This is a genomic window from Arthrobacter sp. SD76 (assembly GCF_049726125.1).
In the GTDB taxonomy this organism is placed as follows: Bacteria; Actinomycetota; Actinomycetes; order Actinomycetales; family Micrococcaceae; genus Arthrobacter; species Arthrobacter nitrophenolicus.
This window is the reverse complement of record NZ_JBNBLR010000001.1, coordinates 1,256,233-1,486,918: the sequence shown is the minus strand read 5'-3', so window position 1 is coordinate 1,486,918 and position 230,686 is coordinate 1,256,233. Positions and strand designations below refer to the sequence as shown.

Annotated in this window: 157 protein-coding genes, 4 tRNA genes, 1 other RNA gene, 51 pseudogenes and 1 riboswitch (2 of these 214 running past the window's edge); of the genes and pseudogenes, 87 read left to right on the top strand and 126 right to left on the bottom strand. The window is 66.4% G+C overall.

Going from position 1 to position 230,686, the window contains the following annotated elements; genetic code table 11:
- The 8 genes and pseudogenes from bcp to ACPEE0_RS07280 form a co-directional block, all read left to right on the top strand.
- Window positions 1-36, top strand: the final stretch of a protein-coding gene (gene bcp, locus ACPEE0_RS07315; RefSeq protein ID WP_424574227.1) for a thioredoxin-dependent thiol peroxidase. 438 nt of this gene lie to the left of the window's left edge; 36 of the gene's 474 nt are visible here — the last part of the coding sequence; its start codon lies off the left edge, out of view; its stop codon occupies window positions 34-36.
- Between the two features lie 123 nt (window positions 37-159).
- Window positions 160-241 (top strand) — tRNA-Leu (locus tag ACPEE0_RS07310).
- Between the two features lie 277 nt (window positions 242-518).
- Window positions 519-1,199: a fasciclin domain-containing protein gene (locus ACPEE0_RS07305; RefSeq protein WP_424574226.1), complete on the top strand. Its 681-nt coding sequence runs from the start codon at window positions 519-521 to the stop codon at window positions 1,197-1,199.
- 191 nt (window positions 1,200-1,390) lie between these two features.
- A pseudogene (locus ACPEE0_RS07300) lies at window positions 1,391-3,060 on the top strand (ABC transporter substrate-binding protein).
- Between the two features lie 79 nt (window positions 3,061-3,139).
- Window positions 3,140-4,642 carry a malate:quinone oxidoreductase gene (locus ACPEE0_RS07295; protein WP_009356530.1) on the top strand — a complete coding sequence of 501 codons (1,503 nt, stop codon included), beginning with the start codon at window positions 3,140-3,142 and terminating at the stop codon, window positions 4,640-4,642.
- A gap of 69 nt (window positions 4,643-4,711) precedes the next feature.
- A pseudogene (locus tag ACPEE0_RS07290) lies at window positions 4,712-7,945 on the top strand (efflux RND transporter permease subunit).
- Window positions 7,946-8,055: 110 nt separating this feature from the next.
- Window positions 8,056-9,165, top strand: coding sequence for an LLM class flavin-dependent oxidoreductase (locus ACPEE0_RS07285; RefSeq protein ID WP_009356528.1), 1,110 nt, complete (start codon window positions 8,056-8,058; stop codon window positions 9,163-9,165).
- Window positions 9,165-9,626, top strand: a complete 462-nt coding sequence (locus ACPEE0_RS07280; protein ID WP_424574225.1) for a MarR family winged helix-turn-helix transcriptional regulator — start codon at window positions 9,165-9,167, stop codon at window positions 9,624-9,626. Before ACPEE0_RS07285 ends, ACPEE0_RS07280 begins: the two co-directional genes overlap by 1 nt.
- Here the strand turns inward: ACPEE0_RS07280 and ACPEE0_RS07275 are convergent.
- A complete protein-coding gene (locus tag ACPEE0_RS07275; protein ID WP_424574224.1) occupies window positions 9,623-10,429 on the bottom strand; it encodes a transglutaminase-like domain-containing protein in 807 nt (268 codons plus the stop codon). The genes ACPEE0_RS07280 and ACPEE0_RS07275 overlap by 4 nt on opposite strands.
- A gap of 73 nt (window positions 10,430-10,502) precedes the next feature.
- Window positions 10,503-11,304, bottom strand: a pseudogene (locus ACPEE0_RS07270) (hypothetical protein).
- A 158-nt stretch (window positions 11,305-11,462) separates the two neighbouring features.
- Here ACPEE0_RS07270 and ACPEE0_RS07265 point away from each other — a divergent pair.
- Window positions 11,463-12,122, top strand: a complete 660-nt coding sequence (locus tag ACPEE0_RS07265; RefSeq protein ID WP_424574223.1) for a DUF1684 domain-containing protein — start codon at window positions 11,463-11,465, stop codon at window positions 12,120-12,122.
- A 106-nt stretch (window positions 12,123-12,228) separates the two neighbouring features.
- On the opposite strand, the pseudogene ACPEE0_RS07260 reads toward ACPEE0_RS07265, so the two are convergent.
- The 5 genes and pseudogenes from ACPEE0_RS07260 to ACPEE0_RS07240 form a co-directional block, all read right to left on the bottom strand.
- Window positions 12,229-13,385, bottom strand: a pseudogene (locus tag ACPEE0_RS07260) (cysteine desulfurase family protein).
- A 7-nt stretch (window positions 13,386-13,392) separates the two neighbouring features.
- Complete coding sequence (nadC, locus tag ACPEE0_RS07255; protein WP_407709612.1) at window positions 13,393-14,310, bottom strand: carboxylating nicotinate-nucleotide diphosphorylase; 918 nt, start codon at window positions 14,308-14,310, stop codon at window positions 13,393-13,395.
- Window positions 14,303-16,057 carry an L-aspartate oxidase gene (nadB, locus tag ACPEE0_RS07250; RefSeq protein ID WP_424574222.1) on the bottom strand — a complete coding sequence of 585 codons (1,755 nt, stop codon included), beginning with the start codon at window positions 16,055-16,057 and terminating at the stop codon, window positions 14,303-14,305. The genes nadC and nadB overlap by 8 nt, the downstream gene beginning before the upstream one ends.
- A gap of 13 nt (window positions 16,058-16,070) precedes the next feature.
- Window positions 16,071-17,375, bottom strand: coding sequence for a quinolinate synthase NadA (gene nadA / locus ACPEE0_RS07245; RefSeq protein WP_424574221.1), 1,305 nt, complete (start codon window positions 17,373-17,375; stop codon window positions 16,071-16,073).
- A pseudogene (locus ACPEE0_RS07240) lies at window positions 17,372-18,083 on the bottom strand (NUDIX hydrolase). The gene nadA and the pseudogene ACPEE0_RS07240 overlap by 4 nt, the downstream one beginning before the upstream one ends.
- A gap of 294 nt (window positions 18,084-18,377) precedes the next feature.
- On the opposite strand from ACPEE0_RS07240, the pseudogene ACPEE0_RS07235 reads away from it, so the two are divergent.
- From ACPEE0_RS07235 to ACPEE0_RS07220, 4 genes and pseudogenes are all read left to right on the top strand, one after another.
- Window positions 18,378-19,525: pseudogene (locus tag ACPEE0_RS07235) on the top strand (amino acid permease).
- A complete protein-coding gene (locus ACPEE0_RS07230; RefSeq protein WP_424574220.1) occupies window positions 19,462-19,722 on the top strand; it encodes a hypothetical protein in 261 nt (86 codons plus the stop codon). The pseudogene ACPEE0_RS07235 and the gene ACPEE0_RS07230 overlap by 64 nt, the downstream one beginning before the upstream one ends.
- 63 nt (window positions 19,723-19,785) lie before the next feature.
- Window positions 19,786-20,613 (top strand): alpha/beta fold hydrolase, encoded by an 828-nt coding sequence (locus ACPEE0_RS07225; protein WP_424574219.1) that lies wholly within the window; start codon window positions 19,786-19,788, stop codon window positions 20,611-20,613.
- A gap of 88 nt (window positions 20,614-20,701) precedes the next feature.
- Window positions 20,702-21,349 carry a phosphoribosyltransferase gene (locus tag ACPEE0_RS07220; protein WP_424574218.1) on the top strand — a complete coding sequence of 216 codons (648 nt, stop codon included), beginning with the start codon at window positions 20,702-20,704 and terminating at the stop codon, window positions 21,347-21,349.
- A gap of 94 nt (window positions 21,350-21,443) precedes the next feature.
- Here the strand turns inward: ACPEE0_RS07220 and ACPEE0_RS07215 are convergent, their stop codons facing one another.
- Entirely contained in the window at window positions 21,444-22,775 is a 1,332-nt protein-coding gene (locus tag ACPEE0_RS07215; protein ID WP_009356518.1) for an MFS transporter, read from the bottom strand.
- A gap of 252 nt (window positions 22,776-23,027) precedes the next feature.
- Here ACPEE0_RS07215 and ACPEE0_RS07210 point away from each other — a divergent pair, with 252 nt between their 5' ends.
- A complete protein-coding gene (locus ACPEE0_RS07210; protein WP_424574217.1) occupies window positions 23,028-23,762 on the top strand; it encodes an IclR family transcriptional regulator in 735 nt (244 codons plus the stop codon).
- Between the two features lie 9 nt (window positions 23,763-23,771).
- On the opposite strand, the pseudogene ACPEE0_RS07205 reads toward ACPEE0_RS07210, so the two are convergent.
- The 4 genes and pseudogenes from ACPEE0_RS07205 to ACPEE0_RS07190 form a co-directional block, all read right to left on the bottom strand.
- Window positions 23,772-25,102 (bottom strand): annotated as a pseudogene (locus ACPEE0_RS07205) (MFS transporter).
- Between the two features lie 134 nt (window positions 25,103-25,236).
- A pseudogene (locus ACPEE0_RS07200) lies at window positions 25,237-28,328 on the bottom strand (AAA family ATPase).
- Window positions 28,325-29,503 carry an exonuclease SbcCD subunit D gene (locus tag ACPEE0_RS07195; RefSeq protein WP_424574216.1) on the bottom strand — a complete coding sequence of 393 codons (1,179 nt, stop codon included), beginning with the start codon at window positions 29,501-29,503 and terminating at the stop codon, window positions 28,325-28,327. The pseudogene ACPEE0_RS07200 and the gene ACPEE0_RS07195 overlap by 4 nt, the downstream one beginning before the upstream one ends.
- Before the next feature lie 57 nt (window positions 29,504-29,560).
- A complete protein-coding gene (locus ACPEE0_RS07190; protein WP_424574215.1) occupies window positions 29,561-30,526 on the bottom strand; it encodes an aquaporin in 966 nt (321 codons plus the stop codon).
- 146 nt (window positions 30,527-30,672) lie between these two features.
- Here ACPEE0_RS07190 and ACPEE0_RS07185 point away from each other — a divergent pair, with 146 nt between their 5' ends.
- Window positions 30,673-31,764: an ADP-ribosylglycohydrolase family protein gene (locus ACPEE0_RS07185; protein WP_424574214.1), complete on the top strand. Its 1,092-nt coding sequence runs from the start codon at window positions 30,673-30,675 to the stop codon at window positions 31,762-31,764.
- Window positions 31,765-31,798: 34 nt separating this feature from the next.
- Here the strand turns inward: ACPEE0_RS07185 and ACPEE0_RS07180 are convergent, their stop codons facing one another.
- Complete coding sequence (locus ACPEE0_RS07180; protein WP_424574213.1) at window positions 31,799-32,821, bottom strand: exonuclease domain-containing protein; 1,023 nt, start codon at window positions 32,819-32,821, stop codon at window positions 31,799-31,801.
- Between the two features lie 83 nt (window positions 32,822-32,904).
- On the opposite strand from ACPEE0_RS07180, the gene ACPEE0_RS07175 reads away from it, so the two are divergent.
- A complete protein-coding gene (locus ACPEE0_RS07175) occupies window positions 32,905-33,681 on the top strand; it encodes a VTT domain-containing protein (protein ID WP_424575254.1) in 777 nt (258 codons plus the stop codon).
- A gap of 87 nt (window positions 33,682-33,768) precedes the next feature.
- Here the strand turns inward: ACPEE0_RS07175 and rdgB are convergent.
- The 6 genes and pseudogenes from rdgB to clpS form a co-directional block, all read right to left on the bottom strand.
- Window positions 33,769-34,426, bottom strand: a pseudogene (gene rdgB, locus ACPEE0_RS07170) (RdgB/HAM1 family non-canonical purine NTP pyrophosphatase).
- Window positions 34,423-35,181 carry a ribonuclease PH gene (rph, locus tag ACPEE0_RS07165; RefSeq protein ID WP_354176731.1) on the bottom strand — a complete coding sequence of 253 codons (759 nt, stop codon included), beginning with the start codon at window positions 35,179-35,181 and terminating at the stop codon, window positions 34,423-34,425. The pseudogene rdgB and the gene rph overlap by 4 nt, the downstream one beginning before the upstream one ends.
- A gap of 66 nt (window positions 35,182-35,247) precedes the next feature.
- A complete protein-coding gene (locus ACPEE0_RS07160) occupies window positions 35,248-36,045 on the bottom strand; it encodes an MBL fold metallo-hydrolase (RefSeq protein ID WP_009356512.1) in 798 nt (265 codons plus the stop codon).
- The gene (gene murI / locus ACPEE0_RS07155; RefSeq protein WP_407709622.1) at window positions 36,042-37,067 is read right to left on the bottom strand and encodes a glutamate racemase; all 1,026 of its coding nucleotides are present in this window, start codon (window positions 37,065-37,067) and stop codon (window positions 36,042-36,044) included. Before murI ends, ACPEE0_RS07160 begins: the two co-directional genes overlap by 4 nt.
- 105 nt (window positions 37,068-37,172) lie before the next feature.
- Complete coding sequence (locus tag ACPEE0_RS07150; RefSeq protein WP_133346298.1) at window positions 37,173-37,739, bottom strand: DUF2017 domain-containing protein; 567 nt, start codon at window positions 37,737-37,739, stop codon at window positions 37,173-37,175.
- Entirely contained in the window at window positions 37,732-38,115 is a 384-nt protein-coding gene (gene clpS / locus ACPEE0_RS07145) for an ATP-dependent Clp protease adapter ClpS (RefSeq protein ID WP_009356509.1), read from the bottom strand. The genes ACPEE0_RS07150 and clpS overlap by 8 nt, the downstream gene beginning before the upstream one ends.
- A 193-nt stretch (window positions 38,116-38,308) precedes the next feature.
- Between clpS and ACPEE0_RS07140 the strand changes: the two genes are divergently transcribed.
- Entirely contained in the window at window positions 38,309-39,637 is a 1,329-nt protein-coding gene (locus ACPEE0_RS07140) for a nicotinate phosphoribosyltransferase (protein WP_424574212.1), read from the top strand.
- Window positions 39,637-40,264 (top strand): annotated as a pseudogene (locus ACPEE0_RS07135) (isochorismatase family protein). Before ACPEE0_RS07140 ends, ACPEE0_RS07135 begins: the two are co-directional and overlap by 1 nt.
- 59 nt (window positions 40,265-40,323) lie before the next feature.
- Here the strand turns inward: ACPEE0_RS07135 and ACPEE0_RS07130 are convergent.
- The 9 genes and pseudogenes from ACPEE0_RS07130 to ACPEE0_RS07090 all read right to left on the bottom strand — a co-directional run bounded on the left by ACPEE0_RS07130 (window position 40,324) and on the right by ACPEE0_RS07090 (window position 49,991).
- A pseudogene (locus ACPEE0_RS07130) lies at window positions 40,324-42,100 on the bottom strand (DEAD/DEAH box helicase).
- Complete coding sequence (locus ACPEE0_RS07125; protein ID WP_133346554.1) at window positions 42,100-42,441, bottom strand: DUF3039 domain-containing protein; 342 nt, start codon at window positions 42,439-42,441, stop codon at window positions 42,100-42,102. The pseudogene ACPEE0_RS07130 and the gene ACPEE0_RS07125 overlap by 1 nt, the downstream one beginning before the upstream one ends.
- Window positions 42,442-42,560: 119 nt before the next feature.
- The gene (gene nagB / locus ACPEE0_RS07120) at window positions 42,561-43,340 is read right to left on the bottom strand and encodes a glucosamine-6-phosphate deaminase (RefSeq protein ID WP_009356505.1); all 780 of its coding nucleotides are present in this window, start codon (window positions 43,338-43,340) and stop codon (window positions 42,561-42,563) included.
- 25 nt (window positions 43,341-43,365) lie between these two features.
- Window positions 43,366-44,933 (bottom strand): annotated as a pseudogene (locus ACPEE0_RS07115) (transporter).
- A complete protein-coding gene (locus ACPEE0_RS07110; protein ID WP_009356502.1) occupies window positions 44,915-45,754 on the bottom strand; it encodes an ABC transporter ATP-binding protein in 840 nt (279 codons plus the stop codon). The pseudogene ACPEE0_RS07115 and the gene ACPEE0_RS07110 overlap by 19 nt, the downstream one beginning before the upstream one ends.
- Before the next feature lie 101 nt (window positions 45,755-45,855).
- Window positions 45,856-46,122: a DUF3253 domain-containing protein gene (locus ACPEE0_RS07105; protein ID WP_009356501.1), complete on the bottom strand. Its 267-nt coding sequence runs from the start codon at window positions 46,120-46,122 to the stop codon at window positions 45,856-45,858.
- A 14-nt stretch (window positions 46,123-46,136) separates the two neighbouring features.
- Window positions 46,137-47,234, bottom strand: coding sequence for an NADH:flavin oxidoreductase/NADH oxidase (locus ACPEE0_RS07100; RefSeq protein ID WP_424574211.1), 1,098 nt, complete (start codon window positions 47,232-47,234; stop codon window positions 46,137-46,139).
- Window positions 47,234-48,226, bottom strand: a complete 993-nt coding sequence (locus ACPEE0_RS07095) for a tetratricopeptide repeat protein (protein ID WP_035751792.1) — start codon at window positions 48,224-48,226, stop codon at window positions 47,234-47,236. The genes ACPEE0_RS07100 and ACPEE0_RS07095 overlap by 1 nt, the downstream gene beginning before the upstream one ends.
- A gap of 52 nt (window positions 48,227-48,278) precedes the next feature.
- On the bottom strand, window positions 48,279-49,991 hold the full coding sequence (locus ACPEE0_RS07090) for a hypothetical protein (RefSeq protein ID WP_052013997.1): 1,713 nt from the start codon (window positions 49,989-49,991) through the stop codon (window positions 48,279-48,281).
- Between the two features lie 190 nt (window positions 49,992-50,181).
- On the opposite strand from ACPEE0_RS07090, the pseudogene ACPEE0_RS07085 reads away from it, so the two are divergent.
- Window positions 50,182-51,493, top strand: a pseudogene (locus ACPEE0_RS07085) (AI-2E family transporter).
- A gap of 37 nt (window positions 51,494-51,530) precedes the next feature.
- Here the strand turns inward: ACPEE0_RS07085 and ACPEE0_RS07080 are convergent.
- Together ACPEE0_RS07080 and ACPEE0_RS07075 are read right to left on the bottom strand one after the other, a co-directional pair.
- Window positions 51,531-52,330, bottom strand: a pseudogene (locus ACPEE0_RS07080) (alpha/beta hydrolase).
- Window positions 52,331-52,374: 44 nt separating this feature from the next.
- Window positions 52,375-52,731, bottom strand: coding sequence for an ATP/GTP-binding protein (locus ACPEE0_RS07075; protein ID WP_424574210.1), 357 nt, complete (start codon window positions 52,729-52,731; stop codon window positions 52,375-52,377).
- Window positions 52,732-52,836: 105 nt separating this feature from the next.
- Between ACPEE0_RS07075 and nucS the strand changes: the two genes are divergently transcribed.
- Complete coding sequence (gene nucS, locus ACPEE0_RS07070; RefSeq protein ID WP_133346278.1) at window positions 52,837-53,532, top strand: endonuclease NucS; 696 nt, start codon at window positions 52,837-52,839, stop codon at window positions 53,530-53,532.
- 297 nt (window positions 53,533-53,829) lie between these two features.
- On the top strand, window positions 53,830-54,033 hold the full coding sequence (locus ACPEE0_RS07065) for a cold-shock protein (protein ID WP_133346276.1): 204 nt from the start codon (window positions 53,830-53,832) through the stop codon (window positions 54,031-54,033).
- A gap of 144 nt (window positions 54,034-54,177) precedes the next feature.
- On the opposite strand, the pseudogene ACPEE0_RS07060 reads toward ACPEE0_RS07065, so the two are convergent.
- From ACPEE0_RS07060 to ACPEE0_RS06995, 14 genes and pseudogenes are all read right to left on the bottom strand, one after another.
- Window positions 54,178-56,732, bottom strand: a pseudogene (locus ACPEE0_RS07060) (bifunctional lysylphosphatidylglycerol flippase/synthetase MprF).
- Window positions 56,714-58,027: an alpha/beta hydrolase gene (locus ACPEE0_RS07055; protein ID WP_424574209.1), complete on the bottom strand. Its 1,314-nt coding sequence runs from the start codon at window positions 58,025-58,027 to the stop codon at window positions 56,714-56,716. Before ACPEE0_RS07055 ends, ACPEE0_RS07060 begins: the two are co-directional and overlap by 19 nt.
- A gap of 5 nt (window positions 58,028-58,032) precedes the next feature.
- Window positions 58,033-58,465, bottom strand: a pseudogene (locus ACPEE0_RS07050) (DUF2550 domain-containing protein).
- Between the two features lie 10 nt (window positions 58,466-58,475).
- Entirely contained in the window at window positions 58,476-58,760 is a 285-nt protein-coding gene (locus ACPEE0_RS07045) for a F0F1 ATP synthase subunit epsilon (protein ID WP_009356490.1), read from the bottom strand.
- A 1-nt stretch (window position 58,761) separates the two neighbouring features.
- Window positions 58,762-60,216, bottom strand: coding sequence for a F0F1 ATP synthase subunit beta (gene atpD, locus ACPEE0_RS07040; protein ID WP_407709634.1), 1,455 nt, complete (start codon window positions 60,214-60,216; stop codon window positions 58,762-58,764).
- Window positions 60,217-60,294: 78 nt separating this feature from the next.
- Window positions 60,295-61,184, bottom strand: a pseudogene (locus tag ACPEE0_RS07035) (F0F1 ATP synthase subunit gamma).
- 72 nt (window positions 61,185-61,256) lie between these two features.
- Window positions 61,257-62,894 (bottom strand): F0F1 ATP synthase subunit alpha, encoded by a 1,638-nt coding sequence (atpA, locus tag ACPEE0_RS07030; RefSeq protein WP_424574208.1) that lies wholly within the window; start codon window positions 62,892-62,894, stop codon window positions 61,257-61,259.
- Between the two features lie 78 nt (window positions 62,895-62,972).
- Window positions 62,973-63,800, bottom strand: coding sequence for a F0F1 ATP synthase subunit delta (locus tag ACPEE0_RS07025; protein ID WP_424574207.1), 828 nt, complete (start codon window positions 63,798-63,800; stop codon window positions 62,973-62,975).
- Entirely contained in the window at window positions 63,800-64,351 is a 552-nt protein-coding gene (locus tag ACPEE0_RS07020; protein ID WP_009356485.1) for a F0F1 ATP synthase subunit B, read from the bottom strand. The genes ACPEE0_RS07025 and ACPEE0_RS07020 overlap by 1 nt, the downstream gene beginning before the upstream one ends.
- Before the next feature lie 52 nt (window positions 64,352-64,403).
- The gene (atpE, locus tag ACPEE0_RS07015) at window positions 64,404-64,607 is read right to left on the bottom strand and encodes an ATP synthase F0 subunit C (protein ID WP_009356484.1); all 204 of its coding nucleotides are present in this window, start codon (window positions 64,605-64,607) and stop codon (window positions 64,404-64,406) included.
- 107 nt (window positions 64,608-64,714) lie between these two features.
- On the bottom strand, window positions 64,715-65,515 hold the full coding sequence (gene atpB / locus ACPEE0_RS07010) for a F0F1 ATP synthase subunit A (RefSeq protein WP_035751787.1): 801 nt from the start codon (window positions 65,513-65,515) through the stop codon (window positions 64,715-64,717).
- Window positions 65,516-65,596: 81 nt separating this feature from the next.
- On the bottom strand, window positions 65,597-65,935 hold the full coding sequence (locus tag ACPEE0_RS07005) for an AtpZ/AtpI family protein (protein WP_009356482.1): 339 nt from the start codon (window positions 65,933-65,935) through the stop codon (window positions 65,597-65,599).
- Window positions 65,928-66,410 carry a hypothetical protein gene (locus ACPEE0_RS07000; protein WP_133346265.1) on the bottom strand — a complete coding sequence of 161 codons (483 nt, stop codon included), beginning with the start codon at window positions 66,408-66,410 and terminating at the stop codon, window positions 65,928-65,930. The genes ACPEE0_RS07005 and ACPEE0_RS07000 overlap by 8 nt, the downstream gene beginning before the upstream one ends.
- 109 nt (window positions 66,411-66,519) lie before the next feature.
- Complete coding sequence (locus ACPEE0_RS06995; RefSeq protein ID WP_424574206.1) at window positions 66,520-67,632, bottom strand: MraY family glycosyltransferase; 1,113 nt, start codon at window positions 67,630-67,632, stop codon at window positions 66,520-66,522.
- 299 nt (window positions 67,633-67,931) lie between these two features.
- On the opposite strand from ACPEE0_RS06995, the gene ACPEE0_RS06990 reads away from it, so the two are divergent.
- Window positions 67,932-68,816: a glycosyltransferase gene (locus ACPEE0_RS06990; RefSeq protein ID WP_424575253.1), complete on the top strand. Its 885-nt coding sequence runs from the start codon at window positions 67,932-67,934 to the stop codon at window positions 68,814-68,816.
- Window positions 68,817-68,841: 25 nt separating this feature from the next.
- On the opposite strand, the gene ACPEE0_RS06985 is transcribed toward ACPEE0_RS06990, so the two are convergent.
- The 10 genes and pseudogenes from ACPEE0_RS06985 to argS form a co-directional block, all read right to left on the bottom strand.
- Entirely contained in the window at window positions 68,842-69,600 is a 759-nt protein-coding gene (locus tag ACPEE0_RS06985; RefSeq protein ID WP_009356478.1) for a WecB/TagA/CpsF family glycosyltransferase, read from the bottom strand.
- Window positions 69,597-70,409 (bottom strand): L-threonylcarbamoyladenylate synthase, encoded by an 813-nt coding sequence (locus ACPEE0_RS06980; RefSeq protein ID WP_424574205.1) that lies wholly within the window; start codon window positions 70,407-70,409, stop codon window positions 69,597-69,599. Before ACPEE0_RS06980 ends, ACPEE0_RS06985 begins: the two co-directional genes overlap by 4 nt.
- 12 nt (window positions 70,410-70,421) lie before the next feature.
- Entirely contained in the window at window positions 70,422-71,294 is an 873-nt protein-coding gene (gene prmC / locus ACPEE0_RS06975; protein ID WP_424574204.1) for a peptide chain release factor N(5)-glutamine methyltransferase, read from the bottom strand.
- Window positions 71,295-71,306: 12 nt separating this feature from the next.
- Entirely contained in the window at window positions 71,307-72,380 is a 1,074-nt protein-coding gene (prfA, locus tag ACPEE0_RS06970; protein ID WP_009356475.1) for a peptide chain release factor 1, read from the bottom strand.
- Between the two features lie 262 nt (window positions 72,381-72,642).
- Window positions 72,643-74,772 carry a transcription termination factor Rho gene (gene rho, locus ACPEE0_RS06965; RefSeq protein ID WP_424574203.1) on the bottom strand — a complete coding sequence of 710 codons (2,130 nt, stop codon included), beginning with the start codon at window positions 74,770-74,772 and terminating at the stop codon, window positions 72,643-72,645.
- Between the two features lie 293 nt (window positions 74,773-75,065).
- On the bottom strand, window positions 75,066-76,040 hold the full coding sequence (thrB, locus tag ACPEE0_RS06960; RefSeq protein WP_424574202.1) for a homoserine kinase: 975 nt from the start codon (window positions 76,038-76,040) through the stop codon (window positions 75,066-75,068).
- Between the two features lie 2 nt (window positions 76,041-76,042).
- Complete coding sequence (gene thrC / locus ACPEE0_RS06955) at window positions 76,043-77,149, bottom strand: threonine synthase (RefSeq protein WP_009359560.1); 1,107 nt, start codon at window positions 77,147-77,149, stop codon at window positions 76,043-76,045.
- On the bottom strand, window positions 77,150-78,466 hold the full coding sequence (locus tag ACPEE0_RS06950) for a homoserine dehydrogenase (RefSeq protein ID WP_009359561.1): 1,317 nt from the start codon (window positions 78,464-78,466) through the stop codon (window positions 77,150-77,152).
- 1 nt (window position 78,467) lies between these two features.
- A complete protein-coding gene (gene lysA, locus ACPEE0_RS06945) occupies window positions 78,468-79,961 on the bottom strand; it encodes a diaminopimelate decarboxylase (RefSeq protein ID WP_354175349.1) in 1,494 nt (497 codons plus the stop codon).
- Window positions 79,962-79,966: 5 nt separating this feature from the next.
- Window positions 79,967-81,630: pseudogene (gene argS / locus ACPEE0_RS06940) on the bottom strand (arginine--tRNA ligase).
- A 190-nt stretch (window positions 81,631-81,820) separates the two neighbouring features.
- Between argS and ACPEE0_RS06935 the strand changes: the two are divergent.
- The 4 genes and pseudogenes from ACPEE0_RS06935 to ACPEE0_RS06920 all read left to right on the top strand — a co-directional run bounded on the left by ACPEE0_RS06935 (window position 81,821) and on the right by ACPEE0_RS06920 (window position 84,908).
- Entirely contained in the window at window positions 81,821-82,294 is a 474-nt protein-coding gene (locus ACPEE0_RS06935) for an FMN-binding protein (RefSeq protein WP_009359565.1), read from the top strand.
- Window positions 82,295-82,297: 3 nt separating this feature from the next.
- Window positions 82,298-83,169 (top strand): annotated as a pseudogene (locus ACPEE0_RS06930) (FAD:protein FMN transferase).
- Window positions 83,166-84,710 carry a ferredoxin--NADP reductase gene (locus ACPEE0_RS06925; RefSeq protein WP_424574201.1) on the top strand — a complete coding sequence of 515 codons (1,545 nt, stop codon included), beginning with the start codon at window positions 83,166-83,168 and terminating at the stop codon, window positions 84,708-84,710. The pseudogene ACPEE0_RS06930 and the gene ACPEE0_RS06925 overlap by 4 nt, the downstream one beginning before the upstream one ends.
- A gap of 122 nt (window positions 84,711-84,832) precedes the next feature.
- A tRNA-Arg gene (locus ACPEE0_RS06920) sits at window positions 84,833-84,908 on the top strand.
- Between the two features lie 167 nt (window positions 84,909-85,075).
- On the opposite strand, the gene ACPEE0_RS06915 is transcribed toward ACPEE0_RS06920, so the two are convergent.
- The 3 genes and pseudogenes from ACPEE0_RS06915 to ACPEE0_RS06905 form a co-directional block, all read right to left on the bottom strand.
- On the bottom strand, window positions 85,076-85,342 hold the full coding sequence (locus tag ACPEE0_RS06915) for a hypothetical protein (protein ID WP_424575332.1): 267 nt from the start codon (window positions 85,340-85,342) through the stop codon (window positions 85,076-85,078).
- Between the two features lie 102 nt (window positions 85,343-85,444).
- Window positions 85,445-85,950 (bottom strand): annotated as a pseudogene (locus ACPEE0_RS06910) (HNH endonuclease); the annotation flags it as partial.
- Window positions 85,893-86,606 carry a hypothetical protein gene (locus ACPEE0_RS06905; RefSeq protein WP_424574200.1) on the bottom strand — a complete coding sequence of 238 codons (714 nt, stop codon included), beginning with the start codon at window positions 86,604-86,606 and terminating at the stop codon, window positions 85,893-85,895. The gene ACPEE0_RS06905 and the pseudogene ACPEE0_RS06910, both read right to left, overlap by 58 nt.
- Before the next feature lie 92 nt (window positions 86,607-86,698).
- Here ACPEE0_RS06905 and ACPEE0_RS06900 point away from each other — a divergent pair, with 92 nt between their 5' ends.
- The 3 genes and pseudogenes from ACPEE0_RS06900 to ACPEE0_RS06890 all read left to right on the top strand — a co-directional run bounded on the left by ACPEE0_RS06900 (window position 86,699) and on the right by ACPEE0_RS06890 (window position 89,058).
- On the top strand, window positions 86,699-87,223 hold the full coding sequence (locus ACPEE0_RS06900; protein WP_424574199.1) for a hypothetical protein: 525 nt from the start codon (window positions 86,699-86,701) through the stop codon (window positions 87,221-87,223).
- Between the two features lie 388 nt (window positions 87,224-87,611).
- Window positions 87,612-88,663 (top strand): annotated as a pseudogene (locus ACPEE0_RS06895) (M4 family metallopeptidase).
- Between the two features lie 60 nt (window positions 88,664-88,723).
- Window positions 88,724-89,058 (top strand): annotated as a pseudogene (locus tag ACPEE0_RS06890) (protealysin inhibitor emfourin).
- A gap of 50 nt (window positions 89,059-89,108) precedes the next feature.
- On the opposite strand, the pseudogene ACPEE0_RS06885 reads toward ACPEE0_RS06890, so the two are convergent.
- Window positions 89,109-90,076, bottom strand: a pseudogene (locus ACPEE0_RS06885) (GlxA family transcriptional regulator).
- Window positions 90,077-90,157: 81 nt separating this feature from the next.
- Between ACPEE0_RS06885 and ACPEE0_RS06880 the strand changes: the two are divergent.
- Together ACPEE0_RS06880 and hrpA are read left to right on the top strand one after the other, a co-directional pair.
- Complete coding sequence (locus ACPEE0_RS06880; RefSeq protein WP_009356890.1) at window positions 90,158-90,325, top strand: hypothetical protein; 168 nt, start codon at window positions 90,158-90,160, stop codon at window positions 90,323-90,325.
- A gap of 79 nt (window positions 90,326-90,404) precedes the next feature.
- A pseudogene (gene hrpA, locus ACPEE0_RS06875) lies at window positions 90,405-94,408 on the top strand (ATP-dependent RNA helicase HrpA).
- 228 nt (window positions 94,409-94,636) lie between these two features.
- Here hrpA and ACPEE0_RS06870 read toward each other — a convergent pair.
- The 3 genes and pseudogenes from ACPEE0_RS06870 to ACPEE0_RS06860 form a co-directional block, all read right to left on the bottom strand.
- Window positions 94,637-94,885: pseudogene (locus ACPEE0_RS06870) on the bottom strand (HIT family protein); the annotation flags it as partial.
- Window positions 94,882-96,039, bottom strand: a complete 1,158-nt coding sequence (locus tag ACPEE0_RS06865; RefSeq protein ID WP_424575252.1) for an NAD(P)-dependent alcohol dehydrogenase — start codon at window positions 96,037-96,039, stop codon at window positions 94,882-94,884. The gene ACPEE0_RS06865 and the pseudogene ACPEE0_RS06870, both read right to left, overlap by 4 nt.
- A complete protein-coding gene (locus ACPEE0_RS06860) occupies window positions 96,017-96,901 on the bottom strand; it encodes a sulfurtransferase (protein ID WP_424574198.1) in 885 nt (294 codons plus the stop codon). Before ACPEE0_RS06860 ends, ACPEE0_RS06865 begins: the two co-directional genes overlap by 23 nt.
- A gap of 175 nt (window positions 96,902-97,076) precedes the next feature.
- On the opposite strand from ACPEE0_RS06860, the gene ACPEE0_RS06855 reads away from it, so the two are divergent.
- Window positions 97,077-98,123 carry a PLP-dependent cysteine synthase family protein gene (locus tag ACPEE0_RS06855; RefSeq protein ID WP_424575251.1) on the top strand — a complete coding sequence of 349 codons (1,047 nt, stop codon included), beginning with the start codon at window positions 97,077-97,079 and terminating at the stop codon, window positions 98,121-98,123.
- On the opposite strand, the gene ACPEE0_RS06850 is transcribed toward ACPEE0_RS06855, so the two are convergent.
- Complete coding sequence (locus ACPEE0_RS06850; protein ID WP_009356886.1) at window positions 98,120-98,776, bottom strand: MBL fold metallo-hydrolase; 657 nt, start codon at window positions 98,774-98,776, stop codon at window positions 98,120-98,122. The two genes, ACPEE0_RS06855 and ACPEE0_RS06850, sit on opposite strands and share 4 nt — an antisense overlap.
- Window positions 98,777-98,871: 95 nt before the next feature.
- On the opposite strand from ACPEE0_RS06850, the gene ACPEE0_RS06845 reads away from it, so the two are divergent.
- Complete coding sequence (locus ACPEE0_RS06845) at window positions 98,872-99,333, top strand: Fur family transcriptional regulator (RefSeq protein ID WP_009356885.1); 462 nt, start codon at window positions 98,872-98,874, stop codon at window positions 99,331-99,333.
- A gap of 19 nt (window positions 99,334-99,352) precedes the next feature.
- On the opposite strand, the pseudogene ACPEE0_RS06840 reads toward ACPEE0_RS06845, so the two are convergent.
- The 5 genes and pseudogenes from ACPEE0_RS06840 to ACPEE0_RS06820 all read right to left on the bottom strand — a co-directional run bounded on the left by ACPEE0_RS06840 (window position 99,353) and on the right by ACPEE0_RS06820 (window position 104,558).
- A pseudogene (locus ACPEE0_RS06840) lies at window positions 99,353-100,227 on the bottom strand (metal ABC transporter permease).
- Window positions 100,227-101,042, bottom strand: a complete 816-nt coding sequence (locus tag ACPEE0_RS06835) for a metal ABC transporter ATP-binding protein (RefSeq protein ID WP_424574197.1) — start codon at window positions 101,040-101,042, stop codon at window positions 100,227-100,229. The pseudogene ACPEE0_RS06840 and the gene ACPEE0_RS06835 overlap by 1 nt, the downstream one beginning before the upstream one ends.
- On the bottom strand, window positions 101,043-102,023 hold the full coding sequence (locus ACPEE0_RS06830) for a metal ABC transporter solute-binding protein, Zn/Mn family (protein ID WP_009356882.1): 981 nt from the start codon (window positions 102,021-102,023) through the stop codon (window positions 101,043-101,045).
- A gap of 130 nt (window positions 102,024-102,153) precedes the next feature.
- Window positions 102,154-103,224: a hemolysin family protein gene (locus tag ACPEE0_RS06825; RefSeq protein WP_133346220.1), complete on the bottom strand. Its 1,071-nt coding sequence runs from the start codon at window positions 103,222-103,224 to the stop codon at window positions 102,154-102,156.
- The gene (locus ACPEE0_RS06820; protein WP_354175337.1) at window positions 103,221-104,558 is read right to left on the bottom strand and encodes a hemolysin family protein; all 1,338 of its coding nucleotides are present in this window, start codon (window positions 104,556-104,558) and stop codon (window positions 103,221-103,223) included. Before ACPEE0_RS06820 ends, ACPEE0_RS06825 begins: the two co-directional genes overlap by 4 nt.
- A gap of 523 nt (window positions 104,559-105,081) precedes the next feature.
- Between ACPEE0_RS06820 and ACPEE0_RS06815 the strand changes: the two genes are divergently transcribed.
- The 5 genes and pseudogenes from ACPEE0_RS06815 (at window position 105,082) to ACPEE0_RS06795 (ending at window position 111,328) form a co-directional block, all read left to right on the top strand.
- On the top strand, window positions 105,082-108,885 hold the full coding sequence (locus tag ACPEE0_RS06815) for a multifunctional oxoglutarate decarboxylase/oxoglutarate dehydrogenase thiamine pyrophosphate-binding subunit/dihydrolipoyllysine-residue succinyltransferase subunit (RefSeq protein WP_424574196.1): 3,804 nt from the start codon (window positions 105,082-105,084) through the stop codon (window positions 108,883-108,885).
- A gap of 128 nt (window positions 108,886-109,013) precedes the next feature.
- Window positions 109,014-109,613: a GDSL-type esterase/lipase family protein gene (locus tag ACPEE0_RS06810; RefSeq protein ID WP_009356880.1), complete on the top strand. Its 600-nt coding sequence runs from the start codon at window positions 109,014-109,016 to the stop codon at window positions 109,611-109,613.
- Window positions 109,614-109,693: 80 nt separating this feature from the next.
- On the top strand, window positions 109,694-110,521 hold the full coding sequence (locus ACPEE0_RS06805) for a DUF4097 family beta strand repeat-containing protein (RefSeq protein ID WP_424574195.1): 828 nt from the start codon (window positions 109,694-109,696) through the stop codon (window positions 110,519-110,521).
- Window positions 110,521-111,134 (top strand): annotated as a pseudogene (locus ACPEE0_RS06800) (PadR family transcriptional regulator). The gene ACPEE0_RS06805 and the pseudogene ACPEE0_RS06800 overlap by 1 nt, the downstream one beginning before the upstream one ends.
- Before the next feature lie 119 nt (window positions 111,135-111,253).
- Complete coding sequence (locus tag ACPEE0_RS06795) at window positions 111,254-111,328, top strand: 50S ribosomal protein bL37 (RefSeq protein WP_369299106.1); 75 nt, start codon at window positions 111,254-111,256, stop codon at window positions 111,326-111,328.
- 103 nt (window positions 111,329-111,431) lie between these two features.
- Here ACPEE0_RS06795 and rsrA read toward each other — a convergent pair whose 3' ends face one another.
- Window positions 111,432-111,692: a mycothiol system anti-sigma-R factor gene (gene rsrA, locus ACPEE0_RS06790; protein WP_009356877.1), complete on the bottom strand. Its 261-nt coding sequence runs from the start codon at window positions 111,690-111,692 to the stop codon at window positions 111,432-111,434.
- A pseudogene (locus tag ACPEE0_RS06785) lies at window positions 111,689-112,533 on the bottom strand (sigma-70 family RNA polymerase sigma factor). The gene rsrA and the pseudogene ACPEE0_RS06785 overlap by 4 nt, the downstream one beginning before the upstream one ends.
- Window positions 112,534-112,747: 214 nt before the next feature.
- Between ACPEE0_RS06785 and ACPEE0_RS06780 the strand changes: the two are divergent.
- The 10 genes and pseudogenes from ACPEE0_RS06780 (at window position 112,748) to ACPEE0_RS06735 (ending at window position 121,249) form a co-directional block, all read left to right on the top strand.
- Window positions 112,748-113,295 (top strand): annotated as a pseudogene (locus ACPEE0_RS06780) (DoxX family protein).
- Window positions 113,292-114,697 (top strand): annotated as a pseudogene (gene aroA / locus ACPEE0_RS06775) (3-phosphoshikimate 1-carboxyvinyltransferase). The pseudogenes ACPEE0_RS06780 and aroA overlap by 4 nt, the downstream one beginning before the upstream one ends.
- Complete coding sequence (gene rsgA, locus ACPEE0_RS06770; RefSeq protein WP_424574194.1) at window positions 114,681-115,796, top strand: ribosome small subunit-dependent GTPase A; 1,116 nt, start codon at window positions 114,681-114,683, stop codon at window positions 115,794-115,796. The pseudogene aroA and the gene rsgA overlap by 17 nt, the downstream one beginning before the upstream one ends.
- 48 nt (window positions 115,797-115,844) lie before the next feature.
- The gene (gene hisN, locus ACPEE0_RS06765; protein ID WP_133346205.1) at window positions 115,845-116,657 is read left to right on the top strand and encodes a histidinol-phosphatase; all 813 of its coding nucleotides are present in this window, start codon (window positions 115,845-115,847) and stop codon (window positions 116,655-116,657) included.
- A gap of 161 nt (window positions 116,658-116,818) precedes the next feature.
- Window positions 116,819-116,932: riboswitch (SAM riboswitch) on the top strand.
- Window positions 116,933-116,970: 38 nt separating this feature from the next.
- Window positions 116,971-118,388 (top strand): annotated as a pseudogene (locus ACPEE0_RS06760) (aminotransferase class V-fold PLP-dependent enzyme).
- A gap of 63 nt (window positions 118,389-118,451) precedes the next feature.
- Window positions 118,452-119,210 (top strand): class I SAM-dependent methyltransferase, encoded by a 759-nt coding sequence (locus ACPEE0_RS06755; protein WP_424574193.1) that lies wholly within the window; start codon window positions 118,452-118,454, stop codon window positions 119,208-119,210.
- Between the two features lie 43 nt (window positions 119,211-119,253).
- Window positions 119,254-119,967 carry a metal-dependent transcriptional regulator gene (locus tag ACPEE0_RS06750; RefSeq protein ID WP_009356870.1) on the top strand — a complete coding sequence of 238 codons (714 nt, stop codon included), beginning with the start codon at window positions 119,254-119,256 and terminating at the stop codon, window positions 119,965-119,967.
- 1 nt (window position 119,968) lies between these two features.
- Window positions 119,969-120,397 (top strand): fluoride efflux transporter FluC, encoded by a 429-nt coding sequence (locus tag ACPEE0_RS06745; RefSeq protein WP_424574192.1) that lies wholly within the window; start codon window positions 119,969-119,971, stop codon window positions 120,395-120,397.
- The gene (locus ACPEE0_RS06740) at window positions 120,394-120,795 is read left to right on the top strand and encodes a fluoride efflux transporter FluC (RefSeq protein ID WP_424574191.1); all 402 of its coding nucleotides are present in this window, start codon (window positions 120,394-120,396) and stop codon (window positions 120,793-120,795) included. Before ACPEE0_RS06745 ends, ACPEE0_RS06740 begins: the two co-directional genes overlap by 4 nt.
- Before the next feature lie 76 nt (window positions 120,796-120,871).
- Window positions 120,872-121,249, top strand: a complete 378-nt coding sequence (locus ACPEE0_RS06735; protein ID WP_133346193.1) for a hypothetical protein — start codon at window positions 120,872-120,874, stop codon at window positions 121,247-121,249.
- A gap of 30 nt (window positions 121,250-121,279) precedes the next feature.
- On the opposite strand, the gene ACPEE0_RS06730 is transcribed toward ACPEE0_RS06735, so the two are convergent.
- The 14 genes and pseudogenes from ACPEE0_RS06730 to ACPEE0_RS06665 form a co-directional block, all read right to left on the bottom strand.
- Entirely contained in the window at window positions 121,280-122,263 is a 984-nt protein-coding gene (locus ACPEE0_RS06730; RefSeq protein ID WP_424574190.1) for a S1C family serine protease, read from the bottom strand.
- Between the two features lie 235 nt (window positions 122,264-122,498).
- Window positions 122,499-122,867: a transfer-messenger RNA gene (gene ssrA / locus ACPEE0_RS06725) on the bottom strand.
- Between the two features lie 73 nt (window positions 122,868-122,940).
- A complete protein-coding gene (smpB, locus tag ACPEE0_RS06720) occupies window positions 122,941-123,414 on the bottom strand; it encodes an SsrA-binding protein SmpB (protein WP_009356865.1) in 474 nt (157 codons plus the stop codon).
- An 88-nt stretch (window positions 123,415-123,502) separates the two neighbouring features.
- The gene (locus tag ACPEE0_RS06715) at window positions 123,503-124,927 is read right to left on the bottom strand and encodes a peptidoglycan DD-metalloendopeptidase family protein (protein WP_424574189.1); all 1,425 of its coding nucleotides are present in this window, start codon (window positions 124,925-124,927) and stop codon (window positions 123,503-123,505) included.
- 26 nt (window positions 124,928-124,953) lie between these two features.
- Window positions 124,954-125,867 (bottom strand): annotated as a pseudogene (ftsX, locus tag ACPEE0_RS06710) (permease-like cell division protein FtsX).
- Window positions 125,864-126,652 carry a cell division ATP-binding protein FtsE gene (gene ftsE, locus ACPEE0_RS06705; RefSeq protein ID WP_424574188.1) on the bottom strand — a complete coding sequence of 263 codons (789 nt, stop codon included), beginning with the start codon at window positions 126,650-126,652 and terminating at the stop codon, window positions 125,864-125,866. The pseudogene ftsX and the gene ftsE overlap by 4 nt, the downstream one beginning before the upstream one ends.
- Before the next feature lie 184 nt (window positions 126,653-126,836).
- The gene (gene prfB, locus ACPEE0_RS06700) at window positions 126,837-127,952 is read right to left on the bottom strand and encodes a peptide chain release factor 2 (RefSeq protein ID WP_424574187.1); all 1,116 of its coding nucleotides are present in this window, start codon (window positions 127,950-127,952) and stop codon (window positions 126,837-126,839) included.
- Window positions 127,953-128,047: 95 nt separating this feature from the next.
- Window positions 128,048-128,452 carry a pilus assembly protein TadG-related protein gene (locus tag ACPEE0_RS06695; RefSeq protein WP_424574186.1) on the bottom strand — a complete coding sequence of 135 codons (405 nt, stop codon included), beginning with the start codon at window positions 128,450-128,452 and terminating at the stop codon, window positions 128,048-128,050.
- 29 nt (window positions 128,453-128,481) lie between these two features.
- Complete coding sequence (locus ACPEE0_RS06690; RefSeq protein ID WP_424574185.1) at window positions 128,482-128,874, bottom strand: hypothetical protein; 393 nt, start codon at window positions 128,872-128,874, stop codon at window positions 128,482-128,484.
- Window positions 128,875-128,955: 81 nt separating this feature from the next.
- Window positions 128,956-129,372, bottom strand: coding sequence for a TadE/TadG family type IV pilus assembly protein (locus ACPEE0_RS06685; protein WP_009356858.1), 417 nt, complete (start codon window positions 129,370-129,372; stop codon window positions 128,956-128,958).
- A gap of 5 nt (window positions 129,373-129,377) precedes the next feature.
- Window positions 129,378-129,587, bottom strand: coding sequence for a hypothetical protein (locus ACPEE0_RS06680; RefSeq protein ID WP_009356857.1), 210 nt, complete (start codon window positions 129,585-129,587; stop codon window positions 129,378-129,380).
- A 78-nt stretch (window positions 129,588-129,665) separates the two neighbouring features.
- The gene (locus tag ACPEE0_RS06675; RefSeq protein WP_133346179.1) at window positions 129,666-130,607 is read right to left on the bottom strand and encodes a type II secretion system F family protein; all 942 of its coding nucleotides are present in this window, start codon (window positions 130,605-130,607) and stop codon (window positions 129,666-129,668) included.
- The gene (locus ACPEE0_RS06670; RefSeq protein WP_200859128.1) at window positions 130,604-131,461 is read right to left on the bottom strand and encodes a type II secretion system F family protein; all 858 of its coding nucleotides are present in this window, start codon (window positions 131,459-131,461) and stop codon (window positions 130,604-130,606) included. The genes ACPEE0_RS06675 and ACPEE0_RS06670 overlap by 4 nt, the downstream gene beginning before the upstream one ends.
- Window positions 131,458-132,680, bottom strand: a pseudogene (locus ACPEE0_RS06665) (CpaF family protein). The gene ACPEE0_RS06670 and the pseudogene ACPEE0_RS06665 overlap by 4 nt, the downstream one beginning before the upstream one ends.
- Window positions 132,681-132,966: 286 nt before the next feature.
- On the opposite strand from ACPEE0_RS06665, the gene ACPEE0_RS06660 reads away from it, so the two are divergent.
- A complete protein-coding gene (locus tag ACPEE0_RS06660) occupies window positions 132,967-135,867 on the top strand; it encodes a GH25 family lysozyme (protein WP_424574184.1) in 2,901 nt (966 codons plus the stop codon).
- 64 nt (window positions 135,868-135,931) lie between these two features.
- On the opposite strand, the pseudogene rfbA reads toward ACPEE0_RS06660, so the two are convergent.
- A pseudogene (gene rfbA, locus ACPEE0_RS06655) lies at window positions 135,932-136,800 on the bottom strand (glucose-1-phosphate thymidylyltransferase RfbA).
- 56 nt (window positions 136,801-136,856) lie between these two features.
- Between rfbA and rfbB the strand changes: the two are divergent.
- The 4 genes and pseudogenes from rfbB to ACPEE0_RS06635 all read left to right on the top strand — a co-directional run bounded on the left by rfbB (window position 136,857) and on the right by ACPEE0_RS06635 (window position 140,409).
- Complete coding sequence (gene rfbB / locus ACPEE0_RS06650; RefSeq protein ID WP_009356853.1) at window positions 136,857-137,855, top strand: dTDP-glucose 4,6-dehydratase; 999 nt, start codon at window positions 136,857-136,859, stop codon at window positions 137,853-137,855.
- A gap of 3 nt (window positions 137,856-137,858) precedes the next feature.
- A pseudogene (locus tag ACPEE0_RS06645) lies at window positions 137,859-139,282 on the top strand (sugar nucleotide-binding protein).
- A complete protein-coding gene (locus ACPEE0_RS06640; RefSeq protein WP_424574183.1) occupies window positions 139,279-140,010 on the top strand; it encodes a glycosyltransferase family 2 protein in 732 nt (243 codons plus the stop codon). Before ACPEE0_RS06645 ends, ACPEE0_RS06640 begins: the two are co-directional and overlap by 4 nt.
- 9 nt (window positions 140,011-140,019) lie before the next feature.
- The gene (locus tag ACPEE0_RS06635) at window positions 140,020-140,409 is read left to right on the top strand and encodes a DUF2304 domain-containing protein (protein WP_009356850.1); all 390 of its coding nucleotides are present in this window, start codon (window positions 140,020-140,022) and stop codon (window positions 140,407-140,409) included.
- Window positions 140,410-140,503: 94 nt separating this feature from the next.
- On the opposite strand, the gene ACPEE0_RS06630 is transcribed toward ACPEE0_RS06635, so the two are convergent.
- Window positions 140,504-141,385 carry a glycosyltransferase family 2 protein gene (locus ACPEE0_RS06630; RefSeq protein ID WP_009356849.1) on the bottom strand — a complete coding sequence of 294 codons (882 nt, stop codon included), beginning with the start codon at window positions 141,383-141,385 and terminating at the stop codon, window positions 140,504-140,506.
- A gap of 207 nt (window positions 141,386-141,592) precedes the next feature.
- Here ACPEE0_RS06630 and ACPEE0_RS06625 point away from each other — a divergent pair.
- From ACPEE0_RS06625 to ACPEE0_RS06580, 10 genes and pseudogenes are all read left to right on the top strand, one after another.
- Window positions 141,593-141,694, top strand: a pseudogene (locus ACPEE0_RS06625) (glycosyltransferase family 2 protein); the annotation flags it as partial.
- Window positions 141,688-142,305, top strand: coding sequence for a glycosyltransferase (locus ACPEE0_RS06620; RefSeq protein ID WP_424575250.1), 618 nt, complete (start codon window positions 141,688-141,690; stop codon window positions 142,303-142,305). The pseudogene ACPEE0_RS06625 and the gene ACPEE0_RS06620, both read left to right, overlap by 7 nt.
- Window positions 142,305-142,766: a glycosyltransferase gene (locus ACPEE0_RS06615; protein ID WP_424575249.1), complete on the top strand. Its 462-nt coding sequence runs from the start codon at window positions 142,305-142,307 to the stop codon at window positions 142,764-142,766. The genes ACPEE0_RS06620 and ACPEE0_RS06615 overlap by 1 nt, the downstream gene beginning before the upstream one ends.
- Complete coding sequence (locus tag ACPEE0_RS06610; protein ID WP_424574182.1) at window positions 142,763-143,239, top strand: hypothetical protein; 477 nt, start codon at window positions 142,763-142,765, stop codon at window positions 143,237-143,239. Before ACPEE0_RS06615 ends, ACPEE0_RS06610 begins: the two co-directional genes overlap by 4 nt.
- A gap of 53 nt (window positions 143,240-143,292) precedes the next feature.
- Entirely contained in the window at window positions 143,293-144,336 is a 1,044-nt protein-coding gene (locus tag ACPEE0_RS06605; RefSeq protein ID WP_354175322.1) for a hypothetical protein, read from the top strand.
- 27 nt (window positions 144,337-144,363) lie between these two features.
- Window positions 144,364-145,005, top strand: a complete 642-nt coding sequence (locus ACPEE0_RS06600; RefSeq protein WP_424574181.1) for a hypothetical protein — start codon at window positions 144,364-144,366, stop codon at window positions 145,003-145,005.
- 32 nt (window positions 145,006-145,037) lie between these two features.
- Window positions 145,038-145,595 carry a hypothetical protein gene (locus tag ACPEE0_RS06595; protein WP_424574180.1) on the top strand — a complete coding sequence of 186 codons (558 nt, stop codon included), beginning with the start codon at window positions 145,038-145,040 and terminating at the stop codon, window positions 145,593-145,595.
- 150 nt (window positions 145,596-145,745) lie between these two features.
- Window positions 145,746-147,565: pseudogene (locus tag ACPEE0_RS06590) on the top strand (DUF6541 family protein).
- 124 nt (window positions 147,566-147,689) lie between these two features.
- Window positions 147,690-148,697, top strand: a complete 1,008-nt coding sequence (locus ACPEE0_RS06585; RefSeq protein WP_009356844.1) for a substrate-binding domain-containing protein — start codon at window positions 147,690-147,692, stop codon at window positions 148,695-148,697.
- Window positions 148,694-150,388, top strand: a complete 1,695-nt coding sequence (locus tag ACPEE0_RS06580; RefSeq protein ID WP_424574179.1) for a DUF2142 domain-containing protein — start codon at window positions 148,694-148,696, stop codon at window positions 150,386-150,388. Before ACPEE0_RS06585 ends, ACPEE0_RS06580 begins: the two co-directional genes overlap by 4 nt.
- 253 nt (window positions 150,389-150,641) lie before the next feature.
- Here the strand turns inward: ACPEE0_RS06580 and ACPEE0_RS06575 are convergent, their stop codons facing one another.
- Entirely contained in the window at window positions 150,642-151,109 is a 468-nt protein-coding gene (locus ACPEE0_RS06575) for a GtrA family protein (protein ID WP_354175320.1), read from the bottom strand.
- A gap of 2 nt (window positions 151,110-151,111) precedes the next feature.
- On the opposite strand from ACPEE0_RS06575, the gene ACPEE0_RS06570 reads away from it, so the two are divergent.
- Window positions 151,112-152,779, top strand: coding sequence for a DUF2142 domain-containing protein (locus tag ACPEE0_RS06570; protein WP_424574178.1), 1,668 nt, complete (start codon window positions 151,112-151,114; stop codon window positions 152,777-152,779).
- On the opposite strand, the gene ACPEE0_RS06565 is transcribed toward ACPEE0_RS06570, so the two are convergent.
- The 3 genes and pseudogenes from ACPEE0_RS06565 to glf form a co-directional block, all read right to left on the bottom strand.
- The gene (locus ACPEE0_RS06565) at window positions 152,780-153,514 is read right to left on the bottom strand and encodes a hypothetical protein (RefSeq protein ID WP_424574177.1); all 735 of its coding nucleotides are present in this window, start codon (window positions 153,512-153,514) and stop codon (window positions 152,780-152,782) included.
- Between the two features lie 22 nt (window positions 153,515-153,536).
- Entirely contained in the window at window positions 153,537-154,802 is a 1,266-nt protein-coding gene (locus ACPEE0_RS06560; RefSeq protein WP_424574176.1) for a glycosyltransferase, read from the bottom strand.
- A pseudogene (gene glf / locus ACPEE0_RS06555) lies at window positions 154,799-155,987 on the bottom strand (UDP-galactopyranose mutase). The gene ACPEE0_RS06560 and the pseudogene glf overlap by 4 nt, the downstream one beginning before the upstream one ends.
- 209 nt (window positions 155,988-156,196) lie before the next feature.
- Between glf and ACPEE0_RS06550 the strand changes: the two are divergent.
- Together ACPEE0_RS06550 and ACPEE0_RS06545 are read left to right on the top strand one after the other, a co-directional pair.
- A complete protein-coding gene (locus ACPEE0_RS06550; RefSeq protein ID WP_424574175.1) occupies window positions 156,197-159,763 on the top strand; it encodes an FtsK/SpoIIIE domain-containing protein in 3,567 nt (1,188 codons plus the stop codon).
- Window positions 159,760-160,197, top strand: a complete 438-nt coding sequence (locus ACPEE0_RS06545) for a hypothetical protein (RefSeq protein ID WP_424574174.1) — start codon at window positions 159,760-159,762, stop codon at window positions 160,195-160,197. The genes ACPEE0_RS06550 and ACPEE0_RS06545 overlap by 4 nt, the downstream gene beginning before the upstream one ends.
- A gap of 33 nt (window positions 160,198-160,230) precedes the next feature.
- Here ACPEE0_RS06545 and ACPEE0_RS06540 read toward each other — a convergent pair.
- Window positions 160,231-160,609: pseudogene (locus tag ACPEE0_RS06540) on the bottom strand (hypothetical protein).
- Window positions 160,610-160,949: 340 nt separating this feature from the next.
- Here ACPEE0_RS06540 and ACPEE0_RS06535 point away from each other — a divergent pair.
- A complete protein-coding gene (locus ACPEE0_RS06535) occupies window positions 160,950-161,198 on the top strand; it encodes a WhiB family transcriptional regulator (protein WP_009356837.1) in 249 nt (82 codons plus the stop codon).
- 84 nt (window positions 161,199-161,282) lie between these two features.
- Here ACPEE0_RS06535 and ACPEE0_RS06530 read toward each other — a convergent pair.
- The 4 genes and pseudogenes from ACPEE0_RS06530 to ACPEE0_RS06515 form a co-directional block, all read right to left on the bottom strand.
- Window positions 161,283-162,748: pseudogene (locus ACPEE0_RS06530) on the bottom strand (sensor histidine kinase).
- A gap of 27 nt (window positions 162,749-162,775) precedes the next feature.
- Window positions 162,776-167,625, bottom strand: a pseudogene (locus ACPEE0_RS06525) (NAD-glutamate dehydrogenase).
- A gap of 56 nt (window positions 167,626-167,681) precedes the next feature.
- Entirely contained in the window at window positions 167,682-168,995 is a 1,314-nt protein-coding gene (locus ACPEE0_RS06520; protein WP_424574173.1) for an AAA family ATPase, read from the bottom strand.
- On the bottom strand, window positions 168,992-169,642 hold the full coding sequence (locus ACPEE0_RS06515) for a hypothetical protein (RefSeq protein WP_407709685.1): 651 nt from the start codon (window positions 169,640-169,642) through the stop codon (window positions 168,992-168,994). Before ACPEE0_RS06515 ends, ACPEE0_RS06520 begins: the two co-directional genes overlap by 4 nt.
- A gap of 152 nt (window positions 169,643-169,794) precedes the next feature.
- On the opposite strand from ACPEE0_RS06515, the gene ACPEE0_RS06510 reads away from it, so the two are divergent.
- On the top strand, window positions 169,795-170,010 hold the full coding sequence (locus ACPEE0_RS06510) for a helix-turn-helix domain-containing protein (RefSeq protein ID WP_009356834.1): 216 nt from the start codon (window positions 169,795-169,797) through the stop codon (window positions 170,008-170,010).
- 37 nt (window positions 170,011-170,047) lie between these two features.
- On the opposite strand, the gene ACPEE0_RS06505 is transcribed toward ACPEE0_RS06510, so the two are convergent.
- Complete coding sequence (locus ACPEE0_RS06505; RefSeq protein ID WP_424574172.1) at window positions 170,048-170,578, bottom strand: hypothetical protein; 531 nt, start codon at window positions 170,576-170,578, stop codon at window positions 170,048-170,050.
- 178 nt (window positions 170,579-170,756) lie between these two features.
- On the opposite strand from ACPEE0_RS06505, the gene ACPEE0_RS06500 reads away from it, so the two are divergent.
- Window positions 170,757-171,563 carry a LysM peptidoglycan-binding domain-containing protein gene (locus ACPEE0_RS06500; protein ID WP_424574171.1) on the top strand — a complete coding sequence of 269 codons (807 nt, stop codon included), beginning with the start codon at window positions 170,757-170,759 and terminating at the stop codon, window positions 171,561-171,563.
- Between the two features lie 230 nt (window positions 171,564-171,793).
- Window positions 171,794-172,150 carry an Rv3235 family protein gene (locus tag ACPEE0_RS06495; protein ID WP_354175309.1) on the top strand — a complete coding sequence of 119 codons (357 nt, stop codon included), beginning with the start codon at window positions 171,794-171,796 and terminating at the stop codon, window positions 172,148-172,150.
- Between the two features lie 87 nt (window positions 172,151-172,237).
- Here the strand turns inward: ACPEE0_RS06495 and secA are convergent, their stop codons facing one another.
- From secA to ACPEE0_RS06475, 4 genes and pseudogenes are all read right to left on the bottom strand, one after another.
- Complete coding sequence (gene secA, locus ACPEE0_RS06490) at window positions 172,238-174,946, bottom strand: preprotein translocase subunit SecA (RefSeq protein WP_424574170.1); 2,709 nt, start codon at window positions 174,944-174,946, stop codon at window positions 172,238-172,240.
- 133 nt (window positions 174,947-175,079) lie between these two features.
- Entirely contained in the window at window positions 175,080-176,285 is a 1,206-nt protein-coding gene (locus tag ACPEE0_RS06485) for a winged helix-turn-helix domain-containing protein (protein WP_424574169.1), read from the bottom strand.
- Window positions 176,286-176,314: 29 nt separating this feature from the next.
- A pseudogene (hpf, locus tag ACPEE0_RS06480) lies at window positions 176,315-177,039 on the bottom strand (ribosome hibernation-promoting factor, HPF/YfiA family).
- A 173-nt stretch (window positions 177,040-177,212) separates the two neighbouring features.
- Entirely contained in the window at window positions 177,213-177,815 is a 603-nt protein-coding gene (locus tag ACPEE0_RS06475) for a ComF family protein (RefSeq protein ID WP_009356828.1), read from the bottom strand.
- A 54-nt stretch (window positions 177,816-177,869) separates the two neighbouring features.
- On the opposite strand from ACPEE0_RS06475, the gene ACPEE0_RS06470 reads away from it, so the two are divergent.
- Window positions 177,870-178,010: a hypothetical protein gene (locus ACPEE0_RS06470; RefSeq protein ID WP_424574168.1), complete on the top strand. Its 141-nt coding sequence runs from the start codon at window positions 177,870-177,872 to the stop codon at window positions 178,008-178,010.
- A 194-nt stretch (window positions 178,011-178,204) separates the two neighbouring features.
- On the opposite strand, the gene ACPEE0_RS06465 is transcribed toward ACPEE0_RS06470, so the two are convergent.
- From ACPEE0_RS06465 to mtrA, 3 genes and pseudogenes are all read right to left on the bottom strand, one after another.
- Window positions 178,205-179,917 (bottom strand): LpqB family beta-propeller domain-containing protein, encoded by a 1,713-nt coding sequence (locus ACPEE0_RS06465; protein WP_407710446.1) that lies wholly within the window; start codon window positions 179,915-179,917, stop codon window positions 178,205-178,207.
- Window positions 179,917-181,686, bottom strand: a pseudogene (mtrB, locus tag ACPEE0_RS06460) (MtrAB system histidine kinase MtrB). Before mtrB ends, ACPEE0_RS06465 begins: the two are co-directional and overlap by 1 nt.
- A 145-nt stretch (window positions 181,687-181,831) precedes the next feature.
- Window positions 181,832-182,506 carry an MtrAB system response regulator MtrA gene (gene mtrA / locus ACPEE0_RS06455; RefSeq protein WP_009356825.1) on the bottom strand — a complete coding sequence of 225 codons (675 nt, stop codon included), beginning with the start codon at window positions 182,504-182,506 and terminating at the stop codon, window positions 181,832-181,834.
- A 225-nt stretch (window positions 182,507-182,731) separates the two neighbouring features.
- Between mtrA and ACPEE0_RS06450 the strand changes: the two genes are divergently transcribed.
- From ACPEE0_RS06450 to ACPEE0_RS06420, 7 genes and pseudogenes are all read left to right on the top strand, one after another.
- Window positions 182,732-183,994, top strand: coding sequence for a hypothetical protein (locus ACPEE0_RS06450; protein WP_424574167.1), 1,263 nt, complete (start codon window positions 182,732-182,734; stop codon window positions 183,992-183,994).
- A 176-nt stretch (window positions 183,995-184,170) separates the two neighbouring features.
- Window positions 184,171-184,626 carry a DUF4129 domain-containing protein gene (locus tag ACPEE0_RS06445; protein ID WP_424574166.1) on the top strand — a complete coding sequence of 152 codons (456 nt, stop codon included), beginning with the start codon at window positions 184,171-184,173 and terminating at the stop codon, window positions 184,624-184,626.
- On the top strand, window positions 184,623-185,012 hold the full coding sequence (locus tag ACPEE0_RS06440; protein WP_424574165.1) for a hypothetical protein: 390 nt from the start codon (window positions 184,623-184,625) through the stop codon (window positions 185,010-185,012). Before ACPEE0_RS06445 ends, ACPEE0_RS06440 begins: the two co-directional genes overlap by 4 nt.
- Window positions 184,937-185,812: a DUF4350 domain-containing protein gene (locus ACPEE0_RS06435; protein ID WP_424575248.1), complete on the top strand. Its 876-nt coding sequence runs from the start codon at window positions 184,937-184,939 to the stop codon at window positions 185,810-185,812. Before ACPEE0_RS06440 ends, ACPEE0_RS06435 begins: the two co-directional genes overlap by 76 nt.
- A pseudogene (locus ACPEE0_RS06430) lies at window positions 185,809-186,802 on the top strand (AAA family ATPase). The gene ACPEE0_RS06435 and the pseudogene ACPEE0_RS06430 overlap by 4 nt, the downstream one beginning before the upstream one ends.
- Window positions 186,802-188,092, top strand: a pseudogene (locus tag ACPEE0_RS06425) (DUF58 domain-containing protein). Before ACPEE0_RS06430 ends, ACPEE0_RS06425 begins: the two co-directional pseudogenes overlap by 1 nt.
- Window positions 188,093-188,125: 33 nt before the next feature.
- Entirely contained in the window at window positions 188,126-188,839 is a 714-nt protein-coding gene (locus ACPEE0_RS06420) for a DUF4166 domain-containing protein (protein ID WP_009356820.1), read from the top strand.
- Between the two features lie 28 nt (window positions 188,840-188,867).
- Here the strand turns inward: ACPEE0_RS06420 and ACPEE0_RS06415 are convergent, their stop codons facing one another.
- The 10 genes and pseudogenes from ACPEE0_RS06415 to ACPEE0_RS06370 all read right to left on the bottom strand — a co-directional run bounded on the left by ACPEE0_RS06415 (window position 188,868) and on the right by ACPEE0_RS06370 (window position 199,564).
- Window positions 188,868-189,926 carry a hypothetical protein gene (locus ACPEE0_RS06415; RefSeq protein ID WP_424575247.1) on the bottom strand — a complete coding sequence of 353 codons (1,059 nt, stop codon included), beginning with the start codon at window positions 189,924-189,926 and terminating at the stop codon, window positions 188,868-188,870.
- A gap of 2 nt (window positions 189,927-189,928) precedes the next feature.
- Window positions 189,929-190,335 (bottom strand): annotated as a pseudogene (locus ACPEE0_RS06410) (chorismate mutase).
- Between the two features lie 92 nt (window positions 190,336-190,427).
- Entirely contained in the window at window positions 190,428-192,143 is a 1,716-nt protein-coding gene (locus tag ACPEE0_RS06405) for an ABC transporter ATP-binding protein (RefSeq protein WP_424574164.1), read from the bottom strand.
- Window positions 192,140-193,176: pseudogene (locus ACPEE0_RS06400) on the bottom strand (ABC transporter permease). Before ACPEE0_RS06400 ends, ACPEE0_RS06405 begins: the two are co-directional and overlap by 4 nt.
- Before the next feature lies 1 nt (window position 193,177).
- The gene (locus ACPEE0_RS06395) at window positions 193,178-194,269 is read right to left on the bottom strand and encodes an ABC transporter permease (RefSeq protein WP_424574163.1); all 1,092 of its coding nucleotides are present in this window, start codon (window positions 194,267-194,269) and stop codon (window positions 193,178-193,180) included.
- Between the two features lie 109 nt (window positions 194,270-194,378).
- Window positions 194,379-196,010 (bottom strand): annotated as a pseudogene (locus ACPEE0_RS06390) (ABC transporter substrate-binding protein).
- Window positions 196,011-196,256: 246 nt separating this feature from the next.
- A complete protein-coding gene (gene mnmA / locus ACPEE0_RS06385; protein WP_052014019.1) occupies window positions 196,257-197,384 on the bottom strand; it encodes a tRNA 2-thiouridine(34) synthase MnmA in 1,128 nt (375 codons plus the stop codon).
- Window positions 197,385-197,566: 182 nt separating this feature from the next.
- Entirely contained in the window at window positions 197,567-198,796 is a 1,230-nt protein-coding gene (locus tag ACPEE0_RS06380; protein WP_133346100.1) for a cysteine desulfurase family protein, read from the bottom strand.
- Window positions 198,797-198,876: 80 nt separating this feature from the next.
- Window positions 198,877-199,098 carry a hypothetical protein gene (locus tag ACPEE0_RS06375; protein WP_424574162.1) on the bottom strand — a complete coding sequence of 74 codons (222 nt, stop codon included), beginning with the start codon at window positions 199,096-199,098 and terminating at the stop codon, window positions 198,877-198,879.
- Between the two features lie 67 nt (window positions 199,099-199,165).
- Window positions 199,166-199,564: a hypothetical protein gene (locus tag ACPEE0_RS06370; RefSeq protein ID WP_424574161.1), complete on the bottom strand. Its 399-nt coding sequence runs from the start codon at window positions 199,562-199,564 to the stop codon at window positions 199,166-199,168.
- A 181-nt stretch (window positions 199,565-199,745) separates the two neighbouring features.
- Here ACPEE0_RS06370 and ACPEE0_RS06365 point away from each other — a divergent pair, with 181 nt between their 5' ends.
- From ACPEE0_RS06365 to ACPEE0_RS06350, 4 genes and pseudogenes are all read left to right on the top strand, one after another.
- Window positions 199,746-200,693: a J domain-containing protein gene (locus ACPEE0_RS06365; RefSeq protein WP_009356813.1), complete on the top strand. Its 948-nt coding sequence runs from the start codon at window positions 199,746-199,748 to the stop codon at window positions 200,691-200,693.
- Between the two features lie 37 nt (window positions 200,694-200,730).
- A complete protein-coding gene (locus tag ACPEE0_RS06360) occupies window positions 200,731-201,198 on the top strand; it encodes a tRNA (cytidine(34)-2'-O)-methyltransferase (RefSeq protein ID WP_009356812.1) in 468 nt (155 codons plus the stop codon).
- 204 nt (window positions 201,199-201,402) lie between these two features.
- On the top strand, window positions 201,403-202,011 hold the full coding sequence (locus ACPEE0_RS06355) for a sigma-70 family RNA polymerase sigma factor (RefSeq protein WP_009356811.1): 609 nt from the start codon (window positions 201,403-201,405) through the stop codon (window positions 202,009-202,011).
- A 1-nt stretch (window position 202,012) separates the two neighbouring features.
- A pseudogene (locus tag ACPEE0_RS06350) lies at window positions 202,013-202,878 on the top strand (anti-sigma factor domain-containing protein).
- Between the two features lie 69 nt (window positions 202,879-202,947).
- Here the strand turns inward: ACPEE0_RS06350 and ACPEE0_RS06345 are convergent.
- From ACPEE0_RS06345 to ACPEE0_RS06330, 4 genes are all read right to left on the bottom strand, one after another.
- Window positions 202,948-203,727 (bottom strand): PIG-L deacetylase family protein, encoded by a 780-nt coding sequence (locus tag ACPEE0_RS06345; protein ID WP_407709704.1) that lies wholly within the window; start codon window positions 203,725-203,727, stop codon window positions 202,948-202,950.
- Between the two features lie 4 nt (window positions 203,728-203,731).
- Entirely contained in the window at window positions 203,732-204,679 is a 948-nt protein-coding gene (locus ACPEE0_RS06340; RefSeq protein WP_354175298.1) for an electron transfer flavoprotein subunit alpha/FixB family protein, read from the bottom strand.
- 14 nt (window positions 204,680-204,693) lie between these two features.
- Window positions 204,694-205,485: an electron transfer flavoprotein subunit beta/FixA family protein gene (locus ACPEE0_RS06335; protein ID WP_009356809.1), complete on the bottom strand. Its 792-nt coding sequence runs from the start codon at window positions 205,483-205,485 to the stop codon at window positions 204,694-204,696.
- Between the two features lie 240 nt (window positions 205,486-205,725).
- A complete protein-coding gene (locus ACPEE0_RS06330) occupies window positions 205,726-207,312 on the bottom strand; it encodes a S1C family serine protease (RefSeq protein WP_009356808.1) in 1,587 nt (528 codons plus the stop codon).
- Window positions 207,313-207,850: 538 nt separating this feature from the next.
- Here ACPEE0_RS06330 and ACPEE0_RS06325 point away from each other — a divergent pair.
- The 3 genes from ACPEE0_RS06325 to ACPEE0_RS06315 all read left to right on the top strand — a co-directional run bounded on the left by ACPEE0_RS06325 (window position 207,851) and on the right by ACPEE0_RS06315 (window position 212,064).
- Window positions 207,851-209,638, top strand: coding sequence for a TPM domain-containing protein (locus ACPEE0_RS06325; protein ID WP_424574160.1), 1,788 nt, complete (start codon window positions 207,851-207,853; stop codon window positions 209,636-209,638).
- A 111-nt stretch (window positions 209,639-209,749) separates the two neighbouring features.
- Complete coding sequence (locus ACPEE0_RS06320; protein ID WP_009357675.1) at window positions 209,750-210,541, top strand: PspA/IM30 family protein; 792 nt, start codon at window positions 209,750-209,752, stop codon at window positions 210,539-210,541.
- A gap of 95 nt (window positions 210,542-210,636) precedes the next feature.
- Window positions 210,637-212,064, top strand: coding sequence for a cryptochrome/photolyase family protein (locus tag ACPEE0_RS06315; RefSeq protein ID WP_424574159.1), 1,428 nt, complete (start codon window positions 210,637-210,639; stop codon window positions 212,062-212,064).
- Between the two features lie 6 nt (window positions 212,065-212,070).
- Here the strand turns inward: ACPEE0_RS06315 and ACPEE0_RS06310 are convergent, their stop codons facing one another.
- The 5 genes and pseudogenes from ACPEE0_RS06310 to ACPEE0_RS06290 form a co-directional block, all read right to left on the bottom strand.
- Window positions 212,071-213,006 (bottom strand): cytochrome b/b6 domain-containing protein, encoded by a 936-nt coding sequence (locus ACPEE0_RS06310; RefSeq protein WP_009357677.1) that lies wholly within the window; start codon window positions 213,004-213,006, stop codon window positions 212,071-212,073.
- A 139-nt stretch (window positions 213,007-213,145) separates the two neighbouring features.
- Window positions 213,146-213,219, bottom strand: a tRNA-Met gene (locus ACPEE0_RS06305).
- Window positions 213,220-213,340: 121 nt separating this feature from the next.
- Window positions 213,341-213,414 (bottom strand) — tRNA-Met (locus tag ACPEE0_RS06300).
- Window positions 213,415-213,535: 121 nt separating this feature from the next.
- Window positions 213,536-216,510, bottom strand: a pseudogene (locus ACPEE0_RS06295) (UPF0182 family protein).
- A gap of 167 nt (window positions 216,511-216,677) precedes the next feature.
- Window positions 216,678-217,706 (bottom strand): YlbL family protein, encoded by a 1,029-nt coding sequence (locus tag ACPEE0_RS06290; protein WP_133346528.1) that lies wholly within the window; start codon window positions 217,704-217,706, stop codon window positions 216,678-216,680.
- Between the two features lie 292 nt (window positions 217,707-217,998).
- Here ACPEE0_RS06290 and ACPEE0_RS06285 point away from each other — a divergent pair, with 292 nt between their 5' ends.
- A complete protein-coding gene (locus tag ACPEE0_RS06285; protein ID WP_009357681.1) occupies window positions 217,999-219,450 on the top strand; it encodes a zinc-dependent metalloprotease in 1,452 nt (483 codons plus the stop codon).
- Between the two features lie 27 nt (window positions 219,451-219,477).
- Here the strand turns inward: ACPEE0_RS06285 and ACPEE0_RS06280 are convergent, their stop codons facing one another.
- The 3 genes from ACPEE0_RS06280 to nudC are packed head-to-tail and all read right to left on the bottom strand — an operon-like array spanning window position 219,478 to window position 223,357.
- The gene (locus ACPEE0_RS06280) at window positions 219,478-220,146 is read right to left on the bottom strand and encodes a M48 family metallopeptidase (RefSeq protein ID WP_407709711.1); all 669 of its coding nucleotides are present in this window, start codon (window positions 220,144-220,146) and stop codon (window positions 219,478-219,480) included.
- Window positions 220,143-222,278 carry an ATP-dependent helicase gene (locus ACPEE0_RS06275; protein ID WP_354175291.1) on the bottom strand — a complete coding sequence of 712 codons (2,136 nt, stop codon included), beginning with the start codon at window positions 222,276-222,278 and terminating at the stop codon, window positions 220,143-220,145. Before ACPEE0_RS06275 ends, ACPEE0_RS06280 begins: the two co-directional genes overlap by 4 nt.
- Before the next feature lie 56 nt (window positions 222,279-222,334).
- A complete protein-coding gene (gene nudC, locus ACPEE0_RS06270) occupies window positions 222,335-223,357 on the bottom strand; it encodes an NAD(+) diphosphatase (protein WP_009357684.1) in 1,023 nt (340 codons plus the stop codon).
- A 144-nt stretch (window positions 223,358-223,501) separates the two neighbouring features.
- Between nudC and ACPEE0_RS06265 the strand changes: the two genes are divergently transcribed.
- A complete protein-coding gene (locus ACPEE0_RS06265; protein ID WP_009357685.1) occupies window positions 223,502-224,731 on the top strand; it encodes a macrolide 2'-phosphotransferase in 1,230 nt (409 codons plus the stop codon).
- Window positions 224,732-224,782: 51 nt separating this feature from the next.
- Here the strand turns inward: ACPEE0_RS06265 and ACPEE0_RS06260 are convergent.
- A pseudogene (locus ACPEE0_RS06260) lies at window positions 224,783-228,320 on the bottom strand (ATP-dependent helicase).
- On the bottom strand, window positions 228,317-230,686 hold the 3' portion of the coding sequence (locus tag ACPEE0_RS06255; protein ID WP_407710450.1) for an ATP-dependent helicase. The gene runs 855 nt beyond the window's last position; only the last 2,370 of its 3,225 coding nucleotides appear in the window; its start codon lies off the right edge, out of view — the gene reads right to left on this strand; it ends in the stop codon at window positions 228,317-228,319. Before ACPEE0_RS06255 ends, ACPEE0_RS06260 begins: the two are co-directional and overlap by 4 nt.

The following is a 230,686-nucleotide window of genomic DNA, read 5'->3' as shown; positions in this document are numbered from 1 at the left end:
GCCAAACTGCGCCGCGACCTGAAGCTGGACGCCTGACCTGTCGCGGCCTGGCATGGCCACGCCGCGGGCGACGCTACAATGAAAACTGGCATCCGCCGTCGTACGCATTGCCGGTACTGCTTTGAGGTACCGGTTTTACGCACCTCGGCATGACGCCACGCGCGAGTGGTGAAATTGGCAGACACGCAGGATTTAGGTTCCTGTGCCTTCGGGCGTGGGGGTTCAAGTCCCCCCTTGCGCACATCACATCAGGAGATCCCCCGGCCGGGGTGCAGTTCATCCGGCAGCGGGGATCTTCTGCCTTAACAGGGCCAACACCCCCTTCACCTGCGCGTTCGCTGCGGCCGGATTTCTTCCGCCGCCGAAAAAACTTCCTGGATCCACCCATCCGGTCCTGTCCACCGGCCGAATAGCCAATGAGACACCAGCCTGGGCAGGTGCTTACAAAGCCAGACCTGATAGACGCCGCGGACAGTCCGTCTGCGGCGAGCAGAAGCCATGATCCAAGGAGAACTGAAATGCAGACAATCACGCGCACAACCTTCAGCGTCGCAGGCGTTGCCGCTGCAGCATTGCTGGGCCTGACCGCCTGTGGCGGGACCGGCAGCACCTCGGGGTCTTCCGCCGCGGCTGAAAGCCCGTCCGCGGCAGCCTCCAGCATGGCCGCCTCCCCGTCGGCAAGCCCGTCCGCCGCTGCCATGGATCCCGCAGCAAACCTGGTGGGCCCGGGTTGCGCCGGCTACGCCGAGCAGGTTCCCACCGGCGCCGGCTCGGTTGAAGGCATGGCCCTCGATCCCGTGGCAGTTGCCGCCTCGAACAACCCCATCCTGACCACCCTGACCGCGGCCGTTTCCGGGAAGCTGAACCCCAAGGTTGACCTGGTGGAGACGCTTAACGGCGGCGAGTTCACGGTCTTCGCCCCGGTGGACGAGGCCTTCGCCAAGATCGACCCGGCCACCATCGAAACGCTGAAGACCGACGACGCACTCCTGAGCAAGATCCTCACCTACCACGTTGTCCCCGGCCAGATCACGCCCGACATGATCGCCGGCACCCACGCAACTGTCCAGGGCGGCTCCGTCACCGTGAGCGGCAGCGGCGACGCGCTCAAGGTTGATGACGCCAACGTGATCTGCGGCGGCGTCAAGACCAAGAACGCCACCGTCTACCTCATCGACTCTGTGCTGATGCCCAAGTAGGCAGCAGGCACTACCGCACTGCGAACCATCCGGACGCCGGGCCCCGCCAACCGCGGAGCCCGGCGCCGGCGCTTAAACGGCGGCGGCATGTGGGGGACAACAGCGGTGCCGGCACCGGCAGCACCGTCAATTAGACTGGCCTTTCCGGCCCGCAGGTAGCGGAGCCGGCAATATCCAGAGGTGATCCACGAGTGCCCAGCAGTCCATCGCGGCGGACGGTCCTGACGGCCGGCGCCGCCCTCCTGGCACTGGGTGCAACCTCGTGCACGGCAGCTCCGGCCCCTTCGCCGTCGTCCGGTTCACCCAGCGCCACCACCCCACCCGAACCCACGGCCACCTTCAACTTCGGCACCGCGGCACAGCCCCTGGGACTTGACCCGGCACTGTCCAGCGACGTCGAGTCACAGCGGATCACCCGGCAGATCCTTGAGGGGCTGGTGGGCGTGGACCAGACCACGGGCAAGCCCACACCGTTGCTGGCCACGGAATGGAGCGAGTCCAACGAGGGCCGCTCCTATACCTTCACGCTGCGCAAGGGAGTGGTCTTCCAGGACGGCACACCCTTCAACGCGGACGCCGTCTGCGTGAACTTCAACCGGTGGTTCGCCTTCTCCGCGGAGCTGCGCCGGCAGGCCCCGGGAAGCTCGTTCAAGGGAGTCTTCAAGGCACACTCGGATGAGCCGGACCTGTCCATCTTCAAGAGCTGCACGGCCCTGTCCGAGCACACGGTACGGATCGACCTGACCCAGCGGTTCACCGCGTTCCTCCAGGCGCTCACCCTTCCCGCGTTCGCCATGGCGTCACCTGCCGCACTCGCTGCCGGCACCGCAGACGTCCTGGACCAGGACCGCGGTGGTCCCCCGCTGTCCGCCTTTGCCACCAGTCCCGTGGGTACAGGTCCTTTCAGCCTCGCGTCCTGGGACGCGGAAAGTGTCACCCTGGTGACCAACAAGGCGTACTGGGGCGAGCGGGGCCAGATTGCCACCATCAATTTCCTGGCCTACAACCATCCGCAGCTCCGGCTCCAGGCCCTGCTCGACGGCAAAATCGACGGCTACGATGCCGTGACCGTCGGCAACTTCGACCAACTGGTCAAGCGTGGAAAGCAGATCGTCCAGCGGGACCCGTTCTCGGTGATGTACGTGGGCATCAACCAGGAGGTGCCGGTCCTGCAGAATTTGAAGGTCCGGCAGGCCATCGAGATGGCGATCGACAAGGAAACCCTGATCCGGAAGTTCTTCATCGACAACACGGCAAAGGCAACCCAGTTTGTCCCGCCGAAGATCAGCGGCTTCAACAACGATGCCCCGGAACTGGGCCATGACCTGGCAAAAGCCAAGGAGTACCTCAAGGAAGCCGGTTACGCGGGCGAGGAACTGAAGTTCTACTACCCGCTGAACGTCACGCGGCCGTACCTGCCCACCCCTGAGAAGGTGTACGCCGAGCTCAGCCGGCAGCTCACCGCGGCGGGCTTCAATGTCCGGCCGGTCCCGGTGGAATGGTCCGAAGGCTACCTCCAGAAGGTCCAGTCACCTGGCGACCACGCGCTCCACCTCCTCGGCTGGAACGGCTCCTACTCCGATGCCGACAACTTCGTGGGTCCCCTGTTCGGGGAGAAGAACGGCGAGTTCGGCTACCAGGATCCGCAGGTCTTCTCCAAGATCAACCGCGCCCGTGGCCTGCCGGAAGGACAGGAGCGGGATGAGCAATATCACACCATCAACGCCCAGATCGCTGCCACCGTACCGGCCGTTCCGATCGCCTTCCCCATCTCTGCACTGGCCCTCTCCGACCGGGTGGTGGGCTACCCGGCCTCGCCAGTCTTAATGAAGTTTTCACGAAGGTGCAACTAAAGCCTTGACGGGCGGAGCCAATTTCAGTATGTCGGCTGCCCGGGGATATTCTGTGACAGCCAGAGCCGCTGCAATCGGAGACTGATCGTGACCTTCATTTCCAAGACCCCGCATGCCGACGTCGTCCTGATTGGCGGCGGCATCATGAGCGCCACGCTGGGGGCATTTCTCAAGCAGCTGGAGCCGAACTGGACCATCTCCCTGTTCGAGCGGCTGGACCAGCCCGGGCTTGAAAGCTCGGGCCCGTGGAACAACGCAGGAACCGGCCATGCCGCCCTCTGCGAACTCAACTACTCCCCTGCAGCCAAAGACGGCTCAGTAAACCCCGCCAAGGCACTGCTCATCAACGAGCAGTTCCAGCTCTCCCGGCAGTTCTGGTCCCACCTGGTGGACCGGAACCTCATCGGTTCGCCCAAGGGCTTCATCAACACCGTGCCGCACATGAGCTTCGTGATCGGCGAGGACCACACCCGCTTCCTGAAGACCCGGTATGAGGCACTGAAGCCGCACACCCTGTTCCGGAGCATGGAGTACTCGGAGGACCAGGCGCAGATCGCCAAGTGGGCTCCGCTGATCGTCAAGGGACGCGACCCGAAGCAGCGTGTTGCCGCCACGCGTGCCGCCGAAGGCACCGACGTCGACTTCGGGGCACTGACCCGCGAGCTGACAACGTACCTGGGGAACAACGGCGTCGAAATCAACTACGGCCACGACGTCACGGGGATTTCCCGCGCGTCCGACGGCGGCTGGGACCTCTCGCTGAAGTACCCGAAGTCCGGCGAACACGGCAAGATCCATGCCAAGTTCGTCTTCGTCGGTGCCGGGGGCGGCGCCCTCCACCTGCTCCAGGCTTCCGGCATCCCGGAAAGCAAGGGCTACGGCGGGTTCCCCGTGTCCGGCCAGTTCTTCCGCTGCACCGACGAAACCATCGCGGCCCAGCACAGCGCCAAGGTGTACGGCCAGGCGTCGGTGGGCGCTCCGCCCATGTCCGTCCCGCACCTGGACACCCGCTACGTGGACGGCAAGCGTTCACTGCTGTTCGGCCCCTACGCCGGGTTCTCCACCAACTTCCTCAAGAACGGCTCCTACCTGGACCTGCCGCTGTCCATCCGCCCGTCCAACATCATTCCGATGCTTGCCGTGGCCAAGGACAACATGGACCTCACCGCCTACCTGATCAAGGAAGTGGCCAAGCGGCACGGGGACAAGGTGGAGGCGCTGCGTGAGTACTACCCCGAGGCCAAGGATGGCGACTGGGAACTGATTACCGCCGGCCAGCGTGTACAGATCATCAAGAAAGACCCCAACAAGGGCGGTGTCCTGCAATTCGGTACTGAAGTGATCGCCGGCCGTGATGGCTCCATCGGCGCGCTCCTCGGCGCGTCCCCCGGAGCTTCGACCGCCGTTCCCATCATGATCGAACTGCTGCAGAAGACGTTCCCGAAGAACTTCAAGGGCTGGCAGTCGAAGCTCAAGGACATGATGCCCGGCTACGGGGTGAAGCTGGATGAGAATCCGGACCTCGCCGTCGAGCTGGAGCAGGCGACCGCCAAGTCACTGCAGCTGGAGAGCGTTTCCGCCGGCCGCTGACCCGGCCGGGGCCACCGGCCGGCACCAGCCGGAACGCACCAGTTCCCCTACCCTCCAGGAGTGCATGCGATGTTCCGGCTGGCCCACCTCTCCCTGGCGAACCGGGCGCTGATCGCACTGATCACCGTCTTTGCGTCCGTCTTCGGCGTGATCACCATGACCTCGCTGAAGCAGGAGCTCATTCCTTCCATTGAGTTCCCGCGGATCACGGTGCTCACCGCCATGCCCGGAGCCTCTCCGGAGGTCGTGGACAAGCAGGTGAGCGGGCCGCTGGAGACGGCGCTCAACGGGGTGGAGGGGCTTGAGTCCACCTCCTCCACCTCGCGGAACGGGGTTTCGCAGATCACCCTGGTCTTCACTTATGGCTCCAACCTGGACCGCGCCCGCGCCCAGATTGACCGCGCCATCTCCAACGCCAAGAGGACGCTGCCGGAGGACGTCCAGCCGCAGGCCATCGCCGGCAGCATCAGCGACTTCCCGATCGTCTTCCTGGCCGTGTCCTCGGACAAGCCGCTCAGCGAACTCAATGCCGACCTTCAGCGCCTGAGCGTGCCGAGGCTGCAGAAGATCGACGGCGTCCGGGGAGCCGACGTCACCGGCGGGGCCACCCAGCACATCGAGATCCTTCCGCGCCCTGAGGCCATGGCGGCCGCGGGTCCAGCATCACCTCCATCCGGGACGCGCTCGCAAACAACGGTGCACTGGTGCCGGCCGGAACCCTGGAGGAAGAGGGCAAGACGCTGTCCTTGCAGATCGGCAGCCCGGTGGACTCGCTCGACGCCATCAAGGCCCTCCCGCTGTCCGGGGCAAAGAATGCCCGCCACCGTCGGCTCCGTGGCGGACGTGTCGCTGCAGGACGATGAACGCACGTCGATCACCCGCACCAACGGGGAGGAAACCCTTGCGGTGTCCGTCACCAAGAAGCCCGAGGGTGACACTGTGGCCATCTCCCACGCCGTGCGGGACATGCTGGGCGACCTGGAAACCGAACTGGGTTCCGGCGCGAAGTTCACGCCGGTCTTCGACCAGGCACCCTTCATCGAAAAGTCCATCAAGGACCTGACCACGGAGGGCCTGCTGGGACTGGGCTTCGCCGTGGCCGTCATCCTGGTCTTCCTGATGTCCACCCGTTCCACCCTGGTGACCGCCGTTTCCATCCCGCTGTCCCTGCTGATCACCTTCATCGGGCTCTCGGCCACCAACTACTCGCTGAACATCCTGACGCTCGGCGCGCTGACCATCGCCATCGGCCGGGTAGTGGATGACTCGATCGTCGTCATCGAAAACATCAAGCGGCACCTCACGTACGGGGAGGAGAAGGTCACCGCCATCCTCACCGCCATCCGGGAGGTTGCCGGTGCCATCACCGCTTCCACCCTGACCACGGTTGCCGTGTTCCTGCCCATTGCCTTCGTTGGTGAACTGGCGGGCGAGCTGTTCCGGCCCTTCGCCCTGACTGTCACCATGGCGTTGCTGGCCTCGCTGCTGGTCTCACTGACAATCGTTCCGGTGCTGGCCTACTGGTTCCTCCGGAACAAGGGCGCGGTGCCCGGCGGACTGCAGGCGGATTCCGCCGCGGCGCGGGCCTTCGCCGCCGAGGCCCGGGCGAAGGCGCTGGAAGCCGAGCAGCGCAGCCGGCTGCAGCGGGGCTACCTGCCCATCCTGACCTCGACGCAGAAGCACCCCGTCATCACGTTGGTGGCAGCAGTACTGGTGCTGGGCGCGACCGCCGCCATGGCTCCCCTGCTGGCCACCAACCTCCTGGGCAATTCCGGCCAGAACAGCATGACCGTCCGCCAGGTGCTCCCCGCCGGAACCAGCCTGGCGGACACCAGCGCGGCTGCCGTCCGGCTGGAGGAGGTGCTCCGCGGCATCGACGGCATCAAGGACGTCCAGGTGACATCAGGCAACGCACAGGCCGGGTTCGCCGCCCTCGTCTCCACCGGCTCCTCGAATTCCACCTTCACCGTGGTCACCGACGAAAAGGCGGACCAGGTGGAACTGCAGGACACCGTGCGTTCCGAACTGGCCAAAGTGCCGGATTCCGGGAAGGTATCGGTGGGAACGCAGCAGGGCGGCTTCGGCACATCCTCCACCGTGGACATCACCCTCAAGGCTGCCAGCACCGCCGACCTGCAGGAAGCGAGCGACACAATGGTTGCGGCCATGGCCGGTGTCCCGGGCAGCAGTGAGGTGGAAACCAACCTGGCAGCCACCCAGCCCGTCGTGCAGGTGAAGGTGGACCGGGCCAAGGCTGTGGCGGCGGGCCTCAACGAGGAACAGGTTGCCGGGGTCCTCGCATCCACCATCAGCCCCATCCCGGCAGGCGAAGTCCGGATCGACACCGACGACTTCCCGGTGCAGATCGGCAAGGGAACCCGGTTCACCAGCATCGACGCCGTGCGGAACATCCCGCTGCCCGCAGCCGCCGGCCCGGTGACGCTGGGCACCATCGCCTCCGTGGAACAGGTAGACGTTCCGGTCTCCATCACTGCCATCAACGGGCAGCGGACCGCACGGGTCTCCGTCACGCCGTCGGGCTCCAACCTTGGTGCGGTCAGCGCCGAAGTCCAGAAGCGGCTGGCTGACGTGCAGCTCCCGCCGGGGGTGACCGCAGAAATCGGCGGCGCAACCACGCAGCAGGCGGAATCGTTCCGGCAGCTTGGCCTGGCCCTGCTGGCGGCCATCGCCATCGTCTACGTGATCATGGTGGCCACCTTCAAATCCCTGGTCCAGCCGCTGATCCTGCTGGTCTCCGTTCCGTTCGCGGCCACCGGGGCCGTGGCCCTGCTGCTGGTGACAGGCGTCCCGCTTGGCCTCCCGTCCCTGATCGGCATGCTCATGCTGGTGGGCATCGTGGTCACCAACGCCATCGTGCTGATCGACCTCATCAACCAGTACCGGCAGCCACGTGACGGACGGCCGGGGATGAACGTTGCGGACGCCATCACGCACGGGGCCCGCCAGCGGCTCCGGCCCATCCTGATGACGGCACTGGCAACGGTCTTCGCCCTTACCCCCATGGCAATGGGGCTCACGGGCGGCGGGGGATTCATTTCGCAGCCGCTGGCCGTGGTGGTGATCGGCGGGCTCGTCTCCTCAACGGCCCTGACGCTCGTCCTGGTCCCGGTGCTGTACCGGCTGGTGGAGGGCCGGCGCGAGAAGAAGGCGCTGCTCCGGGAACTCCAGGAACGCCCCGAGTTCGCTGCCGCCACCGACGTGGATGAGGAATTCGACGACTGGACCACGGGCATGGTGCCCAAGGTCAGCGGCCGCCGTGCCGCCCAGGGAAGCCCGGAGTAAAACAGGGAATATTCGCCGCCCGGCTGCGTTGTACCCGACGATAGATGCAAATGCATCTAAATTGGTTTACACTTGAACCAAGCTCGCAACTCCAGAGGAAAGGGCACATCATGCAGATCGGCGTCTTCAGCGTCAGCGACATCACCACGGATCCCACCACGGGCCGCACTCCCACCGAGAACGAGCGGATCAAGGCCTCTGTTGCCATCGCCAAAAAGGTCGAAGAGATCGGGATGGACGTCTATGCGCTGGGCGAGCACCATAACCGGCCGTTCTTCTCCTCCTCCCCCACCACCACGCTCGCCTACATCGCGGCTCAGACCGAGCGGATCATCCTGTCAACGGCCACCACGCTGATCACCACGAACGACCCCGTGAAGATCGCCGAGGACTTCGCGATGCTCCAGCATCTTGCCGACGGGCGCGTGGACCTGGTCCTTGGCCGCGGCAACACCGCACCGGTGTACCCCTGGTTCGGCAAGAACATCCAGGACGGCGTGGAGCTGGCCATTGAGAACTACAGCCTGCTGCGCCGGCTGTGGGACGAGGACACCGTGAACTGGTCCGGAAAGTTCCGCACCCCGCTGCAGAACTTCACCTCCACGCCCCGCCCGCTCGACGGCGTCGCCCCCTTCGTCTGGCACGGCTCCATCCGCACGCCGCAGATCGCCGAAGTGGCCGCGTACTACGGTGACGGCTTCTTCGCCAACAACATCTTCTGGCCCAAGGAGCACTACCAGCAGCTGATCGGCCTCTACCGCGAGCGCTACGAGCACTACGGCCACGGCAAGGCGGACCAGGCGATCGTTGGCCTGGGCGGCCAGTTCTTCATGCGGAAGAACTCCCAGGACGCCGTCCGGGAATTCCGGCCCTACTTCGACAACGCCCCCGTCTACGGGCACGGGCCGTCGCTGGAGGATTTCACCGCGCAAACGCCCCTTACGGTGGGCAGCCCGCAGGAAGTCATTGAAAAGACCCTGACCTTCCGCGAGCACTTCGGCGACTACCAGCGGCAGCTGTTCCTCATTGACCACGCCGGCCTTCCGCTGAAGACGGTGCTGGAGCAGCTGGACCTGTTCGGCGAGGAAGTCCTTCCGGTGCTGCGCAAGGAGTACGCCGCGCGCAAACCCGCCCACGTTCCAGAGCCGCCCACCCATGCAGGCCGCGTGGCCACGCTGCTGGCTGCCCAGGACGCTGCAAAGACCCCGGCGGAGGCGTAATGGCTGCCGGAGGACCGGAATCGCCCGTCCGCCTCGCGGCGGAGACCTGGGAGTCGCTGTTCCGGGCCCAGGTGGCTGTGATGCGGAAACTGCAGTCGGGCCCGGCTTTCCGGAAGCTGGCGGTAAACGAGTACGACGTCCTGTTCACGCTGTCCCGCTGCCCTTCCGGCTGGCTGCGGCTCAACGAGCTCAATGACAACGTCCTGCTGAGCCAGTCCAGCCTGAGCCGGCTGGTGGAGCGGCTGGAGAAGCGCGGGCTGGTGGCACGGATGCCGGCCCCGGAGGACGGCCGCGGCATCCTGATCCAGCTCACCGATGAAGGCCGGGAGCTCCAAAAGGAGATTGGCCGTGAGCACGTCCGCGACATTTCCGCGCTGGTGGGCCCGGCCCTGACGCCCGCGGAGCAGAAGGAGCTCCGCCGGCTGACGGAGAAGCTCCGGGATTCCCTGGGGAAACGCTAGCCCAGCTGCACCAGCCGGTCGGCGTCCTCAACCGGCAGGTCCCCGTTGACGACGGCGGTGACCTTCAGCTGGTTGAGGACCAGGCTGCCGCCCACCGTGGAGAGGAAGGCGGTATCTGAGGAGTCCCGCCCGGCGGTGATGCGCAGCATCGACTCGCGCGGGGCGAGCCCCGTGGGGTCGATGACGTGCCAGGCGCCGTCCACGTAGGCCTCCGCCACGGCGTGGAAGTCCATGGGGTTGAGCCCGGGGGCATAGACCGCCGCCAGGCGGGCCGGAATGTCCTTGGACCGCAGCAGGGCGATGGCGAGGTGCGCGAAGTCCCGGCACACGCCGCGCCTGCTGAGCAGCGTTTCCACGGCGCCGTCGGTGCCGCGGGATGAGCCGCTGAGGTAGCGGAGCTCGCCGTGGACCCAATTGCGCACCGCGTGCAGCAGCCCGGTTCCGGAGACGCTGTCGAACTCGGCATAGGCGGTGGGCAGCAGCCGGTCCGACTCCGCATACCGGCTGGGACGGACGTAGCGGATGCGGTCGGCGAGGCCGGTGTCCTCCGGCTCCCCCCGCCCGGCCACGGTGGCCGCATACTCCACCGTGACGTCGGAGGGTTCGCTGAACTCCATGTAGTGGAACCTGCCGCCGTGGTGGTCGCCGATTTCGGTCAGCGCCACCTCCTCGCCGCCGGCCTTGACGGACAGGGACTCCTTGAAGGAGGAGTAGCCGCTGTTCCGCGCCACTGCGATGGCCATGGCCACCTTGGTGTTGGCTGCGGTGCGGAAGGCCACGCGTGCGGAAACAGAGCGTTCCATGAATCTCCGGGGGGTGTCGGCGTCGGAAGGAAAGCCCCCGCCATACCCGCTCCTGTGGGAGCCGGCAGCGGGACTAGTTTTTGATCTCCAGAGACATTAGCATCCGCTGCACGTTGGCGAAGTCCGCGCTTCCCTCCACATACTCAGCCGCCTGGCCGAGGGTGTCGAACGCCTTGGCGGGGGCTACCCTCTCGTCCGGCGCGAACGCCTTCAGGGACACCAGGTCGCCGAAGGACCAGTCCCCTTGCCCGCCGGTCCGCGGACCACGTTCCGGAGTTCGCACGCCTGTTGCCGGCGCCGCCCACCACGTTGGTGATGCCGTAGGACCCGAAGAACCTGTACCCCTGGATCACCCGGAACACCATCCGCGGCGGGATGGTCCCCTCGCCGCCCGCGGCCGCCACGTCCACCGGCAGGCTGCTGATCACGGTGTACGGTTTGCGGACGCTTTCGGGGCAGTCAGCGGCCGACGGCGGCAGTCCGGTCCGCAGGGCTGCCATGAACGTACCGTCGGGCTTCTTGACCTCAATCTTCAGCGCACCGGGCAGGGTCCCCTCATCAGGAGTTACGGACTGGGCGATCCACTCCTGCGGCAGTTCGAAACTCACGGTCTTCGCGGGATCGGAGAACGTCTTCCAGGCGGCGGCCGTGGCGGCAGGTGACGGTCCGGCGGTGGCAATGGCGGAAGCCCCGTCCGTGGCCGGGGCCGGTGACGCGCCGGAACCGGCACTTGGGCCGGCAGGTGACGGCGTCGCGTCAGGCTGCGCCGTCCAACCGGGACCGCTGTCCTGCGGCCCGGAGCATCCAGGCACGGCCAACGCAGCAGCCAGCAGGAAAACGGCGGACAGGACGGGAACCGGTGCCTTGCCTCTCATGGAGCCAGCCTAGCCGCGCTTCCCTGCTTGCCACGGCGGGCGACGGGGTGTTTCCTGCCGGCCCCTCCCGTCCGGATCCCAGCCGCCGGACCGGGCGTGCCCGGTGGGCGTGTCGCCGTCGAACCTGCATACCTGTCACGGGGGCTAGGCTGGGGACTATGGCGGAACAGCACGGCACGGCCGAAGAAAACCCCGCGGACATCTCCGCCGTCGACATCGCGGACTGGCGGCTCCGGACCTTTGCCCTGTACGAAAACGTCCGGAAGATCTCCGCCGAAAGTCCGGCGGAGGCGCATTCCTACTGGCGGCACCAGCGGGACCTGATGTTTGCCACGCACCCGGCCTCGGCACTCACTGCCGAGGGCAAGGCGCTGTTCTCCGGCCTCAAAACGGCCGACTATGACCCCATCTACCGCTTCCACGTGCCGCTGACCAAGGAGGGTGCCGGCCGGGAGATGGCGGTGGACACCGGGACCGACGGCGTGGTCCACTTCATCCGGCTGGGCACCTTTGACCTGCCGGAGATGGGGCAGCTTGCCGTGTGGAAACTGCATGGGTACGGCGGCGGCATCTTCGTGCCGTTCAGGGATGCGACGGCGGGCCAGCCGGGCGGCAGCTACGGTGGCGGACGGTACCTCCTGGACACCATCAAGGGCGCCTTCCACGGTGTCCAGGGCACCGGCGCCGATGCCACGTTCGTCCTGGACTTCAACTTTGCCTACAACCCGTCCTGCGCCTACAACGAGGCGTGGGCGTGCCCCCTGCCGGGCCCGGCCAACCGTCTGGCCGTGGATATCCCGGTGGGCGAGCTGTACTGACGCCCGCCTAAGCCGTGGCGTCGTCGCGCCGTCAAACAATGCTGCCGGCGCCCATGGCCAGCGATCAGCGACCAGCGCCGTCAGCCCGTGCGTTCAGCCGGCGCCGTCAGCCTGCGCCCAGGGCCCTGACGCTGGTGACGGCGGAACCCACGGCGGCGGCCGCAGCGGCCAGGTCCTCCGCGGTGACGGAGGAATCGAAGCTGAACCGGACCGCCGTCTGGGCAACCTCGGCGGGAATCCCCAGGGCCGTCAGCACCGGCGACGGCGCATCCGATCCGGCTGCACACGCCGATCCGCTGGAACACACCACGCCCTGGCGTTCCAGTTCCAGCAGCACGGACTCGCCGCTGGTGCCGGGGAAGCAGAAGGACGCCACGGACGGGAGGCGGTCCGTGGGGTGGCCGGTGAGGACGGCTCCGGGACGGCCGACAACACTGCACTGACGAAGTTGTCCCGTAGCGCCGTGACCCTCGCCTGCTGGTCCTGCTGGCGTGCCTGGGAGAGTGCCAGCGCGGTGGCCAGGCCGACGGCGCCGGCAACGTTCTCGGTGCCGGACCGCCGGCCCCGTTCCTGCCCGCCCCCGTGGATGAGCGGTTCCATCCTTGTCCGGCTCCGGACATAGAGCACGCCACAGCCTTTGGGCGCCCCCAGTTTGTGGCCGGAGATGCTCAGTGCGTCCACGCCGAGGGCCTTGGTGTCCAGGGCCAGCCAGCCTGCCGCCTGCACGGCGTCGGTGTGGAAGGGGATTCCGCGCTCCCTGGCCAGGGCGTCCAGCTCCGTGATCGGCTGGACGGTGCCCACCTCATTGTTGGCGTACATCACGCTGACCAGCGCCGTCTCCGGCCGGAGGACGTCCCCGAGCGACTTGGGCGTCACCTGTCCATAGCTGTCCACCGGCACCACGTCCACACTGAAGCCGTGGAAGCGTTCCAGGTAGCGGGCGGATTCCTCCACCGCCGGGTGTTCGACGGCGCTGATCACCACCCGGTTCACGGCAGGGTCCGCGGCCTGCCGGGCCAGGGCGATGCCCTTCACGGCCAGGTTGTCAGCTTCGGTCCCTCCCGACGTGAAGGTCACTTCGCCCGGCCGGCAGCCCAGTGCGGCGGCCACGGAGGCCCGGGCGTCAGCCAGTGCCCGCGCGGCGGACTCCCCCAGCGTGTGGTGGCTGGAGGGGTTTCCGAATTCTCCGGTGAGGTAGGGCCACATGGCCTCGAGCACCTCACGGCGGACGGGGGTGGTGGCGGCGGCATCCAGGAAAATCACAGTGTGCTCACCCGACGGTCAGTTCCACGTCCAGGCCGAGGTCGAGGGCAGCCACTGTGTGCGTCAGGGCGCCGACGGAGATGACATCCACGCCGGTGGCGGCGATTTCCGCAACCGTGTGGATGTTGACGTTCCCGCTCGCTTCCACCCGGGCCCGTCCCGCCACCAGGGCAACCCCTGCGGCCAGCTCTTCGGTGCTGAAGTTGTCCAGCATGATGGTGTCCACGCCTGCCGCCAGGACCGGTTCAATCTGGTCCATCCGGTCCACTTCCACTTCGAAGTGCGTGGTGTGCCCCAGCTGCGCCCTGGCTTCGAGCAGCAGTTCCGTGAGCCTGGCCGGGTCCCCGCCGGTCATCACCGCCAGGTGGTTGTCCTTGGCCAGCACTGCGTCGGAGAGGCTGTAGCGGTGGTTGGCCCCGCCGCCGCAGCGCACGGCAAAGCGCTCCAGGATCCGCAGGCCCGGGGTGGTTTTCCGGGTGTCGGTGATCCGCGCCCGCGTGCCCCGGGTCAGCTGCACGAACTCGGCGGTCCGGGTGGCGATGGCGGACATCCGCTGGACCAGGTTGAGTGCAACCCGCTCGGCGAGCAGCACGGACCTGGCGGGGCCGCTGACCCGGGCGAGGTGGGTGCCGGCGTCGAACGTTTCCCCGTCCGCCACCAGCAGTTCGACGCTGATGCCCGGATCCACCAGCTGCATCGCATCGCGGAACACGGTGGCCCCGCTGAGGACACCTGGCACACGGGCGTTCAGGACGGCCGTGGCTCGGGCGGCGGCCGGGATCAGCAGCTGCGAGGTGATGTCCCCGGCTGGGGCGTCCTCGGCGTACGCCCGTTCCAGGATTTCCCGGACGGGGCCTGCGGGAAGGGTCAGGCCGGGAGCCCGCCCGGGACGGACGGCCTGGTCGATTACGGAGTGCTCAGTCATGGACAAGGCTCGCTTTCGGAAGTGACATGGTTTCGACGGGTTCGTCGCTGCGGTAGTGGGCACCAAGGGATTCGGAGCGTTCCAGCGCTGCAGCAACCAGCAGCCGGGCCGCCAGCAGCAGGTTCCGGTCCTCATGCGCAGCGACGGCATCAGCAGCACCGGTTGGAACGACGCCGGCCCACCGCTCCAGGGTGCCGGCGGCCTCCCCCAACAGCTCCCCCGACCGCAAAACACCAGCATGCGAAGTCATCAACCGGCGAAGAGCCTCCCGCGAAAAACGAGCATCCCCTCCCCCACTAAACGAGAAACCGGCCCCGCCAGCTGAACCAACCCTCGCGTCTCCCAAGGTGCAGCGTGGCTCGGCGCCTGCCGGTGCTCCGGAAGCGGACGTCAAGGGGAGGCCGGCAGCGGCCGAGACAGTCCGCGGAGGAGCGCCGGCAGGCGCCCCCCAAGAAGCGCCGTCGGGCGAGGCGAGGAAGTCCTCAACAGCGCGGCGGCCGAAGACGAGTCCTTCGAGGAGCGAGTTGCTGGCCAGCCGGTTTGCGCCGTGGACACCGGTGCGGGCGACTTCGCCGGCGGCGTAGAGCCCGGGGATGCTGGTGCGGGCGGAGTGGTCGGTGGCGATGCCGCCCATCCAGTAGTGGGCCGCCGGCGCCACCGGGACAAGTTCGCGGGTCCAGTCGATGCCGGCCTCGCGGGTCTTCCGGGTGAGGGTGGGGAACCGGCGCTCGAGGAACCCTGCGCCGCGCGCCTCCTCGATGACGCGTGCGTCCAGGTAGACGTGGCCGTTCGGGTCGCCGAGTTTGGCCAGGTGGAGGGCGATGCTGCGTGATACGACGTCGCGCGGGGCGAGTTCGGCGTCGGGGTGGTAGGCGCGCATGAAGCGGCGCCCGCCGGCGTCAACCAGGATGGCGCCTTCCCCGCGGACCGCTTCGGAGATCAGCAGCGGCCCGGCCGGGGCGGCAGACCGGTCAGCGGCCGTGTCCACCATGCAGGTCGGGTGGAACTGGAAGAACTCCAGGTCCGCGGTGGCTGCGCCGGCGCGGACGGCGAGCGCGAGGCCGTCGGCGGTGGCAACGCCGGGGTTGGTGGTCTGGGCGAACAGTTGGCCGGCGCCGCCCGTGGCCAGCAGGACGGCGTCGGCCTCGATGCCGGCTGTCCGGCCGTCCTGAAGATACCCGACGCCGGTGACCCGGCCGCCGTCCTTCAGCAGGGCGGTTGCGTAGGCCCTGGTCAGGACCCGCAGTTTGCCTTCCGCCTGCGCTGCCAGCACGGCACGGATCAGGGCCTCGGCAACCCTGGCGCCGGTGGCATCGCCGCCGGCGTGGAGGATGCGGGGCGCGCTGTGCGCCGCTTCCAGGCCAAGGGCCGGGCCGCCGCCGTTCCCCATGTCAAAGCGCACGCCGAACCGCCGGAGGCCCTCAATGTCCAGCCGCGCTTCGGTGCACATGAGCCGGACGGCCACTTCATCGCAGTGCCCGGCACCGGCCCGGAGTGTGTCGGCGATGTGCGCGGCCACGGTGTCGCCGGGCGCGGGGACCTGGAGCACGGCTGAAATCCCGCCCTGGGCGTACCAGGTGTTGCTTTCGCCCAGCCGGCCCTTGGTCAGCAGGACGGTATCGGCACCGGCGTCGGCCGCCAGCAGGGCGGCGTACAGGCCGGCGATGCCGCTTCCGACGACGACGAGCCGCTGCCGGGCGGGCGCTGCTGAGCTGGTCCCGGACGGGACCGTCCCTCGCTCGAACATGGTGGGGCCTTCGCTACGGCCTGGCCGCGAGCATGCGCTCAAGGGCGGTCCGGGCGTTGGCCTGCACGGCATCGTCCACGGTGATCCTGTTCACCACCCGGCCGGCAACCAGTTCCTCGAGCACCCAGGCGAGGTAGCCCGGGTGGATCCGGTACATGGTTGAGCAGGGGCAGATGACGGGGTCAAGGCAGAAGATGGCGTGCTGCGGGTACTCGGCGGCGAGCCGGTTAACCATGTTGATCTCGGTGCCGATCGCGAAGGTTGTGGGCTCCGTGGCGCCGGCGATGGCTTTCTTGATGAAGTCCGTCGAACCGGCGGAATCGGCGGCGTCAACGACTTCCATGGGGCACTCCGGGTGGACGATCACCTGGACGCCGGGGTAGTCGGCCCGTGCCTTGTCGATCTGGGCGGTGGTGAAGCGCTTGTGGACGGAGCAGAACCCGTGCCACAGGATGACCCGTGAATCCAGGAGCGCCTGCTCACCGTTGCCGCCGAGTTCCTTGCGCGGGTTCCACATGGGCATCTGCTCCAGCGGCACGCCCAGCGCCTTTGCGGTGTTGCGGCCCAGGTGCTGGTCCGGGAAGAACAGCACGCGCTGTGCCCGCTGGAAGGCCCATTCAAGGACTGTCTTAGCGTTGGACGAGGTGCACACGATGCCCCCGTGCTCGCCGCAGAATGCCTTGAGGGCTGCGGAGGAATTCATGTAGGTGACGGGAATCACCGGAACCCGGCCGTCGGCGTCGGGCTCGGTGCCGAAGATTTCCTCCAGCTGTTCCCAGCACTCGGCGACGGAGTCTGCGTCGGCCATGTCCGCCATGGAGCAGCCGGCGGCGAGGTTGGGCAGGATGACAGCCTGGTCGGGCTTGGAGAGGATATCCGCGGTTTCGGCCATGAAGTGCACCCCGCAGAAAATGATGGCTTCTGCGTCCGGCCGGGTGAGTGCGGCGTTGGCCAGCTGGAAGGAGTCGCCCACGAAGTCCGCGTACTGGACAACCTCGTCCCGCTGGTAGAAGTGCCCCAGGATGACGGCACGGTCCCCCAGTGCAGCTTTGGCGGCGGTGATGCGTTCGGCAAGCTCGGCGTCGCTGGCGAGCTTGTATTCCTCGGGCAGCTGCCCCTGCCGGGGGGTAGCCGCCGGTGCCACGTCGGCGCTCGAGGCTCCCGGACCGTAGGCGGGGACACCGGCGAGCGCCTCGGCCAGATCGTAGTCCCACGGGCCCTTGGCGAGGGCGGGGCTGCAGGTGCTGCCTTTGGCGGCTGCGCCCTTTTCGGCCTGTTCACGCGTGATGAGCTGGATTGCTGTGTTGACGCTGCTCATGGTGTGCTCCTGTTGTCTGGATCAAGGCCGGGACGGCCGGTAAAGCGGTAGAGGCGGGGCGGGCGGTGTTTACCGCCCTGGAGGAATTGGTCTGTTTCTTCGATTTCCGGGGTGGATCTGAGCTGGCGCCGGAAGTTGGCCGGGTCCAGTTGGCGGTCCAGGACCGCTTCGTAGACCTCGCGGACCTGGGCGAGGGTGAAGTACTCGCCCAGGAGGTGGTAGGCCACCGAGCCGTAGGCCAGCTTGTTCCGGAGGCGCCAGAGTGCGTAGTCCACAATCGCTTTATGGTCGAACGCCAGGTCGCCCAGCCGGTCCGCCCGGAACCACCGCACATTCTCGGAAACGTCGGCAAGGGCCGCCTCCGTCGGCTGGACCAGGGCCCAATAGACAATGGAGACCACCCGCTGGGTGGGTGACCGGTGCAGGCCGCCGAAGGCGTACAGCTGCTCCAGGTAGTTGGGGGCCAGGCCGGTCGTTTCCCGAAGGTTCCGTGATGCGGCGTCCTGGAGGGACTCATCATGGCTGAGGGGTCCGCCGGGCAGGGCCCACAGTCCCTTGAAGGGTTCGCGGATGCGGCGCACCAGCGGCAGCCACAGGGTGGGCCGGCCAGATGTTTCGCTGGGCCGCAGGGCGAAAATGACCGTGGAAATGGCGAGCGAAGGGGGGCGCGGCACGGCGCTCAGAGACATTCGCTGAGCTGTAGTACATGCATCCACCTCCTTCGTAATTACGGTCCGGCTGCCGGCTCCGACAGTTATAGTCAACGTGACCATAACTGATTCTAAGGCCGTCGGGCCCTAAACCGGAAATGTGTCCGACGCGACTGAAACGCGCCCCGGGCCGGATGCGCCCGGAGGCCCGGCCGGGGCGGTTCGGCAAGGCGCCCGCCAGGCGGTAAATTCGAGTGGTCCCAAGAGGACGAAAACCCAAGACCCCAAGAAGGTTCACTTCCATGACGACGAAGTCCGCCCCGCCCGCCCGCAGCACCACCTCGGCCACAGCATGAAGCCCCGGCAGCTCACCATGATGGGGCTGGGATCCGCCATCGGCGCCGGCCTGTTCCTCGGTTCCGGCGCCGGCATCCAGGCGGCGGGCCCCGCGGTGCTGGTCTCCTACCTTGTGGCAGGGACACTCATCATCCTGGTGATGTGGGCACTGGGCGAGATGGCGGCGGCGAATCCGACCAGCGGGGCCTTTTCCGTCTATGCGGAAAGGGCCTTGGGCAAGACTGCCGGGGCCACCATCGGGTGGCTGTGGTGGCTGCAGCTGGTGGTGGTGATCGCCGCCGAAGCACTCGGCGCCGCAGGGCTGCTGTTTTCGGTATGGCCCGTCATCCCGGTCTGGGCACTTGCACTGGTCTTCATGGTGGTCTTCACCGGGATCAACCTGGCCGGCGTCCGGAACTTCGGGGAGTTCGAATTTTGGTTTGCCATCCTCAAGGTGGCCGCGATCGTACTGTTCCTGGTGGTGGGCGCAGCCCTTCTGCTGGGACTCCTGCCGGACGTTGCCTCGCCCGGCCTGGCAAACCTCACCACGGATTTCGCCCCGGAGGGACTGGGAGGCATCGCCTCGGCGCTCTTCGTGGTGATCTTCGCCTTCGGTGGAACCGAAATCGTCTCGGTGGCGGCAGCGGAGACGGAAGATCCCGAGCACAGCGTGGGAAAGGCCATCCGCACCGTGGTGTGGCGGATCCTGGTGTTCTACATCGGCTCGGTGTTCGTCATCGCCGCAGTCCTTCCCGCCACGTCCGGCGCACTGGCGTCGCCCTTCGCCGGCGTCCTCGACGCCGCAGGCATCCCGGTGCCGCCACCGCCATAACCCTGGTGGCCGTCGTCGCGCTCCTTTCCGCGCTGAATGCCAACCTGTACGGCGCCTCGCGGATGGTCTATTCACTGGCAGAGCGGGGGGAGGCGCCGGCTTTCCTCTCCCGGCTGGCCGGGCAGAGCGTCCCCATGCTCGCGGTCGCGGTCTCCGTGGCCTTCGGCTTCATTGCCACCGTCCTGGAACTGCTCTTCCCGGAGCGCATCCTGCCGGCACTCTTCCAGCTGGTGGGGTCCACCTGCCTGGTGGTGTGGGCAGCGCGCTGGTGTCCCAGCTGGTGCTGCGCCGCCACGCGGACCGGGAGGGCATCCGCCTCCCCCTGCGGATGAAGGGCTTCCCCGGCCTCACAATTGTTGGCCTGGTCCTGCTGGCACTGATCTTTGCCGTCGGCTTCAGCGCCGACGCCAGCCGGGTGCAGCTTTTCAGCACCTTTGCCCTGATCGCCGGCATCGCCCTGGCCTGCGCGCTGGGAGCCCGGTTTACACGCCGGTCCTCCGGCGCCGCCCGGCGCCAGCACGGCAGGTAGAGTGATGCCAGGCACCGACGCGCCGGGCCCGCCCGGACGCATGAGTTGATGAGGACTGACAGCATGAGCGGCAGGCACACCGGCCAACAGCAAACCCACACTGTGGAGGGCACGGACCCCCAGCTGTACGTGGGGGTCCACGAACCGGAGGAGGATGCCGGGCTCCGGCCGGTGCTGCTGCTGCACGGCTTTTCCTCCTCCTCCAAGCTCAACTGGGAGGACACCGGCTGGGTGCAGGCGCTGCTGCAGGCGGGACGCCGGGTGATCACCGTGGACCTGCCGGGGCACGGCCGCAGCGGCGCGCCCGAGGACCGTGATTCCGACTCCCCCAGCAGGATCCGTGCCGACCTGCTGCAGGCAGCGTTCGACGCCGGCGTTCGGCCCCTGCAGCCAGGCGACCCTTCCAGCGGACTGGACGTTGTGGGCTATTCGCTGGGTTCCCGGCTCGCCCTGGAGTTCGGCGCAACCCAGCCGGAGATCGTCCACCGACTGGTCCTGGGCGGAGCGAACACCGCAGATCCACTGGCGGAGTTCGACCTGGTGGCCGCCCAGGACTACCTTGCCGACGGCACCCCGATCGCCGACGAATCCACTGCCCGCCTCCTGAAGATGGCCCTGCTGCTGCCCAGCAACAACATCTTCGCCCTCCTGTCCCTGGTGGAGGCCATCAAGGCAGAACCGTACGACCCTTCCGAGGCCGTCCCCCACGTTCCGATGCTCCTGGTCTCGGGCGACCAGGACGAACGGGTGGGCAGCCTGCCGAAACTCGCAGAGCTGGCGGCAAGCGCCGGTTCCATGGCCGAACAGCTGGTCCTGCCGGGACGCAACCACACCAACGCCGTCACCAGCCGGGCCTTCAAACAGGCCGCCATCGCGTTCCTGGCCATATAGGTCCGGCATCTCTGCCGCAGTGCCCGGGCACAGGCTGCCCGGGCTGGCGGTAGGCTGAAACCAGGTGCAGGAAAGCCTGGAGGAGCAGATGGTTACCCGTTTCGAAGACCGCACGGAGGCCGGCGAGCGCCTGGCCGCGGTACTTCCGCAGTTCCGGGAGCGGCCGGACACCCTGGTCCTCGGCCTGGCACGCGGCGGGATTCCGGTGGCCGCTGCGGCCGCCAAGGCCCTCTACCTTCCCGTGGGAACGGTGCTGGTGCGGAAACTGGGCATCCCCGGACATGAGGAGACCGCCTACGGAGCGCTGGCGTGGGCACGCGGCCGCACTGTCCGGCTCATCAACAAGCCCCTGCTGGACCGCGTCCTGGAGCACGGGGTTCGCCGCGAGTGGCTCGATGAAGTGGAGGAGCGCGAGCGTGCCGAACTGCTCCGCCGCGTGGACCTCTACCCCGGCACCGAACATGACCTCAGCGGGAAGACCGTGGTGCTGGTGGACGACGGCCTGGCCACCGGCGCCACCATGCGGGCCGCCGTCGAGGCAGTCCGCGAAGGTGGGGCCGCTACCGTGGTGGCCGCCGCTCCGGTGGCCTCCATCGATGCCGAGGCCTCCGTGGAGCGCGTTTGCGACGCCGTGATCTGCCTGCACCTGCCGGGCAAGTTCCGTGCGGTGGGCAGCTTCTACCGGCATTTCGAACAGCTCACCGACGACGACGCCATCAGCTTCCTGAGTCAGTAGCACTTCCAGCCGCGCACGGCAGCGGGCCCGGACCACCTGGTCCGGGCCCGCTGCGGCCTATTGATTATTGCGGCGCTTTTGGCTGCCCTGGTCGCTAGTGGTGGCTGACTCCCAGCGGCCTGCCCTTGGTTTCCTTTGCGAGCACCACGCCAATGGCGGAGATGACGCAGAGCACCATGATGTAGATACCGATGGAACCGGCCCACTTGGTGGTCTGCAGCAGGAACTCGGCGATGGTGGCCGCGAACGCGCCGCCCAGGATGGCGCCGAAGGCATACCCAATGGAAATACCCGAATAGCGGACATTCGCCGGGAACATTTCCGCGTACATCGCGGACATGGGGCCATAGGAGAGGCCGAGGCCGATCGTGAGGACGAACAGCGCCACGCCGTAGAGCCAGATGTTCTTCGTGTCGATCAGGGCGAACATCGGAATCATCCAGGCGAAGACGATGGCATAGCCGGTGAGGAAGGTCTTGACGCGGCCGATGCGGTCCGAGAGCCACCCGCCTACCAGCGTAAAGATCAGCCAGCCGAAGGAGGCCAGGGTAGTGGCCAGCAGGACCGGCGGGGCAGGCATCTGCAGCGTGCGGGTTGCGTAGGCGATGAAGAACGCGATCAGCAGGTAGCCGGCGGCGTTGTTGGCGATGAAGATCATGGTGGAGTACAGGACCGGCTTCTTGTGGCTGCGGACCAGTTCACCCAGCGGCGCCTTGCTCTCCGCCTTGCGGGCAGCCATCTCCTGGAAGACCGGGCTTTCCGCCACGGCGCGGCGGATGAGGTAACCCACCACGATCAGCACGATGGACAGCAGGAACGGCACCCGCCAGCCCCAGGCGGCGAAGTCTTCCTTGGACATGCTGCTGTTCAGGAAGAACAGCAGGCCCGTGGCCAGGATCATGCCCACGGGAACGCCGATCTGCGGATAGGCGCCGAACAGGCCACGCTTGTTCAGGGGTGCGTGCTCCACGGCCATCAGCGCCGCACCGCCCCATTCACCGCCGGCCGAGAAGCCCTGGACAATCCGAAGGAGGATCAGCAGGATGGGGGCCCAGGCGCCAATCTGCGCGTAGGTGGGCAGCATGCCGATCAGCGCCGTTGCCGCGCCCATCATCACCAGCGTGAAGACGAGCATGGCCTTGCGTCCCAGCCGGTCGCCCAGGTGTCCCGCGACGACGGCGCCAAGCGGCCGGAACAGGAAGCTGATGCCGATCAGGGCAAAGGAGAGGATCTGGGCCAGGCCGGGATTCGATGCGTTCAGCGGCGCAAGGAACAGCGGTGACAGCAGCGTTGCGGTCAGCTGGGCAAAGATGAAGAAGTCGTACCACTCGATGGTGGTGCCTACGAGGGTTCCGGCGAGGACCTTGCGTTCCTCCCGGCGGGTGCTGGGGCCGGCAAGGGTGTCCACCTTGGACGGTGTGGTCATTGAAACTCCATTGTTCATTGGCAGCAGTGCCGCCGGGACGCCTTCAGGATTACCGACAGAACGGTCAGTTAGTTAGTAGGGTACTACGAAATTGTGAGACAAGACACGCCCTGCGTGAACTTTCGTTGAGGGGAGGCCTATGGCTGCGGCGTTCCATATGGGAATCCCGGGTTCACATTCCGGAAAAGTGCGGGGACTGGGTCACAATAGGAGCTACGGAACGCAATCAGCCGGCCACCTAGGATGGAACCCATGACTCCCCCCGCTGCAGCCCCTTCAGGAGCCGCGCCGGCGCAGGCTTCCGCGTCCCAGACGCTGTCCAGGGGCATCCGCGCCCTGGAAATCCTCGCCGCCGCCCCCGGGCCGTTGACCATCGCGGAACTGGCCGACGCCATGGGCGTGCACCGATCGGTTGCCTACCGGATCCTGCGCACCCTTGAGGACCATTCGCTGCTGGTGCGGGACGACGCCGGCAAAGTCCAGCCGGGGCCCGGGCTGGCCGTCCTGGCGCGTGGGGTTTCGCGGAACCTCCAGGCGGCGGCGCTTCCCGAGCTGACCCATTTGGCCAACACCCTGGACATGACGGCCTTCGTCGCTGTGTGGGACCACCACGACTGCATCACCCTTGTGACCGTCGAGCCCAGGCATTCAGGCGCTACAGTGGCCCAGCATCCGGGCACCCGGCACCCGATCAACGCCGGCGCCCCGGGCATCGCCATCCAGTCGGCACTCACGGAAGCCGAATGGGACCGGCTGGACACGGGGATCCCCGACCGCCCGGAGGCGGGCGAGGCACGCCGGAAAGGCTACTCGGCCAGCCATGACGAAGTCATTGCGGGCGTCTCCTCGCTGGCAGCCCCGGTCCGGGTACCTGGCGGACGACCGGCCGCACTCGCCGTCGTCTATATCCGTTCCGCCCATGATCCGGAGACCGTGGGGGCCGCCCTTGCCGAAAGTGCCGCCCGGATCGAGCGCCAGCTGGCCTGACGGCAGCTGTCAGTTGGCGGCCTGCCGGGTCCGCAGGACCCGGGCGGCCGCGGCCCCGAGCAACGCCAGCACCACGGCAGCGCCGACAGGAACCACGAAGGCCGCATGGTGGCCGCCGGCTTCTGCCAGGTAGCCGCCGATGGAGGAGCCAAGCGCTGTTCCCGCCACAATCCCGCTGGCCAGGGCAGTCATGACGGTTCCCAGCCGGCCCGCAGGTGCCAGCACGCCGCCGGCTGCGAACACCGTGACCATGACCGGGCCCACCGGCAGGCCGAGGATGAGCAGGACGGCCACCATGCCGGCGAGCGAGGACGGAACCAGCAGCAGCAGCGCCAGCAGCGCCATCAGCGCCGCAGACAGGGTCCACCGCCGGGAGAGCCCGAACCGCTGGGGCCAGTAGGCAACCGAGAGGGCAGCAGCGGCGGAGCTCAGGCCCATGACGGCATACAGCAGTCCGGCGAGTTCGGATCCTGCCTGGCCGGCCGAAAAGGAGCTCAAGGCAGCCTGCGTGGAGCCGAAGAAGGTTCCCATGCAGACCATGGCCGCCACGGGCAGGGCTACTGCCGCGGGGATCCTGCCGGCGCCCTGGTTGCCCTTGTTCCCGTTGTCGCCCTTGGTCCGTCCCTGGCCTGGCCGGACCGACCGGTGGGTGGGATGGGCGGCGAAGGCGGAACCAGGATGATGGTCATCGCCGCAGCGAGCGCCAGCGGGAGCCATGGAGCCACGAGGCTGGCGAGGATGCCCACCAGTGCCGGCCCCAGGACAAAAGTCACCTCATCCGCGGTGCTTTCGTAGGACAATGCGGTATCCAGGTCCCGCTTGTTGGCCGTTGCGGGCCCGTGCAGTGTCAGGGCCATCCAGCGGACCCGCGCGAGCGGGCCCACCTGCGGGCAGCTGGCGCCGGCGGCGAACGCGGCGGCAAGGATTGCCGGGTGGAAGCCCCCGGAGCTGCCCAGGCCCGTTGCCGTGAGGATCAAAGCCACCACTGCTGCGGTGTTGATGAGCGCAGAGACCATCAGGACGGGACGCTGCCCCCGCCTGTCGGCCAGGGCACCAAGCACGGGGGCACCAAGGGCTGAGCCGATGCCGACCGCTCCGGCGGCCGTCCCGCCCGCGGCGTAGGAGCCGCTGACGGAGGTGACCATGGTGAGCGTGCCGACGGTGAGCATGGCCAGCGGCAGCCGGGCGAAGAGGCCGATGGGGATGAAGCTGCGGCCGGCCAGGTGGGAGAGCCTGGCGAAGCGCCCCTGCGGTGCAGTTCGTGTACGTTCAGTGCCTGAAGGGGAAACCTGGCCGCGGGTGCTGGAGGTGTCTGTGGACGGGGAGGTTGGTGATGTCATTGCGGGCTCGTTCAGTTCATGCGCATCGTCCCTCCTCCCGATGCGCGCAACCCGGTAACTGGAAAATTATAGCGTGGAAGTCATAGTGCGCCCCCGAATGCCGCCGGGCACCCGCTTCAGGCGGGACTGGCGGATCAGGCTCCCAGATCCGCAGCCTCGGAAATCCGCAGCGTGGACCCGTTCCGGCCTTTCAGCACCTGCAGCTGGGTGCCGATACGCTGCTTCATTTCGCCGACGTGGCTGACGAGCCCCACCACGCGCCCGCCGTCGCGCAGGCCCTCCAGCGCGTCCATGACTTGCTCCAGCGACTGCTCGTCCAGGCTTCCGAATCCCTCGTCCACAAAAAGTGTCTCAATCTCGACGCCGCCCGCTTCCTGCTGCACGACGTCGGCGAGGCCAAGCGCCAGGGACAGGGATGCCATGAACGACTCGCCGCCGGAGAGGGTGGAGGTATCGCGGCGGCAGCCGGTCCACTGGTCCACCACTTCCAGGCCCAGCCCGGACCTGGCACCCTGGCGGCCTTGGCATCAGTGTGCTGCAGCAGGTAGCGGCCATCACTCATTGCCACCAGGCGCTCTGACGCCGCGAGGGCCACCTGCTCAAGCCGCGCCGCCAGCACGTAGCTGTTCAGGCTCATCCTGTACGTGTTCTCCCCCGGCCGGCCGCGGCATCGGCCAGGCCCGCGAGCATCTGCGCATGCTCCGCCGGTCCGCGGACAGATTCCGTCAATGTCTCATACTCCACGCTGATCGCGGCCAGTGATTCCTGGCAGCGGCCCGCCATGCCGGCTGCGAGCTGGGCATCCCGCGCCTCCTGGCGGGCAGCGTCCGCGGCGTCACGCAAGGCGGCAAAACGTTGCTCGTCAACGCTGAATCCGGCGGCCTGTTCCTCAAGGGCCAGCACGATGTCCTCCGAGGCAAAGAGCTCGTCAACCCTGGCTGCCTCATCCCGGACGGCACGGACCTCATCCTCCAGGGCGGCTGCCTGGGCGGACGGAAGCAGCTGCTCCCTGGCTTCGCCGGCAGTGGCGAAGCCGGCCTCCGGCAATGCCAGCTCCAGCTGTGCCCGGGCCTCGGCAGCCTGCGCCCGGGCATGATCCAGCTGCGCCCCGGCCTCCACTGCCTTGTCCAGGACAGCCACCGCGTCCTCCAAGGACCGCAGCCGGCGGGACAAGGTGCGGTGCCCGCCGCGCAGCTCCGAGAGGGCATGGTCCAGGGAGGAAGCCTGCCCGGACAGGTCTGCCAGCGAGGCCTTCACCTGGTGCAGTTCCGCGTCCATCCCGGCCCTTGACGCCTGGGCCGTTGCAAGGTCTGCGTCCAGGGCATCCAGGCGGGCCCGGACTGCCGCAAGCTCCTTGACTGCCGCGTCGGCTTCGGCGGCCGCGGCACGGGCCACGTCCGCGCTTCCAAGGGCGTCGGCTTCGGGGGTGTCCCCGCCCTGGCCCGCGAGGACTGCCACGTGCTGGTTTGCTTCAGCCAGTTCGGCACTGACCAGGGTGAAGGCGGCTTCTGCGGCTTCATACCCGGCGTGGGCTGCGTCCTCCTCCTGGGCGAGGCCCGGACCTCCGGGCCCGGCGGCGGCGGGGGCGGGATGGTCTTCACTGCCGCAGACCGGGCACGGCGCTCCCTCGGCCAGCTGCGCGGCCAGCTCGGCAGCTGCGTTCGCCAGCCGCTCTTCCCGAAGATCCAGCCAGCGGCGTTTGGCTTCCAGCTGGTTCTCGCGGCAGGCGTCATACCGCAGCTTTACGGCGTCACGGGCTGCGGCAGCCGCCGCATGCCGGCGGACAACGTCCAGCAATTCGGTGGCGGCAGCGGCTTCCTTGGTGCGCAGCGCGGCAGTGCCAGCGTGCTGGACCAGCTGGTCCAGGCCCCCGGCGAGCCGGTCGCGTCTTCCTGGAGCGCCGCCATCCGGCCGTCCAGTCCCGAGATCCCACAGTCCAGTTCCTGTTGCTTCCCGGACAGCCGGTTCTGCTGCCCGCGGAGGGCCTGCAGCCTGTCCTCGTCCGGCAACCTTGCCTCGACGACGGCCAGAAGCGAGCGCAGACGGCCCAGCTCCCCGGCTGCAGCCGCAGCGCCTGCGCCGGCCAGTCCCGTATCCTGCACACCAGCACTGTCCCGGCCAGGTGCTTCGGCCCAGCCCAGTTCCAGCCGGGAAATTTCAGTGCTGTCTTCCACGGCGAGGCGGAGCAGGGTATTGGCAGACTCGGCGGCGCCGGCGGCGCTCCGCACCCTGGCCTCCGCTGCATCAACACCCTTCAGGTGCCCGTCGAGGACGGCTGCCTGCCGGTGGCGCGCCAGGCGGAGGGCCAGGCTTTCCAGCCGGGGCGCGGCTTCCTGGACGGCCGCCCGGCGGGATCCGGCGGCGTCAAGCCGGCGGCACCGCCCTATCCTGGCGCTTTCCTCATCAACGGCACGGGCTTGTGCGCTACTTTCCGTTTCGGCCGCCTTTGCCACGTCCCTCAGGTGGCCCAGACGTTGCCCCGCCGCATGGCGCAGCCATTCCAGCCGGGCAGCCATATTCTCGGCGGGTGGAGCGTCTGCCGCGTCCAGTTCCACGGCGGCTGCTTCGGATTCAGCGCGTGCAGCGAGGACTTCGAGTTGTCCGGCCAGGGCGGAGACTTCTCCCTTGCCTCAACCGCCTGGCGGGAAAGTTCCTGTTCCAGGGCCTCAAAACGCTGGGTGCCGAACAGCTTTTGCAGCAGTTCCAGCCGCTCTGCGGCCTTTGACCGCAGGAATGCGGCAAAGTCCCCCTGCGGGAGCATCACCACCCGGGTGAACTGTTCCCGGTCCATGCCGAGCAGGGCCAGGATTTCGGCCCCGGCCTCGTCATTCCGCGCCGATTTCTCCACCCATGCGCCATCCACGAATTCCCGAAGGAGGGTCTTGGCCTGCTGGGTGGTGAACCCGTTCCTGCCCCGCGCACTGGGCTTGTCCCAAGCCGGCGAGCGCGTCACTTCGAACCGCCGCCCCTGTGCGGAGAATCCACAGGTGACGGCCGGCTCCCGGCCCGGTTCAGCATGGTCGCTGCGCAGGCGCTTGCCGTCCTGGCGGGCCCCGGGAACGGACCCGTACAGGGCAAAGCAGATGGCGTCCAGGACGCTGGTCTTTCCGGCGCCGGTGGGCCCGTTGAGGAGGAACAGCCCGTGGCCGCTCAGCCGGTCAAAGTCGACGTCTTCCGTGCCGGCGAAGGGGCCGAATCCGGAAATGCTCAGGTGGTGGATCCTCATCGCAAGCCCTCCAGCAAGCGCACGTTCTCAAGGGCGGCGGCGAGGGCCGCTTCCTCAGCCGCGTCCGGGACGCGGCCGCGCACGTGCTCGAGGAACCCGCAGCACACGGCGAGATCGTCCGGCGCCTCGGCCAGCCTGCTGCTGTAGGTGGCGGCACTGGCGGCAGTCCCGCCCTGAGGCTCGAAGCCCAGGACCAGGGCGTCCGGAAACCGCTCCCGAAGCCGGTCCATTGCCCGGACAGGCCGCTGCGCGTCCGTGAGGGTGATCTGGCAGTAGGCGGTTTCGGCCCACGCGTGTTCCGGCGACTCCAGGAGGTCCTGCAGCGGACCCCGCAGGACGGCCAGGGAGCGTGCCGCTTCGAACAGCACTTCCTCCACTGCCTCGACCCCGTCCGGTCCGATGTCCACCAGCCAGGCCCCTTTCCGGTGCCGCGCCTCCGAAAACGAATAGGCCAGCGGGGATCCGGAATACCGCACTTCAGGGGACAACGCCTGGCGGCCGTGCAGGTGGCCGAGGGCGGTGTAGCTGAAGCCCTCGAAGAGGTCCAGGGGTACGGCACCCACTCCCCCGATGCTGAGGTCGCGTTCACTGTCCGAGCTGATGCCGCCACTGGCAAACGTGTGGGCCAATACCACCGACTGGATGGGGGCACTGGCCGCACGGCGCGCGATGTCTTCACGGATCAGGCTTGTGGCAGCCCGGGTGACCTCGAAGTGGCTGGCCGTCTGCACGCCAAGCTGCCCCGCGACAAGCCGGGGTTCAAGCCAGGGGATGCCGTAGATGGCCAGGGTGGCTTCCTTCCCTGCCCGGTCCGCGCCGAGTGGAAGCAGCAACGGCTCGTCCAGGTTCTCCACGCGGGTCCGGAGGTGCACTCCCCCGCGTTCCAGCAGCCGGGCGGCAAAGCCAAGGCGGATGGCGGAGTCGTGGTTTCCACTGGTGAGGACCACCTTGGCGCCGGCCGACGTCAGCCGGACCAGGGCCTCGTCCAGCAGGTGGACCACGTCCACGCCCGGCAGTGCGCGGTCGTAGACATCACCGGCGATCAGGACGACATCCACCTGGTGCCCGGCCACCGCCTCCACGAGCTGGTTGATGAAGGCGCGCTGGGACTCCAGCATGCCCACGCCGTGGAAGGAGCGGCCCAGGTGCCAGTCCGATGTGTGTAGTAACCGCATATTCCCAAGCTATCCGGAGCCACTGACAGTTTGCGTCACCGCCGCAGCTGCCCGCGTTCAGCCCCTCTTGCCCTCGAAGAATTCCTGCGCCTCGCTGGCGCCGCCGTCGCTGTCCTTCCGGGACACTGCCACGCCCCCCGCCGGGGCAGCCACGGGCGCCGCGTCGCCTTCGTCGTCGGACACGTCGGACACGTCGGACACGTCGGACCCGGTGGACCCGCCGGATTCTGCACCCGGCCCCGAAGCCGGGACTGCGTGTTCGCCTGCCTGCTCACCCGCCCGGAAAGTGCGGAACACCAGGCCGGCGACGGCGGCACCGGCCAGCGGCGCGGCAAGGAAAACCCACAGCTGTTCCAGCGCCCAGCCGGAGCTGAAGAACGCGGATGCCGCGGCACGTGCCGGGTTGAACGGGAGATTGCCCACCGCCTGTCCCAGCTGCAGCAGGGCCGCAAACGTCAAACCCACGGCGACCGGCGCGGCGGCGCTGTTGGCCCGGCCGCGGGCGGCCGCGCCGAGGAACACGGAGACGGTGATGGCGGCGCCGATGACCTCCAGCAGCAGCACGGCGGCCAGTGGCGCCTGGACGATGGAGTGCTCGCCGAAGCCGGCGGTGACTGTGTCGAACGCCGTGCGGCTGTCCGCGATCCCGGGAAGGGTCCGCAGGACCGCGTAAAGCGCCAGCGCTCCGAGTGACGCCCCGGCAAGCTGGGCCGCCACGTAGGCGGCCGCAGCCCCGGCGCGGATGCGTCCCGCCAGGAGGTGGCCCAGGGTGATGGCCGGATTGAAGTGGCCGCCCGAGACGTGTCCGAACGCCAGCATTGCGGCGGTCACGGCCAGGCCGGCGGCGAGGGCTGCAGGCATCGGGCTGGACTGCGGGATACTGAACAGCGGCACCCCCAGGCCGGTGACGGCCAGGATCAGGCTGCCGAATCCCTCGGCGGCGAGCCTGGGGAACAGGCCGGGCCGGGAAGCGTCCGGGCTGCCGGTCAGGGCGTCGGGTCGGGCTGGAACGGGGGTGCTCATCGTGGAACCTTCAGGTCGGTGTTCATGCGGGTGCTGCCGCCAGGCAACCTGAGCATTATTCCAGCCCAGGCTGGAGGTTTGCTGGGGGCCCCGGAGCGAACAAGACGCCGGCGGGACCGGCCCGGGCGCCACGGTAAATTTACTGCATGAGCATCCACACCGGGGCACCCGCGCCCACTTTGAAGTCACGCATCCACGGTTCCCTGCTGGGCGGCGCGCTGGGTGACGCGCTGGGTTACGCGGTGGAGTTCGACGGCATGGACGAGATCCGGCGCCGCTTCGGCGCTGACGGGCTCACCGGTTTCGAAGCACTGTCCGGCGGCAGCCACTTCTCCGACGATACCCAACTGACGCTCTACACCGTGGACGGGCTGGTGGAGGCGCTGGAATGGGCCAACTCGGGCGTGGGGGCGGACGTCAATGCGTGCCTCTGGCTCGCCTACCTGCGGTGGCTGGCCACACAGGGCGAACCAGCCCCCGCCTCGGCTCCCGTGCCCCAGCCCCGCTGGATCGATGGACACACCGTGCTGCACCAGCGCCGGAACCCGGGCAGGGCCTGCATTTCAGGGCTGGCGACCGGCGAGATGGGTACCGCGGTGCGCCCCGTCAATCCGGAGTCGAAGGGGTGCGGCACGGTGATGCGGTCGGCACCGTTCGGGCTGGTCCCGCACATCACGCCCGACGCCGTGTACAAGCTAAGTGCCGATGCCGCTTCCCTTACGCACGGCCATCCGTCCGCCCGGCAGAGCGCCGGGATCTTCAGCCTCCTGGTCCACAAGCTGGTCTCGGGCGAAGGCCTGGCGGAGGCGGCGGCCGGCGTCACGGCCCATGCCGCAACCATCACCGGCGTGGCCCCCGAACTGCCGGAACGGCTGCAGGCGGCGCTCCAGCTTGCGGACAAAGGCATCGTCCGGCCGGAGGAACTGACGCAGGTGCTGGGCGGAGGCTGGGTGGCCGAGGAGGCGCTCGCCGTCGCACTGTACGCCGTGCTGGCCACCACGCCGGGTGACTCTGACGGGCCGGACACACCGGCGGTCCGGCACTTCCGGGACGCCATAACCCTGGCCGTCAACCATGGCGGCGACAGCGACTCCACCGCCTCCGTGGCCGGCAACATCCTCGGCGCCTACTACGGCGAGGACTGCCTGCCCGGCGACTGGCTTGAAGCGCTGGAGGCCCCTGACGTTATCCGCGGGATGGCCGACCTCCTGGTGCGCGTCACCACCGGCGAAGGCTGATGCCGGCGGCCGCCGGACCAGCCGCACGCGCCACCTAGACGGTGGCTGGTTCTGCGCCGGCCACCATCTGCAGGAACTCGCCCTCGGACAGCACCTCAATCGCCTGGCCCCGCTCATGGAGCTCCAGGACGCGGCGCGCTTTGCCGGTCAGCCTGCCCGAGCGGAGGTCCGAGGCCACGAAGCCGTCACCGACCACCAGGACGGTGGTACGCCCGGTCACCCGGCTTTCGGTCCGTGCCCCCACTTCGGCGCTCATGACCTTGGCCTCCGGGCGCCCGATGGACAGCTGGCCCGTGAAGACGACGGTCTGGCCGAACAGCGGATGGCCCGGCCCGGCGTCGGGGTTGGGTTCGGGGTTGATGCCTTCCTCGGGCCAGCCGGCGCGGAACGGGCGGGCCAGCGCCGCACCGTTGCCGGTTGCTCCCGGCAGGGACATGCCGGCGACGGCGGCAAGGCTGGGTTTGGAGAGCGGATCCACTGCGGGGTCAAAGGCCTGCTGGCGCGGCACCGCGAGGCCCAGGGAGAGGTAAAGTTCGGCGATGCTGTTGGCGTTGTTCCGACGGGCGATGTCGATAAGGATGCCGGCGCAGGCCCGGGCGTCCTCCGCAGCGTCGTGGTGCTTGACCAGCGGCACGCCGGCTTCTTCCGCGGCGAACGGCAGCGAGTTGGACACCAGTGAATAACACCGCCGCGAGAGCATCACGGTGCAGACGTAATCGTAGGCAGGGCCGGGAAGGCCGGAGACCTCCAGGGCGGAGCGGATCACGCCCAGGTCGAACGCCGCGTTGTGGGCCGCCAGCACGTCGTCGCCGATAAAGGCACCAATTTCGGCGAACACGTCCCCGAACCGCGGCCGGTCCGCGACGTCCGCGGCACTGATGCCGTGGATCCGGACGTTGTGGAAATCGAAATGGTCGTGGTTCCGCGGCGGGCGCATCAGCCACGAGGCCTCGTCCACGATCCGGCCGCCCCGCACCTTGGTGAGCCCCACTGCGCAGGGAGAGCCCCTGAAGCCGTTCGCCGTCTCGAAGTCGATCGCAGTAAAGTCCAAACCCACGGCCCCCACCTTACCGCCGCCTGCCCCCGGGGCCCTGCAGGCACAGGCCCGTCAAGTACCCTTGAAGGGTGAACTTTCCTGTGATGAACGACCTCGCCGTGTCCATGCTGGGCGGGGCAGGACCGGTCCAGCCGCAGCTGGCCTCCTTCCTGCCCGACTGGCTGAACCCCCAAGTCTTCCTGGCCGATCCAGCCCTTGCCCCGTGGGTGGTCCTATTGGTCTGCGGCATCGTCTTCGCGGAAACCGGCCTGCTGGTGGGGTTCTTCCTGCCCGGCGACTCCATGCTGTTCACCGCCGGCCTGCTGGTGGCCACCGACACCATCAAGTTCAACATCTGGCTGTTCGCACTGCTGATTGTGATTTCCGCCATCATCGGCAACCAGACCGGCTACTTCATCGGTTCCAAAGCGGGCCCGGCCATCTTCAACAAGCCCAACTCCAGGCTCTTCAAGCGCGAGAACGTTGAGAACGCACACGCCTTCTTCGAGAAGCACGGCGGAAAAGCGCTGATCCTTGCCCGGTTCGTTCCCATCATCCGTACGTTCGTCCCGGTCATCGTGGGTGTGGCCCAGATGAGCCGCAAGAAGTTCTTCCTCTACAACGTCATTGGTGCCCTGCTCTGGGGCGGCGGCGTCACCCTGCTGGGCTACATCCTGGGCGACCGCATCCCGTGGATCCGGGACAACCTGGACATCATCTTTATCGCCATCGTGCTGGTTTCGGTCCTGCCGATCGGCATCGAGGTTCTCCGCGGCCTGTCAGCCAAGCGCCAGGCAGCAGCCTACGGCACCGACCCCTTGGACGAATTCATCGAGGAGCACGCTCCCGAGGACGAGCAAAAGACGCGGCGCCTTCCCTAAGCGGGCCAGTCCAAAGCAGAGGCGCGTTTCCCCGGCCGGGGAAACGCACCCTCTGCTTTTTAATTCAGCGTCTAAGGCATGGCCGGGTCAGGAATCCGCGGCCTGCAGGGCCTCCACGATCGACGGCAGGAGCGCCCGGAAGGCCTTGCCGCGGTGGCTGATGGCGTTCTTCTCCTCTGCGGAGAGCTCCGCGCAGCTGCGCTGCTCCCCCGCCGGCTGGAGCACGGGATCGTAGCCGAAGCCTCCCCCGCCCCGCGGCTCGCGGAGCAGGATGCCTTCGAGCTGCCCGTACCTCCACCACTTCCCGCCCCGGGTTGCCGTCCGTTGCCGGCACCGCAAGGGCGGCCGCGCACACGAACGCCGCACCGCGGTGCCGGTCCGGAACGTCCGAAAGCTGGTTGAGCAGGAGCGCAAGGTTCGCGGCGTCGTCGCCGTGGCTGCCGGACCACCGCGCGGAAAAGATGCCCGGAGCCCCTCCCATGACGTCGACGGCGAGCCCGGAATCGTCCGCGATGGCCACCAGGCCGGTGGCATCGGCAACGGCCCGTGCCTTCAGCAGCGAGTTCTCGGCGAACGTCACGCCGGTTTCGACGACGTCGGGGGCACCTGCCGCCGCCGCGTCCACCACCTGCGTGTCGACGTCGAGCCCCGGAACCTGGCCGCGCAGCAGCTCACGCAGCTCCCGGAGTTTGCCCTTGTTGTGCGTGGCGAGGACCAGCCGGGGGCCGGCGCCGGCCGCGCTCACAGGGTGTCTGCCAGGGTCTCACGCTGGATGGCCGCAAGCTGGGTGGTGCCCAGCAGGGCCAGGTCCAGGAGCTTGTCCAGCTCCTCGCGGTCGAACGGCGCGCCCTCGGCAGTGCCCTGCACCTCAACGAACTTGCCGGAGCCGGTGACCACCACGTTCATGTCGGTCTCCGCACGGACGTCCTCGACGTACGGCAGGTCCAGCATGGGCACGCCGTCGATGATGCCCACGGAGACGGCTGCGATGGTGTCGATCAGCGGCTGCGCGCTCTTGGCGATGAGCTTGTTGTCGCGGGCGAAGCGGATGGCATCGGCAAGGGCCACGTAGGCGCCGGTGATGGCGGCCGTACGGGTTCCGCCGTCAGCCTGCAGGACATCGCAGTCCAGCACGATGGTGTTTTCGCCGAGGGCTTTTGTGTCGATGATGGACCGCAGGGACCGGCCGATGAGCCGCGAGATTTCGTGCGTGCGGCCACCGATCTTGCCCTTGACGGACTCCCGGTCGGAGCGGGTGTTCGTTGCCCGCGGCAGCATGGCGTACTCGGCCGTGACCCAGCCCCGGCCCTCGCCCTTCAGCCAGCGGGGGACGCCGGCGGTCAGGGAGGCGGTGCACAGGACCCTGGTGTTGCCGAATTCGATCAGCGCCGAACCCTCAGCCTGGTTGGACCATCCGCGCGTGATGCTGATGGGCCGGAGCTGGTCCGGGGCGCGGCCGTCGGCACGCACGATGGGCACTGCAGTTGCTTCAGAAGTCATGCCTTTAGCTTATCCACTGCTGCCTGCACCGGCAGTTCCCGCAGGGCAGCCCGGCAGGCGGGGGCCTCAGATGGTGTAATGCACTCCGGCGACCGCCACGGCCACGTCTCCTGCGAACACCGGACGCGCCTCCGCCATCACGGTGGTCTGGGAAGTCCATACCGGGATGTGCGTCAGCAGGAGGCGGCGGGCACCGGCCGCCGTGGCGGCCTCCCCGGCGCGCTTGCCGGTCAGGTGGACATCCTTGATGCCGTTGTCCCGGCCCTCCTCGAAGGCGGCCTCGCACAGGAACAGGTCCGCGTCCTTGGCTGCCTCCTCCAGCCCGGCACACGAATCGGTGTCACCGGAATAGGTCAGCGTGCGGGAGACCATGGTGCCGTCCTTGTCCGGTTCCACCACCTCCACCCGGAGGGCATAGGCCTCCTCGATGGGATGGTTCACGGCGAAGGGCGTCACGGTGAACGGGCCCACGGTCACCGGTTCGCGCTCGGTCCAGTTGGTGAAGTCGAATTCCTCGTGCATGCCGGGGTCAAGGTCCAGGCCGTAGGCCGTGGCCATCCGGTCGGCAGTGGCGGCAGGCCCCCAGACGGGAATCCGCCCGCGTCCCCAGCCGCCGGGCTTCCAGCGGATGGCGACGTGCAGGCCGCACAGGTCCATGCAGTGGTCCGGGTGCAGGTGGGTGAGGAAGATGGCGTCAATGTCTTCGAGGTCCGTGTAGCGCTGGATGGCCCCCAGCGCGCCGCTGCCGAGGTCCATCACCACCTTCCACGTCCGCTCCCCGTCCGTGGCGGTCAGGAGGTAGCACGACGCCGGCGAACCGGGCCCCGGGAACGAGCCGGTACAGCCCACGATGGTCAGTTTCACAGCGCCGGACCCCCGGCGCGGCCTGCGTCCGCGAGGCCTCCCACGAAGTTGGAGATCCGGGGCCTGCTGGCGGCGCTCCGGGCTGCGGCGATCATTTCCGGCGTGATGCGCGCCAGGCTGCCCGTGGGGTACTGCGCCGCCACATGGTCCACGTGGCGGACGGACAGCACCTCGGGGCCGAGGAACCTGCGGGCCAGGGACTCGAACTGGCCGGCGTCGCCCGTTGCCACGAAGTGGTGCTCCGGCGGTGTTCCGGCGCTGCGCTGGAGGTTGTGCGTCGCCAGAGCACGGTACACGTCCTTGGCGGTTTCCTCGGCACTGGAGACCAGCGTGACGTCGGCCCCCATGACGTAGGAGATGACGCCGGTGAGCAGGGGGTAGTGGGTGCAGCCCAGCACCACGGTGTCCACCTCCGCGGCCTTCAGCGGCGCCAGGTATTCCTCGGCGACTGCCAGCAGGGCGGGCCCGGTGGTGATGCCGGCCTCCACGTAGCTGACGAACTCCGGGCAGGCCACGGACGTGATGGAGAGGTCCGGGGCGGCAGCGAAAGTATCCTCGTACGCCCGCGATCCAATGGTTGCGGACGTCCCGATGACGCCCACGCGTCCGGTGCGGGTGGCGGCAACGGCGCGGCGGACCGCCGGCTGGATCACTTCGATGACCGGGATGCCGTACTTGGCCGTGTACCGTTCGCGGGCGTCCCGGAGCACCGCGGCCGACGCCGAGTTGCAGGCGATGGTCAGCAGCTTGACGCCGGAGTCCACCAGTTCGTCCATCACGCCCAGGGCGTTGGCCCGGACTTCCGCGATGGGCAGGGGACCGTAGGGCCCGTTGGCGGTGTCCCCCACGTACAGGATGGACTCGTTGGGAAGCTGGTCGATGATGGAACGGGCCACGGTGAGGCCCCCTACACCGGAATCGAATACACCGATGGGGCGCGCTTCCAGGGCGGCGGCCTGTAGGTCGTCCGCTTCGGATGCCTGCCCGGCTGCCGGCGGATCCATGCTCGAGGCTGTTGTCATGATTATTCGAGGATAGGTGCTCCCCGATGCCTCAGCCATCATCTTGTGGCCTGTGACTCATGTCTAATTTGTCACACGGCGCCGGGACCGGGCGGCCCAGATTCCTCAACGCCGCGTTTCCAGCGACTGCAGCATCGCCTGCACCAGTGATTCCTGCAGCCAGGTGGCGAAGTTGTAGACCAGGGCCAGATAGCTCTCCACGTCCTCGGCCTGGGACCAGTCCTGCATCAGGTGGACATGTTCGGCGTCCTCCTCGTCCCGGATGTCCAGGCGCTCGGCCAGGACCAGGCGGACATCGTTCAGTGCCATGGACCAGTGCTTCGCCCCCTCGGGAGTCAGCACGATTTCGTCTTTGTCCAGGTCCAGCGCGGCCGCGCGCAGCGCGCCGATCTTCGTTTCCCGGAGCGAGCGCTCGGTGAGCTGGCGGAACTCGAGGGAGGCGGCGCCGTCGTCCTTCACCACGTTGGGGAGCAGGCGCTTGACGGCCCGGTCCGTCGGTTCGGCAACGTCCATGTCCAGCCCGATGAGCGCTGCCAGCGGATCCTGGCCTGCGCGCTCCTCCGGCTGGAGCATGGAGATGACGTCGTCGATCAGGCTGCGCAGGAGCTCGCGTTCGGCGGGTTCGAGGTAGCCGGTGATGCCCTTGAGCCCGTACTTGAATGCCTTAGCCACGTTTCCCCTTGCCCTGGCCCGGTCCGCCGGACTTCCCGGAGTTGCCGCCGGGGCCGCCGCTCGCTTTCTCCACCGTGGCCCACAGGCCGAACCCGTGCATGGCCACAGCGTGCCGTTCCACCTGTTCCTTGCTGCCGTGCGCGACGATCGAGCGGCCCTTCCTGTGGACCTCCATCATGAGCTTGTTCGCCTTGCTCTCCGAGTAGCCGAAGTAGCTTTGGAAAACGTAGCTGACATAGCTCATGAGGTTGACGGGATCGTTCCAGATCACCAGGTTCCAAGGGATGTCCGGGGCGGTCAGGGAGTCTGTGGCCTCCGCTGTTCCGGTCCGGGTGCCCTCCTGCGTGTCAGGGCCGAGCGCAACGCTTAAGGTCATCTGTCCATTCTATGGGGATGCGGGCTCCACGCCGCCGAGGGCCCCGCCCGCGAAGCGCGTGGGAGCCGGCGGAGCGAGACGTGGGAGCCTAGCGGAGCGAGACGTGGGAGCCACTGGGTGGGCCCACACTGGCGAGGGACCCGCGGCGAAGCGGAGCGAGACGTGGGAGCCAGTGGGGACTAGAGTGACTTTCGTGAGTACCACTGTCGGCTGGGACCATCCCCGCACGTCTTTTTACACCGACCACTACGAGCTGACCATGCTGCAGGCGTCGCTCCATTCCGGAGCTGCGCACCGCAAGTCGGTGTTCGAGGCGTTCGCCCGCCGGCTGCCGGACGGCCGGCGCTACGGGATCGTGGCCGGTACGGGCCGGCTCCTGGAGGGCATCGCCAACTTCCGGTTCGGCGCGACGGAACTGGACTTCCTGGCCCGCACCGGAGTGGTCAATGACCAGACCCTGGAATACCTGGCGTCCTACCGCTTTTCCGGCGACATCTGGGGCTACGCCGAGGGTGAAGCGTACTTCCCCAACTCCCCCATCCTGATCGTGGAGGGCACCTTCGCCGAGGCGTGCATGCTGGAGACCTACATCCTGTCCGTCCTCAACCATGACAGCGCGATCGCCTCTGCTGCCTCGCGGATGGTCAGCGCCGCACACGGCCGCCCCTGCATCGAGATGGGCTCCCGCCGCACCCACGAGGAAGCTGCGGCGTCCGCCGCCCGCGCCGCCGTCATCGCCGGGTTCGACAGCACGTCCAACCTCGAGGCGGGCGCCCGGTACGGCATCAAGACCGTCGGCACCGCCGCCCACTCCTTCACCCTGCTGCACGACACCGAGCGGGACGCCTTCGAGGCCCAGATCGCGGCGCTCGGCGAGGGCACGTCCCTCCTTGTGGACACGTACGACGTCGAGGCGGCCGTCCGCACGGCCGTGGACCTGGCGGGTCACCGGCTGGGCGCCGTCCGGCTGGACTCTGGCGACCTCGTGGACCAGGCGCAGTGGGTGCGCCGGCTCCTGGACGACCTCGGCAACGAGGACACCAAGATCGTGGTCACCTCGGACCTGGACGAGTACGCCATCGCCGCGCTGCAGTCCGCGCCGGTGGACTCCTACGGCGTGGGAACGTCCCTCGTGACAGGCTCCGGTGCGCCCACAGCCAGCATGGTCTACAAGCTCGTGAGCCGCACGGACGACGACGGCAACTTCGTCTCGGTGGCCAAGGCCGCCAAGAACAAGGCCAGCGTAGGCGGACGCAAGTACGCGCTGCGGAAAATGAACGAACACGGCATTGCCACCGCCGAGATTGTGGGCGTCGGCCGCCGGCCGGATGATGACGGCAACGACCGGCCGCTGCTGCAGCAGTTCATGAAGAACGGTGAACTCGTCCCCGGGTGGACCGGCCATGAAGGCGTCCTCCGGGCGCGCCAGCGGCACGCCGACTCGATGGCCGAACTGCCGCCCGTGGTCAACCGCCTCCAGCGCGGCGAGGCCGCCATTCCCACCATCTACGAGGAGAACTGATGTCGCGTGCGCTGATCATCGTCGATGTCCAGAACGACTTCTGCGAGGGCGGTTCCCTGGCTGTCCAGGGCGGCGCTGCCGTGGCGGGGGCCATCAGCGAATACGTGGACGCCCACCACAACGAGTTCGACCACATCGTTGCCACCCAGGACTGGCACATCGATCCGGGCAGCCACTTCTCGGACACCCCCCGATTTCAAGGACAGCTGGCCGCCGCACTGCGTCGCGGGCACCCGGGGCGCCGAACTGCATCCGGACCTGGACACGGAGTACATCCAGGCGTACTTCCAGAAGGGCCAGTACGCGGCTGCCTATTCGGGCTTCGAAGGGCTCCTGGCGCCTGAGGATGCTGTCCCCACCGGCGAACGCCAGCCCGGCGGCGGCGACACCAGCCGGTTCGCCCCCGACGAGGACGCGATCGGCCTGGATGACTGGCTGCAGAGCCACGACGTCGAGGACGTTGTGGTGGTGGGCATCGCCACCGACTACTGCGTCCGGGCCACGTCACTGGACGCCGTCCAGGCGGGCTACTCCGTCACGGTGATCCGGTCCCTGACCGCCGGCATTGCCGAGGACCTTGAAGAGGCTGTTGCCGAGATGGAACTCGGCGGCGTCGACGTTTCCTGAAGCTGAACGCAGGAGTGGCCCGGTGCGCTGCGCCGGGCCACTCGTGTCTCAAATCACCGCTACTTGCGGCCGATGAACCAGTCCTGAGCTTCCTCAGCCGCGCCTGCAGCTGCTCCTCGTTGGCCTGCGCCACGGCGGGGCCGCCGCACACGGTCCGGAGCTTGGTGTGGATGACACCGTGCGGCGTGCCGGTCCGCGCGGACCAGGCCGCCACGTTCTTGGCGAGCTCGTTCCGCAGGTCCATGAGCATCCGGTGGTCCGGGACGGCAGGTGCGGCGGCTTCGGCCGCGGGTGCCTTCCGGTTCTTCCGGTTGAGCTGCTCATGCTGGCGCTGGCGCAGGAGCGTGCCCACCTGCTCCGCGTCCAGCAGGCCGGGGATGCCCAGGAAGTCCAGCTCGTCGTCGGACCCCACCTCGCCGCCCGTGCCAAACTCGCCGCCGTCGAAGAGCACGCGGTCAAAGGAGGCCTGCGAGTCCAGCGCCTCGAACTTGCCCTTGGTGAGGCTGTCCGAGGCCTTGTCCTCGCGGTTGGCCTCCGCCATCAGCGAGTCCTCGGGGTTGAACAGGCCGTCCCCGTCCTCCTTCTCCGGACGGTCCAGGGCATGGTCCCGTTCCGCCTCCATGGAGTTGGCCAGTGCCATCAGCTGTGGCACCGAAGGCAGGAAGACTGACGCCGTTTCACCCCGTTTCCGTGCGCGCACGAAGCGGCCCACGGCCTGGGCGAAGAACAGCGGCGTGGAGGTTGAGGTGGCGTAGACGCCGACGGACAGCCTGGGAACGTCCACGCCTTCGGACACCATGCGGACCGCCACCATCCAGCGGGTCTCGCCCGCCGAGAACTCCTCGATCTTGCTCGAGGCCTTGGCGTCGTCGGAGAGGATGACGGTGGGTGACTCCCCCGTGATCCTCTTCAGCTGGCCGGCGTAGGCCCGGGCGTCCTCGTGGTCCGTGGCAATGACCAGGCCGCCGGCGTCGGGGACGGTGCGCCGGACCTCGGTCAGGCGCTTGTCAGCCCCGGCCAGCACGGCAGGAATCCACTCGCCTGCCGGGTTCAGGGCAGTCCGCCAGGCCTGGGACGTGATGTCCTTGGTGACGGCGGCCTCGCCCAGCGACGCCGCCATTTCCTCACCGGCGCTGGTGCGCCAGCGCATCTGGCCGGAGTAGGCCATGAAGATCACCGGCCGGACCACATGGTCCCGCAGGGCGTTGCCGTAGCCGTAGGTGTAGTCGGCCTTGGAACGGCGGATGCCGTCCCTGTCCTCCGCGTACTCAACGAACGGGATGGGCGAGGTGTCGGAGCGGAACGGGGTACCGGTCAGGGACAGCCGGCGCACCGCCGGATCGAAGGCTTCGCGGAGGCCGTCGCCCCAGGAGAGGGCCTCGCCACCGTGGTGGATTTCGTCCAGGATCACCAGCGTGCGTGCGGCCTCCGTCTTGGCCCGGTGCAGCAGCGGTTTGCTGGCCACCTGGGCGTACGTGACGGCAACTCCGATGAACCCGCGGCCGTGCTGGCCGTCCGAGTTCTTGAAGTTGGGGTCGATGGCGATGCCCACCCGCGCGGCAGCGTCGGCCCACTGCCGCTTGAGGTGGTCCGTGGGCGCCACGATGGTCACCCGGTTCACGGCGCCGGAATCGATCAGCGTCGACGCGATCCGCAGGGCGAAGGTGGTCTTACCGGCGCCGGGGGTCGCCACCGCGAGGAAGTCGCGGGGGCTGTTCCGGAGATAAAGGTCGAGGGCTTCCTGCTGCCAGGCACGGAGTTTCGGGGCGGTTCCCAGGCTGCGCGTTCCGGATAAGCCGGAGGCAGGGTGGGGCCGCCAAAGAGCGTCTCCGTCACTACTTGTTGTTGCCCGAGTCCCCTCCGGGACCCTTGCCGCCGTCGTTGCCGGGGCGGAGGCCGTCATAGACCTCTTTGCACGTGGGGCATACCGGGAACTTCTGCGGATCCCGGCCCGGCGTCCAGACTTTGCCGCACAGGGCGATGACAGGCTCACCGGTCAGCGCGGACTCCATGATTTTTTCCTTGCGCACATAGTGCGAAAAGCGCTCCCGGTCCCCGGGTTCCACTTCCTGGCGCAGTTCCTCGCGCTCAATGGTGGCTGTGGACGATCCAGCCCCGGAAAGCTCGCGCATCGGGTCGTTGTCGAGGGGGTCCGTCATGCTAGTCATGCCAACCATCTTAGCCGTTCCGGTGGCCGGGAGTCCGACGGCGGGCCGGGCGCGTGCGGCCGGATGCGGCTGTGCGGCGCCCACCGCCGTCGTGCCTTTTTCTGCCGTCCCGCCTCCCGTGCAGCGGGTCAGAGCCCCTGCCAGGCGGGCTTGTTGTCGTAGGTGTGCCGGTAGAAATCCGCGAGCTTGAGCGCCGAAGCCGCCGCTTCGTCCAGCAGGACGGTGGCGTGCGGGTGGAACTGCAGGATCGACGCCGGGCAGATGGCGGAGACCGGCCCCTCGACGAACTCGCGCACAGCCTGTGCCTTCTGCGCCCCGGTGGCGATCAGGATCACATGCCGGGCCTCCATGAGGGTGCCGAGGCCCTGCGTCAGGACGTGGTGCGGGACCTCGGCCAGGCTCTTGAAAAAACGGGCGTTGTCCCGGCGTGTCTGTTCAATCAGGCTCTTGATCCGCGTGCGCGAGGCAAAGGAGGACCCTGGCTCATTGAACGCGATATGCCCGTCGGTACCCACCCCCAGGAGCTGCAGGTCCACGCCGCCGGCTGCGGCGATGGCATCCTCATAGGCCTGGCAGGCTGCCGGGATGTCGCCGGCTGACCCGTCGGGGCCATGGACCTTCTCCGGCGCGATGTTCACCCGGTCCGTGAACTCCCGCCGGATGACTTCCCGGTACGACTCCGGATGCCCGGCGGGCAGGCCAACATATTCGTCCAGCGTGAACGCCGTGGCCCGGCTGAAGTCCAGGCCCCGGCTGTTCCGTTCCGCCAGCTCGTCGTAGACCGGCAGCGGCGAGGACCCCGTGGCAAGGCCAAGCACCGCGTCCGGCTTCCGCCTGAGCAGTTCCTCGATGGCATCCGCCGCCAGCTTGCCGATCTGCCTGCGTCCGCCCAGGATGACTACTTCCATGCTGTTTCCTTCCGCCGTATCGCCGTTACTTATTAACAGCCACCTGGGCCAGGAGTTCCGGCCCGCGGGCATCGAGCCATTTCCCGCCCAGCCGCACACCAAGCACGAACAGGACGAGGCCCAGCACCGTTCCCACCGCGAGGTTGAGCCAGCCAAAGAGGCTGTTGCCGGTCACCAGCTGCGCGACCATCAGCGCCGCCTCGGGCAGGACCAGCACCACCAGGACCAGCATCCCGCCGAACTGCACTGCGAGGGTCTGCCCCACGTTGCCCGGCGGCTTCTTGAACGGGCTGTCCCCGGGGAGCGGAACCGCCACGGTGTAGCGGGCAGAAACTACGGACGCCAGCCCCAGGCAGGTGAAGAGGATACCCAGTCCCAGCCCGAGCTGGCCGGGCAGTCCGGACCATTCGCCGGTGAACGCCGCGGAGCCCACGGCAAAGATGACCACCACCGGAAGGGCGAAGGACAGGCAGGCCAGGGCGCGGCCCAGCCGGTCCGCCACGCCGGACACCCCTGTTGCCAGGTGCAGGGCGAACGCGGTGTTGTCATAGGACACGTCGGCCGAAATGGACCACGCGATGATGAACGCGGAGATCGGCGCCAGGAAGGCAAGGCTGGAGTACTCTCCGGTCTGGGCGCCCTGGAAGACCAGGACAACGGGCAGCAGAGGGATGACCACCAGCGATCCCGAGTAGCGGGGGTCCCGGACCCAGTAGGTGAGCGACCTCGCCATGACGGCGCCCGCCGGTACGGGCGGCAGGATCCCCAGGAGCCCAAGCCTGCTTCCCTTGCGCTTGCCGCTGCCGGCGTACGGCGGCGTGACGAGCGCCCTTTCCAGGAGCACCTTCCAGCACCAGGCCAGCGCAGCAAGCGAGGCCACCGCCACCAGGAGCTTGACCGCGGCCGGACCAAACTGCCCTGCGTGGAGCTCGCCGCCCAGGACCAGGCGGCCCGAGCGGGGTCCAGGAGAGCACCCTTGCGAAGTCCGGCAGGAAAGCGGTCGAGTTCGAGATGCCCTGGCCGACGCCCGCGATGATGGGTCCGAGGAGGACGAGCGGAACCATGAAGGCAATGGCGCTGATGTCCTTGAACCGCCGGGAGGCTGCAAGGCTGGCGGTGGCCGTGGTCACCACCTTTGAAAGCACGATGCACGTCATCACGCCCAGCGCCGCCCCCAGCAGTGCGCCGAGCACGGGCAGCACCCCACGGAACAGGTCACCACCGTGGACAGCGCCACCAGGGCAGTGGCAAGGCCCGGGATGCCGATCAGCCCGCCGAGCGCCAGGCCGGCCAGCATCTGCCGCATCGGGATGGCGAAGGTGGTGAAACGGGACGGGTCCAGGGTCATGTCCGTGGCTGAGGCCACTACCGGGATGATTCCCACCCCAGGACGGCAGCGGAGCCGCCGAGCACCACCGCGGTCTGCGCGATTTCAGCGTCCGCGGAGCGCAGCAGGACCAGAGCCAACACCAGGGTGAAGACCAGGCCCAGCGCGTAGAGTCCGGCGAAAGCCAGGCCCACGAGCTGCCAGGGACTGCGGCGGAGGCCGTTGCGGAGCAGGGTCAGTTTCAGCCTTAGAAGGTGCGCAACCATTCCAGCCCTTCCGTGCGGCTGCGTCCGCCGACCAACTGGACGAACCGGTCTTCGAGGGATGCACCGGCGCGGACCTCGTCAACAGTGCCGGCAGCCAGGAGCCGGCCGCCCGCCACCACAGCCACGTGATCGCACATGCGCTGGACCAGGTCCATGACATGGCTGGACATGATGACCGTACCGCCCGACGCCACGTAGCCGTCCAGGATGGAGTGGATGTTCGCCGCCGAGACCGGGTCCACGGCCTCGAAGGGTTCGTCGAGGACCAGCAACCGGGGGGCATGGATCAGGGCGGAGGCGAGCGCGATTTTCTTGGTCATGCCGGCGGAGTAGTCCACCACCAGCGTTCCCGCATCCTGCGTCAGGTCCATGGCTTCCAGCAGGTCGCCCACGCGGGAGGCCACCACGGCCCTGTCCATGCCGCGCAGCAGTCCGGCGTAGGTGATCAGTTGTTCACCGGTCAGCCTGTCGAACAGCCTGACGCCGTCGGGCAGGACGCCCATGAGTTTCTTGGCTTCGAGGGGGTGCGCCCAGACATCGATGCCGTGGACAAACGCTGTCCCGAAGTCCGGCCGCAGCAGTCCGGTGGCCATGGACAGCGTGGTGGTCTTGCCTGCGCCGTTGGGGCCCACGATGCCGTAGAAGGAGCCGGCAGGCACGTCCAGGCTGATGCCGTCCACCGCGATTTTCTGGCCGAACCGCTTGGCCAGGCCGCGGATGGCCAGGGCCGGAACTGCGCCGGCGGCGGCAGGGGAAGGGGGTGCGGCGGCCTCGGCGGGATGCAGCGGCACGCCCGCGGGATCGGGATGCTGGGCGGTCATGAAGCCAGACTAGCCCCCGGAACACGGCTGCGGGGTCCTCCGGGAGGAGTAGAAATAAAGGCGTACGGCTGCTGTCCGCCCCGCCAGACTGCCCGCCCTTCCTAAGTGGCCTTGCGGATGCGGATGGGCCCCTTCGCAGTGGCCGGATCAACCACCGAACCACCTTGGGTAATCACAACCTCGCCGGCGTCGACGAGCCGCCGCGCCGCACGCCGGGCCGGCTCCATAAGATCGCGCCAGTGTTCGCCGCCGACGGCCCGTGCCGCGTCGGACGGACAGATGGTGGACGTGGCGGCCCTGGCAGCCAGGAGCCCAAGGATTGTGGCTTCCAGCTGCTGGTCGATGCCGGCGGAATCACGGGGCGTCATTGCTGCTCCCGTACTCAGAAGCTGCGCCGCGGCATCGCCCGCTCGTACTGGGGAGCCCAGCCGATTTCGTGGCCCAGTTCGAACGCTGCACGGAGCCACCAGTGCGGGTCGCGGAGCGCGGCCCTGGCAATCAGCACGGCATCGGCCTGTCCGCTGGCGATGGCGTGTCCGGCCTGCCCGGCGGAGGTCAGCAGGCCCACTGTCCCGGTGGGAATGCCGGCCTCTTTGCGGATGGCCGCGGAAAAACCGGTCTGGTATCCGGGGCCGGGCGTAATCCTTTGGTGGGCCACTGCTCCCCCGCTGGACACGTCAACCAGGTCCACGCCGCGTTCCGCTGCCTGCCGTGCCAGGCGGATGGAAGCCGGCAGGTCAACGCCGCCCTCGGCCCAGTCGGTGGCGGAAATCCTCAGCAGCAGCGGCATCGAGTCGGGGATGGCGCTGCGCACGGCATCGACGACGGCAAGCATCAGGCGGTTGCGGCCGGCCTCGTCCCCGCCCCATTCGTCGGTGCGCAGGTTCGTCAGCGGGCTCTGGAACTGATGCAGCAGGTAGCCGTGTGCGCCATGGATCTCCACGGTGTCAAAGCCTGCGTCCACCGCGCGCTGCGCCGCTGCCGCGAAGTCCGAGATCACCGCCCGGATCTGCCCGGCTGTCATCTCGGCGGGAACCTCGTAGCCGTCGTAGGCCACGGCTGAAGGACCCGCTGTGCCCCAACCGCCGTCGGCGGCTGCCACACTGCCATGCCTGCCGGAGAACGGCCACCACGTGGAGGCCTTCCGGCCGGCATGCGCCAGCTGCACTCCGATCTTCGCGCCGGCCGCTCCATGGCGGTGCACAAAGGTGGTGATCCGCTGCCACGCCTCGGCCTGGTCATCGTTGTAGAGCCCGGCGTCGCGGGGGCTGATGCGGCCCTCGGCAGCCACCGCGGCCGCCTCGGTGAGCAGCAGCGCGGCCCCGCCGGCGGCAAAGGAACCCAGATGCATGAGGTGCCAGTCGTTGGGAACCCCTGGCGCGGCGTCGGGATCGCAGCTGTACTGGCACATGGGCGACAGCCAGCCGCGGTGCTGGAGCTCCAGGGAACGGAGCTTCAGCGGATCGAAGAGGCCCGGCACTAGAAGAGGACCCTCGCCAGTGCCTGGCGCGCCTTAGAAACGCGTTCGTCGGATGCGCCCACCACGTCGAAGAGTTCCAGCAGGCGGACGCGGGCGGTCTCACGCTCCGGACCGAAGTTCCTGCCAATGAACGCCACCAGCCGGTTCAGGCCGTCGTCAACGTGTCCGCCGGCGATGTCCAGGTCCGCGACAGCAAGCTGGGCTTCCAGGTTGTCCGGCTCGTTGGCGGCGAGCGTGCGGACGGACTCGGCGTCCTGGGCCGAGAGCGGCTGCAGGCGTGCCATCAGCTCCACCTGGGCAAGCCCTGCCTTGGCCTCGTGGTCCGAGGGCATCTCCTTGAGCGCTTGGCGGTAGGCATCCGCGGCAGCGTCGAAGTCGCCCGCCTCGATGGCATCGTAGGCGGCCTGGTGAAGTGGCGGCAGCGGCGCGGGCTCGGATTCCTCACCGGCGCCCGCGTTCAGGCTGCCGGTCACGCCGTTCGCCGCAGCCACCTTCAGCAGCTCGTCGAACAGGGCGCGCACTTGCTGCTCGTCCGCGCTGCCCTGGAAGAGCGGTACGGGCTGACCCTTGAGGACGGCCACAGCGGTGGGCACTGCCTGCACCTGGAACGCCTGGGCCAGCTGCGGAAACGCCTCGATATCGGCGGCCCCTAGGACAAGCCGGCCCCCGTAGCTCTTCACCACGCTGTCCAGCGTCTGCAGCATCCCGGTGGACTCCGGCGAGTACGGGGCCCACAGGGCGAACACCACGGGGACCTGCGCGGACAGTTCCACCAGTTGCTGGAAATTGGCCTCGGTGACGTTGACCCGCAGGTCCGGTCCGCCTGCAGTTCCGCCGGACTGCGACCCGTCCGGTGCGACGGCACCACCGGCGGCGCCGGTTCCGGCAGGCGCGGCCGGGCGCTGCTTCAGGGTTGAAAGGTCGACGGCGCCGCGCAGGTTAAGCAGGCTGGCAGCGGCTGGAGGGACTGGGCGGGAAGCAGGCGAACTCATGCTTTCCACTTTAGCCACTCCGGCCGCTGCCGGAAGTAATACGGTGCCGGGGCTACTTGAAGCTGGCGCCGACCAGGCCGCGGGTTGCGGCGACGAGCTTCATGGGGTCGCTGGAGCCGGCAGGCGGTATGTACACTGCCATCGACTCGGCGAAGTTGAGCACCATGCCGGTGGTGGTTTCCTTGCCGCCGGCCAGGGCTGCTGCGTCATCACCGATGGTCAGCTTGTCGCCGGCAGCCTTCGGCGTGCCTTCAAAACCGAAGTTGATCCGGCCCAGGACCAGGGCCCCGCCGTCGTCGGTGCGGAAGACCACCGTGCTTTCCGGAACCACCTTGTGGGTGAAGGCGAAGTTGCCGTTCTCCCCGGCCTTGACCACCTCTGCCTGGTAGGACAGCGTGTCGGCGATGTACGGCGAGGACTCGCCCTCAACAAGCTTGTCCTTGAAGGCGGAATCGGGAGTGGTCAGGCGGTCGGCGAGGCCCGAGAGGGCCTCTTCCCCGCTGTACAGCAGGCCGGTCTTGTCGCCGGCGGCGAGCGTGTCCGTGCCGCCGCGGCTGATGGTGGGGAACGTGGCGCCGGGCTGGAGCGGGGTGGTTTCCACCAGCTTGTAGTTCTCGCGCGGGGAGGGCTGGACCAGGGTCAGCAGCTGGGGCACCACGTTGCCGTCGCCCTGGGTGACGGCAAGGACGGAGCGGGGCCAGTCGCGGTCACTGGTGACCACGGTGGTGAGCAGCTTGGTGGAGCGGACGGGCATCCTGGCTTCGTAGGAACCCACCTGGGAACGGATCTTGTAGTTCTGGGTGCGCACTTCCAGCTCGGTGCCGCCCACACGCTCGGCCAGCTGGCCCGCGTCCTTGGCGGCATCACCGGCGTCGACGGCGCTGGAAACCTGCTCCAGGATCCTGCGGAACTGGGCATCAAGCAGGACCGGCGATCCGGCCTCCGGGGCAGCCGGTGCCGACGGCGAACCGGTGGCTTCCGGAGCGGGCGTGGCAGCGTACGCAGCCGTGCCGGACCCCGCGAGGACTGCTGCAGTGATGCCCGCAGCCACCATGCCGGCACGCGAGGATGCCTTGGAAGATCCGGCTCCCGACTGGCTCCGGGCACGGGCCCGCTGCGCAAAGCCGCTGCCCTGCCCATCGCCTTCACCGTTCCGCTTGCGCGCGGAGATCAGTGCCAGCGCGATGCCGCCAAGGATCAGGAGGGAGCCAAGCACGATGAGGGGAATGGCCCACGGTGTGGATGTGTCGTTGGGGAATGTCATGGAGACGGAGGCCGGCGCGGCCTTGGTTCCGTCGGAGGCGAGCAGGAGGCTCCAGTCGCCGTCTGCCGGAGGCGTCCAGGAGTATTCCAGTTCACCGCTGGCGTTTTCGCTGGAAACCCAAAGGTCGGAGCCGGCCGGGTTGGGGGTGGTGGCCTCGCCGTCGGTGTGCTCGACCTGCAGGGACTTGCCGTCCTCAGAAACACCGCTGATGGTGTTGTGCGCGGCCTGTCCAACCCAGGCGTCGACGTCGTCCGGACGGCCGGCGGCGAGCAGGAAGTTGCCGTCGCCCTCGATGCTGATCTTGACGGTACCGCCGTGCAGGGTGCGCAGGTTCTGGTCAATGACGGTCAGCGGCGCTTCCGCCGTGTCGGCCGGCGCGGCTGCCGTGAAGGTCTCGGAAGGGGCCCAGATGGTTCTCTGGCCGATGCCGGCCAAAAGTGTCAGGAGGCCGAGCAGCACGAGTGCGACTGCAGTCTTTAAACGCAAGGGAACACCTATCATCAGCGGGGGTTTGCCTTCCATAGTAACCGTTTTGTTACCAGGGCCCCGGATTGGGTGGGCTGCCGCCCCGGGAAAATGCCCCGGACCACCCCCGTCCGCAGCTGTTGACAAGGCTGCTGATAGTGTTTGCGATGATCATCACATTGGCCCGTTGACGCGGCGCCACGTACGGAACAGGCCCTCAAAACCAGTGACTGACAAGACGGACGAGTCTTCCTCGGCAGCCAACAATTCCGGAGGCCAGGAGCCACCGGCAGCCGCACCCGAGGGGGCCCCGCACGCCCGCAGGAAGGGCACCGCCGCGGCGGCGCTCGGTTTTGTGGCCCGCCGGCTTCGCCAGCCGCTGCCAGGCGCCCAGCCCAGGCTGCGGTTCGAGATGCCGCCGGAGTACGTCCAGGAGCAAGAGGTTTTGACCACTGACCCGGACGGCGAGGTAAGGCCGCAGTTCGGCCGGCCCGGTCCCCGGATGTCGCCGCAGCATCCCCTCTATATGGGCTTCATGGGAACCGTCGGCGTGGGGCTTGCGCTGCTGGTCTACTGGATCGGCTCGAACACCACGCAGCTGCTGCTGTGGATCGTGGCGGCCCTGTTCATCGCCCTGGGCCTGGAACCGGTGGTGGGCTGGCTGGAGAACCGCAAGATCCCGCGGCCGGCAGGATCCTGGTGTCCGTGACTGTCCTGGTGAGCGCCGTCGTCGGCTTCTTCGCCACCCTGATCCCCACCATCGTGGAGCAGGTGACGGAAATCGTGGAGCAGGCGCCGGTGTGGATCCGGGACTTCATCGATTCGGAGTTCTTCCGCAGCCTCGACGACCAGTTCGGCGTCCGTGACCGGGTGGCGGAGGAACTGGACAAGTTCGTGAACGACCCCGCCGCGGTGGGCGGTATCTTCGGCGGCGTGGTGGGCTTTGGTTCCACCGTGGCCAACGGCCTGTTCGGGGCCCTGATCGTGCTGGTGCTGAGCCTGTACTTCCTGGCCGCCCTGCCGGCGATGAAGAAGTGGGGCTACCGGCTGGCGCCCCGCTCCCGCCGCCACCGCGTGGAAGCCCTGTCCGAGGAGATCACCCGGTCTGTGGGCAACTACGTGATCGGCCAGGCCTGCGTGGCGCTCCTCAATGCCACCTTCGCCTTCATCGTGATGTCCATCCTGGGCATCCCGTTCGCCCTGCTGCTGGCCTTCGTCGTCGCCCTGCTCGCGTTCATCCCGCTGGTGGGGGAATGATCGCCGCCGTGGTGGTGCTGCTCGTCTCCCTGACGGAGGGCTGGCAGACGGCCGCCATCTACGCCATCTGCTACTTCGCCTACCTGCAGTTCGAGGCCTATTTCATCTCGCCGCGCATCATGCAAAAGGCGGTTGCAGTGCCGGGAGCGGTGGCAGTCATTTCAGTCATCGCGGGCGGCAGCCTGCTGGGGATTCTTGGCGCGCTGATCGCCATTCCCACCGCAGCGGCCGTCCTGCTGCTGATCCGGGAGATCTACATCGTGCGGCAGGACCAGCACTGACAGGACCAGCCCTGGTCCGCGCCGCTCCCCCGGCGGCCTAGGCCGGAGCGGTGGCCGACGGGCCGTCCCATTCCGTCGGCAGCCCGGCAGGGCCGGAGCCGGCCCCGGTGACGTCATCCACGATTTCGTTCAGGACCCGGGCCGCGGACCTCTCCCCACCCACAGGTGCTTGGCGCCGTCGACGCCCACCACCCGCGCCTGCGGCACCAGGCTGAACCGTGCGGCCGCCTCGGCGGGCTGGAGGAAGTCGTCGTGCTCGGGGACCAGGACGGTGAGCGGCTTGCCCGATTCCGCCCACTGCTGGAGGTGCTTGTCCGTGGCACGGTGCAGCGGCGGCGACAGCAGCACGGCGCCTTCCACCTGCGATGCCACCGGCTCCACCGCGCCGTACATCAGCGCCAGTTCCGTGCCGAAGGACCAGCCCACCAGCCACCGGTTGGGCAGGCCGCGTTCCACCGCGAACCGCACCGCCGCCTCGACGTCGTACCGCTCGCCGATGCCTTCCTCGAAGGCGCCCGTGCTGGTGCCGCGCGGGGATGCCGTGCCCCGGGTGTTGAAGCGGAGCACCGCGACACCTGCCAGCGCCGGCAGGCGGTAGGAGGCCTTGCGGTAGACGTGCGAATCCATGAACCCGCCGTGCGTGGGCAGGGGGTGCAGGGTGATGAGCGTAGCGTGGACGGGCCCCGATTCCGGCAGCGCGAGTTCACCCACCAGGGTGTGGCCGTCGTCCGTCTGCAGCTCCACGTTTTCGCGCCGGGCGGGCAGGACGGTGGAGGCACGGATGGGAACAGGTCCCCCGGAGGGCGTGAATTCGTACGACGACGGATGAAAAGTCATGCCTGCCAGCTTAGCGACAGCAGGGGTTCTGCCGCCCGCGGATGTCAGCGGTAGCGGTAACTGCGCGACATCCAGCAGTTTGTATGCCAGTGGCGCCGCTCCGCCAGGCCGGCGGCTGCCCCGAAGAGATGGTCGTCCTTCCAGACCACCAGGTGCGCGACGCCGGGCAGGACGGCCGTGGAGCACTCAGGGCAGATGTAGGTCTTTTCGGCGTTTTTGGCGGTCATGGTGCGGACCATCCATTCGCCGTCCGGCGCGCTTTCACGCCGGGCGATGCCGGCCCGGGCGCGTTCCAGGTCCAGCTCGGGAACGTTCCCGCCGCCCTTTTTGCCGGCACCCCGCTTTCCCGGGCCTGCACCTTTTCCGGAGACAGGACGGCGGGGACGGTTGGAACGCGGCATGCATCCATTCTGCCCCAGCCCGGCACGGCTCCCGCACCCGCGCAACCGCCGTGCGAGCCGGCGTCGGGACCGGGCCGCAAGGCTGCAGGCGGTAGTCTGTACGGCGTGCGACTTGTCATAGCCCGATGCTCCGTTGATTATGTTGGCCGGCTCAAAGCCCATCTCCCCCTCGCCACCAGGCTCCTCCTGGTCAAGGCGGACGGCTCCGTCCTGGTCCACTCGGACGGCGGATCCTATAAGCCGCTCAACTGGATGAGCCCGCCCGCCACCCTGCGGGTCTCCTCCCCGGAGGACGTGGACCTGGAGCTGGGCGTGGTGGAGCAGTGGACCGTGCAGTCGGCGAAAACCGACGACCGGCTCATCATCAACATCCACGAAAAGCTGAGCGAGTCGTCCCACGACCTCGGCGTGGACCCCGGCCTCATCAAGGACGGCGTCGAGGCCGACCTCCAGCGGCTCCTCGCCGAACAGATCGAAACCCTCGGCACCGGCTACTCGCTGATCCGCCGCGAGTACTTCACCGCCATTGGACCGGTGGACATCCTGGCGCGGGACGCGGACGGCGGTACCGTGGCCATCGAGCTCAAGCGCCGGGGCGACATCGACGGCGTGGAGCAGCTGACGCGCTACCTGGAACTGCTCAACCGCGATCCGCTGCTCGCGCCCGTGCGGGGGATCTTTGCTGCCCAGCAGATCAAGCCGCAGGCAAAGGTGCTGGCAACGGACCGCGGCATCGACTGCATCACCCTGGACTATGACGCAATGCGCGGCGTCGATGACAGCGAATCACGCCTTTTCTGACCTGCCGCATTAACGCCCGGGCAACGCCAAAGCCGCCTGACAAGGCATTTAACCGGGTTTAACCTAAATTTTGGCCGTTTCACCGCCAAAACCGTTGACCGGCGCGGAGAGGCATGAAATTCTTGTCTCAGTCTTTGTGTAGGTGTTTTTCATGCTCGCAAGACATGTTGCGAGCGCGAAGCTCCTGCAACCCGGACCCCTGAATAGGGCCCGGAATTCAGGATTCTTCTCGCGGAGTGACCAAGGCCGGTACGAGGTGTGCCGATCTTAAAAAAGTTCCACAATGAGGAGAAATAAATGGCACAGGGAACCGTCAAGTGGTTCAACGCTGAAAAGGGCTTCGGCTTCATTACCCCGGATGACTCCGACGGTGATGTCTTCGTTCACTACTCGGAGATCCAGACCAACGGCTTCAAGACCCTCGACGAGAACCAGCGCGTTCAGTTCGAGATCGGCCAGGGCGCCAAGGGCCCCCAGGCTACCGGCGTGACGCTGGTCTAGTCCCCGCCGCAAACCCGCTTCGGCGGTATGCAGCAATAAAATGATCCCCGGCAATTACTGCCGGGGATCATTTTATTGCTTGTGCGTCTCACAATGCTTTTCCGGCATTTAATCCGCAAGTTTTATGTCTATTGCCAATTGCCTTTACTTGACCAGTTTGCTGACCAGCCGTGCACCCTGCGGCAGGGAAAGCCCGGGCAGGTACGCGCGGGTCAGGGCGCGGCCGATGGCCGGCAGGTGCAGCGGGTCCTGGTAGTAGAGGTACAGCGCGCGGTACTCCGGCTTGAACCGCGACTTGAACGCGGCCAGGGAACGGAAGCCGTACACCGGCTCCAGCGCATGCCCCACGAGATCGAGGATGCGGACCAGGTTTTCGGCCCCGTCCCGGTTCCCGCTGCTGTCGTTGGCGCCGCCGTGGTTGGCCAGCGGCGAGCCGGACAGGGAGATCACCTCCACCGATCCGCGCAGCTCCAACACGGCCGAGGCAATGAGGAATTCCATGACGCCCGGAAAACCTTCCGTACTCCGCCGCATGACGTCCAGCGTCCTGCTGACCAGCCGCCCGCCGTCGTACACGGGAAGCCAGCTGGTCACGCCGTGGACTGTACCGTTGCCGTCGACGGCAAGGCAGCACAGGACCTCGTCGTCGTCCAGCTCGTCCACCCCGCCCAGGGTGAAGCCCATTTCAGGGACGGACTTGTTGGCCGCCCACTCCTCCGAGACCTCGTTGAGCTTTGACCGCAAAGCAGCCGGCAGCGAGTGGTATGGACCCCACACCGCCTCAACCCCCAGCTTTGCCGCCCGGTTCAGCGCTGTCCGCACGTTCTGCCATTCCTTGCCCTTGAACTCCAGCTCCCGGATTGCGAGCCTGGTCTCCTGCGCGACCGGCACCCGGGCGAACCCGCGCTCCTGCAACGCCGGCCACATGGAGTCGTCGCAGGAGTACAGCGCAGGAATCAGGGCCTGGCTGCCGCAGAAGGCCAGGAACCCCTCCGTGACCGCCTGCTGTGACTGCCGCGGCCCGATTGCCCCGCCCAACGTCAATGCCACGCTGCCGTGCCGCTGGTAGGCAACCGCACCCTGCCCGTCGGGGCTGAACCAGTAGGTGTTGGGCTCCCACAGTGCCATCCAGGACAGCGGGCCGCCGCCCTGGTGCAGCAGCTCCCGGGCCCTGGCGCGGTCCTGCCATCCGGAGTCGTGGCCATGGTGTCCGATCAGCACCCACCACACCGCCACCAGCGCCACCACCCAGAACACGGGACCCGAGTAGGCAAACAGGACCGCCTCCACGCTGTTGCGGTCGGCAAAGACCCGGTGGTAGTGCTGCGGGATGGGAACCGGGACGTACTGCCTGGCGAGCTCGGCGAAAAGTCCCAGCAGCCCGCCGTCGCGTTCCAGGCCGCCTGACCAGAACCATGCGCCGGCATAGGCGGTGGCCAGGACCCCCCACGTGCCGCCGGCCACCAGGGCCAGCGTCCGGCGGGCAGCAGGGAGCGTCTGCACCCGGAACTGCCGCCGGTTGAGCCACAGGACCACGGCGAGCAGGAGGGGCACGACGACGAGCGGCAGCACGTGGGCGAAGGCCGATCCCATGGGTGCGGCCTGCGGCCCCTGCGGGCGCGAGGGGACCAGCGCAAAGAGCGCGAGGTAGACGGCGGCCAGTGCCGTGACGGCCAGCTGGATGGCGATTGCGATGTTCAGTGCAAGCCTCCGGCCGCGGCGCATGCCGTCGGCACAGATCAGCAGCAGGAGAACCGGGACAACGGCCAGCGCCAGCCCGAACGGGCCGGCAAACCCTGCGCGTCCGGCTTCCAGGCAGGAGGCTTCAACGGTTGCCCCGCAGTTCAGGGCAAGCTGGCTGAGCGTGGGCATCGGGTTCAGAACCACGTCGCGCAGCAGTGCCAGCGGCCCGGTGGGTGACCGCGCGATGCCGGTGAGGATGGGCCCCACAGCGAAAACGGCAACGGTCAGCGCAAGGAGGTTCCTCGTCTCCCGGCCCGTGGACCGGTGCCGGTGCAGGTGGCCCTGGTCGCCCTGGATCCACCAGCCCGCCAGCAGGCCCAGGAGTGCGCCGAGCAGGCCGATGACCGTTTCCGCGTGTCCCACGTACAGGACCAGCAGCAGCGAAACGGAGATCACTGCCGTCCGCAGCCGCCGCTGCCACAGCACCGGCAGCCGTGCACTGCCGGCCAGTCCTGCTGCCAGGACCGGTCCATAGGGCCCGATCAGGATGTCGTCCACCATCTGGTCCAGCCACCCGTCGCCGGCGTACTCCGCCAGCTGGGTTATGAGCAGGAACAGCGTCACCGCGGCGAACTGGCCGCCAAACAGCAGGGCGGCCGCCGCCCGGGACCCGAGTTCCGCTCCGCAAGCCCCAGGAACACGATGATCATGAGTGACGCTGCCAGGTACGCCAGGGGGTTGGTCGCGAAAAAGAGGCTGGTGAAGAGCTGCCACCAGTTGCCGTCACGGAGACCCTGCCCGCTGACGCCGGCCAGCTCCAGGAGGTGCTCCGGCGGCCCTGCCAGGTAGCTGCCTGTTACCGCGCCGGCCAGCACGAACACCGCAAGGACGGCCAGGCTGAACGGCACGGACCGCAGCTCGACGGCGGCACGGGCCAGTGCGGGCCGGAGCACGGTGTCCCAGGCCAGTGCCGTGGTGCGGACCTCCCTTTCGGGGCTCACCGCCGAAGCCCCCATCTGTCCATGAGGAAATCCAGGGCATCGGCAATCCGCCGCGAAGACGTATCCCAGGAATGGCCGGTGTTCTCCACTTCATACGCCCGAACGGTGAATCCTGCGCTTTCCGCTGCGGTCGCCAGTGTCCGGAGGTACCCCACGAACTCTGGATCGTTCTGTCCGGCCGTCAGGTAGAGGCCGCTGCCTTCGAACCTTTGCTGCTTCATGATGGCCAGGGGGGTCTGCCGGTTGAAGGCCTCCGGATCCCCGGGGAAGGCGGCGTCGATGGTTTTCTGCCGTTCCTTGGCGATGGCCGGTTCCGCTTCAGCCGAGAATGCCAGCGCTGCAGGGAAAAGCTCCGGGTGCCTCGTGGCCAGCTGCACCGCGCAGGTGCCGCCAAAGGAGAAACCGCCCGTCGCCCACCGGCTGTGGTTGGTGTCCACCACCAGCGTGGAGCTGATCCAGCCGGTGACATCCTTGATGAGGTAGGTATCGGCACGGGCAATCCGGCTGTCCATGCACATGGTGTTGGCCGACTGGGAACCGTTGGGGTCGGGAATCACCACTACCGGAGCCACCCCGCCATGTGCTGCGGCGTAGGAGTCCATGTGGGCCTGGATGGTCCCGCCCGTGAGCCAGTCCGCCGGGCCGCCCGGCTGCCCTGCAATCAGCACCAGCACCGGAAGGGCCGGACGGTTGGCGGCAAAGTACGCGGGCGGCAGGTAGATGTAGGCTTCCCGCGTGTCCATCCCGGACAGCGTGCCGGGTATGGAGGCCCTGCGGAGGGCTCCCCCGGCCGGAAGTTCGCCCTGCGGGCTCCAGCTGTCCAAGGAAGCGCCGTCGGGCTGGCCGGGCTGGCGCATCAGTCCGGCTTCGAGGGCGGGAATCCGGGACAGGGCTGTTCCCAGGAGGTCGCTGACGGTCCTGTTCAGCCCGAAGTAGGCGTTGATCTGCACTGAGGACAACGCGACCACCAGGAGCGCGGCCAGGACGGCGGTCCCACGCCGCGGCCAGCTCGCGTGCGGAAGGCGCATCAGGCCCAGGAGCATGGCGGCGACGGCGGGGACCACCCAGAGCAGGACGGTGTCCGGAATGTTCTCGGGGAAGACTGTGAAAACGTTGATGAGGGCCCAGTGGACGGTGGCGACCAGGGCAAAGGCGGCAGCCGCGGCCGCGATGATGCGGAAGATCCAGCGGCGGACGTTGGGGGACGCAGGGGGCGGCAGCAGGAGGTAGCCGGCGCCGGCCAAACCCAGGATGAGGGCTGCCCAGTACAGGGGGCCGTCAATCAGCCTGACGTCGTATAACCAGTCCACGCCGGCTAGCGCCAGGTCCCTACGCCGATGACCGGGCCGGCCTCCAGCCATGAGGACAGGCCGGTGTAGGCGTCGAACTTCATGGCGAGCCGGAGGTCCTGGCCTTCATAACGCAGTTCAACGATCACGACGTCGGGCTGGACCTTGACGGCCTCGGCATCCGTGGGCTTGCGGCGGCCAAGGAGTTCAAGCGAGTGGCGCTTGAACCGGTGTTTGGGGCGGACACTGAGCGAGAGCAGCCGGAACCACTCCAGGTCGTTGTCCTGATAACGACAAACCCCCATCTGCCAACTGTTTCCAGCCATGCAGATGGAGGCGTCCACCGTGCCGAGGGCACGCCGCAGGTTGAAGCGGCGCACCCCCCGAAAGGCACAGTGCAAAAATCAGCAAACCAAAGGCGGTTGCCAGTGCGATGAACGGAAGACTAGATGCGTCCATCAAGGTGATGCTAGCGGATCCCAGCGGTGGCCGACTCACCCAGGTGGGCGTTGTCAGCCACGATAACCACGCGGTTGTTGTCAACGGAGAAGAATCCGCCGTCGACAGCTACTGCAATACGGTCACCGGACACCGGCTGGATAGCCAGCTCACCTTCGGCCAGGATCGCCAGCAGGGGCGAGTGGCCGGGCAGGATTCCGATTTCACCATCGCTGGTGCGGGCCTTGACCATCTTGGCCGCTCCGGACCACACGAAGTGGTCCGCTGCGACAATCTCAACCTCAAGCTCAGCCATATTACTTGGTCTGTTCCTGGATCTTGGCCCACTGGCGCTCAACGTCATCCAGGCCGCCGACGTTGAAGAACGCCTGCTCTGCGATGTGGTCGAGGTCGCCGTCGCAGATGGCAGCGAAGCCTTCGACGGTGTCCTTGATGGAAACCGTGGAGCCTTCAACGCCGGTGAACTGCTTGGCGGTGTAGGTGTTCTGGGACAGGAACTGCTGGATGCGGCGTGCACGGGACACGACGATCTTGTCCTCTTCCGACAGTTCGTCAACGCCGAGGATGGCGATGATGTCCTGGAGTTCCTTGTTCTTCTGCAGGATCTGCTTCACACGGACAGCCGTGTTGTAGTGGTCCTGGCCGATGTACTGGGGGTCCAGGATTCGGGAGGTGGACGTCAGCGGGTCAACGGCCGGGTACAGACCACGGGAGGCGATTTCACGGGAAAGTTCCGTGGTCGCGTCGAGGTGTGCGAAGGTGGTTGCCGGTGCCGGGTCGGTGTAGTCATCTGCGGGAACGTAGATGGCCTGCATCGAGGTGATGGAGTGGCCCTTGGTGGACGTGATGCGCTCCTGGAGGAGGCCCATTTCGTCAGCCAGGTTCGGCTGGTAGCCCACGGCGGAAGGCATACGGCCGAGAAGGGTCGAAACCTCGGAACCTGCCTGCGTGAAGCGGAAGATGTTGTCGATGAAGAGCAGCACGTCCTGGTTCTGCACATCGCGGAAGTACTCCGCCATGGTCAGCGCGGACAGGGCCACGCGCAGACGCGTTCCCGGCGGCTCGTCCATCTGGCCGAACACAAGGGCGGTGTCCTTGAGGACGCCTGCCTCTTCCATTTCAACCCAGAGGTCGTTGCCTTCACGGGTACGCTCGCCAACACCGGCGAATACCGAGGTACCACCGAAGTTGCGGGCAACACGGGTGATCATTTCCTGGATCAGAACGGTCTTGCCCACGCCGGCGCCGCCGAAAAGGCCGATCTTTCCACCCTTGATGTACGGGGTGAGGAGGTCGATGACCTTGATGCCGGTTTCCAGCATCTCGGTGGAACCTTCGAGGGAAGCGAAGCTCGGTGCCTTGCGGTGGATGGGCCAGCGTTCGCTGATCTGCAGTTCCGACTCGGCAACGTCCAGGGGCTGGCCCAGGACGTTGAAGATGTGGCCCTTGACGCCGTCGCCGACGGGCACGGAGATCGGGGCACCGCTGTCCACCACGGACGTGCCGCGGACAAGTCCGTCGGTTGCCTGCAGGGAGATGGCGCGGACGAGGTTGTCACCCAGGTGCTGGGAGGTCTCGAACGTGATGGTCTTGGTCTCACCGTTGAGAGTAATCTCGGTGGTGAGTGCGTTGTAGATCGACGGGATTGCGTCAGCCGGGAATTCGACGTCGACAACCGGGCCGATGACGCGCGCAATACGGCCGGTGGCACCGGTCGTTGCGGCTACGTTTTCGGTAGCAGTGGCAGTCATCTCTCTCACTTCACTCAGTAGATGGCGTGGGGTTAAGTTTATCTGTGTGGTGCAGGTTCAACGGAACCGCGGCCAGGCCTATGACGCGAGGGCGTCGGCGCCGGCAACAATCTCGGAGAGCTCCTGCGTAATCTCGGCCTGGCGGGCCGTGTTGCGCAGACGCGTGTACTTCTTGATCAGGTCCGTGGCGTTGTCCCTGCCGACTTCATCGCGCGCTGGCGCGCGGCCAGTTCGGATGCAGCGGCCTGCAGCATGGCTGCGAACAGCCGCGATTCGATGTAGCGCGGCAACAGGGCATCAAGAACCTGCTCGGTTTCCGGCTCGAACTCGTACAGCGGCAGCAGGTCCGACTCGGAGGCGGCTTCCTCTTCCACTACCTCCAGGGGCAGCAGGCGGATGACCGTGGGCTCCTGGGTAACCATCGACTTGAAGCGCGTGTAGACAACGTGGATCTCGTCCACGCCACCGTCTTCGTAGTCCGTGGCGAAGTCGGCCAGCAGAGCCTCCCCGATTTCCCGGGCAGTACTGAACTCGGGCGCGTCGGTTCCTCCGGTCCAGACCCGCGCGTACTCGCGGTTCCGGAAATCGAAGTAGGCCTGCGCCTTGCGGCCCACGAGGTAGGTTTTGACTTCCTTGCCTTCAGCGTGGAGAAGCTCGTTGAGACCTTCCGCCTGCTTGAGGACACTGGCCGAGTAGGAACCTGCCAGGCCACGGTCCGAGGTGATTACCAGGACTGCGGCACGGCGGATCTGCTCGGGCTCGGTGGTCAGCGGGTGGTCGATTTCGCTTTGGCTTGCGACAGCAGAAACGGCACGCGTGATCGCGTTCGCGTAAGGCAGTGAAGCTGCTACGCGCGCACGGGCTTTACCGATGCGCGAGGTAGCGATCAGTTCCATCGCCTTGAAGATCTTGCGCATCGACGTGGTCGAGCTGATCTTCTGGCGGTAGACCCGAATCTGGGCTCCCATACTTATCCTTTCCTAACATTCCGTAAACCGGGTGTGCCGGACCCTGCGGCCCGGCACACCCGGTGAGCGGAACTAGCGCTTCTGCTTGACGATCTTTTCCTGGTCAACGTCGCCCTCGGAGATGGACTCATACTCCTCGTGGCCGGCACCTACCAGGTGGTTGTCGCCTTCACCGAAGAAGCCCTTCTTGAAGTCGACGATGGCGGACTTCAAAGCGGCTACGGTGTCGTCGTCCAGCACGTTGGTCTGGGCCAGCGTGGTGAGGATCGAGGACTTGCGGCCCAGGTGGTCCAGGAACTCGCGCTCGAAGCGGCTGATGTCCTCAACCGGAACGTCGTCCAGGTAGCCGTTGGTACCGGCCCAGATGGAGACAACCTGGTTCTCAACCGGGAATGGTGAGTACTGGCCCTGCTTCAGCAGTTCCATCAGGCGGGCGCCACGGGTCAGCTGCTGGCGGGATGCGGCGTCCAGGTCCGAAGCGAACATGGCGAATGCCTGCATGTCGCGGTACTGGGCCAGATCCAGCTTCAACGTGCCGGAGACCTTCTTCATGGACTTGACCTGCGCGGCACCACCAACGCGGGACACAGAGACACCCACGTCAACGGCGGGGCGCTGGTTGGCGTTGAAGAGGTCCGACTGGAGGAAGATCTGGCCGTCGGTGATGGAGATGACGTTGGTCGGGATGTAGGCGGAAACGTCGTTCGCCTTGGTCTCGATCAGCGGCAGGCCCGTCATGGAACCGGCACCCAGTTCGTCGGAGAGCTTCGCGCAACGCTCCAGCAGGCGGGAGTGCAGGTAGAAGACGTCGCCCGGGTAGGCTTCGCGTCCCGGCGGACGGCGGAGGAGCAGCGACACTGCACGGTAGGCCTCAGCCTGCTTGGACAGGTCATCGAACACGATGAGGACGTGCTTGCCGCCGTACATCCAGTGCTGGCCGATGGCCGAGCCGGCGTACGGTGCCAGGTACTTGAAGCCTGCGGGATCGGAGGCAGGGGACGCCACGATGGTGGTGTACTCCAGCGCGCCGTTGTCCTCGAGGGTCTGGCGGATGGCGGCGATGGTGGACGCCTTCTGGCCGATCGCCACGTAAATGCAGCGGACCTGCTTGGTTACGTCGCCCGAAGCCCAGTTGGCCTTCTGGTTGATGATGGTGTCGATCGCGATCGCGGACTTGCCGGTCTGGCGGTCACCAATGATGAGCTGGCGCTGGCCGCGGCCGATCGGGATCATGGCGTCGATGGCCTTGAGTCCGGTCTGCATCGGTTCGTGGACAGACTTGCGCTGGGTCACGCCGGGAGCCTGCAGCTCCAGTGCGCGGGTGGTCTCAGCCTTGATCTCGCCGAGGTCGTCGATGGGCACGCCCAGCGGGTCAACTACGCGGCCAAGGAAGGCGTCGCCCACGGGCACGGACAGAACCTGTCCGGTGCGGTGGACTTCCTGGCCTTCTTCGATGCCGGTGAAGTCGCCGAGGACGATAACGCCGATTTCGCGGACGTCGAGGTTCTGGGCCAGGCCCAGGGTGCCGTCCTCGAAGCGCAGCAGCTCGTTCGCCATGACCGAGGGGAGGCCCTCAACACGGGCGATGCCGTCACTAGCGGTGGTTACGCGGCCGACCTCTACGCGCTCTGCGTTTCCGGGTTCGTAGGACGCCGCGAACTCGTTCAGCGCATTACGGACGTCGTCGGCGTTGATGGTCAATTCGGCCATCTGCAGTCCCTGCTCTCCTGTTTTGTGATCACCGTGAAGGTGACCGGGGTTTCTATCAGTTTGTTGGTGCTTGTCCGGCTAGCCGGCCAGCTGGCGTTGCAGCTCGCCCAGCCTGGTGATGACCGAAGCGTCGAGCACTTCGTCACCGACCTGGACGCGGATTCCGCCAATGAGTGCTGGATCAACGTTGACGTTGATCTTCAGTTCCCGTCCGTACATGGCATTCAGGCCCGCCTGGAGGCGTGCCAGCTGCGTCTGCGTCAGGGGACGGGTCACGCTGACCGTTGCGATCCAGCGCTGCTGCCGCTTGGCCGCCAGTTCGGCGAACCGTTCAACGAGCCGGGTGGGCTTGATGCCCCGGGGCTGGGAAACTGCCTGGGTGATGAGGACTTTTGCTTCCTCACCCACCCCGGGCACCAGCTTCGCGGCCAGGGTAGCCTTGGCGGCTGCACTGGCCTGCGGCTCGGACAGAGCACGTTGTACCTCGTGGCTGGAGGCAACAGCCTGGTTGAAGGAGAACAGTTCGTTCTCCAGCTCTTCCAGGCCAGTGATTCCGGAGGCAGAAACGGCCGACTTGTTTTCAGCAACGGAAATGACCACCGTTGCGGCAAGAGTCTCGAGTGCATCGCCGATATCGCGCGCCGATGCCCAGCGTGAACTGGCCAGTCCGGATGCGATCTCTGCAGCATCAGCGGAGACTTTCCCGCCAACCAGCTGCCTGACCAGCGCCGACTTTTCGTCACCGGAACGCGACGGGTCAGTCAGGGCGCGGCGCAAGCCAGCCGAGCTGTCCACCATTTCCAGAATTCCGAAGAGTTCCTTTGCCAGCTGCAGCGACGCGGTGGGAAGCTTGGCTTCCAGCGCGACCAGCGCTGTTGCCAGCGATTCGCTCGATACGCCTGCCATTACTTAGCTGCACCTGCGTTCTGGGTCTCCAGATCTGCCAGGAAACGGTCAACTACCCGTGCTGCGCGCTCATCGTCGTTGAGCGATTCGCCCACGATGCGGCCGGCAAGGGTGGTGGCCAGGGTGCCTACCTCTGAACGCAGGGACACAACGGCCGCCTGGCGCTCTGATTCGATCTGTGCGTGGGCCTGCGCGGTGATGCGGGCAGACTCTGCAGCTGCCTTCTCCTTGAGATCCGCAAGGATCTGGGCACCCTCCGCGCGGGCTTCCTCACGGATGCGGTTGGCTTCGGTGCGGGCGTCGGTCAGCTGCTGCTTGTACTCTTCGAGTGCAGCAGACGCCTCAGCCTGGGCCTTTTCAGCCTTTGCAATGCCGCCTTCAATAGCCTCGGCACGCTCGGCGAAGGTCTTTTCGAACATCGGGACAACGAACTTGACCACGATGAACATGAGGATGGCAAAGCCCACGAGGACAACGCCCATTTCCCAGATGTTGGGCATCAGGGGATTGACTTCGCCCTCAGTGGCGGCTGAGATGATCAGCTGAGCCATTTTTTCACCCGTCCTTTTCTACTCGGTTCTGTAAGTTCGCTTCGTTCCAGGACTAGAGAACGAAGGCGAAGACCAAGCCGAGGATGGCGAGGGCTTCAGTCAGCGCAAGGCCGAGGAATGCGATCGGCTGCAGCACGCGCTGAGCTTCAGGCTGACGGGCAACGCCGTTGATGTAAGCAGCGAATACGAGGCCAACACCGATACCACCGCCGATTGCGGACAGACCGTAACCTACGAGGTTGAGATTGCCTTCCATTTTTCTTCCTTTCAAGATGCCACTTCAGTGGCAGGTTGTTTGGGTTGCTTCATCCCCCGCGAAGGGGAAGTCTGTGTGCCGGCCGGAATTGGATCCGGCGGCAGTGCCTAGTGGCTGTCGGCGTGCAGTGCGCCTTCGATGTAGATCGCGGTCAGCAGGGTAAAGACGTACGCCTGCAGGACCATGATCAGCGCCTCGAGCATGTACATCGCGATGGCACCTGCCAGGACCAGGACCGAGGTTCCCTTGAGCAGGATGTTCTCCTGCATGACCAGGTATTCGATGCCGGAGCCGGCGATCATCACGATGAGGTGGCCTGCGAGCATCGTGGCGAACAGACGGAGGCTGTGCGTGACGGGCCGGACCAGGAAGTTGGAGATGATCTCGATCGGGATGACGATCGGAAGGATGAACCACGGAACACCCGAGGGGACGGTGGCCAGCTTGAAGTAGCGCAGGCCGTTCTTCTTGACGCCGATGGCGATCCAGGTGAAGTAGACGAGACCGGCCAGCACGTAAGCGCCACCAACGTGGGAGAAGGTGGGGAGCTGGATCAGCGGGATGGCGCCATAGATGTTGTTCACCAGGATGAAGAAGAACAGGCTGAACAGCAGCGGGACGTACTTGATGAAGTCCCTGCCGCCGATGATGTCCTTGGCGATTCCGTTGCGGACGAAGCCGTATGCGGCCTCGCCGGCGAACTGGAGCTTGCCGGGTACCAGCTGCTGCTTGCGTGCGGCCAGCACGAAGAAGGTGGCGATAATGGCGACAGAGAGGAGGACCAGCAGCATCTGCTTGGAGAATCCTTCTGCGGCACCCCACGGCAGGATTGCCGGCAAATGCATTTCGTTAATACCAGGAGGAGCGAACTCTCCTGAATCTTGGGCCGGGAGCGCAAGCGCGATCAACGCGTTTCCTCTCTGCAGTGTCCATCATTGGGCGTTGGGCGGGGACCGGCAGCCTGACGGCCTGCTGTTCCCCCTGTGAAATTATTTGGCATTAGTGTCGCCGTCCGTGGACGGTCCGCTGGCAGCAGGACGCTCACCAGCATTTTTACGAGAACTGGTGAGGCCATGCATGTGGGAAAGGTAAAAACCTCCGACGGCTCCAAGCAGAGCGCCTGCGAGCACAATCCAGCGCGTTCCCCACAGATAATCCAGTCCCCACCCTATCAAACTCCAGACGATGATTCCGCCAATGATGTAGCTGAAGACGGCCATCCCGGCGTTGTATCCGCCGTCGGAGTTGTCGCTGGAGACACCAGGGGCGGAGCGGCCGGATACGGGCTTGCCGGCGGAGGCTTTTCCGGACTTTTTGGGGTCACGCATCGGAGGCTTCCTTGGTTTCTGGATCGTTGTAGATCTGCAGGCGGGCTTTGCTGAAACCATAGAGCTCAGCGGCCTGCCACAGAACGACGGCGGCCACGGCACCTGCAACAAACCAGCGGCCGTGCAGCCATTGCGGGGCTCCCACCACGAACAGAACCGCGGCGAACCCCACCACCTTGATGAAGTAGGTGGCAACGAACACGCCGATGGCCCCGGAGGGATTGCTGCGCCCCACGAAGTGGCCCACCAGGAGGCTTATTCCGAAGAACAGCATCACCAGCAGGCCGCCCAGCAAGGCGGAGACCGCCCCGGCGGAGCCGTCCAGTATTGCGGCAGCCCCGGCGCACAGCACCAGTCCCGCCGCCGCGGCCGCGGAGCTGAGCTTCAGGAGATGCAGCCACAGGGACCGGGTGGGACCGGAAGCACCAACGGGTCCTTTGCCGGACGCAGGTCCGGACTCGGCGTTGGAGGTCATGCGATCCCAATCGTCGGTACCTCAAGGCTGTAAACCACAAGGCGGGGTGGAGGGTCAGCTTTGGCTGCCCCTAAATTCTACATGAGATAGAAATGATTCCGCACCGGGGTTACGCCGGAGTTTCCTCGTTACGGCGCGCGAGGTAGGGCCATGCCGTGACAAGGCCCATCACCAGGGTGGCGAAGAGGTCCACGGCAAGGACGATCTGCCACGGGAAGATGGCAAAGGCCAGTCCCCCGAACGACAGCACCACGGTCCAGAGGTACATCAGGACTACGGCAGTGCGGTGCGAGTAGCCGATGTCCATGAGCTTGTGGTGCAGGTGGCCGCGGTCGGCTGACCACGGCGACCGGCCGCGCGCGGTCCTGCGGACCACCGCAAGGCCCAGGTCAAGCAGCGGCAGGAACAGGACGGCAAACGGCAGCAGGATGGGAATCACGGTGGAAATACCGTTGGCCCGGTCATAGAGCCCGCTGGTGATCTGGCCGGTGGAGACCACACCGGCGGAGGCCATGAGCAGCCCGATCAGCATGGCGCCGGAGTCCCCCATGAAGATTTTCGATGGAAACCAGTTGTGCGGCAGGAAACCCAGGCAGCTGCCCACAAGGACTGCGGTGATGAGGGTGGCGAGGTCCGAGTAATCCAGGAGGACAGCGTTGCGGTGCACCCAGTACGCCGTGAAGAAGAACGCCGTGCCGCCGATGATGGCCACGCCGGCGGCAAGTCCGTCCAGGCCGTCAATGAAGTTGAAAGCGTTCATGGTGGTGACGATCAGGCCCGCAGTGAGCACCACCCGGATGGTTTCGTTTTCCAGGTAGATGGGTTCCGGCACCCAGGGCACGATGGTCATCTGGACGCCCCACACCGCCACGGTCAGGGCGGCGGCACTCTGGCCGATGAGCTTCACCCACCACCGGATGTCCAGCAGGTCGTCCGCCACGCCCACGAGGACAATCACGGCAGCGCCGGCGAGGACGCCCCACGGCGAAAAGTTGTTCCGGTAGATGTCCTTGACGAAGAAGGACTGGCTGGCAACGATCAGCGCCACCATCACGCCCAGGAAGATCGCGACTCCCCCGAGCCTCGTGACGGGTGTTGAATGCATGTCGCGGCTGCGGATGGGCAGGTGCAATTCGAGCCGGTGGCCCACCACGCGGGCACCCCAGGTGGCGGCATAGGACACGACGGCAGCCGTCAGCCCCATGAGCAGGTACATGATCATGGGGTGGTGGCCGTTTCAACTGGAGTGGACATGCAGCGGAGCAGCGTTGGCGGCTGTACCCCGGCGGGTGGGCTCACTGGCAGGGATTCTGTTCTTCGATAAATGAAACTTCTCCGTCGCCGAGCGCGCAGCAGGCAGTGTGCAATGGCTGGTACGCAGTGCCTTACAGGGCTGTATTACAGTGGACTCTAGTCAAAGATACTAGCGCCACCGGCTTCATGGCTCCGCGCCACACGGCGCATTACGAGCGGGGAACTCCCTGACAGCCATGCTGAAAGGACCCGTCATGACCCCCCCGCATTGCAGTTGCCGCCGTCACCTTCAACCGCCCGCGGGAACTGGCTGTGCTGCTGGATTCGATCAACGCGCAGACGGCTGCGGTGGACACCATCTGCCTGGTGGACAGCGGAACGGAGCCGTCGCGGGAGGTTGCCGGCCGGCATGACAATGTCGACTACGTCAGGTCGGAGGCCAACCTGGGCGGAGCAGGCGGTTTCGCGCTGGCCGCGCTCAAGGCGGTGGCCAGCGGTGCCAGGTGGATCTGGATGATGGATGACGACGCCGAACCAACGGATCCCGAATGCCTCGCAACCCTGCTGCGGGAGGCGGAGGCGCGCGACCTTGAGGCGGTCGTCCCACTGGTGACGGCCCCCGGCCATCCCGACCGGCTGTCCTTCTTCTTCCGCCTGGACGGAAAAGTCACCCACAGCAGGGCCGAGGTTGAGAAGCTGGGGTTCCTGCCCAACGACGGGCACTTCTTCAACGGCGCGCTGATCCGTTCCGACGTCTTCTTCAAGGTGGGCCTGCCCGACATGCGCCTGTTCATCCGCGGCGACGAAGTGGACTTCACCATCCGGCTCCGGAAAGCCGGCATCCGCTTCGGGACGGTGACCACCACGGCCATTACGCATCCGCATGCCTTTTCCGAGACCCAGCACGTCTACGGCGCCCGCTGGCACGTCATCGTTCCCGAGAATGCGTTCAAGAGGTACTACTACTACCGCAACCGCGGGTACCTGATCCGGCGCTACTTCCGTGTCCGTTCGCTGGTGGCCGATGTGGGCGGTTACGCGGGCTATTTCCTGCAGCGGCGGGACCTGGCAGGATTCCTGGGCTGGGCCTCGTCGTTCAGCAAGGGCCTGCGGGGCAAGGGCTTTGCTCCGCTGGAGGACCAGAAGTTCTAGGCCACGGCCTGCAGTTCCTGCGGCCTTACCTCCTGCGCAACCGCCGGCCGGCCAGCAGCCACAGCAGCACCCACGGCTCACCAAAGACCCGGTAGGCGACACGACGGGGATGCAGGAGCAGGCGCCAGGCCCATTCGAGGCCAAGGCGCCCAAGCCAGCGGGGAGCCAGCTTCTGGACACCCGCCAGCTGTTCGATGGCGCCGCCCACGGCACAGTAAACGGCGGGAGGCAGCGCTTCCAGCCGGCGCTGGAGGACTTCTTCCTGCAGCGGCATGCCAAGCCCCAGCAGGACAAGCTGCGGCCGCTGGCGGTGCAGCCACTGAACGGCCGCATCCTCCAGGCCGGGGTTCCAGTTCTCCCCCGGGAAGCCGGACACGTTGGCGCCGGGAACAATGGCCTTCAGCCTGGCTACCGCACCCGCATTCGCCTCGGCACCGGCTCCCACGACGGCGATGCGTTCCAGTCCCTGCACCTGGTCCAGGGCGGGTAGCCAGTCCGTTGATCCCAGGCGGTAGTCCATGACCGGGCCCTCGGCGTTGCCGGTCCTCCCCCACAGCCACAGCACCGGCGCACCGTCAAGGAGCACCACGTCGCTGCGCTCGTACAGGGTGCGGAAGCCGTCGTCGGACAGCGTCAGGGTGACGCTGTGCAGGTTGTGGCCGAGGACCGTCCGGGTGGATCCGTCCTGGATGTAGCGGCTGAGCGCCTCCACCAGCTCGGGTACCCGCAGCGGGGTTGCATCAACCTCCAGGAACGGGATCTGCTGGCGTTCCAGGGTCGTCAAGGCTGCGTGTCCGGGCCGGCGACGGCTGCATCGTGCGTCCCGGAAGCACCGTCGCCGGGCGTTACAACGGAGGAGCCTCCGGCAGCGGCAGGGGCAGCCGGGGTTACGTGTGGCTCCTCAGCAGCCGGCTCCTCCTCCGCCATGGGAATTTCGCCGAGTCCAAGAACGCCCGGCACGTGTTCGCGGAGCTGGTCCAGGCTGATGGCGCCATTGCGGACTACCCGGAGCCGCGGCCCGGTGGCATCCACGATGGTCGAGGCCACCGCCGCTTCGCCCTCGGCGGGACGGAAGCCGCCTTCCAGGTAAACCTCCACAGAGTCGGCCAGCTGCTCGCGGGCGGCCGCGGCGGTCTGTGCCGGCGCGTGCCCGGTGCGGTTGGCGGAGGAAACGGCAAGCGGCCCGGTGAGGGTCAGGAGCTCCTGGGCGATGTCGTCCGCAGGCATCCGCAGTGCAACAGTTCCCTTGGTTTCGCCGAGGTCCCAGTCCAGGGACGGCTGCGCGTGCAGGATCAGGGTCAGGCCGCCGGGCCAGAACGCCTCGGCGAGCTTCCGGGCATCAGCGGAAACATCCGTGGCCAGGCCGTCCAGGGCATTGATGCGCGGAATCAGGACGGGCGGCGGCATGGTGCGGCTGCGTCCCTTGGACACCAGTAGCATGGTGACGGCCTGCGGCGAGAAGGCGTCGGCGGCAATGCCGTACACAGTGTCGGTGGGAAACACCACGCACCTTTTTTCGCTGATGGCGCGCTGGGCATGCTCCAGCCCCTGGGCGCGCTGGTCGTCAACGGTGCAGTCATAGGTTGTGGTCACTGGCCTATTCTTTCATTCCGGATGGTGCTGGTCCGCGAGCACGGCGCTGGTGGCGCGCTCCTTGTGGTTCAGGTCCATGTGCGTGGTGATGTTGCGCCATATCCCCGCGCGGCCCATCATCGCGGCTATCCAGCCGGCCTGGACCTCTGCGTGCTCCATGACAAAGAAGCCGCCGGGCCGCAGCAGCCGGGCGGCCGAGGCCGCTGCCGCCGTCGGAAGTTCCATGCCGTCCGCTCCCCCGCCGTACAGTGCTTCCGGAGGGTCGTGCAGCGCGACCTCGGGCTCGTTGGGGATGGCTTCTGCGGGGATGTAGGGCGGGTTTGAAACCACGACGTCGAAGGTTCCGTTGAGCTCCGGCAGTGCGGTCCGCAGGTCCCCCAGCACCAGGTGGACACCCAGGGGCGCGAGGTTCTTGGCCGCCCAGGCATGCGCCAGGGGGCTGTATTCGACGGCGTGGACCTCCGCGCCGGGCACCTCATGGGCGATGGAACCGGCGATGGCCCCGGATCCGGTGCCGAGGTCCACGATGCGGGGCGAGGGCATCCCCTTGACGTGGTCGATAACGAGCTGGGCCACGGACTCCGTCTCCGGCCGCGGAATGAACACCCCGGGACCCACGGCCAGTTCGAGGTAGCGGAAATGCGCCACCCCGGTGATGTGCTGCAGGGGGACCCGGCCGGCCCGCTCCGCCACCAGCTCCGCGTAGCCCTCGGGAGCGGGCGTATCACCCAGCATCATGGCTCGCAGCCGGCCAAGACCCACCTTCAGGAGGTGGTCGGCCAGCAGTTCGGCATCGACGCGCGGGCTGGGGACACCGGCGTCGCGAAGGATGGCAGTGGCCTCGCTGACTGCTGCAGCAAGGGACTGGCCCGGCCCGTTGGTCATACCCGGCAGGAATTAATCGTTCAGGGCGTCCAGGCGCGCCTGCTCGTCCATCTCGATGGCGGACTGGATGACGGGCTCCAGGTCGCCGTTCATGACCTGGTCCAGGTTGTAGGCCTTGTAGCCTGTCCGGTGGTCCGCGATGCGGTTCTCCGGATAGTTGTAGGTGCGGATGCGCTCCGAGCGGTCCATGGTGCGGATCTGCGACTTCCGCTGTTCGGAGTTGGCGGCGTCGATCTGCTCCTGCTGGTGGGCCAGGATGCGGGCGCGGAGGACACGCATGCCGGCTTCGCGGTTCTGCAGCTGCGACTTCTCGTTCTGCATGGCAACGACGATGCCCGTGGGCAGGTGGGTGATGCGGACGGCGGAGTCCGTGGTGTTCACGGACTGGCCGCCGGGGCCGGACGAGCGGTACACGTCGATCTTCAGGTCGTTCTGGTTGATCTCGAGCTCTTCGGGCTCATCGACTTCCGGCAGGACCAGGACGCCGGCCGCGGACGTGTGGATACGGCCCTGGGATTCCGTGACGGGAACACGCTGCACCCGGTGCACGCCGCCTTCGAACTTGAGCCGGGCATACACACCCTCGGCGGGGTCGTTCGAGTTGCCCTTGACGGCCACCTGGACGTCCTTGTATCCGCCGAGGTCCGACTCGGTGGCGGAGATGATTTCGGTCTTCCAGCCGCGGGACTCCGCGTACCGGGTGTACATGCGCAGGAGGTCGCCGGCGAACAGTGCGGCCTCATCGCCGCCTTCACCGCCCTTGACCTCAAGGATCACGTTGCGGGCGTCGTCGGGATCGCGCGGAATAAGCAGGCGGCGGAGTTTCGCAGCAGCAGCCTCCAGCGAAGCCTCAAGCTCGGGCACCTCGGCAGCGAACTCGGGGTCCTCGGAAGCCATCTCCTTGGCGGCAGCGAGGTCGTCGCGGAGCGCCTCCCACCGGTGGTAGGCCTCAACAATGCCATTCAGCTGAGCCGACCGCCGCCCCAGCTTCCGGGCAAGCCGCTGGTCAGCATAAACAGCAGGATCCCCCAGCTGCGCCTGGATGGAATCATGCTCATCAAGCAGGCCCTGTACGGACTCAAACATTTTTCAAAACCTCTTTCGACTTGTACAAGTCTAGTAACCCGAGGGCGAAGGTAGACAAACGGGGATGGTGGCCTTGCTGGTAGGCGTTCGGTTTTGCCGCCCCGGGTGTGGCAGGTGACGTGCGGTCGTCGTCGCATTTTTTGCCGGCCAGGGAGTGGCATCGGGCCTGTCGGAGCGTTGCGGCTGACGTACGCAGTACGTCAGCCGCAACGCGAAGGGGCGGGGCCGGCAAAAAATGCGACGACCCCACCCCTCAACTCAGCTATTTGTCGTTATCCGACTTCGCGCCAAGCGTCGTCTTCTGGACCTGCATGAGGAACTCGACGTTGCTCTGGGTTTCGCGGATCTTGTTGGTGAGCAGTTCAAGGCTCTGCTGGGTCTCGAGTCCGGAGAGGACGCGGCGCAGCTTCCACATGATCTTGACTTCTTCCGGCGAGAGCAGGTTCTCCTCACGGCGGGTACCGGACGCGTTGACGTCCACGGCGGGGAAGATACGCTTGTCGGCCAGCTGGCGGGACAGGCGGAGCTCCATGTTGCCGGTCCCCTTGAACTCTTCGAAGATGACCTCGTCCATCTTGGATCCGGTCTCCACGAGGGCGGTGGCCAGGATGGTGAGCGAACCGCCGTTTTCGATGTTGCGGGCGGCACCGAAGAAGCGCTTGGGCGGGTACAGGGCTGCAGAGTCCACACCACCGGACAGGATACGGCCGGAGGCCGGCGCTGCCAGGTTGTAGGCACGGCCCAGGCGGGTCATGGAGTCCAGCAGGACCACCACGTCCATGCCCATTTCCACCAGGCGCTTGGCGCGTTCGATGGAGAGTTCGGCCACGGTGGTGTGGTCATCGGCGGGGCGGTCGAAGGTGGAGGCAATGACCTCGCCCTTGACGGTGCGCTGCATGTCCGTGACTTCTTCGGGGCGTTCGTCAACCAGCACCATCATGAGGTGGACCTCAGGGTTGTTGGTGGTGATGGCGTTCGCGATGGACTGCAGGATGAGCGTCTTTCCGGCCTTGGGCGGGGAGACGATCAGGCCACGCTGGCCCTTGCCGATGGGTGCCACGAGGTCGATGACGCGGGGGCCGATCTTCTTGGGATCGGTCTCGAGGCGCAGCCGCTCGGACGGGTACAGGGGAACCAGCTTCGCGAATTCGACGCGGTCCTTGAGCTCTTCGGCGGTCTTGCCGTTCACGGACGTGACGCGGACCAGGGCGTTGAACTTCTGGCGGTTGGACTGCTGGCTGCGGTCCTCGCCGTCGCGGGGTGCGCGGATGGCGCCGACGACGGCGTCGCCCTTGCGCAGGTTGTACTTCTTGACCTGGGCCAGTGAGACGTAGACGTCGTTCGGGCCGGGCAGGTAGCCGGAGGTACGGATGAACGCGTAGTTTTCCAGGACGTCCAGGATGCCGGCGACGGGCAGCAGGACGTCGTCCTCGGTGATCTCGACGTCGTCGACGTCGGGTCCCTGGGCGCGTCCGCGGCGGCGGTCGTTGCGGTCGCGGAAGCGCTCGTTGCGGGAGCTGTCGCGGTCCTGGCCGCCGGAGCGGTCATTGCGGTCGTTCCGGTCGCGGCGGTTGCGGCGGTTCCTGCGGCTGCCGCCGTCGGTATCGTCGTTGTCGTCGCGGCGGTTGTCGCGGGTGCCTTCGCGCTGGCCGGCCTCGCGGCTGCCTGCGTTGTCGCGGCCACCGTCGGAATCGCGTCCTGCGGTGTCCCGCCCGCCGCGGGTGCGGCCTTCGCGGCGGTCGGTGCGCTGGCCGGCTTCGGCGGAGTCTGCGGCGGGCGCTTCGGCGCGCTCAGCGGTGCGCTGCTCCGCGGGAGCCTGTTCCGGTGCGGCCTGCTCGGCCGGAGCCTCGGCCGGGGCTTCCTGCACGGCAGCGGCTGCTTCGCCGCGGCGGCGGTTGCGGGTGCGCGGCTGGCGGCGCTCGGGTGCGGCTTCCGCTTCGGCGGCTTCCGGTGCGGCAGGGGCCTCCACCGGAGCGGGCGCTGCCGGCGCCTCAGCAGCTGCTTCGGTTGCTGCCGGGGCAACCACGCCGTCGCTGACAGCCCGGCGGCTGCGGCCGCGGCCGCGGGTCCGCGGGGCTTCAGCGGCAGGGGCCTCCGCAGCTTCCGGTGCGGCAGCAGGCGCGGCGGCAACAGGAGCAGCCGTGGCCGTGGCCTTTTCAGCAGCCCTGGCCGGTGCCTTGGTGGTGGGGGTGCCGGCGCGATGGGCGGAAATCGCCGTCACCAGGTCCCCCTTGCGCATGCGGGAACCGCCGGAGATACCAAGCTGGCTGGCGAGGGCCTGCAGCTGGGCGAGCTTCAGGCCGGCAAGGCCGCTGCTCTTGGCGGGTGCTGCCGGCGATTCGGCTGCTGAAGATAGTTCCACAGCTGGTGACAGCTCAGTGGTTTCGGTCACGAAGGATCCTTCCCCTCGACGGCGTCCAGACTGGGAGCTGGACGCGATGATTTGATCTGGGCTGCAGTTCAGATCTGCAGCCGGGATTTCGGCCTTGCCGGTTGGATTTCGGCCAGCAGGGCCGGATACTGATTCACCTTGCGCTCCGCCCATGGCGGAACGCCGGGCTGACGCTTTCAGGGGCAGTTGGATGCTGCAGGTTCCTGCGTCAGACCAAGCAGGTGGCACCGGAATGCATTCGCAGTAGGAGATCAAATAGCAACTGAATGCAGGAGCAGATCAGATAGGCGGAATTACCGCCGGTGCATGTCCACCTTAGCACCTTCAACGTCCACTGCCAGCTTCAGAACGCGCCAGCCTACATCCGGCGTGTTGGCCGCAGTGAAGGTCTCGATGAAAGCGAGGGCTTGGGCGGCTTCAGCTTCACCGTTTGCCAGGACCAGGACGGTGGGCCCCGCACCGGAAACCACCGCTGCATGGCCGGCCGCGCGGAGCGCTGCGATCAGCGCCGCGCTTGGCCGCATGGCTTCCGCCCGGTAGCTCTGGTGCAGGTAGTCCTCGGTGCCTGCCAGCAGGAATTCCGGCTTTTGCGTGAGGGCATGGATCAGCAGTGCCGCCCGGCCGGAGTTCATGGCTGCGGCGTGGTGTCCCACACTGGCCGGGAGCAAGGCGCGGGCCGCCTCGGTGGACAGTTCGAAGTCCGGAACCGCCACGATGGGGATCACCGATCCGGCCACGGTGGCGTTGGTGCTGCTGTACTGGTCACTGTCCTGCCACGACAGCGCCAGTCCGCCGAATATCGCGGGAGCGACGTTGTCCGGGTGGCCTTCCAGCTCGCTGGTGAGCTGGAGGATCCAGTCCTGTCCGCGCTGCCTGCCGGCCGGAACCATGGCGTTGGCCGCGGAGACGGCAGCCACCACAGCGGAGGCGGACGAGCCGAGGCCGCGCCCGTGCGGGTTGACGTTCTCCGCCGTCACCTTGAGGCCGCCGTGGCGGAAGCCCAGCCGTTCGAAGGCAGCGTCCATGGCGCGGATCACCAAGTGGCTGGCATCGCGCGGCAGGGTGTCGGCGCCTTCGCCGCGAAGTTCGAACACGAGTTCGTCCGTGTCGAGGCTTTCCACGGTCAGCGTGTCGTGCAGCGCCAGCGCGAGGCCCAGGCTGTCATAGCCGGGACCGAGGTTCGCCGAAGTGGCGGGGACCCTGACGGTGACGCGCTGGCCGGCCTCGATGAGTTGCAGTCCGACGGCGGCCTGCGAGGTGGTGTCCAAGGTTATTTTTCTTCCAGTCCCAGTTCAGCAGCAACGGTCACGACGTCGTTGGGTACCTTGACCGGCTGCACGTCGCTGCCGTCTTCGGTGCGCAGGGCCCACTGCGGGTCCTTGAGGCCGTGCCCGGTGACGGTGATGACGATGGTCTTTCCTGCGGGAACCTCGCCGGCGGCGTGCTTCTTGAGCAGGCCTGCGACGCCGGCAGCGGAGCCGGGTTCCACGAACACGCCCTCGCGGGAGGACAGCCAGCGGTGGGCGTTCAGGATTTCCTCGTCGGTGACAGCGCCGATGAGCCCGCCGGACTCGTCACGGGCGCCGATGGCGCCGTCCCAGGAGGCGGGGTTGCCGATCCGGATGGCGGTGGCAATGGTGTCCGGCTCGGTGATGGGATGGCCGGCAACGAACGGCGCGGCACCGGCGGCCTGGAAACCCCACATGGCAGGGGTTTTGGTGGCGACGGCGGGAAGCGTACCGGCGGTCTTCGACTCGAACGGAGCCGAGTACTCCTTGTAGCCCTTCCAGTAGGCGGTGATGTTGCCGGCGTTGCCCACGGGAAGCACGTGGATGTCCGGGGCGTCGCCGAGCGCGTCGACGATTTCGAAGGCGCCGGTCTTCTGGCCCTGGATGCGGGCGGGGTTGACGGAGTTCACCAGGAACACCGGGTAGGACTCCCCCAGTTTGCGGGCAATATCGAGGCAGTTGTCGAAGTTGCCGTCCACCTGGAGCAGCGTGGCACCGTGGGCGATGGCCTGGCTGAGCTTGCCCATGGAGATCTTGCCTTCGGGCACCAGCACGGCGCACTTCAGGCCCGCTGCGGTGGCGTATGCGGCAGCGGAGGCAGAGGTGTTGCCCGTCGAGGCGCAGACAACAGCCTGGGCACCGGCTTCCACGGCGGCCGTCATGGCCATGGTCATGCCGCGGTCCTTGAAGGAGCCGGTGGGGTTCATGCCCTCCACCTTGAGGTAGACCTCGGAACCGGTGAGTTCGGACAGCTTCTGCGCGTGCACCAGCGGGGTGCCGCCCTCGCCGAGGGTGATGACCCTGGTGGACTCCGTCACGGGCAAACGGTCAGCGTATTCGCGGATTACGCCGCGCCATTGGTGAGCCACTTAGACTCCTTCTACCCGCAGAACGGATGTAACTGAATTGATCACGTCAAGGCCCTTCACGGCCTCGACGGTGGCCGCGAGGGCGGCCTCTGACGCGCGGTGGGTGACGATCCGCAGTTCGGCGGACTCCACGTTGGACTCAGCGTCGCGGTGGATGGTCTGCCGCATGATTTCGATGGAGACGCCGTTTTCGGCAAAGATCTGGGCGATCTTGGCCAGGACGCCGGGCTGGTCGGCAACATCGAGGCCGATGTAGTAGCTGGTCACGGCGGCGTCGATGGGCAGGGCCGGAACATGGCCGGTGGTGGTTTCGGTGCGCTGCGGTCCGCCGAGGACCAGGCGGCGCGCCGCGGAGACGAGGTCGCCCAGCACGGCGGACGCGGTGGGGGTGCCGCCTGCGCCCTGGCCGTAGAACATCAGCTCGCCCGCGTTCTCGGCCTCGATGAAGACGGCGTTGAAGGCGCCGCGGACGGCGGCCAGCGGGTGTTCGCGGGGCAGGAGCGTGGGGTGGACCCGGACGGAGATGCCCTCGCCGCCGTCGGCATCCGTGAGCTTCTCGGCAATGGCCAGGAGCTTGATGACGAAGCCGGCGTCCTTGGCCGCGGCGATGTCCGCGGCGCTGACCTTGGTGATGCCTTCGCAGTGGACGTTTTCCAGGGCGAACCGGGTGTGGAAGGACAGCGTGGCCAGGATGGCGGCCTTGGCCGCGGCGTCGTGGCCTTCGACGTCGGCGGTGGGGTCCGCTTCGGCGTAGCCGAGGCGCTGGGCTTCGGCGAGGGCGTCGGCGAACTGGGCGCCCGTGGAGTCCATCTGGTCAAGGATGAAGTTGGTGGTGCCGTTCACGATGCCCAGCACGCGGGTGATCCGGTCGCCGGAGAGGCTGTCGCGGATGGGCCGCAGGATGGGGATGGCTCCGGCGACGGCGGCCTCGTAGGACAGCTGCACGCCGGCCTTGTCCGCTTCCTCGTACAGGGTGGGGCCGTCCTGGGCCAGCAGTGCCTTGTTGCCGGTGACCACGCAGGCGCCGTTGCTCAGCGCGGAGAGGATCAGCGTGCGGGCAGGCTCAATCCCGCCCATCAGCTCGATCACCAGGTCGGCGTCCTTGACCAGGGTTTCGGCATCCGTGGTGAACAGTTCCTGCGGCAGCTCGACGTCGCGCTTGGTGCCCAGGTTGCGCACGGCAATGCCGCTGAGCTCAAGGCGCGCTCCGGTGCGGGCAGCAAGGGCGTCGGCGTCCTCAATCAGGATCCGCGCAACCTGGGCCCCAACGTTGCCACAGCCCAGCAGGGCCACTTTCAGGGTTCGCATTTCCGTCACTTCAGGCTCCCATGTCGCGGTTCAGCAGATCTTCTTCGGTTTCCCCGCGGACAATCAGCCGGGCAGATCCGTCGCGCACCGCGACTACGCCCGGCCGGGCCAGATAGTTGTAGTTGCTTGAGAGGGCCCAGCAGTAGGCGCCGGTTCCCGGTACAGCAAGCAGATCACCGGCTGCCACGTCCTCGGGCAGATATACATCTCTAACAACTATGTCGCCGCTCTCGCAATGTTTGCCCACTACGCGGGACAGCTGCGGCGCCGCCGTGGAAGTGCGCGAGGCCAGAATCGCCGAGTAATCCGCGTCGTAGAGCACCGGACGGGCGTTGTCGCTCATGCCGCCGTCCACCGACACATAGCGGCGCGGATACGTAACGTTGTTACCGTCCTCACCTGCGCCGGAGCCGGCCGGCGCGTCGACGCGCACCGTCTTCAGCGTCCCCACTTCATAAAGCGTGAAGGTGGTGCTGCCCACGATGGCGCGGCCGGGTTCGATCGAGATGCGCGGCGAGGCGATGCCAAGTTCCGCGCAGGTGGAACGCACGACGGCGGCCATCGCCTCCGCGATCTCGGCTGCGGGGCGGGGGGTGTCCACCGGGGTGTAGGCGATGCCGTAGCCGCCGCCGAGGTCAAGCTCGGGCATAACGATGGAGTACTTTTCCTGCATGGCTGCCAGGAAGCGCAGCAGCTTCTCCGCTGCCAGGGCGAAGCCGTCCGGCTCGAAAATCTGCGAGCCAATGTGGCAGTGCAGGCCCAGGAGTTCGATGCCGGGGTGGGCCGAAGCGGCAGCCACCGCTTCCTCCGCCGCGGACAGGCCGGCCTGGTCGGTGGTGTCCGCCGCCATGGAGAGGCCGAACTTCTGGTCCTCATGGGCGGTGGCGATGAATTCATGGGTGTGGGCGTGGACACCCGGCGTGAGCCGCAGCATCACCTTTGCCTGTTCCCCGCGGACCCGGGCGATATCGCCCACCCGCACCAGTTCGTCCAGGCTGTCCACCACGATGCGCCCCAGTCCCATGTCCAGGGCACGGTTGATCTCGGCGTCGGACTTGTTGTTGCCGTGCAGGGCCACACGCTCCCCCGCGATGCCCGCGCGGGCAGCGACAGCCAGTTCGCCGCCTGAAGCGGTATCCAGCCGCAGGCCTTCTTCCTCAACCCACTTCACCACGGCGGTGCAGAGGAAGGACTTTCCGGCGTAGTAGACATCCACGCCGCCGCAGATCTCCGCGAAGGCGGCATCAAAGGAGTCCTTGAAAGCACGCGCCCGGGCACGGAAGTCCGCCTCGTCCATTACGAACAGGGGCGTGCCGAACTGTTCTTTCAGTTCCTGGACGGTGACGCCACCAACGGTGAGGGACCCGGCGTCGTTCCGTTCCACGCTGCCCGCCCACATTGGTTCCTGCAGGGCGTTGAGGTCGGCCGGAACGGCCAGCCAGCCGGGTGCCAGGGGGGATGCGGCGTTTCCGGTGTGCGCGGTTGTTTCAGCTTTCACGCTCATGGTGCTCACATCCGTTCCGGCGCGGAAACGCCAAGCAGGTCAAGGCCGTTGGCCAGCACCTGGCTGGTGGCATCGTTGAGCCACAGCCGGGTGCGGTTGACATCGGTCACGGGGTCGTCGCCCATGGGCGCCATGCGGCAGGCATCGTACCAGCGGTGGTAGGCGCCGGCGATGATCTCAAGGTGCCGCGCCACACGGTGCGGTTCACGCAGTTCCGCAGCCTTGGCCACCACGGAAGGGTAGCTGCCCAGGTACCAGAGCAGCTCGTTTTCGGTGGGGTGGTCCAGCAGCGAGGCGTCGAAGCGGTCTTCGCCGTCCACCGTGCGCTCCACTCCCGCTGCCACGGCGTTCCGTGCCGCGCCGCGCGAGCGTGCGTGGGCGTACTGGACGTAGAACACCGGGTTCTCGTTGCTGTGCTTCTTCAGCAGCTCGGGTCCAGGGTCAGCGGCGAGTCTGCCGGGAAGCGGGCCAGCGAGTACCGCACGGCGTCCTTGCCCAGCCAGTCGATCAGGTCCTTGAGCTCGATGATGTTGCCGGCACGCTTGGAGAGCTTGGCGCCGTTAACGGACACCAGCTGCCCGATCAGCACCTCGATGTTCTTCTCGGGGTCGTCGCCGGCCGCCGCGGCGATCGCCTTCAGCCGGTTGACGTAGCCGTGGTGGTCGGCGCCGAGCAGGTAGATCTTCTCGGTGAAGCCGCGGTCCTTCTTCGAGAGGTAGTACGCGGCGTCCGCGGCAAAGTAGGTGGGCTCGCCGTTGGCGCGGATCATCACCCGGTCCTTGTCGTCGCCGAAGTCCGTGGTCCGCAGCCAGACGGCACCGCCGTCGTCGAACACGTGGCCCTGCTCGCGAAGGCGCGCCACGGCACTTTCGATAGCGCCGGCGTCGTGCAGTTCCTGCTCCGAAAAGAACACGTCGAACTCGACGCCGAAGTCCGCGAGCGTGGCCTTGATGTCCTTCATCTGTGCCTCGTACGCGGCGGCGCGGATGACGGGAAGCGCGGCAACTTCCGTGAGTTCGCGGATGTCCGGATGCGCGGTGAGGACCTCGTGGCCGAGGTCGGCGATGTACTGGCCCGGGTACCCGCCTTCGGGCACGGGGAGGCCGTGAAGCCGGGAGTAGACAGACTTGGCGAAGGTGTTCATCTGCGAACCGGCGTCGTTGATGTAGTACTCCGCCGTGACGTCGGCGCCCGACGCACGGAGCACGCGCGCGATGGAATCGCCCAGGGCGGCCCAGCGGGTGTGGCCGATGTGCAGGGGGCCGGTGGGGTTCGCGGAAACGAATTCCATGTTCACGGTGCGGCCGGCGAGCGCGGAGTTGGTCCCATACTGCGTGCCCGCTTCGACAATCACCTTGGCAAGGGCGCCGGCGGTGGCAGCGTCAACGGTGATGTTCAGGAACCCGGGTCCGGCGATGTCCACGGCCGAGACGCCCTCGATCGACTTCAGCCGGGCACTGAGGATCGTGGCGAATTCCCGCGGGTTCGTGCCTGCCTGTTTGGCCAACTGCAGGGCGATGTTGGTTGCCCAGTCGCCGTGTTCCCGGTTCTTGGGTCGCTCCACGCGCACCTCATCCGGCACAGCTGATGCTGAAAGGGCAATATCACCGGCGGCAACGGCGTCTTTCAGGCAGGCGGATATGGCGAGGGAGAGTTCTTCGGGAGTCACCCCTCTAGCCTACCGGGGGCCAGTGACAGCAAAGAATTTTGCGCGCCCTCCAGGGGTCGGCCTTACACAGGACCGTCACAAGGAAAACCCAAATGTGGCACAGGGTTGAACCAATAGGCTGGATCCAGCGTTGACATCAGCGTAACCACCGCTTGAACTCCGTGATCCCTATGACGAAACGAGAGCCTTGATGAGACCCTCCGTACGCAGGAGCGTTTACGCCGGTATTGCCGGCCTGTCCCTTGCGGGAACCGTGGCAGGCTGTGCGCCGTCCGCTACCGAAACGGCTCCGGCCACCACCGGCGGGAACGCCGCCGGAACCACCGCCGCACCATCGCCCAACACGTCCTCCCTGGCCGGCAGCGGCTCCACCTACAAGGACGGCACCTACAGCGCGGACGGAAACTACGTCTCGCCCAACGGTACCGAGACAGTGGGCGTCCAGCTGTCCCTCGCTTCGGGCACGGTGACGGATGTCCAGATCACCCAACACCCTTCCAACCCCAATACGCGCAAGTTCCAGGGCGAGTTTGCCGGCGGCATCGCGGCGCAGGTAGTGGGCAAGAACATCGACGAGCTCAATGTTTCGAAGGTGGCAGGCTCCTCACTCACCAGCGGCGGCTTCAACCAGGCAGTGGAGCAGATCAAGTCGGAAGCCCGGTAGCCGGTGCCGGGAGGGGACGTGGAGGGCATATCGTTCGAAGGCATCGGGACTCAGTGGGAAATTTCTTCGCCCCTTCCGCTTGCGCCGTCCCTGACGGAGCGCATCCTTGCCAGGGTTGAAAAGTTCGACGCCGACTGGTCCCGTTTCCGTGGCGATTCCCTGGTAAGTGCAATGGCACGGACACCTGGCCGCTACGACTTTCCGGACGAGGCCGGACAACTCGGGAAGCTGTACCGGACCCTCTACGGAATCTCGGCCGGGACCATGACTCCCCTGATCGGCGCCAGCCTGGAGCGGCTGGGATATGACGCTGCGTACTCGCTGCAGCCGGCCGGCTCCCCGCTGCCCGCTCCGGCCTGGGACGACGTCCTGGACTGGAATGGAACGTCCATCACCACCAGCGCTCCGGTGGTGCTGGATATAGGCGCCGCCGGGAAGGGGCTGCTGGTGGATCTGCTGGCCGCCGAACTGGAAGCGGCGGGGGTTGACGCCTACGTCATCGATGGCAGCGGTGATCTCCTGGCACGGGGCCCGTCCGCCGTACCGGTGGCCTTGGAGCATCCGTACAATCCGGTCCAGGCGATTGGTGTGGTCCGGCTGGCTGGGCGTGCACTGTGCGCTTCCGCCGCCAACCGGCGGGCCTGGGGTGATGGGCTGCACCACGTGCTGGACGGAACAACCGGCAGGCCGGTGCAGACCGCCGTCGCGACCTGGGCCCTGGCGGAGACGGCCGTCCTTGCCGACGCGCTGGCCACGGCGCTCTTTTTGTTCCCGGCGCACAGCTCCAGGAATCGTTCGATTTCTCCTGGCTGACGGTGTATTCCGACGGCAGCGCGGGCTATTCCGAAGAATTTGAAGGGACACTGTTCACATGAGCCCCGTCGGGACCCCCCAGGCCGGTTCTTCCGCATCTGCCACGGGGCGCATGGATACCCTGCTTGGCCGGTTCACCATGTACCGGCTCATCCTCCTGGTATTGGCAGCCCTTGCCGTGTACAGCCTGCTGCTTGAGGTCCTGGGCTGGCTGACCTTCGGCATCCCGGAGATGCTGGCCCACCTGGCTTTGTGCCTGGCCCTGAACTACGCCTCCAACCGGGCCCTGGCGGCGCTGTTCCGGGTACGGCCGCACTCGGAATCGTCGCTGATTACCGGGCTGCTGCTCTACTTCCTTTTCTGGCCGTCCTTCCAGACTTTGGACGTGGCGGGGGTTGCCGTGGCCTGCGTGCTGGCATCCGCGTCGAAGTACGCCCTTGCCTGGCGCGGCCGGCACATCTTCAACCCCGCGGCCGCCGGAGCCTTCGTCACCGGCCTTACCGGGCTCAATATCGCCACGTGGTGGGCGGCGACGCCAGCCATGCTGTGGCTGCTGGTCCCCGGAGTGCTGCTGGTCCTTTACCGGACCAGGAAAGTCCTGATGGCCACAGTATTCACCCTCGTAGCGACGAGCATCATCACCTTTGAGCTGCTCCGCGCCGGCATGACTGCAGGGATGGGCATCTACCAGGCACTAGCGCAGCGGCCGGTGCTCTTCTTCGTCGGCTTCATGCTGACCGAGCCCCTGACACTGCCGCCACGGCGGTGGCAGCAGCTGGCGCTGGCCGCCGTCGTCGGCGTTGTGTTCGCGGTCCCCTACAACCTCGGATTTATCGCCAATTCTCCCGAAGCCGCGTTGCTGCTCGGCAACCTCCTTGCCTTCCTGCTGGGCCAGCGGGGCGGCGTCAGGCTGCGGTTCACAGGAAGCCGGAGGCTGACTCCGAGCACCACGGAGTTCTCGTTCGAGCCTGCCCGGCCGGTGCGTTTCCTTCCGGGGCAGTACATGGAGCTTGACCTGCCGCACGCCAAGTCCGACGGTAAGGGACGACGCCGGGTGTTCAGCCTGACAGGTTCACCTGCGGAACGCCTGGTGAAATTCGGCGTGCGGACCGCCGAGCCATTGTCCGCGGCCAAAAGGGTGCTGCTGGCGCTGAAGCCCGGCGATGAGCTGACCGCCACCTCGGTGGGCGGTGACTTTGTCCTCCCCCGCGACCCCCGCAAACCCGTGCTGCTCATTGCCGCCGGCATCGGTATCACGCCTTTCCTCTCACACCTGGGCTCGGGAGGGCTACGGGAACGCGACGCCGTCCTACTCCTTCTTGCCAGGAGCGCCGACGAGATCGCCTACGCTGACGAACTTCGGGCTGCGGGCATCCGGGTCCTCGTACGGCTGGCGGACGGTTCTAACCCCCCGGTGGATTTCGGCGCTGTTCCGGCCGGAGCTTCCCGGCTGGACCACGATGGATTGAAGGCCCTTGTTCCGGATATTCGCAGCCGTGAAGTGTATGTCTCGGGTTCGCCCGCCAGCGTTGCCGCGCTCCGCCGTGCCGCCCGGAAAGCAGGGGCCCGGCGGGTGCATGTGGACTCGTTCTCCGGGTACTGATGACTCGGTTCCGTGTGCTCCCGACCCGTTGGCAACGCCGGATCAGGATCGGTTTTCCCTTGGAGCCCACCTTCCTGCTAAGCTCTAGGACGTCCCGCCGGGAACGGCAGGAAATCCGGATTGCCCTCGTAGCTCAGGGGATAGAGCGTCTGCCTCCGGAGCAGAAGGCCGTAGGTTCGAATCCTACCGAGGGCACCAGCCGAAAGCGGCCCGGTCACTGACCGGGCCGCTTTCGTTTTCCCGGCTTGTTTTCCCGGGTTTGTTTTACGAATTTGTTTTCCGGTTTGTTTTTCCGGGCAGTCCGGCATCGGGGGCCTCGTCGTTTGCCCGGGTCAGTACATAACGTTGTTTGCCGCCCGTGGCTATTACGGGTGGCTCAATGCTGCTTCTTCAGCCTCCAGCCATAGGAGCCAGTCCGGGAACGGATCTTTGGCTGGATCGTATTCGAGCAACTCAGGATCATCCGGGAAGCCAGCGTCATCAGAGTTGTCCGGGTCCGGCACGTCCGCGTCTGTAATTTCCATGTCACCCCATTCCAACCACGGCGGACAGACCAGGTCTTCGCCTGCTTCAGGCGTACCGGCCGCAGTTGCTGCGGGATAGCGCTCCTCCGAAGCGGCAGCCAGAACCACCTGCTGTTCATCAGTGGCAGCAGCTGGCGAGCCGCGCTTTCGAGCGGCAGACCAGCCCGACCCGGGGTTACCAGGTGCTGCGCCGTCAGTCAGCAGGGCAGCCAGGGCGGGCGGCAGCTGTGGTGGTTCCCAGCCTGCATGTTCGCTGGCGTACTGCCGGCCGGTGGGTGAGGTCCAGCCGGGTGGTGCTGTTTTCGTTGCTTGGGTGGGTGTCCAGCCGCTGTTGTGTTTGAGCCGGTGGTGCTTCGGCAGAGTTGCGCCAGGTTGCTGATCCCGGTGGTGCCGCCGTGTTGCCAGGCGGTGAGGTGGTCGGCTTCGTTGTCGAGGGCGTTGTTGTTGCAACCGGGGAAGGTGCATTTGCCGTCCCGAAGGGTCAGGGCTTGTCGCATGGCTTTGGTGAGCCGGTAGCTGGTGCGGCCGATTTCCAGCGGGGCGCCGTCGCGCGGGTCGATGAGGACTCGGGTGAAGGACTCTGCTCCGTCGGCGAGGAGTTTGCGGGCCATGGACGCGGGGATTGGGCCGTAGCCGTCCAGGATGGCGGGTTCGTCGGTCAGGCCGAGCAGGGCGAACACGGGGACGGTGACCAGCACGTCGGCGCGGGGTCTGGGACTTTCCCGGCTTCGGGGATGGCGTCAGGAAACGCGGTGGTAGTGCAGGTTCCCGCTTGGCCGGTGCTGTTGTCCTGGGTGCCGGCGCTGCTCGCCTCCAGGGACACCGCTGCCAGGGCGTCCGGGATTCCGAGGTCTGCAGTTAGCTCGTCGGACCCGAAGAGCGTGGCGAGCCCGAGGAATTCATCGGTGATCTGGTCCCCGGCAACGCGTTGAACCTCATCGCCGGTGTCAGGACGGCCGCTGCCGTCGCCGACTGCAGCGTTGCTGGTGCCGGGTTGGCTGCCGCGTTGTCTACCGGCGCCTTCCGTGTCCCCGCCGCCTGCGAGGGTGCTGCGGCTGGGCGTGCTGCCGGCGACGGCGTCTGTGGCGGTGGTGATGGCTTGGGCAGGGGCGAGGAGGCGGCGGGCGACTTCGTCGGCCCTGATTTGGGTGAGGGTGCGGGTTTCGTTGGGGCCCTGGAGGCCGCGGGCGATGGCCGTGGTTTTGTTCCAGGCCGCCAACGCGCAGTCTGCCCGCATATAGATCGCGAACCAGGCCATGCCGTCGCGGTCGGGGGTGAATTCGACCCGCCGGTCGGCTGCGGATTTGGTGTGGCGTTTTTCGATGGAGTCGGGGTGGCGGCGTTCGCGCCAGGCCCGGACCTTGGCACGCAACCTGGACGGTACAAGGTTTGTGGCGGGGCAGCCGCGGGCAGGGTTGGGCGCGTCGGGTCCAGGAAATGGTCCGCGAGGGCCACGGCGGCGGGATGGTCCAGGGCCTCGGTTTCGTCGGCGATGATCCTGGCGCCCTGCCAGGACAACGCTCCACAGGACAGTGCCTCGTACACGGAGGGGAGGGAACAGACCCGCCGGGCCTGGGTGATGAACGCCCCCGCGGCGCCGGAGCTGATGGTCAGGACTCCGGCGATCTCCTCGACAACCGAGATCTCGCGGAAGGTCCGTTCTTGCAGCCTGGCGTCCGGAGGAGTCATCGCATTCTGAAGCTCGACGGCTTCGGCCGCGTCCCGGGCTTTCAATGCGGCGATCTGGGCTTCAAGCCGCGCCACCACACCCAGCCGTTCCAGGCGGAGTTCGTAAGCACGCTGCAAGACGTCTGGCCCTGTGCCGTCGACGACATTTCGCAACTGCGCGTCATCACGGAACAACGCGTTGAGGGCCGTGACAGAGGCATGAATGCCCGCCACCTCCGCTGCCGTCAACACGCCGTTTCCCATACCAGAATCATCGCGGGAGGGTGTGACATTTTGCGCTGGCGCTGGCGCCGCTTCTGAAGACGGAGATGCGGCTGGGACATCGGGCGGCAGTGCCAATTCCCCGACCCTTCGGCTGCCTTTCCGCGTACCAGCAGAATCCACCACGGGACTGACATTCGGCGCTGCGGTCGTTCCATGGGCAAGGGACGTGCTGGCGGGGGCAGGAAAGAGCTCTGAAATGACCGACTTCCCGCTGACGCCGTTTCCCATACCAGAATCATCGCGGGAGGGTGTGACATTCTTCGTGTATCCCGCCCAAGGCGGCGGTAACCAACAAAGCGGCCGGCCGTCGTCGTACTTCTGTCTGCTGCCGGCCCCCCGCGCGAAGCTCCCCATGCCGCGTGTGCTGGCACCGATTGTCAGAGCCCCCTCGTAGTCTGAAATCACCTAGTTGAGGGGGTACGCCATGCACGTTCCGTTTTGTTCCATCGTCCCGCCTTACCTGCTGCGGCGCCTGGCCCGGCAGGATGCTCCGGAGTATTCTGCGGCCGCCCGGGCTGCCAGGGAGGCCCTTGGCCACGTCGGTTCATTCCAGGCGTCCCGGACCCAGGCCATGCCGGATGTTCCTTCCGGACTGCGCCATGCCAAGCCGGGTCCGTCCAACCGGACCATCTATGACGCCGAAGGTTCGGAAACCCTCCCGGGACGGCTGGTACGCAAGGAAGGCGAACCCGGAACGGGGGATGCCGCCACCGACGAAGCGTACGAGGGTCTGGGACACACCCACCGCCTCTATGCCGACGTTTTCGGCCGCAACTCCATCGATGGGCAGGGACTGCGGCTGGATGCCACCGTGCACTTCGGCAAGCTCTACGACAACGCCTTCTGGGACGGCACCCAGATGGTCTTCGGCGACGGCGATGGTGAAGTCTTCGGGCGCTTCACGGCATCCTTGAGCGTCATTGGCCACGAACTCGCCCATGGGGTGACCCAGCACTCCGCCGCCCTGGCTTACCGGAACCAGGCCGGCGCCCTGAACGAATCCATGTCGGACGTTTTCGGCGCCCTCGTGGAGCAGTATGTGAAGAACCAGTCCGCTGCCGAGGCCAGCTGGCTGATCGGCGAGGGGCTTTTCACCCCCGGGTGGAAGGAAGTGCCTTGCGTTCCTTGAAGGCACCGGGAACCGCGTACGACGACGATGTGCTGGGTAAGGACCCGCAGCCGGACTCCATGGACTCCTACGTCAGGACCAGCGCGGACAACGGCGGGGTCCACATCAACTCGGGCATTCCCAACCGCGCCTTCTACCTGATGGCGGAGTCCCTGGGTGGGAACGCCTGGGACTCCCCCGGCCGCATCTGGTACGAAACGCTGACGGGCGGATCCCTGCCAACTACTGCGACCTTCAGCGTCTTCGCGCGGGCCACCGCCGCTGCCGCTGTGGAGCTTTTCGGTTCCGGGTCACAAGAGCATGACGCCGTGCGGCAGGCGTGGGAAACTGTGAAGGTCAAGCTTTAAGGGATGCCTGGTTGCCGGACTTTCAGCCGCCAGGCTGCGTGGAAGCCCAGGAACCAGGCCATGAAAATCAGCGTGGAACGTACCGGCGGGATTGCCGCGATGACGCGGGTGTGGACGGTGGATGCGCGCTCTAAAACGGCAATCAACCAGTGGGAGCCCATCGTCGAAGCCTGTCCGTGGGATGCCGTTCCCCGCACGCCGAGGGCCGCAGCCGAACACTTCGCGGGGAGCCAGCCTGACCGGTTCATCTATTCAATCCGGGCCGGGACAGGCGGGCGGCCCTGCCTGAGCGGGCAGTGACCGGACCTTGGCGTGTGCTGGTGGACCGGACCCGGGCAGCAGCCCAGGAGTCCGGGGCCGGACAGGGCACTCCTGCCCTGGACAGCAGGGAATAGGCTGCCCAGGCTGCGCTCCCCGCAACGACCTGTCACGTCGAAGGCGGTAGCTAGCCCACTTCGGCCAGCTGCCCCCGGAATGCCCGGCGGTAGGACTGGGGGCTGGTGTCGAGGACCTTGGCGAAGTGGTGCCGCAGCAGGACCGGATGGCCAACCCGGCTTCCCGGGCGATCTCGTCGATGTTCAAATCGGTCGATTCCAGCAACTCCTGTGCCCGGATCACCCGCTGCGAGTTGAGCCAGGCCGCTGGTGTGGCGCCCGTTTCCGAACGGAACTTCCTGGCAAAGGTCCTCGGTGACATGTGGACCCGCGCTGCCAACTCGTTGACCGTGTGTTCACGGTCGAGGCTCTGCACCATCCACCGCAGCAGTTCTTCCATGGGCGCCGAGCCGCAGGTGGGCATGGGCCGGTCGATGAACTGGGCCTGGCCGCCGTCGCGGTGCGGCGGGACCACCATGTCCCGGGCAATCGAGGCAGCAACGTTCGCGCCCAGCTCCAGCCGTACCAGGTGCAGGCACGCGTCGATTCCTGCAGCGGTTCCGGCAGAGGAAATAATATTGCCGTCCTGCACGTAGAGGACGTTTTCATCCACCTGGACGTCCGGGTAGGCCTCGGCCAGGTCACGGGAAAAATGCCAGTGCGTGGTGCAGCGACGGCCGTCCAGCAGGCCCGCGCGTGCCAGCGCGAATGCTCCCGAGCAGATCGACATGACCCAGGCCCCCCTGGCGTCAGCGGCCCGGAGGGCAGCGAGCACAGGCTCCGGCATCTCCTGGTCCCGTCCAAAGGGAGCCATGATCACCAGGTCCGCATCTTCAGTGGCTTCCAGCCCATGGCTCACGTTCATGGACAACCCGGACTTCATGGGAACGTTGCCCGGCTCCGGGGTGCAGACCCGGAAATCAAAGGCGGGGACCCCGGCGCCCCGGCCTGACCTGTCGATCCCGAACACCTCGCAGGCCGTCCCGAACTCGAAGATCGAAAAGTTGGGAACCACTATGACGGCTACCGATTTCAGCATGCTTCCATTGTGGCAGGAATTTTAGCTTTTTGGGCATTTCTGCCACTGTTGAGTGGAAATCCTGAAGAGCAGCATGGAGCCATGGAAATCTTCGCAACGATCACCGTCATCCTGCTCCTTCTCCTCGCTGCCGCCACCATCGCAGCGCTCCTCCGTGACGGACGGGGCCACACCCCTCCCGTCAGCTCGCATGAGGAATGGTCCGCCCTGGACCTGCCCAGCACCAGCTACACCCTCCGGATCTTCTAGCAGGCCCCGCACCACATAAGAACGCCGCAGGCAGTCGAACCGGGGGTGCCGGCCCCGCCGCAGTAGACTGTCTGCAGCCATGACTTTGCATATCTCCTATCCCGCTGAGCTGCCGGTCTCCGAGCGCCGCGAGGACCTGATGGCGGCCATTGCCGCCAACCAGGTGACCATCATTGCCGGCGAGACCGGTTCCGGAAAGACCACCCAGATTCCCAAGATGTGCCTGGAACTCGGCCTCGGCGAGAACGGGCTGATCGGCCACACCCAGCCGCGCCGGCTGGCAGCGCGCACGGTTGCCGAGCGCATCGCCGAGGAACTGGGCGTCGAGATCGGCCAGGAAGTCGGCTTCCAGGTCCGCTTCACCGGCGAGGTCAGCAAGGCCACCAAGGTGAAGCTGATGACGGACGGCATCCTGCTGGCCGAAATCCAGCGGGACAAACTGCTGCGCAGGTACAACGCCATCATTATTGACGAGGCCCATGAGCGCAGCCTCAACATCGACTTCATCCTCGGGTACCTTAAGCGGATCCTGCCGCAGCGCCCGGACCTGAAGGTCATCATCACCTCGGCCACCATCGATCCGGAACGCTTCGCCAAGCACTTCGGTACCCCGGAAGAACCCGCGCCCATCATCGAGGTCTCGGGCCGGACCTACCCCGTTGAAATCCGCTACCGCCCCCTGACCCAGCCCAGGGCCGATGACGAAGAAGCCTCCGACGACGAACTCGAGGAGGACCGGGACCCGCTGGACGCCGTGTGCGACGCCGTCGACGAACTGGCCCGCGAGGCGCCCGGGGACATCCTGGTCTTCTTCTCCGGCGAGCGCGAGATCCGGGATGCGGCGGACGCCCTCCAGGCCCGTATCCAGTCCAACCGCCGGCTTGCAGGCACCGAAGTGCTTCCGCTCTTCGCGCGCCTGAGCCTGCAGGAACAGCACAAGGTCTTCCACCCTGGCAGCAGGCGCCGGATTGTGCTGGCCACCAACGTGGCGGAGACGTCGCTCACCGTGCCGGGCATCAAGTACGTCATTGACACCGGAACGGCCCGCATCTCCCGGTATTCGCACCGCACCAAGGTCCAGCGGCTACCCATCGAACGCGTCTCGCAGGCATCGGCGAACCAGCGCTCCGGGCGCTGCGGCCGTGTTTCGGACGGCATCGCGATCCGCCTGTATTCGGAGGAGGACTTTGAGTCCCGGCCGCAGTTCACGGATCCGGAGATCCTGCGGACCAACCTCGCCGCGGTCATCCTGCAGATGACCGCCATGGGCGTGGCCCGCGGCCCCAAGGACGTGGAGGACTTCCCGTTCGTCGAGCCCCCCGAAACCCGGGCAATCAACGACGGCGTCACGCTGCTCCGCGAACTCGGCGCCCTGGCTGCCCCGAAGCCGCAAAACGCCGAAGGTAACGGCAGGAGCGGCAGCGGCCTCACCGCCGTCGGGCAGAAACTTGCCCAGCTGCCCGTGGACCCCCGGCTGGGCCGGATGATCGTGGAAGCCGGGAAGCGCAACTGCGTCCGGGAAGTCATGATCCTGGCCGCGGCGCTCACCATCCAGGATCCGCGCGAGCGTCCCACGGACAAGCAGCAGCTGGCGGCCGAGAAGCACAACCGGTTCAAGGACGAGAACTCGGACTTCACCGGCTACCTGAATCTCTGGAACTACCTGCAGGAGAAGCAGCAGGAGTTGTCCTCGTCCGCGTTCCGCCGCCTGTGCCGCAGCGAGTTCATCAACTACCTGCGGGTGCGGGAGTGGCAGGACCTCTTCGCCCAGCTGCGCCAGCTGGCCCGTCCGCTCGGCATCAGCCTGGACAACAAACGCCTGGCGGACCCGGTGGGCAACCACGACGGGATCCACATCAGCCTGCTGTCCGGGCTCCTGAGCCACATCGGCATCCTCGATGAGCGCAAGCGCGAGTACGCCGGAGCCCGCGGCAGCCGGTTCGCGATCTTCCCGGGTCCGCCCTGTTCAAGAAGTCCCCACGTTCGTCATGGCCGCCGAACTGGTGGAGACGAGCCGCCTCTGGGCGCGCGTGGCAGCCAAGTTCGATCCCGTCTGGGCGGAGCAGGTGGCCCCGGACCTGGTGAAGCGCAGCTACAGTGAGCCGCACTGGTCCACCCGCCAGGGTGCGGTGATGGCCTACGAGAAGGTCACGCTCTACGGCGTGCCCATCATCGCCCAGCGGCGCATCAATTACGGCCGGGTGGATCCGGTGGTTGCCCGTGAGCTCTTCATCCGGCACGCCTTGGTGGAAGGCGATTGGCGCACGCACCACAAGTTCTTCCACCGCAACCGGGCGCTCCTGCAGGAGGTGGAGGAGCTCGAGGCCAGGATGCGCCGCCGGGACCTGCTGGTGGATGACGAGACCCTGTTCGAGTTCTACGATGCCCGGATTGGCCCGGACGTGGTGTCGGAGCGTCACTTCGACAAATGGTGGAAAGAGGCCCGGAGAGCGAACCCGGACCTGCTGGACTACGATAAATCGCTCCTGCTGAGCGATGATGCGGATGACCTGGACGAGGCCGCCTTCCCCAAGACCTGGCTGCACAAGGGCTTTGAGCTGCCGCTGAGCTACGAGTTCCATCCGGTGGCCCCGGGTCCCCGCCCAATCCGTCCGACGGCGTCACGGCGGAAGTGCCCGTCCTGTTCCTCAACCAGCTGGACGACGCCCCGTTCCGCTGGCTGATTCCGGGCCAGCGCGTGGAACTGGTGACGGCGCTGATCAAGTCGCTGCCCAAGCAGATCCGGAAGAATTTCGTTCCGGCACCGGACGTTGCCCGGCAGGCCGTGGCCGTCCTGGAATCGGACTTCGATCCCGCCACAGACGAGCTGGAACCGTCACTGGAGCTGGCCCTTCGCCGGATCCGCGGCGCCATCATCCCGCCCGGGTCCTGGAACTGGGACGCCGTGCCCCCGCACCTGCGCGTCAGCTTCAAGGTGGTGGACAGCAAGGGCAAGGTCCTGGACGAGGGCAAGGACCTCGCCGCGCTCCAGGAACGGCTCGCACCCGCAACCCGGCGCGCGATTGCCGAGTCGCTCGGCGCCACCCCTGCAACGACGGGTCCCAGGAATGCAATGGCCGGGGCGAGGGGCCGGGCAAAGCCAAGGGCCCAGGCAAAGGTAAGGGAGAGGGCAGAGGCAAGGCGGACGACGGCGGCACGTCCCAGGTGCCCGCACCCGGCACGGGAGGCACGGCCTCCGCCCCTGCCGGATTCCGGGAGCAGGACGGCCTGACGGAGTGGAGCTTCGGTACCGTCCCTCGGGAAGTCAGCAGCATGGTGAAGGGACACACCGTCACCGGGTACCCCGCACTCGTGGACCAGGGCACCTCCGTCTCGCTCCGGGTTTTCCAGACACCGGAGGAACAGCTCGACGCCATGCGCGGCGGCGTCATCAGGATGCTGGCCCTGCGGGTTCCGTCGCCGGACCGCTACGTGCTGGAGCACTTGAGCAACACGGAGAAACTGACCTTCAGCCAGAACCCGCACGGCTCGGTGTCGGCACTGATTGCCGATTGCGCCCTCGCGGCCATCGACAAGCTCACCCCGGCGGAGCTGCCCTGGGACCGGCAGGCCTTCGACGCCCTCTACGAAGTGGTGCGGGCGGAACTGATTGACACCGTATTCAGCGTGACCGCCGTGGTGGAACGGATCCTGGCCGCCACCCGGCGCATCGAAAAGCAGCTGAAGGGAACCACCAGCCTGGCCCTGATCAGTGCGCTCAATGACATCAGGAGCCAGCTGGAGCAGCTGGTGTACCCCGGTTTTGTGGCACGCACGGGCTACGCCCAGCTCAGCCAGCTGCCGCGGTACCTCACTGCCATCGAAAAGCGCCTCGAGCGACTGCCGGGCAACGTGCAGCGGGACGGACTGAACATGGCAGTGGTGCAGCGGCTGGAGGACGACTACGACGATGCCGCGGCGGCCCTGCTCCCCGGACGGCGCGCCGGCCGGGAGTTAACCCAGGTGCGCTGGATGATCGAGGAGCTGCGGGTGAGCCTTTTCGCCGTCGAGCTTGGAACGGCGTACTCGGTGTCCGAAAAGCGCATCCGCACGGTACTCAACAAGGCCCTGGCGCCGGCCTGAAGACCTTAAACGGTGATGTCCCGGCACGGGCCGGGACATCATTGAGGCGCTAACCGGCGGGAACGAACTCGCCCAGCCGGCGTCACGCAGCCCTCGGCGCAGTTTCTCCGCGTTCGCGTCCAGGACGGCGGGATCGGGATTCTGGTCCGCTGAGGCGAAGTTGAAGTCCGCCATGCTGCGCGACGGCCATACATGGACGTGCAGGTGGTTGATCTCGTATCCCGCCACGATAAGCCCTGCCCGCGGTGCGTCGAAGAGGTCCACCTGGACGGCGCCGATCCGGCGGGCCACCTCCATCACCCGTGCCAGGGTCTCGGGGGACGCGTCGGTCCAGCGGTCCACTTCCTCGGTGGGAACCACAAGGGTATGCCCGTCGGCCAGTGGCCCGGTGGTGAGGAAGGCGGACACATCGTCCTCACGCCAGACGAACCGGCCGGGAATCTCGCCGTTGAGGATCCTGGTAAAAAGTGTGCTCATGCGTCTGCCTCCTTGGCGGGTGCCTGCAAGGTGCTGGTGTCCAGCACGAACCGGTACTTCACGTCTCCTGCAACCATGCGGTCATAGGCTTCGTTGAGCTGGCCGGCGTCGACCATCTCGATGTCGGCAACCACGCCGTGCTCTGCGCAGAAGTCCAGCATCTCCTGCGTTTCGGCGATCCCGCCGATCAGCGAGCCCGCGTAGGCGATGCGGCGCCGGATGAGGGCGCGCGGATTCACCGGCGGCATGGCCTCGGACGGCAGGCCCAGCTGGAACAGCGCACCGTCCACGCGCAGGGTGCGGAACAGGGGGTTGAGATCGTGCGGAGCGGCAACTGTGTCGATGATGACGTCAATGGTGCGGTTCGCGGCGGCCATCGCATCCTCGTCCCGGGACAGGACAACCTCATCGGCTCCCAGTTCCAGCGCGGCGGGCACCTTGGATTCCGACGTCGTGAACACCACCACCCGGGCACCCATGGCTTTGGCCAGCTTGACCGCCATGTGCCCCAGCCCGCCCAGGCCCACCACGCCCACAACATCGCCCTCTTCGACGTCGAAGTGCCGCAGCGGGGAGAACGTGGTGATCCCGGCGCACAGCAAAGGCGCGACGGCGGCCGGGTCCAGCGATGCGGGCACCCGGACCACGTAGCGGTGGTCCACCACGATGGAGGACGCGTAGCCGCCCTGGGTGAGCGTGTCACCGTTCCGCCGGTCGACGGCCCCGTAGGTGCCGGTCATTCCTTTTTCGCAGTACTGCTCCAGGCCGTCCAGGCAGCTTTCGCACTCGCGGCACGAGTCCACGATGCAGCCGACGCCCACCCGCTCGCCCACCGCAAAACCGGTGACGGCTGAGCCCACCCGGGTGACGGTTCCCACGATCTCGTGTCCGGGCACCAGCGGATAGGTTTGCCCGCCCCATTCCCCGCGGGCCGCGTGCACATCGGAGTGGCACAGGCCGCAGAACTCGATGGCAATTTCGACGTCGTCGGGTTTGGGCGCGCGGCGGGCCACGGTCAGCGGGACCAGTCCGCTGTCAGGGGACACAGCACCGTACGCGGCGGCAAGGGTGCCGGCGTCGGGCAGGATCGGGGTGGCAAGGGGCGGCGGTACGGGACGTCCTGGGTCATAGTCAGACGCTACCGTTGCGGCCAGCCAACTTTCCAGCCGGGAAAGATCCGCCGGGGTCAGCGCCGGTGGCCACGGGAAGCTGCGGGTTGTTGGACCACTCCGAGAACGAGCCCGCGTACAGCGCAGCGCTGAACCCTGCCACTTCCAGGGCCGCCACCTCGTGCGCAGCGGTCACCCCTGAGCCGCAATAGACGGCAACCGGCCTCCCGTCCCGGACGCCCAGCGCCTCGAACCTGCTTCGCAGCTCATCAGCGGGAAGGAAGCGTCCGGTTGCGTCCACGTTGTCCGACGTTGGGGCGCTCACCGCCCCTGGTATGTGGCCTGCCCGGGGGTCGACGGGCTCCACTTCGCCGCGGTACCGCTCCCCCGCCCGTGCGTCGAGCAGCACGCCCCTGACCGGCCAGGCGGCGGCAGCACCGGCGTCGAGCCGGGGCATTCCGCCGTCCGCCAGCACCACGTTTCCGGGCTCCGCCGCCACCGGGCCCTGCTCCACCGCAAGGCCTTCCGCGCGCCAGGCGGCCAGGCCGCCGTCGAGCAGGTAGACCTCACGGAGCCCCGCGTTCCTTAACATCCACCAGGCCCTCGCGGCAGCCATGTTGGCGGTGTCGTCGTAGGCGACCACGACGTCGCCATTGTTGATACCCCAGCCGCGCGCGGCGGCCTGGAAGTCCTCCGGCGCCGGCAGCGGGTGCCGTCCCCGCGCGGGAACAGGCGGCGCCGCGAGCTCGGAGGCAAGGTCCACAAAGACTGCCCCCGGCAGGTGCCCGCCGAGGTAGTGCTCATGGCCGTGCGGATCGCCCAGCGCCCAGCGGACATCCAGCAGCACCGTGCGCTGTCCGCGGCCAAGGCGGTTCCTCAGCGTGGTCACGTCCATCAGGGGGTTCATCGGGCTCCTTCGGGGTGGTCATACTGTCGGTTCCACTTTAGGCCGCCACAGGTCCGCCCGCGGGTAGGCTGGATTGGTGAAGATTGAGGACGGCGGCAACGGCGACGGCGGAAACAGCAGGGACACGGACTGGGCAGGCCGCGGGTGGTCCGACCGTGACTGGGCGGACCAGGCCATCCGCACCATCCGGGCCGAAAACAACCGTTCGGCGGACACGCACCTCTACTCGGTGCCGCTGCCCGAACACTGGGGCGTGCAGCTGTACCTGAAGGACGAATCCACCCACCGCTCCGGCAGCCTGAAGCACCGGCTGGCGCGGTCGCTGTTCCTCTTCGGCCTGGTCAACGGCTGGATCCGGGCGGACACCACCATCGTGGAGGCGTCCAGCGGCAGCACCGCCGTCTCCGAGGCATACTTTGCCCAGCTGCTGGGACTGCCGTTCATTGCCGTCATGGCCCGGACCACCAGCCAGGAGAAGATTGACCTGATCGAGCAGTTCGGCGGCTCGTGCCTGCTGGTGGAACACGCGTCGGATGTGTATGCCGCAGCGGAAGAGGTGGCCGCCACCTGCAACGGGCATTACATGGACCAGTTCACCTACGCGGAGCGGGCCACGGACTGGCGCGGCAACAACAATATTGCGGAGTCGATTTTTGGCCAGCTCCAGCTGGAGGAGCATCCCGTTCCGGACTGGATCGTGGTGGGTGCGGGGACGGGCGGGACCAGTGCAACGATTGGCCGCTACCTGCGCTACCACAGCCATCCCACCCGGCTGCTGGTGGTGGATCCCGAAAACTCGGCGTTCTACCCGGGGTGGCGAGGCGGGACGGACGGCGGGCCGGCGGGTCTGCCGTCCCGGATCGAGGGAATTGGCCGGCCGCGGCTGGAGCCAAGTTTTGTGCCGTCCGTGATCGACCGGATGGTCCAGGTTCCCGACGCCGCATCCGTGGCAGCCATGCGCCACTTGTCCGACCTTGCCGGGCTCCACGCCGGCCCCTCCACCGGCACCAATCTGTGGGGTGTATGGCAGACCATCGCCGGGATGGTCGCCGAAGGCCGCAAGGGCAGCATTGTGACGCTGATGTGCGACGGCGGGGAACGCTATGCGGGCAACTACTACAACCAGGACTGGCTGGCAGTGCAGGGCCTGGACCCCGCCCCGTACGAAGCGGTGATCCGGAGATTCTTCGATACCGGACGGTGGGACCCGGGCGTCGCCTAGACCTCCACGGACTCCCCGGCGCGCAGGTGGTTGTACTCGGTGCCGTACTTGGCACCGATCCTTTTCACGTGGCCCTCGACGACCTTCAGGCCATTGTCGTTGAGGAGCCCGTCGTGGATCTGGAATGCCCGCGGCGCCCGGACGCTGACGACGAAATCCACTACTTCGGCCGACTTGCTCCAGGGCGCGTGCAACGGAACCAGCAGGGTCTTGACGCTGATGCCGTCCGGAACGATGAACGAGTCGCCCGGATGGTAGACGTTGTCATCAATGAGGTAGCCGATATTGGCCACCACCGGGATCTGTGGATGGATCAGGGCGTGCTGGCCCCCGAAGCTGCGCACCGCGAAGCCCGCCACATCCAGCGACGTTCCGGGGTCCACCGCGTTGATCCGCGCCGTTGCTTCCGGAACTTCGGTCCGCATCTGGTCCGCCACACCCGCGGGGGCGTAAAGCACCAGGTCCGTGGCGCTTCGGAGCGCCCCGGCAACAGCCGGAACGTCGATGTGGTCGGCGTGCTCGTGGGTGATCAGCACGGCTTCGGCGCCTGCCAGCGCCTCTCCGGTTTCGGAGAAGTTACCGGGATCCAGGACCAGAACCCGGCCGTCCTTTTCAAGGCGCACGCAGGCGTGGGTGAATTTCGTCAGCTTCATAGCGCCAGCCTAGGGTCCTGTCCGGAACGGTGTCCACGAGGGCTTGGCTGGTAATCTGGATCTTTGCCATGATCCCCACGGAAGCGAGTCCATCCATGCCGCTCGGCGCCAAGGCTGATTCCACTACGCCATCCCCGGCAACGGGCGGCAAGGAACAGCGCGTCACCAAGCAGCGCCGGGCCGTCAGTGCCGCCCTGGATGAGCTGGACGACTTCGTCAGCACCCAGGAGCTGTACCGGATCCTGCAGAACCAGGGCGTGTCCGTTTCACTCGCCACGGCCTACCGGATCCTCCAGTCGCTTGCCGATGAAGGCCTGGTGGACGTTCTGCGCAACGGTGAGGGCGAAGCGGTCTACCGGCGCTGCGCCGTGACCGGCCATCATCACCACCTGCTGTGCCGGAACTGCGGCAAAGCCGTTGAGGTGGAGGCGCCCGCCGTCGAAACCTGGGCAGCGCACACCGCCGCGGAACATGGGTTCAGCGAGGTTGCCCACACGGTGGAAATCTTCGGCCTCTGCCCGGACTGCACGGCCCTGAAGGCTGCAGGCAAGCTGTAGCAGGCCATGCCGGCAGCGGCTACTGCGCCTGCAGGACCCTGCCGTTGATGCCTTTGCCGGCCCTGACGGAACCGATGGCGCGGCATACCACGTAGATAATGAAGGACAACGTGGTGACGTAGGGGCTGATGGGGATACGCCCGCCCAATGCCAGCAGGATGCCGCCCACCGTGGCGGTGACGGCAAACACGACGCTCAGGACCACCACAGCCACCGGCGACGATGTCACCCGCAGGGCCGCTGCCGCCGGGGTAATCAGCAGGGCAAGGACCAGGAGGGCTCCCACCACCTGGATGGACAGGGCAACGCTGATACCCAGCAGGACCATGAAGACGATGCCCAGCCGGCGGACGGGGACACCACGGGCCTCGGCCAGTTCGGGTCCAGGCTGGCGAAGTTCAGCGGGCGCCAGACGGCCACCAGCGCCACGATCACAGCCAGCGCCGTTCCGGCGAGGGCCGTGAGCTGGACCGTATCCACCGAGACGATCTGGCCGGTGAGCAGGCCGAACTTGTTGGCTGCGCGGCCCTCGTACAGGGACAGGAACAGGATGCCCAGGCCGAGTCCGAACGGCATGATGACGCCGATGGTGGAGTTCTTGTCCCGGGCCTTGACGCCCATCAGGCCGAGGAGGAGTGCCGCCGCCACAGACCCTACGAGCGACCCGAACACGATGTCGGCGCCGACCAGAAGGGCGAAGGCCGCCCCGGCGAAGGAGAGTTCAGAAATGCCGTGGACGGCGAACGCCAGGTCCCGCTTCATAACGAAGGTGCCCACCAGGCCGCCCAGCAGGCCCAGGACGGCCCCGGCCCAGATGGAGTTCTCGACCAGGACCAGCAGCTCGCCGTAGTTCTCGAAGTTGAAGATTGCCGCGAGGATACTGTCTGCGTCCATCAGGCAGCCTCCCCCGCCAGGGCATGCGACTCGGCGTGGTGATGGGTGGTGGCATCCGGAAGCCCCACCACCACGATCCGGCCGTTGGCGTGGATCACCTCCACGTGGCTGCCATAGAGATCGGAGAGGACTTCGGTGGTCATGACTTCCTCCGGAGTGCCCACCTTGAAGCGGCCGCCGGCCAGGTACAGCACGCGGTCCACGTAGTCGATGATGGGGTTGATCTCATGGGTCACGAATACGACGGCGCTGTTCCGCTCGCGGCACTGCCTGTTGATCAGGGCACTCACGGCCTGCTGGTGGTGCAGGTCCAGGGACAGCAGCGGTTCGTCGCAGAGAAGGACCTTGGGATCAGTTGCCAGTGCCTGGGCAACCCGGAGCCGCTGCTGCTCGCCGCCGGACAGCTGTCCCACGGGCACCTTGGCGTAATCGCTGGCGCCCACCAGCTCGAGGAGCTCGTCGATCCGGCGGTTTGCCTTGGCCGGGGACAGGCGCAGCCCCCAGCGGTGGCCGTCCACTCCGAGCCCCACCAGGTCCCTGGCGCGCATCGGGGTGTCCTGGGCAAAGGACTTCTGCTGCGGAATGTACCCGATCAGGCGGCTGCCGCGCTCAACCGGACGGCCACCGAGTGCAGCCCGCCCCTGGTGCAAATCCTGCAGGCCGAGCAGGACCTTGAGGAAGCTGGTCTTGCCGCTTCCGTTCGGACCCAGCACGGCGAAGAATTCGCCGGGCTTGATGTCCAGGTCCAAATCCTCCCAGAGCGCCCGCTTGCCAAACTTAAGGGACGCTCCGGTGAGGCTGACGACGGGTTTCAACTATTTGCTCTCCAGAACTTTGCCGATGTTGTCCACATTGTCCGTCATCCACTGCAGGTACGTCTTGCCCTCAGGCAGGGTTTCGTTGAAATCCACCACGGGAACTCCTGCCGTCTCGGCTGCTTTCTTCAACGCTTCCGTCTGCGGGCCCTCGGTCTGCTGGTTGTAGGCGAGGAACCGGACCGACTTGGAGGCGACGAGGTCGGTTGCGGCCTTGAGCACTGCGGGCGGCACGTCTGAGCCTTCCTCGATCGCAGCAGTGTAGTCCTCAGGCGTTGCGTTAACCAGCCCGGCGTCCTCCAGCAGGTAAAGCGGAACCGGCTCCGTCACTGCCACCGGCGCCCCTGCAGCTGCGCCCTTGAGGGAATCAAGCTTTCCGTGCAGGCCTTCGAGGGTGGAGGTGAAGTTTTCGGCATTGGTCTCGAACGTCTGCGCCGAAGCCGGGTCCAGTTCCGAGAGTTTGGCGGAGATGTCGCCGGCCAGCTCCTCCATTGCGTGCAGGCTGTACCAGACGTGCTCGTTGAATTCGCCATGGTCGTGCTCATCGGCAGGTTCGGATTCCGGTGCGGAGGTCCCGGCAGAAGCTTCCTCCCCTTCGGGATGGGCCAGCCCGGAGAGTTCGACGGCGTTAAGCACCTTGCCGCCGTCGAGGTTGCTGTCCTCGGCAAGGGTGTGGAGGAAATCGTCGTAGCCCCCACCGTTCTCGATAACGAGGTCCGCTTTGGACACCGCCAGACGGTCCTGCGCGGTCGCCTCGTAGGAGTGCGGATCCTGGCTGGTTTTGCTGATGATGGCGGTGACGCTGACCTTGTCTCCGCCGATGGTCTTGGCGATGTCGCCGTAAACGTTGGTCGATGCCACGATGTTGATGCCGTCGGCGGCTTCTGACGAGGGCTCTGCCTGGGGGCTGCAGGCGGTCAGCAGGAGTCCGAGCCCGGCGAGGGCGGCAACTGACGAACGGGCGGCTGCGGAACGGCGCACGGAAAGACCTCGGTTCACTGGGGAGGGAAGAAACAACCCTCCAAGTCTATACCTAAATAGGAATCATTCCTATCTAGAGCCCAGCGCCGCGGCCCTCCCACCCCCCCGGAGGGCGGGAGGGCGCGGGCGCTCAGCCTCCGTTCGGGTGGCCGAGACGGCGGATCCCGGTGGCCTGGGTGGCGTCCCGGATCTCGCCCACGAGCTGCTCGATGACATCCTCGAGGAACAGCACACCCTGGGTCTTGCCGTCAGGTCCAATAACGCGGGCCAGGTGCGAGCCCGTCCGCTGCATGACTGACATCGCCTTTTCAATCTCGTCGTCCAATGCCAGGTTGGCCAGCGACCGGATCCGGCTCTCGGCGATCGGAAGCCCATACGCCGGTTCCGGGATGGACAGGACGTCCTTCACATGGAGGTAGCCGTAGAGCATGTCCTCGTCGTCCAGCATCGGGAAGCGGGAAAAGCCTGTACGGCTGACGGCCTTTTCAAATTCCACGGGCGTGGTGGCAGCCCTGAGCATGACCAGCTTTTCCAGCGGCACCATGATGTCCCCGGCGGTGTGCTCCGAGAACTCAAGCGCGCCGGTGATCAGGCCGGCGTCGTCGTCCACCAGGCCATGACGGGTGGATTCCTGGACGATCGACTGGACTTCCTCCAGCGTGAACGAGGAGTTGACCTCATCCTTGGGCTCGATCCGCAGCAGCTTGAGGATGTGGTTTGCCGACCAGTTGAGGACCGAAATTACCGGGTTGACGAGCCGGGAGATGAACACCAGCGGCGGTGCGAGGAGCAGTGCGGCCTTGTCCGCGACGGACACGGAGATGTTCTTCGGGACCATCTCACCGAAGGTCACGTGCAGGAACGTGACGAGCATCAGCGCCACCGCGAACGCGGCCACGTCGGCCACCTCGATCGGCAGGCCCAAGGTTTCCAGCGGGACAGCCAGCAGGTGGTGGATGGCGGGTTCGGCCACCAGGAGGATCAGGAGCGAACACACGGTGATGCCCAGCTGGGCGCACGCCAGCATCAGCGAGACGTTCTCCATCGCCTTCAGCGTTGTCTGTGCGCGCTTGGAGCCGGCCTCTGCCAGTGGCTCAATCTGGCTGCGGCGGGCCGACATGACGGCGAACTCCGCGCCCACGAAGAAGGCGTTGCCAAGCAGCAGGACCCCGAGCCATACGATTCCTGCCCAGTCGCTCATCGGCCGTTCCTGTCGTTCGTGTTCCCGGACAGGTCATCCGGCGGGACCGGCCGGAAGCAGATCCGGTCGATCCGGCGGCCGTCCATACGCGTGACGCTCAGCGTTCCACCGCCCACGGGCACGGTGTCTCCCACCGCACCGATCCGGCCGAGCTTGCTCATGACATAGCCGCCCACAGTCTCGTAGGCAGCCTCGTCGGGCACGGTTAGTCCGGGGATTTGTTCGGACAGCTCGTCCGGGCGCAGCAGGCCCGGGAAATACCAGTCGCCGGAGGCGCTTTGCAGCAGGCCGGGGCGGACCTTGTCATGCTCGTCCGCCACCTCGCCGACAATTTCTTCCACCAAGTCCTCAAGGGTGGCGATGCCGGCAGTTCCTCCGTATTCATCCAGGACGACGGCGAGTTGCAGGTTTCCTTCACGGAGTTCGGCCAGCAGGGCATCCAGGTGGATGGTCTCCGGGACCCGCAGCACCTCCGTCATGATGGCACCGGCTTCAAGGTTCTGCCGGCGCTCCCACGGAACGGCCACGGCTTTCTTGACGTGGACCAGGCCACGGATGTCGTCCGCCGAGTCGCCGATCACCGGGAACCGGGAGTAGCCGGTCCTGCGGGCAGCGGCGACGATGTCGGCGACGGGCTGGTCGGCGTCGATCGTCTCCACGCGGATGCGCGGCGTCATGACGTCCGCGGCCGTCCTGGTGGAGAAATTGAGGGTGCGGGCGATGAAGTTCGCCGTTCCGGCGTCGAGCGTTCCCATTGCCGCCGAACGGCGGACCAACGAGGCAAGCTCCGCCGGGGTGCGCGCCCCGGAGATTTCTTCTTTCGCTTCCAGGCCGAAGACATGGAGCACCCGGTTGGAGAAGCCGTTCAGCAGCACGATGGCCGGCTTGAAAACCGCGGTGAAGACCAGCTGCGGCCGGGCAAGGGCCTTGCCCACCCGGAAGGACAGGGCAATGGCCATGTTCTTGGGGACCAGCTCCCCCAGCAGCATGGAGAGCAGGGTGGCGATCACCATGGCCAGGACCAGCGAGATGGAGGCCACAGCGACGTCGGGCAGTCCGAGGGCGGCCAGCGGGGCTTCCAGGAGCTGCCCAACCGAAGGTTCCATCACGTAACCGGTGAGGAGCGTGGTGAGCGTAATGCCCAATTGGCAGCTGGAGAGCTGCGTTGACAGGGACTTGAGGCAGGCGAGCAGCGGGACCGCGCCCGCATCGCCGTCGTCCACGGCACGCTGGACGGTCGGCTGGTCAAGTGCAATGAGGGAAAACTCAACGGCTACGAAGAAGCCGGTGCCTGCAATCAGCAGCAGGCCTGCGGCAAGGAAGAGCCATTCCATTCAGCATCCCGCCTGTACTGCGCACGGGCGTGAAGCGGGATAACCGGTATGTCTGCCCGGCGGAGGATGGTCGGCGGAGGCCGAGCCTCTTCCTGGCGGGCCGCGGCCGAAGGGGCCGCCGGCGGGTGATGGGCGCGTGTTCGGGGTTTGCCGGCTCTGCGGGTGGACTGTGCGGCGCTGTTCTTCGTGCTCCGCTGACAGCCCCCAGGCCGGCACCTAGATTTACTGTCCATAAGAACTTCAGTCTACAGGTACGCCCCGGGCCTCCCTGCGCTCCGAAGGCGGCCCGGAAGCGCCGTAATGAGATACCCCCAAAACCCCTTCTTCACACGCTTCCGGCCGCCATATTTGGCGGTTCCCGCGTCACTTCATGATTTGGGTCACCCTTATTGGCAGTTAGCACAACATGGTTACTAGACTTGCAAAGGTCTGGGTTCAGAGGACGCAGAGACTGGTTCGAACGTAGTGCTGACGCACCGTGGGGCCGGAGAGAAATCAAACTCATGGAAGAGGCGTATTTCAAGTGCCAGAGCAGCCAAGCCACCGTCTACCAGAGGAATTTGGCGGAAACGAGTGGCTCGTTGACGAACTGTACGAGCAGTACCAGCAGGACAAGAACGCTGTGGATGCCAAGTGGTGGCCGCTGTTTGAATCGTTCGACTCGGGCAGCAGTTCTTCTTCCAACGGTAATTCGGGGCAGGCCACTGCCCATCCTCCTACCCGGGAAATGCCTGTTGTGAATGCGGCTCCTGCGGCTCCGGCACCGTCGCCGGCGGCAGCGTCTGCCACTCCCCCGGCCGCGCCGGCTGCCGCACCGGCGCCCGCGCCGGTCAAGAAGGCTCCCGCCACCGTCGCCCGCGACGGCGGCAAGAAGACCGAGGGCACAACCGGATCACAGCCGATCCCGGCCCAGCTGCCCAAGAACGTCAAGGCGCCCACCGCCCCCGAAGAAGACGTTGTTTCCGTCCTCCGCGGACCGGCCAAGGCCATCGCCACCAACATGGTCACCAGCCTCGAGGTACCCACGGCCACCAGCGTCCGGGCCATTCCGGCCAAGCTGCTGATCGATAACCGTGTTGTCATCAACTCCAACCTCGCCCGCGCCCGCGGCGGCAAGGTCTCCTTCACGCACCTCATCGGTTACGCAGTGATCCGCGCCCTGTCGCAGTTCCCGTCCATGAACGTGTACTACGACGAGGTGGACGGCAAGCCCTCCGCTGTCCAGCCGGCCCACGTCAACTTCGGCATCGCCATCGACATGCCCAAGCCGGACGGTACCCGCCTGCTGATGGTTCCGAACATCAAAAAGGCTGAGACGCTCAACTTCGCCGAGTTCTGGCACACCTACGAGGACCTCATCAAGCGCGCCCGCAACGGCAAGCTCACCGCCGAGGACCACCAGGGCACCACGGTTTCGCTGACCAACCCCGGCGGCATCGGCACCGTCCACTCCGTGCCCCGCCTCTCCAAGGGCCAGGCCGCCATCATCGGCGTCGGCGCCCTCGACTACCCTGCCGAGTTCCAGGGTGCCAGCGAAAAGATCATCGCCCAGAACGCCATCAGCAAGGTCCTCACCCTTACCTCGACGTACGACCACCGCGTCATCCAGGGTGCCGGCAGCGGCGAGTTCCTCAAGCTTGTCCACCAGCTCCTGCTGGGTGCCCAGAACTTCTACGACGAGATCTTCGAAGCCCTGCGCATCCCATACGAGCCCGTCCGCTGGAGCGCCGACAAGCAGGTGGACCCGGCCGACGAAATCAACAAGGTTGCCCGGATCCAGCAGCTGATCCACTCCTACCGCGTCCGCGGCCACCTGATGGCGGACACCGATCCGCTTGAATACGTGCAGCGCAAGCACCCTGACCTCGACGTCCTGACCTACGGGCTGACCCTGTGGGACCTGGACCGCGAGTGGCCCACCGGCGGCTTCGGCGGCAAGCCGCAGCTGAAGTTCCGCGACATCCTGGGCGTCCTTCGCGATGCCTACTGCCGCACCACGGGCATCGAATACATGCACATCCAGGAACCGGCCGAGCGCAAGTGGTTCCAGGACCAGCTGGAGCACCCCTACTCCAAGCCGAGTCGTGAAGAGCAGCTGCGCATCGTCTCCAAGCTGAACGCTGCCGAGGCTTTCGAAACGTTCCTGCAGACCAAGTTCGTGGGCCAGAAGCGCTTCTCCCTCGAAGGCGGCGAGTCGCTGATTCCGCTCCTGGACGCCATCATGTCCGACGCCGCCGACGACGGCCTGGACGAAGTTGCCATCGGCATGGCCCACCGCGGCCGCCTGAACGTGCTGACCAACATTGCCGGCAAGACGTACGCACAGGTGTTCCGCGAGTTCGAGGGCACCCAGGATCCCCGCTCGGTCCAGGGCTCCGGTGACGTGAAGTACCACTTGGGCACCGAAGGCACGTTCACCTCGGACACCGGCAAGGAGACCAAGGTCTACCTGGCCGCCAACCCGTCCCACCTTGAGGCCGTGGACCCCGTGCTCGAGGGCATCGTCCGCGCCAAGCAGGACCGGCTGGACCAGGGCGAATCCTTCCCCGTGCTGCCCATCGTGGTGCACGGCGACGCCGCCTTCGCCGGCCAGGGCGTGGTTGCTGAAACCCTCAACCTGTCCCAGCTGCGCGGCTACCGCACCGGTGGAACCATCCACATCGTGGTCAACAACCAGGTGGGCTTCACCACCGCCCCGTCCTCCTCACGCTCGTCCACGTACTCCACCGACGTCGCGAAGATGATCCAGGCACCCGTGTTCCATGTGAACGGTGACGATCCCGAAGCCGTGGTCCGCATCGGCCAGCTCGCCTACGAGTTCCGCCAGCGCTTCCACAAGGACGTCGTCATCGACATGGTCTGCTACCGCCGCCGCGGGCACAACGAGGGCGACGACCCCTCGATGACCCAGCCGCTGATGTACAACCTCATCGAGGCAAAGCGCTCCGTCCGTAAGCTGTACACCGAGTCGCTGATCGGCCGTGGCGACATCACCGAGGAAGAAGCAGAGCAGCTGCTCCGCGACTACCAGGAGCGGCTGGAGCGCGTCTTCGCGGAGACCCACGCAGCCCAGACCTCCCCGATCCCGATCGTGACGGCGGATTCCGCCGCAGTTTCCGATATCGAGCGGCCCATTGCCCAGCAGTCCGACTCCGGCGCCAACGCACCGGTCGCCACGGCGATTTCGGCAGACACCCTGGCCCGCATCGGCAAGGCCCACATCGAGATCCCCGAGGGCTTCACGGTCCACGCCAAGCTCAAGCAGCTGCTCGAAAAGCGTGAGCAGATGTCCCGTGAAGGCGGCATCGACTGGGGCTTCGGCGAGATCGCTGCGTTTGGCTCCCTGATCATGGAAGGCGTGCCCGTACGCCTCGCCGGCCAGGACTCCCGCCGCGGCACCTTCGTCCAGCGGCACGCCGTATTCCACGACCGCGCCAATGGCCAGGAATGGCTGCCCCTGGGCAACCTCTCCGACAACCAGGCCAAGCTGTGGATCTACGATTCCCTGCTGTCCGAATACGCTGCCATGGGCTTCGAATACGGCTACTCGGTGGAACGGCCCGACGCACTGGTCCTTTGGGAGGCCCAGTTCGGCGACTTCGTCAACGGCGCCCAGACCATCATCGACGAGTTCATCTCCTCTGCCGAGCAGAAGTGGGGCCAGCGGTCCTCGCTGGTACTGATGCTTCCGCACGGCTACGAAGGCCAGGGCCCGGACCACTCCTCCGCCAGGATCGAGCGGTTCCTGCAGCTGTGCGCCGAAGAGAACATGATCGTGGCCAACCCCACCACGGCCGCCTCGCACTTCCACCTGCTGCGCCGCCAGGCGTACAGCCGGCCGCGGAAGCCGCTGATCATCTTCACGCCCAAGCAGCTCCTCCGCCTGAAGGCTGCCGCGTCGTCCGTCGAGGACTTCACCAGCGGCACGTTCCGCCCGGTCATCGGTGAGCATGAGCAGCTGGACGCCAACGGCGTCGAGCGCGTGCTGCTGGTCTCCGGCCGCCTGTACTACGATCTGCTGTCCACCCGGCAGAAGACCGGCGACAAGACCACGGCCATCGTGCGCGTCGAGCAGCTCTACCCGCTGCCGCATGCCGAGATCGCGGCCGAGCTTGCCAAGTACCCGAACGCCGAGGTTGTCTGGGCACAGGACGAGCCCGCCAATCAGGGTCCGTGGCCGTTCATCGGCCTGAACCTGCCGGACGCCCTGGACCGCCGCATCCGGCTCGTCTCGCGGCCTGCGTCGGCCTCCACGGCAGCCGGCTCCATGAAGCGGCACGCCGCGGAGCAGGACGTGCTCCTGAAGCAGGCATTTGCACGGAAGTAAGCAGTGAGGCTGCCCGGCCGGACGTCGAAATCCCAGACTCCGGCCGGGCAGTTCTGTTAATGGATGGACAGCGCCGCCCCTTTGCACCAACGGTGGCAGCGGCCAGGGAACGAAGTAAAGAGGATCGTGTGGAAGACAGGAAGCTGCGCATTGCGGCTGTAGGAGATGAACTGCTGGCCGGACTCGGAGATCCCCGGGCGCTCGGCTGGCTGGGCCGTGTCCTGGCCCGCACTCCCCAGGACGGCTTGCTCCTGGAAAGCTACGCCCTCCCCTGCCCGCAGGAAGGCACCGAGGGCCTGGCCGCCCGGTGGCTGGAGGAGGCCGGGCGGAGGTTCAGCACCAACGCCGAGAACCGCCTGGTGATCGGCCTCTCCGGCCGCGATATCGAATTCGGCCTCTCCACCGCGCGCAGCAGGCTGAATCTGGCAAACATCCTGGACTCGGCCTCACAGAACCGGATCGAGGTATTCGTCGTGGGTCCGCCGCCCACCCTCGATCCTGCCCAGAACCGCCGGCTGGACGAGCTGAACACGGCATTCGCCGACGTCACCACGCGGCGCAAGCACCTCTACGTCGATACGTTCTCCCCACTGCTGAATCACGAGCAGTGGCGGCAGGACCTGGCGGCCAACGCCGGAACGCCGGGCCAGGCCGGGTATGGCCTCATGGCGTGGCTGGTGCTGCACCGCGGCTGGTTCCAGTGGCTGGGACTGGACGCCCCCGCCTAGCAGTTCGCGATATATCTTGACGCCCTCCCTACCCAGGAGTAGCGTGACCGTTACACGATATATCGCCTTTGGAGGTTCCCATGTCTGAGCAGAACTGGACCGTCACCAGCCCGCAGACCATTGATGTGGACGGCGTAACGTCCCTCAAGCTGGGCATGGTCCATGGCAGGTTTGATGTCGTTGTCCACCAGGAGCCCGTCACCCGGATCGAAATATCCGACGTCCACGGTGACCCGGTGGATGTCTCCGTTAGCAACGGCCGCCTTGAAGTGCGCCACCAACTGCATGGCCCCCAGGGGTGGTTCAAGAACCTCATGGGAGCGGTCAACCATAACAGCGAAAACTCGGCGGTGGTCAGCATTGCCGTTCCCGGAAACGTGGAGGTCGAGGCAGGCATTGTCAGCGGCGACGGCCTGGTGTCCGGAGTAGCCGGGCACACCCGGCTCAACACGGTCTCCGGATCTGTCATGGCGGACGGAACAAGCGGGGAACTCCACGTCAACACCGTCAGCGGCGAGGTGACTGCCCGCCGCCATACCGGCGTCCTCACCGCCAGGAGCGTTTCCGGGGAGGTGACCGCGTCCGGCCGCTTCACGAACATCCGCGCCAACACCGTCAGCGGCGACCTGACGTTCGACCTGCACGGCTTCACCAACGATTTCGTGGCCAACTCAGTCTCCGGCGACGTCACCATCCGGTTGCCGCACGACGTCGGAGTGGACATCGTCGCCAAGTCCGCCAGCGGAGCCGTGGTCATCGGCAACCGGCGCTACACGTCCGTGGGCGGAAAAGTGGAGACCATTGCAGGGCCGGACGAACAACTGATGCTGGTCCGGACTAACTCCGTTTCCGGGAAGACGTCCATCTTCCACGGTTCGAACGCCGGAAATGCGGAAACGGGGCACTGATGCCCCCGGTATTCGCGCATGGTGCACTGCGCCTCTACCTGCTGGCGCTCCTTGAATCCGGCCCCGAACACGGCTACGAACTCATTAAGGCCCTGAAGGACAGGTTTGGCGGCACCTATTCCCCAGCGCCGGCACCATCTATCCCCGGTTGGGAAAGCTGGAGGAAGAGGGCCTCGTGGCCACGGAATCGGCCGGCCGCCGCACCAACTACCACATCACCGCTGCAGGACTCGCCGAGCTGAACCGGCGGCGGGACGAGCTCGCCGGGGTGGAGAACGACATCTCGGCTTCTGTGCGCAGGCTGGCCGACGGGCTGCGGGAGGACATCCGCAGCAATATGCGCGGCCTGCGGGCGGACCTGGCTGCCACGGCGGAGGCCGCGCGGACAGCCGCGCACGCAGCTGACTTCCGGGTTCCCGGCGGCAGGGTGCCGCCGGAAGGATCACGGTCACTGAAGGAGGCCGAGCTGATGCTCCAGGAGTTCCGCGACGATCTCCGCACCGAACTCCGGCTGCATGCCCGGAGCCAGCCCCTGGGCCCTGTCACCCTGGAGACCATGCGGACAGTGCTGGAACAGGCGCGCATCGCCGTCCGGAACTCCCTGAAGCCCTGAGACGCCGGCATGCAGTGCCCCGCCGCAGGTCATGCAGGCGTTCCCGGTTCGCGGGCGGTCTGATGTTGTGGGAGACTTGAGGGCAGCTCTTTTGAGTACCGACAGTAAGGAGGCCAGCTATGAGCAAGCGTGCACGCAAGCGTCGTGACCGTAAGCGTGGCGGCGCGAACCACGGGAAGCGCCCCAACACCTAGGCAAATGCCAGGGACTACGGTTCAAGCGAAGGACCCGGAAGCCAAACGGCTTCCGGGGTCCTTCGCTTTTCACTTGCAGCTGTCCGGCCGCGGCGCGCGGGCCCTATGCCTCCACTGTACGGATGGAGTGGATCCGGTCCAGGATGGCGTTCTTCAGGTTGTCCGGTGCAGCTTCGGTGCAGGAGCGTTTGACCATGTTCCGGATGACACACTCAAGGTCGTACTGCTCCGTGCACTCCGGGCAGTCATCCAGGTGGTTTTTGATCTCCGTGATGTCCTCACGGGTCAAGGCTCCGTCGAGGTATTCGTAGATGCGTTGCATCCGGGTGTCGTCGCAATCGCCCAATCCCTGGCAGTCGCTCATTTCCTGCTCTCCTGTTGTGTGCTTGCAGCCGTGTCCTGTGCATCCGCGGCCGGTTTGAATCCGCGCTCGGCGGCGTATTCCGCCAGCATGTCCCGCAACATTCGCCGGCCGCGGTGGAGCCGGGACATCACCGTGCCGATGGGCGTGTTCATGATGTCTGAGATTTCCTTGTACGCGAAGCCTTCGACGTCCGCGAAGTACACCGCAAGGCGGAATTCTTCCGGAATGTCCTGGAGCGCGCGCTTGACGTCGGAATCCGGGAGGTGGTCCAACGCCTCTGCCTCGGCGGAGCGGAGCCCGCTTGAGGTGTGTGATTCGGCGCGCGCCAACTGCCAGTCCTCGATCGTGTCCGAGTTGGACTGGAGCGGTTCGCGCTGCCGCTTGCGGTACAGGTTGATGTACGTGTTGGTCAGGATGCGGTACAGCCAGGCCTTGAGGTTGGTTCCCGGCTTGTACTGATGGAACGCCGAAAAGGCCTTCGTGTAGGCCTCCTGGACGAGGTCCTCGGCATCCGAGGGATTCCGGGCCATCCGCATCGCAGCCGAATACAGTTGGTCCACGTACTGCATGGCGTCACGCTCGAAGCGGACGCGGCGCTGTTCCGCGGTTTCCGTCGAGACGTCCACCAGCGTTTCCGTGGTCCCGGGCCCTGGCTGGGGCCGCCGGCCGCTTCGGGCTGGGGCGTCGCGCCGGGCGCGCCCTTCACTTCGCTGTTCGAAGCCTCATACATGGCCGAGACGGCCGGATCCAGGGTGCTCATTGCCTTCAAGTCTACTGTCAGGCTCCGCGCACGCGGCGAGCCGTACCCGGAGGCATCCGCGTCCACCAGGCCAACACCCACTGGGCCAACTGCTTGCACTCCGTCCAACACCTGCCTCAAGGCCCAGCTCCGCTCTGTATGTCGTGGTACATCGGTTCCATGGTTTCGAATGGCAGCCGGCCTGGCCGACCCGCCTTTTCCATAACCCCCGGCCGCAGGCAAATATTCCCCAAAAGTGCAAGACTAGAACGGACTCCCCGCCGAAGACGCGGTTCGTCCATCCAGGAGGAAATCCATGCCCTTTGTACGCACGCTCGCCCGCCCCATGCTGGCCTCCAGCTTTGTCCTTGCCGGAGTGGATAAGCTCAAGAACACTGACGACACGGCGCAGCAGCTCTCCCCCTGCTGCGCAAGGCTGCAGCGTCGCTGCCGTTCCAGGCGGATGAGAAGATGCTGGCCCGTGTGATCGGCGGGACCCAGGTGGGCGCTGGTGTACTTTTCGGGCTGGGCAAATTCTCCAGGCTTTCGGCCACCCTGCTCACCGTCATCTCCCTGCTGAACACCTTCGTGGAGTGGCGCAGCGCAGACATCAGCAGCAAGGAGGGCCGCGAGACGCGCCGCAACCAGCTGCTGAAGAACCTGTCCCTGAGCGGCGGGGCACTGCTCGCCTCGGTGGACACGGCCGGCAAGCCGGGCCTGGCCTGGCGCGCCGAGCACCTGGCAGCCGATGCCCGCAAGGGCGCATCGCACCTTGCCTCCGACGCCCGGAGGACCACCAACAAGAAGCTGGCCAAGGCGGACAAGGCCGTCCGCCGCGCCGTTGAACAGGCCACGGGGGCATAAGCACGCATGACCGCTGCAGCCGCCACCCGGGGCAATTCCGGAACTCCTGTCCCCACTGGCCCGCACCCTTCGCCTCGCGGCCCGTTGACGCCACCGTCACGGTCCCCGGCTCGAAGTCCCTGACCAACAGGTACCTCGTCCTCGCGGCGCTGGCCGACGGACCGTCACGCCTGCGTGCACCCCTGCACTCCCGCGACTCGGCCCTGATGATCGAGGCGCTCCGCCAGCTGGGCGCCACCATCACGGAAGTGCCGGGCGACGGCGCATTCGGGCCGGACCTCGAAGTAATCCCGCTGGGGCAGGACGCGGAGCAGCCGCTCACCAGGATCGACTGCGGCCTGGCCGGCACGGTCATGCGCTTCGTTCCGCCCATCGCGGCGCTTCGCAACGGCGCCAGCGTGTTCGACGGCGACCCGCACGCACGCAAGCGTCCGATGGGAACCATCATCGAGGCGCTGAGGGCACTGGGGGTGGCGGTATCCGCCGAGGATGGGGGCACGCCGTCGTCGCTTCCGTTCGTGGTGGAAGGCAGCGGAGAGGTCCGTGGCGGGCACCTGGTGATCGATGCCAGCGCGTCCTCCCAGTTCGTCTCGGCGCTCCTCCTGGTGGGGGCACGGTTCACGGAAGGCCTGCATCTTGAGCACGTGGGCAAGCCGGTACCCAGCCTGGACCACATCAACATGACGGTCGCCGTCCTCCGCGGGGCGGGGTCCAGGTTGACGACTCGGTGCCCAACCACTGGGTTGTCCAACCTGGTCCCATCCGCGCTTTCGACCAGCGGATTGAGCAGGACCTCTCCAACGCCGGTCCCTTCCTCGCGGCAGCGCTGGCTTCTGGCGGGACTGTCCGGATTCCCGGCTGGCCGGAGGAGACCCAGCAGGTGGGTGACCTGTGGCGCAGCATCCTGGCCGAGATGGGCGCCACAGTGACACTGGAGGATGGCGTCCTCACGGTCACGGGCGGCCCGGAAATCAAGGGCGCCCACTTCGCCGACACCAGCGAACTGGCACCCACGGTAGCGGCGCTGTGCGCGCTGGCGTCGGGCCCGTCCCGGCTCACCGGGATCGCCCACCTGCGCGGGCACGAAACGGACCGGCTGGCCGCGCTGGTCACGGAAATCAACCGCCTTGGCGGTGACGCCGAGGAAACCAGCGACGGCCTGGTGATCCGGCCCGCCCCGCTGCATGCCGGCGTCGTGCACAGCTACGCTGACCACCGCATGGCCACTGCAGGTGCAATCCTGGGCCTGGCGGTGGAAGGAGTGCAGGTGGAGGACATCGCCACCACGGCGAAAACCATGCCCGAGTTCCCCGGATCTGGGCGGACATGCTCGCCCAGGGCGGTGCCCCGCAGCAGGAGGCCCGCACCGGGGCGGAAGGCTAGCGGTGGCCAGGCGCACTGACTCCTGGGACGAATCGGACGTCCGGATCCGGCCCAACAAGAAGGGTTCCAGGCCCCGCACCAAGGACCGTCCCAGCCACGACGACGCCGTGACCGGTCGGATCATCACCGTTGACCGGGGGCGATACACGGCCGTGGTGGGCGAGGACTCCGCGAACGAGCGTACGGTTATCGCCGCCCGGGCCCGGGAACTGCGCCGCTCCCCCGTGGTGGCGGGCGACTTCGTTTCCCTCGTGGGGGACGTCTCCGGCGACCCCGATACCCTGGCCCGGCTGGTACGGATCCAGGACCGCAAAACCCTCCTGCGGCGCAGCGCCGACGACACGGATCCGGTGGAGCGGGCCGTGGTGGCCAATGCCGACCAGCTGGTGATCGTGGTGGCCGCCGCCAACCCGGAACCCCGCACGGGCTTCATCGACCGCGCGCTGGTGGCGGCCTACGACGCCGGCATCGAGCCGGTCCTGCTCGTCACCAAGGCGGACGTCAAGGATCCAGCGGAGCTCCTGTCCAACTACACGCACCTCGACCTTCCCGTGATCATCAGCCGGACCGCCGACACCCAGGCGTCCGGCATCGACGCGCGCTCCGACGACGGCCTGTCCGCCCGGCTGGACAGCGCGGCAGTTGCCGCGCTCCGGTCCTACCTGGACGGCAAGGTCACCGTCATGCTCGGACACTCCGGCGTCGGCAAGTCAACAATGGTCAACGCGCTCACGGGAGCCGAGCGTGCCACCGGCGGCGTCAACGCGGTCACCGGCAGGGGCCGGCACACGTCGTCGTCCGCCCTGGCCCTGCGGCTGGTGGACGCCCCGCCGGGCAGCTGGATCATCGACACCCCCGGCATCCGTTCGTTCGGCCTGGCGCATGTGGACCCGGACCGGATCCTGCGGTCCTTCCCCGACCTCTCACCCGGCACCGACGCCTGCGAACGCGGCTGCAAGCACACGGCAAGTGCCGTTAACTGCGGCCTGGATGAATGGGTCGCCGCGGGCCATGCCGGACCCACCGGAGAAGCGCGGCTGGCCTCGCTGCGCCGGTTGCTCGGAGCGGATCCACGGGAGGAAGCGCAGGAGGCAAAGGAGCTCGGCAGCGTCAACTGACAACGCCGATCTCCCAGCAGAACTGCCTGCAGACGGTAGTTTGGAACCATGATCCAACCCGCTTCGAGCTACAACGATGACCTGCGCCTGGCCCATGTCCTGGCCGACTCCGTGGATGACCAGACCATGAGCCGCTTCAAGGCACTGGACCTCCACGTGGAGACCAAGCCCGACCTGACGCCGGTCACCGACGCGGACAAGGCCGCCGAGGAAGCCATCCGCGGCCAGCTCTCCCGCTCCCGCCCGCGCGACGCGGTCCTGGGTGAGGAGTTCGGCAGTACCGGCCACGGCTCGCGCCGCTGGATCATCGACCCCATCGACGGGACCAAGAACTTCGTCCGCGGCGTCCCCGTGTGGGCCACCCTGATCGCCCTCGTCGACGAGGGCGAGCCGGTGGTCGGCGTCGTCAGCGCCCCGGCCCTCGGCAAGCGGTGGTGGGCCGCCAAGGGCATGGGCGCCTACATGGGGCGTTCGCTCGCCGCGGCCACCAGGCTCCGGGTCTCCAACGTTTCCAACCTTTCCGACGCCTCGCTGTCCTACTCAAGCCTCTCCGGCTGGAAGGAGCGGGGAAACCTGGACGAGTTCCTGGGGCTCACCGAATCGGTGTGGCGGACCCGCGCCTACGGCGACTTCTGGTCCTACTGCATGGTGGCCGAGGGCTCGGTGGATATCGCCTGCGAGCCGGAGCTGAACCTGTACGACATGGCAGCCCTGGTGCCGATCGTGGTGGAGGCCGGCGGACGCTTCACCTCGCTGGAGGGTGAGGACGGCCCCTTCGGCGGTAACGCCCTGGCCACCAACTCCATCCTGCACTCGGAAGTGCTGCAGCGGCTGAACCCGGGTTTGGACGACCTGCTCTAAAGACCCCGGCAACCGAACAAACGACGGCGGATACCTCCGGAAGGAGGTGTCCGCCGTCGTGTTCTTCGCCGAAAGGCGCGATTTCCATCCGCGCGTAACAAAAGCCTTAACGATTGCGCCGGCTTCAGTCCTGGCCGCCCCATGTTCTACGCTCTTAACCAGGTCACGAGTGCCAGCGCAAAACCCCGGTTTGCTGGCCGGCAACCCTCCATTCGCGGTGGGGTGCCCCGGGTGACGACCAGGCCGGTCCGGAGCGGATGCGGCAAGCGCGGATTCCCTTGATACCGGAGTCCTGTTTTGAAGTGAGGTCTCTGTGACAACTGCCACCGTCTCCCCCAACGCCGCTATTACCGCCGATTCCGTCTTCGACGAGCGCCAGGCGCTGGCCGGCCGTCCGCTTGCAGCCGTCACCGGAGCGGAAATCCAGGCACCTCTGATTTCGGGCGGCCACATCCGCTACGCGAACCTCGACTATGGCGCTTCGGCCCCCGCCCTCTCGGTGGTCTCCGCCTACCTGAACGAGATCCTGCCCTTCTATGCCAGCGTCCACCGCGGTGCCGGCTACGCGTCCCAGATCAGCACCTCGGTCTACGAAAACGCCCGCAGCATCGTCCGCGAATTCGTGGGCGGCCGCCCGGACGACTCCGTGATCTTCACGCGGAACACCACGGACTCGCTCAACCTGCTGGCCGGCTGCCTGCCCCTCACCGATGGCCGGCCCGCCGGCGACGTCCTGTACCTGGACATCGAGCACCACGCCAACCTCCTGCCGTGGCAGGGCGTTCCCCACCGGAGCATCGTTGCTGCCGACACCATCGCCGGCACCATCGACGCTGTGCGCGCCGAGCTGGAACAGGGTGGCGTCAGCCTGCTGGCCATCACGGGTGCCTCCAACGTCACGGGCGAGATCCTCCCGGTCCGCGCCCTTGCTGCCCTGGCCCACCAGCACGGGGCCCGCATCGTGGTGGACGCGGCCCAGCTGGCGCCGCACCGGCGCATCAACATCAGCGCGGACGACGTCGATTACGTCGCCTTCTCCGGCCACAAGCTGTACGCGCCCTTCGGCGCCGGCGTCCTGGTGGACGGCCGGACTGGCTCGACGCCGGTACCCCCCACCTTGCCGGCGGCGGCGCCGTCAAGGAAGCCAGGCTCGACGGCGTCAGCTGGGCGACCGGACCGGCCCGCCACGAGGGCGGCTCCCCCAACGTCCTGGGTGCCGCCACGCTGGCCAAGGCCACCCAGGTCATCGCGGGCCTCGACCAGGAACGCTGGCACGCGCACGAGTCCGCCATCCGTTCCTTCCTGGTGGAGGGCCTGCAGGAGATCGACGGCGTCACGGTGCACCAGATCTTCAAGGACAGCAACCCGGACACGGACACCATCGGTGTAGTCAACTTCTCCGTTGAGGGCTACGACGCCGGCCTGGTGGCTGCGTACCTCTCGGCCGAGCACGGCGTGGGCCTCCGGGACGGGCGCTTCTGCGCACACCCCCTGCTGAAGCGGCTGGGCCTGCCTTCCGGTTCGCTCCGCGCCAGCTTCGGCGTGGGTTCCCGGCTGGAAGATGCCCAGAGGCTCCTGGCCGGGATCGCCAAGCTGCGCCGTGACGGGCTCGGCTGGGACTACGTGGTGGACGCGGGACGCTGGGTTCCTGCCAACGACACCCGCACCTACCCGCACTGGGCCCCGAACACGCCGGGCACCGCCGGCGCTGCTCCCTGCACCGACGACTGACCGGTCCGGCTGATGCGGTAAATTCGGAAGGTACCGCAAGGCATTGACTGAAGGAGGCCGCAGGTGGTTCGGGGTGGCCCCAGGCTGGATCATGGGCGGCGCAGGGAGCTGGGAAAGAGCTTCGAGCAGGGCGGCCGGCACTACCAGCGGGTCCGGCCCGGTTATCCCGCGGAGTCTGCGGACTGGCTGATTCCGGCCGGTGCGCGGGATGCGCTCGATGCCGGCGCAGGAACCGGCAAGTTCACCGAACTGCTGCTGGAACGCGGCCTGTCTGTCACCGCCGTCGACCCGTCAGCGGACATGCTGGACCAGCTGAAGGCACACTATCCCGGCGCCACCGCGGTCCTGGGAACCGCCGAGGCCACCGGCCTCCCGGCGTCCGCCTTCGACGTCGTCACCGTTGCCCAGGCCTGGCACTGGTGTGATCCCCTTGCCTCGAGCACTGAACTGGCACGCGTCCTCCGTCCGCACGGCATCCTCGGGCTTGTCTGGAACCAACTGGACACCACAGTCCCGTGGGTACACCGGCTCTCGCGGATCATGCACGCCGGGGACGTCTACAAGCCCGGCCACCGGCCAGTGGTGGGTCCGGAATTCGGCCAGCTGGAGGGCCACGTGACGCACTGGCAGGACACCGTCAGCACCGAAGACCTGATCGAACTGACCAAATCGCGCAGCTATTACCTCCGTGCCGGCGATGCCACCCGCGCCAAGGTCCTCGCCAACCTCGACTGGTACCTGCATGAACACCTGGGGCATGCCGCGGACGAAGCCATCGGGCTGCCGTACCTGACCTTGTGTTGGCGGGCAGTCAAAGTATGAGCGGTTCCGCCGCGCTCCCTGGCCATTCGGTAGGCTTGGTCCTGTGAAGACCAGCGCGCCCTCCTCCTCCATCGAGGACTACGTCAAGGTCATCTACTCTTTTACCGAATGGCAGGACAAGCCCATCACGTCCTCGCAGCTGGCCCAACGGCTGGGCGTGGCGAATTCGTCGGTGTCGGAAATGGTCCGCAAGCTCAAGGACCAGGGCCTTGTTGACCACAAGCCGTACAGTGCCATCACCCTCACGGATGCAGGCCTGCGGCTTGCCTTGTCCATGGTGCGGCGCCACCGGCTGATCGAAACCTACCTTGTCCAGCAGCTCGGCTACAGCTGGGATGAGGTCCACGACGAAGCCGAACTGCTCGAGCACGCGGTGTCGGACACTTTCATTGAGCGTGTCGCCGCGAAACTCGGCGATCCCAGCAGGGATCCGCACGGGGATCCCATCCCCACCGCGGACGGCAAGGTCCTGATGCCCCGGGCCCACCTGATGGGCGAGCTGGATCAGGGGCACACCGGCAGGATCACCCGCATCAGCGACGACAACCCGGACCTGCTCCGCTATCTGTCGGCTGAAGAGATCGACCTTGACGCCGAGGTCGAGGTGGTGGGGCGCCGGCCGTTCGGCGGGGCCCTGATGGTGCGGATCCGGAACTCCGGCCACACCAGGGACTACGACCTGGCGGATGAGGTCACCTCCGCCCTCTGGGTACACAGCGACCATCCCCATCCCGGCTGCCTGCTGGGAGACAGCTGACGTGGGGCCGGCGCCCGCCTGGCGGGCCTGGCTTGCCGTAACCGCCGGTGGCCTGGTGGGCAGCGAACTCCGGTACGGCTTGGCGCTGGCGTTCCCCGACCAGCCCGGGTCGCTGCCCTGGGCAACGCTGTGGATCAACGTTGCCGGCAGCTTCGTCCTGGCCGCGCTGACCACGGCGTGGATGTCCCGGCCCCGGACTGCGTTCTGGCTTCGCGCCGGGCTGGGACCCGGACTGCTTGGCTCCTTCACTACGTTCTCCGCCGTGGTGTTCGCGGTGGACCAGCTGGCCCGGGCGGGCCAGCACACGGTGTGGATCGCCTACCTGGCACTATCGCTGCTTCTGGGCCTGGCTGCCGCAGCCGCGGGGTGGCGGCTGGGCAAGCGGCTCACCCGCCAGCCGGTGGACACTGTTTCCGGCGGCCGGCCATGATCGGCGCCGTCCTGGTGGGCGTCTTCGGCGTGCTGGGGGCACTCCTGCGCTTTGGCGTCGACAGCTGGTTCGCGCACCACAGCTCCACCCGCAGCATCCGGACCGGCAGGGGAAAGCAGAAGCTGCACTGGCCGTGGGCAACCTTGCTGGTGAACGTGGCGGGATGCTTCATCATCGGGCTGTCCCATGGCGCGGCAGCGGGGCTCGGCCTGGGCCCTGACTGGCAGGCCGGGCTGTCGGCCGGCCTGGCGGGCGGGCTGACCACCTTCAGTTCCTGGACCACGGCCACAGTGCGCCTCTTCGCGGAGTCGCGCATCGGCGCGGCTGTCGTCAATATCGCCGCCAACCTGGTGCTCGGCTTCGCCGCGGCTGCTGCTGGTATCGCGCTGACAGGCTAGTCATGCGGCCCGGTTAGCCGGTCCGCCCCGCCGGGGCCCGGCGCTGATTTGGCGGGCTCCCGTATGGTGGACAGTGATGATTAGCAGACGTGACGCGGCAATTGCCCTGGATGTGCCGCTGGAAATGGCCCAGCGCCACGGCCTTCCCAAATGGATGACCGAGGCCGAACTGGGTGCGATCCTGGATAACCCGCCGCCCTGGCTGGTCCAGTCCCGCGCCAACCGGACGGGCAAGCGGCCGGTCTGGGTCCACCTTGAGTGCGCGGTCTGCGGCTACGAGGAGGCGGCTCGCCCAAAGAAATGGTGGCCGGACTTCACGTACGTTGTCTGCCATCATCATGCACCCGCGGACGTGCCGCCCGCCGCGCCGGGGTTCGTCCGCAGCGAGTTCGACGGCGTCGGGACGCGTTTCGTGGGCATCGCCGACGTTGCGGCGCCTGACACAGGGCGCTGACGCGGCTATTCCCTGGCTGTTCCGGCGCGTTTAGCTGCCGTTGCTGGTCATCTCGTCCGGCACGGCCACCACGTGGTTCTCGGCACCATCCCGCAGTACCGCGAGATCCAGCGGCTGGCCGATTGCGTCCGCAAAGAGCAGCCGCTGCAGGCTTTCGGCGTTGCTGACGGGCCGACCGCCCGCCGTCAGGAGGATGTCTCCCGCTGCCAGGCCCGCCCTGTCAGCCGGTGAGCCGGGCAGCACCTCCACGATCCGCAGCCCTTCCCGCTGGCCTGTCCTGATCACTGTGCTGGGGTTCAGCCGGATCGGGGTGCTGACCAGGCCCAGGTAGGCACGCCGGACCCGCCCGTCGGACAGCAGGGCGGAGATGATCCGCCGCGTGGTCGCATTAATCGGAACCGCCAGTCCCAGCCCAGCGCCGGCCACTGCAGTATTGATGCCCACGATCCTGCTGTGCGTGTCGGCGAGGGCACCCCCGGAGTTACCGGGGTTCAACGCCGCATCGGTCTGGATAACATCTTCGATGACCCTACGGTTGTTGCCCGACCACACAGGGATGGCACGGCCAAGGCCGCTCACGACGCCCGCTGTGACAGAGCCGGCAAGGCCCAGCGGGTTTCCCACCGCCACAACAAGTTGTCCCACGCGCAGGGTTTCCGCGGCTCCGAATTCAGCGGGCGGAACTTTCGGGCGCCTGCCATGGACGACGGCGAGATCGGACAAGGGATCGCTGCCCACCAGTTCGAGTTCCATCCGGCTGCCGTCGGCGAAGACCGCATGGCCCCTCTCCGTCCCGGCCACCACGTGGGAGTTGGTCAGGAGATAGCCATCCTGGGTGAAGAGAACTGCGGAGCCGGCTCCCATGCGCATCCTGCCGTTGCGCCGCCGCGCCGTCATCTCGATCGCCGCCACGTGCGGGGTGACGGCCGCCGCCACGCGCATGACTGTCTGTGAATACGAATCCAGCACCTCGCCGTCGTCCTGGACGAAAGCCGGTTCCCGCGCCTGGTCCACGGCGCACCTCCTGGTTGTGCCCGCCCGGACCGCCCTTGCTTGTACCGGGCCTTACCGATCACAACGAGCGGCGGCGGCCTCCTAGTCCCGTGCAGGCTACGCCGTGGGTGAACGGGCAGCGCCGGCCCGGGAAAGGAAAGGCACCCGGACCGCGGGCCGGGGTACTGTGGCGCCCGCCCTGTCCTCCTCCCGCGGGAGGGCACTGAAAAAAGCCCCGGAAATCCGGGGCTTTTTTTGGTGGAGATGGGGGGAATTGAACCCCCGTCCGATGTCGTGTTGTCAGGGCTTCTCCGGGCGCAGTTTGCGTCGGATTTTCTCGGCCCCAGCCATGCTGCAAACAGCTGGCTGATCCGGGCCCAGTCATCTAAAAGTCCCGTTTACTCCGATGACGGGAGCAAACAGCAGTGGCTATCTAAATGACGCCAGGAACCGGGGCGATAGCAACCCCGGGCTGACGGACTGTCTTACTGCTTAGGCAGCAAGAGCGAAGTCAGTGCGCGTTTGTTTGGCACTTATTGTTTTGCAGAAAGCGTTAACGAGATAATTCTGCATCCTCGGCCCGCTTCACCTGTCGCGACAAACACCGTCGAAACCGATCATCCCCATATTTTGTTACCAAACCGGTGGGCATGCCCTCCGGACTATCAATAGTAACGCATGTCCTCCGGGATTCATTCCTACCTGCGCCGGTTGCGTTCCCGCATCTCCCGCTGCGCTTCCCGGTTGTCCTGCTGTTCGCGCAGGGTCTGCCGCTTGTCGTACTCGCGCTTGCCCCGGGCGACGCCGATCTCCACCTTGGCCTTGCCGTCCACGAAGTACAGCTGCAGCGGCACAATGGTGTACCCCGATTCGCGCACCTTGTGGGAAATTTTGATGAGCTCCTCGCGGTGCAGCAGCAGCTTCCGGCGCCGCCGTGCGGCATGGTTGGTCCAGCTTCCCTGGTTGTATTCGGGGATATGGATGGCTTCCATCCACAGCTCGTCGTTGTAGAAGGTACAGAAACCGTCCACCATCGATGCATGTCCTTCGCGCAGGGACTTCACTTCAGTTCCCATGAGCGCGATGCCAGCCTCGTAGGTGTCCAGCACGTGGTAGTCATGCCGGGCCTTCCGGTTGGTGGCCACCACTTTACGGCCACTTTCTTTAGGCACGGGAAAGCTCCTCAGTTTTCAGGTTGCGATGTCCTCCAGGCCGGCCCGGTCCGGAGTCATACCAGTTTACGGCAGCGCCGTAACGCAGCTACAGCAGTCCCATCGGGTCCACAGCACTGCCATTAAGCCACGTCTCGAAGTGGGAGTGGCAGCCGGTCGAGTTGCCGGTGTTGCCGGAGTAGGCAATCAGCTGTCCCTGGGAAACCCGCTGGCCGTTCGACACCACGATGCTGGCGTTGTGGTAGTAGATGGTGTTCAGGGTGTTGCCCTCCACCAGTCCGTGGGAGATCTTCACCCGCCATCCGCCGCCGTCCGCGGAGCTCCAGCCTGAGCCGAAAACTTCGCCGGCCGCTGCCGCATAAACCGGCGTACCGCAGGCTGCGCCGAAGTCGATTCCGGTGTGCATATAGCCGCCCTGGCCATAGAAGTCGATGGTTCCGGGAGGTGTGGCCCGCCAACCAAAGCCCGAGGTGATGGGGACGCCGCCATTGAAGGGGTGGCGGAGTCCGAAGGCCGACGGCGACCCCACCGGCGGCACGAACGGCTGCGCGGGCGGGGGCGCCTGGCCCTTTGCTGCGGCAGCTGCCGCAGCCGCGGCGGCTGCAGCTTCCGCAAGCCTGCGCTGCTCGGCTTCCCACGCCTCGCGGAGCCTCCGGTCACGTTCCTGGATTTCGGCGGCGACGGCGTTCTGGCTCGCCTGCACGTTCGCCAGCTGCGACTGGATGCCCGGCTTGGCGGCCTGGAGTTCAGCGTCGAGGCGGACAGTATCGGCAATGAGCTGGTCCACCTGCGCCTTCTTGGCCTCCGCCTCGTCGCGCGCCGCCTTTTCCCGCTCAAGGGCCGCGTCAGCCTTGGCCTTGAGGTCCTTGATCTCCGCCTCTACGGCCTGCAGCCGGGCTTCCGAGTTGACGTTCGAGGCACTCTGCTGGGAGAGCTTGTCCATGGCGGCGTTCTGGCTGCGCATGGCCTGGTCCGCGAGGTCCATGGTCTCGGTCAGGCTGCCGCCGTTGTTGGAGCCAAAGAACAGGGAAAGGTTGGAGGGCACTCCGCCGGACTTGTAGGCCTGCGTGGCAATCTGCCCAATGAGCTTCTTGGTATCGGCGATCTTCTGCTTGTCCGTTTCCAGCTGCTGGGTGATCTTCGCCTTGTTCTGCTGCGCCATATCGACGCGCGCCGAGAGGGCCTCCACCTCTTTGACAGCACTGGCAACACGGCCCTGCGCCTCAAGGAGCGCCTGCTGCGCGCCCGGCAGCTGGCCCTGGTAGATGACCAGGTCGCTCGCCGCCTTGGCAATGCGCGAATCCACGAACTCCAGCGATTGCTGGACCCGCGAAGCTTCCGCCTCGAGGGCTTTCTGGCGGTCCTCAAGCTCGTCAGCGAACGCTGCAGGGGTTGATGCTGCCAGGCCTGCAGCGAGGACCACGGCAAGTACGCCGCTGAGGACACCTGTCCGGCGCGCCCTGCCGCGGCCCCTTTGGAGGGGGCGGTGGGACGTCTGCTGAGTGAAGTTCATGGGCATTCCTTGTTTGGTTTGCATACCTAGACGCGAAGGTATCGGCGCAAGGTCAAGAGAGACGAAATTCCAGCCAAGGATCCGCCAAGGATTAGCAGGGCAGGCGCGAGGATCAGGGTTTGCCCCGACGAGATGAAAGCGGTGTCCGGATATTGCCGGGACATGTACTCGCCGAGGAAGAAGTGGGCAACAGCCCACAACGTTCCGGAGGCCAGTGCCGCCCCGATCACGGCGGCGATGACGCCCTCCAAAATGAAGGGCAACTGGATGACCGTCTTCGAAGCGCCCACCAGGCGCATGATGCCGGTCTCGCGGCGCCGGCTGAATGCGGAGAGCCGGATGGTGGTGGCGATCAGGAGGATGGCACAGACGATCATGACACCGGCGATGCTGACAGCCACCAGGGAGGCGCCGTTCATGACCGAGAAGAGGCGCTCCAGGAGCTGGCGCTGGTCAATGACCGTTTCCACGCCTGGCTGGGACGAGAAGGTTTCGCTGATGATCTGGTACTTCTCCGGGTCCTTCAGGTTGATCCGGAACGATGCCGGCAGCTGGTCCGGGTCACGGAATCCACGATGGGAGAGTTGGAGAACTGGTCCTTGAAGTGCTTGTAGGCCTCTTCCTTGGACTCGTACTGGAAGTCGTTGATGTATTGCGCAACCGCGGGTGACTCCAGGAGGCCGTTCAGGCTCTCCTGCTGTTCCGGGGTGACGGGCCCGCCCGCGCAACCGGCCGCCGTCGACCCTTCACTGCACAGGAAGATGGCCACCTGGACTTTGTCGTACCAGTAGCCCTTCATCTGGTTGATCTGCATCTGCAGCATGCCGGCAGCGCCCACGAAGGTCAGCGACACGAAGGTGACCAGGATGACGGAGACCACCATGGACAGGTTGCGGCGCAGGCCGCTGCCGATCTCGGAGAGGATGAACGCCAGCCTCATCGTTGTGCCCCGCCTTCGCGCCCGTCGCCCGGCAGGCCGGTGGCGGGTTCTTCCCTGCCGCTGGCGTCCTTGAGCCTGCGGGACTGTCCCACCACGGGGATCATTGAGGTGTACAGGGCCTTGGCCTCATCACGGATGACCACCCCGTTCTTCAGTTCAACCACGCGTTTGCGCATCTCGTTGACGATGTCGTCATCGTGCGTGGCCATCACCACGGTGGTGCCGTTCTGGTTGATCTTGTCCAGGATGCCCATGATGCCCATGGACGTGGTGGGGTCGAGGTTTCCGGTGGGCTCGTCGGCAAGGAGGATCCCGGGCCGGTTGACGACGGCGCGGGCAATGGCCACGCGCTGCTGCTCGCCGCCGGAGAGCTCGTGCGGCATGCGGTGTTCCTTGCCCTCCAGCCCAACGGTCTTGAGCACCTCGGGAACGGTGTCCCGGATGACGCTGCGGCTCTTGCCGATAACCTGCATGGCAAACGCCACGTTGGCGAACACGTTCTTTTGGGGCAGCAGCCGGAAGTCCTGGAAGACGACGCCGATGCCTCGCCGCAGCCGCGGTACCCGCCAACTGGAAATCCTGGCAACGTTTTGTCCGGCGACGTAGACGGCGCCGGACGTGGCACGGTCTTCCTTCAGCACCAGGCGGAGGAACGTGGATTTGCCGGAGCCTGATGCGCCGACCAGGAAGGCGAACTCGCCGCGGTCAATCTCAAGGGTGACCGAGTCCAGCGCAGGCCGGGCTTTCTGGTCGTAGACCTTGGTGACATTTTCGAATCGGATCATGGCCCTAAGTACCCTGCAGGGCATGGCCGATCCTTGCGAATGCAGCCCAGTTCTGCAGCCGGTGCACGGGTTTCTGTTGGGGAAATAGGGCCCCGGCCCCTCGACTATACGCAGGAAGGCCCGCGCATTACATCGTTTTCAGGGGGCGTGTCGCCGGATCCGCGGGCCGGGGCCCGCAAGGGACCTACTTTTCGGCGTTGCGGTTGTCCGTCCGCCAGCGGATTCCGGCGTCGATGAAGTCATCGATCTCACCGTCGAACACAGCCGATGTGTTGCCGACTTCGTGCTCGGTCCGCAGATCCTTGACCATCTGGTACGGGTTGAGGACGTAGGAGCGCATCTGGTCACCCCAGGAGGCCTTGACGTCGCCGGCGAGCGCTTTCTTTTCGGCGTCTTCCTGTTCCTTCTTGAGGAGGAGGAGCCTGGACTGCAGGACGCGCATGGCCGCAGCACGGTTCTGAAGCTGCGACTTTTCGTTCTGCATGGACACCACTGTGCCCGTGGGGATGTGCGTGAGGCGCACCGCCGAATCCGTGGTGTTCACGGACTGGCCGCCCGGGCCGGATGACCGGAAGACGTCAACGCGGATTTCGTTGTCCGGGATCTCGATGGAGTCGGTCTGCTCGATCAGCGGGATGACCTCCACGGCGGCAAACGAGGTCTGCCGCCGGCCCTGGTTGTCGAACGGGCTGATCCGGACCAGGCGGTGCGTTCCGGCCTCGACGCTGAGTGTGCCGTAGGCATAGGGCGCCTTTACTTCGAAGGTGGCCGACTTCAGTCCGGCTTCTTCGGCGTAGGACGTGTCCATGACCGTGGTGGGGTATCCGTGGCGTTCGGCCCAGCGGAGGTACATGCGCATTAGCATCTCGGCGAAGTCGGCGGCGTCCACGCCACCGGCTCCCGCGCGGATTGAAACGACAGCTTCCCGCTCGTCATACTCGCCGGACAGCAGTGTCACGACTTCGAGTTCCTTAAGGGCCTTGCGGATGGACTCCAGTTCCGTGGCCGCTTCTCCCATGGAGTCGGCGTCATCCTCGTCCTGGCCCAGTTCCACCAGCACCTCGAGGTCGTCGATACGGGACTCCAGGCTGGTCAGTCGCTCCAGCTCCGACTGCCGGTGGGACAGCCTCGAGGTGATTTTCTGCGCCGCCGCAGGGTCGTCCCACAGGTCCGGCTCCCCTGCCCGCTCGCTCAGTTCGGCGATGTCTTCCTTGAGTGCCTCAACGTCAGTGACGCGTTCGATGGAAGCGTAAGTGGCGCGGAGCGCGCGGATTTCAGCGGAAAAATCAATATTGGCCATGGTCGTTTAAGCCTACGCTATCCGTCCCTTTGCCCTTGTCCTATGGTGGTACCGCCCCTCTGCCACGTGGTTCTGCCCTGGTAGGGGTCATCGAGTCAGCCGGGAACGCGCCGTCGACGTCGCTTCGATTGGAATGCCGTCGGGACCAGGAAGTTCACCACGGGCGGGTGCACAGCGGCAGTGAGAACCACGACGGCGGTGGAACCGTCGGGCGATCCCGTCGCCCCGGCTACCGCAAGGGCATCAAAACGTTCCGCTGCCGGGCTCTCGGCAACAAAGTCAGCAGCCACGTTCCGGACGCGGGCAGGATTGAGGACGGCAGACGGGCTTCCCCCGTGGGACTCGACTTCGCCGAGCGTAAAGCTGTCCGCTGCCGCAAGGGAGGCACCATCCGCGAGTGAGAGCAGCCGTTTGTGTTCCAGGTAGACCGCGGTGATGCCGATCATGACCGTTGCGACCAGCAGGGCCACCGCAACGAATCCAAGGATCATCACCATCATCTGGCCGTCTTCATTGTGCTTGCCTGGTCTCACCGGAACCTGCCCACCAGTTGGGTCGCCGATGCTTCCACCTCAGTGGCGGACAGCCGGAGGCCGTCGCCGAAGGGGATGAACGGCAGGGGGATGGAGAGACTGACGGTTGTGGTGACCGCGGTTCCCGGGGCCTGGCAATCGTCGGGGCTGCAGCTGATGGCAACCTGGGCCTGTTCCGTGCCGTGCCCAAAGTCGGCAAGTGCCAGGGCCGCGGCCTGTTCCGCGGCGGTTTGGGCGGTGGATGCGTCGGGCTGGGCTACGTAGACTTTGGCGGCCTGGTCCGCCGCGCCGACGACGGCAAACGAACCGCCCTGGATCTGCCCCACGGTGATGATGAAGTACACCAGCGGGACCATCAGCAGAAGGGCAAGGAAAGTGAACTCAACCACGGCACTCCCCTGCTCGCTCCTGTCCTTCTTTGGCCCAGGCACAGTGCGTCCCGGAGACGACCTCGGACACGGTGCATCGCGTCAGGGCTGCAGGGCCGCATGGCCTTTCACCTCCAGCAGGTCCCGCGGACCTATCAGGCCAATGACCGGCATGGGTGCCCGCACTGTCACTTCCAGTGTCCGCATACCTTGGACGGTCACTTCGCTGGTGCTGACCTGTTCGGCAAAGCCCGGGTTCAGCGCCGTGGCAATGAGGGCGCGGCTGCGCTCTTCAGCGTCGGCGGCGGTGCGGTCAGCAAGGGTCCCGTAGCGGGCCCCGGAGGCTGCGGCATCAATGAGGGTGTTGCGGACGTGCAGCACCAATGCCAGCTGAATGACCGCGAGGAAAAACATCGTGAGCAGTCCGCCCACCAGGACAAAGTCCACCACGGCCGAGCCCTGTTCCCTCGGCGCAGGTACGTGGTGGGCCGTCAGGCGCCGGCGGCCGGACTTCCTCATGAGCTTTAGCTGCCCACCTTGTCCATCGCCTGGTTGAACATCGTTTCCAGGGCCGGTCCCGCGAGCGCCAGGAGGGCGGCAACAAGGACGGCGGACATCAGTGTGATCATCACCCAGCCAGGTACGTCGCCCCGCTCGGGGTGGTCGGTGGCAGGGCGGCGCGCGGCGGCGAGCGCCAGAAGCAGCATCCCGCAGCGCATTCCCAGGTTCTTCATCCTTCTTCCTCTTCCTTGTTTGATAGTCCGATTTTTCAATGTCTCTGGATTTGCCAGGGAACCGCGTTTCTCCGCGCGCTAGAAGCCCAGGCTGATGGCCGCGATGCCAGGAAAGACGGCGAAGACCACTGTCAGCGGAAGCACGCCGAAGACGAGCGGCACCATCATGGCGATTTCCTTTTTGCCGGCAGTTTCCATCAAGTCGCGTTTGGCTGTATCGCGCACGTCCTGCGCCTGGGCACGAAGCACATCGGCCAAGGGCGTGCCGCGTTCAACCGCAACAACGATGCCGTCCACGAATCTGACCAGTGCGGCCAGGTCGGTTCGTGCCGAGAACTCCTGCAGCGCGAGGACGAGTGGCTTGCCGGCCCTCGTCTCTGCGAGGATCCTGGAAAACTCCTTTGCCAGTTCGCCCTGTGCGCTCCGGGAGACCCTGTCCAGTGCACCGGTCGCACTCTCCCCCGCACCCACTGCCAGCGCCATGAGTTCTGCCAGGCTGGGAAATTCAGCCATCATCCTGGCCTCCCGGCGCCGGACCTGGACCCCCAGCCAATAGTCACGCAGCATGAAACCGCCGATGGCACTCCCGAGGACGGCCACCGCTGCGAACAGCGGGTTGAACCGGCCTGCGGCAGCACCGACAAACGTCAAGCCCAGGGCCGCGGCAAAACCGGCTGCTGCCCAAAGAAGTTGTTCTGCCCTGAAATCGATGGGCGACTTGCTGAGTCCTGCTTGCGCAAGCCGCCGGACCGTGGCCCCCGGGGAGGGATTCAATCTTCCGAGCGCGGTCAGCAAGTCGCGTATGACGGGGCGCAGAATTCTTTCCAGCGGGCCGAAGGGAGTAACTGTGTGCTCTCCGGTATGCAGCAGCCGCGACTCCAGGTTCTGGGACTTGAGCTGGGGCTCGATCCTTTCGGCGAACGTCGTTGCCCGCATATACGGCGACCTGAAGATGACGAGCCACAGGCCAATGCCCAGGAGTGCTCCGCAGATGATGGCGGCAGGAGAGGGAGCAGTCACCGGAGCACCCGCTCTTCCTGGGGAAGGGCTCCTATTTTCAGCATGATGGAGTAGCAGACCAGGGAGACGACGAGGCCGCCGAGCAGTACCCCGGCTCCTGCGGGCGTGTTGTACGCTTGCACCGCCTCCGGCCGGGTAGCCAGCAGGATCATGACGATCCATGGCGCCGCTACAGCCAGCCGGGCCGCGTTGATGGTCCAGGACTGCCGTGCTTCCAGTTCGCTGCGGGTGCGGGCGCTTTCGCGCAGGAACTCGCCCAGGGTGCCCAGCAGTTTGCCGAGGTCTGAGCCACCCACTTCCCGTGTCAGGCGCAGGGCTTCGACAATCCGGTCCGCGACAGGATCGGCAAGCCTGTGCTTGAGCTTGTTGAGCGATCCGTCGAACTGTCCGCCGGCACGGTAGTCGGCGCCGAATTCACGGAATACCGGCCGCAGTTCTTCGGGGCCCTTGTCGCCAAGCTGGATCAGCGCCTCGGGCAGCGGCAGCCCCGCCCGAATGGCGGACCGCAGGTGGTCCACAACGTCGGGCCACAGCTGACGGAGCATGGCCGTCCTCTTTTTGGCACGCCAGCGCAGGATAGTGACGGGAAGCCACCCTGCAAACAGCCCGAAGCAGGCCGCGATTGGCCAGGAGCGGCTGACCGCGAAGAAGACCAGGACCACAAACAGTCCAAGGCCCGCGCAGGTGCCCAGCAGCCCGCTGACGGATACCTTGTCCACCCCGGCTGCAACCAGGAGATCGGCGACCCGGCTTGGTTTACGGTTTCGGCGCCCCACCTGCGGGGATTCCCACAACGACCACCAGATCAGGAACAGGCCCGTTCCTGTTGTTACCCCCAGTAAGGCGGAAATCATCGCGGATCCAATAGTGCAGCGACGTCGAAGCCGGCACGCGAGAATTTCTCCGCGGCCGGCATGCTGTTTGCACGGGGCTGCAGGACCCCGTCCGCCTTGGCGAAAACAAGTGATGACTCGATGATGCCGTTTTCCACCCGGCGGCCCAGGGACAGTATTTCGGTAACCTCCCGGCGTCCGTTTGGCTGCCGGCTGCAGTGCACCACAAGGTCGATGCACGAGGCGACCGTGGGCACAACGAAGGCTGACGAGATGTTTTCCCCGCCAGGAGGGGAAGGGTGCAGATCTTTGTCACGGCGTCGTGGGCGGAGTTGGCGTGCACGGTGCACATACCAGGGAGGCCGGAGTTGAGCGCGATGAGCATGTCCAGGCTCTCCGCTTCGCGGACTTCTCCAACAACCAGGCGGTCCGGCCGCATGCGCAGGGCTTCCTTCACCAAGCGGCGGAGTGGAATCTCGCCTTCTCCTTCGAGGTTCGGCTGCCGGCACTGAAGCCCCACAACGTCGCGCAGGGGGAGCTGCAGTTCGAAGATCTCCTCAACCGTGATAACCCGCTCCCTGCTGCCAATATTCGCGGCAAGGCAATTCAGCATGGTGGTTTTGCCCGCCTGCGTGGCCCCGGACACCAGGATGTTGAGCCCGCTTGAAACAGCAGCGCCAAGGAACCGCGCTGATTGCGGAGTCAGGGTGCCCAGTTCGACGAGATGTTCGAGCCGGCTGGCTTTGACGACGAATTTCCTGATGTTCACGGCCCAGTGCCGGCGCGTGACATCGGGAATCACCACATGCAGCCGGGAGCCGTCCGGCAAAGCCGCGTCAACGAACGGGGAGGACATGTCCAGGCGGCGGCCGGAGCTCTTGAGCATCCGTTCCACCAGGTCCCGCACTTGCTGGTCGGACAGGCTCAGGGACGTCAGTTCGGACTCGCCGTTCCTGGCGACAAAGATTTCGTTGGGGGCGTTGAGCCATATCTCTTCAATGGAGGGATCGTCGAGGAGTGGCTGCAGGATTCCAAAGCCGGCCACTGCATCGAAGAGGAACCGGCGGGCCGTGTCCAGGGGGCCAAGTGGCGGCAGTGGTCCCGTGAGCGCCCGCTCGTCGTAGTCAACGACGACGGCCTCTACCAGCCTGCGGACCTCGCCTGCCTGCCTCAACGGATCGAGGCCCCTGCGCCGGATGAGCTCGCGGACTTCATCCTCGACAATTGCCAGAGCATCCATAAGTGTTCCCCCAGACGACTGCCTCCCCCAGCGGACGGCAGTGCGATTGGGTAAAGCCTAAGGAGCCCAAAGCATTGCAACAAGTGTGCAGTATCAGCTGTGGATAAGCGCAGGATAGTCACAAGATCATCAAATGCATCATCCGCACCACTGTTTACACCAGCAACACGGTGCTATGGTGAGCGCGTTAATTATCAGAAACCTGTCCGGTTTGTTCCTGGGGGATCGGCCGGAACAGCAACCCGCATGAGGGCTCGTGGAGCGCCTCATTGTCTCCGGAGCCATAATGAAACGGAACCTGTCTCAGTCCCGTCACCCCGCCAGAAGACCGCTGGGCATAGCACTGCTGTTGGCCGCCCTGGTCACCGGCCCAGGCGTCTCAGGTGTTGCCTTGGCGGTGGAACCCGCTCCGGCCCCTGCCACGTCTTCGCCTGCGCCGGGCACGGCCGAGCCTTCGGCACCGGCGCCGGTTCCGACGTCGACCCCGGAGGCAAGCGCCACATCCCCGGCTGCAGCCAGCCCGCAAGCCAGCGAACCTCCGGCCCCGGCTCCATCACCCGAGACGGCGCAGTCGATGGCAGATGCGGTCGGCGTGGGCGGGGCGGAAATGGGGCAGCGGTCCGCCCGGGTAACCTCTGGCCGCTCGGACTCGCTGAAGAAACTCAGCACGGAACCGCTGGCCAGCGAAGGCACCTGGATGCCGACATTCGGTGTGCAGGGACTGGACGTCAGCGGGCACCAGCCAAGCGTGGACTGGCAGCACCAGTGGAACATGGGGGCGCGTTTCGCCTACGTCAAGGCCACGGAGGGCAACTACTACACGAACCCCTACTACGGCTCCCAGTTCCAGGGCTCGCGGAATGTCGGCATGATCCGCGGCGCCTACCACTTCGCGATTCCCAACTGGTCCTCGGGTGCGGACCAGGCACGGTACTTTGTGCAGAACGGCGGTGGTTGGTCAAGCGACGGATACACCATGCCGCCGGTGCTGGACTTTGAGTTCAACCCTTACGAAGGCCGGACTATCAACGGCTTCTACTTCGGCAACACCTGCTACAACATGTCTCCCGCCCAGCTGCAAACCTGGGTGCGGGACTTCGGCACCACAATGCAGTCGCTGACCGGCAGGCTGCCGGTCATCTATACCAACACAAACTGGTGGAACCAGTGCCTCGGCAACCCGGCAGGCTTCGGTGACTACCCGCTCTGGGTCGCTGCCTACCCCAGCTCCCCCACCAACAACGCAGGACCGGTCCCCTCGGCCAGCTGGGGTACATACAGCATCTGGCAGTACAGCAGCACAGGCCCCTTTGCCGGTGACTCGAATGTCTGGAATGGCGACTATGCGGGACTGAAGGCGTTCGCCTCAAGTGGGGTGCCGCCGGCTGCCACCCGGGCCATCGACGCACTTCGGGCGTCCATGCCGTCCCTGGGCGCTGCCATTTCATCCACAGTGTGCGGGCTTCGAGACGGCGGATGCTTCCGCGGATACGAGACCGGAATCGTCATGTGGTCGCCCACTGCGGGAGCGCAACCCAGCCTCGCCGGACCCATCCGCGATGCCTGGGCCCGCAAGGGATACGAAAACGGCCAGATGGGGTATCCGGTATCCGGAGTCATTTGCGGATTGAAGAACGGCGGCTGCTTCCAGAATTACCAGGGCGGATCAATCATGTGGTCGCCGGCAACAGGAGCGGCCCTGGTGCCGTTCGGAGCTATCCGTGAGTACTGGGCGGCGCAGGGCTACGAAAACGGAGCCCTTGGGTACCCGTTGAGCGACCAGGTCTGTGGCCTTAAGAACGGCGGATGCTTCCAGCTTTTCCAGGCCGGTTCCGTCCTGTGGAGCCCGGCGACGGGTGCACGCCTGGTCAAGACCGGCCCGGTGCTGGATGCGTGGGGACGGGCGGGCTTCGAGAACGGGTTGCTCGGCTACCCGAGCGCGGATGCCGTCTGCACCAGCACCTCCTGCACCCAGAACTTCGCCGGCGGCGTTGTAGCCTGGACCTCCACCTCAGGCGCCTGGCCGGTGTTCATGGGCATGGGTGAGACGTGGAAGGACGCCCGGACAAAGGGCGAGCCGATTGGCTTCCCGGTTGCGGGAGAAGTGTGCGGGCTCCGCGGGGGAGGCTGCTACCAGCTGTTCCAGGGCGGTGTCCTGCTGTTCTCCCCCACCACCGGAGCGTCCACACTCACTGGCCGGATCCTTGATTACTGGCAAAAATCCGGATTCGAGAACGGCCGGCTCGGCTACCCGACCGGCCCCGCGAGCTGCGGGGCCGTCCAGACCGAATGCCGTCAGTCATTTGAGAAAGGCGTGGCAGCCTATTCCGCCACCACGCCGCCCGAAACTGTGGCGGCAGGAGCAATGGCGGCCGGCTGGGAACGCACAGGCTGGGGTGCGGGCAGCCTGGGTTATCCAACCTCAGGCCAGTACTGCGGACTGAAGGACGGTGGCTGCTTCCAGATGTTCACCAAGGGTGCGTTGATGTACTCGCCGGCCACCGGCGCCCAGCCGAGCATCCTGGGACCGATCCGTGACCTGTGGCAAAAGACGGGTTTTGAAAACGGCTCCCTCAGCTACCCGGCATCCGCTGTGATCTGCGGTTTGGTAGACGGCGGATGCTTCCAGAACTACTCCTCGGGAACGGTGCTGTGGTCGCCGGCCAGCGGAGCCAATGCGGTCATGTTCGGCCCCGTGCGGGACGCATGGGTCAGCTCCGGATTCGAGGCCGGCAAGCTCGGTTATCCGGTCAGCGGGCAGATCTGCGGGCTGCGCAACAGTGGCTGTTTCCAGAACTTCTCCAAGGGCACGGTCATGTACTCCCCTGCCACCGGGGCACAGGCTCTCACGTCAACTCCCATCAGGGAACGGTGGGCCGCCACAGGGTACGAATCCGGCTCACTGGGCTACCCCACGAGCGGAACCATCTGCGGCCTTCGCAACGGCGGCTGCTTCCAGAACTTCGAAAAAGGCACCATCATGTGGTCATCCACCAGCGGCGCCCACCTGATAACGCCAGGGCCGATCCAGCAGAGCTGGGCCAGCCAGGGATTCGAAGCCGGGGCCCTGGGGTATCCCACCAGCAGCCAGACCTGCACAGCAGACAGGACTTCCTGCAGCCAGTCTTTCCAGGGCGGCACCATCACCTGGACAGCGGCAGGCGGCGCAAGGATCACCCTGCGCTGATTAAAGAAAAGGGAGGCGGAACCCGCACAGCGGGTTCCGCCTCCCTTTCTATTTGGACTACTGGCTAGTGGCCGTACTCCAGCAAGTCGATCAGGTAGGAGCCATATCCGCTCTTGACCAACGGCTCCGCCCGCTCCCGCAGTTCGTCGTCCGTGAGGAAGCCAAGCCGCCAGGCAATTTCTTCGGGTGCCCCGATCTTCAGGCCCTGCCGGTTCTCAGTGGTGCGGACAAAGTTGGACGCGTCATTGAGGTCATTGAAGGTTCCGGTGTCCAGCCACGCAGTTCCGCGGGGAAGGATCTCCACCTGCAGCTTTCCCCTGTCCAGGTACGTCCGGTTGACGTCCGTGATCTCAAGTTCCCCCGCGCAGAGGGCTTGAGGTTCCGGGCAATTTCCACGACGTCGTTGTCGTAGAAGTAGAGACCGGGAACCGCATAGTGGCTTTTCGGCTTGTCGGGCTTCTCTTCAAGCGAAATGGCCCGGCCTTCGGAATCGAATTCAACCACTCCGTATGCCTTGGGATCGGCTACCCAATAACCGAAGACCGCGCCGCCGTCGATGTTCTCGAAGCGGCGCAGCTGCGTGCCCATGCCCTGGCCGTAGAAAATGTTGTCACCCAGGACAAGGGCAACATTGTCATCGCCAATGTGCTCTGCGCCCAGGATGAAGGCCTGTGCCAGGCCGTCCGGGGAGGGCTGCTGCTTGTAGGTGATGGAAACGCCGAAACGCGAGCCGTCCCCCAGCAGCCGTTCGAACTGGTCCGCGTCATGCGGGGTAGTGATGATCAGGATGTCCCGGATGCCCGCAAGGATCAGTGTGGACAGCGGGTAGTAGATCATTGGCTTGTCGTAGACCGGGACCAACTGCTTGCTGACGCCCAGCGTGATGGGGTGAAGCCTGGAGCCGGTACCGCCGGCAAGTATTATTCCGCGCATGTCCCCCATCTTTCCTTTCGCTAACTGCCGCGGCAAATCCGGTACCCTTGGGAATTATGCAGCGACTTCTTGTTACCGGCGGTGCCGGGTTCATCGGTTCCAACTTCGTCCATTACGTACTTGATAACACCGATGACCACGTGACCGTGCTGGACAAGCTGACCTACGCAGGCAACCTGGAATCACTCCGCGGCCTTCCCGAGGACCGTTTCACCTTTGTCCAGGGTGATATCGCCGACGCCGGGCTGGTGGACGGGCTGGTCGCCGCGACAGACGTGGTGGTCCACTACGCGGCCGAATCGCACAACGACAACTCGCTGCATGACCCGCGCCCGTTCCTGGACACCAACATCATCGGCACCTACACGCTGATCGAGGCGGCCCGGAAGCACAACAAGCGCTTCCACCACATCTCCACCGACGAGGTGTACGGCGACCTGGAGCTGGATGACCCGGAGCGGTTCACCGAGCAGACCCCGTACAACCCCTCCAGCCCGTACTCCTCCACCAAGGCGGGCTCTGATCTGCTGGTCCGGGCCTGGGTGCGGTCCTTCGGGCTGCAGGCGACCATCAGCAACTGCTCCAACAACTACGGCCCGTACCAGCACGTGGAAAAGTTCATCCCCCGGCAGATCACCAATGTCATCGACGGCGTCCGGCCCAAGCTCTACGGCAAGGGCGAAAACGTCCGCGACTGGATCCACGCCAACGACCACTCCTCGGCCGTGCTTGCCATCATCGCCAAGGGCAGGATCGGCGAAACCTACCTGATCGGCGCCGACGGCGAGAAGAACAACAAGGACGTCGTCGAGCTGATCCTCAAGCACATGGGCCAGTCCCCGGACGCCTACGACCACGTGGTGGACCGGCCCGGACACGACCTGCGCTACGCCATCGACTCCACCAAACTCCGCGATGAACTCGGCTGGGAACCCCGGTTCTCCAACTTCGACGCCGGCATCGAGGACACCATCGCCTGGTACCGCGACAACGAGGACTGGTGGCGGCCGCAGAAAGCAGCCACCGAAGCCAAGTACAAGGAACAGGGCCAGTAGTCCATGCCTTTGGAATTCTCGAAAAAGCTTGCTGCCCGCGAGACCCCTATCCCCGGAGTCGTCCTGTACGACCTCCCGGTGCACGGAGACAACCGGGGCTGGTTCAAGGAAAACTGGCAGCGGGAGAAAATGGTCGCCCTTGGACTTCCGGATTTCCGCCCGGTCCAAAACAACATCTCGTTCAACGAGAAGGCTGGAACCACCCGCGGCATCCACGCGGAGCCGTGGGACAAGTTCATTTCGGTAGCCACCGGCAAGATCTTCGGTGCCTGGGTCGACCTTCGCCAAGGGCCGTCGTTTGGCACTGTTTTCACTGCTGAACTGGACCCGAGCCAGGCTATTTTCATTCCCCGCGGCGTGGGCAACGCGTTCCAGACGCTCGAGGACAACACGGCTTACACCTATCTTGTGAACGACCACTGGTCAGCTGATGCGCAAAGCCAGTACACGTTCCTGAACCTTGCAGACGAGACGGTCTCGGTCCCTGGCCCATCCCGTTGAGCCAGGCCGAGCTGTCCGACAAGGACAAGGCGCATCCCCGCCTGGCCGACGTCGTGCCGATGCCGCCGAAGAAGACCCTGGTTGTGGGTGCGAACGGACAACTGGGCAAAGCCCTCCGTAATCTCTACGAACGAGATTCGTCGGTCGAGTTCGCCGGCCGCTCCGAATTCGATCTGGGCAACCGGGAATCCTTCGCCGGCCGGAACTGGAAGAACTACTCCACCATCATCAACGCGGCCGCCTACACGGCAGTTGACGCTGCAGAATCCCCGGAGGGACGCGGCGAAGCCTGGTCCGTCAACGTCGCGGCCGTGTCCGCGCTGGCCAGGACCGCCGTCGAGCATGACCTCACGCTGGTCCATGTTTCCTCCGACTACGTTTTCGATGGCACCCAGGTCCGCCATGGCGAAGACGAGCCCTTTACCCCGCTTGGCGTCTACGGCCAGACGAAAGCCGCCGGCGATGCGATTGTCCAGGTGGTGCCCCGCCACTACATCGTCCGCACCAGCTGGGTCATCGGCGACGGAAACAATTTCGTCCGCACCATGGCATCCCTGGCTGACCGGGGCATCGAGCCCTCCGTGGTCAATGACCAAATCGGCCGCCTCAGCTTCACGGAGGACATTGCCGCCGGCATCCGCCACCTGCTTGATTCGGGTGCGGAGTATGGGACCTACAATCTCACCAGTGACGGCGAGCCGCAATCCTGGGCAGACCTCGCGGCCGACGTGTACGAATTGTCCGGCAAGGACCGTGCCGCTGTGACCGGCGTCAGCACTGCCGAGTACTTCAAGGGGAAGGAAGCGGCGCCCCGTCCCCTCAACAGCGTGCTGGACCTGACCAAGATCAAGGCAGCCGGGTACGAGCCGGCCCTGTCGAGCACCCGCCTGGAGTCCTACGTCAAGAACGGACTGATTAAACAGTGACCGTGCCCGCCCGCACCCCCGACACACTCGTCATCATGCCCGCGTGGAACGAGTCCGAGTCCATCGGAAACACCATCCGGGAAGTCTTCGAATTCGGCCCTCCCTGCGATGTCCTGGTCGTCGATGACGGCTCCCGCGACAATACAGCCCAGGTTGCCCGGGCGGCAGGAGCCACTGTCCTGCAACTGCCGTTCAACATGGGCGTGGGCGGCGCGATGCGGACCGGCTTCAAGTACGCGAAAAGCCACGGCTACAGCCAGGTCATCCAGGTCGACGCGGACGGCCAGCATGATCCCCGCGACATCAAGGCTGTGCTCGACGGCCTCCAGCACGCCGACATCGCCATTGGTGCCCGGTTCGCCGACAAAGGCAACTACACGGTGCGCGGCCCGCGGAAATGGGCCATGAAGGTACTGGCGTGGACGATCTCCAGGGTCGCCGGAACAACGCTGACCGACGTTACCTCCGGATTCCGGGCAGCAAACATGAAAGCGATCCGCCAGTATGTTGACCACTATCCGGCGGAGTATCTTGGCGACACCATCGATTCGCTGGTTGTTGCGATCCGCTCCGGATGTACCGTCAGGCAAGTCGCGGTCTCGATGCGTGCCCGCCAGGGCGGCACGCCCAGCCACGACCCAATAAAGGCCGCCATATACCTCGGACGCTCAGGAATGGCCTTGCTGTTTGCCCTGACGCGGAAGAAAACCGAGCCATCCACTAACTAGGATTCCAATATGTCGCTCCTTATGGGCTCCATCGTCGTCGTGGCGATCCTCTTCTTTGTCTTCGAGATGCTCCGCCGGCAGAAACTTCGGGAGAAGTATGCCGTTCTGTGGATTGTCATCGGCATAGGCACCCTCCTCCTTTCCGCTTTTCCGTCACTCCTCGAAAAAGCCAGCGGACTCATCGGCATCCAGGTGCCGGCGAACCTTCTGTTCATCATGACGCTCATTCTGCTGGTAGGCGTCTGCCTCCATCTCTCCCGGGAGCAGTCGCAGGCTGAAGACGAGGTAAGGATCCTCTGCGAGGAAGTGGCTTTGCTCCGCGCAGAACTGGCTGATGTCCGGAACCAGATTGAAGTGGGGCGCGGGCCCGTCAACGGTTCGGAGCCGCACGGGCACTAGCTCCCTCCTGGGCGGCACGGCAAAAGGCCGCACAACTAAAGAAGCGAAAACAAGAAAAGGGACGCCCGGCCGGGCGTCCCTTTCTTTGCAGCCTTTAGCTCACAATGTGTTTGGCGAGGCGGGGCAGCGAATCGAACTTGCCCTTCTGGACCGACTTCAGGATCAGGGAAGCGGCGTTCAGCCGGGATGTCGTGTGGAAGCTTGCGGCCCGCGCTGCCCCTTTCCAGCCCAGCTTGCCGAAACGCTCGGCCTGCTGCTGGAAGAACCGCCGCTCCTCGTCAAAACGCCTGCCGTCCAATGCACGCACGGATGAATCAGATGCAGAATGCCGGCGGTACAGGAATGCCAGGACGGGATCCACAATCATGGAGCCGTGCTCTGCTGCGATATCCAGCAGGAGTGCGAGGTCCTGGACCACGTCCAGGCCCTCCGTGAAGCCGATACGCTTCACCGTCTCGGAACGCCACGCCAGCGAGGGGAAATAGGCCCAGTCGGCGCGGACGAGGCTGGTTGCCATTGCCTCGCCCTTCAGTTCGATGCGCTCACTGGTCTTCGGGGCGTAGACCTTCTTCACGGCATCCACCAGGGGGGTGCACGCAATGCCCTGTTCGTCAATCACCTGGACACCCGGCTGGACGACGTCGGCCTTGGGGTATTCCTCAAAGGCGCTGACAACAACGTCCAGGTAGTTGGGGAGCATGATGTCGTCGGCACCCATGATGACCACATAGGGCGCTTCGACCAGCGTCAGTGCCTTGCGGTAGTTACCGTTGGCACCGAGATTCTGCTCGTTCTTCATGTAGGTGACGCGGGGATCCGTGATGGTTGAAAACCAGCGCTCGGGTTCTGGATCGGGGTACCCGTCGTCGATGACAACAAGCCGCCAGTCCTGGTTCTCCTGATTCATCACGCTGCGGGCGGCGAGCTTCATTTGATGGACATCGCCGTAGTACGGCAACATTACGTCAACGGTCATGGACCTGAGGTTCCTTCCGTGGTTTCCGCTCGAAGAGCTCGGCGGCTGCGTCCCCTCGAGTATAGTTGACCGGCACCCGCGTCCTTCCCGGCAGGCGCAGCTTGCTAGACTGCTTGGGACCTGCCCGCCCCGCTGGCACCGCCCGGAGGCACGAGGAGAAGCTTACTGGAGCCCGCATCCGCCCCGAAGCCGCGCGTCAGCGTATGCATGGCGGCATATAATGGCGCCCGCCACATCAAGGAACAAATTGACTCGATCCTGGCGGAAATCGGCCCAGGGGACGAGTTGATTGTTGTCAACGACTGTTCCACCGACGAAACGCCGGCGGTTGTCGCCGGAATGAACGACCCGCGGATCCGGCTGATCCAGGCCAGCGCAATAACGGCTACGTCCGTACGTTCGAGTGGGCCCTCAGTGAGGCCCGCGGCGAGTTCGTGTTCCTTTCGGACCAGGACGACGTGTGGCTGCCTGGCCGGGTGGAACGCATGATCTCGGCCATGGACGGCAAGGACATGGTGGTCAGCAACTGCAAACACTTCGATGGGCCCCTTGGACCATTCCATGAGATCCGCCTCCGGCCCGAAGATTCCTCGCACGCCGTCCGCAACATCCTCGGCATCGTGGTCGGGTACCGGCTGCATTGGGGATGCGCCATGGCTGTGCGGCACAGGCTCCTCGAGCAGGTACTGCCTTTCCCGACCTACATGAAAGAGTCCCACGACCAGTGGCTGGCCACAGTGGGCAACGTTAACCGTTCCATCGTTTACCTGGAAGAAGACACCATCCTGCATCGTTTACACGGTGAAAACCTGACCCCACACGGCATCCGTTCCGCATCCAAGATCCTGAAGGCACGGATCGTCTTCCTCCGCAACGTCTATGAGGCCGTCCGGCGCGCGCGGCGGGCCAGGGCAGCGTGATGGTTCCCGAAGAGTTGGCAGGAGCCCAGCCGGCCCGGGACGTGTGCGGAGTCGTTTCGGCTTTCAACCCCGGCCCGGAGAACGTGGCCAACGTCACCTGGCTCCTGCGCTTTGTTGAGCACGTTGTGGTGGTTGACGACGGGTCACCCAACGACGTCTCCCCGGCACTGGAAGAGATGGAGCGGGCGGGCGCCGTCGTTATAAGGCTGGCCACGAATTCCGGGATTGCCCGCGCGCTGAACGTCGGCATCAAGGAAGCCATTTCCCGCTGGAATCCCGAGTGGGTGGTGACCATGGACCAGGATTCGCGGTTTACCGGCGACTATGTGGTTTCGGCGTTGGCAACGGCGCGCAACTCCCATGAACCGGAAACGGTAGGCATGGTCTGCGCTGAATCACACAACAACATTCCCCTGCCGACCTGGGCAACCCGGACGAACCCCAGATCTTCGATCCGATGACCAGCGGCACCCTGGTACGCACAAGCTCATTCAAGGCCGTTGGTTTCTTCGACGAGGGCTTCTTCATTGACTGCGTGGACTCCGAATTCAACGCCCGGCTGCGTGAACGTGGACTGCGCGCCCTGGCCGGGAGGGGCTGCAACCTGGAGCACAGCCTGGGCAATGCACGTCCCATGAAGATCCTTGGCTGGCATGCACGGGTGGGCTCCAAGAAACTGTATGTCTACTACCACGCACCGTTCCGTGTGTACTACATCACGCGCAACTCATTGATTCTCGCCCGGCGTTACGCCCTGAAACAGCCGACGTGGGTCCTTCGCCGGATCTACATGGAGATCCAGAGCCACGTTGTCAGGTTCGGATTTGGCCCCAACCGGAAAAAGCACCTCGTCGCCGCGCTGGCGGGCGTTCGTGATGCCCTACGCCAGAAGATGGGCAAGATCGACGACTCCCTCGCCGCCCGGCTGCGGTAGCAAAACCCATCATCCAGCAGTGCCCTGGCCCGGCCGAGACCGAAAGACCAGTCATGACCACCACTTCAGGAACAATCTTTGTCCTCTACCACAAGGGATTAAGGACCGGCGGCCCCGAAGCCCTGCACCAGCTCGTGGATATGCTCCGGGAGCTTGGGCAGGATGCCTACCTGGTTCCGCACCCCCACACAGCCCACAATTCGCGGGTGGAGCAGTACAACGTCTACAACGCGCCCGAAGCTCCTGAGATTGTGGATTCGCCCGAGAACGTGGTTGTCTTCCCGGAAACCTACATTTACGAAATGCCGAAGGTGAAGCTCGCCCGGCGCATGTGCTGGTGGTTGAGCATCGACAACTCGCTTACGTTCATGGCGGAGAGGATGTGGCAGCGCAACACCGCAGGGCTGGTGGACAAGGCGAAAGAAGGCGCTGTTCCGTTCGCGCGGATGTGGAAGAACCGGGTGAATCCCGGCATGCTCCGGAAAGACCGGGACGTAGTCCACCTGGTCCAGTCGTCCTACGCCTGGGCCTTCATTGCCACCCGCCTGGACGTGGTGCCCTCGCTCCTTTCCGACTACACGCCAAACGCTGAGTTCCAGGGCACGCCCGAGTCACCGCGCAACCGGCAACTGGTCACCTACAACCCTGCCAAGGGTGGGCACCTGATTGACGCGGTCAGGGCCCAGTGCCCGCCGTCTATCGAGTGGCGCCCTATCGCGGGGATGACTCGGTCCGAGGTTGTAGCGACACTGCAGGGATGCGGCATCTACCTGGACCTGGGGCACCACCCGGGCAAGGACCGGATGCCCCGCGAGGCGGCCCTGTCCGGTGCACTCACCGTGGTCGCCCGGAGGGGTTCGGGGGCCTTCTACGCCGACGTTCCCGTTCCCTGGGAACACAAGGTCACGCCGGGCCGCGATGAAGTGCCGACGGCTGCAGCCATGCTTCCCCGACTCATCGAAAACTTTGACGCCGAGGTGGCAAAGCAGGACACCTACCGGTCCGCCATCCTCAACGAGCGCTCCAGGTTCAAGAGCGAAGTCGAAGACGTATTTGTGCGGGGCCGGCTTGGCAAGGACGCCTATGACTACCTGTAGTGCGCGCCCCAGGCCAGGGGGACAGGCATGATCAAAAGGATTGCAGCGTTCGCCGGGCTGCCGCTGCTGGCCTCGCTGGCGTCGTTCATCCTTCTGCCGATCATCGCGCGGGTAGGCGGAGCCCCGGCTTGGAACTCCCTTGCCGTCGGCCAGGCGGTGGGCGCCATCGCCGCCATTGTCATAGCACTGGGATGGCCGCTCACGGGACCGGCTGCCGTGGCGTCCGCGCCGGAAGAGGCAGTACGACGGCGTCACTACGCCGTCAGCTTCGTCACCCGCTCGTTCATGTTCCTTTGCACTGTGCCCCTCATGGCGGTTGCGCTGGTGTTCACCAGTGGCACCAACCAGTTTTGGGTCGCTTTCCTGATGGCGTGCGCCCAGGCTGCGGCCGGCCTGACCCCGGCCTGGTACTGCATCGCGACAGGACATGCGGGGCGGATCGCGAAGTACGACGTCGTCCCGCGGATGATTGCCACCCTTGGTGTCATTCCGTTGCTGTTCGCAACGGGTGAGATCTACCTCTACCCCCTGATCCTGCTGGTACTGGGCCTGGCAGGAACATTGTGGTTCAACAAGGACCATTCGGAGCGCGAGGATTTCAAAGGACTCACCCTGCCCGTCGTCCTGAGAGAAATCTGGGACTTCGGGCCGGCGCAGGCATCACTGTAGCCGCCGGGGCCTACGCCTCCACGCCTGTTCTGGTGGTGCAATTTGCCGCTTCAGCTGCCGGTTTGGCCGCCTTCGTCTCTGCCGAGAAGCTCTACCGCATCGGGCAGCTTGCCACGGCAGCGCTGGGCAACAGCCTCCAGGGCTGGGTCAGCGAATTCGGTGCTGACCATAAGCACCGCCGGAAGTTCTCGCTCATGGCGCTCACCGGCCTGGGCCTTGCCGGCTGGTTGATCATGACCCTGGTGGGACCTTGGGCCAGTGCGGTGCTCTTCGGTGCAGCATTGGCCGCCGACTTCTGGACGTGCTTCTGGTTTGGCCTGTCGTTCCTGCTTGTCTGCGTAACAACATCCACCGGCGCCCATTGGCTTGTGCCGGCGAAGCGGATGCGTGTTGTGTTCTCCAGCACCATTACCGGCGCCGTGGTGGGCCTGCCCGCCATGATCATCCTTTCCGGCCTGATGGGTGGCGCAGGAGGCGCGCTTGGCCTGGCGATCGGTGAAATCGCAGTCACAGCCATCCAGTTGCGCGCTGTCCTGCAGCTTCTCCAGGACAAGGCGCCGGAGGACAGGACCGAGGAAGTACCTTCGTGAGCTGGATTGGTATTCTTCCCGCGGTGGTGACCGCCATCCTCCTGCTCTACGTTCCCGGTGCTGTGGTGGCGGCATGCCTGAAATTCCGTCTGGGCGGCATCCTCGGCCTTGCCCCCCCTTCTGTCGACGGCAGCGGCAGGACTGGCCGGAGTGCTCGCCGGTATCCTTGGCGTCCCTTGGAGCGTCCTGCCGTTTGCCGCAGTGACGGCTCTGCTTGCCGGGGCCGCCCTGCTGGTCACGCGCGGCCTCCGCCATCGGATTGCGGGCGCGCCGCCCTGGCGGCAGTGGCTGCCTTTCGCTGCCATGGCCTTTGCCACTGTCCCTATCTCCGTACGCTTCATCCAGCTGGTCGGCTCCCCCGAGCACCCCTCCCAGGTTTTCGACAACGTCTTCCACCTGAACGCCATCCGGTACATCCTGGACACCGGCAACGCCTCGTCGCTGAATCTCGCGTCGCTCCAGGGGGTCTCCGGTTTCGATGCTGTGTATCCTGCCGCGTGGCATTCGTTCGCGGCGCTCCTGGTCCAGGTGGCCGCCGTCGACATCCCTACGTCGCAAAACGTGCTCAACCTGGTCCTCGCGGCTGTCCTCTGGCCGGCGTCGTGCCTGTTCCTGGTGGCCAAGACCATCTCGCGCCGGCCGGCCGCCCTCGTGGTCGCTTCAGTGATCGCTGCCGCCCAGGTCGCCTTCCCGTTCCTCATGATCGTCTGGGTCCGCTGTTTCCGTATGCGCTGGCGCTCAGCATGATGCCGGCGGTCATAGCCTGCCTCGCGGCTGTCGCCCGGCTGGGCCGTACACGGACAGACCCGCTGCGCAGCTGGGTCCCGGCACTGCTGCTCGCACTTGCGGGACTTGCCTTTGCACATACCAGTTCGATCAACACCACCATCGCCGTAAGTTTTCCCATTCTCGGACTGCTCTGGTGGCACCTCGCGAGGAACACCAAGTTCCAAGCCAGCGTGCTGCGGGCATGGCTCTTCATCGGCGGGACCCTGCTCTCCCTTGTGCTGGCTGCCGCACTTTGGTTGAAATTGCGCCCTGCACCCTACGACAACTGGGGGCCGACGGTGAAACCTGGCGCCGCCGTCGGGGAAATCCTGACTGTAAGCCCCATGCAATCAGCCATACCGGCGCTGGTTGTCGCCATCCTTTCGGTTGCCGGTCTGCTCACGGTCTTCCAAACCCGAAGGTTGCGCTGGCTGGCAGCCTGTTATGGCGTCGTCGGTGCACTGTACGTGGTGGCTGCGTCGTTTCCCAAGGGTGCCCTGCGCGATGCCCTCATAGGCACGTGGTACCAGGACACGTACCGGCTTGCTGCCCTGCTGCCGCTGTTCGCAACCCCGCTTGCGGTCGTGGGCGGCCTGCGGCTCTGGGATTCATGGCGGAACTCCGCTGCTGCCCGCCGCCTGCACGGCACCCTGGAGCGGCGGTTCCGCTGGCTGGCAGACCGGGGACCGGTTGCCGGGGCGGCTCTTGCTACTGCTGTGTTCGCACTGCTGGCGACATTCGCCGGCCCTGTCACGCACTATATCGGTGGTGCGTCCACTGTTTACCGGTTCGATGCAGCCTCAGAGCTGCTGACCCCGGATGAGCTCGCGCTGTTGAAGCGTCTCCCACATCATGTTCCCGCCGATGCGGTCATTGCAGACAACCCCTGGAACGGCAGTTCCCTCGCCTACGCCTACAGCGACCGGCCTGTTCTGACCGCCCACCTGTTCGCGGAAAAGGACCAGGACGCAGTCCTGATTGACGAACACCTGAAGGACACACCGGATGATGCCCGGATGTGCGAAGCACTGAAAAGCAAAAACGTACGGTACGTGCTGGACTTCGGCAGCCGGTACCTGATAGATCTCCCCGGATCCGGAGAGTATCCAGGCGTCACCGACATCGGGGATGCCCCCGGCTTTAAGCTGGTCGATTCCCAGGGCCCATCTGCCCGGCTGTACGAAATTTCGGCGTGCGCATGACAAACCCCCTGCACCATCGAACGTTGCCCTGCCTCAACATCCGTGGCACGGGCACTAGGCTGGAAGGGTGATTCCCGTTTCTCTCCGAGCAAAAATAAGGGCTGCCGCCTTGTTGACGGGGCTCTTGTCCCTGTCTGCATGTGCCACCACTCCCCCGGGCACTGTTCAGGGTGCCCTCACAGGAATCGGCAGCAACGCTGCCCAGGGCGCGGTCAGCGCGTGGGGGCTGGCATGGGGCGGTGCCGTCAAAGGCACCTCGGTGAGCTACTCCCCCGACGGCTCCGCAGCCGGGCTCAAGGCCTTCCAGGACGGGCAGGCACATTTCGCGGTGAGTTCCGCCCCCCTTACCCAGCAGGAAGCCATATCCGTTCGCGGCATGTGCACATCTGACGGCGCCGTATCGGTGGCGGCCGGGGTTTTGCCTGTGGGCGTTGCCATCAAAATCAAGGGTGTCAACGATGTGGTGCTGGACGCCCCCACCCTCGCCGCGATCCTGCAGGGTGAGATCACGCGCTGGAATGATCCCCGCATCACCGGCCTGAATACCGGAACCGAGCTCCCCGACCTTGAAATCACCGTCATCGCGCCGGAAGGCCCCTCGGATACGGTACGTCCGGTAAACGATTACCTCAACGGGGAGGCCGGTGTTGCCTGGGACCCCGATTCCCCGGACAGCTGGCCGTCCACGGTCATAGGACAGGTATCTTCGCCGCCGCTGGACCTCGCAGACAAGCTGGATGACACCAACGGCGGGCTTTCCATTCTCGACGGAAGCATCATCGGCAACCGTTTCACTGCAGCGCAGCTCGTCTTTGACGGCAAGCCGAGGCGGCTGCAGGCCTCCTCTGTCGTCGACGCCGTCACCACAGGGGAAGTGGATTCGTCCCCGCGCGGCGTGGTTCAGAAACTGGACGGGGCCTCCGGCTATGCGTTGGGCACCGTGCTTTACGTTCATATGTGCCGGGAATACTCCGAGCCCGCCTTGACCCGGCTGAGCCGGTCCCTGGGCCAGAGCCTCCTCAGCGAAGACGCGCAGAAGAACGCCAACGCATTCGCCTTTGTCATGTCACCCAGCAAGACGGCAGTAAGCGAAGCCCGTGCATTGATTGGCACCAACGGAGACGGACAATGACCCTTTTCCTCAGCAACGTCCGACGCGGACTTCCACGTCCCCTGCCGACATTCGGGCTCCTGGCCACAATTTTCGCCCTCTTGTTCGGGCTGTGGGCGGTTGCCACCCCGCTCATGGGTGCACCCGACGAGCCCGCACACACGATCAAGGCCGCAGCCGTGGTCCGCGGCCAGGTCCTCGTGGAGGAGGGCACTTCCTTCGGTCACGGTGTTCATGTCCGGGTCCCCAACTACATCGCAAGCCTTCACGCCCAAAGCTGCTATAAATTCAACCGCGCACAAGCAGCCGATTGCGCAGCGCCGGTCTATGCGGACGACACTTTCACGAATATCGGTGTGACCTCCGCCGGCTCCTACAACCCGATGTACTACTGGGTGGTCGGGCTCCCCACCCTGTTCATGTCCGGCGCTCCGGCCATCTATGCGATGAGGCTTGTCAGTGCAGCTCTCTGCGCATTGTTCTTTGCCGCCGGGTTCACCGCCCTGACCGAACTGCGGCGCCCCAAATACCCCGTCCTCGTCGCGGCCCTCACCATGACTCCGATGATCCTGTTCCTCGGCGGAGGCATCAACCCGAACTCCCTCGAAATCGCAGCCACCATGGCAGCCTTTGCCGGTTTCGTCGTGGTGCTGGACAACTGGCGCAACACACGACGGGTCCTGCCAGCGCTCGCAACGGTCGTGGCAGCGACAGTGGTCCTGGCAAATGCACGCCAGATTTCCTTGGTGTGGCTGCTGTGTGCCCTGATCGTCGGCGTATGTTCGTTCCGGCTGCGCCGCACGCTCGCCGTCTTCACCGACAAGCGTGTATTGACCGCCGTCGCGGTGGCTGTCCCGGGCGCGCTGCTGGGATTCCTGTGGATGTACGTTGCCGCCAACGGGCCTGCGAATGTCGGCGTGGCACCGGAGGGGATAGCGAATCCGCACCCGGACGCCCCTCTCTACCGCGGCTTCATGATCATGCTCGACCGGACCTACGATTTCTTCCCGCAGTACATCGGCACCATGGGATGGCTGGACACACCGGCGCCTGAGCTGGTGACACTTGTGTGGGGCGGCCTGATGATCGCCGCACTGGTTGTTCCCTTCTGCGTCCGCCCCCTGCGCAACTGGACGGGCTACTGGGTGGCCCTCGCCATGCTCTACCTTGTCCCTGCACTCCTGCAGACGGCGCTCTGGCGCGGCATGGGATTCATCTGGCAGGGACGGTATACGCTGCCTCTCGTCGTCGTGCTGTTCGTCAGTGTTGGCCTGGGGCTCCGGAAGCTCCGGTTCCCGACCTCCCCGGTTGCAGTGCACATTTCGCGGGTGATGTTCTGGCTGATTGTGTTTTGCCACACCCTGACGTTCGTTTACGTCCTCCGCCGTTATGTGGTGGGAATCAGTGAGATTGCCAACTGGCAAACACTTTTCTCTTCACCCGACTGGCAGCCGCCGCTCGGCTGGTTCACTCTAACGGCGGCCTATCTGCTGGTGACCGCAGCCGGGGTCCTGCTCCTGTTCCGCTACCTGCACCCGGGCCAGCCGCTGATTGTCCGGGCTGCCGCTTCTGGCGGCAAGGGTAAGGGTCTGGCCAGGGCGGGCAGGCAGCATGAGCAGCCGCACGTGGGGGAAACGGCCTCTACAATGCCGAATACCGGAGACCCTGTTACCTCCGGGTCCGAGGTAAAGACAGGTCCCGGCCAGTCCTAGGTTCCGTTCCAAGGGGCGGGAGGGGACAAAGGCGTCATCTCCCGCCGCCCGGGGAGACGGTTTCAGCCCGTCAAAGGCCGTGGGGCTTACGTTGTGTCGCCCGGACGGCGCTGCCGTCGGATTCACCGGCGCGTGACCTGCCGGCTATGGGTGAAGCTGTATCCGCCTGACCACTTAGGATGCGGTACCCGGCGGCTGGAGCGGGAGGCGGAGTCCTGGCGTGTTCAGGAGAACCCGACAGTGAGCGCCAGCGCTATTCTCCCGCGTCCCGCTTGAAGATCCAGTGGCGGTACAGGAAGTAATTCCAGACCGTGGTCATGACCGTGGCACATGCCTTACCGATCAGGTAGGACCAGCCGAGGGCGTCAAACCCTGTCACCACGAGGTCGCTGACCGCGATGTTCACAATCACCAGCAGGATGTACTTAACGGCGGAAACGCTGCCCTTGTTGGTGGCGCGGAAGGTGAACATTCTCTGCAACAGGAAGTTGAACACCAGGCTGACGACGAATGCAATAGGTGTCGCAAGCCACAGTTCCACTCCGAAGACTTCATGCAGCAGTGCAAGGAGCCCCAGGTCAAGGGCGAAGGAAAGACCGCCGACAAACAGGAACCGGACAACAGCGTTCTGGTAAAGGCCAAGGGCAAGCCCCGGGACTGACGGGGGCGCTTGGGCAGGTGATTGTGGAGACGACGATGCACCAGAAATAGAACTGCGCATCGTTGTTATCCTCCCCGGAAGCTGGAGCGCACAGATATAAACCCCGTACGTCCAAAGTATGGTTAAACCTATCATGCAAAATTCCCTCAGGCCGACGCTGCCGCGTCCGCTCAACTCACCCCTGCCCGACAAAAAAACGCCCTTCGCCGCTGCGCGTTTTGTTGGTTTCCTGGCTTCTGTTCGGCTGCATTGGCACCCTCTGGAGCTTCGCCTCTCCCCTGATGTCCATACCCGATGAGCCGGCGCACGCCATCAAGGCCGCGGCCGTTGCCCGGGGACAGTTCAGCGGCGCCAGTACCGGTGTCCAGGGGGAACGGCTGACTGTAAACGTTCCAGGCTATGTGGCCAGCCTCGACGCCTACAAGTGCTTCGCCCACCACCCCTACCTGACTCCGGCGTGCGCGCCACCCATCGATTCGACAGACCGCGGCTGGGTACCCGCACAGACTTCCGCCGGAAATTACAATCCGGTGTACTACGGCATCGTGGGAATCGGAAGCCGTGGTCTCAGTGGTGAGCCGGCGCTGTATGCGATGCGGCTTATCAGCGCATGGCTGGTTGCGTTTTTCCTCGCGGCCATAATGTGCGCTGCATCGTCGTTGCGTCACTACCATCGACCGGTCATAGCCTGCGCCATCGCGCTGACGCCTGCCGTCTTCTTCCTGTCCGGCTCCGTTAATCCCAACGGCCTTGAGATCGCTGCGGCAGGTGCTGTCTTCATGAGCCTGTGTGCGATCTTCGAGCGGACCGCGGCCGGAATGCCCGGCAGCAGGTTGCTCTTTGTCATTGCAGCGCTGTCCGGCAGCCTGCTGGCCCATACCCGGCCGCTTTCCCTGCTATGGCTTGCGATCGCCGCCGTGTCCGCTATTCTCTGCTTCGGATTCAAGACGTTTATTCGCACTTTTGCGGTCCGTGGCTTCCAACTGGCCGTCCTCGCTGTCGGCCTGTCCAGCCTGTTTGCCCTGTGGTGGGTGCTGTCCGCCAAGAGCTTTGACAGCCTGCTCGCTGGTGCTCCGCTACCGGCCGAGGAAGCCGCCGTTGCGATGCTGGACAAGACCGTGTTCTTCATGGTCGAGTACGTTGGGGTTCTTGGGTGGATCGACACCCTGCCTCCTCCTGCTGCAGTTTACGCGTGGGTCCTTGGATTCGGTGCCATGCTCTTCCTGGCTTTTACGGCACGCCCGGTCCGGGGACGGTGGGTCATGGCCCTCCTGGCCCTGACCGTCATCGTTGTACCGGCCGCCCTGCAGGCAAGTTCAAGCGAGACCCTGGGTTGGATCTGGCAGGGACGGTATACGTTGGCCATGGTGGTGACGCTGATCCTGGCTGCCGGTGTGACCACCCGTTTCCGCCGCTTCAGGATCACGCCGTGGACAAAGTCCATGGTGCGGTGGGGTTTGGTGCTGGGAGCCCTGGCCCACTTTTACGTGTTCATGGAAGGACTCCGGCGCTACACGATCGGCGTCATGGACCACGTCAACTGGACGGAGATGTTCCAGCCGGAGTGGCAGCCGCCGGGCACCTGGCAGGTGCTCGCCGTCGCCTACCTCGTGCTGCTGGCGGTCAGCGGAACCCTGCTTTACCGCCTGTTGACCGCGCCTGCATGGCAGTCCAGGCTGGCAGCCCCGGCACCTGCTGCCCGGCCGGCCGAGCACTCGCACAGCGGCTAGTCAGCTGGAAGCCGCAGCGCTCCTGGCGGCAGGGCCACCGGCGTGGTCCTGCCCGGGGGCAGCTGCCTGGAAGGTCCTGCGCCAGGAGTCCGTTGACACCAGTTCCGGCAAGGCGGATTTGTAGGCCTCGGCGAGGTCGTCCCATTCTTTGTACAGCCGGGCATGCTGGCTGGCCGACTGCTTGAGCATTTCCCTGAGTTTCCGGGGGTCACGCTTGTACCAGGACGCCGCGGTTCCCTCGGCATTGGACACGACCACAGAGTCGTAGTGCGCGATCCGGAACCAGCGGTTATCGATATGGGCAAGGTAGGCCTGCGGGCGTTCCAGCGCTTCCCGAGAGGGCCGCTTCAGCAATTGCCGCGCCACTGTGGCGACTCCCCACTGCACCATATCCTTCTTCGCCGGCATTTGGATGTCCGCAGAGGTGGACAGCCCGGCGCCCAACGCGGGAGGAGGGAATTCGTCCACGTCCTCGAGCATCTGCGCATCCGAGTAGGCGCCGCGGCGGGCCAGGATCTCGGCCAGCTTGCCGTGCAGTGCGGGATGGAGATGCGCGGGGCCTGCCAGCAGGTCCTCCCGGGCGCTCAGCCGGTTGTGGACCGTGAAGTACTGGAGGGATACGAGGTGCTTGACGTCTTCCTGGAAGGACTCGCGAAGAACGTTGCCACCCTTTGGGTGGGGCTGTGCAGCAGCGCGGTGATGAGCCTGTTGCGGTTGTGGAAATACGCCTGCCATCCGACAAGATCATCTTTGTCGATCAGGAGATATGCCAGAGCGCCGCTCCAGGCAGGGAAACAGTACGGAATCCTGCTGCCCGTGCACGCAGTCCGTACTCTGAGTCATCCCACTTGATGAACAGCGGCAGGGGAAGCCCCACCTGCCGGATGACGGAGGTGGGGATCATGCACATCCACCACCCGTTGTAGTCGACGTCGAATCGCCTGTGCAGCCAGGGAGTCTGCCGAAGGTTGGACACGCTGAAATCGTGCCGCATCTGCATATCACGATGCGGCTGGCCCGGGGAGAACCGTCGGGAGTCAATGGTTTCACCCATCGAGTACAGGGTGCTGCGGCTGTAAAGGTCGAACATGTGTCCGCCAACGATCGTTGGGCTCTTGCAGCTTCCCGAAAATGCCATCATCCGCATGATGCTTTCCGGTTCCATGACCACATCATCATCCAGCAGGAGAACGTAGTCGCTGCCGTTTTCCACGCTTTCGTACATGCCGCGGGCGAACCCTCCGGAGCCGCCGAGGTTAGCCTGGTCAATGACGCGGAGTTTTGGACCGAGCAGGGCCGCTACTTCCGCGAACCCCGGCTGGTCTGCCACCTTCCGGGACCCCTGGTCGACAATGAGCACTTCCCTGGCGAGTTCCAAGGCTTCCGGATGGCCGGCGAGGGTCCGGACATTCGCCAGGCAGAAGTCCGGCTTGTCCATGGTGGTGATCTGGATCGTTACCGTCTCCCCGGTCCTCACCGGCGGCGGGCCCTCCCACCGTGCCTCCTTGAGGACGAGGTCTCCCCCGCTGGAGGCCAGATCGAACCAATACCACCCGCCGTCGCCGAACGGCTTGATGGACAACTCAAATTCGGTGCGCGCGTCATCCTCAACCCTGGCGCCATCCACACGCTGGATGGTGCCGCGGGCATTTGACTTGTAGACGGTAACGGATCCCCGCCCGGAAGTCTCCACGACCAGGCGGATGTCCCGAAGGTGGGTCCAGCGGCGCCAGTAACTGGCGGGAAAGGCGTTGAAGTACGTCCCCAGGGAAAGTTGCTCCCCGGACCGTACCCGGACGGATTGCCGCGACAGCAAATCGTCCACGTGCACTTCGCGGGTATTGGAGCCGACGAGGTGCAGTTTTTGTTCAACAGGTTTGGGGTTCCTGGCGAATTCATCGCTTTCCTTGAAGCGAACCCCGGTTGCCGGGCCGGCATCTGCATAGAGGGACATAGTGTCCACCCCGGACTCCGGCGGGAAAATTACCCTCTGAAGTGTTGACCAGCCCGGCGCGGCACTCATGCGTCGACGCCTCCGCTTTCCAGCTTGACGCCGCTTTCGAAGTGCGGGCGGATCTTGTTGTCGAACATGCTCAGCGCCGACCCGATGGCCATGTGCATGTCAAGGTACTTGTAGGTTCCGAGGCGTCCGCCGAACAGGACGTCCTTTTCAGCAGCCGCAAGGTCGCGGTACTTCAGCAGCCGCTCGCGGTCCGCCGTCGTATTCACCGGGTAGTACGGCTCGTCGCCCTTTTCCGCGAAGCGCGAGAACTCGCGCATAATAACGGTCTTTTCCGTCTGGTATTCGCGCTCGGGGTGGAAGTGCCGGGGTTCGATGACGCGGGTGTAGGGAACGTCGGCGTCGTTGTAGTTGACGACGGAGGTGCCCTGGAAGTCCTCCATGTCGAGCACTTCCTCCTCGAAATCGATGGTGCGCCAGGAAAGGTCACCTTCGGCGTAGTCGAAGTAGCGGTCGACGGGTCCGGTGTAAACGACCGGGATCTTGCCCACAACCTTGGTCTTGCTGTACTCGTGCGACTCGTCAAAGAAGTCCGTGTTCAGGCGCACCTCGATGTTCGGGTGCTCGGCCATCTTCTCGATCCACGCGGTGTAGCCGTTGGTGGGCAGGCCTTCGTACTTGTCGTTGAAGTACCGGTTGTCATAGTTGTAGCGCACTGGAAGCCGCGAAATGATCCCGGCGGGGAGGTCCTTCGGATCCGTCTGCCACTGCTTGCCCGTGTAGTGCTTGATAAAGGCCTCGTACAGCGGACGGCCAATCAGCTGGATGCCCTTGTCGTTCAGGTTCTGCGGATCCGTACCCGCCAGTTCACCGGCCTGCTCCTGGATGAGCTCACGCGCCTGGCCGGGGGTCATGTTTGCGCGGAAGAACTGGTTGATCGTGGCGAGATTGATCGGCAGCGAGTAGACCTCGCCTTTGTGCACGCCGTAAACCTTGTGGACGTAGTTCGTGAAGGTGGTGAATCGGTTGACGTACTCCCACACCCGCTCATTGGAAGTGTGGAACAGGTGCGCCCCGTAGCGGTGCACCTCGATGCCGGTCTGCTCTTCTTTCTCGCTGTAGGCATTGCCGCCAATATGGTGGCGGCGGTCGATGACGACGACCTTAAGGCCGAGCTCGGTAGCGGCCTGTTCTGCGATTGTCAGGCCAAAAAAAGCCAGACCCAACGATGACAAGGTCAGCGGTCACAAAATCTCCTGGTTTGAATGCGGGCAGCGCAATGATGCGCATTGTCTGCTGTTCTAGCCTACCCGAGGCATCACGGCGCCCGTCGAATCAGCGGCCACTGGCGCCGCCCGCCCAGGGCACGCATGGTTGTCCACATAGCCTCCTTCGGCGGCGCCAGGACCAGCCAAGTATGGCTAGCGTGGGGTCAACGGCAAGAAGGATCAGTGCTTATGAGGCTGCACTGCACACTGGTGGGTGGACCCGGGTCCGGCCTGGCTTCCCACCCGCTTGAGCTGACAATCGACGCCCCGGAAGGCGCTCCAGGCGCCGCACTTTGCCGGCAGCTCGCGGAACAATTCGGAACAGGGATGGTCACCGTCGCAGGCGAGGATCTCCAGTCGGCACGGTTGGGGATCCCGCCCCTCATCCCAGGCGCAATACTTGTCGACGGCGGCCCGGAACCAAGGCGCCGGAAGCAACGGCGCAGTCCTTGTGGCGGCCATCCTGCCGGGCTCGTCCTTGCCGTCCACACCGGCGCCGGCGCCGGAACAGTCGTACCGCTGCAGCGTGGCCAATACACCGTGGGCAGGAGCAATGCACGCATCGTCCTTCCCGATGCTGAGCTGTCCCGGGAGCATGCCCGCCTGACGTTGACCGACAAAGACATCTTCATTGAGGATCTGGATAGTGCCAACGGCACCTACGTGGACGGCGAGAGAATCCGCCACTCTGCCGTCACTGCGGGGTCAACCATCAGGTGCGGTAATTCAACCATGTCGCTGATGTTCGCCGACGTCCCGATCAAGTCCCTGGCCATGGCCGGAGTTTCAGCACAGGAACCGATCACTGTGCCTGGACGGGGCGATCCGGGAAACCGGGCTGCCCTTCTTGTGACAGCAGCGCTCCCACTGGCCATAGGCATCGGCCTGGCCCTCTTCACGGGCATGTGGATGTTCCTGGCTTTCGCGGCCACCTCGGCGGTTGCCCTCCTGGTTCCCGTTGTTTCCGGACGGCGCCAGCGGCGGGATGCCGCCAGGGCAGTCAGGAAGGCGGCGGCCCAGGACCGGGAAAGGCGCCTGGCCTCGGGACCTTCGCTTGCGGTTACTGCCCTGGCCACGCGGAAGGGGGCAAGGTCAGCTGCTTCCGTGCCGGATACCGGTGGCATCTGGCTGCGGCTGGGCGAGGCGGAGCAGGACGCGAACGTCACAACCGTGCCGGCCGCCGCCCTCGAGGTCCCATCTGTTGATTCGGTTCCGGTGACCTTTGACCTGCTGCAACCCCGGACAGTCTTCGTGGGGACAAAGCCACTCCGGGATGGAATGATCAGGGCCATTGTCATGCAGCTCTCGGGATATCCCAGGTGCAGGAGCACCCGGATCATTATCTTCGGACCGGCAACAAGTCTTCCCCTTGCCGCTCGATATCTTCCTGATGTGGTCCTGATGGTGGCAGCGGAGGCCTGCCGTGATTCCCTAAAAGAGGGATTCCCACCCGGCTATGAGCACGGTGTCCTCCTGCTCGCGGACGCCACAGCTGACGGCAGGACGGCAGCCATGCTCATGGAAGAAGCGCACCGGCACGGCTGGCAGGTCCTTGAATTCCGTTCCAGGGCAGCGGCCGGCACACCCGCCGTCGATGTCGTCCTGCACCACCACGGCTCAACGCTGCGAGGACAGGGCGAAGACATCACCTTCGTGGCCGACCTGGCACAAAACGACGTCTTCGACGGATTCTGCCGGCAGCTGGCCGCTGCGCCACCCCGGCCGAACATGGGGAAACACCCAATCGCGCGCACTTGCGCGCTGGAGGATGTCCTGCCTTTGTCACCCGCCCACCTGGCCGCACGCTGGGATTCGAGCATCGGGGAAGCGGGCCTTGCCGCGCCGCTGGGACTCGATGCGGACGGGGCCCTGGTGATTGATCTGCAGGCCGATGGACCCCATGTGCTCGTGGCCGGGACCACAGGGGCCGGGAAATCCGAGCTGCTGCGCAGCCTCACCCTGGCCCTGGCGCTCACCCATCCGCCCAGCCGCATCAACTTCCTGTTCCTGGATTTCAAGGGTGGTTCCGGGCTCGGCCCCCTGACCGGGCTTGTGCACTGCGTGGGGCTGTTGACCGACCTGACCAGGGATGAACTGGAACGCACACTGACCTCGCTGCGGGCGGAAATCCGGCTGCGTGAGGAAGCGCTCGCGGCCGCGCGCGTTCCGGACCTTGCCGGATACCGGTCCACCGCGGAAGCCGAAGGATTCCCCATCCCCCACCTGGTGATCATCATCGACGAATTCCGGATGCTCGTCGACGACGCACCGGAGGTACTCCGCGAGCTGATGCGGATAGCATCCATCGGCAGGTCCCTCGGGATCCACCTCGTCATGGCGACCCAGCGGCCGCAGGGAGCCCTGACGGCTGATATCCGGGCAAACGTTACCTCCAGCATCGCCCTGCGGGTGCAGTCGGACATGGAATCCGTTGACATCATCGGCTCCAAGGAGGCAGCTGCCATCCGGCTTGACGCCCCGGGGCGGGCATTCATGACGCGCGGTACGGAACCAGCCCGGGAGTTCCAGGCCGCAACAACAAACCTGGTCCGGACACAGTCAGCCCCTCTCACGGCCATCACCGTGCAGCTCACCACCGAGCACCTTACTGCAGGGGCGCCTGAGCCTGGGCACGCGGAACCGCAGACTCCAGCGCAGGCCGCGGCACCCCTGATTGCCATGATTCGCGATGCGTGGACCTCCAGGGAGGGGGCAGCGCCACGTGTTCCGGTCGCCCCTCCCCTGCCCGATGACATCGTGGAGCCATCGATGGGTTGCAGCGGGCCCGATCCCTTTCCCGGCGACCCGGCCTGGGCCCTCACACTTGGAGCGATGGACCTGCCGAAGGAGCAGTCCGTTCATCCGCTCGTTTGGAGACCGGGCGCCGACAGTCACCTGGCGTTGATAGGTGCCCCCGAATCCGGCGCAGACGAAGCGGCGCAACTGGTGCTTCGGGGCCTGCTGCTCCACCGCGAGCCGGCGCACTGCTACATCCTCGACGGCACCGGGTCTTTCAGTTCTGCGGCCAGGCACCCGCGTGTGGGGGCTGCCACGGGTCTTCACGAGCTTCGCCGTGCGGTGCGGATCCTTGAGCGTATAGCCCTGGAGATGACCCGCCGGCTCAGCAGGCCCGCGGAGGCCGCCGTTCCCCTAGTGGTGCTGGTCTCCGGCTGGGGCGCGTGGGTGTCGGCCTTCAGATCAGGTCCGCTGGCGTGGGCCGAGGAACTCATGCACGATGTGGTCAGGGACGGCGTCCGGGCGGGCGTCACCGTGGTTATCTCGGGTGACCGGGAGCTGGTCAGCGCCAGGTTCTGTGGGGCGTTGTCCAGCCGGCTGTATTTTCCTGCCGGGTCCAACAGGACAGCAGGGTGGCGCTGGCCCCGGCTGCCGTCCACGACGGCAATCAAAAGCAGGGCGGTGGCTTTCGGTCCGGTAGCAAATGGTGACTCTGCAGTTTGCCAGGTGTTCCGGCTGGCGCCCGGCCGGCAGTGGCCCGAAGGTCCGTTGGGCGTCGGCGACCCCGCTGAACCACTGCCATTCCGGGTGGAGCCGCTGCCCCTCCGGGTCACGGCGCCAGAGGTCCGCGGCATCCATGAGCGTGAGGGGGTATCGGCAAATGCTGCACTAACACGGTCCACGCAGGACATGCTGATTGGAGTGGGCGGAGACGAGCTTTCCCTGTTTACCTTCGGCTGGCCGCCGCGGGCACCGTCGCCGTCCTCGGAAGGTCCGGGAGCGGCAAGACCAACACCTTGAAGTCGTTGCAGGAACTGAACCCCGCTCATCACTGGCTCAGCCCGAACTCCCCAACGCCGGCGGCCAACCCTTGGACCAGGATCCTGTCGGCTGCCCGCGCCGGCGATCTGCCCAGCGATGCTGTGCTTCTCGCGGACGACGCAGACCTCCTGTCGCCGGCCGCCATGCGCGACCTCTCGGAACTGCAGGCGCTCGGCCACCCATTGGTGTTGACTGCCAGCTACAGCCCGCTGCTCCTGCAGCGTGTTCCGCCCGCCATGGGTGCCCGTGCTGCCGGAACGGCCCTGCTGCTCGGACCGGCATCCTTTGCGGACGGAGACGCGTTTGGGTCCGTTTCGAAGTGGAACCGGCTCCGCCCCCGGGCAGGGCGGTGCTCATCTCCGCAGGACGGGCCCAGGCCATCCAAGTGGCCCGGGCCTCGGAGGCAGAATTGAAGGAGCAGGCCCGGAACAGGCAGCTGCTTCCCGCTACAGCGCGGGCGGAGCGCTTCCGGTGCGGGATGCATAGCTGATGACGTTGTTGTGGAACAGGAGCAGGATGGCAGTGACCGCTGGTACGAGCATCGCCAGCCCGGCCGCGACAAGGCCACCGGTGAGGGTGGGGAACCCGATGGTGAGGACGAACAGCTGGGCCACAAGGGCAGCAGCACGGGTCCAGCGGTACCCCCGGTAGAGGAAGACCGCCACGGCGTACAGCCAAGCAGCGAACGCAAGCAGGAGCACCAGGGTGAAAACCGCCCCCCCACAAGGACAGGACAGGGCTTCCGGCCAGCAGCTGATAGCCGTACCAGCCTGCCGCCACCAGGAGGGCTGTCGCCTCGGCAGCCACGATGAGCGCCACAATGATGACCGCCGGCGGCGCGCTTCCATCCGGACCGGCACTCCCGCGGCCAGGGACAGGCTGCGGGACGCTTGGAGGGGACCCAGGTTCGGGGTTTTCAGGGGGTCTTGACACACTGGCACCCTACCGGACATAGTCGGACATTGGTGAGGGCCAGCATGGGCAGTGTGATGTATCGCTCAGCGTTACGGGGATATCAGGCGTTATTACCCCTTGTTTACACAGCGTTAACATGACAGGCTTGATTCAGATGACCAAGGGGGGCCCTGCCGGGCCCTTTTCCTTTGTAGCTACTAGTGAATTATTTCACAAATAGCACTTCCCAGAAATGGAGCAACTGATCAGCATGGATTGGCGTAACCGCGCAGCGTGCCTGGATAAGGACCCGGAACTCTTCTTCCCCGTGGGGAACACGGGCCCGGCCCTGCTGCAGATCGAGGAAGCCAAGAGCGTCTGCCGCCGGTGCGAAGTGGTGGACACCTGCCTGCAGTGGGCACTTGAATCCGGCCAGGACGCCGGCGTCTGGGGTGGCATGAGCGAAGACGAACGCCGCGCCCTCAAGCGCCGCGCAGCCCGCGCACGCCGCGCTTCCTAACAACAACGCAAGAGCCCCTCCCGCAAACTGCGGCAGGGGCTCTTTCCGTTTAAGGCAAAGGCGGCGACTGGCGCCCTTGCGGAGCTACTTGCCCGACAGGCTGAGGCGGATCTGCACGGCCGTGCCGCCGCCCTCGCGCGGCCGCCACTGGATAGTGCCCCCGAGCTCGCTGGTCACCAGCGTGCGCACAATCTGCAGGCCAAGTCCTTCAACGTGGGGCGTATCCGGCAATCCCACCCCGTCGTCGGCGATCGTTACGGTAAGTTCTTCGCCGTCTTCCCCTTCAGAACGGTCGGCAATGAGCCACACGGTTCCCGCCCTGCCCTCCAGGCCGTGCTCCACTGCGTTGGTTACGAGTTCATTGATGACAAGAGCCAATGGCGTGGCCAGGTCGCTGGGAAGCTCACCGAAGGTGCCGGACCTCTCGGTCCTGACCTGCTGGGAAGGCGAGGCAACTTCGGCGGACAGCCTGAACTGGCGTCCGATCAGCTCGTCAAAATCGACACTTTGGGTCAGTCCCTGCGACAGCGTTTCGTGCACGAGTGCAATCGTGGCGACCCGGCGCATCGCCTGTTCCAGCCCCTGCTTCGCCTCTTCGCTGACCATCCGCCGGGACTGCATCCGCAAAAGCGCCGCGACCGTCTGGAGGTTGTTTTTCACGCGGTGGTGGATCTCGCGGATGGTTGCATCCTTGGTCACCAGTTCCATCTCGCGCCGCCGCAGCTCGGACACATCCCGGCACAAGACCAGCGCACCGAAGCGCTGCTGTTCGTCACGGAGCGGGATGGCCCGGAGGGACAGGCTGACACCCCGCGACTCGATCTCGCTCCGCCACGGCATCCTGCCCGTGACCACCAGCGGCAGCGTCTCGTCCACCATCCGCCGGTCCTTGAGCAGGCTGGCCGTGACTTCGGCGAGTGAGCGGCCTTCCAGGGACTCGCCGTCGCCAAGGCGCCGGAAAGCCGAGACCCCGTTGGGACTGGCGTACTGCACCACGCCCTCCGCATCGAGCCGGATCAGTCCATCCCCCACACGCGGAGCACCGCGCCGGGACCCGGTGGGCGAAGCAAAGTCGGGCCACAGACCCAGCGTGCCCATGCGAAGCAGGTCATAGGCGCACTGGCGGTATGTCAGTTCAAGGCGGGACGGCATCCGCGAACTGGACAGGTCCATGTGGGTGGTGACCACTGCCAGCGTCCGGCCGTTACGGACCATGGGCACGGCCTCCACCCGGAGTGCCATCTCGCTGCTCCAGTTTGTTTCGCTCGAGCGCTCTATAGCCCGGCTGTTCCATGCCTTGTCCACGAGCGGCTGCAGGTCCGACCGGATCCCCTCACCCACAAAGTCCCCGTGGAATACCGTGTGCGTGGTGGATGGCCGGACGTGCGCCAGTGCGATATACCCATGCTCCGGGTGGGGAGACCAGAGCGCCAGGTCGGCGAACGCCAGGTCCGCGACCATCTGCCAGTCCCCACCAGCAGGTGCAGCCATTCGGCATCGCCCGGCCCGAAATCAGCGTGTTCCCTGATCGGGTCCGTAAAGATTGCCACTGCACCTCCATTTGCGACGCCGGATTGCTAGCGTCGGACGATTGACCTCAAGAGCCTCAATGCTACCGACAGTGAAGCCATATCGTCTGACTCGAGGGCGTTCACCTCGTCGAACATGCTCTTCGCCCGTCCCAGCTGCTCGGCGTTCCGGGCCTCCCATTCCTTTAGCCGCGCCTCCGGCGAGTCAGCCGGCTCGGTTGCGTCCAGCACCGCCGTCGTCATATCCGAAACTGTGGAATACAGATCGTCCCGGAGCGCCGCCCGGGCCAGGGCCTGCCACCGGTCCTGCCGTGGAAGGCTGCTGATCCGTTCCAGCAGCGAGTCTGCATGGAACCGGTTGAACACCGTGTAGTAGACGGCGGCGATCTCCTCCACCGGTTCCTTCCGGGCCCGGGCAATCTTGGCGATATCCAGCAGCACAAAGCTCTCGAAGAGCTCGGCCCAGCGCAGTGCCAGCCCCTCCGGAAGTTCCCATTCACGCGCTGTTTCGAGCCAGCCGGCAACCCGTTCGCGGTCATCGCCGCGCAGGTAGTCCAGGAGGCGGGCACGCATCGGATCCATCAGCGGCTTGAACTCGGCCACCACATCCGCGATCGGCTGGGAAATGGTTCCTGGGTGAGGAGCCACCTGACCGCGCGGTCCAGCAGCCGCCGGATGTCGAGGTGGACGGCGCTCCAGTGCTCGGTCGGGAAGGATGCAGGCAGGCTGTTGAGCTCCCCAACCATCGAGTCCAGCTCGTAGATTTCCCGCAGCGCCACAAACGCTTTGGCGACGGCCACTTCACTGGCTGAAGTCTCTTCCATGACCCGGAAGGCGAAGGTGATGCCGCCGAGGTTGATGATGTCGTTGGCCACGACCGTTGCGATGATTTCGCGGCGCAGCGGATGGGTGTCCAGTTCCTCGTCAAACCGCTCGCGCAGCTGCAGGGGGAAGTCGTCCCGCAGCGTCTGCCGGAACCATGGGTCGTCCGCAAGCTTGCTGTCCCGGAGCGCGGACGTCAGTTCGATCTTCGCGTACGCCGCGAGGACCGACAGCTCGGGGGACGTCAGCCCCTGTCCCTGCTGCAGCCGCTCGCGCAGCGACTCCGTGCTGGGCAGCGCTTCAAGGTCCCGCTTCAGGTCGGCCGACTTCTCCAGCCAGTCCATCAGCCTCTCGTAACTCGGGCTCCACTCGGCCACCTTGGTCCGGTCGTTCAGCAGCAGGATGTTCTGGTCGATGTTGTCTTCCAGCACGAGGCGGGCGACTTCATCGGTCATCGAGGCGAGGAACCCGGGCCGTTCTTCCGGGGAGAGCTTGCCCGCCGCGACCATCCGGTCGACGAAGATCTTGATGTTGACCTCATGGTCGGAGCAGTCCACGCCGGCAGAGTTGTCGATGGCGTCGGTATTGAGGATTACTCCCTGCAGGGCGGCTTCGATCCGGCCGCGCTGCGTCATGCCGAGGTTTCCACCTTCACCCACGACTTTGACGCGCAGGTCCCGGCCGTCAACCCGGATGGCGTCGTTCGCCTTGTCCCCCACCGATGCGTTGGATTCGGTGCTGGCCTTGACGTATGTTCCGATGCCGCCGTTGTACAGCAGGTCGGCGGGGGCGAGCAGGATAGCCCGCAGGAGTTCCGGCGGACTGAGTTCCGTTGTCTCGGCCGGAAGCCCGAGCGCGGCACGGACCCGCGGCGACACTGGAATGGATTTGGCCTGCCGGGGAAGACACCGCCGCCTTCGCTGATCAGCGACTTGTCATAGTCGTCCCAGGACGACCTCGGCAGCTCGAACAGCCGCTGCCGTTCCACGAACGAGGCCTCCTCGTCCGGATTCGGGTCCAGGAAGATGTGGCGGTGGTCGAAGGCCGCCACCAGGCGGATATGCCGTGAAAGCAGCATCCCGTTGCCGAAGACGTCACCGGACATGTCCCCGACGCCCACAACCGTGAACGGCTGGGTTTGGGTGTCCAGGTCGAGTTCGCTGAAGTGACGCTTCACGGACTCCCAGGCACCGCGGGCGGTTATACCCATGGCCTTGTGGTCGTATCCCACGGATCCGCCGGAGGCGAAGGCGTCGCCCAGCCAGAACCCGTACTCGGCGGCGAGCCCGTTCGCGATGTCGGAGAACGTGGCGGTTCCCTTGTCGGCCGCCACCACGAGGTAGGAGTCGTCATCGTCGTGCCGGACAACGTTCGACGGCGGCACGAGCCTTTCGCCGTCGCCTTCCGTCACGAGGTTGTCGGTGAGGTCCAGCAGGCCGCTGATGAACGTCTTGTAGCTCTCGACCCCCTCAGCCATCCACGCGGCCCGGTCAACGGCGGGGTCCGGGAGCTGCTTGGCGAAGAACCCGCCCTTTGCGCCGGTGGGCACGATGACGGCGTTCTTGACGGTTTGTGCCTTCACCAGGCCCAGGACCTCCGTGCGGAAGTCCTCGCGGCGGTCCGACCAGCGGAGCCCGCCGCGGGCGACCTTGCCGAAGCGGAGGTGGACGCCCTCCACGCGGGGTGCGTATACCCAGATTTCGAACATTGGCCGGGGGAAGGGCAGCCCGTCGATCCGGGAGGGATCGAGCTTAAAGCTCAGGTGCCGCTTGTCCTGGTAGTAGTTGGTCCGCAGCGTGGCTTCGATCAGGTTGGCGAACGTGCGCAGGACCCTGTCGGCGTCGAGCGTGGCCACCTTCTCAATGGAGGCAGCGAGCTCCTGCCGCACGGTCTCCTGGGCTTCCAGCCGCTCGGCGTCGTTGAGCTCCGGGTCAAAGCGCGCGGCAAACAGCGCACTTAGGCCCCTGGCGACGTCAGCGTTGGCCAGCAGGGTGTCCGCCATGAAGCCGAAGGAGTTGCTGTTGCCCATCTGCCGCATGTACCGGGCGTACGCGCGGAGCACGGTGACCTGCCGCCAGTGCATGCCCTCGCGCAGGACCAGCCGGTCAAACGCATCGGACTCGGCGGCGCCTGTCACGGCGGCACCAAAGGAATCGGCCAGCAGCTCCCCGGTGGACACGGGATCCACACCGGCCGGGTACTTCAGCCCCAGGTCGTAGAGGAAAAAGTCACGGCGGTCCGCGGTTTCGATCTCGAACGGGCGCTCGTCGAGCACCTCAAGCCCCAGGTTGTGGAAGTAGGGCAGGATCTGGCTCAGACTCTTGGGCTCAAGCATATAGAGCTTGACGCGGGCGTCCTCTTCGAGCGTCGCCCCTGCCCCTTCGGGAAGGTAGACGTGCACACCGGGCCGTTCCTGGCGGGCCCCCACCGCACGTTCCGCGGCCGCACCGTATCTTTCGAAGCGGGCGATGTCCTCGAGGGCGTCCTCCACCTCGTAGTCCACCCGGTAGCCCGCGGGGAAGGCTTCAGCCCAGATGGCGGCGAGCTCCTTGGCTTCCTCGGCGTCCCGGCCCTCGCGCAGGACCTCGGCAATCCCTTCGCTCCAGGAGCGGGCCGCGCGGACCAGCCGCTTTTCAAGTTCCGCGGTGTTCACGTGGCTGACGTCGGCGTTCTTGGGCAGGCGGATGCGGAAGAACAGGCGCGCGAGTGCCGATTCGGTCATGCGTGCCTCATAGTCGATGGACACGGCCTGGAAGGTTTCGCGCAGTTCCTGCTCAATGCGGAGCCGGACGTTGGTGGTGTACCGGTCGCGCGGAAGGTAGACGACGGCGGACATGAACCGTCCGTAGATGTCCGGCCTCAGGAACAGCCGCGTCCTGCGGCGTTCCTGCAGTTTTTGGATGCCCAGGGCGGTTGCTGCCAGGTCCGGGACTTCAATCTGGAAAAGTTCGTCACGGGGGTAGGTTTCCAGGATTCCCAGCAGGTCCTTGCCGGAGTGGGAGTCAGGCGGGAAGCCGGCACTGCGCAGGACGGCATCGACTTTCTCGCGGACAATCGGGATGTTCCGGACCGAGCCGGTGTAGGCGCTGGTGGCAAAGAGTCCGATGAAGCGCCGTTCGCCGTTGACGTTGCCCGCGGCGTCAAAGCTCTTGACCCCGATGTAGTCCAGGTACGCGGAGCGGTGGACGGTAGAGCGGGAGTTGGCCTTGGTGATGACGAGTGCCCGCTTTTCCCGGGCCTTCTTCCGCCCGGTGTCGGTGAGGTGCTGGATGTGCGGCGAGTCTGCAGCCGCCCGCAGAAGCCCCAGCCCGCTGTCCTCGCGCAGTTCAAGGACGTCCTCGCCCTCCACATTGATGAGGTCGTACTCCCTGTACCCCAGGAAGGTGAAGTTGCCGTCGTCCAGCCAGCGGAGCAGGTCCTTCGCCTGCCGCAGCTCCGCGATCTGTGCCGGGTTTGCCACCTGGTCCAGGCTTTCGGAGATCTGCCGCGCCTTCTGGCGCATTTTGGGCCAGTCCTCCACGGCAGCCCGGACATCATTAAGGACCCGGTTCAGGCCCTCCAGCAAGGACGCCTTGGTTTCGTCGGACACGCGGTTGATTTCGACGGCGATCCAGGACTCCATGTGCGAGGCATTTTCACCCTGCGCGATGAGGTGGGACAGGCTGGGCATTGCTGCCGTGTCACCGCTGGAGATTCCGATGTGGGACGGGACCCTGTTCACTTGACCAGGTTTCCGTTGTCCCTGTCGCGGGTGGCGACAATCAGGGGGTGGACCACCAGCTTGATGGCGGCGTGCTGGCGGACGAGCTCGGCATTGACCGAGTCGACCAGGAACGGCATGTCGTCCGTGACCACGAAGACAACACTGCTGTCTTCCTCGTCAATAATGGCGGTTTTCGCCTGGCCGGGCCGCCGCACAGCCGCAACCTCACGGTGGTTCTCTGCCCGGGCAACGAGTACTTCGCGGGGATAGCTCCGCGCGTCCTCCTCGGCCAGATGCTGGTAGTAGTCCCAATGAAGCCTTCCGCGCCTTCAATGGAAAGGGGCTGATCCTCCACGCTGGATCCCGACGACATCGACACACGCCTCCATCACAAGTTTTTGCCGCTCCATTGCAGCTCTTATGGCGAGCCTAGTCCTTTGCCCGACGCCTTGCTGTGGAAGAAAAGACAGAGGATTGAGATTTTTGCTGGTCAGGTGCACAAGCGAGCCTCCGCACAGCGCGGCGCAGCATCGACTCGGGTGCTGCCTCAAGCAGCAGTGACCCTGACAGCAGGGCTGCATCAGCAGCTGCCGCATCATAGGGAAGGAACTCGTTGAGGGCGAACGCCGGACCGAACCTTTCCCATGCTTCCCGCAGCTGCCGTTCGGGATTCCTGCCCACGGACGAGGCACGTACCTTGTTCATCACCACAACGGGAGAGGCCTGCGGCACTGCGGCCTCAAGTTCTGCAAGCCCACGCACGAGGCGCGGCACTCCTACGGGATCGGCGGCGCCGACGGCGTAAATTGTGTCGGCCAGCTCCAGCGGACGCAGCGTGGCGGCATTTCGGCGCGGGGCCAAAGTGTCGAAGCTGAGCTCCTCATCTGCTTCGAGGCAAAAACCGGTATCAACAATCACGACGTCGGCATTCCGGCGCGCCCGCTCCAGGACCAGCGCAAGGGCGGGCGCCCGAAGCTCGGTCCACCGGTCCGCGCGGGTAATGCCGGTCAACACCCTGAACGTCCCGGAAACAGTGGCAACCGGGGTGGCAATCCGTTCAAGGGCAGCATCATCCAGCCTCCCCTGGTCAGCCAGCCTGCAGGCCTGCGCCAGGCCTGCCGATTCATCCAGCAGACCCAGCACGGCGGCAATGCTTGCGCCATAACTGTCGGCATCAATGAGGAGAACCTGCTGCCCGTCCGCGGCCAGTTCGCCGGCGATGTTCGCCGCGAGGGTGGTGCGCCCCGGAGACCCTGCCGGACCCCACACGGCAATAACGCGTCCGGCCCCGGGGACGTCGGGAGAAGTTGCGGGTGTGTCCGCCAGCTTCGCTTGAAGGGCTGCACCGGTGTCCGCCAGGGAGGATCCCCGGCCTGTTGATCCCCGGCCGCCAGCTGTTAGTTGCTCCACTGCCTCCGAGATCCGTTGGGACAACTCAGCTGATTCAACCGCGGACAATGCACAGGAGACGCCGATCTTTCGCAGCCTTGCGGCTTCTTCGGCATTGTCCGTCAGCGCAATGATGGCGACTCCCACGGCTTCAAGCCTGTCCACGAGCGAAGCCGTCAATCCCTCGCTGCCATCCGCAACTACGGCCGCCCGCGCCATTCCGCTTTGGCATGCGGCCAGCAGTTCCGCGAGCTCCGCGCATCTTCTGACAACCGTGACAGGCCCGTGCAGCCGTTCAAGTCCGCCCACCAGATCCTCCCGGCTCTGGCCTACGGTGACCACCGGGATGCTCATCGCGTTCCGCCGCCCGGATTCCAGACAACCGAGATCTTCGCGTCGTTGGCCTGTGCGCCGAGCAGAGCCGGCATCTGGCCGTCCTCCACGAGGACCATGAGCACGGTTGTTTTAGTGGAGCCGAGGGCAGAAGAACCTTCTGCCACCTCAGCAATCTCAGCTCCGGGAAGAAGGAGCTTTGGCTCGCTGAAGCCGTTCTTCGCATCAGGCTGGGCAACCCACACGTCAACCCTTGCACCTGCCACAGCCTGCGACGGCAGGGTCCCCTCGACGCTGATGGCCACCGGTTTGCGGTCAAGGTCATCTACTTCACCCAGGCTTGCCCGGGGAACCAACTGGTCCTTGCCGATCCGCTGCACGGCCACCATCCCCTCCGGCAAACCGGATTCGACGGGGATGTAGTGCTGCTCGGTTTCACCCAGCCGGACCTTGGCCCGGACAACGTTTTCGGGGGTGAGCTGCTCTCCCACGGCGATGCCGTCACGGGCTGCGTAAACCTCCGTCGTCCGGTCCGCACCGTTGACCAGGAAGACCACGCCTGCCACGGACACGAGGACCAGCAGTATGCCCACCAGCAGGCGGGGATCTTTCCAGGAGGGGCGCCTCAGGCGCGCAGCCGTGGCCGTGGCCGTCGATTCTGGAACCATGCCGCTTCTCCCCCTGGTAGCGCCGGCACCCCCGTTGCGGCCGGACACCTCATTGTTGCGGCAAGGGCTGCCAAACGAAAGTCATTGGCGCAAACAATGCCAATCTGTGGATAACGGACGCAAAGTGAGCCAAGTGATGGCAAAATGGAGGCATGCCCAGGTTCCTGACGCTCGCGGATGTCGCTGAGCAGCTCCAGATCAATTCGCCTGCCGCGTACGCACTGGTGCGAAGCGGAGAACTGAAGGCTATCCAGGTGGGCGGCCGGGGCCAATGGCGCGTCGAAGAGAAAATGCTCGAGCAGTACATCGAGGAGCGCTACGCCGAGGCCAGCCGCATGATCCAGGAGTCCAAGTCCCGGTCTGTCTAACAGGCACGCGCAACCACAGGCCTTCCGGCCGGGCCTGTCACGTGTCCCGCACAAGGGGCGACCTGATGGCTGCCAGCGCCGCGAACGGAATGCTCGAAACGCCCGTGACGTGAACGCTTCGCCGCGGTTCCCCGGGAACCACTGCCGCGAGGTCGAAGTAGTCCCTTCCCACCCTGTCAATGACCCCTTCCAGGCGGACGGGGCCGGCGCCGTACCCCAAGGTAACGGTAAGAACCGCCCGGTCCCTCGCGAGGGCACGCAAAGAGTGCGCGAGACCTAACCCGCGGCGCACCTTCGACGGCTCTGAACGCGAGAACCTGCCCAGGCCAACATATCGGGCCGCCGCGGCGTAGGGAACCAGGATCTGGTGTGGATCGTCATGGAGCACCAGGGCGTCCGCTCCGGCGTGCGCCAGTGTGCCGTGCAGCGTTTCCCCGCCGGACAGGTGCACAGTGACCAGGCAGCCGAGTGCCGATCGCAATCTGTCGGCCAGCCCTAGCTCCACCTCCTCCACCTTGGCGCGTTCATTGACCTCGGCGTCGAGTGACAGCCGGTCCGATTCCGCCATCTGGCTTTCCATGTCATTGAAGAGTGCATCCCAGCGCATCCGGCCAGAGTAGGGCCGCATCCCCGGCCGGTCAACAAAACAATTTCCATGCTCCAGCGTCTGGACAAACACGCAAATATGCGAGCAAACTGATTCAGTCAGCATCAAAACGCATCAAAGTGCATTAAAGGGGACTTAGATGGGACGACCGGGCACCACCCTCGGCGCGGACGCTGTGATGGCCGCCACCCTGCTGCTCCTGGGCGGGCTGCTTCTCGCCATCGGAGCGGGACTTCTCGGCCAATGGCAGGAATCCATAGCACGGAACCATCAGTTCACTCTGGACCAGATTCTGGGGGCGGGCGCAGCAGCCTTCGGTACTGTCCTCCTCCTCTGGTGGTTCGCTTCCCTCGCCTGTGCGACAGCCAGTGTGATGTTTGAGAGACGTGGCAGGGGGCGTGCCGCAGCAGCGGCAGGCAGGATGTCTCCGGCTTTTATGCGGCGGCTGGTCATTGCCACAGTGTCGTTCCAGCTCTTGTCGGGCGCTGCTGCCAACGCGGCAGTACCGGGGCCTGAATGCTTACCCACAAGCCAAGGTCAGGAAAGCACCTCATCTGCCGCCGGGAAAGACTCCCTGGCTCAGCCACAAGCCGCCCGACCCTCTGCTGCAAAGGCCTCTAAGGCCCCTTCCAGCCCCGCTCCCCCGTCAACGGTTGAACCCGGGTGGCAGCCGCGGGAACCCGTCGTCGAACCTGGGCCGCTGGCCGCGTCCCCCGTGCGGGGCGGGTTCTCCTCACGCGCAACGGGTTGGCCTGCCGGAGGCGTCACCGTCCTTGCCGGCGACAGTCTGTGGACGATTGTGGCGAATCATCTGGGGCACGGGGCGTCGGACGTGGACATAGCCCTCGAATGGCCGCGCTGGTACGAAGCCAACAAGGAACTCATTGGCCAGAACCCGGATGTCCTTCTGCCGGGACAGATCCTGCTGCCGCCGGCACCTGCGTAACCAGCCGTCACCCTGCAGGAACGCGGCCCGGCGGCACCAGAGGCACGAATCCAAAAAACGAAACCAATACCAAAGGGGAACCCATGTCTGCCGTCACGCCAATCCGTGCCGTCCAGGGACCAACAGCCAGCAAACCGGGAACAGGACGCGCCCCCAGAACAGCGGGAGCTCAGATGGACCACGGCCGCAGCAGGACGCCGCGGCCTCCCAATGCACCGGAGCTTCGGGCGGTGGACGAAACAGCAGAGGTACGGGCCATAGCCCGTGGCACAGTCCAGGCCGCGATGGAAGTACTGGCGGGGATCCGGCCCGTCCACCAACTGGCCCGTCGGCTGGATCCGCGATGCCTGGGAAATCTGCAGCATCGGGCTTCCCTCATCAGGCGGGAGATAACCCGCACCGGAAACCCCGCGCTGGCCCGCCTCCACCGGAATTCCATCGTCCGCTCGGTCCGCGTCTGCGAAGTCGCCGAAGGTGTTTTCGAAGCAAGCGCGGTGGTGGTGGATGACGTCCGTGCCCGCGCCGTCGCCGTCCGGCTGGAGCGCAGCAAGCAAGTGTGGAGGGTGACCGAACTTGTCATCGGCTGATGCGCAGACAAGAGGCAGGTCCGGAACTTGCGGACCTGCCTCCTGTGCTGCGTGCCATCCGGCAGCGCTACATCAACAATTGCTGGTTCAGCGGCGCTTCTTCTTGCCCGTGGAACGCCGGGCCGCATCCTGTGCCGCTGCCTTGGCGGGATTTCCGGAACGGCCGGACGAGCGGGTCTCGACGCGGGTCTGGGTTCCGCCGCTTTCGCTCGGTGCCGTGTACTGCAGCTGCGCAGGCTTTTCCGGCGCTTCCAGGCCGGCCGCTTTCACCTGAGGCTCGACGTGCTCGGTATGGCCGCCGGCCGCGTCCGGCACCACGACGTCCTGGGCTGGGGTGACTTCCACTTCCAGGTTGAACAGGAACCCCACGCTTTCCTCGCGGATGGCCTCCATCATGCTCTGGAACAGGACAAAACCTTCACGCTGGTACTCAACGAGCGGGTCGCGCTGCGCCATGGCGCGCAGGCCGATGCCTTCCTTGAGGTAATCCATCTCGTAGAGGTGTTCCTGCCACTTGCGCCCGATGACGGACAGGACCACGCGGCGCTCCAGCTCCCGCATGCTCTCGGAGCCGAGGGCTTCCTCCCGCTCCTGGTACACCAGGCGGGCGTCGGACAGCAGCTCTTCCTTCAGCATCTCGACAGTGACCCTTGACTTGCCACCGGCCTCTTCGATGATGTCCTCGGCAGTGACGGTGACAGGGTAGAGCGTCTTCAGGTTGGTCCAGAGCTGCTGGAAGTCCCAGTCGTCGCCGTTCCCTTCTGCCGTTGCGTCGTTGATCAGGGCCGTGATGGTGTCCTCGACGAAGAACTGCACCTTCTCGTGCAGGTCGTCGCCTTCCAGGATGCGGCGTCGGTCGCTGTAGATGGCCTCGCGCTGGCGGTTCAGGACGTCGTCGTACTTCAGCACGTTCTTGCGCTGCTCGGCGTTGCGGCCTTCCACCTGTCCCTGGGCAGAGGCGATGGCGCGCGAGACAAGCTTGGATTCGAGCGCGACGTCGTCCGGTACCGAGCTGTTCATGAGGCGTTCGGCAGCACCGGAGTTGAACAGCCGCATCAGGTCATCCGTCAGGGACAGGTAGAAGCGGGACTCGCCCGGGTCTCCCTGGCGGCCGGACCGGCCGCGGAGCTGGTTGTCGATGCGGCGGGACTCGTGCCGCTCCGTGCCCAGGACGTAGAGGCCGCCGAGGTTCAGCACTTCCTCATGTTCGTCCTTGACCGACTGCTTGGCTGATTCGAGGGCGTCAGGCCACGCGGACTCGTACTCCTCCGAATTTTCCTCCGGGTCCAGACCCCGCTTTGCGAGTTCTGCAACGGCGGTGAATTCTGCGTTGCCGCCCAGCATGATGTCCGTACCGCGGCCTGCCATGTTGGTAGCCACGGTGACGGCGCCCTTGCGGCCGGCCTGGGCAACGATGGCAGCCTCGCGGGCATGGTTCTTGGCGTTGAGGACCTCGTGCCGGATGCCTTCCTTGGCAAGGAGCCGGGACAGGTATTCGCTCTTTTCGACGCTGGTGGTGCCCACCAGGACGGGCTGGCCCTTTTCGTGGCGTTCGGCGATGTCACGCACCACGGCGTCGAACTTGACGGTCTCGTTCTTGAAGACCAGGTCCGGCTGGTCGATGCGCTGCATATCCCGGTTCGTGGGAATGGGCACGACGCCGAGCTTGTAGGTGCTCATGAACTCGGCGGCCTCGGTTTCCGCGGTACCGGTCATGCCGGAAAGCTTGGCGTACATGCGGAAGTAGTTCTGCAGGGTCACGGTGGCCAGCGTCTGGTTCTCGGCCTTGATCTCGACGCCTTCCTTGGCCTCGATCGCCTGGTGCATGCCCTCGTTGTAGCGGCGCCCGGCCAGGATGCGGCCCGTGTGCTCATCAACGATCAGGACCTCGCCGTCGAGGATGACGTAGTCCTTGTCCCGCTTGAACAGTTCCTTCGCCTTAATGGCGTTGTTGAGGAAACCAATCAGCGGAGTGTTTGCCGATTCGTAGAGGTTGGAAATACCGAGGTAGTCCTCGACTTTCTCGATGCCGCTCTCCAGCACGCCGACGGTCCGCTTTTTCTCATCGACCTCGTAGTCCTTCTCGGGCTGGAGCCGGAGAACAACCTTTGCGAACTCGCTGTACCACCGGTTGGTGTCGCCCTGGGCAGGGCCGGAGATGATCAGTGGCGTACGTGCTTCGTCAATCAGGATGGAGTCCACCTCGTCCACGATCGCGAAGTGGTGCCCGCGCTGGACAAGTTCGTTCCGGTCCCAGGCCATGTTGTCCCGCAGGTAGTCGAACCCGAACTCATTGTTGGTGCCGTACGTGATGTCGGCTGCATACTGCTGGCGCCGCACCGAAGGATCCTGGTTGGACAGGATGCATCCGCTGGTCAGGCCCAGGAACCGGTAGACGCGGCCCATCAGGTCGGACTGGTATTCGGCCAGGTAGTCGTTCACGGTGACCACGTGAACACCCTTGCCGGCGAGGGCGTTCAGGTAGGCAGGAGCGGTTGCCACCAGGGTCTTGCCTTCACCGGTCTTCATTTCGGCGATGTTGCCAAGGTGCAGGGCGGCGCCACCCATCAGCTGGACGTCGAAGTGCCGCATGCCCAGGGTCCGGGACGAGGCTTCCCTGACCGCGGCGAAGGCCTCCGGAAGCAGGTCGTCCAGTTTCTCGCCGTCCTGGTGCCGTTCGCGCAGACGGTCCGTTTCCTCGCGGAGTTCAGCGTCGGTGAAGGTCTTGAACGAGTCTTCGAGTGCATTGATGGAGTCGGCATAGTTCCGCAGTTGCCGCAGGGTTTTTTTTGTCACCCGTGCGGAGTAGTTTTTCGATAAGTGATGCCACGTGAAAATGCTCCCAGTCTCATGCCGCCGAATTCTGGCGTTTTTAGTCTACGGGAGAGACCACCGGCAGACGCCGGTTTCCCTCAGAGCTGATACTCGTCTATCCGAGCGCCACGGCTTTGGCGAGGTCCGGCGCCAGGTCACCCGTGGGCTGCACCTCCACCTTCCCCAGCCCCAGCCACTGGGCCATGAGGGCCAGTTCCGCGGCGAGTTCGACGGCGGTGTCCGCCGGGGCTTCCGGCTCGGCAAAGGCGGATCTCGCCAGCAGCTTCCCGCCGGCGCGGTCGGCCTTCAGGTCCACGCGGGCGACGATCCTGTCGCGGAGGAGGAACGGAAGGACGTAGTAGCCAAACCGCCTTTTATGTTCCGGCGTGTAGATCTCGATCCTGTAGTGGAACCCGAACAATTCCTCGAGCCGGCGGCGCTCGAAGACCAGCGAGTCGAACGGGCTGAGCAGGGCGCGCCCCACGGCCCGCCGCGGCAGCACGGCTTCCACGTGCCGGTAGACGTCTCGGTTCCAGCCGGCCACTTTTACCGGCTCAAGCCTGCCCGTGCGCACCAGATGCTCAACGGACTGGGCCGTTGCCTTGACCGGCGTGCGGAAGTAGTCGGCGAAACGCCGGATGCTTCCAATACCGTGCGCCTGGGCTGCCGCCTCCGTAAGGCGGTGCAGCGCGCCTGCCGGATCCGGGTCCCCGTTCCGGTCCAGGTGGGGCAGCACTCTGGGAGTCAGTGTGTACTTGCGCTCGAACTGTTCTGTCCGTGCGGCCGCGGAGACCAGGCCCTCCTCGAACAGATGCTCCAGCACCCGCTTAACCGCATTCCAGTTCCAGCCCCAGTTCAGTTCCTGTCTTTCCTCGATATGGCCAATCCTGGCGGTCAGTTCCGAAGCAGTCAGGGGGCGGCTGTTCGCGAGGGTGTCGAGTATTTTGGCGGCAATGGCGGCTCGTTGGCCAGGATCCATCCGTCCTGCTCCAACCCAGGCGCGCCGCTGCCAGAGCAGGAGGTCATGGTAGTGCTCGGGACGTATGTAGCTCGCCTCGTGGGCCCAGTACTCCACCATGCGGCGTGGATGGACGCCGGACATCCGCTGCAGGATGGTGCGGTCGTAATTGCCGAGCCGCGAAAAGAAGGGAAGGAAATGGCTGCGTGAAAGCACATTGACGGAGTCGATCTGTACCAGCTGTATCTGGGCAAAGGTCCGGCCCACCGTCCGTGAAGTCACGGGGCCGGCGGGCCGTCCTTTGTGGAGTCCCTGCGCTGCCAAAGCGATCCGCCGTGCCTGCTCCAGGCTCAGCGGCGGCACATCAGTCCTCCCCGGTGGCTGCGGCCACCCTAGGCGTTGGCTGCAGCGTCATCCGAGCGGTAGGCAAGGATTTTCTCCTCGATAACCGTGTCCCCGGGCTCGCATTCGTGGTCAAGCGTGATGACACCGTACGTCCAGCCGCGGCGCCGGTAGACCACCGACGGCGTGTTGGTTGCCTTGTCCACGAAGAGGTAGAAATCGTGGCCCACAAGCTCCATATTGTCGACGGCGTCATCCAGCGAAAGGGATGCGGCCGGAAAGACCTTGCGGCGGATCAGCACGGGGGAATCGCCGGCCGGGATGTCGTTGTCCACGTCATACGGGGACTTGTCAGCAGGGGCTGCCGCGGCGTCATTCCGGTGGCTCGCCTCGACATAAAGCGGTTCATGGGCACTGGCAGGTTCGAGTGTGGCGGTCGCTTCACGGACGGCCTTCGGAGTGTGCCGCCCGTGGTGGACCTTCTTGCGGTCCTTGGCGCGGCGGAGACGCTCAAGCAGTTTGTTGTAAGCAAGATCGAACGCTGCGAACTTGTCGGCGGCACTGGCTTCGGCACGGATCACAGGTCCACGGCCCAACACTGTCACCTCAACGGTCAGCTGGTCGCCGGTCTGCCGGGCGTTCGTCTCCTTGGAGACCTTGGCATCGACGCGCTGGACTTTGTCTCCAAGCGACTCGATCTTTGAGATCTTCTCCCGGCATATTCGCGGAACCGGTCTGAAACTGTCAGATTTCGTCCGCTGATCATAAACTCCATGGTGCCCTCCAAATGACTTCGGTGACACGACGGCGGCACTTCGCTGGGCCGAGCTGTTTGACAGTCAAGCCCCTCTCCGAGCCGCCATCGACAGGTACATTCTGTTCTTGGTACCCACCACCGACGTTAGTTCATAGCCATCCGTTATTCATCCTTTCCCGGTTTATTTTTTTCTAAGTCATGGTTGCTTCCGCGGCACCGGAGGCATCCGCCCCGGCGGCACCTGCGTCGGGCGGGCGTGTCGCAGCCAGGACCACCGCGCCGGTGACGATGGCCCCCGCCTGGTGCAAGGCCCGGGCCGCTTCGGCGAGGGTGGCACCGGTGGTGAGGACGTCGTCGACGATGATGCAGCGGCGTCCGGCAATCCGTGCCCGGGCGCGGCGGCAGACCTTCATAGAGCCCCGAACACGCTTGGCCCGGGCCCCGCGGCCGAGCCCCTTCTGCCCTCCGGCCAGCCGGAGTCCCGCCCTGCCTGCCTTGCCGAGGACGTCCGCCACAGGGACTCCCGGCGTCGCCCGCGCCACCTCTGCCAGGAGCAGGTGGACGGGGCTGAAACCCCTCTTCAGGTAGGCCGCGGAACTGGTTGGGACGGGGACAAGACATACCGCCCGATCTTCCCCCGCCGCCGCCAGGACAGCACGGGCCAGTGCCCGGCCAAGGCTGCTCCTGAGCTGACGTTGGCCGTGCCGTTTGAACGAGAGGAGCGCCTGCGCAAGCTCCTCCCGGTAAACGCCGGCGGCTACGACGGGCAGCAGCACCCTGCCGCCAATGTCCATCAGCGCAGGCGCCCCGGTCTCCGCGCGGAACGGATCCCTGGTCAGGCGTCTGAGGTGGCGGTCGCAGGCGGCGCAGAGTTCAAAGTCTTCAGCGCCGCAGCACACGCAATCCACCGGAACGGCCAATGCCAGGAGGTCGGCGGCGGCGCCGGACAGCTCATCCCCAAGGCGGAGCAGCCGGCTGCCGCGCCTTGACCGGTGCCGGGCTGACCGCGGCGGCGGGGAAAGAGATCCGGATCAGCCCGGGGCCGGCGGCCGGGAGGAGGCAGCAGCGCTGGACGGGTCATGGCTCCACGTTCCACGCCGCGGGCATCGAAGGACAATGCTCCGTCGTCGCATGTGGACAATGCCGGTGGAGCGGCGGCAGGATGCGCCGCAGCTCCTGCCTGTCAGCCGGGGAACGACGGGTCGATAGGGCCCTTGATCTGCGGTGACCAGCCGTTGCCCAGCCGCTGGAAAATACCCTCGGCTGACTGCCCGTAGACCTCCTCGGCGCCATTTCCCGCGCTGAGTGCCACAAGCCCGGGCCACGGAGCCAGCTGCTGCGGCTGGCCGGACGTGAGGGACAGCAGTTCCGGGGTGACGTTGGACGCCGCCGCCCCCTTCATTACCGCCACCGTTGTGTCACTGACCCACGCCCCCTGGTCAGGGTTGCTGTCGGTGGCGAGGGTGACCGGTGCCGTCAGTTCCCGGGGTGTTCCGTCACCGCCACGGATGATGCCTGCCACCTGCACCCGCGTCCTGCCGTTCTGTTCGGAGATGACCAGGGCCCGGACCCCCTCCCGCGAGATCCGGAGTTCCTTGACGGTCCGCCCGGCGAGCCAGGCGGGCGCCAGCGTGACCGCGGGGACGGACGCCCCCTCGGCCACCCCGCCGGGGCGGTAGGCAACCACTTCAGTGGCGCCGTTCCCTCCCGGCCCGGCGGTCCACACCCAGTCGTTGAGGTCGAAGGAGGGGCGGCTCAGCGTGCTTCGGGTGGTAAGGGACCGTGCCGGCTGGCCCGGGTTGATGCCGTAGAGGGTGGTCCTGCCGTCGTTGAGGAACGCTGCTGTCTGCGATACCGGGGATTCGGCCGGGAACCGCGGATTCAGGGCGGAGACCGGCTGCATGTCCGGCAGCGGGGAGACCCTGTTGTTCTCGTACCTCACCAGTTCGTTGCCGCTGATGGCGATCTGGCGCGACGGCACGCTCTTGTCCTGCACCGGCGGCAGCACGGACCCGTCATCCTCCACCCGGACCAGGTCCTGGTTCGCCCGCAGTTCCACATTGACCACATCGGGCTGGCTGCGGAACGTCAGCGTCAGCTGCATCTGCATGCGGAGCCGGTCCGCCGGCGAAGTCTCCATCAGTTCCTTGGCCGTCAGGTCAACCTGCGCTGCCCCGGACACCACCGGGACGGATTCGCGGGCCAGCTTGATGCCGGAGGGGAAGGCACTGGCTACCGCGCCCCGCAGGTACGGGGCGGGCCCGGCAAGCAGGGCACTGGTCATCGACTTCACCGTCTTGTTCCTGATGAACCAGCGCACATCCGGGACAGCAAAGGTGAAAGTGGGATCGTAGAAGTAGATGGGATACGCGCCGTAGATCACCTTGAAGGTCTCCTCGGCGATGGCAGTGCCGTCGGGAATTGCCGAGATGCGCCACTCACCGTCCACCTGGGTGACGGTCACGGGGATCTTCTCCACTGTTCCTTCGGGTGATTGCGTGGCGATCCCGTCCGCGTCGATTGTGTAGGCGACGTCGAGCTCATAGTTGTAGACGTTTTCGGTGTCTGTAGCCACCACCCGGGCATCCCGGTAGACGAGCGCACGCTGGTCCGGCTTCCAGGACACGGAGGAAGCCTGCGTCAGGTATTGGCGGGCGACGGCGTAGTCGTCCTCATAGCCGCTTCCGGCCCGGTAGAAGTAGTCGATGATCGTCTCGGGCGAGGCGCCCGGCTGCGGTGCTGCCGGGAGGAAGACGGGCGCGCTGAGGTTGCCCGCGCTACCCTCGCTGCTCTTCCCCACGGGCCCCGAAGTGGGGATCCGCGCACAACCGGCGAGGACGAACACGAGGGCCAGCAGGAACGCGGCGCCCTTCACCAGGCGCAGGCGGCGGGGCATCATGGAGTTTCCTTCGACGTCGGCACCGGGGCCAGGCGTGCTGCGCCGGTTTCGAGGACCAGCATGTTGCGGTTGTCCGCTTCCCTCGGGATGTTGCGCGGTTCGCCCGGTGCCATGACGTCGTCGGGTTCAAGCTGGACGGGCGACGTATCGATGTCTTCCCCTGGTGGAGCGGCAGCGTGAGCCGGAAGTTGGCGCCGGAGCCTTTCCTGCCCAGGCCTGCAGCCAGCCGTTATGCAGTTTGGTGTCCTCCATGGCGATCGACAGGCCCAATCCGCTGCCGCCGGTGGTGCGGGCGCGGGCAGGGTCGGCACGCCAGAACCTGTCGAAGACGCGGGCAGCCTCGGAAGGCTCCATGCCGATGCCGCGGTCACGGACGGCAATTCCGACGGCGGCCTGGTTGGCTGCGACGGTGACGGTGACGGGTTTCCCCTCACCGTGTTCAACGGCATTGAGGATCAGGTTCCGCAGGATCCTGTCGATACGACGCGCGTCCATCTCCACGATGATGGGCTGGGCGGGTGCGCTGAGGACAATTTCGGAACCGTACTCCGCCGCCACGGGCGCAGCCCCTTCGATGACATGCGCAACAACCTGCAGGATGTCCTCCGGCTCAGCATCCAGGACGGCCACGCCGGCGTCGAAGCGCGAGATCTCCAGCAGGTCCGACAGCAGGGACTGGAAGCGCTCCACCTGGTTGTAGAGCAGTTCCGCCGACCGCTTATTAATGGGGTCGAAATCGTCGCGGGCGTCGTACAGGACCTCGGCTGCCATCCGAACGGTTGTCAGCGGTGTCCGGAGCTCGTGCGAGACGTCGGAGACGAAGCGCTGCTGCATCTGGGACAGGGTGGCCAGCTGGGTGATCTGTTCCTGGAGGCTGGCAGCCATGTGGTTAAGGAAGCACCAAGGCGCGCCACCTCGTCCTCGCCGCGGACCACCATGCGTTCCTGCAACTGCCCGGCGGCTAGTTTTTCGGACACCATGGCGGCATGGCTGACCGGGCTGACCACGTTGCGGGTGACGTACCAGGCCACGGCGCCGATCAGCAGCACCAGCACCGCGCCGCCGGCCCAGAGCACGCGCTGGATCTCATCCAGGGTCTGCTGGGCGGTGTTCAGGTCATAGATCAGGTACAGCTCGTACACGGTGCCGTTAAATGTCACCTTGTTGCCGACGGCAATGCCGGGCCTGTCCTCGGTGCCCACGGGAATGACAGTGGATGCCCAGTACTGGTCCTTCCCGGATTCCTGGACTGCCTTCCGCAGTTCGGGCGGGATGACGCTCACCGTCAACTGGTCCGACGCGCGCGACTCAACCCACCGGTTCCTGGGCTTGGTCTGCTCGGGCATCGCCTCGAACACGTAGCGGCGCTGGATGACGGAACCCCTGCCTTCCACGGCGTTCAGGGTGTCATAGACCAGGGTGATGACGCTGGACTGGTCGGTGACCTGGGCGCCGTCGAACGTGTCCTGGACCTGCTTGACGTTGTAGCGGGTCTCCGACTCCGCCTGTGTCAGTCGCTCCTGGAACAGGTTGTTGGCGATCTGGTGGGAGAGGTATGCCCCCACCGCCGCGAAGGAGGTCACGGCCAGGAGGAGCGTGGTGAGGACGGTGCGGAACTGAAGGGACCGGCGCCACCGGCGCTGGAGGGCGCGGCCGATGTGGCGCAGTGCGGGAAGGAAGCGGCGGAAGCCCGTCCCGACGAGCCGCGCCACGCGAAGACTGACAATCAGGGCCCGGCGCTGCCAGATCCGCCCCCGGAAGGCCAGTTCGCGGAATCCGGGGGTCAGGGACTCTGTATGTTCCGGGGCCGGGTGCTGCCCGTCTGCCCCTGAACGCCTGGGGGGGCCTCCGGATGAGTGGGGCGCGGGCGGCGTTTCGCCGGCTTTGCGTCCCTCACCGGAAGCAGCGGGGTCAGGCCCCTGCTTTGTAGCCGACACCACGCACCGTCATTACAACTTCCGGGGCCTCCGGGTCGCGTTCAATCTTGGACCGCAGGCGCTGGACATGGACGTTGACCAGGCGCGTGTCCGCAGCATGACGGTAGCCCCAGACCTGTTCGAGCAGCAGTTCGCGGGTGAACACCTGCCACGGTTTGCGGGCCAGTGCCACCAGGAGGTCGAATTCGAGCGGCGTGAGCGAGATCCGTTCGTTGCCCCGGCTGACGGTGTGGCCTGCGACGTCTATGGTGATGTCGGCGATCCGCAGGGTTTCCGGTGCTTTCTGGTCGCCGGGACGGAGGCGTGCCCTGACGCGCGCCACCAGTTCGGCGGGCTTGAACGGCTTGGGCACGTAGTCGTCAGCGCCGGATTCCAGGCCGCGGACGACGTCGGATGTGTCCGACTTGGCGGTCAGCATGACGATGGGCACGTCCGATTCGGCACGGATCTGCCGGCAGACCTCGATGCCGTCCACGCCCGGAAGCATGAGGTCCAGCAGTACAAGGTCCGGCCTGGATGACCGGAATACGTCCAGCGCCTGGGCGCCGTCGGCGCAGAAGACCGGCTCAAAGCCGTCATTGCGGAGAACAATTCCAATCATTTCGGCCAGCGCTTCGTCATCATCAACCACCAGAATGCGTGCCTTCATAGTTATATATTCCCTTATCAGGCAGTCTTTGTCCTGTTCAGCGGCCCCCGGCATGGCGGAACGCTAGGACGGCCGACGCCGGAACTATAGGCTGGGGGCATGCCGGACCTTCCCGGCGCCCTCCGCGCAGTGCGCCGGGCGCGGCGGGCAGCCGACGGCCTGGTACGGGGGAAGGAACAGGGTGTCACCACAGGATTCAGGCCCACAGTGGCCCTCTGATGCGCCGTGGCCGGGGCAGCAACCTTGGCCGGGACAAAGCCGCCAGGTTCGCAGTGGCCCGGCCAGCAACAGCCTCCCGGGCAGCAGCCCTGGGGACCGCCGGACTGGCAGCAGCCTGCCGGCCAGCAGCCACCGTGGGGACCGCCGCCCGCACCCGGCTCCCCCTACGCCGGGGCTCCGCAGCCGGGAATGCAGAACGGCGGCCCCTACGGCCAGCCCCGCTACATGGCACCGCCCAAGCCCGGCATCGTCCCGCTCCGCCCCCTGATGTTCGGGGAGATCATGGACGGCTCCTTCCAGGCCATCCGGCGGAATCCGAAAGCCATGCTGGGGGCCGCCGTGCTTGCCCAGTCCCTGACAGCCATCCTTGCGGCCGTCATCACCGCCGTCACCGCCACCTCCATGGGATCCATCGAAGCCTGGGCGGAGAGTGCCAGCCCGGCGGAAGCGGCGTCACTGGGCATCGGTTTCTTTTCCGCCTTCCTCGTGGTCGGCCTGCTCACGCTGCTGATTTCCGCAGTTCTCCAGGGTGCGATGGTGGTCCCGGTGGCGCGCGCCATCCTGAACCGGCGGACAGGGTTCCGCCAGATGTGGGCACTCTCCCGGTCGCGGGCCGGGGCGCTGGTCCGCCTGGCGCTGCTGCTGGTGGCCGCCGGGATCCTGGCTTTCGGTCTCCTCGCGGCGCTTGCGGTAGCCCTGGTGTCCAGCATGGAAGGAACCGGGGCGCTCCTGCTCATTCCGCTTGTCCTTGCTTTTATCGCGCTGTTCATCTGGATCGCCGTCAAACTGATGGTGGCTCCCGCCGCAGTCGTGATTGAGGAACTGGGAGCCTTGGCCGGGCTCCGGCGGTCCTGGGAGCTGACCCGCGCCAACTGGTGGCGGATCCTCGGCATCACGCTGGTGGTCAGCATTTTGGTGGGGGTCATCAGCCAGGTGGTGATGATCCCGGTCAGCCTTCTGGCAGGTTTCCTCACCACATTCACCGATCCACTTGGCGGGGGCGGCGACGCGGCAGCCACCGCCGTGGCACTCGGCGTGGTTACTGCTGTCCTCGGCGCCCTGGTTGGCGCCCTCGGGTATGCGTTCCAGACGTCCGTGATGGCGCTGCTCTACATGGACCTGCGGATGCGGAAAGACGGCCTGGACATCAGCCTCCTGCGCCTTGCCGAATCGGGCGCCGATCCCGACGGCGTTCCGGGCCGCGGGGCTGACAACGTCCGGGGACCGGACAACGGGCCTTCCTCCGGCCCGTGGGCGCATGGCCGCTGACCCCCCCGTGCTCCCCGGGGCAGGGGAAGCCCGGCGGTGGGCTGAGGAAGAACTCGCCAAGGCGGAATACCGTGAGGCTGCACCGTCGTGGATCGAAACAGTCTGGGAGAACTTCCTTGAATGGTTTTCGTCCCTGGACGGATCCGACGCAGTCCGCCGGTCCCCTGCCGGGTCCCGTGATCGGGATCGTCATTGCCCTCGTCATCGCGGCCGCCGTGATCCTGGCCAGGCCGCGCCTGAACGCAGCGCCACGCCGGACCAGGGATGTTTTCGAGGCGGACAGCGTCCTTTCCGCCGCTGAATACAGGCAGCGCGCCGAGGCGTCGGCCGCGTCTGGTGAATGGGGGGACGCCGTCGTCGAACGCTTCCGTGCACTGGTCCGCGCGGCTGAAGACCGGACCATCCTCGAACCGCAGCCCGGGCGCACGGCGGACGAGGTGGCCCGGGAGCTGGCCGTGCCGTTCCCCAGGGAAGCAGGGCGCCTGGAGCGCGCGGCAGGCGTCTTCGACGCTGTGCGGTACGGGAACCGGCCGGCAGGCCGGGGCGACTACCAGGAGCTGGCCGGCCTGGACGCGGATCTCGAGGCGGCGAAACCGGAGTCGGCACTGCAATCCCCGGCGGCCCTCGGATGACGGACACCCTTCCCGCCGGTGTCCGCGGGGCAGCTCCTTCTCCCGCTCCCGGGCGGACACCACTGCCGTGGCTCCGCAAGCACCGTGCGTTGACGGCCCTCTGCGCGGTGGTGGCCGTCGCCCTGGGCCTGGTTGTCTGGGGCCAGCTGGCTCCCCGGGGTGACGCCGTTCCGCTGTCCCCCGGCAACGCAGGTCCGGACGGCGCACGGGCCGTCACCCAGATCCTGGGGCGCCACGGAGTGGACGTGCACACAGCCGGAACGTTCGAGGGGGCGATGGCCGCGCTGGGGGAAGTTCCGCAGCAACCCTCCTGCTGTATGACCGCAACGGGATCCTCGACGAACCCCGGCTCCGTGATCTGGCGGCCGCCGCCGGGGAGGTTGTAGTGGTCACGCCGCGGCTGGAAACACTCACCGCACTGGGCAGCGGTATCAGGCAGGCGGGAGTGGTACCCGACGATGCTCCCCCGCTGGCGCCCGGCTGTCCGCTCCCGGACGCCCTGGCCGCGGGGGAGATCTCGGGCAGCCAGGGATTCGTGTACGACGGCGGGGTGTCCTGTTACCGGCCTGCCGGTAGTGCCGCCGGGCTGCTGGCTGTCAGCGGCGACGGGCAGCTGACGGTGTTGGGCAGCACGGTGGTCCTGGGCAATGAGCAGCTGGATGAGCGGGGCCATGCTGCCCTTGCGCTCCGTACCCTGGGCAAGTCTCCGGACCTGGTCTGGTACCTGCCGTCACTGGAGGATGTGGCCGCGTCCGGGTCAGGCCAGACCCTGGACGAGCTCGCACCGGAGTGGGTCCGTTTCCTGGGCCCGTGGCTGCTGGTGGTTGCCCTGGCCGCGATCGCGTGGCGCGGCCGGCGGCTCGGCCCGCTGGTGTTCGAGCCGCTGCCAGTGGTGGTGAAGGCAGTGGAAACCGCAGAGGGCCGCGCCCGGATGTACCACGACGCCCACGCGGTGGACCAGGCACGTGACAACCTCCGCGCCGGGATCCTGGTACGGCTGGCCGCCAGGCTCCGGCCCGGACCGGGAGCCTCTGCTGACACCGTCATTGAGGCGGCGGCACGGTTGCTGGGCCGGCCGGCAGCCGATATACGGGACCTCCTCAACCACCATCCCGGCAGCGAGTCCCGGCTGGTCGCCTGGGCACAGGAACTGGACAACCTAGAGAAAGAGGTCAACAGCCGATGAGTGAATACGGCAGCGGCCAGCGGGTCCTGGACCCGATGGAGCACGATTCCGCCCGGCAGGCCCTGCTGGATGTGCGCCACGAGGTATCGAAGGCGGTGGTGGGACAGGACGCTACGGTGACCGGCATGCTGATCGCCCTGCTGTCCCAGGGGCATGTGCTGCTGGAGGGTGTGCCGGGCGTGGCAAAGACCCTGCTGGTGCGGGCCCTGTCCGCGGCACTGGACCTGGACACCAAGCGGGTGCAGTTCACCCCGGACCTGATGCCCGGCGATGTCACCGGGTCCCTGGTCTACGACTCGCACACCGCCGAGTTCACGTTCCGGGAAGGGCCGGTTTTCACCAACCTCCTGCTGGCGGACGAAATCAACCGGACGCCGCCCAAGACCCAGGCTTCGCTGCTGGAGGCGATGGAGGAACGGCAGGTCTCGGTGGACGGAGTGTCCCGCCCGCTGCCCGCCCCGTTCCTGGTGGCCGCCACGCAGAACCCGGTGGAGTACGAGGGCACCTATCCCCTACCGGAAGCCCAGTTGGACCGCTTCCTGCTCAAGCTCACCATGCCCCTGCCAGAGCGTTCGGCGGAGATGGAAGTCATCCGCCGCCATGCGGCCGGGTTCGACCCGCGCGACCTGGCAGCGGCCGGGTCCGTGCCGTCGCGGGCGCCGCAGACCTGGAGCGGGCCCGGCAGGCCGTCACGGGCGTCGCCGTCGAACAGGAAATCATCGGCTATATCGTGGACCTGGTGCGGGCCACCCGCACGGCACCGTCCTTCCTGCTGGGCGTTTCGCCGCGTGGAGCCACAGCCCTCCTGACACCTCCCGGTCCTGGGCCTGGCTGTCCGGCAGGAGCTTCGTCACCCCCGACGACGTCAAGGCGCTGGCCCTGCCCTGCCTCCGGCACCGGGTGGCGCTGCAGCCCGAGGCCCAGATGGACGGGGTCCGGGTGGATGACGTGCTGGGCAGCATCCTGGCGTCCGTTCCCGTTCCGCGCTGATGGCCATTTCCGGGCGCTTTGTCCTGCTGGTGCTGCTGGGCCTGTTCCGGTCCTGCTGCTGCCCGGATGGGGAACAGTATGTGCCGTGCTGGCCGTCCTCGCCGTCCTGTGCGGCACCGACCTGCTCCTCGCCGGCGCGCTGAAACCGGTCCAGGTGCTGCGCTCCGATCCCGGCAACGTCACGCTGAACGGGACGGCGGAGGCCAGGCTCATTGTCCGCAATGACGGGAGCCGGCGGCTGCACGGCATGCTGCGGGACGGCTGGCAGCCATCAGCCGGAGCACAGGACCCGGTCCAGGGTATCGATGTTCCCGCGCACGAAAGCCGGCGCATCACTGTGCGGCTCCGGCCAGTGCGTCGCGGCGACCTCAAGGCCCCGCACGTGACGCTGCGCTCCTTTGGCCCCCTGCGCCTGGCAGCACGCCAGCGCACCATTGACTGCCCCGGGGCGCTGCGTGTCCTGCCGCCGTTCCATTCGCGCCGGCACCTGCCCTCCAAACTGCGGAAACTGCGGGAACTGGACGGGAAAGCGGCCGTCCAGATCCGCGGGGCCGGCACCGAATTCGATTCCCTGCGGGACTATGTCCGGGGCGACGACGTCCGGTCCATCGACTGGCGCGCAACCGCCCGCAGGTCCGCCGTCGTGGTCCGCACCTGGCGGCCCGAACGTGACCGCCGGGTGGTGATGGTCCTCGACACGTCACGGACAGCGGCAGCGAGGATCGACGACGAGACCCGCCTCGACACCGGGATGGAAGCGGCGCTCCTCCTCGGTGTGCTTGCCGAGCGCGGCGGCGACCGGGTGGACTTCCTGGCGTTTGACCGCAGGGCACGGGCCCGGGCAGGAACCGCCATCCAGGGCAATCTGCTGGGACAGCTGGTCCAGGCCATGGCACCGCTGGATCCGGAGCTCATCGAGATGGACTGGCCGGCCGTCCCTGCCCAGGTCCGTGCCGTCACGGCCCATCGCTCCCTGGTAGTGCTGCTGACTTCCCTCGACGGCGGCGCGCCGGAGGAAGGGCTCCTGCCGGCCGCCGCCCGGCTGGCCCAGGACCATGTGGTGGTGGTGGCAGCTGTCCGGGATCCGCAGCTGGGCGCCATGGTCCGGGAGCGCGGCGATGCTGCCGGGTATTCCGGGCCGCCGCTGCGGAACGGGCACTCCTGCAGCGCGCCGCCGTCAGCGCCGAGCTTCGCCGGTACGGTGTGGAAGTGGTGGACGCCGAACCGCACCAGCTGCCGCCGCGCGTCGCGGACATGTACATCCGGCTCAAGGCTGCCGGTAAATTGTGAGACCAGTAATGTGTTGCCCGCAGGAGGAGCTTCGTGAACGTACCGATTTACCAGCAGGTCCTTGGAACGGACTTTGCCAGGCTGCAGCCGGAACTGCAGGAGTACTTCTCCCTGGTGCCCGGTTCGGGCCGCTACGGCATCGGTGAAGGGACATTCGATGTAGTGGGCTGCCGGCAGGAATGGCTGCGGCCGCTACTGCGGCTGACCAGCAGCGAGGAGGCCTTCTTCCCCGAATATGGCGAGAACATTCCATTCCGGATCGAGAACCACGCCCACCAGGACCCGTTTGGCCGCTCCAGCCTTACCGCCCGCCGGGAGATCCGCTTTCCCGGAAGGACCCGGATCTTCCAGGACACCACCAGCGCCACCATCCGCAACGGGTCACCGCAGCTGGTTGACTACGTGGGCCGCTACCGCCGCATGGTGACCGACCTGAACCTGAGTGTCACCCCGGAGGGACGGCTGCGAGGCGTCTCTGAAGCCTCCCGCCTGTTCCTGGGCCCGCTCCGGGTGCCCTTGCCGGCGCCGGTGGATGCCAAGGCGTACGCCGAGCAGTGGTGGGATCCCGCGGGCGGCACCAACGGCAAGCACCGCATCCAGGTCAAGGTCATCCAGCCGCAAATCGGTCTGGTCCTGGTCTACGCCGGAAGCTTCGACTACAGGTTGCGGCCCTACACCGGACGCAGCGCGGCCCAGAGCTTCCTTCCCCGCTACGCGCAGCCGGACCGCTGGGAGAACCGGGTCTAGGACGACGGGAGTTGACCGGTTCCGCCGGTCAGCCGAGGGCGAGCTGGTTCAGCCCGTCCGCCAGCTGCGTCAGCCTGCCCAGCACCGCGGTGGCCTGCGCAGGGGTGCGGTCCGCCAGGCCAGCCGAAGGCGTGACGCGGAGGGTCCGCAGGGACGACGCCGGCAAACCGAGCTGCCGCCACGGCCGCCACACGGATTCCACGCAGTCCGCAACCTTGGGAAGGGTGTCCCCGTCCACATCCAGCGCCCCGGCCCACAGCCGCTTGCCTGCCTCCACGGCCCCGGCAAGGTGCTCCCATTGGCGGGTGGTCAGGGCCTTCAGGGGCACCGCGACACCGTCCGCACCGGAAGCGAGGATCGGCTCGAAAGGGGCTTCGACGGCGGGAACGGACACCACCACTTCAACGGCTCCCGCGGCCCGAAGGGCTTCAATCACCAGCCGCCACGCTTCGCGGGCTTCCGCCGTGGCAACAGCCCGCAGCGTGCGGTAGCCACTGGCCGTGGGGATGGTGCCGGCGAGCACGGCGGCGATATCAGGTTCATCCAGCTGGACCACCAGGCGTGCACCGGGCACGGCTGCGGCCACCCGGCTAAGGTAGCGACCGACGCCGGCAGCCAGCGACTCAGCCAGGTCCCGCCGTGCACCGTAATCGATCAGCGCGCGTTCGCCGTTGTGCAGGTGCAGGCCGGCGGCCAGGCTGAGGGGGCCCACCAGCTGGACCTTGATTTCCTCGGCGGACGCCTCCTCGGTCCCCGCCACATCGGCCAGGACGTTGATGTCGGTGGCAAGCGCCGAGGCTGCCCGGCGCACATCCTTGCCCGGACGGTCCACGAGCCGCCACCCGTAGGGCTGCACATCAACGGCCAGCTCCTCGAGCAGGGATGCGGTGCGGCCCAGGGAATCGGAACCGACGCCGCGGGCCGGCAGTTCGGCCAGGAACGGCAGGTGCGGGCTGCCGAGCTCTCCGCGGATGATCCTGGCAGCTTCCAGGGGGTCCTCGCCGGGCCATGGTCCCAGCCCGGTTGCCGTTACTTCCGCCGGCGGGGCTTTCTCCGGCGCGGCGGCGGGTTCGTGCCGTTCAACCACGGTCACGCGAGTGCTGATGCCTGCGGGTGCTGGCCGGCGGCGGCCTGGTGGTCCTCGGCGATGGCCTCGTGGTGGCGGATGACCTCGCCGATGATGAAGTTCAGGAACTTCTCGGCAAAGGCGGGTCCAGGTGGGCATCCTCGGCGAGCCTGCGGAGCCGTGCGATCTGCGCTGTCTCGCGACCCGGGTCACCCGCGGGAAGCCGGTGGGCGGCCTTCAGGAAACCCACCTTCTGCGTGGCCTTGAAACGCTCCGCCAGGAGGTACACCAGCGTGGCGTCGATGTTGTCGATGCTGGAGCGGATGGACAGCAGTTCAGCCATCACCGAACTGTCCACCTGGCCGGCCAATGAGCTGGCGGAGGGATCGTATTCGTCTGAGTCGGGTGAGGGGAGGTTGTGCTGCGTCATGATCCCAGTCTATGGGCAGCCGGCCTGATGGGCCGGGTGTTAAGCGCCGGTGCCGGGTGCCGCCCCGGCACCGGCGCTTGGCGGCACTGCGCTCAGATGCCCAGCAGCGCCCGGTGCTGTTCCCGGCGTCGCGCCTGTTCCTCCGGATCCGGCACGGGAAGGGAGGCAATGAGCCGTTTGGTGTAGTCATGCCGGGGATTGCCCATGACCTGGCTCCCGACTCCCTGCTCCACCAGCCTGCCCTTGTACAGAACCCCCACCCAGGACGAGAGGATGTCCACCACCGCCAGGTCGTGGCTGATGAACAGGCAGGCGAACCCGAACTCCTGCTGGATGTCCTTGAACAGGTCCAGGACCTTCGCCTGGACCGAAACGTCCAGGGCCGACGTCGGTTCGTCGGCAATCAGCAGCCGGGGATTCAGGCTCAGGGCGCGGGCCAGGGACGCCCGCTGCCGCTGCCCGCCGGAGAGTTCGTGCGGGTAGCGGCCGGCGTACGACGCCGGCAGCTGGACTGATTCGAGCAGTTCACCGACGCGTTTGCGGGCCTGGGCGGGGCCGGGCTTTGTGTGGATGACCATAGGTTCGGCGATGCACTCCCCGATGGTCAGCTGCGGGTTGAAGGACGCCGCGGGATCCTGGAACACGAAGCCGATGTCCTTGCGGAGGGGCTTGAATGTCCGCTCCCGGAAGTCCAGCATCTCGTAGCCCAGCACTTTGAGGCTGCCGCCCGTGGTCCGGTTGAGTCCGGCGATGGCCCGCCCGATGGTGGTTTTGCCGGACCCGGATTCCCCCACCAGCCCAAAGACCTCACCCCTGGAGACGGTGAAGCTGACCCGGTCCACGGCGGTGAAAGCAGGGGTACCGAGGCGGCCGGGGTATTCGATGGTCAGGTTGTGGGCAGCCACCAGGACTTCCGCATCCTGGTGCGGACGCACGGTCTGGCCCTCCGAAGCCGAGTTGTGTCCAAGGTGCGGCACGGCGGCCAGCAGTTTCCGGGTGTAGTCCTGCCTGGGCTCGGCAAAGAGTTTGCGCGCCGGCGCCTCCTCAACCACGTTGCCCTGGTACATGACCACGACGCGGTCGGCGAGGTCCGCCACCACGCCCATGTTGTGGGTTATCAGCACTATGGAGGTGCCGTACTTGTCCCGCAGGTCGCGGAGCAGTTCCAGGATTTCGGCCTGCACCGTGACGTCCAGTGCGGTGGTGGGCTCGTCCGCAACGATCAGGCCCGGATTGAGTGCCAGGGCCGCGGCGATGACAACCCGCTGCTTCTGGCCGCCGGAAAACTGGTGCGGATAGTAATTGACGCGGTGGTCGGGATCCGGGATGCCCACCTTGCGCAGCGCCTCCACGGCCCTGGCCTTGGCCTCCTGGGCTGAGACACGCTTCCCGCCGTTCCGGCCGGAGTGGGCACGGATGCCCTCGGCGATCTGCCAGCCGACAGTGAACACCGGGTTCAGCGCCGTGGACGGCTCCTGGAAGACCATTGCCACGTCGCGCCCGCGGATCTGGCGCAGCCGTTCGGCACTGACGCTGATCACGTCCGCCCCGTTGATGAGGACAGTGCCGGAGCTGCTGGCAGTTTCCGGCAGCAATCCCAGGATGGTCTTGGCGGTCACCGTCTTCCCGGAACCGGACTCCCCCACAATGGCCAGCACCTCCCCCGCCCTGACGTCCAGGCTGACGTCCTTGACGGCCCGGACGTCGCCGCCGTCCGTAGCGAAGGTGACGCTCAGATGCCCGATGTCCAGGACCCGGATATCCGGCTGGTCCGCGCTCGCGGTGGCTGCAGCAGCGTTGGCGCTCATGATCCCCTCACTTCCGTTTCAATGGCGGCCTGCGCCGTACTGCCTGGACCCGCGGCAGCAGGACCCGGTGTCACTTTGCCTGCTGCGGATTTCCGGCCCCGCAGGCGGGGATCGTTCAGGTCGTTGATGCTTTCTCCACCAGCGTCAGGCCCACCACCGTGAGCACGATGGCCATCCCGGGGAACAGGCCTGTCCACCAGATTCCCGACGTGGTGTCGGCGAGCGCCTTGTTCAGGTCGAAGCCCCATTCCGCGGCCGAGCTTGGCTCGATGCCGAAACCGAGGAAGCCCAGGCCGGCCAGGGTGAGGATTGCCTCCGAGGCGTTGAGGGTGAAGATCAGCGGCAGGGTCCTGGTGGCGTTGCGGTAGATGTGCCTGCCCATGATCCGGATGTTGGACGCCCCCACCACCTTGGCGGATTCAACGAAGGGTTCCGCTTTCAGCCGGACCGTCTCCGCCCGGATGACCCGGAAATACTGTGGAATGAAAACCAGGGTGATGGCGGTCCCGGCGGCGAAGATGCCGCCCGCCAGGCTGGACTGGCCGCCGCTGATGACGATGGCCATCACAATGGCTACCAGGAGCGATGGAAACGCGTGGACGGCGTCGGCAACCACCACGAGGATCCTGTCCAGCCAGCCGCCCAGGTATCCGCTGACCAGGCCCAGGACCACGCCAATGACGATTGACATGGCGACGGCGACGACGATCACCAGGATCGCAGTCTGCGCACCCCAGATCACCCGCGACAGGACGTCGTACCCTCCTACGGTGGTGCCCAGGAGGTGTTTGCCGCCCGGGGCCTGCTGCGTGGGGAAGTTGCCGTCGCCGTCGGACAGTTGCGAGTAGCCGTACGGCGCAAGGAGCGGGGCGAAGAGCGCCGTCAGCACGAACGCGCCGGTCAGGACCAGCCCGGCCACCAGCATGCCGCGCTGGAGTCCCATGCTCCGGGTGTAATGGGAGATGACCGGAAGGCGGCGGAGGAGCGCTGCCCTGGGGTTTGCCGCGGGAAGGGGCACGTCGGGATTGGCCATGTCAGTACCTCACGCGGGGGTCGATCAGCGCGGCGATGATGTCCACGATGAAGTTGGTCAGGGCCACGATGATCGCCAACAGCACCACGATGCCCTGCACCGCCACGAAGTCGCGTGCGGTCAGGTAGTTGGCCAGCTGGAATCCGAGCCCCTTCCACTCGAACGTTTTTTCTGTCAGCACTGCTCCGCCGAGCATCACGGCAATCTGCAGGCCCATCACGGTGATGATGGGAATCAGGGCCGGCTTGTAGGCGTGCTTGGTCACCAGCCGGTACTCGCTGATGCCGCGGGACCGTCCGGCTTCGATGTAGTCACGGCCCAGGGTACCGATGACGTTGGTCCGGACCAGGCGGAGGAAGATGCCAGCCGTCAGCAGCCCGAGCGCCACGGCCGGAAGGACGGCGTGGGCCACGACGTCGGCGAACGCGGCCATGTTGCCGCTGCGCAGGGCATCCAGCCAGTAGATGCCGGTCGGGGCCTCGAGCGAGGTCAGGGCAAGTTCGCTGGAGGTCTTTGCCCTGCCGGCCACGGGCAGCCAGCCCAGCCACACCGAGAAGGTGAGCTTCAGCAGCATTCCCGCGAAGAACACCGGGGTGGCGTAGCACAGGATGGCGAAAACCCGCAGGACGGCGTCCGGCGCCTTGTCGCGGCGGTGGGCTGCGAGCATTCCCAGGGGAATGCCCACGAGCAGGGCCACGACGAGCGCGTTGAGGCTGAGTTCCAGGGTGGCCGAACCGTATGTGGTGAGCATCTCGACGACGGCACGATTGTCGGTCAGGGTACGGCCGAAGTTGCCGGTGGCCAGCTGGCCGAGGTACTCAAAGTACTGGACGAGGATGGGCCGGTCGTAGCCTGCAGCCTCGATGCGTTCCTGGAGCTGGTCGGCGGGCAGCCGTCCGCCCATGGCTGCCGTGATGGGGTCGCCGGTAATCCGCATCAGGAAGAAGACCATGGTCACGAGGATGAAGATAGTGGGGAAAATCAGCAGGAAGCGGACCAGGATGTACTGCCCCAGTCCTCCGCCGGAGGACTTCCTGGCGGCAGGAAGAATTCCGCCCGTGTCGCCGGGCGGCGCGTCAATCAATGTGGTCATGGGAACCTTCGGATCGTCTGGGCGCTGGTCCTGCCAGCGCCATCAGCCAGCACCGGGGGCGGGACGCCGTGCGGGCGCCCCGCCCCGTGGTGCGGCTTGCCGGCTGGACCTACTTGGACATCACGCCAAGGCGGGTCTTGAAGGACGGATCGAGGGTCTTTTCCACGCCCTTGACATCAGTTCCGGCGACCATCACCTGGGCACCCTGGAGCAGGGGCAGGGTGGAGAGGTCCTTGGCGATGGCTTCCTGGGCCTGGCCAAGCAGCTCGCTCCGTTCGGCCTTGTCGGTGGTGACCAGCTGCTTGTTGACGACGTCGGTCACGGCCGGGTTCTCGTAGTGGTTGCCCAGGAAGTTGCCGGGGATGAAGAACGGCGTGAGGTAGTTGTCGGCGTCGGAGTAATCCGGGAACCCAGCCGAGCTGGTAGACGGGGTAGGCATCTGCCCGCCGTTCCTTGGTGTAGGTGGTCCACTCAGTGGACTTGAGGTCCACCGTGAAGAGCCCCGATTTCTCCAGCTGTTCCTTCACCAGGGCGTATTCGTCCGCGGCGGACGTGCCGTACCTGTCGGTGTACTGCAGCTTGACGTCCACCACGGAGGTGATGCCGGCATCAGTAAGCACCTGCTTGGCCTTTTCCAGGCTGGGCTTACCGCTGCCGTCCCCGTAGAGGCTCTTCAGGGGTTCGGTTGCTCCCTCGAATTCCTTGGGCACGTAGGAGTAGACCGGGGTGTAGGTGTTCTTGAAAACCTGGGATGCGATCACATCCCGGTCCACCAGGTGCGCGATTGCCTGCCGCACTGCCAGGGCCTTGGCAGGGTCGGCTTCGGGGGTCTTGGCTCCGAACGGCATGGTGTCGAAGTTGAAGACCATGTAGCGCAGCTCGCCGCCGGGGCCCTTGTGGACCTTTACGTTGCTGTCCGACTCGAGGTCGGCCACGTCGGTGGCTGTCAGGATCCTGCCCGCGACGTCGATGTTGCCCTGCTGCACGTCCAGCTTCAGGTTGTTAGGGTCCGCGTAGTGCTTGAGCGTGGCGCCGTCGTTCGCCGCCGCGCCCAGCAGGCCCTGATAGTCGGGATTGGGCTTGAAGTTGACCAGCTCGTTCTTCTTGTAGCTGTCGATGGTGTACTGCCCGGCGAAGGGCTTTGCCGCGACGATGGCGTCATCGTCCATGATCTTGTCGGCCGGGAAGACTTCCTCGTCCACAATGGGGCCGGGGTTGGAGGCGAGGACACCCGGGAACACCTGGTCGTTGCCGGCCTTGAGGGTGAAGACCACCGTGTCCGGGTCGGTCGCCTCGATCTTTTCCATGTTCGCCAGCAGGGAGGCCGGGCCGTTGGGGTCGTTGATGCTCATGACCCGGTTGAACGAGAAGACGACGTCGGAGGAGTCAAGGGTGTGGCCGTTGGCGAACTTCAGGCCGGGCTTCAGCTTCACCGTGAATTCGGTGGGGCTGGTGAAGGAGGCTGATTCCGCGATGTCCGGAGCGGCGTCGGCGGTTCCGGGGCGTAGTTCAGCAGGAAGGGATAGATCTGGTTCATCACCATGAATGAGCCGCCGTCATAGGAGCCTGCGGGGTCCAGCGTGACCACTTTGTCCGTCGTCCCGTAAGTGATGGCGCCGCCCCCGGCGCTGCCGGTCGAGGTTCCGCCGCCGCCCGAGGGGCCCGTGCAGGCAGTCAGGGCCAGGGCAGAGATGCCTGCGAGCGCGATGGCGCCGTGCAGGGTTTTGGTGCTCTTCGTCATCAGTGAACTTTCTGTTCGATGAGTGCGCGCCCGCCGACCACATGGGGTTCGTCTGCTTAGGCGGGGGACGCTGTACGGATGGGAAAGATTCAATCAGAGAGTCAACACTCAGCTCGGACCATTTGTGTGAGTCGCGCCACAAAATTTAAGTGCCGGCCCGATCCGCCCCGTCCGGTCCGCAGAAATGTGCTTCCACAACAAAAACGCCGCCCCGGGGACCGGGGCGGCGTTAGTGGGATTCGTGGGCTACAGCACGGCCCGCTGCAGGGACCGGGCGGCGTCGATGGTGGCCTGGCCAAGGACCCGGCTGCCCTGGTAAAGGACAACGGTCTGCCCGGGCGCCACCCCGCGGAGGGGGTCTGCCAGCCGGACCACCAGCTGCCCAGCTGAGTCCCCGGCCGTCTCCATGCGGGCGGCGGCGGGCACCGGGTCGCCGTGGGCACGCACCTGGGCGTAGCAATCGAACTCCTCGCCGGTTTCGACTTCCCGGATGGGCAGGCCCGCCCAGGACACCTTGATGCCGCGGATCTCGTCGATGGCCAGCAATGCCTGGGGGCCGACGACCACCTTGTTCTCCTTGGGCCTGATCTCGAGCACGAAGCGCGGCTTCCCGTCGGCGGCAGGGGTACCCAGTTTCAGGCCCCGGCGCTGGCCGACGGTGAACGCGTTGGCGCCCGGGTGCTCGCCCACCTTGGCTCCGGTCTCGTCGACGATGTCGCCGCGGGTCATCTCGATCTTCTCGGCGAGCCACCCAGCCGTGTCGCCGTCGGGAATGAAGCAGATGTCATGGCTGTCCGGCTTGTTGGCCACCGACAGCCCGCGGCGTTCGGCCTCTGCCCGGACTTCCGCCTTGGACGGTGTATCGGCCAGCGGAAACATGGAGTGCTTGAGCTGTTCGTGGGTCAGGACGCCCAGGACATAGCTTTGGTCCTTCGCCCAGTCCGCGGCGCGGTGCAGTTCGCGGTTTCCGTCGGCGTCCTCGATGACCTTGGCGTAATGGCCGGTGCAGACGGCGTCGAAGCCCAGGGCGATCGCCTTCTCCAGCAACGCCGCGAACTTGATGCGCTCGTTGCAGCGCATGCAGGGGTTGGGAGTGCGGCCGGCAGCGTACTCGTCAATGAAGTCCTGGACCACGTCTTCCTTGAAGCGCTCCGAGAAGTCCCACACGTAGTACGGAATGCCCAGCACGTCGCAGGCCCGCCACGCGTCGCGCGAGTCCTCGATGGTGCAGCAGCCGCGGCTGCCCGTCCGCAGGGTGCCCGGCATCCGTGACAGCGCCAGGTGGACGCCGACGACGTCGTGCCCGGCCTCGACGGCGCGGGCGGCGGCAACGGCGGAGTCAACTCCACCGCTCATGGCTGCTAGAACTCGCATGCTGGCTTTCTGTAGGGGAAGGTTTTTGGCCGGCGCCCGGTGGCGCGGACCGGCTGTGAAAATCGGCTGCCCGGATCGGCTGCGCAAATGGACTGCGCAAATCGACCAGGCAGGCTCCCGGAGACGATCCTTGCCTATCTATTCTACGGCCTCGTGTAAAGTCGTCCGCCGCGGGTGCCGGGTCAGCGGCTGCCCGGCACCTGGCGGGCAATGGTCCCGGCTGTCTGGATCGAGGACTCGTGACCGGCCATACCGGCCTGGCGGGCACGTGCATACGCATCCGGCAGGGCAGCCAGGAGGGCGTCGACATCGGCGTCCGTGGAAGCGTGGCCCAGCGTGAAGCGCTGGGCACCCCGGGCGGTCTCCTCGTCAAGCCCCATGGCCAGCAGGACGTGGGAGGGGCGCGGCACTCCGGCGGTGCACGCGGATCCCGTTGATGACTCCACCCCTGCGAGGTCCAGAAGGAACAACAGTGAGTCACCTTCGCAGCCCGGGAAGGTGAAGTGCGCATTGCCCGGGAGCCGCCCGGCTCCCGGGGCGCCTCGAAGGACGGCTTCCGGAATCCGTTCGAGGACGCCCTCGATCAGGCGGTCCCGCAGGGCAGCGATGCGCGCGGCTTCGTCGGCGGGATTTGCGGTTACCCCGGCAGCGGCAGCGGCGAAGGCGGCTATGGAGGCGGTGTCCAGGGTGCCGGACCGGACGTCGCGTTCCTGGCCGCCGCCGTGCTGGACAGGCGTCAGTTTGACCGCACGGCCGAGCAGGAGGGCACCCACGCCCACCGGTCCCCCGATCTTGTGGCCACTGATGGACATGGCGTCCAGGCCGGAGTCCCTGAAATGCACGGGCAGGGAACCAAACGCCTGCACGGCGTCCGAATGCACCGGAACGCCCGCGGCATGGGCAAGTTCCACCACGCGGTGGACCGGCTGGATGGTACCCACCTCATTGTTGGCCCACATCACGGTCACCAGCGCGACGCCGGCCGGATCACGGGCGAGTTCGGCCTCAAGGAACGGCAGGTCCACCACACCTTCGCCGTCAACGGGCAGCCACGTCACCTCCGCGCCTTCATGGCGCTCCAGCCACTCCACGGTGTCCAGCACTGCATGGTGTTCGACGGCGGAACACAGGATGCGCCGCCGCGCAGGGTCTTCGGCCCGGCGGGCCCAGTAGAGGCCCTTGACGGCAAGGTTGTCCGATTCGGTGCCGCCGGACGTGAAGATCACTTCGGACGGGTGCGCCCCGGCGGCAGCGGCTATTGTTTCCCGGGCGTCCTCCACCGTCCGGCGCGCCCGCCGGCCCGAGCCGTGCAGCGACGACGGGTTGCCGGTGCGGGCCAGTTCGCGGGTCAGGGCAGCCAAAGCCTCAGCGGAAAGCGGGGTGGTTGCGGCATGATCGAGGTAGGCGGGCACCCTGCAATTCTAGCCGTTTCGGGTGCGGCGGCTTCCCGGCAAAACATGCCGGGCAGCATGGCCCACGTTTACCTCGCAGCCTAGTTCGACGGCGGCAGGACCTGGAGCCGGGTGGCCACGTCCGCACGGGCTCCCGCGAGGGAGGGGGCATCGGGACAGGAAACGGAGACGTAGACCGAAGAGCCTGCCGTTGCGAACAGCCGCGCCATGACAGCTGTCGCCCTGCCGCCGGGCGCGGCCTGCTCGAGAAGCAGGACCTCCACCCGGCGCTCCGGTGCTTCCAGATCTTCACCCCACCGCAACGAGTCTGTCTTCAGGTAGCCCGGCAGGACAGTGGGGTCCAGGTACTGGAACAGCGCAACAGTCGATTCACGGTCGTCCGCCCGGGCAAGGGCTTCCTGTTGCCGCGGACCCTGGCAGAACCAGGCAACCGTCCGCCTTCAGGTACTGGCTTTCCCCCGCCACGTTTTCCTTGACGACCTGCCAGCCCGGCGCCTCCCTCAACCCGTCGGAAATCCCGACGGGCACGCCGCGGGCAAGGATGCCGCCGGCGCTGAAGGGCAGGTCCTGCGCGGCCACGGCTTCGGCATCATGCCCCGGGGTGATGGTGGGGGTGGCGGGTACCGTTGGACTCTCCGCGGCTTCCGGTGCGGCGGGATCCCGCACGTCCAGGCTGCACCCGCTGAGCAGGACCGTGACGAGCGCGGCCGCCAGCACCGCCCTCCGCCGGCCGTCTCCGGCAGGCCGTCCCGCCGTCGGTGTTTCCATCTCCACCCACTGCCTTCCCCATCGGCCGCCCGGCCGTGCCCCCGCGAGTCTAGACTGCGGGTACGCGGGAACCTGCGGAACCCGGGCGCTCGTTGTCACATCAGGGCCGGCAGCAATGCTGGCTAAACTGGGCTGGCCCGGCTCCATTCACGGGCCGGTCCACAAGGAAAAGGATGTGTGCTTGAGCGAGCGCAACAGCTCCCACTACCAGGTCCTCCAGGTCGCGGTCACTGCCACTGACAAGGAGATCAAGGTGGCGTACCGCCGTGCCGCCCGCACCGCCCATCCGGACCACGGGGGTGACGCTGCTGCCTTCCGCCGGGTGACTGCCGCCTACGAGACCCTCATCGATCCGCAACGCCGCAAGGCCTATGACCGGTCCTACGCGGCAGGTACTGTCCGCGATACCGCCAACGATGAAGCCCACTTCGACGCCCCTCCAGCGGGCAGCCGCGCGTCAGCCACCGTCCACCGGCCGGGGAGCGCCCGGAACACTGCCGGAGACCCGCCCATCTACGTACCTGCCTACGACGGCGTGACGCCGGGCAGCGTCCCACTCATCCCCCTGGCACAGGCCAGCCAGCAGGTACACGGCATGCCACGCAAGCGCGGCATCTTCGGCGCCGAGGCCCGGATCCAGCGGGAGATGCGCACGGTGCAGCTCCTGACCCGCCAGGTCCTGCCGGCGATTCCGGCCGCCCGGCTTGTCAACGGCCTCCAGTCGCCGGCAGACAACAGCCACATCGACCACGCGGTCCTCTCCGGATACCGGTTGGCCCTGGTCAATTCCATGCTCCTCCCCAAAGGCGCGTATGCCTGGGACGGCAGGACCCTCAATCATGGCGCCCGCACCATAGCCCCACCGCAGCTGGCCCACCTGGTCCGGGCGATGCAGGACATCTTTCCGGAACTGAATGTAACCGGCTGGACCGTGGTCCTCAGTCCCACCGGCAACCTGCACGAGCCCGTCATCGACCACCACCGGCGCCCGTCCGGAGCCCTGGAAACCGTCCAGATCGTCAACGCGGCCGGCATGGTCCGGGGCATCAAGGAGTTCCTGGCCTCCGGACCGGCGCCGAACACCGTCAACGTCCCCGTCCTGGCCCGGCTGCTGCGCGGCATGCACTGAAACGCCATGGCCAGCGGGCTGTCGCTAGGATGGAACCGTGTTCCGCATTCTCTTCCACGCCCCTGAAATCCCCGGCAATACCGGCAACGCCATCCGGCTTGCCGCCATTACGGGGGCTGAACTGCACCTTGTGGAACCGCTGGGCTTCGATTTCTCCGACGCCAAACTCCGCCGCGCCGGCCTCGACTACCATGACCTCGCCGTCGTCACGGTCCACAAGACCCTCGAGGACGCCTGGCAGCACCTGCAGCCGGAACGCGTGTATGCCTTCACGTCGGACGGAACGGCAAGCTACACGGACATCTCCTACCAGCCCGGCGACGTGCTGATGTTCGGCAGGGAATCCGTGGGGCTTCCGGAAGAGCTGAAGAAGGACCCCCACGTCACTGCCACCGTGCGGCTGCCCATGCTGCCTGCCCTGCGCTCGCTCAACCTTGCCAACGCCGCCTCCATCGCCGTCTACGAGGCCTGGCGGCAACAGGGATTTGCGGGCGCGCGCATCTGAAACCCCGGGCGCGCCCCCGGTCCAAAAGATTCTTCTGCACCACCCATCCATTTCCCGTTCTGCCCCGAATGACTCCTGGAAACATTTCCGGCGCTGATCAAGGAGCGGCAGGTGACACTACTGGAAGCAGGCTCTCGGGCTAACCCCACCAGCCGGAGCGGAACTGCTAAGGATTCACCGCCGGGAGACTTATGCTTGGTAGTAATGGAAACTCCCAATGCGCCAAATGCCGAGGCTTCTGCCGCGGTGACAGATCCGCCGGCTGACCTTAGCCACCGCCTTGCGCTTCTCCTGGCGGGCATTGCCCAGGGGGACCAGGCGGCCTTCGCGGAGTTTTACCAGCTGACGTCCCGCAGGGTGTTCGGCATGGCGCGCAGGGTGCTGATCGACCCCGAGCTCAGCGAGGACACCACGCAGGAGGTCTTCCTGCAGGTGTGGCAGAGCGCGGCGAAGTTCGATCCCGCCGCCGGCAGCCCGCTGTCCTGGCTGATGACCATTTCGCACCGGCGCGCGGTGGACAAGGTCAGGTCCTCGCAGTCCTCTACGGACCGCGAGGCGAAGTACGGGGCAAGCACGCAGGACATTGACCATGACACGGTTTCCGATGAAGTAGGCAGCAGGCTCGAGGCCGAAGCGGTGGTCCGCTGCCTGGGAACCCTGACCGAAACACAGCAGGAATCCGTACGCCTGGCCTACTACGGCGGCCTCACCTACCGCGAGGTGGCAGAGCGGCTGAACGCAGCAGTACCAACCATCAAGTCCCGCATCCGCGACGGACTGATCCGACTGAAGACCTGTTTGGGGGTGAGTTGAGATGACAGAAATGAACCAAGGACCTAACGGCCGCTCCGGAGCTTTCGGCGACACCGTTGCCATGGACCTTGCCTCCGGCCGTGCCGTGGACCTTGCAGAACTCTACGCCCTGGACGCCGTGGCGGACCACGAGCGCCAGGCTATTGAGGACTACATCTCGGCCGCCCCGGACGCGGAGCGCCTTGCTTTCCTGGAGCGTGTCCGCCAGGCCCGCGAGACCCTCGCCACGACATTCCGGTTCGAGGAGGAGCCGCCGGCCGACCTCTTCAACCGCATCGTTGCCCAACTGCCTGACGCCACCACCCAGCGGAACGACCGGCAGCCCAACGCCGGAACCATCTCGGCGCCGCCGGCCACGGCTGCGGGAACGGCCGGCGTGGATGAACTCGCCGCCGCACGGCAGCGGCGGGAGGAACGGCGACGGCCCGGTGGAGCGCGCCGCTGGCTTGCCGGGGTTGCGGCTGCCGCAGCCATTGCGCTGGGCGGCGTGGGCGTGGGTTCCTACCTTGCGGACCAGAACGATCCCGTGAACCAGGTGATCCGGGCCGGCGACCTTCGCGAGGCGTCCGTGGACGTGTCCGCAGGCGGCACCGCCACACTGCTCATCTCGGCGTCCGAAGACGCCGCGGTGGTCAAGATGAACGATGTCCCCGCTCCGCCGGAGGGCAAGGTCTACCAGATGTGGCTGATCCCCAAGGACGGCTCGGCCCCCGTCTCGCAGGGCCTGATGGACGAGGACGCGCTGTCCAAGCCGGCCGTTGTCCAGGGCATCTCGTCCGCGTCCGCCCTGGGCATCACGGTGGAACCGGTGGGCGGGTCCCAGTCCCCACCCTGCCCACAGTCGCCGCAGCACCCCTCGGCGCCTAGGACCGAACGACAAAAGGCAAACGCCCCGTCCCCTTCGCTGGAAGGGGACGGGGCGTTTCCTGTTGCAGGCTAGAACCCGGCGATGGTGCCGGGTCCGTTGATGGCCACCACATGGAAGGCTTCCGCGCTGTTGCCCTCAGGGAGTCCCGCGCGGGCCGCATTGGCCCGCATGCCGTGGCGGACGGTTGCTTCCATGGCTTCCACGTCCGGGTGCTGGCTGACGTGGACGTGGATGGCGGCCAGCTTTGCCTCCACCTGGCCGGTGACGTCCACGAAGTGGTTTTCCCGCTCCTCCGGACCGGCGTACAGCCAGAGCCACGGCAGCTTGAAAGCCTCCAGTCCGGATTCGGCAAGTTCCGGGTAGGCGAACGGGTTTTCCAGGGCCGGGTAGACGGCGCGGGTCACCGCTTCGCCCACCGCCAGATGGTCGGGGTGGCTCTTCTGGATGCGCCGCCAGTTCCGCTCGGGGTGCATGGACAGCACGACGTCGGGCCGGATCTTCCGGATCAGCCGCACCACTTCCTTCATCACCTCGTGCGAGGGCTCCAGGTACCCGTCCCGCTGGTGGAGGTAATGGATATCGGTGACACCCACCAGTTTGGCGGCACGGCGCTGCTCCGCGTCCCGCAGGGCGATAATGTCCGCGCGGTGGGCGGGGTCGAAGCCGCCTGCATCGCCGTCGGTCATGATGCAGTAGCTCACCTCGACGCCCGCTGCCGTCCAGGCGGCGATGGTGCCGGCGGCGCCGAAGTCGATGTCGTCAGGGTGCGCCGCAAAACAGAGGACCCGCCCAACCCGGTCCGTGGCCGGGTTGAACGGGCTCTGTGCCTGCTGGTCCAGTGCAGTCAAAGACTCAGCCTTTACGCTTCTTGATCTCCGCGGTGGCCTGCGGCAGCACGTCGAAGACGTCACCGATGATGCCAAAGTCGGCGATTTCGAACACCGGCGACTCTGCGTCCTTGTTGACGGCGACGATGACCTTGGAGGTCTGCATGCCGGCCTTCTGCTGGATGGCACCCGAGATGCCCGCGGAGATGTACAGCTGCGGCGAGACTGTCTTGCCTGTCTGGCCAACCTGCGCATCGTGGCTGATCCAGCCGGCGTCGGTGGCGGCGCGTGACGCCCCCACTGCTGCACCCAGGGCGTCGGCGAGCTCCTCGACTGGTCCGAAGTCGCCGTCCAGGCCGCGTCCGCCGGCCACCACGATTCGGGCGTCGGTGAGGTCCGGCCGGCCGCTGGCGACCTTCTGCTCGCGGGCGGTGATGCGGGCAACCGCTGCCGTTGCGGGCACTTCCACGGTCAGGGATTCCGGTGCGGACGGAGCGGCGGCGGGCTCGGGGGTTACGTTGTTGGCCTTCAGGGTCACAACGGACACAGCGGTCTTTGCCTTGCAGGACGTGTTGTACGAACCGGCCAGGACGGACTTGTGCGCTGTTCCGTCCGCGTCCACGCCCACGGCGTCGGTGATCACGCCGGCGTTCAGGCGGATCCCGACGCGGGCGGCAATCTCCTTGCCCTCGGGTGAGTTGTCCAGCAGGACGACGCCGGCACCCGTTGCCTCAGCGGCGGCTGCCACGTAGGCCGCCTTGGGAGCGACCAGGTAGTCGTTGAGGTCCTGGGCGGAAGGCCGGACCACCGTGCTGACGCCGTATTCGGCGAGCGTTGCCGCGGCAGCGTCAGAGACCTCGCCGTTCACGGCGACAGCGCTTTCCCCCAGGGAACGGGCAAGCGTCAGCAGCTCCAGGCTGCTCTTCTTCAGTTCAGCGCCGGGGTTGTCAAGAAATACGAGTACTTTTGCCATGTCTGTGATCCCTCTTAGAGCAGCTTCTGTGCGGCCAGGAAGTCGACCAGCTTGATGCCGGCGTCGCCTTCGTCAGTGATGATGGTGCCTGCGGTCCGCGGCGGCCGTTCCTCGGCGTTGACCACACTGGTCCAGGAACCGCTGTGTCCCACCTGGGAGGGGTCCACGCCGATGTCCGACAGCGACAGGGTGGTGATGCTCTTGCGCTTGGCGGCAATGATGCCCTTGAAGTTGGGGTAGCGGGGCTCGTTGATCTGGTCCGTGACGGACACGACGGCGGGCAGCGGCGCTTCCACGGTCTCCGAGGAGGTATCCGCATCCCGGCGTGCGGTCAGTCGCCCGCCGGACACCTCAAGTGACGAGGCGAACGTGACCTGCGGCAGGCCGAGGCGTTCCGCCAGCTGTGCCGGCACCAGCGAGGTTTCCCCGTCCGTGGAGGCCATGCCGGTAATGATCAGGTCCGCCTGGCCCACGTGGCGGACTGCAGCGGCCAGCGCCAGGGAGGTTGCAGCGGCATCCGAACCTGCCAAGGCATCGTCGGAAAGGTGGACGCCCTCGGTGGCGCCCATCTGCAGGGTCTTCTTGACGGCGTTGGCCGCGCCCGCCGGGCCCATGGTGAGTGCAATGACCTGGTTGCCGGCCTTGCTTCCGCCGCGCGCCTCGGCCAGCTGCAGTGCCGCCTCCAGCGCGTATTCGTCAAGTTCGGACAGGATGCTCTCATCGCGGTCCGTCGTGAAGCCCTCCCCGTTGAGGTGACGGTCGAACTGGGCGTCCGGTACATGCTTGACCAGGACGATGATCTTCAATGTATCTTCCACTGTAGTGACAGCAGCCTTCCATGCTTGTGGACAGCCAGCCGGGTGAGGTCATGGCCGCGGGATGCCCGGCATACGGGTAGCTCCTAGCTAACCACAAAGGCGCGCCCCTGTGCCCTCTTCCGTTAACGCCTGTGTCAGCACCACCCATCAAGAACGTGCGACGGCGGCGTCCACGCCCAAGGTGGGGACGCCGCCGTCGCACTGCCTGCTGGTCCTGCCTTATGGTGCCTAGCTGGCCGCGGCGCCCAGCGTGACGTCCAGGGCCTGTTCCTGGCCGTTGCGCAGGACCGTGATGCTGACCTTGGACCCGGCGGGCTGTTCGCGGACCGCCGCGGTCAGCTGCTCGGGTTCACCGACGGTGAGGTCGTTGAACCTGGTGATCACGTCGCCCACCTTGATCCCGGCCTTGGCGGCTGCCGAGTCCGGCTCAACGGTGGCCACCTCCGCGCCCACCGAGAATTCGGACGACGTGCTGGAGGCGGCCTTCGGCTTGACACTGACACCCAGCTGCCCGTGGGAAGCCTTGCCGGTGTCGATGATCTCCTGGGCCACCCGCTTGGCGTGGTTGATCGGGATGCTGAAGCCGACGCCGATGTTGCCGCTCGTGGACGAGGCGCTGGAGCCCGCGGAGGCGATGGCCACGTTGACGCCGATGACCTCGCCGCTGGTGTTGACCAGGGCGCCGCCGGAGTTGCCGGGGTTGATGGCCGCGTCTGTCTGGATCACGTTGATGGAAATCTCGCCCTGGTCCGCCGTCTGCTGGCTCTGGCCGCCGCCCGGAGGCGCGAACTGGAAGCCGCCCTCGTCGTCGCCCTCGGCGTTGTCACCCTCTTCGGGGGCTGCTGCGGAGGCCACGCTGATGGTCCTGTTGAGGGTGGAAACAATGCCGTCCGTGACGGTTCCGGTGAGGCCGAGGGGGGAACCGATGGCGATCGCGGTGTCACCCACGTTGAGCTTCCCGGAATCTCCCAGGGTGGCGGGCGTCAGGCCCGAGCCGGCGTCCACCTTAATGACGGCGAGGTCCGAGAGCGGGTCGGTACCCACCAGCTTGGCGGGGATGACCCGGCCGTCACTGGCGCGGACCTCAAGGGCAGCATTCGCAGTCTGGCCGTCGAGGGTGACGACATGCGTGTTGGTCAGGATGTGGCCATCGTCGTCCAGCACGATGCCCGAGCCGGTTCCGCCCGCGCTGCCGCTGGATGCACTGATGGTCACGACGCTCGGGGATGCCTTCACCGCCGCTGCGGTGATCTCGTTCACGGAATCCTGGTTGTTGACGATGACGGTGCCGGGCTGGCTGTTGCTGCCCGCGACCGTCGAGGACCCGGTGTTGCCGAAGAACTCCGCCGACCCGACCGTCGCCACGCCGCCGCCCACCAGGCCGGCAGCGAGGATGCTGGCCACCAGGGTTCCGACGCCGAAACTTGCCTTCCGGCGCGGCGCATCCTTGGGGTTGGGGGTATAGCTCCCGGGCTGCTGTGGGCCGTGCTGCTGGTACTGCTGGCCGGACCACTGGCCTTGGTCGTAGTTTTGCTGCCCATAGAACGGCTGGCGCTGCGGGTAGTCCGGGCGGGACGCGCCGGGAAGCTCCTGGGTGGGGTTCGTGCCGTACTGGCCCAGGTTTTCGGTGGGGTGCTGCGACGGCGGAGTGCCCGGTCCGCCGGCAGCCGGAGCTGTCCCGTTCGCCGCCCCCGCATTGTCCTCATGCCGAGCCTCCGGGCTCCGTTCCTCCTGGCGGGCGGAGTGCTGCTCCCAGGGGTTCTGGCGGCCGGCGCGGCCGTCCGGAGCCGGTCCGGGAGTTTGGTTCTCAGTCATGGGACTTCCTTTCATCCTCGTCTGCATTAACTATGGCCCCCCTTCGCTGGATCAATCTCGGATGTTTGCTGAGAGCTTCCTGAAGGGTCCATGCGGCCCTTCAGGACCGCCCCCTCACCGTTTCGCTGGTGGCATATTCACCCCAATGGACGGGGTGTGGGGTGCACCATAGAATCAAGATGAATTGCCACAGCGACCTGCGGCTTCACACCAAGCGTGGGGGCGCTGCTGGATTCTGAGACGACTGATTCGTCCCGAATCGGTGTCAGGCGTGCTGAAGGGTTGCACATGCGGTCAAAGTTCATACGTACATTCGCCGTGATCGGCCTTGCGGGCCTGTTTTCGGTGCCGGCCGGCGCGGCCTGGGCCGAGGACCCGGTCACCCTGGATCCGGCAACAAAGATTGTGGACTCCGCCGGCGTCCTGGGTCTCAAAAGGGTGAGGTCCAGGACGCCATCAAAAAGCTTGGGGCCGAGCATTCCACCGTGCTCCACGTCGTCACCGTCAAGAGGTTCGAGAACCCCAGTGACCGGGAGGCTTGGACGGATGCAGTGGCGGAAAGGCAGGCCTCGGGTCCAACGCCCTGATTTTCGCGATTGCCACCGAAACCCGCCAGTACACCCTGAACAAGGGCGGCAGCAAGATCACCAATGCCCAGCTCGAAAACATTAAGAGCAAGGCCATCGGTCCGCAACTTGCCAATGACAATTACGCCCAAGCCGCAATCAATGCTGCAGCCGCAATCGGTGATGCAGCAGGCGGCGGAAGCGGCAACGTCCCGGGTGACGGTGCCGGTGCGGCTGTTCTCGTAGGGGCAGGCGTTGTGGCCGCAGGCGGTGCGGGCGCCTACTTGTACTTCCGCAACAAGCGCAGGAAGGCCGCCGGCCAGGCGTCCAGTGCCAGCTATGGGCCCCAGGGCGAGCATGTGGACCCGCTGGCGTCGCTGAGCCTCGAGGAGCTGCGGCGCAAGAGCGGTTCGCTGTTGATCGAGGCCGACGACGCCATCAAGTCCAGCGAGCAGGAGCTCATGTTCGCCCAGGCGCAGTACGGGGACGCCGCCGTCGGGAACTTCACCAAGGCGCTGGATGAAGCCAAGGGCCACATGAGCGAGTCCTTCAAGCTCCAGCAGCAACTGGACGACCATATCCCGGACACCGAGGAGCAGCAGCGCACGTGGTACGGCGAAATCATCCGCCGTTCCGAGGCCGCGTTGGCGTCGCTCCAGGAGCAGAAGGCGGACTTCGATTCCCTGCGCGAGCTTGAGAAGAACGCCCCGCAGGCCCTCGCCACCGTCAACGCCGGAGCGCGCGAGGCCGATGCCAAGATTGCCAGCGCGGAGCAGTCCCTGGCCGGCCTGCGTGAAAAGTATGCCGAAAGTGCCCTGACGCAGGTCGCCGACAACATCCTGCAGGCCAAGGAACGCCTGGCCTTCGTCCAGAATGCCACGGCCACCGCGGAGCAAAAGCTCAGTGAAGGGGAGGGCAGCCTGGCGGCCGTCGCTGTCCGTGCCGCCGAAGAGAGCCTGCACCAGACCAATGTCCTGCTGGACGCAATCTCCAAGGTCTCGTCCAACCTCGACGAGGCACGGAACAGGCTCGAAGCGTCGGTCGTGGACACATCCCAGGACCTCGCCCAGGCCCGGGCCATGATTCAGTCCGGGGCCCACCCCGAACTGGCAGGGCCGGTGGCCGGCGTGGAAGCTGCGCTGGCACAGGTGAAGTCGGAGATCCAGGGCGGCAAGATCGATCCGATCGCCACGCTCCAGCGCGTGGAAACAGCCCACCAGTCCCTGGACCAGGCCCTGACCGGCATCCGGGACCAGCAGGAACAGTCCCGCCGTGCGCAGGCCTCGCTCCAGCAGACCATCATGTCCGCACAGGCCCAGATCAGCGCCACCTCGGACTACATCACGGCCCGCCGCGGCGGCGTGGGGACAGAGGCCCGGACCCGGCTGGCCGAGTCGCAGCGCAATCTGGACTACGCCCTCTCCATCTCGCGGACCGATCCCGTCACGGCCCTGACCTACGCCCAGCAGGCCCACGCCCTGGCGGCGCAGGCAGCCCAGCTGGCACAGGCGGACGTGGACCACTTCGGCGGCTACGCCAACCAGGGCTACGGCCGGGGCGGCATGTTCGGCGGAGGCGGAGGCGGCGGCCTGGGCGGCGCCATCCTGGGCGGCATCCTGATCAACTCCATCCTCAACGGCGGAGGTGGCGCCGGCTGGGGCGGCGGCCACAGCGACGGCGGCGGCTGGGGCGGCGGAGACTTCGGCGGCGGCGACATGGGCGGCTGGGGCGGCGACTCCGGCGGCGGAGGCGACTTCTAGTACCGGCACGGACCTTGGCGCCTGCCGGACACCCCGGCAGGCGCCCGGAAGCAGTACACCACTGTTTACGGATTTCAGTGGCCATCACAGAGCAGGACGAAAGGTAACACCATGGTTAAGCAGTCCATTTTCGGCCGTATCGCGCAGTTGGCAAAGGCGAACATCAACTCCTTGCTGGACAACGCTGAGGATCCGCAGAAGATGCTGGACCAGATGGTCCGGGACTACACCAACAACATCGCCGAGGCCGAGTCCGCCGTCGCCCAGACCATCGGCAACCTCCGGATGCTCGAAGACGACTACAACGAGGACATCAAGAACGCCCGTGACTGGGGCAACAAGGCCCTGGCTGCCTCACGCAAGGCCGATGAGTTCAGGGCCAGCGGCGACGCTGTTGACGCCGAGAAGTTCGACAACCTCGCCAAGGTGGCCCTGCAGCGCCAGATCGCGGCCGAGAACGAAGCCAAGGGTGCGGAGCCGGCCATCATGTCGCAGCGCGAAGTGGTGGACAAGCTCAAGACCGGCCTGGAACAGATGAAGGGCAAACTCAACCAGCTCACCAGCAAGCGCAACGAACTGGTGGCCCGGTCCAAGACCGCCGCTGCCCAGTCGCAGGTCCATGACGCGATCAAGAGCATCGACATCATGGACCCCACCAGCGAGGTGGGCCGGTTCGAAGAAAAGATCCGCCGCGAGGAAGCCAAGGTCCGTGGCCAGCAGGAACTCGCTGCTTCCAGCCTGGACGCCCAGTTCAACCAGCTTGAGGACCTCGGGGAACAGGTTGAAATCGAGGCCCGTCTGGCAGCCTTGAAGTCGGGTGGCGCCAAGCCCGCGCTCGGTTCCGGAAACAATTCAGCCGCGGCCTCCTCCACCGTGGAAGAGGCGGACTTCGACAAGCTCTGACAGACACCGGAAAGCACGCCGTCCGGTAGTGCGGAATAGGGCCAGGACCATACAGTCCTGGCCCTATTCCGTGCCCCGGTGTGTAGCGTGGTGGCATGGCTTCTTCCGACGAGACATCCCTGGTCTGGCTGCGCGATGATCTGCGGCTGGATGACAACCCGGCCCTGGCCGAGGCCGCCGGCCTGGGCCTGCCGATGACAGTGCTGTACATCCTGGACGAGGAGAGCGAGGGCATCCGTCCCCTGGGCGGCGCTGCCCGCTGGTGGCTGCACCATTCCCTCGCCGCCCTCGCCGCGGATCTTGAGTCCAAAGGATCGCGCCTGGTGCTGCGCCGCGGAAAGTCAGATGCCATCGTCCGGAAACTTGCCGGGCAGACGAAGGCCGGCCACATCTTCTGGAACCGCCGGTACAGCCAGCCGGAGCGCACCATCGACGCAGGCCTCAAGGACTGGGCAGGCGAAAACGGCATCCACGCCTCCAGTTTCCAGGCCAACCTCTTATTCGAGCCCTGGACCATCCGCACCGGGGCCGGCGGGCCGTACAAGGTCTACTCGCCGTTCTGGCGGGCCTGCATGGCCTCCGCCGACATCAGGGACCCCCTCGACGCTCCCGCCGCACTGCCGGAACCTGCCGCCTCCGGACCCGGCGTTCCCACGAGCGACACACTGGCCAGCTGGAAGCTGCTCCCCACCTCCCCCGACTGGAGCACGGGGCTCGCCGAAACCTGGGAGCCCGGCGAGAAGGGGGCAGCGGACCGCCTGGCGGACTTCCTGGACGGACCGGTCGAGGACTACGGCACCGGCAGGAATATCCCCGGCACGGAGGGAACCAGCCGGCTCTCGCCGCACCTGCGCTTCGGCGAGGTCAGCCCGTTCCGCGTCTGGCGCGAGATCCGCCGCCGCCATTCCGGAAAAATTCCGGCCGACGTCGGGATCTTCCGTTCAGAGCTCGGCTGGCGGGAATTCAACTGGCACCTGCTGTACCACAACCCGGATCTGGCCACCCGCAACTTCCGGCCCGCATTCGACAACTTCCAGTGGGGCCGGGTGAGCCGCAGCGAACTAGCCGCGTGGCAGCAGGGGAAAACCGGCTATCCGCTGGTGGACGCCGGGATGCGGCAGCTCTGGCAGACAGGCTGGATGCACAACCGCGTACGGATGGCAGCCGCATCTTTCCTGGTGAAGAACCTCCTCACCGACTGGCGCATCGGGGAGGAATGGTTCTGGGACACCCTGGTGGACGCCGATGCCGCCAACAACCCCGCCAACTGGCAGTGGGTGGCCGGATCGGGTGCGGACGCCTCCCCCTATTACCGGATCTTCAATCCGGTCACGCAGAGCAAGAAGTTCGACGCGGATGGCAGCTACCTGCGCGCCTTCATTCCCGAGCTCCAGGGCCTCGAAGGCAAGCAGATCCACGAGCCTTGGACGGGGGGAGCGGACGGCTATCCTGCCCCGCTGGTCGATCTGGCGGAGTCCCGGGAACGGGCCCTGGACGCCTACCAGAAGCTCAAGGACGAATAACGCAGGTTAGCGGTTGCTGACCTTGCCCATCAGCGAAGCAATGGGCCGCAGGAAAAGCGGGCGTGCCAGGAACCAGGCGGCAACCATGACCGCCACCGAGGCGACGAACACCCAGAAACCGAACCAGCCGTCGTCGTCCCGGACGCCGTACATGTGGTTCAGGTTCCGCAGCGCACCCGTGGCCAGCACCAGGAAGACGTGGACCACGATGAAGGCAACGAAGTAGATCATCACCGGGAAGTGCACCGCACGGGCCCATTCGATGGGGTAGGCCTTGTTGAGCCCTGCCGCCTTTTTGGGCCAGGCGGAGGACATCCGCAGGCCCGTGATAAAGGCCAGCGGCGCCGCGATGAACACGGTGATGAAGTAGGTCAGGAGCTGGAGGGCGTTGTAGTTGATCCAGCCGTTTTCCGTGGGCCAGTCCAGTGACGCGTACTGCAGCGCCGCCGAGAGGGCGTTCGGGAACACGTCCCAGCTGGTGGGGACGATCCGCATCCACTGTCCGGTGGCGAACAGCAGCACCGCGAACACCACGCCGTTGAGGATCCACAGGGCGTCCAGCGTCAGGTGGAACCACAGCTCCAGGCTGATCTTGGTGGGGGCGTTCCGGGTCTTGATCAGGCCTTTGTTGTTGCGGGTCCAGTACCCGCTTGGACGGGTGGTGGTGCGCACCTGCCAGCCGGTGCGGATGATCAGCAGCAGGAAGAAGGCGTTGAGGAAATGCTGCCACGCCAGCCAGGCGGGAAAGCCGACCGGGGCATTCTCCGGAAGTTCCGAGTGGCCGGGATAGTCCGCCACGAAGGAGGCGACGGCAGGAAGCCCCATCAGCCCCTTGGCGGCCAGGACCACCAGGACAAGCGCGGCGAGGACAGCCGGCACGCCCCAGTAGAGGCGGGTCCGCTTGCCCGCGGCGGTGCCGGGCTTCTTCGTGGGTGTGGACATCGAGCAACATTCCTCTCGAGAATGACTGGCCAACTGCTCACTGCTGTGAGGCTCTGCGAAAGAGAATACTAGGAACTACCCGTGATGAAGGAAAAAGAAGACCCCGGCCGGCTGGTCTGCCGGTCGGGTCTCTCCATAGTTGCGGGGACAGGATTTGAACCTGTGACCTCTGGGTTATGAGCCCAGCGAGCTACCGAACTGCTCCACCCCGCGTCGCTGAATCAACACTACCCTATTTTCGCGCCTCCATTTACCAGCCCGGTTTGCGCACCTGGCGGCCGGCTTAAAGCAAGAAGGTCCGGACACTGTTTCCAGTGTCCGGACCTTCCGTCAGTTGCGGGGACAGGATTTGAACCTGTGACCTCTGGGTTATGAGCCCAGCGAGCTACCGAACTGCTCCACCCCGCGTCGCAAGAACTACTTTACCGGGAGGTGAACAGGCAGCCAAATCGAGGCGGCGTGATCTCCGTTACGCCGGCCCGGCACCTCCGCCCGCAAGGGGCAGGAAGGCCGGGCCGGCGTCGTCGGGCTAGTTGCTGGGCGAAGGCGACGGCGACGCTTCAGGCGTTGCCGTCGAGGCCGGGGCGGGCGTGGCCTCGGGGGCCGCGACCGGGATCTTGGCCTCGGCATCCACAGCCTTCTGGAGCGCTGCCGCGATCCGCTTCTGCGCCTCGCCGTAGGCCGCGAAGTCGCCCGCTGCCAGCGCAGCCTGGCCGGCCTGGATCGCGGCGTTGGCCTCATCCAGCGCCGCCTTCAGCTCGGCTTTGGCGTCCGCTCCCCCGGGAGCAGCCGGTGCTGCCGGATCGGCCGGTGTCTGGCCGTTGTTGTCCGAGTCGCCGGCGGCGGCGCCGGAATCACCACCGAAGAGTTGCTTCAGCGCCTCGTCCAGGGTCGGAGCGAAGCCGACCTTGTCACCGAACGCCACCAGCACGCGCTGCAGCGTCGGGTAGGACGTCTCACCGGTGGACTTGAGGTAGACCGGCTGCACGTACAGGATGCCGCCACCCACGGGCAGGGTCAGCAGGTTGCCGTTCAGGACGTCCGAGGCACCCTGGCGCAGCAGGTTCAGGGCCTGCGACACGGTGGGGTCGGAGTTGAACTTGTTCTGCGCCTGGCCGGGGCCGGGCACCTGGATTTCCGGCGGGATCTGCAGCAGCCTGAGCTTGCCGTAGCTTTCCGCCTTGACGCCTGCCTGGTTGCCGGCGTCGGAGTCCGCCGCCAGGAAGCCATAGAGGACGTTGCGGGCGTTTCCGTTGACGATCTGCGGAATGAAGGAGGAGGTCAGCTGGAAGGCGGGCTTCTCCTGGTCCGGCATCTGCAGGGACATGTAGAACGGAGGCTGCTTCACCTCGGTGCTGGAGTCCACAGTGGGATCGTTTGGCACGCTCCAGACGTCCTTGGTCTGGTAGAACGTGGACGGGTTGGTCACGTGGTATTCACCGAGGAGCTGGCGCTGGACCTTGAACAGGTCCTCCGGGTACCGGACGTGGCTCATGACGTCGCCGGACATTTCCGAGTACGGCTTCAGCGAGGTGGGGAACACCTTCTGCCATGCCTTCAGCAGCGGATCCTTGTCATCCCACGCGTACAGGGTGACGGAACCGTCGTACGCATCCACCGTGGCCTTCACCGAGTTGCGGATGTAGTTGACCGTGCTGTTCGGCAGTGCAACGGCACGGCCGGACGTCGTCTGGGAGTCCGCGGTGGCGTCCGAGAGCTGTTCCTGCTGCGAGTACGGGTAGTACTGGCTGGTGGTGTAGCCGTCCACGATCCACTTGACGCGGCCATCGACCACTGCGGGGTAGGCGTTGCCGTCAACCGTCAGGTAGGGGCCACCTTCTCGACCCGTTCACGAGGGTTGCGGTCGTAGAGGATCTGCGATTCCGGGTTGACGCCGTCGGAGAGCAGCAGGTCGGAGGACTGGAACTTGATCGCGTACAGCACCTTGTTGAAGAAGCTGCCCACGTTGGGCCCGCCGTTGCCCTCGAACGTGTACTGGGTCTCGCCTTCGCCGGACGGCCGGTCCTGCTCACGCGGCTGCGCACCATCCGGGGCACCCACGATGGAGTAGTCGGGCGAGTACTCACCGAAGTAGATGCGCGGCTCGTAGGAGGAGTCGTCGCCCAGGACGCCGGTTGACGGGATGCCCGACTGCAGGAACTCCGGCTTTCCGTCCACCGTGAATTTGTTGCCCTTGGCCGCCACCACGCCGTAGCCGTGGGTGTAGACAACGTGCTGGTTCAGCCAGCCCTGCTGGTTGGTGGAGACGTTGGTGGGGTTGAGCTCACGGACGGCGATCACGGTGTCCTGGATCTGACCGTCCACCTCGTAGCGGTCAACGTTCAGCGATTCCGGGAACCGGTAGTAGGGCCGGTACTGCTCAAGCTGCGCGAAGGCGTCCGAAATCAGGTTCGGGTCCAGGAGCCGGATATTGGCGGTGGTCTGGGCATCCGGCGCGAGGGCGCCGGTAGTGGCCGTGTTGGTGGCGTCATAGCGGCTGACCTGGATGGCATCAAGGCCGTATGCCCTGCGGGTGTTGTCGATGTTGCGCTGGATGAATTCCTTTTCCAGCGTTTCCTCCGAAGGCCGCACCTGGAACTGCTGGATGACCCAGGGGTAGACGCCCCCGGCCAGGATGGAGGTGATGATCAGCATCGCCGTACCGATGACGGGCAGTCGCCAGCGTCCGATGACCGCAGCGACGACGAAGAGGATGGCCACCAGCACCGCGGCGACGGCCAGGATGGCCTTGGTGGGAATGACGGCGTTGACGTCGGTGTAGAGGGCACCCGCCCACCGCCCGTTGTTGCTCTGCACGGCCGAGTAGCGGTCCAGCCAGAAGTTCACGCCCAGCAGCACCAGGAATGCGGCACCGGTGACGGCGATGTGGATCTGGGCCGCCCGGCTGGTGAAAACTCCGCGTTCCATCAGGCGGATGCTGCCGTACAGGTAGTGCGTGAGGATGCCCGCGATGCCGGCGATGACCACCACGCTGATCAGGAAGCCGGTGACGAAGCCGAGGAAGGGCAGCACCATCAGGTAGAAGCTGATGTCCAGGTTGAACTGCGGATCGGTCTGGCCGAAGCCCTCCTGGTTGAAGAACAGCAGGACCTTCTGCCACTGGCTCGCGGCGGCGCTGCCGGCGAAGAGGCCGAAGAGAACGGGCAGGCCCACCATCACCACCCGGCGGACGGGTTCCAGCTGCGCCTGGTAGCGGTTGAGGTTGTCCCGGATGTCGGAGTCCGGAGCGTATACCGGCCTGGCGTGGTAGGCGATGCGGATGGCGAAGAATACCGCCGCGAACATGATGGCGAAGCCGGCCGCGAAGATGGCGATCCGGACGAGGTTCTCCGTGACGAAGACTTCAATGAACCCCAGCTGCTGGTACCAGAGGACGTCGGTCCAGACGTTCGCGAAGAAAATGAAGCCCACAACCACGAGGGCAACAACAATCAGGGTGGGCGTCAGTGCGCCGCGCCGGGAAGGGGGTCTGCCTGTGGACATGGTGCTGGCGGGACGGGACAAACTGGGTACCTCATAGCTGGTCGTCAGATATTTGGAGCGTGCGAGCGGGCGGTGGACTCCGCCGGCCAACGGCTGGTTTTGTCCGCCATATATTTGCCACGAGTGGCGGTAAAGCTTAGTTCCTCTTGAGTCTAGTTGCGCCCAGTCTAGTTGTTTGTGCAGGTGGGCAGGCCGGATGTGTCCTGGCCGCTGGCAGCACGTTCGACGGCGGCCCTCGCCTCCGCGAGGGTCTCCACCCGCACCACCTGCAGCCCGTCGGGGATGTTCCCGACGACCTCCCCGCAGTTGGCGGCTGGTGCAAGGAACAGCGTGGCTCCCCCGGCCCGGGCCCCGTGCAGCTTCTGCTCGATGCCGCCGATTGGCCCCACCGCGCCGTCCGGGGTGATGGTGCCGGTCCCGGCCACATGCTTCCCGCCGGTCAGGTCCCCGGGAGTGACCGTGTCGATGATGCCCAGTGAGAACATCAGCCCTGCCGAGGGGCCGCCCACCTTCTCGAGGGAAATCTCGACGTCGAACGGGAAGGTGAACAGGTACTTGAGCATGACGCCGAGGATGAACCTGCCCTCACTGTTGCGCTTCGGCGTGATCGTTTCAGTGACCTGCTGCCCGTCCCGTTCCACGACGACGGCGGCAGGGGCGCCGTTTCCGGCCGCCAGTTCCTCCTGGACGACGGACAGCGCGGTGATGTCCTTGCCGTTGATGGTCTTGAGGATGTCCCCGGCCTGGATCTTTCCGGCAGAGGCGGAGTCCTCGGAAAGCCCCGCCGCCTGGAGCTGCTGGCCGTACGGGATGTCCAGCTCATTGAGCGCGGAGGCCACCGCGTTCTCCTGCGACGTGGTCATGGCCACGGCGCTTTGTTCCTCGGCTTCCTGCCTGGTGGTGCCGGTGGGGTAGATCAGCTCGACAGGCTGGACCGCGTGGGTGGGATCGAGCCATGCCGAAAATGCACGGATGATGCTGACAGGACCGTTGGGGCCGCCGTCGACGTAGACGGTGGTGAGGTCGAGGTTGCCTGCCGCGGGATACGATTCACGGCCGGTCACCTTGATGACCGGCGTGCCTTGGCTCTGTCCCAGGGTGTTGTACGTGGGCCCCGGCGTCTCGATAACGTAGGGCACCGGAAGCGTGGCGACGCCGATGCCAAGGCCCAGCGCGGCCATCCCCGCCAGCATCATGGCGGACACCCTTGGGTGCCGGGGTGCCGCGCCCGCCCCGAAAGGTTCAGGGCCGCCGTCGTCCGCTGCGCCGCCGTCCTTCTCCCACTGGAAGGCGTCCTGCTGGAGGTCTGGGGCGTGGTCCTCGGAGGGGTGGCTGCCACGGGTTGTCGTCACCCTCCCAACACTACGCGGTGGCGGCCGGGTACAGCTCTTTGCCTACAGCGAACGGTACCGGAGCGCGGCAGACAGCCGGGGACAGCCGGGGTACCGTGAAGGTTGATTAACAGTCACACCGACGATCGGCGGGATCATGACCTCCAATCCACTTAATCCGTCCAACGGCGACGACACCCCCAAGGACCCGTTGACCGAAATGCTGCAGAACCTCATGGGCGGCAAGGGGATGGAGAACTTCGACCCCGCCGAGCTGGCCAAGGCTGCCGGGCTGCCCAATGACCCCAACCTGCTGGCCCAGATGTTCTCCCAGGTCCAGGCCATGATGAGTGCCCCGTCCGAGGGGCCCGTGAACTGGACGCTCGCACACGACAACGCCCGCCGGGTGGCCGCAAGCAGCTCCGACCCGTCGGTGACGTCCCAGCAGTCCCGCGATGTTGACGAAGCCCTGCGCCTGGCGGAGCTGTGGCTGGATCCCGTCACGGACCTGCCCGCCACCGGCCTGATCGGCCACGCCTGGTCGCGGGCGGAGTGGGTCGAGGCGACGCTTGGCACCTGGAAGCGGCTGACGGAGCCGGTGGCCAACAGCATCGCCAACGCGCTCTCCACCGCCATGACAGAACAGATGCCCGAGGAAATGAAGGCCATGATGGGCGGGGCCTCGTCCATGCTCCAGAACATGGGCGGAGCCATCTTCGGCATGCAGCTGGGCCAGGCAATCGGCGCCCTCTCCGCGGACGTGGTCAGCTCCACCGATATCGGCGTGCCCCTGGTCGACCTTGAGATGGCGCTCCTGCCTGCGAATGTTGCCGCCTTCGGTGAGGGCCTGTCCCTCCCCGAGAACGACATCCGGCTCTTCCTCGCAGTGCGCGAGGCCGCCCATGCCCGCCTCTTTGTCCAGGTTCCCTGGCTGCGCGGGCACCTGCTCGGCGCCATCGAGGCGTACGCCCGGGGCATCCACATCGACACGTCCCGCATCGAGGAACTGGCACGGGACCTCGATCCCAGCAACCCGGAAGGCATCCAGGAGGCCCTGTCCCAGGGCGTCTTCATGCCGCAGCGCACCCCTGCCCAGGAGCAGGCCCTGGAGAAGTTGGAAACAGCGCTCGCCCTCGTGGAGGGGTGGGTGGACGAACTGACTGCCGCCGCGACCGAGAAGATGCTGCCCTCCGCTTCGGCATTGCGGGAGACCGTGCGCCGACGCCGCGCCACCGGTGGTCCGGCCGAGCACGCCTTCGCCTCGCTGGTGGGGCTGGAACTGCGCCCGCGCCGGCTGCGTGACGCCGCCACCCTGTGGGCCACCCTGAAGGAAGAGCGCGGCATCGAAGGGCGCGACGCCATCTGGCACCACCCGGACCTGCTGCCCACGGCCGAGGACCTGGACGATCCCAAGGGCTTCAGCGGCCGGCGCAAACTGGCCGAGGCCAGCGACAGCGAAGTGGACGATGCCCTGCAGAAACTGCTCAACGGCGGTTTCGACACCCCGGCGCCGGACGCCGGCAAGGGAGAAGCAGCGGGCGGGGAAGAACCGGCCGGCGATAAAGAAACCAAGGACGACGACGGAGGCGACACCCAGCCGAAAGGCTGAGTTCCTTCGTGGCCGGGTGGGCCGCTGCTAGTCGGCGTCCCCCGGCCAGCCGTCCTGCTCCGGCCAGCCCTCCGGCTCCAGCCCTCCGCTGCCACCAGCTCCCCCGGCGGCGGCCAGGCCGCGGGCGGTGGCAAACGAAACGCCTTCCAGGAATGCCTTGGCGCGCTGGGTTTCCGGGTATGCCTCAAGCAGCTTCCAGAACGCTGCATTGTGCCCGGCCACCAGCAGATGGGCAAGCTCGTGCAGCAGGACATAGTCGATGACCCACTGCGGCATGGGACGGAGTTTGTCCGAGAGCCGGATGGTTCCGTCCGCGGGTGTTGCTGAACCCCACCGCGAGTTCTGGTTGCTCACCCACCTTACGGACGTTGGGACGGCGCGCCCGCCCAGGTAGCGTCCCGAGAGGTGGGTGGCGTGGGCGGCAAGTGCGGCGTCCGAGGCGGGTCGCCTCCGGCCGGAAGCCGCGCGGCGCTCCCCCTGCCGCTGCAGCTTGGCCAGCATGCGCCGGACCCACTCGGACTCCTGGGCTGCCGTGAACCGGGCCGGAATGGCGACGACGGCTGTCCCGTTCTCCCAGAAAGCCGCCACGGTGCGGGTACGGCGGGCGGAACGGCGTACCTCCACCGGCGCGCCCTCCGCGGTGGTGGTCAGGGGCGCAACTGCCCGCCGGCTCCCTGCCGCGGCTCCGGGGCTCACAGGGCGGTGCTTTCGGCCAGGACCCGGAGCACGTCTTCCCCGTATTTCTCCAGCTTCGAAGGGCCCACCCCGGCAAGTCCGGCCAGTTCCTCCAGCGACGCCGGGCGGGCCTCGGCGATGGCTGTCAGGGTGGCGTCGGTGAAGACCACGAAGGCGGGGATGTCCGCGGACACTGCCACTGACCGGCGCCAGTTCCGGAGGGCGTCGAAGGTCTGTTCCTCGTAGCCCGGCGGGCAGGCGTTGCAGCGTCCCACCTTGCGCTCGGCGCCGGTGGCAAGCATGCTTCCGCACACCCTGCAGACAGCGGGAGCGGCTGCCTTCCGGCGGGGAGCCGGACCCTTTCCGCGGGTGCTCGAGCTCGCCACCGATGCGGGCCGGAGCCCGTCAAGGAACCTGGACGGCTTGCGGTTGGCGCGGCCGCCGGGCGTCCTGGCCGTACTCCAGGACAGAGCAAGATGTTCGCGGGCGCGGGTGATCCCGACGTAGAGGAGCCGGCGCTCCTCGTCCACGGATTCCGGCGAGTCGGCGAAGGAGATGGGCATCAGGCCCTCGCTGAGCCCCACGAGGAACACGGCATCCCATTCCAGGCCCTTGGCGGCGTGGAGGGATGCCAGCGTCACCCCCTGGACTGTGGGCGCGTGCTGGGCCAGCGAGCGTTCCTGGAGTTCATTGACGAAGTCCACCAGGCCGAACTGCGGTCCCCGGTTCTGGACGAGTTCGTCGGCCAGCGCCACCAGCGCCGCCAGCGATTCCCAGCGCTCCCGGAGCGCGCCGCCGCTGTGTGGCGCGGAGTCTGTGTAGCCGAGGGAGGCGACGATGTCCCGGACCAGCTGCCCCAGCGGCTCCGGCGCATCGGCTTCGCTGGCTGCCCTGGTGGCAGCCCGGAGCTGGAGGATGGCGTCACGGACTTCCTTGCGCGCGAAGAACCGCTCGCCGCCGCGGAGCTGGTAGCCGATGCCGGCGGCGGCCAGCGCCTGCTCGTAGGCCTCGGACTGGCCGTTGGTCCGGAACAGGATGGCCACCTCGCTGGCGGGAGTGCCGGCGTCGATGAGGGCCTTGATCTTCTGCGCCACGGTGGCGGCCTCGGCTTCGTCGTCAGCGCATTCCGTGAACGTGGGCACCGGGCCTGCCGGCCGCTGCGCCACGAGCTGCAGGGGCGTAGCCCATGCGGCATCCGCTGCCGGTCCCCCGCTGCGCCGCGCCGCGAGGAGGTCGTTGGCCAGCTTCACCACCTGCGGGGTGGAGCGGTAGTCCCTGATCAGTTTGACCACACTGGCCTGGGGATAGCGCGCCTTGAAGTCCAGGAGATGCCGGGGCGATGCGCCCGTGAAGGAGTAGATGGTCTGGCTGGCGTCACCCACGACGCACAGTTCGTCGCGCCCGCCCAGCCACAGATCCAGGAGCCGCTGCTGCAGCGGTGACACGTCCTGGTACTCGTCAACCACGAAATGCCGGTACTGCTCCCGGACGGTGGCGGCAACCCGCTCGTCTTCCTGCAGGATCCCGACCGTGATCAGCAGGACGTCCTCGAAATCAATGACGTTGCGGTCGGTCTTGACATCCTCGTAGGCCTGGAAGACCCGGGCCACAGCCGTGAGGTCAAAGCCGCCCGGTGTACCCCTCCCCTGGGCGTTCTCCAGGTAGTTGGCAGGAGTCAGCATGGACACCTTGGCCCATTCGATTTCCGACGCCAGGTCGCGGATGGAGGCCCTGTCCGTGCTCAGCCGTAACCGCCGGGCCGCCTCCGCGAGCATCTGGGCCTTGTGGTCCAGGAGGTTGGGAAGCGAGCCGCCAACGGCCTGCGGCCAGAAGAACTGGAGCTGGCGCAGGGCGGCGGCGTGGAAGGTGCGGGCCTGGACGTTGCCCGCTCCAAGGTCCCGGAGCCTGCTGCGCATCTCGGCCGCGGCCCGGGCAGTGAAGGTGACGGCCAGCAGCCGCTGCGGGGTATACACGCCCGAGTGGACGCCGTAGGCGATGCGGTGGGTGATGGCCCGGGTCTTTCCCGTCCCGGCGCCGGCGAGCACGCACAGGGGCCCGTTGAGGGTGCTCGCAACCTCGCGCTGTTCAGCGTCCAGCCCGCCAAGGATCCGGTCCTCAAGCGATGCCGCCCCGTCAAAAATTTCTGTAGTCACTTCTGCTGCTTTTGTGTCTCGACTACCGCATGCTTGGAGTCTGGTGGATAAGGGATCTAGGCGCCGGCGCGGTCCTCGATCCGCCCGCCGTACCAATGCTCGATGAGCGCCCGTGCGATGGAGAGCCTGCTGGAAATGGTGATGTCACCCCTGAGCACGGCTTCCTGCAGTTCCTCCCGGCTGAACCAGCGCGCCCTGGTGACTTCCACGCCGTCGGGCGTTGCCTCGGCATCTTCGGTGACGGCGGTAAATCCAAGCATAAGGGAGGCCGGGAAGGGCCAGGACTGCGAGCCGAGATACTGGCAGGCAGTGACGCGTACTCCCACTTCCTCAAACACTTCCCGCACGACTGCCTGTTCCAGTGATTCGCCGGGTTCAACGAACCCGGCGAGGGTGGAGAAGTTCTTCGCGTCCACCGGGCCTCCGCCGCCCAGAAGCAGCCGCCCGTCGGGCCCCACCACGGTGACGATGATGGCGGGGTCAGTCCGCGGATAGTGTTCGGACGAATCTGCCGGGCAGCGGCGCATCCAGCCGCCGGCCTCCACCAGGGTGGGCGTCCCGCACCGCGGACAGTGCGTGTGGCCGGCATGCCAGTTGGCGATGGCGCTTGCCTCAACAAACAAGGCAGTGCCGGTTTCCGTCAGCCCTGCTGCTACATCACGGAATCCTGCCCAGGCGGCACCGCCCGGAATGCCCGCGGTGCCCGGCTCCACCGGCTCTGGCAGGACGAAAAGCAGCAGCTCCGTGCCGGCGGGAAGGTCGGAGCCCGGCAGGGCAGCGCCGAGGTAGATCATCAGCCCGGGAGTGGCCGAGACAGCTGACAGACCGTCCAGCAGGCCCTTGGCGCCGGCCATGAAAAGGTTCCCGTCCTGCACCAGTCCCTGCCGCCCGGACAGGACGACTGCCAGCGTGCCTGGTGCGGCCAGGAGTTCGTCCACCATCCCGGGCCGGGCCCGAACGGCCGATCCCCTGTCCACCAGCGCCGGCCGGACAGGAAGCAGGGTGTCCCGGAGGTGGTTGGCCGGCAGCAGCGCCGGCGCTCCCTGATGGACCGGTGTGACAGACTCCGCGTGGCTCATGCATCCACCGTACTGACATGGACCGACAATCCGCATTTCCGCCGTGGCCTTCCGCCCTGCGCTGGTATCCCCCATTTGCACCGATCTGAAGACTCGCCGCCCGCAGACCGGTGACTTGGACGGCAGGCAATCTACCGTGGAACGGTGAGAAGAAAACCGATTGAACTGGCAGCCGTTGCAACCGCGGCAGTCCCTGGACTGACCCCAACGGCCGTTAGCTCTGCCCCGGATGATCCCGCAGACTTCGATTCGGCCCTGCTCCTGGATTCGGAGGGCAAACGCTGGCGTGTCCGGTCCCCCCGGCACGCGGAGGCCAGCGCCCGGCTGGAAACCGAGTTTCTGGTGCTGCGGGCCTTCGCACCCGGAATCCGGGCGGAACTTCCGTTCCTGATGCCCACGGTGGCGGGCAGCGTACGGCTTGGCACCCTGAGCACGTTTGTCTACTCACACCTGGCCGGAAGCACCCGGAGCGTTGAGGAGCTGACCGCAGGCCCGCAAGCCCTGGCCCGCGAAATCGGCGCGGCGCTGGCAGCTATCCACGACCTGCCCCGGGCACTGGTCAGCAACGCCGACCTGCCCAGCTACACGCCCAACGAATTCCGCCAGCGCAGGCTGAATGAACTGGACCAGGCGGCCACCACCGGAAAGATTCCGCCGGCGCTCCTGCTGCGGTGGGAGCACGCCATGGAGGATGTCTCCCTGTGGCGCTTCAATCCCTGCGTGGTCCACGGCGACCTGCACGAGGACAACATCCTGGTGGAAGGCCAGCGCGTCACGGCCGTGACCGGATGGACCGACCTCAGGATCGGCGACCCGGCTGACGACTTCGCCTGGCTGGTGGCCTCCAACGAGCAGGACTTCGTGGATGCTGTCCTCGCCGGCTATACGGCAAGCCGGCGCGACACTCCGGACAACCACCTGCTGCGCAGGGCGGCCCTTTCGGCCGAATTCGCCCTGGCCCAGTACCTGGTCAAGGGAATTGCTGCTGGCGATCCGGCCATGGTGGCGGAGGCGGAAGGCATGCTGGAAACCCTCGCGAACGATATCGCCGAGCACGGCGGCCAACCCATCAGTGTTGAGCCGCAGCCCACCGCCGGGACCGCCCCCGGCGCAGGAGTGTCCGACGGTGGCCCCGGACCAGGTGCGGCGCCCGTGACCGTCCTTCCCGTCCCGGCACAGCCGGCGGTGGAAGTTGTTCCCGTCCCGGTCAAGCCGGCGGTTGAGGTTGTTCCTGTCCCCGTCCAGCCGGCGGTCCACGTGACACCCATCCCCGCCGAGCCGGAGCAGGCGGCGGGCGGGAAACAGCACTCCCCGGAAGCGGCCGACGATACGTCCACCGCCGCGCTTCCGATCATCAACGCCCGGCAGTCCTAGCAGGGGACGCCAGCCAGGATCCGCCCGCCCTGATCCGCCAGCCCAGCGCGGTCACCTGGAATCCAGGGCTGCGCTGACGATGGCTTCCAGTTCCTCGGCCGTTCCGAGGTCATGGGGCCGGACCACCTCGTTGTCGGCCAAATAGAAGAACGCTGCCCGCACTTCCTCGAGCGGAACGTTCTTCAGGCGTGCCCACGCCAGCCGGTAAACGGCCAGCTGCACCGAGCGGGCCCGCAACTGGGCACCGGAGGGACGGCGTCCGGTCTTCCAGTCCACCAGGTCCCAGCAGCCGTCGGCGTCCCGGAAGACGGCGTCGATCCGGCCGCGAACAACCACCTCGCCCACGCGGGTTTCCACGGGGACCTCCACGAAGGCAGGCGATCGCTCGGCCCAGGGTGAGGCGCGGAACGTTGCCACCATGGCGTCGAGGTCGTACGCGGCGTCGATGTGGTCGTCGGAACCGGGAGCCTCGCCCAGATCGAGCATGCCGGCGGTACCGAAAGTATTCCTCCACCCAGGCGTGGAAGGCAGTTCCTTTGCGTGCCGACATTCCGGGCTCACGCGGAACCGGCCGGCGGAGCCTGGCGAGCACGTCCGACGGGTCGTTTCCAAGGTCCACCAGCATGGATGCGGAGATATGGCCGGGCAGGTGCACATCCTGGCCGTAGGACCGTTTGGCCCGGCGCTCCAGCAGCAGCGCGGCTTCCCGCGCCCACCCCGCCGCCGGTCCAGCCAGGCCGGTGCTGCCTGCGGGGCTGCCTCCAGCATCCGCTGGTCCGGATAACGGCTGGTGATTTCCTGCGGCCTCGAGTTCGGCCAGAACGAGGGCAGCAGCCCTGTCCATGGCCTCCCTGCGGCCCCCGGCCAGCCGGAGCCGCTCCCCTGTCCGGGGATCCACGGGGCCTTCAAGGGGGTCGTAAGGCCACCCTGCCACTTCGGTTTCAGTGGACAGTGGGCTGCTTTCGGGCAGGGCGTCTTCGGCCAGGGACAGTGGATGGACCGAGGCCCGGTCCGGCTGCCCATCCGGGTTCACGAGGATGTCCAGTTCGGCCAGGAACGGGGACATCTCCGCCCTGGCGGCGCGCGATCCCACCCAGGCGGCACTGGAAGCCCACAGGACGTGCTTGGCCCGGGTGTAGGCAACGTAGGCCAGGCGGCGCTCCTCTGATTCCCCATGCGCCTGCACGGCAGCCTTGAAATCCTTTTCCGCGTCCAGCCAACCCTTCTGGTCCGGCTGGTCCAGGTCCCATTGGGGCAGGTCCGCACGGTCGCCCCGGAGGGGCCACGGAAGCGCCGCGCTCCCGCTGCTCCAGCGGGAGTCCTTGTCGCTGGGAAAAGCCCCGGCGTTCAGCCCGGGCACGAAGACAACGTCCCATTCCAGGCCCTTGGACGCGTGGACGGTGAGGAGCTGGACTGCCTCGCGGTTGACATCGCCGGGCGGGGCTTCGAGCCCGTTCTCTTCGGCGGCTGCAGCCTCGAGCCAGGCGAGGAAGGCAAGTATGTCCACCCGCTGGGAGGTGCGAAGAAAGCCCGCGGCGGCGTCCTGGAAGGCGTCCAGGTTGCGGCGCGCCTGGTGGATGCTGACCCCTGGGCGTGCCGCGACTTCGATGTCCAGGAGCATGGCCCGTTCCACTTCCCCAAGGAGTGTGGTGAGATCGTCACCCAGGTAGCCGCGGAGCTGCCGCAGTTCGGCCGAGAGCTGCAGCAGGCGGCCGCGGGCCACGGCGCTCAGGCACCGGCCGCTGGAGGATGTCCATCCTTCGCGTGGCAGCCAGTCCAGCGCTTCCACGAGGCTGGCGCCATCCGTCAGGTCCCCCTCGAGGACCGCGGCATCCTCGTCGGATGAATCGTCGTCGGACCGCTCCGCGGCCTGCCCCCGCCGGCGGGCCAGATGGCTGGACCAGTCCCGCAGGGCCATCAGGTCCGCCGGTCCAATCCGCCACCTCGCTCCGGCCAGCAGCCGCATGAGCGAGTCTGACCGGCCAGGGTCCGCCAGTACCCGGAGGGTGGCCACGAGGTCCACCACCTCGGGTGTGTCCAGGAGTCCGCCGAGGCCCACGATCTCGTAGGGGATGCTCCTGGCCTCAAGCTGGCGGCGGACCACCTCCATTTGCGCACGCCGCCGGCACAGTACGGCAATGGCCGGCGGCACGGGTGTGCCATCGGGCTTCAGTTCGAAGTCGGTCGCCCGGTATCTCAGGACATCCCCGGCAAGGGCCGCCGCTTCCTCCACGTCGCTGCCGAACCGGCCAAGCACCACCGACCCCTGGGCAGCATGGGGGCTGGGCTGCAACGGCGGCACATGCGCGGTCTGCGCTCCCTTGCCGCCTGCAGGTCCACGCTGCGCTTCGGCTTTGACCAGCGCCTCCGACATCACGTTCGCTGCCGCCAGGATGGAGCGTCCGTTCCGCCAGGCGGTGGTCAGGTAGGACGTGGGCGCAGGCGCCCAGCCCGCCTGCCCGTTCACGGATTCCTGGCGGACAGGAAACTCGCGGACGAAGTGGAACAGCTGGCCGGCCGAGGCACCGCGGAAACCATAGATGGACTGGTTTGGGTCCCCGACGGCCGTGACGGCGTGCCCGCCGCCGAAGAGCCGCGAGAACAGGACGAGCTGGGCGTGCGAGGTGTCCTGAAACTCGTCCAGCAGGACAACTTTGTACCGTTGGCGTTCCATGTGCGCGGCCATCGGAACATCCCGTGCCACCTTCGCTGCGAGCGCCACCAGGTCACCGAAATCGAGGGCGCCACGTGCCCGCTTTGCTTCGGCATACCTGCCCACCATGTCAGCGACGCTGGCCCGGGTGCGAAGCATCGCGGCCAGCTCTGCCGCGGCCTGCGGAGGGTTCTTCTTCTTGTCTGCCAGGTAGGGGAGCGACTCGAAGTCCGAGAGCCGCGCCATGAGCCAGGCCTCGACGTCTTCCGGTTCCTGGAGGTGTTCGGCGCATTCTCCGGCGAGCTGGATAACGGCCTTCACCAGGGTGGACTTGGCGGCACGGAAGTGTGCATATTCGCCGTCGTACGCTTCCACCACTTCGCTGGCCAGCTGCCACGCCTGGGCCCCGCCCAGCAGGACCACGTCCCGTTCCACGCCCAGCCGCAGCCCGTAGTCGGAAACGATCCCGCTTGCGAAGGAGTGGTAGGTGGACACCTTGGGTTCCAGGGCGTCGCTGCTGAGCAGGCCTTCCGGAAAGACCTGGTGCGCAGTGTCGCCGGCAACCAGCCGCTGAAGGGCCACCAGCTTGGCGCGGATCCGCGATGCGAGTTCCCCGGCCGCCTTCCTGGTGAACGTCACGCCGAGGACTTCCTCGGGCCGCACCCAGCCGTTGGCCACGAGCCACACCACCCGGTCCGCCATGGTGGCTGTCTTGCCGGAGCCGGCACCGGCGATGACCAGCCGCGGGGTGAGCGGTGAGGAGATGATGGCGGATTGTTCGGCGGTCGGCATGTTCTTTTCACCCAGGAGCACCGATAGCTCCTCGGGGCTGAACCGCGCCTCCGTCGGCCGGGCAGGCGCGGCGACCGCCGCTGACTGCCCGGCATCCGGATCAGCACCCTGCCGGCCGGGCAGCAGGTCGAGGTTGTTGGTCATTCCGTCACTTGCCTTCCACGCACGCACAGGGGGCATACCTCGGGCAGCTTGCAGCCGTGGCCGCCGTGGCTTCCCTTTGCCGGATCATGCCGGGCTTCGAATTCCTTGCCGCCCATCACTTGCGCTGCATCCTTCACCATGTCGAGTGCCCAGTTCTCCTGCGGGTCGAGTGGATCCTGTTGCTGGACGGCAGGATTCCTGGTGCTTGTTCCGAGCTGGGCAAGCACAGCCCCGCCGGGCAGGGTGCCGCCCTCCCTGCCTGTTGCCTCGGCGAATCCTCCCGCGAGGACCGCTGCCTGGTATGCACCGAGCTGGGGGTGACGGGACAGCTCCGCCTTGCCGGGCTGCCGCTTTCCCGTCTTCAGGTCCACAATGACCAGCCTTCCCTGGCCGTCAATCTCCAGCCGGTCCACCTGGCCGCGCAGGATGGCCTGCCGCGGCGCCAGCTCATCCACCGCCACCTCGCCAAGGGGCACCTCAAAATCCTGTTCCACTCCCGCGAGGCTGCGGCCCTCGCTCCTCATCACCAGGATGTACTGGGCGAGCTTGCGCACCATGGACTCCGCCCTTTGGAAGTCGAGGCGGCCCTCCCAGTTGTCCTTCATGCCCAGGGCGGGCCAGCGCCGTACCAGCTCCGCGAGGTACTCCGCGCCCGAGGCATCCGGCAGTTCCTGCGCGATGGCGTGGACCAGTGTTCCCAGGCTGCGGGCAAAGTCTGTGGCCGCCTCGCCCCCGGCCGCCTGCACAAACCAGTCAAGCGGGGACTTCTGCACGGTTTCGACCTTCGACGGCGACACGGAAACGGTACCGCCGGGCGGAACCACGGCTGCGTCGGTCGTGAGTGGCGCGAGCCCCCACCAGGTGGAAGGATGCGCACCGGGGACTGGCGGCTCGGCCGCCGCCAGCCGGGCCAGTACCCTTACCGCTTCCCGGGCCTCGGCGGACTGGTTCCCGTCCAGCTGGGCATGCTGCCGCAGTTCGGCAACGAGGGCCCGCAGGGTTATGGGGCGCTCGACCGGGGTGAAGCCCCTGTGCTCCTGGCCGTGCTCCAGCGGTGCGACGTAGTCGAGGAACGACGAAGGCTGGTCGTCCTCCGAGGCGACCGCCGTGCATATGAGCAGTTCCCGGGCGCGTGAGACGGCTGTGGAGAAGCTGCGCAGTTCGTCATAGCGGATGTCGCGCAACCGGCTTAGGGGATCCCGCTGCATGGCGTAGGCGGAACCGTGTTCAACGGCGTCCGCGTAAAGGGTGCTGCCCAGGAGTTCCCCCCGGAGCCGGGTGTTGGGCCACACGCCCTCCTGCAGGCCGGCGACAATCACCACCGGCCATTCCCTTCCTGCTGCGCTGGCGGGCGTCATCAGCTCCACGGCATCATCCACCTGGGCGCGGGCGGCAAGGGTGTCCATGGGGAGCTCCTGGTTGAGCAGGTACTCCAGGAACTGTTCAGGCCCCGCTCCGGGCATCTGGTCCACGTACCGTTCAGCCGTATGGAACAGCGCCATCATGGCATCCAGGTCCCGGTCGGCCCGGGCGCCGTGGGGGCCGCCTGCCAGTGCTGTTTCCGTCCAGGATGCTGCCAGCCCCGTGGAGCTCCACAGTGCCCAGAGCACCGATTCGGCGTTGGCGCCCGGCTGGAAGGCAGCTTCACGGCCGGCCTGGATCATCCGCGCCGCGCGCCTGGCCGCCCTGCCTTCGATACCCAGGGCGGACAGGGCTCCGGGCTCCAGCAGGGCCTCGACCAGGAGGGCATCGCTGGTCCGTCCGCCGCCGCCCAGCAGTTCCTCACGACGAAGGGACTGCCGGAGCCGCCGGAGTTCGATGGAAGTGGCACCGCCGATCCGGGAGGTCAGGAGGGACACCGCGGCTTCCGGGGTCAGGAGCGTTGGGTCCAGCGCGATGGCGAAGGCGTCCAGCAGGGGACGCACCGCTACCTCGTCCCGGACGGCCGACTCGGCAACCGGCACACGGACAGGGATCCCCTGCCCCGAGAGGTAACGCTGCAACTCGCTGACCTGTCCGCCGTTGCGCACAATGACGGCAATGTCCGCGAGGTCCCGGCCATGGTTGATGTGCTGGTCCAGGATCCTCTGGGCGACATACCGGAGCTCATGCACTGGTGACGGGACCAGGTGCGCCTCGACACTCCCTTCCTGCATATTCCCCTCCGGCCGGTCTGCCTGCGGACGCTCCAGCTGCCTGGCCAGCTGGCCACCGGCGCGTTGCGAGATCCGGCCGGCGACACCCAGCCAGGCGTCCGCCAGGGCCGGAACCAGGCGGTGGGAAGAAGACAGCGGACGCTCCACGGGTGGCGCGCCCGGCGACAGCAGCCGCGGCAGCTCGGCCACGAGATCAGGCCGTGCGCCCCG

Excerpts from the sequence above, each read along its gene's own strand:
- ACPEE0_RS07305 (WP_424574226.1), top strand. The coding sequence starts at position 519 with ATGCAGACAATCACGCGCACAACCTTCAGCGTCGCAGGCGTTGCCGCT.
- ACPEE0_RS07285 (WP_009356528.1), top strand. The coding sequence starts at position 8,056 with ATGCAGATCGGCGTCTTCAGCGTCAGCGACATCACCACGGATCCCACC.
- ACPEE0_RS07280 (WP_424574225.1), top strand. The coding sequence starts at position 9,165 with ATGGCTGCCGGAGGACCGGAATCGCCCGTCCGCCTCGCGGCGGAGACC.
- ACPEE0_RS07275 (WP_424574224.1), bottom strand. The coding sequence starts at position 10,429 with ATGGAACGCTCTGTTTCCGCACGCGTGGCCTTCCGCACCGCAGCCAAC.
- ACPEE0_RS07265 (WP_424574223.1), top strand. The coding sequence starts at position 11,463 with ATGGCGGAACAGCACGGCACGGCCGAAGAAAACCCCGCGGACATCTCC.
- nadC (WP_407709612.1), bottom strand. The coding sequence starts at position 14,310 with ATGACTGAGCACTCCGTAATCGACCAGGCCGTCCGTCCCGGGCGGGCT.
- nadB (WP_424574222.1), bottom strand. The coding sequence starts at position 16,057 with ATGTTCGAGCGAGGGACGGTCCCGTCCGGGACCAGCTCAGCAGCGCCC.
- nadA (WP_424574221.1), bottom strand. The coding sequence starts at position 17,375 with ATGAGCAGCGTCAACACAGCAATCCAGCTCATCACGCGTGAACAGGCC.
- ACPEE0_RS07225 (WP_424574219.1), top strand. The coding sequence starts at position 19,786 with ATGAGCGGCAGGCACACCGGCCAACAGCAAACCCACACTGTGGAGGGC.
- ACPEE0_RS07220 (WP_424574218.1), top strand. The coding sequence starts at position 20,702 with ATGGTTACCCGTTTCGAAGACCGCACGGAGGCCGGCGAGCGCCTGGCC.
- ACPEE0_RS07215 (WP_009356518.1), bottom strand. The coding sequence starts at position 22,775 with ATGACCACACCGTCCAAGGTGGACACCCTTGCCGGCCCCAGCACCCGC.
- ACPEE0_RS07210 (WP_424574217.1), top strand. The coding sequence starts at position 23,028 with ATGACTCCCCCCGCTGCAGCCCCTTCAGGAGCCGCGCCGGCGCAGGCT.
- ACPEE0_RS07195 (WP_424574216.1), bottom strand. The coding sequence starts at position 29,503 with ATGCGGTTACTACACACATCGGACTGGCACCTGGGCCGCTCCTTCCAC.
- ACPEE0_RS07190 (WP_424574215.1), bottom strand. The coding sequence starts at position 30,526 with ATGAGCACCCCCGTTCCAGCCCGACCCGACGCCCTGACCGGCAGCCCG.
- ACPEE0_RS07185 (WP_424574214.1), top strand. The coding sequence starts at position 30,673 with ATGAGCATCCACACCGGGGCACCCGCGCCCACTTTGAAGTCACGCATC.
- ACPEE0_RS07175 (WP_424575254.1), top strand. The coding sequence starts at position 32,905 with ATGAACGACCTCGCCGTGTCCATGCTGGGCGGGGCAGGACCGGTCCAG.
- rph (WP_354176731.1), bottom strand. The coding sequence starts at position 35,181 with ATGACTTCTGAAGCAACTGCAGTGCCCATCGTGCGTGCCGACGGCCGC.
- murI (WP_407709622.1), bottom strand. The coding sequence starts at position 37,067 with ATGACAACAGCCTCGAGCATGGATCCGCCGGCAGCCGGGCAGGCATCC.
- clpS (WP_009356509.1), bottom strand. The coding sequence starts at position 38,115 with ATGACCTTAAGCGTTGCGCTCGGCCCTGACACGCAGGAGGGCACCCGG.
- ACPEE0_RS07125 (WP_133346554.1), bottom strand. The coding sequence starts at position 42,441 with ATGGTTGGCATGACTAGCATGACGGACCCCCTCGACAACGACCCGATG.
- nagB (WP_009356505.1), bottom strand. The coding sequence starts at position 43,340 with ATGGAAGTAGTCATCCTGGGCGGACGCAGGCAGATCGGCAAGCTGGCG.
- ACPEE0_RS07110 (WP_009356502.1), bottom strand. The coding sequence starts at position 45,754 with ATGACCGCCCAGCATCCCGATCCCGCGGGCGTGCCGCTGCATCCCGCC.
- ACPEE0_RS07105 (WP_009356501.1), bottom strand. The coding sequence starts at position 46,122 with ATGACGCCCCGTGATTCCGCCGGCATCGACCAGCAGCTGGAAGCCACA.
- ACPEE0_RS07095 (WP_035751792.1), bottom strand. The coding sequence starts at position 48,226 with ATGAGTTCGCCTGCTTCCCGCCCAGTCCCTCCAGCCGCTGCCAGCCTG.
- ACPEE0_RS07090 (WP_052013997.1), bottom strand. The coding sequence starts at position 49,991 with ATGATAGGTGTTCCCTTGCGTTTAAAGACTGCAGTCGCACTCGTGCTG.
- ACPEE0_RS07075 (WP_424574210.1), bottom strand. The coding sequence starts at position 52,731 with ATGCCGCGTTCCAACCGTCCCCGCCGTCCTGTCTCCGGAAAAGGTGCA.
- ACPEE0_RS07065 (WP_133346276.1), top strand. The coding sequence starts at position 53,830 with ATGGCACAGGGAACCGTCAAGTGGTTCAACGCTGAAAAGGGCTTCGGC.
- ACPEE0_RS07045 (WP_009356490.1), bottom strand. The coding sequence starts at position 58,760 with ATGGCTGAGCTTGAGGTTGAGATTGTCGCAGCGGACCACTTCGTGTGG.
- atpD (WP_407709634.1), bottom strand. The coding sequence starts at position 60,216 with ATGACTGCCACTGCTACCGAAAACGTAGCCGCAACGACCGGTGCCACC.
- atpA (WP_424574208.1), bottom strand. The coding sequence starts at position 62,894 with ATGGCCGAATTGACCATCAACGCCGACGACGTCCGTAATGCGCTGAAC.
- ACPEE0_RS07025 (WP_424574207.1), bottom strand. The coding sequence starts at position 63,800 with ATGGCAGGCGTATCGAGCGAATCGCTGGCAACAGCGCTGGTCGCGCTG.
- ACPEE0_RS07020 (WP_009356485.1), bottom strand. The coding sequence starts at position 64,351 with ATGGCTCAGCTGATCATCTCAGCCGCCACTGAGGGCGAAGTCAATCCC.
- atpE (WP_009356484.1), bottom strand. The coding sequence starts at position 64,607 with ATGGAAGGCAATCTCAACCTCGTAGGTTACGGTCTGTCCGCAATCGGC.
- ACPEE0_RS07005 (WP_009356482.1), bottom strand. The coding sequence starts at position 65,935 with ATGCGTGACCCCAAAAAGTCCGGAAAAGCCTCCGCCGGCAAGCCCGTA.
- ACPEE0_RS07000 (WP_133346265.1), bottom strand. The coding sequence starts at position 66,410 with ATGACCTCCAACGCCGAGTCCGGACCTGCGTCCGGCAAAGGACCCGTT.
- ACPEE0_RS06995 (WP_424574206.1), bottom strand. The coding sequence starts at position 67,632 with ATGATCATGTACCTGCTCATGGGGCTGACGGCTGCCGTCGTGTCCTAT.
- prmC (WP_424574204.1), bottom strand. The coding sequence starts at position 71,294 with ATGACCAACGGGCCGGGCCAGTCCCTTGCTGCAGCAGTCAGCGAGGCC.
- prfA (WP_009356475.1), bottom strand. The coding sequence starts at position 72,380 with ATGTTTGAGTCCGTACAGGGCCTGCTTGATGAGCATGATTCCATCCAG.
- lysA (WP_354175349.1), bottom strand. The coding sequence starts at position 79,961 with ATGAGCGTGAAAGCTGAAACAACCGCGCACACCGGAAACGCCGCATCC.
- ACPEE0_RS06935 (WP_009359565.1), top strand. The coding sequence starts at position 81,821 with ATGAGACCCTCCGTACGCAGGAGCGTTTACGCCGGTATTGCCGGCCTG.
- ACPEE0_RS06925 (WP_424574201.1), top strand. The coding sequence starts at position 83,166 with ATGAGCCCCGTCGGGACCCCCCAGGCCGGTTCTTCCGCATCTGCCACG.
- ACPEE0_RS06900 (WP_424574199.1), top strand. The coding sequence starts at position 86,699 with ATGGTCCAGGGCCTCGGTTTCGTCGGCGATGATCCTGGCGCCCTGCCA.
- ACPEE0_RS06880 (WP_009356890.1), top strand. The coding sequence starts at position 90,158 with ATGGAAATCTTCGCAACGATCACCGTCATCCTGCTCCTTCTCCTCGCT.
- ACPEE0_RS06860 (WP_424574198.1), bottom strand. The coding sequence starts at position 96,901 with ATGAACCCCCTGATGGACGTGACCACGCTGAGGAACCGCCTTGGCCGC.
- ACPEE0_RS06850 (WP_009356886.1), bottom strand. The coding sequence starts at position 98,776 with ATGAAGCTGACGAAATTCACCCACGCCTGCGTGCGCCTTGAAAAGGAC.
- ACPEE0_RS06845 (WP_009356885.1), top strand. The coding sequence starts at position 98,872 with ATGCCGCTCGGCGCCAAGGCTGATTCCACTACGCCATCCCCGGCAACG.
- ACPEE0_RS06825 (WP_133346220.1), bottom strand. The coding sequence starts at position 103,224 with ATGAGCGACTGGGCAGGAATCGTATGGCTCGGGGTCCTGCTGCTTGGC.
- ACPEE0_RS06820 (WP_354175337.1), bottom strand. The coding sequence starts at position 104,558 with ATGGAATGGCTCTTCCTTGCCGCAGGCCTGCTGCTGATTGCAGGCACC.
- ACPEE0_RS06805 (WP_424574195.1), top strand. The coding sequence starts at position 109,694 with ATGTCTGAGCAGAACTGGACCGTCACCAGCCCGCAGACCATTGATGTG.
- rsrA (WP_009356877.1), bottom strand. The coding sequence starts at position 111,692 with ATGAGCGACTGCCAGGGATTGGGCGATTGCGACGACACCCGGATGCAA.
- hisN (WP_133346205.1), top strand. The coding sequence starts at position 115,845 with ATGATCCAACCCGCTTCGAGCTACAACGATGACCTGCGCCTGGCCCAT.
- ACPEE0_RS06740 (WP_424574191.1), top strand. The coding sequence starts at position 120,394 with ATGATCGGCGCCGTCCTGGTGGGCGTCTTCGGCGTGCTGGGGGCACTC.
- ACPEE0_RS06735 (WP_133346193.1), top strand. The coding sequence starts at position 120,872 with ATGATTAGCAGACGTGACGCGGCAATTGCCCTGGATGTGCCGCTGGAA.
- ACPEE0_RS06715 (WP_424574189.1), bottom strand. The coding sequence starts at position 124,927 with ATGAACTTCACTCAGCAGACGTCCCACCGCCCCCTCCAAAGGGGCCGC.
- ftsE (WP_424574188.1), bottom strand. The coding sequence starts at position 126,652 with ATGATCCGATTCGAAAATGTCACCAAGGTCTACGACCAGAAAGCCCGG.
- prfB (WP_424574187.1), bottom strand. The coding sequence starts at position 127,952 with ATGGCCAATATTGATTTTTCCGCTGAAATCCGCGCGCTCCGCGCCACT.
- ACPEE0_RS06695 (WP_424574186.1), bottom strand. The coding sequence starts at position 128,452 with ATGATGGTGATGATCCTTGGATTCGTTGCGGTGGCCCTGCTGGTCGCA.
- ACPEE0_RS06685 (WP_009356858.1), bottom strand. The coding sequence starts at position 129,372 with ATGAGGAAGTCCGGCCGCCGGCGCCTGACGGCCCACCACGTACCTGCG.
- ACPEE0_RS06680 (WP_009356857.1), bottom strand. The coding sequence starts at position 129,587 with ATGAAGAACCTGGGAATGCGCTGCGGGATGCTGCTTCTGGCGCTCGCC.
- ACPEE0_RS06670 (WP_200859128.1), bottom strand. The coding sequence starts at position 131,461 with ATGATTTCCGCCTTACTGGGGGTAACAACAGGAACGGGCCTGTTCCTG.
- ACPEE0_RS06660 (WP_424574184.1), top strand. The coding sequence starts at position 132,967 with ATGAAACGGAACCTGTCTCAGTCCCGTCACCCCGCCAGAAGACCGCTG.
- rfbB (WP_009356853.1), top strand. The coding sequence starts at position 136,857 with ATGCAGCGACTTCTTGTTACCGGCGGTGCCGGGTTCATCGGTTCCAAC.
- ACPEE0_RS06635 (WP_009356850.1), top strand. The coding sequence starts at position 140,020 with ATGTCGCTCCTTATGGGCTCCATCGTCGTCGTGGCGATCCTCTTCTTT.
- ACPEE0_RS06630 (WP_009356849.1), bottom strand. The coding sequence starts at position 141,385 with ATGACCGTTGACGTAATGTTGCCGTACTACGGCGATGTCCATCAAATG.
- ACPEE0_RS06615 (WP_424575249.1), top strand. The coding sequence starts at position 142,305 with ATGGTTCCCGAAGAGTTGGCAGGAGCCCAGCCGGCCCGGGACGTGTGC.
- ACPEE0_RS06610 (WP_424574182.1), top strand. The coding sequence starts at position 142,763 with ATGACCAGCGGCACCCTGGTACGCACAAGCTCATTCAAGGCCGTTGGT.
- ACPEE0_RS06605 (WP_354175322.1), top strand. The coding sequence starts at position 143,293 with ATGACCACCACTTCAGGAACAATCTTTGTCCTCTACCACAAGGGATTA.
- ACPEE0_RS06600 (WP_424574181.1), top strand. The coding sequence starts at position 144,364 with ATGATCAAAAGGATTGCAGCGTTCGCCGGGCTGCCGCTGCTGGCCTCG.
- ACPEE0_RS06580 (WP_424574179.1), top strand. The coding sequence starts at position 148,694 with ATGACCCTTTTCCTCAGCAACGTCCGACGCGGACTTCCACGTCCCCTG.
- ACPEE0_RS06575 (WP_354175320.1), bottom strand. The coding sequence starts at position 151,109 with ATGCGCAGTTCTATTTCTGGTGCATCGTCGTCTCCACAATCACCTGCC.
- ACPEE0_RS06565 (WP_424574177.1), bottom strand. The coding sequence starts at position 153,514 with ATGGCAGGCGTATTTCCACAACCGCAACAGGCTCATCACCGCGCTGCT.
- ACPEE0_RS06560 (WP_424574176.1), bottom strand. The coding sequence starts at position 154,802 with ATGAGTGCCGCGCCGGGCTGGTCAACACTTCAGAGGGTAATTTTCCCG.
- ACPEE0_RS06550 (WP_424574175.1), top strand. The coding sequence starts at position 156,197 with ATGAGGCTGCACTGCACACTGGTGGGTGGACCCGGGTCCGGCCTGGCT.
- ACPEE0_RS06535 (WP_009356837.1), top strand. The coding sequence starts at position 160,950 with ATGGATTGGCGTAACCGCGCAGCGTGCCTGGATAAGGACCCGGAACTC.
- ACPEE0_RS06520 (WP_424574173.1), bottom strand. The coding sequence starts at position 168,995 with ATGAGCATCCCGGTGGTCACCGTAGGCCAGAGCCGGGAGGATCTGGTG.
- ACPEE0_RS06515 (WP_407709685.1), bottom strand. The coding sequence starts at position 169,642 with ATGGTTCCAGAATCGACGGCCACGGCCACGGCTGCGCGCCTGAGGCGC.
- ACPEE0_RS06510 (WP_009356834.1), top strand. The coding sequence starts at position 169,795 with ATGCCCAGGTTCCTGACGCTCGCGGATGTCGCTGAGCAGCTCCAGATC.
- ACPEE0_RS06505 (WP_424574172.1), bottom strand. The coding sequence starts at position 170,578 with ATGGCGGAATCGGACCGGCTGTCACTCGACGCCGAGGTCAATGAACGC.
- ACPEE0_RS06500 (WP_424574171.1), top strand. The coding sequence starts at position 170,757 with ATGGGACGACCGGGCACCACCCTCGGCGCGGACGCTGTGATGGCCGCC.
- ACPEE0_RS06475 (WP_009356828.1), bottom strand. The coding sequence starts at position 177,815 with ATGGACATTGGCGGCAGGGTGCTGCTGCCCGTCGTAGCCGCCGGCGTT.
- ACPEE0_RS06465 (WP_407710446.1), bottom strand. The coding sequence starts at position 179,917 with ATGCCCCGCCGCCTGCGCCTGGTGAAGGGCGCCGCGTTCCTGCTGGCC.
- mtrA (WP_009356825.1), bottom strand. The coding sequence starts at position 182,506 with ATGAAGGCACGCATTCTGGTGGTTGATGATGACGAAGCGCTGGCCGAA.
- ACPEE0_RS06440 (WP_424574165.1), top strand. The coding sequence starts at position 184,623 with ATGACGGACACCCTTCCCGCCGGTGTCCGCGGGGCAGCTCCTTCTCCC.
- ACPEE0_RS06405 (WP_424574164.1), bottom strand. The coding sequence starts at position 192,143 with ATGAGCGCCAACGCTGCTGCAGCCACCGCGAGCGCGGACCAGCCGGAT.
- ACPEE0_RS06395 (WP_424574163.1), bottom strand. The coding sequence starts at position 194,269 with ATGACCACATTGATTGACGCGCCGCCCGGCGACACGGGCGGAATTCTT.
- mnmA (WP_052014019.1), bottom strand. The coding sequence starts at position 197,384 with ATGCGAGTTCTAGCAGCCATGAGCGGTGGAGTTGACTCCGCCGTTGCC.
- ACPEE0_RS06370 (WP_424574161.1), bottom strand. The coding sequence starts at position 199,564 with ATGGAAACACCGACGGCGGGACGGCCTGCCGGAGACGGCCGGCGGAGG.
- ACPEE0_RS06355 (WP_009356811.1), top strand. The coding sequence starts at position 201,403 with ATGGAAACTCCCAATGCGCCAAATGCCGAGGCTTCTGCCGCGGTGACA.
- ACPEE0_RS06340 (WP_354175298.1), bottom strand. The coding sequence starts at position 204,679 with ATGGCAAAAGTACTCGTATTTCTTGACAACCCCGGCGCTGAACTGAAG.
- ACPEE0_RS06330 (WP_009356808.1), bottom strand. The coding sequence starts at position 207,312 with ATGACTGAGAACCAAACTCCCGGACCGGCTCCGGACGGCCGCGCCGGC.
- ACPEE0_RS06320 (WP_009357675.1), top strand. The coding sequence starts at position 209,750 with ATGGTTAAGCAGTCCATTTTCGGCCGTATCGCGCAGTTGGCAAAGGCG.
- ACPEE0_RS06315 (WP_424574159.1), top strand. The coding sequence starts at position 210,637 with ATGGCTTCTTCCGACGAGACATCCCTGGTCTGGCTGCGCGATGATCTG.
- ACPEE0_RS06310 (WP_009357677.1), bottom strand. The coding sequence starts at position 213,006 with ATGTCCACACCCACGAAGAAGCCCGGCACCGCCGCGGGCAAGCGGACC.
- ACPEE0_RS06290 (WP_133346528.1), bottom strand. The coding sequence starts at position 217,706 with ATGATGCTGGCGGGGATGGCCGCGCTGGGCCTTGGCATCGGCGTCGCC.
- ACPEE0_RS06285 (WP_009357681.1), top strand. The coding sequence starts at position 217,999 with ATGACCTCCAATCCACTTAATCCGTCCAACGGCGACGACACCCCCAAG.
- nudC (WP_009357684.1), bottom strand. The coding sequence starts at position 223,357 with ATGAGCCACGCGGAGTCTGTCACACCGGTCCATCAGGGAGCGCCGGCG.